This is a genomic window from Pseudodesulfovibrio piezophilus C1TLV30 (genome assembly GCF_000341895.1).
Lineage (GTDB): Bacteria > Desulfobacterota > Desulfovibrionia > Desulfovibrionales > Desulfovibrionaceae > Pseudodesulfovibrio > Pseudodesulfovibrio piezophilus.
In genome coordinates this window covers 2,012,987-2,243,672 of record NC_020409.1, presented here as the reverse complement: position 1 = coordinate 2,243,672, position 230,686 = coordinate 2,012,987, and the positions used below count along the sequence as shown (strand labels likewise).

189 protein-coding genes, 2 tRNA genes and 2 pseudogenes (1 of these 193 only partly in view) are annotated in these 230,686 nt (G+C 53.3%); 69 read left to right on the top strand and 124 right to left on the bottom strand.

The window, feature by feature from the left end:
- The 4 genes in view from BN4_RS10605 to BN4_RS10590 are tightly spaced (at most 3 nt apart) and all read right to left on the bottom strand, a layout consistent with a single transcriptional unit that may run on beyond the window.
- Nucleotides 1–472 carry the 5' portion of a DUF2220 family protein gene (locus tag BN4_RS10605; protein WP_015415387.1) on the bottom strand. The gene continues 668 nt to the left of window position 1, outside the view, so 472 of the gene's 1,140 nt are visible here — the first part of the coding sequence; the start codon lies at nt 470–472; its stop codon lies off the left edge, out of view.
- Entirely contained in the window at nt 469–5,538 is a 5,070-nt protein-coding gene (locus tag BN4_RS10600; RefSeq protein ID WP_015415386.1) for a coiled-coil domain-containing protein, read from the bottom strand. Before BN4_RS10600 ends, BN4_RS10605 begins: the two co-directional genes overlap by 4 nt.
- A gap of 1 nt (nt 5,539) precedes the next feature.
- Nucleotides 5,540–6,322: a hypothetical protein gene (locus tag BN4_RS10595; protein WP_015415385.1), complete on the bottom strand. Its 783-nt coding sequence runs from the start codon at nt 6,320–6,322 to the stop codon at nt 5,540–5,542.
- 3 nt (nt 6,323–6,325) lie between these two features.
- Nucleotides 6,326–7,669: a hypothetical protein gene (locus BN4_RS10590; RefSeq protein WP_157871560.1), complete on the bottom strand. Its 1,344-nt coding sequence runs from the start codon at nt 7,667–7,669 to the stop codon at nt 6,326–6,328.
- Between the two features lie 198 nt (nt 7,670–7,867).
- On the opposite strand from BN4_RS10590, the gene BN4_RS10585 reads away from it, so the two are divergent.
- Nucleotides 7,868–8,629 (top strand): WYL domain-containing protein, encoded by a 762-nt coding sequence (locus tag BN4_RS10585; RefSeq protein WP_231856530.1) that lies wholly within the window; start codon nt 7,868–7,870, stop codon nt 8,627–8,629.
- On the opposite strand, the gene BN4_RS17740 is transcribed toward BN4_RS10585, so the two are convergent.
- The 11 genes and pseudogenes from BN4_RS17740 to BN4_RS10545 all read right to left on the bottom strand — a co-directional run bounded on the left by BN4_RS17740 (nt 8,621) and on the right by BN4_RS10545 (nt 18,730).
- The gene (locus BN4_RS17740; protein ID WP_157871352.1) at nt 8,621–8,794 is read right to left on the bottom strand and encodes a DUF6471 domain-containing protein; all 174 of its coding nucleotides are present in this window, start codon (nt 8,792–8,794) and stop codon (nt 8,621–8,623) included. The genes BN4_RS10585 and BN4_RS17740 overlap by 9 nt on opposite strands.
- Nucleotides 8,795–9,102: 308 nt before the next feature.
- Complete coding sequence (locus tag BN4_RS10580; protein ID WP_015415382.1) at nt 9,103–9,312, bottom strand: KTSC domain-containing protein; 210 nt, start codon at nt 9,310–9,312, stop codon at nt 9,103–9,105.
- 12 nt (nt 9,313–9,324) lie between these two features.
- On the bottom strand, nt 9,325–11,196 hold the full coding sequence (locus tag BN4_RS10575; RefSeq protein WP_015415381.1) for an ATP-binding protein: 1,872 nt from the start codon (nt 11,194–11,196) through the stop codon (nt 9,325–9,327).
- The gene (locus BN4_RS10570; RefSeq protein ID WP_015415380.1) at nt 11,186–12,418 is read right to left on the bottom strand and encodes an SIR2 family protein; all 1,233 of its coding nucleotides are present in this window, start codon (nt 12,416–12,418) and stop codon (nt 11,186–11,188) included. The genes BN4_RS10575 and BN4_RS10570 overlap by 11 nt, the downstream gene beginning before the upstream one ends.
- 284 nt (nt 12,419–12,702) lie before the next feature.
- Nucleotides 12,703–13,527, bottom strand: a complete 825-nt coding sequence (locus BN4_RS17210; protein WP_157871350.1) for a hypothetical protein — start codon at nt 13,525–13,527, stop codon at nt 12,703–12,705.
- A gap of 98 nt (nt 13,528–13,625) precedes the next feature.
- Entirely contained in the window at nt 13,626–13,919 is a 294-nt protein-coding gene (locus BN4_RS17205; RefSeq protein WP_015415379.1) for a hypothetical protein, read from the bottom strand.
- A 213-nt stretch (nt 13,920–14,132) separates the two neighbouring features.
- Nucleotides 14,133–14,696, bottom strand: coding sequence for a hypothetical protein (locus BN4_RS18150; protein ID WP_041720302.1), 564 nt, complete (start codon nt 14,694–14,696; stop codon nt 14,133–14,135).
- 102 nt (nt 14,697–14,798) lie between these two features.
- Nucleotides 14,799–15,263, bottom strand: a pseudogene (locus BN4_RS18345) (TniQ family protein); the annotation flags it as partial.
- Entirely contained in the window at nt 15,221–16,126 is a 906-nt protein-coding gene (locus BN4_RS10555) for a TniB family NTP-binding protein (protein WP_041720301.1), read from the bottom strand. The pseudogene BN4_RS18345 and the gene BN4_RS10555, both read right to left, overlap by 43 nt.
- Nucleotides 16,126–18,045, bottom strand: coding sequence for a Mu transposase C-terminal domain-containing protein (locus tag BN4_RS10550; RefSeq protein ID WP_015415376.1), 1,920 nt, complete (start codon nt 18,043–18,045; stop codon nt 16,126–16,128). The genes BN4_RS10555 and BN4_RS10550 overlap by 1 nt, the downstream gene beginning before the upstream one ends.
- Nucleotides 18,038–18,730, bottom strand: a complete 693-nt coding sequence (locus BN4_RS10545; protein ID WP_041720299.1) for a heteromeric transposase endonuclease subunit TnsA — start codon at nt 18,728–18,730, stop codon at nt 18,038–18,040. The genes BN4_RS10550 and BN4_RS10545 overlap by 8 nt, the downstream gene beginning before the upstream one ends.
- Nucleotides 18,731–18,844: 114 nt before the next feature.
- On the opposite strand from BN4_RS10545, the pseudogene BN4_RS10540 reads away from it, so the two are divergent.
- The 4 genes and pseudogenes from BN4_RS10540 to BN4_RS10520 all read left to right on the top strand — a co-directional run.
- Nucleotides 18,845–19,519 (top strand): annotated as a pseudogene (locus BN4_RS10540) (ATP-binding protein); the annotation flags it as partial.
- Nucleotides 19,520–19,551: 32 nt separating this feature from the next.
- The gene (locus BN4_RS10535) at nt 19,552–20,328 is read left to right on the top strand and encodes a substrate-binding periplasmic protein (RefSeq protein WP_041720298.1); all 777 of its coding nucleotides are present in this window, start codon (nt 19,552–19,554) and stop codon (nt 20,326–20,328) included.
- A gap of 201 nt (nt 20,329–20,529) precedes the next feature.
- The gene (locus tag BN4_RS10525) at nt 20,530–21,162 is read left to right on the top strand and encodes a LysE family translocator (RefSeq protein WP_015415373.1); all 633 of its coding nucleotides are present in this window, start codon (nt 20,530–20,532) and stop codon (nt 21,160–21,162) included.
- A 658-nt stretch (nt 21,163–21,820) separates the two neighbouring features.
- Nucleotides 21,821–23,476: a PP2C family protein-serine/threonine phosphatase gene (locus BN4_RS10520; RefSeq protein ID WP_015415372.1), complete on the top strand. Its 1,656-nt coding sequence runs from the start codon at nt 21,821–21,823 to the stop codon at nt 23,474–23,476.
- A gap of 543 nt (nt 23,477–24,019) precedes the next feature.
- Here BN4_RS10520 and BN4_RS10515 read toward each other — a convergent pair.
- The 5 genes from BN4_RS10515 to BN4_RS10495 form a co-directional block, all read right to left on the bottom strand.
- Nucleotides 24,020–24,280, bottom strand: a complete 261-nt coding sequence (locus BN4_RS10515; RefSeq protein ID WP_015415371.1) for an RNA recognition motif domain-containing protein — start codon at nt 24,278–24,280, stop codon at nt 24,020–24,022.
- A 30-nt stretch (nt 24,281–24,310) separates the two neighbouring features.
- Nucleotides 24,311–24,386 (bottom strand) — tRNA-Met (locus BN4_RS10510).
- Between the two features lie 92 nt (nt 24,387–24,478).
- On the bottom strand, nt 24,479–25,687 hold the full coding sequence (locus BN4_RS10505) for a geranylgeranyl reductase family protein (RefSeq protein ID WP_015415369.1): 1,209 nt from the start codon (nt 25,685–25,687) through the stop codon (nt 24,479–24,481).
- Between the two features lie 154 nt (nt 25,688–25,841).
- Nucleotides 25,842–26,321 carry a hypothetical protein gene (locus tag BN4_RS10500; RefSeq protein ID WP_015415368.1) on the bottom strand — a complete coding sequence of 160 codons (480 nt, stop codon included), beginning with the start codon at nt 26,319–26,321 and terminating at the stop codon, nt 25,842–25,844.
- 76 nt (nt 26,322–26,397) lie between these two features.
- On the bottom strand, nt 26,398–28,050 hold the full coding sequence (locus BN4_RS10495) for an NAD+ synthase (RefSeq protein ID WP_041720956.1): 1,653 nt from the start codon (nt 28,048–28,050) through the stop codon (nt 26,398–26,400).
- Nucleotides 28,051–28,241: 191 nt separating this feature from the next.
- Here BN4_RS10495 and BN4_RS10490 point away from each other — a divergent pair, with 191 nt between their 5' ends.
- Nucleotides 28,242–30,044: a motility associated factor glycosyltransferase family protein gene (locus BN4_RS10490; RefSeq protein ID WP_015415366.1), complete on the top strand. Its 1,803-nt coding sequence runs from the start codon at nt 28,242–28,244 to the stop codon at nt 30,042–30,044.
- A gap of 61 nt (nt 30,045–30,105) precedes the next feature.
- Nucleotides 30,106–31,071: a glycosyltransferase gene (locus BN4_RS10485; protein ID WP_015415365.1), complete on the top strand. Its 966-nt coding sequence runs from the start codon at nt 30,106–30,108 to the stop codon at nt 31,069–31,071.
- A gap of 93 nt (nt 31,072–31,164) precedes the next feature.
- On the opposite strand, the gene BN4_RS10480 is transcribed toward BN4_RS10485, so the two are convergent.
- The 26 genes from BN4_RS10480 to BN4_RS10355 all read right to left on the bottom strand — a co-directional run bounded on the left by BN4_RS10480 (nt 31,165) and on the right by BN4_RS10355 (nt 59,171).
- Entirely contained in the window at nt 31,165–32,355 is a 1,191-nt protein-coding gene (locus tag BN4_RS10480; protein WP_015415364.1) for an acylneuraminate cytidylyltransferase family protein, read from the bottom strand.
- Nucleotides 32,352–33,476 carry a glycosyltransferase family 2 protein gene (locus tag BN4_RS10475; protein WP_015415363.1) on the bottom strand — a complete coding sequence of 375 codons (1,125 nt, stop codon included), beginning with the start codon at nt 33,474–33,476 and terminating at the stop codon, nt 32,352–32,354. Before BN4_RS10475 ends, BN4_RS10480 begins: the two co-directional genes overlap by 4 nt.
- Before the next feature lie 6 nt (nt 33,477–33,482).
- On the bottom strand, nt 33,483–34,421 hold the full coding sequence (locus BN4_RS10470; RefSeq protein WP_015415362.1) for a radical SAM protein: 939 nt from the start codon (nt 34,419–34,421) through the stop codon (nt 33,483–33,485).
- The gene (locus BN4_RS10465; protein WP_015415361.1) at nt 34,418–35,596 is read right to left on the bottom strand and encodes a radical SAM protein; all 1,179 of its coding nucleotides are present in this window, start codon (nt 35,594–35,596) and stop codon (nt 34,418–34,420) included. The genes BN4_RS10470 and BN4_RS10465 overlap by 4 nt, the downstream gene beginning before the upstream one ends.
- Nucleotides 35,597–35,603: 7 nt before the next feature.
- Entirely contained in the window at nt 35,604–36,773 is a 1,170-nt protein-coding gene (locus BN4_RS10460) for a class I SAM-dependent methyltransferase (protein WP_015415360.1), read from the bottom strand.
- 14 nt (nt 36,774–36,787) lie between these two features.
- Nucleotides 36,788–37,768 (bottom strand): GHMP family kinase ATP-binding protein, encoded by a 981-nt coding sequence (locus BN4_RS10455; protein WP_015415359.1) that lies wholly within the window; start codon nt 37,766–37,768, stop codon nt 36,788–36,790.
- Complete coding sequence (locus BN4_RS10450; protein WP_015415358.1) at nt 37,765–38,646, bottom strand: NAD-dependent epimerase/dehydratase family protein; 882 nt, start codon at nt 38,644–38,646, stop codon at nt 37,765–37,767. The genes BN4_RS10455 and BN4_RS10450 overlap by 4 nt, the downstream gene beginning before the upstream one ends.
- 2 nt (nt 38,647–38,648) lie before the next feature.
- Entirely contained in the window at nt 38,649–39,116 is a 468-nt protein-coding gene (locus BN4_RS10445; RefSeq protein WP_015415357.1) for a dTDP-4-dehydrorhamnose 3,5-epimerase family protein, read from the bottom strand.
- The gene (locus tag BN4_RS10440) at nt 39,109–40,377 is read right to left on the bottom strand and encodes a class I SAM-dependent methyltransferase (RefSeq protein WP_015415356.1); all 1,269 of its coding nucleotides are present in this window, start codon (nt 40,375–40,377) and stop codon (nt 39,109–39,111) included. The genes BN4_RS10445 and BN4_RS10440 overlap by 8 nt, the downstream gene beginning before the upstream one ends.
- A 4-nt stretch (nt 40,378–40,381) precedes the next feature.
- On the bottom strand, nt 40,382–41,440 hold the full coding sequence (locus BN4_RS10435) for an NAD-dependent epimerase/dehydratase family protein (protein ID WP_015415355.1): 1,059 nt from the start codon (nt 41,438–41,440) through the stop codon (nt 40,382–40,384).
- Entirely contained in the window at nt 41,437–42,693 is a 1,257-nt protein-coding gene (locus tag BN4_RS10430; protein ID WP_015415354.1) for an HAD-IIIA family hydrolase, read from the bottom strand. The genes BN4_RS10435 and BN4_RS10430 overlap by 4 nt, the downstream gene beginning before the upstream one ends.
- 560 nt (nt 42,694–43,253) lie before the next feature.
- Nucleotides 43,254–44,798, bottom strand: coding sequence for a B12-binding domain-containing radical SAM protein (locus tag BN4_RS10425; RefSeq protein ID WP_015415352.1), 1,545 nt, complete (start codon nt 44,796–44,798; stop codon nt 43,254–43,256).
- Between the two features lie 13 nt (nt 44,799–44,811).
- Nucleotides 44,812–45,495 carry a methyltransferase domain-containing protein gene (locus BN4_RS10420; RefSeq protein ID WP_015415351.1) on the bottom strand — a complete coding sequence of 228 codons (684 nt, stop codon included), beginning with the start codon at nt 45,493–45,495 and terminating at the stop codon, nt 44,812–44,814.
- A gap of 3 nt (nt 45,496–45,498) precedes the next feature.
- Nucleotides 45,499–46,911, bottom strand: coding sequence for a glycosyltransferase family 4 protein (locus tag BN4_RS10415; protein WP_015415350.1), 1,413 nt, complete (start codon nt 46,909–46,911; stop codon nt 45,499–45,501).
- 2 nt (nt 46,912–46,913) lie between these two features.
- Entirely contained in the window at nt 46,914–47,840 is a 927-nt protein-coding gene (locus tag BN4_RS10410) for a TylF/MycF/NovP-related O-methyltransferase (RefSeq protein ID WP_015415349.1), read from the bottom strand.
- Nucleotides 47,837–48,952: a glycosyltransferase family protein gene (locus BN4_RS10405; protein ID WP_015415348.1), complete on the bottom strand. Its 1,116-nt coding sequence runs from the start codon at nt 48,950–48,952 to the stop codon at nt 47,837–47,839. Before BN4_RS10405 ends, BN4_RS10410 begins: the two co-directional genes overlap by 4 nt.
- Entirely contained in the window at nt 48,949–50,100 is a 1,152-nt protein-coding gene (locus BN4_RS10400) for a CDP-glycerol glycerophosphotransferase family protein (RefSeq protein WP_157871348.1), read from the bottom strand. The genes BN4_RS10405 and BN4_RS10400 overlap by 4 nt, the downstream gene beginning before the upstream one ends.
- A gap of 50 nt (nt 50,101–50,150) precedes the next feature.
- Nucleotides 50,151–52,085: an asparagine synthase (glutamine-hydrolyzing) gene (asnB, locus tag BN4_RS10395; RefSeq protein ID WP_015415346.1), complete on the bottom strand. Its 1,935-nt coding sequence runs from the start codon at nt 52,083–52,085 to the stop codon at nt 50,151–50,153.
- A 9-nt stretch (nt 52,086–52,094) separates the two neighbouring features.
- Nucleotides 52,095–52,532: an adenylyltransferase/cytidyltransferase family protein gene (locus tag BN4_RS10390; protein ID WP_015415345.1), complete on the bottom strand. Its 438-nt coding sequence runs from the start codon at nt 52,530–52,532 to the stop codon at nt 52,095–52,097.
- Between the two features lie 40 nt (nt 52,533–52,572).
- Nucleotides 52,573–53,652 (bottom strand): radical SAM protein, encoded by a 1,080-nt coding sequence (locus tag BN4_RS10385; RefSeq protein WP_015415344.1) that lies wholly within the window; start codon nt 53,650–53,652, stop codon nt 52,573–52,575.
- A gap of 27 nt (nt 53,653–53,679) precedes the next feature.
- Nucleotides 53,680–54,414 (bottom strand): cephalosporin hydroxylase family protein, encoded by a 735-nt coding sequence (locus tag BN4_RS10380; RefSeq protein WP_015415343.1) that lies wholly within the window; start codon nt 54,412–54,414, stop codon nt 53,680–53,682.
- Nucleotides 54,411–55,301 (bottom strand): hypothetical protein, encoded by an 891-nt coding sequence (locus BN4_RS10375; RefSeq protein ID WP_015415342.1) that lies wholly within the window; start codon nt 55,299–55,301, stop codon nt 54,411–54,413. The genes BN4_RS10380 and BN4_RS10375 overlap by 4 nt, the downstream gene beginning before the upstream one ends.
- Before the next feature lies 1 nt (nt 55,302).
- Nucleotides 55,303–56,085 carry a class I SAM-dependent methyltransferase gene (locus BN4_RS10370; protein WP_157871346.1) on the bottom strand — a complete coding sequence of 261 codons (783 nt, stop codon included), beginning with the start codon at nt 56,083–56,085 and terminating at the stop codon, nt 55,303–55,305.
- Nucleotides 56,086–56,122: 37 nt separating this feature from the next.
- Nucleotides 56,123–57,370 carry a nucleotide sugar dehydrogenase gene (locus BN4_RS10365; protein ID WP_015415340.1) on the bottom strand — a complete coding sequence of 416 codons (1,248 nt, stop codon included), beginning with the start codon at nt 57,368–57,370 and terminating at the stop codon, nt 56,123–56,125.
- Nucleotides 57,360–58,193, bottom strand: coding sequence for a glycosyltransferase (locus BN4_RS10360; RefSeq protein WP_015415339.1), 834 nt, complete (start codon nt 58,191–58,193; stop codon nt 57,360–57,362). The genes BN4_RS10365 and BN4_RS10360 overlap by 11 nt, the downstream gene beginning before the upstream one ends.
- Before the next feature lie 3 nt (nt 58,194–58,196).
- The gene (locus BN4_RS10355) at nt 58,197–59,171 is read right to left on the bottom strand and encodes an NAD-dependent epimerase/dehydratase family protein (protein ID WP_015415338.1); all 975 of its coding nucleotides are present in this window, start codon (nt 59,169–59,171) and stop codon (nt 58,197–58,199) included.
- Nucleotides 59,172–59,732: 561 nt separating this feature from the next.
- Here BN4_RS10355 and BN4_RS10350 point away from each other — a divergent pair.
- The 3 genes from BN4_RS10350 to BN4_RS10340 all read left to right on the top strand — a co-directional run bounded on the left by BN4_RS10350 (nt 59,733) and on the right by BN4_RS10340 (nt 62,424).
- A complete protein-coding gene (locus BN4_RS10350) occupies nt 59,733–60,308 on the top strand; it encodes a D-sedoheptulose-7-phosphate isomerase (RefSeq protein WP_157871344.1) in 576 nt (191 codons plus the stop codon).
- 97 nt (nt 60,309–60,405) lie between these two features.
- On the top strand, nt 60,406–61,377 hold the full coding sequence (gene galE / locus BN4_RS10345) for a UDP-glucose 4-epimerase GalE (RefSeq protein ID WP_015415335.1): 972 nt from the start codon (nt 60,406–60,408) through the stop codon (nt 61,375–61,377).
- 9 nt (nt 61,378–61,386) lie between these two features.
- A complete protein-coding gene (locus tag BN4_RS10340; RefSeq protein WP_015415334.1) occupies nt 61,387–62,424 on the top strand; it encodes an elongator complex protein 3 in 1,038 nt (345 codons plus the stop codon).
- 290 nt (nt 62,425–62,714) lie between these two features.
- Here the strand turns inward: BN4_RS10340 and acs are convergent, their stop codons facing one another.
- Together acs and BN4_RS10330 are read right to left on the bottom strand one after the other, a co-directional pair.
- On the bottom strand, nt 62,715–64,631 hold the full coding sequence (acs, locus tag BN4_RS10335; RefSeq protein ID WP_041720294.1) for an acetate--CoA ligase: 1,917 nt from the start codon (nt 64,629–64,631) through the stop codon (nt 62,715–62,717).
- Nucleotides 64,632–64,809: 178 nt separating this feature from the next.
- Nucleotides 64,810–65,682 carry a LytR/AlgR family response regulator transcription factor gene (locus BN4_RS10330; protein ID WP_015415332.1) on the bottom strand — a complete coding sequence of 291 codons (873 nt, stop codon included), beginning with the start codon at nt 65,680–65,682 and terminating at the stop codon, nt 64,810–64,812.
- A 184-nt stretch (nt 65,683–65,866) separates the two neighbouring features.
- On the opposite strand from BN4_RS10330, the gene ftsE reads away from it, so the two are divergent.
- Nucleotides 65,867–66,655, top strand: coding sequence for a cell division ATP-binding protein FtsE (ftsE, locus tag BN4_RS10325; RefSeq protein WP_083863136.1), 789 nt, complete (start codon nt 65,867–65,869; stop codon nt 66,653–66,655).
- The gene (locus BN4_RS10320; protein WP_015415330.1) at nt 66,652–67,527 is read left to right on the top strand and encodes a cell division protein FtsX; all 876 of its coding nucleotides are present in this window, start codon (nt 66,652–66,654) and stop codon (nt 67,525–67,527) included. Before ftsE ends, BN4_RS10320 begins: the two co-directional genes overlap by 4 nt.
- A 17-nt stretch (nt 67,528–67,544) precedes the next feature.
- Here the strand turns inward: BN4_RS10320 and BN4_RS10315 are convergent, their stop codons facing one another.
- Nucleotides 67,545–67,793, bottom strand: a complete 249-nt coding sequence (locus tag BN4_RS10315) for a hypothetical protein (protein ID WP_157871342.1) — start codon at nt 67,791–67,793, stop codon at nt 67,545–67,547.
- A 162-nt stretch (nt 67,794–67,955) separates the two neighbouring features.
- Complete coding sequence (locus BN4_RS10310) at nt 67,956–69,449, bottom strand: GGDEF domain-containing protein (protein WP_015415329.1); 1,494 nt, start codon at nt 69,447–69,449, stop codon at nt 67,956–67,958.
- Between the two features lie 256 nt (nt 69,450–69,705).
- Between BN4_RS10310 and BN4_RS10305 the strand changes: the two genes are divergently transcribed.
- The 4 genes from BN4_RS10305 (at nt 69,706) to BN4_RS10290 (ending at nt 73,701) form a co-directional block, all read left to right on the top strand.
- On the top strand, nt 69,706–71,346 hold the full coding sequence (locus BN4_RS10305) for a glycosyltransferase family 4 protein (protein ID WP_015415328.1): 1,641 nt from the start codon (nt 69,706–69,708) through the stop codon (nt 71,344–71,346).
- Between the two features lie 26 nt (nt 71,347–71,372).
- The gene (locus tag BN4_RS10300; protein WP_015415327.1) at nt 71,373–71,807 is read left to right on the top strand and encodes a 4Fe-4S binding protein; all 435 of its coding nucleotides are present in this window, start codon (nt 71,373–71,375) and stop codon (nt 71,805–71,807) included.
- Nucleotides 71,800–73,554, top strand: coding sequence for an aldehyde ferredoxin oxidoreductase N-terminal domain-containing protein (locus BN4_RS10295; protein ID WP_015415326.1), 1,755 nt, complete (start codon nt 71,800–71,802; stop codon nt 73,552–73,554). The genes BN4_RS10300 and BN4_RS10295 overlap by 8 nt, the downstream gene beginning before the upstream one ends.
- 71 nt (nt 73,555–73,625) lie before the next feature.
- Nucleotides 73,626–73,701 (top strand) — tRNA-Phe (locus tag BN4_RS10290).
- 248 nt (nt 73,702–73,949) lie between these two features.
- Here BN4_RS10290 and BN4_RS10280 read toward each other — a convergent pair.
- The 6 genes from BN4_RS10280 to BN4_RS10260 form a co-directional block, all read right to left on the bottom strand.
- The gene (locus BN4_RS10280; RefSeq protein WP_015415324.1) at nt 73,950–75,227 is read right to left on the bottom strand and encodes a protein kinase domain-containing protein; all 1,278 of its coding nucleotides are present in this window, start codon (nt 75,225–75,227) and stop codon (nt 73,950–73,952) included.
- A 179-nt stretch (nt 75,228–75,406) separates the two neighbouring features.
- Nucleotides 75,407–75,703: a hypothetical protein gene (locus BN4_RS10275; protein ID WP_015415323.1), complete on the bottom strand. Its 297-nt coding sequence runs from the start codon at nt 75,701–75,703 to the stop codon at nt 75,407–75,409.
- A 9-nt stretch (nt 75,704–75,712) separates the two neighbouring features.
- Entirely contained in the window at nt 75,713–76,321 is a 609-nt protein-coding gene (locus BN4_RS10270) for a hypothetical protein (RefSeq protein WP_015415322.1), read from the bottom strand.
- Nucleotides 76,318–76,761 carry a universal stress protein gene (locus BN4_RS10265; RefSeq protein ID WP_015415321.1) on the bottom strand — a complete coding sequence of 148 codons (444 nt, stop codon included), beginning with the start codon at nt 76,759–76,761 and terminating at the stop codon, nt 76,318–76,320. The genes BN4_RS10270 and BN4_RS10265 overlap by 4 nt, the downstream gene beginning before the upstream one ends.
- 70 nt (nt 76,762–76,831) lie before the next feature.
- Nucleotides 76,832–76,999 carry a hypothetical protein gene (locus BN4_RS17930; protein WP_015415320.1) on the bottom strand — a complete coding sequence of 56 codons (168 nt, stop codon included), beginning with the start codon at nt 76,997–76,999 and terminating at the stop codon, nt 76,832–76,834.
- Nucleotides 77,000–77,035: 36 nt separating this feature from the next.
- Nucleotides 77,036–78,676 (bottom strand): YeiH family protein, encoded by a 1,641-nt coding sequence (locus BN4_RS10260; RefSeq protein WP_015415319.1) that lies wholly within the window; start codon nt 78,674–78,676, stop codon nt 77,036–77,038.
- Between the two features lie 291 nt (nt 78,677–78,967).
- Here BN4_RS10260 and BN4_RS10255 point away from each other — a divergent pair, with 291 nt between their 5' ends.
- From BN4_RS10255 to BN4_RS10235, 5 genes are all read left to right on the top strand, one after another.
- Nucleotides 78,968–81,394 carry a c-type heme family protein gene (locus BN4_RS10255; RefSeq protein WP_015415318.1) on the top strand — a complete coding sequence of 809 codons (2,427 nt, stop codon included), beginning with the start codon at nt 78,968–78,970 and terminating at the stop codon, nt 81,392–81,394.
- Nucleotides 81,394–82,788, top strand: a complete 1,395-nt coding sequence (locus BN4_RS10250) for a sigma-54-dependent transcriptional regulator (RefSeq protein ID WP_015415317.1) — start codon at nt 81,394–81,396, stop codon at nt 82,786–82,788. Before BN4_RS10255 ends, BN4_RS10250 begins: the two co-directional genes overlap by 1 nt.
- Nucleotides 82,789–82,953: 165 nt before the next feature.
- Nucleotides 82,954–83,352, top strand: a complete 399-nt coding sequence (locus BN4_RS10245; protein ID WP_041720289.1) for a cytochrome c3 family protein — start codon at nt 82,954–82,956, stop codon at nt 83,350–83,352.
- Between the two features lie 16 nt (nt 83,353–83,368).
- Nucleotides 83,369–84,334 (top strand): hydrogenase small subunit, encoded by a 966-nt coding sequence (locus BN4_RS10240; RefSeq protein WP_015415316.1) that lies wholly within the window; start codon nt 83,369–83,371, stop codon nt 84,332–84,334.
- A gap of 30 nt (nt 84,335–84,364) precedes the next feature.
- Entirely contained in the window at nt 84,365–86,029 is a 1,665-nt protein-coding gene (locus BN4_RS10235; RefSeq protein ID WP_015415315.1) for a nickel-dependent hydrogenase large subunit, read from the top strand.
- Between the two features lie 74 nt (nt 86,030–86,103).
- Here BN4_RS10235 and BN4_RS10230 read toward each other — a convergent pair whose 3' ends face one another.
- On the bottom strand, nt 86,104–86,538 hold the full coding sequence (locus BN4_RS10230; RefSeq protein WP_015415314.1) for a DsrE family protein: 435 nt from the start codon (nt 86,536–86,538) through the stop codon (nt 86,104–86,106).
- Between the two features lie 366 nt (nt 86,539–86,904).
- Between BN4_RS10230 and BN4_RS10225 the strand changes: the two genes are divergently transcribed.
- Nucleotides 86,905–89,055: a Tex family protein gene (locus tag BN4_RS10225; protein ID WP_015415313.1), complete on the top strand. Its 2,151-nt coding sequence runs from the start codon at nt 86,905–86,907 to the stop codon at nt 89,053–89,055.
- On the opposite strand, the gene BN4_RS10220 is transcribed toward BN4_RS10225, so the two are convergent.
- Nucleotides 89,052–89,489 carry an MOSC domain-containing protein gene (locus BN4_RS10220; RefSeq protein ID WP_015415312.1) on the bottom strand — a complete coding sequence of 146 codons (438 nt, stop codon included), beginning with the start codon at nt 89,487–89,489 and terminating at the stop codon, nt 89,052–89,054. The two genes, BN4_RS10225 and BN4_RS10220, sit on opposite strands and share 4 nt — an antisense overlap.
- Before the next feature lie 194 nt (nt 89,490–89,683).
- Between BN4_RS10220 and BN4_RS10215 the strand changes: the two genes are divergently transcribed.
- A complete protein-coding gene (locus tag BN4_RS10215; RefSeq protein WP_041720287.1) occupies nt 89,684–90,136 on the top strand; it encodes a hypothetical protein in 453 nt (150 codons plus the stop codon).
- A gap of 210 nt (nt 90,137–90,346) precedes the next feature.
- Here BN4_RS10215 and BN4_RS10210 read toward each other — a convergent pair whose 3' ends face one another.
- A complete protein-coding gene (locus tag BN4_RS10210) occupies nt 90,347–92,056 on the bottom strand; it encodes a Na+/H+ antiporter NhaC family protein (RefSeq protein WP_015415310.1) in 1,710 nt (569 codons plus the stop codon).
- A gap of 228 nt (nt 92,057–92,284) precedes the next feature.
- Nucleotides 92,285–93,166 (bottom strand): universal stress protein, encoded by an 882-nt coding sequence (locus BN4_RS10205; protein ID WP_015415309.1) that lies wholly within the window; start codon nt 93,164–93,166, stop codon nt 92,285–92,287.
- A 105-nt stretch (nt 93,167–93,271) separates the two neighbouring features.
- Here BN4_RS10205 and BN4_RS10200 point away from each other — a divergent pair, with 105 nt between their 5' ends.
- The 5 genes from BN4_RS10200 to BN4_RS10180 all read left to right on the top strand — a co-directional run bounded on the left by BN4_RS10200 (nt 93,272) and on the right by BN4_RS10180 (nt 99,502).
- Nucleotides 93,272–93,850, top strand: a complete 579-nt coding sequence (locus BN4_RS10200) for a DUF4390 domain-containing protein (RefSeq protein WP_015415308.1) — start codon at nt 93,272–93,274, stop codon at nt 93,848–93,850.
- 9 nt (nt 93,851–93,859) lie between these two features.
- Complete coding sequence (locus BN4_RS10195; protein ID WP_015415307.1) at nt 93,860–96,052, top strand: sensor histidine kinase; 2,193 nt, start codon at nt 93,860–93,862, stop codon at nt 96,050–96,052.
- A 189-nt stretch (nt 96,053–96,241) separates the two neighbouring features.
- A complete protein-coding gene (locus BN4_RS10190) occupies nt 96,242–97,144 on the top strand; it encodes a TIGR01777 family oxidoreductase (RefSeq protein ID WP_015415306.1) in 903 nt (300 codons plus the stop codon).
- A 78-nt stretch (nt 97,145–97,222) separates the two neighbouring features.
- Nucleotides 97,223–98,641 (top strand): sigma-54-dependent transcriptional regulator, encoded by a 1,419-nt coding sequence (locus tag BN4_RS10185; RefSeq protein WP_015415305.1) that lies wholly within the window; start codon nt 97,223–97,225, stop codon nt 98,639–98,641.
- Between the two features lie 144 nt (nt 98,642–98,785).
- Nucleotides 98,786–99,502: a class I SAM-dependent methyltransferase gene (locus tag BN4_RS10180; RefSeq protein ID WP_015415304.1), complete on the top strand. Its 717-nt coding sequence runs from the start codon at nt 98,786–98,788 to the stop codon at nt 99,500–99,502.
- Between the two features lie 192 nt (nt 99,503–99,694).
- Here BN4_RS10180 and BN4_RS10175 read toward each other — a convergent pair whose 3' ends face one another.
- The 3 genes from BN4_RS10175 to BN4_RS10165 form a co-directional block, all read right to left on the bottom strand.
- On the bottom strand, nt 99,695–100,882 hold the full coding sequence (locus BN4_RS10175; RefSeq protein ID WP_015415303.1) for a THUMP domain-containing class I SAM-dependent RNA methyltransferase: 1,188 nt from the start codon (nt 100,880–100,882) through the stop codon (nt 99,695–99,697).
- Between the two features lie 18 nt (nt 100,883–100,900).
- Nucleotides 100,901–102,181, bottom strand: coding sequence for a hypothetical protein (locus BN4_RS10170; protein WP_015415302.1), 1,281 nt, complete (start codon nt 102,179–102,181; stop codon nt 100,901–100,903).
- Between the two features lie 107 nt (nt 102,182–102,288).
- On the bottom strand, nt 102,289–103,725 hold the full coding sequence (locus tag BN4_RS10165) for a response regulator (RefSeq protein WP_015415301.1): 1,437 nt from the start codon (nt 103,723–103,725) through the stop codon (nt 102,289–102,291).
- A gap of 147 nt (nt 103,726–103,872) precedes the next feature.
- Here BN4_RS10165 and BN4_RS10160 point away from each other — a divergent pair, with 147 nt between their 5' ends.
- Nucleotides 103,873–106,707 carry a DEAD/DEAH box helicase gene (locus tag BN4_RS10160; RefSeq protein ID WP_173399611.1) on the top strand — a complete coding sequence of 945 codons (2,835 nt, stop codon included), beginning with the start codon at nt 103,873–103,875 and terminating at the stop codon, nt 106,705–106,707.
- Nucleotides 106,708–106,837: 130 nt separating this feature from the next.
- Here the strand turns inward: BN4_RS10160 and BN4_RS10155 are convergent, their stop codons facing one another.
- From BN4_RS10155 to BN4_RS10140, 4 genes are all read right to left on the bottom strand, one after another.
- Nucleotides 106,838–108,181: a glutamine synthetase family protein gene (locus BN4_RS10155; RefSeq protein ID WP_015415299.1), complete on the bottom strand. Its 1,344-nt coding sequence runs from the start codon at nt 108,179–108,181 to the stop codon at nt 106,838–106,840.
- 291 nt (nt 108,182–108,472) lie between these two features.
- Nucleotides 108,473–108,895 (bottom strand): universal stress protein, encoded by a 423-nt coding sequence (locus tag BN4_RS10150; RefSeq protein WP_015415298.1) that lies wholly within the window; start codon nt 108,893–108,895, stop codon nt 108,473–108,475.
- Nucleotides 108,892–109,509: a sugar transferase gene (locus tag BN4_RS10145; RefSeq protein WP_015415297.1), complete on the bottom strand. Its 618-nt coding sequence runs from the start codon at nt 109,507–109,509 to the stop codon at nt 108,892–108,894. The genes BN4_RS10150 and BN4_RS10145 overlap by 4 nt, the downstream gene beginning before the upstream one ends.
- A complete protein-coding gene (locus tag BN4_RS10140; protein WP_015415296.1) occupies nt 109,506–110,630 on the bottom strand; it encodes a glycosyltransferase family 4 protein in 1,125 nt (374 codons plus the stop codon). The genes BN4_RS10145 and BN4_RS10140 overlap by 4 nt, the downstream gene beginning before the upstream one ends.
- Nucleotides 110,631–110,801: 171 nt before the next feature.
- On the opposite strand from BN4_RS10140, the gene BN4_RS10135 reads away from it, so the two are divergent.
- On the top strand, nt 110,802–111,800 hold the full coding sequence (locus tag BN4_RS10135) for a DUF362 domain-containing protein (protein WP_231856529.1): 999 nt from the start codon (nt 110,802–110,804) through the stop codon (nt 111,798–111,800).
- 103 nt (nt 111,801–111,903) lie between these two features.
- Here BN4_RS10135 and BN4_RS10130 read toward each other — a convergent pair whose 3' ends face one another.
- The 10 genes from BN4_RS10130 to BN4_RS10085 all read right to left on the bottom strand — a co-directional run bounded on the left by BN4_RS10130 (nt 111,904) and on the right by BN4_RS10085 (nt 120,471).
- Nucleotides 111,904–114,315: a Lon protease family protein gene (locus BN4_RS10130; protein ID WP_015415294.1), complete on the bottom strand. Its 2,412-nt coding sequence runs from the start codon at nt 114,313–114,315 to the stop codon at nt 111,904–111,906.
- A gap of 129 nt (nt 114,316–114,444) precedes the next feature.
- Nucleotides 114,445–114,714 carry a flagellar biosynthesis protein FliQ gene (gene fliQ, locus BN4_RS10125; RefSeq protein ID WP_015415293.1) on the bottom strand — a complete coding sequence of 90 codons (270 nt, stop codon included), beginning with the start codon at nt 114,712–114,714 and terminating at the stop codon, nt 114,445–114,447.
- Between the two features lie 183 nt (nt 114,715–114,897).
- Nucleotides 114,898–115,668: a flagellar type III secretion system pore protein FliP gene (fliP, locus tag BN4_RS10120; RefSeq protein ID WP_015415292.1), complete on the bottom strand. Its 771-nt coding sequence runs from the start codon at nt 115,666–115,668 to the stop codon at nt 114,898–114,900.
- Complete coding sequence (fliO, locus tag BN4_RS10115; protein ID WP_015415291.1) at nt 115,665–116,072, bottom strand: flagellar biosynthetic protein FliO; 408 nt, start codon at nt 116,070–116,072, stop codon at nt 115,665–115,667. Before fliO ends, fliP begins: the two co-directional genes overlap by 4 nt.
- Nucleotides 116,065–116,619 carry a flagellar motor switch protein FliN gene (gene fliN, locus BN4_RS10110; RefSeq protein ID WP_015415290.1) on the bottom strand — a complete coding sequence of 185 codons (555 nt, stop codon included), beginning with the start codon at nt 116,617–116,619 and terminating at the stop codon, nt 116,065–116,067. The genes fliO and fliN overlap by 8 nt, the downstream gene beginning before the upstream one ends.
- Nucleotides 116,620–116,700: 81 nt before the next feature.
- Complete coding sequence (locus BN4_RS10105) at nt 116,701–117,204, bottom strand: flagellar basal body-associated FliL family protein (RefSeq protein WP_015415289.1); 504 nt, start codon at nt 117,202–117,204, stop codon at nt 116,701–116,703.
- Nucleotides 117,205–117,301: 97 nt separating this feature from the next.
- Nucleotides 117,302–118,024 carry an OmpA/MotB family protein gene (locus tag BN4_RS10100; RefSeq protein ID WP_015415288.1) on the bottom strand — a complete coding sequence of 241 codons (723 nt, stop codon included), beginning with the start codon at nt 118,022–118,024 and terminating at the stop codon, nt 117,302–117,304.
- A 2-nt stretch (nt 118,025–118,026) separates the two neighbouring features.
- The gene (locus BN4_RS10095) at nt 118,027–118,848 is read right to left on the bottom strand and encodes an OmpA/MotB family protein (RefSeq protein WP_015415287.1); all 822 of its coding nucleotides are present in this window, start codon (nt 118,846–118,848) and stop codon (nt 118,027–118,029) included.
- Nucleotides 118,849–118,879: 31 nt separating this feature from the next.
- Complete coding sequence (locus BN4_RS10090) at nt 118,880–119,641, bottom strand: motility protein A (RefSeq protein WP_015415286.1); 762 nt, start codon at nt 119,639–119,641, stop codon at nt 118,880–118,882.
- A 122-nt stretch (nt 119,642–119,763) separates the two neighbouring features.
- Nucleotides 119,764–120,471, bottom strand: coding sequence for a YggS family pyridoxal phosphate-dependent enzyme (locus BN4_RS10085; RefSeq protein ID WP_015415285.1), 708 nt, complete (start codon nt 120,469–120,471; stop codon nt 119,764–119,766).
- A gap of 345 nt (nt 120,472–120,816) precedes the next feature.
- On the opposite strand from BN4_RS10085, the gene BN4_RS10080 reads away from it, so the two are divergent.
- From BN4_RS10080 to topA, 3 genes are all read left to right on the top strand, one after another.
- On the top strand, nt 120,817–122,460 hold the full coding sequence (locus tag BN4_RS10080; protein WP_041720933.1) for a glycosyltransferase family 2 protein: 1,644 nt from the start codon (nt 120,817–120,819) through the stop codon (nt 122,458–122,460).
- A gap of 101 nt (nt 122,461–122,561) precedes the next feature.
- Nucleotides 122,562–124,181: a glycosyltransferase family 2 protein gene (locus BN4_RS10075; protein ID WP_015415283.1), complete on the top strand. Its 1,620-nt coding sequence runs from the start codon at nt 122,562–122,564 to the stop codon at nt 124,179–124,181.
- 231 nt (nt 124,182–124,412) lie between these two features.
- A complete protein-coding gene (gene topA / locus BN4_RS10070) occupies nt 124,413–126,830 on the top strand; it encodes a type I DNA topoisomerase (protein ID WP_015415282.1) in 2,418 nt (805 codons plus the stop codon).
- Between the two features lie 221 nt (nt 126,831–127,051).
- On the opposite strand, the gene BN4_RS10065 is transcribed toward topA, so the two are convergent.
- The 7 genes from BN4_RS10065 to BN4_RS10035 all read right to left on the bottom strand — a co-directional run bounded on the left by BN4_RS10065 (nt 127,052) and on the right by BN4_RS10035 (nt 139,471).
- The gene (locus BN4_RS10065) at nt 127,052–129,010 is read right to left on the bottom strand and encodes an OPT family oligopeptide transporter (RefSeq protein ID WP_041720286.1); all 1,959 of its coding nucleotides are present in this window, start codon (nt 129,008–129,010) and stop codon (nt 127,052–127,054) included.
- A gap of 149 nt (nt 129,011–129,159) precedes the next feature.
- Nucleotides 129,160–131,166, bottom strand: coding sequence for a DUF6785 family protein (locus BN4_RS10060; RefSeq protein ID WP_015415280.1), 2,007 nt, complete (start codon nt 131,164–131,166; stop codon nt 129,160–129,162).
- The gene (locus BN4_RS10055) at nt 131,163–136,139 is read right to left on the bottom strand and encodes an ABC transporter permease (RefSeq protein ID WP_015415279.1); all 4,977 of its coding nucleotides are present in this window, start codon (nt 136,137–136,139) and stop codon (nt 131,163–131,165) included. Before BN4_RS10055 ends, BN4_RS10060 begins: the two co-directional genes overlap by 4 nt.
- A 3-nt stretch (nt 136,140–136,142) precedes the next feature.
- On the bottom strand, nt 136,143–136,922 hold the full coding sequence (locus BN4_RS10050) for an ABC transporter ATP-binding protein (RefSeq protein WP_015415278.1): 780 nt from the start codon (nt 136,920–136,922) through the stop codon (nt 136,143–136,145).
- A gap of 9 nt (nt 136,923–136,931) precedes the next feature.
- Nucleotides 136,932–137,636 (bottom strand): ABC transporter permease, encoded by a 705-nt coding sequence (locus BN4_RS10045; protein WP_015415277.1) that lies wholly within the window; start codon nt 137,634–137,636, stop codon nt 136,932–136,934.
- 116 nt (nt 137,637–137,752) lie between these two features.
- On the bottom strand, nt 137,753–138,529 hold the full coding sequence (locus tag BN4_RS10040) for a polysaccharide deacetylase family protein (RefSeq protein ID WP_015415276.1): 777 nt from the start codon (nt 138,527–138,529) through the stop codon (nt 137,753–137,755).
- 48 nt (nt 138,530–138,577) lie between these two features.
- The gene (locus tag BN4_RS10035) at nt 138,578–139,471 is read right to left on the bottom strand and encodes a LysR family transcriptional regulator (protein WP_015415275.1); all 894 of its coding nucleotides are present in this window, start codon (nt 139,469–139,471) and stop codon (nt 138,578–138,580) included.
- Between the two features lie 112 nt (nt 139,472–139,583).
- Here BN4_RS10035 and BN4_RS10030 point away from each other — a divergent pair, with 112 nt between their 5' ends.
- Both BN4_RS10030 and dapF read left to right on the top strand, forming a co-directional pair.
- Nucleotides 139,584–140,846 (top strand): APC family permease, encoded by a 1,263-nt coding sequence (locus BN4_RS10030; protein WP_015415274.1) that lies wholly within the window; start codon nt 139,584–139,586, stop codon nt 140,844–140,846.
- 122 nt (nt 140,847–140,968) lie between these two features.
- Nucleotides 140,969–141,826, top strand: coding sequence for a diaminopimelate epimerase (gene dapF / locus BN4_RS10025; protein ID WP_015415273.1), 858 nt, complete (start codon nt 140,969–140,971; stop codon nt 141,824–141,826).
- A gap of 122 nt (nt 141,827–141,948) precedes the next feature.
- On the opposite strand, the gene BN4_RS17200 is transcribed toward dapF, so the two are convergent.
- The gene (locus BN4_RS17200) at nt 141,949–142,875 is read right to left on the bottom strand and encodes a hypothetical protein (RefSeq protein WP_157871341.1); all 927 of its coding nucleotides are present in this window, start codon (nt 142,873–142,875) and stop codon (nt 141,949–141,951) included.
- A gap of 151 nt (nt 142,876–143,026) precedes the next feature.
- Here BN4_RS17200 and BN4_RS10015 point away from each other — a divergent pair, with 151 nt between their 5' ends.
- Nucleotides 143,027–143,251: a hypothetical protein gene (locus tag BN4_RS10015; protein ID WP_041720283.1), complete on the top strand. Its 225-nt coding sequence runs from the start codon at nt 143,027–143,029 to the stop codon at nt 143,249–143,251.
- A gap of 152 nt (nt 143,252–143,403) precedes the next feature.
- Here the strand turns inward: BN4_RS10015 and BN4_RS10010 are convergent, their stop codons facing one another.
- From BN4_RS10010 to BN4_RS10000, 3 genes are all read right to left on the bottom strand, one after another.
- Nucleotides 143,404–143,601, bottom strand: a complete 198-nt coding sequence (locus tag BN4_RS10010) for a heavy-metal-associated domain-containing protein (protein ID WP_015415270.1) — start codon at nt 143,599–143,601, stop codon at nt 143,404–143,406.
- Between the two features lie 44 nt (nt 143,602–143,645).
- Complete coding sequence (locus BN4_RS10005; protein ID WP_015415269.1) at nt 143,646–146,126, bottom strand: heavy metal translocating P-type ATPase; 2,481 nt, start codon at nt 146,124–146,126, stop codon at nt 143,646–143,648.
- 254 nt (nt 146,127–146,380) lie between these two features.
- Entirely contained in the window at nt 146,381–146,794 is a 414-nt protein-coding gene (locus BN4_RS10000) for a hypothetical protein (protein ID WP_015415268.1), read from the bottom strand.
- On the opposite strand from BN4_RS10000, the gene BN4_RS09995 reads away from it, so the two are divergent.
- From BN4_RS09995 to BN4_RS09980, 4 genes are all read left to right on the top strand, one after another.
- Nucleotides 146,784–147,062 (top strand): hypothetical protein, encoded by a 279-nt coding sequence (locus BN4_RS09995; RefSeq protein ID WP_041720281.1) that lies wholly within the window; start codon nt 146,784–146,786, stop codon nt 147,060–147,062. The two genes, BN4_RS10000 and BN4_RS09995, sit on opposite strands and share 11 nt — an antisense overlap.
- 123 nt (nt 147,063–147,185) lie before the next feature.
- A complete protein-coding gene (locus BN4_RS09990; protein ID WP_015415267.1) occupies nt 147,186–148,031 on the top strand; it encodes a sulfide/dihydroorotate dehydrogenase-like FAD/NAD-binding protein in 846 nt (281 codons plus the stop codon).
- Nucleotides 148,024–149,442, top strand: a complete 1,419-nt coding sequence (gene gltA / locus BN4_RS09985) for an NADPH-dependent glutamate synthase (protein WP_015415266.1) — start codon at nt 148,024–148,026, stop codon at nt 149,440–149,442. Before BN4_RS09990 ends, gltA begins: the two co-directional genes overlap by 8 nt.
- Before the next feature lie 184 nt (nt 149,443–149,626).
- A complete protein-coding gene (locus BN4_RS09980) occupies nt 149,627–151,147 on the top strand; it encodes an Lcl C-terminal domain-containing protein (RefSeq protein WP_015415265.1) in 1,521 nt (506 codons plus the stop codon).
- 141 nt (nt 151,148–151,288) lie between these two features.
- On the opposite strand, the gene BN4_RS09975 is transcribed toward BN4_RS09980, so the two are convergent.
- The 10 genes from BN4_RS09975 to hisS form a co-directional block, all read right to left on the bottom strand.
- The gene (locus tag BN4_RS09975; protein WP_015415264.1) at nt 151,289–152,620 is read right to left on the bottom strand and encodes an HD domain-containing protein; all 1,332 of its coding nucleotides are present in this window, start codon (nt 152,618–152,620) and stop codon (nt 151,289–151,291) included.
- Between the two features lie 205 nt (nt 152,621–152,825).
- Nucleotides 152,826–154,109, bottom strand: coding sequence for a dihydroorotase (locus BN4_RS09970; RefSeq protein ID WP_015415263.1), 1,284 nt, complete (start codon nt 154,107–154,109; stop codon nt 152,826–152,828).
- A 276-nt stretch (nt 154,110–154,385) separates the two neighbouring features.
- Nucleotides 154,386–155,315, bottom strand: a complete 930-nt coding sequence (locus BN4_RS09960) for an aspartate carbamoyltransferase catalytic subunit (RefSeq protein WP_015415262.1) — start codon at nt 155,313–155,315, stop codon at nt 154,386–154,388.
- Nucleotides 155,316–155,336: 21 nt separating this feature from the next.
- Nucleotides 155,337–156,467: an amidohydrolase family protein gene (locus BN4_RS09955; protein WP_015415261.1), complete on the bottom strand. Its 1,131-nt coding sequence runs from the start codon at nt 156,465–156,467 to the stop codon at nt 155,337–155,339.
- Between the two features lie 257 nt (nt 156,468–156,724).
- A complete protein-coding gene (locus BN4_RS09950; RefSeq protein WP_015415260.1) occupies nt 156,725–157,561 on the bottom strand; it encodes a DUF116 domain-containing protein in 837 nt (278 codons plus the stop codon).
- Nucleotides 157,558–158,520 (bottom strand): glycosyltransferase family 9 protein, encoded by a 963-nt coding sequence (locus tag BN4_RS09945; protein ID WP_015415259.1) that lies wholly within the window; start codon nt 158,518–158,520, stop codon nt 157,558–157,560. Before BN4_RS09945 ends, BN4_RS09950 begins: the two co-directional genes overlap by 4 nt.
- Nucleotides 158,521–158,547: 27 nt before the next feature.
- Nucleotides 158,548–159,558: a methionyl-tRNA formyltransferase gene (gene fmt, locus BN4_RS09940; protein ID WP_015415258.1), complete on the bottom strand. Its 1,011-nt coding sequence runs from the start codon at nt 159,556–159,558 to the stop codon at nt 158,548–158,550.
- A 15-nt stretch (nt 159,559–159,573) separates the two neighbouring features.
- Complete coding sequence (def, locus tag BN4_RS09935) at nt 159,574–160,071, bottom strand: peptide deformylase (protein WP_015415257.1); 498 nt, start codon at nt 160,069–160,071, stop codon at nt 159,574–159,576.
- Nucleotides 160,072–160,440: 369 nt separating this feature from the next.
- Nucleotides 160,441–162,270, bottom strand: a complete 1,830-nt coding sequence (aspS, locus tag BN4_RS09930) for an aspartate--tRNA ligase (protein WP_015415256.1) — start codon at nt 162,268–162,270, stop codon at nt 160,441–160,443.
- A 197-nt stretch (nt 162,271–162,467) separates the two neighbouring features.
- Complete coding sequence (hisS, locus tag BN4_RS09925) at nt 162,468–163,709, bottom strand: histidine--tRNA ligase (protein ID WP_015415255.1); 1,242 nt, start codon at nt 163,707–163,709, stop codon at nt 162,468–162,470.
- Nucleotides 163,710–163,922: 213 nt separating this feature from the next.
- On the opposite strand from hisS, the gene BN4_RS09920 reads away from it, so the two are divergent.
- Together BN4_RS09920 and BN4_RS09915 are read left to right on the top strand one after the other, a co-directional pair.
- Nucleotides 163,923–165,818, top strand: coding sequence for a molybdopterin-dependent oxidoreductase (locus BN4_RS09920; RefSeq protein WP_015415254.1), 1,896 nt, complete (start codon nt 163,923–163,925; stop codon nt 165,816–165,818).
- A gap of 57 nt (nt 165,819–165,875) precedes the next feature.
- Nucleotides 165,876–166,106, top strand: coding sequence for a hypothetical protein (locus tag BN4_RS09915; protein WP_015415253.1), 231 nt, complete (start codon nt 165,876–165,878; stop codon nt 166,104–166,106).
- A 79-nt stretch (nt 166,107–166,185) separates the two neighbouring features.
- Here the strand turns inward: BN4_RS09915 and BN4_RS09910 are convergent, their stop codons facing one another.
- From BN4_RS09910 to BN4_RS09900, 3 genes are all read right to left on the bottom strand, one after another.
- A complete protein-coding gene (locus tag BN4_RS09910; protein ID WP_015415252.1) occupies nt 166,186–167,256 on the bottom strand; it encodes a M24 family metallopeptidase in 1,071 nt (356 codons plus the stop codon).
- 7 nt (nt 167,257–167,263) lie between these two features.
- Nucleotides 167,264–168,625, bottom strand: coding sequence for a protoporphyrinogen/coproporphyrinogen oxidase (locus BN4_RS09905; protein ID WP_015415251.1), 1,362 nt, complete (start codon nt 168,623–168,625; stop codon nt 167,264–167,266).
- Nucleotides 168,626–168,792: 167 nt separating this feature from the next.
- Nucleotides 168,793–170,394 carry a LysM peptidoglycan-binding domain-containing protein gene (locus BN4_RS09900; protein ID WP_015415250.1) on the bottom strand — a complete coding sequence of 534 codons (1,602 nt, stop codon included), beginning with the start codon at nt 170,392–170,394 and terminating at the stop codon, nt 168,793–168,795.
- A 208-nt stretch (nt 170,395–170,602) separates the two neighbouring features.
- Here BN4_RS09900 and BN4_RS09895 point away from each other — a divergent pair, with 208 nt between their 5' ends.
- Both BN4_RS09895 and selD read left to right on the top strand, forming a co-directional pair.
- Nucleotides 170,603–171,364 (top strand): TrmH family RNA methyltransferase, encoded by a 762-nt coding sequence (locus BN4_RS09895; protein ID WP_015415249.1) that lies wholly within the window; start codon nt 170,603–170,605, stop codon nt 171,362–171,364.
- Nucleotides 171,365–171,534: 170 nt separating this feature from the next.
- Nucleotides 171,535–172,584: a selenide, water dikinase SelD gene (gene selD / locus BN4_RS09890; protein ID WP_083863093.1), complete on the top strand. Its 1,050-nt coding sequence runs from the start codon at nt 171,535–171,537 to the stop codon at nt 172,582–172,584.
- 13 nt (nt 172,585–172,597) lie between these two features.
- Here selD and BN4_RS17195 read toward each other — a convergent pair whose 3' ends face one another.
- Nucleotides 172,598–176,074, bottom strand: coding sequence for a PAS domain S-box protein (locus BN4_RS17195; RefSeq protein ID WP_015415247.1), 3,477 nt, complete (start codon nt 176,072–176,074; stop codon nt 172,598–172,600).
- Between the two features lie 613 nt (nt 176,075–176,687).
- Between BN4_RS17195 and BN4_RS09875 the strand changes: the two genes are divergently transcribed.
- From BN4_RS09875 to BN4_RS09860, 3 genes are all read left to right on the top strand, one after another.
- Nucleotides 176,688–177,413, top strand: coding sequence for a FadR/GntR family transcriptional regulator (locus BN4_RS09875; protein ID WP_041720274.1), 726 nt, complete (start codon nt 176,688–176,690; stop codon nt 177,411–177,413).
- Nucleotides 177,410–178,609, top strand: coding sequence for an ornithine--oxo-acid transaminase (gene rocD / locus BN4_RS09870; protein ID WP_015415245.1), 1,200 nt, complete (start codon nt 177,410–177,412; stop codon nt 178,607–178,609). Before BN4_RS09875 ends, rocD begins: the two co-directional genes overlap by 4 nt.
- Before the next feature lie 278 nt (nt 178,610–178,887).
- A complete protein-coding gene (locus BN4_RS09860; protein WP_015415243.1) occupies nt 178,888–180,207 on the top strand; it encodes a cyclic 2,3-diphosphoglycerate synthase in 1,320 nt (439 codons plus the stop codon).
- Between the two features lies 1 nt (nt 180,208).
- On the opposite strand, the gene BN4_RS09855 is transcribed toward BN4_RS09860, so the two are convergent.
- The gene (locus tag BN4_RS09855) at nt 180,209–180,514 is read right to left on the bottom strand and encodes a hypothetical protein (protein WP_015415242.1); all 306 of its coding nucleotides are present in this window, start codon (nt 180,512–180,514) and stop codon (nt 180,209–180,211) included.
- A 243-nt stretch (nt 180,515–180,757) separates the two neighbouring features.
- On the opposite strand from BN4_RS09855, the gene BN4_RS09845 reads away from it, so the two are divergent.
- From BN4_RS09845 to BN4_RS09835, 3 genes are read left to right on the top strand one after another with little or no spacing between them, the layout of a single operon-like run.
- Complete coding sequence (locus BN4_RS09845) at nt 180,758–181,006, top strand: hypothetical protein (protein ID WP_015415241.1); 249 nt, start codon at nt 180,758–180,760, stop codon at nt 181,004–181,006.
- Nucleotides 181,003–181,503: an acyl-CoA thioesterase gene (locus BN4_RS09840; RefSeq protein ID WP_015415240.1), complete on the top strand. Its 501-nt coding sequence runs from the start codon at nt 181,003–181,005 to the stop codon at nt 181,501–181,503. Before BN4_RS09845 ends, BN4_RS09840 begins: the two co-directional genes overlap by 4 nt.
- A gap of 14 nt (nt 181,504–181,517) precedes the next feature.
- Nucleotides 181,518–182,114 (top strand): VOC family protein, encoded by a 597-nt coding sequence (locus BN4_RS09835; RefSeq protein WP_015415239.1) that lies wholly within the window; start codon nt 181,518–181,520, stop codon nt 182,112–182,114.
- Here the strand turns inward: BN4_RS09835 and BN4_RS09830 are convergent.
- Nucleotides 182,100–183,380 carry an HDOD domain-containing protein gene (locus BN4_RS09830; protein ID WP_015415238.1) on the bottom strand — a complete coding sequence of 427 codons (1,281 nt, stop codon included), beginning with the start codon at nt 183,378–183,380 and terminating at the stop codon, nt 182,100–182,102. The two genes, BN4_RS09835 and BN4_RS09830, sit on opposite strands and share 15 nt — an antisense overlap.
- Before the next feature lie 129 nt (nt 183,381–183,509).
- On the opposite strand from BN4_RS09830, the gene sfsA reads away from it, so the two are divergent.
- The gene (sfsA, locus tag BN4_RS09825; RefSeq protein ID WP_051053336.1) at nt 183,510–184,238 is read left to right on the top strand and encodes a DNA/RNA nuclease SfsA; all 729 of its coding nucleotides are present in this window, start codon (nt 183,510–183,512) and stop codon (nt 184,236–184,238) included.
- A complete protein-coding gene (locus BN4_RS09820) occupies nt 184,235–185,098 on the top strand; it encodes a DMT family transporter (RefSeq protein WP_015415236.1) in 864 nt (287 codons plus the stop codon). Before sfsA ends, BN4_RS09820 begins: the two co-directional genes overlap by 4 nt.
- A gap of 72 nt (nt 185,099–185,170) precedes the next feature.
- On the opposite strand, the gene BN4_RS09815 is transcribed toward BN4_RS09820, so the two are convergent.
- The 6 genes from BN4_RS09815 to dinB all read right to left on the bottom strand — a co-directional run bounded on the left by BN4_RS09815 (nt 185,171) and on the right by dinB (nt 191,017).
- Nucleotides 185,171–186,082 (bottom strand): DMT family transporter, encoded by a 912-nt coding sequence (locus BN4_RS09815; RefSeq protein WP_015415235.1) that lies wholly within the window; start codon nt 186,080–186,082, stop codon nt 185,171–185,173.
- Nucleotides 186,083–186,144: 62 nt separating this feature from the next.
- A complete protein-coding gene (locus BN4_RS09810) occupies nt 186,145–186,738 on the bottom strand; it encodes a WbuC family cupin fold metalloprotein (protein WP_015415234.1) in 594 nt (197 codons plus the stop codon).
- Between the two features lie 340 nt (nt 186,739–187,078).
- Nucleotides 187,079–187,759 carry a MotE family protein gene (locus tag BN4_RS09805; RefSeq protein ID WP_231856528.1) on the bottom strand — a complete coding sequence of 227 codons (681 nt, stop codon included), beginning with the start codon at nt 187,757–187,759 and terminating at the stop codon, nt 187,079–187,081.
- Nucleotides 187,719–188,159, bottom strand: coding sequence for a flagellar export protein FliJ (gene fliJ, locus BN4_RS09800; protein WP_015415232.1), 441 nt, complete (start codon nt 188,157–188,159; stop codon nt 187,719–187,721). The genes BN4_RS09805 and fliJ overlap by 41 nt, the downstream gene beginning before the upstream one ends.
- Nucleotides 188,160–188,426: 267 nt before the next feature.
- Complete coding sequence (locus tag BN4_RS09795; protein ID WP_015415231.1) at nt 188,427–189,707, bottom strand: hypothetical protein; 1,281 nt, start codon at nt 189,705–189,707, stop codon at nt 188,427–188,429.
- A gap of 134 nt (nt 189,708–189,841) precedes the next feature.
- Nucleotides 189,842–191,017 (bottom strand): DNA polymerase IV, encoded by a 1,176-nt coding sequence (gene dinB, locus BN4_RS09790; RefSeq protein WP_456107041.1) that lies wholly within the window; start codon nt 191,015–191,017, stop codon nt 189,842–189,844.
- 341 nt (nt 191,018–191,358) lie between these two features.
- Here dinB and BN4_RS09780 point away from each other — a divergent pair, with 341 nt between their 5' ends.
- The 10 genes from BN4_RS09780 to BN4_RS09735 all read left to right on the top strand — a co-directional run bounded on the left by BN4_RS09780 (nt 191,359) and on the right by BN4_RS09735 (nt 203,271).
- Entirely contained in the window at nt 191,359–192,570 is a 1,212-nt protein-coding gene (locus BN4_RS09780) for an ABC transporter substrate-binding protein (RefSeq protein ID WP_041720266.1), read from the top strand.
- Entirely contained in the window at nt 192,567–195,143 is a 2,577-nt protein-coding gene (locus tag BN4_RS09775) for an EAL domain-containing protein (RefSeq protein WP_015415228.1), read from the top strand. The genes BN4_RS09780 and BN4_RS09775 overlap by 4 nt, the downstream gene beginning before the upstream one ends.
- Nucleotides 195,144–195,180: 37 nt before the next feature.
- The gene (gene nhaA, locus BN4_RS09770) at nt 195,181–196,530 is read left to right on the top strand and encodes a Na+/H+ antiporter NhaA (protein ID WP_015415227.1); all 1,350 of its coding nucleotides are present in this window, start codon (nt 195,181–195,183) and stop codon (nt 196,528–196,530) included.
- A gap of 103 nt (nt 196,531–196,633) precedes the next feature.
- On the top strand, nt 196,634–197,374 hold the full coding sequence (locus BN4_RS09765; protein WP_015415226.1) for a hypothetical protein: 741 nt from the start codon (nt 196,634–196,636) through the stop codon (nt 197,372–197,374).
- A gap of 26 nt (nt 197,375–197,400) precedes the next feature.
- Nucleotides 197,401–198,804, top strand: coding sequence for a cobyrinate a,c-diamide synthase (locus tag BN4_RS09760; RefSeq protein ID WP_015415225.1), 1,404 nt, complete (start codon nt 197,401–197,403; stop codon nt 198,802–198,804).
- Entirely contained in the window at nt 198,774–200,102 is a 1,329-nt protein-coding gene (locus BN4_RS09755) for an MFS transporter (RefSeq protein WP_231856527.1), read from the top strand. Before BN4_RS09760 ends, BN4_RS09755 begins: the two co-directional genes overlap by 31 nt.
- A gap of 2 nt (nt 200,103–200,104) precedes the next feature.
- Nucleotides 200,105–200,662, top strand: a complete 558-nt coding sequence (gene amrA, locus BN4_RS09750) for an AmmeMemoRadiSam system protein A (RefSeq protein ID WP_015415223.1) — start codon at nt 200,105–200,107, stop codon at nt 200,660–200,662.
- Between the two features lie 219 nt (nt 200,663–200,881).
- Complete coding sequence (locus BN4_RS09745; RefSeq protein ID WP_015415222.1) at nt 200,882–201,574, top strand: flagellar brake domain-containing protein; 693 nt, start codon at nt 200,882–200,884, stop codon at nt 201,572–201,574.
- Between the two features lie 23 nt (nt 201,575–201,597).
- A complete protein-coding gene (locus tag BN4_RS09740) occupies nt 201,598–202,806 on the top strand; it encodes an HD-GYP domain-containing protein (RefSeq protein WP_015415221.1) in 1,209 nt (402 codons plus the stop codon).
- A gap of 6 nt (nt 202,807–202,812) precedes the next feature.
- Nucleotides 202,813–203,271 carry a hypothetical protein gene (locus BN4_RS09735; protein WP_015415220.1) on the top strand — a complete coding sequence of 153 codons (459 nt, stop codon included), beginning with the start codon at nt 202,813–202,815 and terminating at the stop codon, nt 203,269–203,271.
- Here BN4_RS09735 and BN4_RS17545 read toward each other — a convergent pair.
- The 4 genes from BN4_RS17545 to BN4_RS09715 form a co-directional block, all read right to left on the bottom strand.
- The gene (locus BN4_RS17545) at nt 203,268–203,546 is read right to left on the bottom strand and encodes a cysteine-rich small domain-containing protein (RefSeq protein ID WP_015415219.1); all 279 of its coding nucleotides are present in this window, start codon (nt 203,544–203,546) and stop codon (nt 203,268–203,270) included. The genes BN4_RS09735 and BN4_RS17545 overlap by 4 nt on opposite strands.
- Before the next feature lie 94 nt (nt 203,547–203,640).
- Entirely contained in the window at nt 203,641–203,958 is a 318-nt protein-coding gene (locus tag BN4_RS09725; RefSeq protein WP_015415218.1) for a DUF4389 domain-containing protein, read from the bottom strand.
- Between the two features lie 98 nt (nt 203,959–204,056).
- Entirely contained in the window at nt 204,057–205,958 is a 1,902-nt protein-coding gene (locus BN4_RS09720) for a FapA family protein (RefSeq protein ID WP_015415217.1), read from the bottom strand.
- Between the two features lie 159 nt (nt 205,959–206,117).
- Nucleotides 206,118–207,380, bottom strand: a complete 1,263-nt coding sequence (locus BN4_RS09715) for a BPL-N domain-containing protein (RefSeq protein ID WP_015415216.1) — start codon at nt 207,378–207,380, stop codon at nt 206,118–206,120.
- A 326-nt stretch (nt 207,381–207,706) separates the two neighbouring features.
- Between BN4_RS09715 and BN4_RS09710 the strand changes: the two genes are divergently transcribed.
- The 4 genes from BN4_RS09710 to purN all read left to right on the top strand — a co-directional run bounded on the left by BN4_RS09710 (nt 207,707) and on the right by purN (nt 214,421).
- A complete protein-coding gene (locus tag BN4_RS09710) occupies nt 207,707–210,373 on the top strand; it encodes a valine--tRNA ligase (RefSeq protein WP_015415215.1) in 2,667 nt (888 codons plus the stop codon).
- A gap of 454 nt (nt 210,374–210,827) precedes the next feature.
- Nucleotides 210,828–212,333, top strand: a complete 1,506-nt coding sequence (gene cobA / locus BN4_RS09705; RefSeq protein ID WP_015415214.1) for a uroporphyrinogen-III C-methyltransferase — start codon at nt 210,828–210,830, stop codon at nt 212,331–212,333.
- 83 nt (nt 212,334–212,416) lie between these two features.
- Nucleotides 212,417–213,457 carry a methyltransferase gene (locus BN4_RS09700; protein ID WP_051053251.1) on the top strand — a complete coding sequence of 347 codons (1,041 nt, stop codon included), beginning with the start codon at nt 212,417–212,419 and terminating at the stop codon, nt 213,455–213,457.
- A gap of 259 nt (nt 213,458–213,716) precedes the next feature.
- A complete protein-coding gene (purN, locus tag BN4_RS09695) occupies nt 213,717–214,421 on the top strand; it encodes a phosphoribosylglycinamide formyltransferase (protein ID WP_015415212.1) in 705 nt (234 codons plus the stop codon).
- Nucleotides 214,422–214,508: 87 nt separating this feature from the next.
- Here the strand turns inward: purN and BN4_RS09690 are convergent, their stop codons facing one another.
- Nucleotides 214,509–215,873, bottom strand: a complete 1,365-nt coding sequence (locus BN4_RS09690) for an MATE family efflux transporter (RefSeq protein ID WP_015415211.1) — start codon at nt 215,871–215,873, stop codon at nt 214,509–214,511.
- A 126-nt stretch (nt 215,874–215,999) separates the two neighbouring features.
- Between BN4_RS09690 and BN4_RS09685 the strand changes: the two genes are divergently transcribed.
- Nucleotides 216,000–216,848, top strand: coding sequence for a helix-turn-helix domain-containing protein (locus BN4_RS09685; RefSeq protein ID WP_015415210.1), 849 nt, complete (start codon nt 216,000–216,002; stop codon nt 216,846–216,848).
- 67 nt (nt 216,849–216,915) lie between these two features.
- A complete protein-coding gene (locus tag BN4_RS09680) occupies nt 216,916–217,863 on the top strand; it encodes a proline dehydrogenase family protein (RefSeq protein WP_015415209.1) in 948 nt (315 codons plus the stop codon).
- Nucleotides 217,864–217,946: 83 nt separating this feature from the next.
- On the opposite strand, the gene BN4_RS09675 is transcribed toward BN4_RS09680, so the two are convergent.
- Entirely contained in the window at nt 217,947–219,011 is a 1,065-nt protein-coding gene (locus BN4_RS09675) for a phosphotransacetylase family protein (RefSeq protein ID WP_015415208.1), read from the bottom strand.
- A gap of 199 nt (nt 219,012–219,210) precedes the next feature.
- Nucleotides 219,211–221,313, bottom strand: coding sequence for an acetate--CoA ligase family protein (locus BN4_RS09670; protein WP_015415207.1), 2,103 nt, complete (start codon nt 221,311–221,313; stop codon nt 219,211–219,213).
- Between the two features lie 17 nt (nt 221,314–221,330).
- On the opposite strand from BN4_RS09670, the gene rnc reads away from it, so the two are divergent.
- On the top strand, nt 221,331–222,032 hold the full coding sequence (rnc, locus tag BN4_RS09665; RefSeq protein WP_015415206.1) for a ribonuclease III: 702 nt from the start codon (nt 221,331–221,333) through the stop codon (nt 222,030–222,032).
- 128 nt (nt 222,033–222,160) lie between these two features.
- Here rnc and BN4_RS09660 read toward each other — a convergent pair whose 3' ends face one another.
- The 7 genes from BN4_RS09660 to BN4_RS09630 form a co-directional block, all read right to left on the bottom strand.
- The gene (locus BN4_RS09660; protein WP_015415205.1) at nt 222,161–223,087 is read right to left on the bottom strand and encodes a flagellin N-terminal helical domain-containing protein; all 927 of its coding nucleotides are present in this window, start codon (nt 223,085–223,087) and stop codon (nt 222,161–222,163) included.
- Nucleotides 223,088–223,744: 657 nt separating this feature from the next.
- Entirely contained in the window at nt 223,745–224,215 is a 471-nt protein-coding gene (locus tag BN4_RS09655; RefSeq protein WP_015415204.1) for a LysM peptidoglycan-binding domain-containing protein, read from the bottom strand.
- 52 nt (nt 224,216–224,267) lie between these two features.
- Nucleotides 224,268–225,041, bottom strand: coding sequence for a hypothetical protein (locus tag BN4_RS09650; protein ID WP_015415203.1), 774 nt, complete (start codon nt 225,039–225,041; stop codon nt 224,268–224,270).
- A 9-nt stretch (nt 225,042–225,050) separates the two neighbouring features.
- Complete coding sequence (locus tag BN4_RS09645; protein ID WP_015415202.1) at nt 225,051–226,487, bottom strand: ATP-binding protein; 1,437 nt, start codon at nt 226,485–226,487, stop codon at nt 225,051–225,053.
- A gap of 4 nt (nt 226,488–226,491) precedes the next feature.
- The gene (locus BN4_RS09640) at nt 226,492–227,832 is read right to left on the bottom strand and encodes a hypothetical protein (protein WP_015415201.1); all 1,341 of its coding nucleotides are present in this window, start codon (nt 227,830–227,832) and stop codon (nt 226,492–226,494) included.
- Between the two features lie 133 nt (nt 227,833–227,965).
- Nucleotides 227,966–229,291, bottom strand: a complete 1,326-nt coding sequence (gene radA / locus BN4_RS09635) for a DNA repair protein RadA (protein WP_015415200.1) — start codon at nt 229,289–229,291, stop codon at nt 227,966–227,968.
- A 16-nt stretch (nt 229,292–229,307) separates the two neighbouring features.
- Nucleotides 229,308–230,666 carry an aminotransferase-like domain-containing protein gene (locus tag BN4_RS09630; protein WP_015415199.1) on the bottom strand — a complete coding sequence of 453 codons (1,359 nt, stop codon included), beginning with the start codon at nt 230,664–230,666 and terminating at the stop codon, nt 229,308–229,310.
- Nucleotides 230,667–230,686: the final 20 nt, after the last annotated feature.

Sequence of the window (230,686 nt, the reverse complement as noted above, 5' to 3'; positions counted from 1 at the left end):
TTGAAGATCCACAAAGAAACCTGGCGCTGGCCTCAAACAATGGGCTTCCTTCTGGTATGTCATCCTGACCTTGAATCAACACTTCAATAGATCTGATAAGCTCGACCATAAAACCATCAGATGCCCCCTTCATTTTGCCAGCAACTCGCTTGTGTGAAAGAGCTTTTTTTGCTTTGGGTGCAAGGGATGATATTGATACAGCTTGCTGCCAGGAATGCACATGCGGCTCAACGGGGAGTGGCTTTAGGTTCAAAGACATTTGGCCAAGAGGCATGCAGTTCATTGAATCCCATTCAACAGCCTCAATTTCCTTCTTGTCGAGTAACGCTTGCATCCCGATTTTGATTGAGACGGTATCAAGACCAGTTGTCCGCATTATTCGGCTTTGGAGCTTGCCGGGATTGAGCTTGGCATTTTTGCCTGCCATCTTCCGAAGGGCTTCTCTTACTATGCTTTCCTTTTTTTGCGTCATCTTGCTTCCGCCTCAACTTCAACGTTATCATCAAACGTTAAGCCAGCTTGCTCGGACTCAAGCGGCACAACTGCAGAATGCCAGACCTCAACACCTGAGGTGTGATCTACTTCCTCTCCATCCTTGTCTATGTCCAAAACTCTCACCCATTTGGAAGAGGATTTATTGGGACGTTTGATGTCCCACTTACGGGCCTCATTATAGCACGGGAACACGTCATAATTATTCACATACCCTCGGTTGTGAATGAATCCGATGAGTTGGAATGAACCAAGACACGACTTTAAGGCACTAAGGCTTTCAGAAATAAGATCATCGTCTGAAAGATTTGAAAGCATGCCATCCAGGAGAATGAAGCTGTGCTCCGCCTGGCTCTTCCTCCTGACGCGGCCACGGGGGCGTTCTTTCAAACGATCGCGATAAATGGCGTACTCGGCCAACCTGACCACCATGAGCAACTGTAGGGCCGTCTTTTGCCCGTCGCTCAGCTTGTTGTCGTCATACAGGCGCTTATTGTGGCCAGCAATTTCAGGGTGCCTGAATTTGATTGAAACATTGATAAAGAAGCCCTTGAAAAGGGTATTACGAACATCGGCCATGAATTGGCTATTATACCCTTTCTCGGCTGTCCTTTTGGCATGCTTGGGAGTGATATTACCGCTTTCCAACTCTAGTTGGAGCTTCGCGTTTTGAAGCTCTACTCTGTCCCTGATTTCTTCCAAAATTGCCATGATGGCCTCATCCGAGGCGACATCAGCTTCCAGGAAGAAGGTCGCACCTTCTTTGTACTTGTTGCAAACACGTCTCAGAAGGCGGAAAGAGTCTTTGGCCTGGGCCGACATGTTTTTCATTCTGACAAGCAGATCTCTCCAAAGATCGTCAAAGATACCTTTCTGGACATCGTAGTGTTCATCCTTCTCTTCGATTTCCCTTCGTTTTTCCTGGATGATTTTGCCGATCATGCCCGGTTGGCTTTTGGCGCTCAACAGGTCATTGGCCATGCCGGTAAGGATTTTTTCTTTATTGTTCTCAACGAACCTATCGCACGCATCTCCAAATGCGTCTTTCTTCGTTATCATCTTATTTTTGGCAGTTTTCGCACGCTCAACTTTGCGTTCTGCTTTGAACGCTTCGAGCGTCGATGCGATTGCTCTTACAAATTCAACCAGGGATTCATAATGTTCTTCATCCACAGCCTTGAAAACACTATCGACGTGCTGCCTAACTGCTTCAATTTCTGGTGAATCTTCTTTCTTGTCCAACGTTTCAATTTCACCAAGCAGGGAAGCAAATGCTTTACGTTGCTTTTGAATTTTCAAGAGTTGGAGATCATACTCCAAAGACTTATTCTTCAACTCTGCATAGGACTTATTAATCACCTCAAGACGATCTTTGATGGATTTGATCTCATCTTCGATTCCAGCACGCTCTTCCTTTAGAGACTCCAAACGCACGAGGAGATCTTCATCTTCCCTTCTTTTGGGTACATACTTTTGAGCCTGATCGTACTCATACTTGAGCAGCAACATCCAATCCGCACGCTCTTCCTTTGTTTGATCACAGCGCTTGACCAGGTCGTCTTTATCATTTCCTTCGCCACAAGCGATGAACGCCGCCAAATCGTCAAAATTGAGCTTGTCCAATCGATTGGCGACGTTTTCTTCCCTTACCTTCAACTCTGCCACACTTTCGGATATCGCAATCAGGGCATCATTGCTCTCTTCGAGAGCTCCGCTATGAGAGTCGAGGACGTCTTTCGTGTTACGGACTCCCAGCTTTGCCTCTTCATAGATAGATTCACTAAAGCCCTTTGCACGGGCAAAGTTTGTTGCAAACGAACTCTCATTTCGAAATTCTTCTTTGAACTTAAAAAGGTTATCCTTTGCAGCATCCACCCGTCCCTGGATGAGCCTCGCTTCTTTATTTATGTCGGCCTCATAGTCAACCAAACGTCCCTCGAACTCTTTCACAGTGCTCTGCAGCTTCTGTGAAGCCGTGCCCATATCCTCATGCAGATTCCCTACTGCAGACTCTATGGCCAAGGAAGAAACTTCCTCGACATCGTGAACACATGAAGCCCGACCCATTTGCAGCTCCAGGAGCCCTGCAAAATCCTTTTCGAATGAGTTGAGCCTTTGGGGGGCTTCCCCCCAATCATCACAAGCATTATCAAATACTTTGGAGACATGGATAAGACGTCTGGCTTTACCGATAACTTCCGAGAAACGTTTTGAGGCTTTCGTCTCGGCATCACTCTCCACAGCGGTCTGTGCTCGAATCAGCGCTTTCGCCAAAGGCGAGGACGGACCAATCTTGAGAGCAAATTCATTTGCGACAGATACGGCTTTACCATATGTGACGATCTTCTTTTCAAGCCTAGCCTTTAATGCCTCACGTTCATCCTTGTTGAGGATGATACCCACCATTTTGCTCTTGTGAGCAAATATGGCATCGGAAAGATTTGAAAGCTCATTGCTTCTTAGGAGCTTTTGAAAACCCTCAAGGAGGAAGACAGGGATAGGATAGTTCTCCCTTTCGAATATATTCGCAATCGCTTGAGCCTCAACCTTGCTCTTAACAACCGGCGCAAAGAGCGTTGCAGAAAGCTGCTCAAGGGCTTCTTCTTTCTGCTCAGTTGAAAGAGTCGGTTCCGCCTCAATAACTTCGAACAGCATCTGAAATTCGGTTTCCTCCTGTACCATGGCCAAGGCTTCGGCCACAACACCGGACGGTGCGCCTTGTTTTGATTTAAGTATATGTAGTTGATCCTTAAACCCTTTGACACAGGCTTCTAAGTCCTCGATACGATTCTCAGTCTTAAGCTGCCATTTATTCAGAAGGTCAAGCTCGGCTTCTGGTGTAGTCTCCTCACCGTACTTAGCTCTGAAAGCCTCAACATCTTTAAGCGCACAAAGGACTTCCTGGAGCGCACTTTCGCTGGTGCAAAGCTCCCTCTGGATGATGTCAGACTGCTCAGTGCACTTTTTAATTAAAGTATAACCCAGGCCAAGGCGCTCTTTCATGTCTTCTTTGAGATACCCCTTATCTTTTTTTGCGTCAGCAAGGACCTTCTCAAGAATCAATTCCTGCTCATTCAATCGATCGCGTATAGTCTCATAGCTTAAGCCCTGAAACACCTCTTGAATACGATCCCAAGCTTCTTTTTGATTTGAGATAACCGAAAGCGCACTCGTAGCCCCATTATAGTCAACAGCTAATTCTGTGACCTTCGAGACGAGACATCCCTTTTCAAGCTCAAGATGTTCAAATGAGGCTTCGTACAAGGCCTTTATGGAGGAAATACGTTCCAGAGTTTCGTTGAGGCTGGTTTTGATCTGAAGAGGATCTGCGTTATTGCCGTATTTATCTCTAAACAACAGCAGGCTTTTTTCATTGTCGCTTATACCACCAATCATCTGATCCAAGCGGCTGACCTCACCATCTAGCTTTTCGAACTTCTTTTGGACGCATTCGCCTGTCCGTCCTGGATCATCGAGTTGGGCTGAATAGAACTCCTCACTCTCACGCATGGCTTCCCAGGCCGCACGAGGTTTGGCCATGCTATCTCGCATGTCCTTTATCGATTGGATATCCTTATTGATTTCTTCAAACTTGTCTTTTCGGGAGTCGAGGCGTGACTTTTCTGTGTTGCCCTGTTTTTCTATGATCGCCATGGATTTTCGATGAGGGCTTGTGTCCATTTTTTTACCAAAATGAGCAAAGGCCATGGTGATTATCTGTTTCAGTTCCTCGCGGCGGTGTAACTCGTTTTGAGGTTGCACCTTAAAAACACTAGCTGGAATCGTATCGATAAAATCCAAAGAGTTGGCCAAAGAGAGATATGAACCAGAAGAGGGGCCACCCTTTTTTGCGGGAGTTTCCTCGTTAATAATTTCAACAACTTGTAGCGACTTTGCATATTCAATTTCAGTGTCGGCAAGTAAGGCAGTAGTCCTGTCTTTTTTGATTTCTAACAACTCATCAATCCCTTGAGGGCGGAGGCATGGGCCTATGCCAGGCCGTATAGCCATATTCATCAACAGTGTTTCTGCGACTTCGTCAGAATGCCCAACCCACTTGGGAACGCCAGGGAGCTCTCGGTGGCTAACAACATCAAGAGCGGCACCAATCTCAGCGACTTTCCCCAGTTTTTTGTGGTAGCTCGCTTTGGATTCTGAATACTCATGCGCCTTCTGGCCAAGCCCCACGAGTCCAGTTTGAAGTTTTTTTAAATCATCAATCCGAGTTTTCGTTTCCCCAAGTTTAATCTTAGCTTGGATCAGCTTCTGAGAACCTTGAACGACTGTGTCCTCAAAGGACTCAACGACCTCTTCGCTGTCGGCATTTCCATCCTTCTTCTCAGAATGCAATCCATCCATAAGCTCCGGAACAATCTGGCTATAAAAAAATGCTTGATCATATCGTTCCACACCCTTTGCCTGAACATCAAACAAGCTTGTGGAATGATCACCAGCTCCTTGGCGCTGGAACTTTTCAAGCATGCGCAATTGGCGTGGACGAATATGGTGTGCGACCTCCTTTCTCCACGCGGCCTCGCTTACAGAATACGCCCCCTCATCGGCACTCTCGATCATCTTCTGTACATCTTCATCCGGCAGCAAGATGTGCCTTCCGTCAACGACATTGCCTAACGGCACATCCGCAATTGTACCTTTGTACTTATAGCGAATGACGTCTCCGGTCCCCTTGTGTCCGCAAATTCCGAAGACCCAGTGTTCGCCCTGAACGCCAACTTGATCCATTGGCAGTATGGCCTGCATGGGCTCTGGGTCGGCAAACGGACGCACAAACTCAATGCGAATATGGCTCATTGTGCTGTCAGGAGGAGACATCCGCTCTTTGGTGTGCAAAACGAAGTCATTTTTCCATCCCAGACAAGCAAGGATAGCTTTCGACAAGGTCGTTTTCCCGATGCCGTTTGTCCCTTTGAATATGGACGAATACCCTCGGAACATTATGACCGAATTTATATAAAACGGTGTCCATTCATCATTTTGATCGCCATTGAGATAGTTGGCAACTTGGGCCAGAAACATTAATGACATCTTAATTCTCCGGAGTGTTGTCCTGCTCTTCAAAAAGGATGGATTCGAGGTCAGATTCGGTTATCTCGTCCTTGGGAACAAGGTAGGCGATTTCACCATCGTAATGTTCATTGACTTCAGCGGCTCCGAGGAGAGTCTGGCTATACGCGTTGTCCTCTTTGCTGAAAGCGATGCAATTCGTTTCTTTGAGGAAATCGAGCAAGTTTGAAACACGCCGATATAGCTGAGTCTCGCTTTCGCTCGTTAGAATTGTCATGATTTCAGTTTTCTGAAAATTCTCTTTTGCAAGCTCGTTAAGCCACTCTTTGATAGCTTCAAAAAGCTGTTCTTTAGTGAAAATGGCATCCACATAGCGCGAGATCTCAGAAGGATGACGACCTATCAGTGTGTAGGTGTAGCTCAGGTAGTGCAAATATATGACGAGAGTCCAAATACAGGTCTCTTTCTTTGTCTCAGGACCAATTGAAAGCCTGGCACGCGCTTCGGCCTCAGAAATCCAAGGGGGCGGATCTCCAGCCAAGGGGTCACGAACAATTGTCCATATCTGCCCACCTTCAGGTATTCCTTTGAACTCATCCCAGCCAAAAACAATGAGCTTGAAGCCATTGAACGCAAAGTAATCCATGAGGAAGGCGCGTTCCTTGTCTGTAATCTGGCGGATCTCAATACTCAGTTCTTTTTCCCCATCCTTGAATCGCTCCCCTTTGGGAATTCTGGTCCTGATTTGACGATGGGTAAACAGCCATCCTGTAAAACGACTAAACAATTCAGCATCTTGAAACACAACTTACCTCTCAGGGGTATATTGAAGGATAAGGTCTTGAAAAATATGCATGTTCTTTTGAATCTTCATTGAGAGCTGCTTTGTACCAAGGGATACGTTGAAATAGCCCTTTGAAAAGCCCATGGTCTGGGCATCAAGAAATGCTCCTTGGAGAATACCCAGGTCACTTACTTTGTCAGAATCAAGTTCTCCTGTTTGAACCAAATCAAATAAGGAGAGCTTTCCTCCAGATGCCAGCTCAAGAAATCTGTCACCGTGCTTCTTTTGGAAAATATCGGCAATGGTAAGCACCTGCTCTGCTACGCCTACATCAAATGTGGCAACAATCCTTGGCTTGACCTTTTTGATCTCGATCGGCTTGATGGCGTCCACAATGGAAGCATGTTCGGTCGTGGGACGATGGAGAAAATTGATTGCAGAGACTGCGACATTTGCGTCTTTGTTCAGCACAAAGACATCTGCAGCAGCAAGGAAGTCTGGGATTGAAAGAGTTCTCTCACCATCTTGCTGGGCACGCACGAGGATATCGCCAAGATTTCGAGAGATAGTTTCGATTAGAGAGTTAATCGTGTGTAGGTTGTTTTTGATTGTCCATTCGATGCCTTCATCTTCCGGCCTCAACTCTATCCAGTCATCAATTAAATCTTGAGTCTCGGGGCTCTGCATATTGTCCAACCCCTTTGACACAGTCTTTTGGATATTACTTACTGTCTTTGCATAGAGGTGGTTGTCATTGTAAAGGGCCTCCTTGACGAGACTGGTAGAAGGCTTTTCAAGAATGGCCCTGACTTGTAAGCTTGCCGATTTGATACTCTGCTTCATGGCAATGCAGAACTTCTCGACTTCCCCGAAATTTCCACGCCCTATTGCCCTCACAATTCGCTCTGCATCCAAGTCAAGATAAATCCAGTCGTCAGCAGCTTCAGATAAAGCCAAAGCCATTCGGCCTTTGACTGAGAGTCGTATGCGCTTGCCTGCAGGGGCACGATCAATAAGAGCTGTATTTCTTATCATGACCCCGTCGCGAACAAAGAAAACTGGGTATGTTTCTGTCAGCTTGGCGATCACGTAATGAAAGTCATCCTCTGAAAATTCAGGAAAATCCTCCCTTAGATCTCTCACGACAACACTCAGAAGAGTATAGGTGCCGGGTGCTTCCTCCTCTGTCGCATCCAGGTACTCCAGGACAGCGGTTCCAGCGTCAAAGAACATTCCTGCAACAGGATTGTCAGTGGACTCCTTACGTCCTCCCTTAACGACTTGAGCTGCTAAGTTCTCTGGAGTTTTTGGAGTGTCGTACAGGTCGACAAGCCGCATGACTGCGACCATTACATCGTTCCAAGCCATCATTAACCCCTAAAACAAACTATGACTATGTTGACTTTTATTAAACACTGTGAGAATGTCTTCTTGTAGTTGATTTAATGAAACCGTTTGAATTTCTAACACACCACTTTTATGACAGTCAAGCATAGCAGTAAATATATGCGTCTTGCATTTTTTGAAGCAAGGCTTTTTTGGCTCGGAAGAGCCAGCAGAAAGGATATGGCCGATTATCTGGGTATCTCTCTAGAACGCGCTTCTGCAGCAATCAGAGAGTACGTCAAGCTTGCGCCTGACAACGCCCACTATGACCCGTCTGATAAAGTTTACAAACCTACTAAGAATTTCAAGCCGATGATCATCAATCCGACGCCGGATCAGGTGTTGGGACATCTTCTGCTTGAAGACGGATTTCTGTCTCCAATGCCTGAAATGATGCGGTTGCCTGTTCCCAAAAGGGCAATTCCGACAGACATCCTCAGAACATTGCTTTCAACCATGGCGGATGATCAGTCTATCGATATCCTGTATCGCTCCATGTCCAGCCCTGAGCCGACCTGGAGGCGTATAACGCCACATGCTTTTGGCCATGACGGGTTCCGTTGGCACGTTCGCGCATATTGTTCTCTGCGTGGAGAGTTCAGGGATTTCGTCCTTGGACGAATCGTAGAAACAGGTGATCGGGGTTACTCGAAGATCGAAGGTCAGACAGATGAGGAATGGGATGAAATTCTTTTTGTCCGGATAGGGTCTCATCCTGATTTGAATGAAAACCAGAGAACTGCCATCGAAATGGATTATGGAATGGAAGACGGAGAAACCGTCTTTGAGGTCCGAAGATCCATGCTCTTTTACGTATTAAAGCAGCTCGGCCTGCACCGGACTGAAGAAGAGCAGAAGAAGATGGAGATACCAGCCTATGAGCAACAGGTTGTGCTGCTCAATACGGGGCTGCTAAAGTTGATCAGGCCAGATCTAGTCTAGTCGAAGCTCTTTGATATCCAACGCACGGCAGCATTGTAGCACCCAAAAGAAGCTGAACGTGCCGCGATGAAGTTTGCCTTTGATGCCCTGGACAGTTTCTTCAACACCGATAACAGCGAGGCGAGAAACAAGTTCATCATAGATGACACCGCTTCTGGCCAGCATATGATAATTCGACGGGAATCGTCCTGTGACTTAAGAACTTTATTATTCAGCCACACTAGCCTGATCCGACACTCTCAATGAAGGAGGCTGGTCACAGTGATCTCAAACAGTTCAGCAAACAACCGCCTGAAAACAAAAGTTTTCATTCGTCACACATCGAACCTAAGCCATATGCATAACGTGCAGCATGGACTAAATTCCAATTAGTTACACATGGCAAAAAAGAAGAAGCGGACACATAACGGACACGAAAACCGTCCAGGCAGAATTCCCACTAGCAGCAATGAAGAGTGCAGTCCTCGACGCGCTTACACCCTTGAGTACCTATAAACGCCCTTAACATTGGCATTAAAGTATCTGCCAACTGAATCCGCATCACGTAATTCTTCAAAAACATGCTCAGGCACATCAAAATACTGGTATATAGAACCATTATTGAACTCTACCTGCATAGTGGAACTATCCTCATCGTACCCTACTGCCGCAAGATTTGAAGACTCTACATTTTCCATTTCCATGATGATCTCCTTCTATTTAACTTTGTCAATTCTTGGATTTTGGGCTCTCCAAGCTTCTACTAATTCGTCATAGCGAGGAGCAGCTTCCATTTTGATTCCCCAGCCACCTGGGTTTTGAGACTCCTCCATGGGGACCTCATCATAAACGACAGGATCTTGGCTATCTGGCCTTCGGTTTTTTGGGGGGGCTTCAATTGTTGTCCTCATAGGCAACTTAACAGCTTCACCCAGTATTATCGCTTCACCTGTTCTCAATATTGGCAGCATCCCTGTTAGCCCATCTAAATTATCTGATAGCGTAGAAGTGATGTGACTTCTATCAGAAGCATTTGATAGCCGGAGGGCAAAAAAAGTTCCGCACTGTGACAATATGGTTGAGTTAATTTCCGAAGGGCGTTGACTAACAATCATCGCTCCAATTCCATATTTTCGCCCTTCTTTCACAATACGCTGTACGACTTTTGAAGCCATTCCTTTTGAGTTGCCATTCAAATAAATGTGAGCTTCTTCCATCACGACTAATAGAGGCCGATGCCTTCCCCCCTGAGACAAGTCTCTAGCCCAGAATAAGGCTTCATATAGTAACCGGAGGAGTGCACCTATAGTTGTTTGCAAAATGTCGGCAGGCACACCAGACAGATCTAGAATAGTTACAGGTCTATCGCTGCCAATCCAATTCATCAAAAGAGTATCCAAATCTTGTACTACGTCACCTTCAGCATTGGGGGTCCAGTCGTCTGGCTTGAAGAGGAAGTTATATCGTGGGATTCTCAACTTGGTCCCAAGTAGCAAAAGCTGTTTCCCAATATTTAAATTACCAGGCAAATAATTAACTTTTACTTCACCTGCCCCAGTAGCAATATTTTTAAAGATTGGAGGAATCCCCTCGGAAGGATTCCCTTTCAATTCAACCCCATTTTCATCTGTTTCGTATGCTAATTTTTCTATCGGCTTACCATCGCCTTCTCGATAGTATGTTCCAAACTGCTCAACAAACAGTTCATACCATAAGTTGTGCAGACTAAACGGGACAGGCGAATCAACACTAAGAGTATCGGCAGACACTCCTTTTCGCGGATGCTTCGTTAAGGACTCAAGTTTATACTTATGGACGCGCTCCATAACGATATTCCGATCCTTTTCATTGTTAAACTCACCGAAACTGATCTCACACAATTCGTCAAAATTAAGTGCCCAAAATGGCACTTGAAGTTCATTCTCTTCCAACCTTGGAGATGTTTCTTTGTTGATTTTATAAATTTGAGCTTTATCCTGAAGCGCTTGGCCATATTCTCCGTGAAGATCTAACATTATTATCCTAGATGATGGATATTTCTCACGGTCAGACAAAGCATTAATAATACTTGCTACAGTCGTAGATTTTCCAGAGCCAGTTGTTCCGGTTACAGCAGAGTGCCTACTGATAAGTTTATTGACATCAATCAATGCTGGAATTGAGTCTGCATTTGAAATATGCCCCACTTTTACAAAATATGGCTTGTCTGGTTGCCCATATATATTTTGCAGTTCATTTTCTGAGACTAAATGGACCTCATCACCAATAGTCGGATACTGAGATAGACCTCGCTGAAAGACCCCATTCCTGGGTCCTTCACCTATAAGTTGAATCGTCATCCACCTATTTCCATGATTTTGAGATTCCAATTGATTCTCTGGGACCGCACTTGCTCCAACCTGACTGACGATTCCAAACAAATCGTTAAAACCTATAGGAATTCGAACAAAGCTGCCTACTTGACTAACCCGATACCCTTGTCCGTCAATGTACACAAACCCAGTCAACGACTCCTTTGACAAAGAGATGCTAACCGTTGTTCCATTCACATCCTGCACATCGCCAAGATAAGTTTCCTTATTTGACATTTTGGCCCCCCGCAGGAGTACCTATTATCCGCTGTAAGAAAGAAGTGAAGACCGCGAAATCCCCAAGTCTCACTTGATACTCTATCCCTTCATCAGTTGCACTTTCTTCGCGGTGAACAAACTCTAGGATTTCATCGTCCTCGTCGTCCTGACCTCGGATCCCACCCCAATCACCATAATTGGTTCCAATAATAGCTTTATCGAATGTCCAGATATTCAAATTGTGTTGGTTTTTTGCCAATCGATATGCCTCTGGATATCTTTCAACACTATCCCCGGCATCTGGTGAAGATTCCATCTCGTACCTGTCAAACATCAATCCAAGTACCATTGCTGTTGGATTTGCTTTTAATGCATTTATGATTGTGTCGTTCAAATGACCGTCATTAAAGGAATAGCCTGAAAGAACTAAGAATGAAGATTTCTTCCGTATAAACCTGTTCAATTGGTCTATCAGTGCCAAATATGGCATCTTGCGACTTTCCTCATATTTTAAATGAGATGGGTAGATCAAATGCGAAGCGTTTTCCTTGATTTCCGAAGATCGATATACTTTTTTCTGACCTTCAAACTCTTCCTGATACCAGTTAATTGAGCCGTGAATTTTCCAAAGTCTAGACCAATGGGTAGGAATCAAAGCGTCCTCAACAGCCCTAAGGTCGAAAAAGGACCGCCTTGCTCCGACAAAACCATCAAAGTACGGAATCTCCAACGCTTCTAAGGTCTGCTCCATCAACAGATCATAGTTTGTGGTAAACAACTCGACTGCGATCTTTCGGTCAATTGATCTTATCCACTTACAAAGGCGATGATATGAGGTCTCTTTTGTGGGTATATCCACGTTAAGTTTTTTAACAATTTCTGCACAAATATCCCGTTCCAAAGACAACAAATCACTTTCACTCAATCCGCGGACCTTACCGCCTTTAGAAACGAGCAGCAGACTTCGAACAAAGCTTAATATATCTTCAATATTATTTGTGTTTTTCTCTGCTTTTACTAACTCATTAGTAAGGACGATATATTTCTCATTCGCCTTCAATTGCTCATTAACAAATGCTGTTAGCCTTTCAACATCTGGTATTATCGGCCATTCATCAGCTGGCATTTCTACAGATAGGGGGCAGCCAGCAGAGATGAAAAAACCTATAGATTCATTGTCTTGTGCCAAAGATTGCCGTAAATATTTTAAATGCCTAATAGGATCATGAGAGTTATTCATCACTTGCTCCGATATTGTTAATGGCTTGATATCAGCCAAATAGAACTATGAACCAACTACTATCGTTTTCATCTTATTGATTTTTTTTAAAAGCTCAGATTTCGCTTAATAGCTTTAGCAAATGATTCGTTGGTATCAATAGATCACAACCCACTTCTCCAACACCACGATCGGTCGCAAGCGTATCAAAAACAATTCTAAGTTCAATACAATTTATCTGATAGAGGTTGGTCTAAAAAACTGGCCCTATTTCTTCGTGAGGATTAAGGTGGTTGGTGCTGTTTTCACAGTGAGGCAAAAAGCCTGTTGCGAATATCCTCAGGAAGCCAATAGTTATGTCCTTTGAACTGAAACGCCAATCCGCCAGACGGATCGGACTTCACAATGTGAAGGTGGGTTTGGCCAATGATGAGTGGTAAGTCGTGAAAATAGGCCAAAGCGACTCCAAGTAATCGCTTCTTGTACTTAAGGCTGTCGTTATGCTCTGCAAGTAATAGTATTAACTCTTCTTTGAGTCTTTTACGCCTTGCGATGGAGGCTCTTTTTGTCGGCGATGGGAGGCGGAGATTTTGTCCAAAGGCTTCGTTTAGGAAGCCGACAAACTTCGAAAGAGCGTTTCGTTGGCCCGGCACTCTATGCAAAAGAGAAAGTATGTCTGATTGATTCGGTATAATTCGATTGTGCCTATTCGCTTCAGACAAGAGTTGTTTCGCTGGTTGCAGTGCCAGTCGCACTGAGCGAAGGGAGATTGCCGATTGATTATAACTCTGATTTAGGATGTCGTGGTACTCGAGTAGAACCTTTTTCACTTTGCCTTCACTGAGTGAATCAAGGATGTTATGAATGAGTCGCTTTTCTGTTGCTTCAGCCTTCAACGAGAGGTCGATTTGAATCAAGTCGCTCTCCACCATCCACTTCATCGGTAATAGCTGTCGGCGAAGGTGAGATACATCATAAGCCGTAAGCAGTGACGAATACTCAGGTATTGATTGCCATCTTGATTCGATGTCTTTGAAGAATGGAAGGTAGCGGTGAATGGTCAAGCTTGCCTTTTTGTAGCCAGAATGGCCTCCAAGCCATTTCCCAAAAGTCTCGAAGTGTTCAGCCATTATTTGAGAGTTGAATGCCGCATAGTCCAGTTTTAAACGTTTATAGAGAGTTCCCAGCCAGTAACAGGGCTCACATTTGTCCTTTCTCCCTGCAGGCATTAGCTGCCCACATTTCGGGCAAGGAATCTTTCCGGTTTCGAGGCATGCTTTGCATAAAAAAACACCCAAAGGCGATTCGTAAAGACGCCGATGTCTTCTGCACGATCTGCAAGTGCCGCGGTCATGGTTTGAACATTGTGGGCATACCTGTTCAGTGATTCCAAGCCTAAAAGCCCGAGAGAGCCTCCTGGAGAGTTTGCCGCACCTCGGGCAGGCTCGTGGCTTGCGGAAGTACACAGAGCAGGCATTGCAGACCGGCCCATACCGAGTAACCTTTCCTGTTCTGTATTCATTTTTTCCACACCGTATACACGGCTTTGTGACTTCGCACTTGCGGCATATCGCGGAGGTGTCATCAAGAGGTAGCCGAGCGGATTCACCGCATTTAGGGCAAAGTCGCTTTACAAAGTAGCGTGCATAACATCTTGAGCAGTACCCTTCCCCTTTGTAGCGCCTCGTGAGGGTGTGGACAGATTTGCCACAGATGTCGCATCTAGAGGTGCCCTTCATCCCTTTTGCTCCTTAACTAAGCGCATGATGTGCTTCATTCGCTTTTCGACAAGGTGACGAGGGGTAGGCTTTGGAGGGTAAGATTTTATTGAGCGTTTCCGGTTGCGCAGTAGTGGGTTGTCCGGAAGCCTTTCAAAAATGGGATTGAGAATCCTGGGCAACGCAACACCTTTAGGACACAAGCTTTGTCTACTTGCTTTTGCTTTCAACATGGCTTCTTGAAAAAACTTGGGCCCCTTTTTCATCATGATAGCAACTCCTTTAAATAGCAGCTGTCGGTCATGGATACGCAGTGTCTCAATTCGATCCCTTGGAGGAGCGCAATTGTGGATATCAGTAAGGTTAAAAATGGTTGCCAGTTGTTTGTGGGCATTGGTGGCTGCAACCGTGAATCTTCTAGTCAGTAGTGAAAAGAAATAAGCTAGCTCAAACCATTCTGCTACGCTCAGAGCATGATTTCCAAAGAGGCCGCATCCATTTGTCACAACGCCGTCAGCTACAATTTGGAGGGCAAGGAGATTGGGGTGAGCATCATGGCTTTTCGCTTTTCTTAGATCCACTCCACACTTTGGACAGAGCGTAATTAATCTACTTTCTGCTTTTAGCTGGTGGGGCTGAATAGGGAGATGACACGCGGGACACCTGTCTAACAAGGAGTGTCCGTGTTTTGAGCAGACGGTGTGCCATCCAAACCTCCACTGGATACGGAAAAAGGGCTTATGGTCTTCTTTGAGGCATCGTGGACAGTATTGCTGCCCACTACGTCTACTGCTACCTCGTGCGCCAATGGCGAGAATCCATGGCCAGACAGAGTTGGGTGACAGAGGGGCGGTGATTGATGAAGCTACTGAGTGGAGGGTCGTGAGCTGTAATCTGGCTATTGGAATTCCAGAAAGACGAGACAATGGTGCGAGCCTTTCGAGCGGGGGCCCTCGATCAATGTCTGTTGTCCAGACACGCCATCTAGGCCAAATATCCCATGTCAGAGTCATGGGGTCACAGCCGTTAATAAGGGCGCTTCGTACTAGCCATGAAGAAAAGATTTCATCTGGCTGTATATCGGTCGAAGCCACCCATACGGGATTTACCCTGACAGCTCCCTTATGCCACGAGTAGGTCGTACCCATGTTTTGCCTTCAATAATTGGTTTATCAATTTGCTCTTTGCCGCTTTTGATAGCTTCAGTTGCGCATTCGACCAGAAGGCGGTGCAGGTTCCCTAAGTTCCCGCCAGAAATTGAGTGGAGGGACTGTGCGAGTTCAGGTGTGTGAAGGGTGGATGGTTTTTTCAATGGCAGTATTTTCTCAAAGTCAGTCAAAAGCGTCTGAAATTCTTTGTTTGTTTCCCATAGAGGGAGTGCCAACACGTCAAAACGACTGGCATGTTGTGGGTCTGTGTGAAGTACAGTAACAGCCTCTCGCGTCCCAACCCCCACAACAGGAATCGAAAGCTCGTTGCACAGGAGTTTAATTGCGTTCATAACCTCTCGTTGTTTGATAGGAGTGCCAGTGAGTAAGGAGTGAAATTCATCAATGATCAAAAGACTTACATGACATTCGCGGAACAAGTGGACGACCTGATAACGAAGCTTGGAGGCAGGGTCCGTTGGACGATACGGAGTGAAGAAGCGTTCAAGAATTGAAATGTAAAGGCTCTTCTCATCTGCGGTTGGTGGAGCTTCAGCAAGGATAATGGGTTTAACGGGATCATTGTCTTCGTTGACGTAGCCCTCCCCGCAGAGTTGTTTGAATCGTCTTACGATGGTTGTTTTTCCATTGTTCGGATCACCGACAAGAAGAAGATTGGGCATTCTTGGTCGTTTAGGCTTGTGTAAAAGGCCTTGCAGTGTATCGAGTACTTTTTGGGCTGCCCCATAACCAACCCATCGAGGTAGGTCCATGAATGCAATCCTCTCTTCAGCAGATAAGCCAAGAATGTGCCGAAAGTCTGGATGAATATGTTGTGTGTTTTGTTGAATGCTATTGGTCATCAGGCAATATCTCCAAACCCATCGATGTCGCCATCAACGAAGCTATTATTCGTTTTTGATTTGCTCGGCTTACTGGCCGTTTTTTTGAATGGCGTTGCAGGAGTAATCTTTTTTTCGTGTTCTTTTCGACGTTGGGCTTGACGGCGTGCTTTTTTGGTTTTTTCTTTCGAGACCTCAACCATTTCACGGAGTTCGTTAACCGCGTCTAGCAGGCGATGTTCGTTGACGCTCTTTTCTCCTTCAGCTTTGAGTTTTTTTTGAGCCTGTTGGTACTCGTAAAAACTCATTGGCGGTAGGGAAAGATTAGCAAAGGGGATTCTGAAGTATTGCTTAAGGTCTGGGTCATAGAACCAAACATTGCTGATATCTCTCGGATCACGACGGAAGACGAATTTACGTTTAGTCTTTTTCTTGGGGTCCTTGTAGTTAATCCAAGGTCTTAAGGATTCGGAATAATATTTCAACCCGTCAATAGTTACTCCAAAAGTCTGGATTGTCCTTTTGAAAGAGGGAAGAAAGTCAAGTTGGATAGAAAGCCTGTCCGACGGGCGAGGACGCATTCCTATTCCTGTCTCTTCAGCGTTCCCAAAGATTCCGATTTCCCATTTTCGACTAGGTGACATGCCGATGCCATTGTGCATTTTTTGATGATAATACTTACAGATGAGCACAACCAACCACTTTTCGAGTTCTGACTTGGTCATGGCGGCGTGCTTTTCGGAGTCGTATTCGGCCTTGTGGTGAACAGACGAAAAAGTGGTACCTGGGAGGCCGTGAACATGCTTCATGAAAGTGCCTAACAACCGCTCAATATGGGCACCATACCTGGGGACTTTAACTGGTCGGTAGTCGAGATTAATCGAGTGCATCGCACAAGACTTTTTGAAATTGTCCGATTTGAAATCAGGACCATTGTCAACGTGAATAGTACGGGGTTTGCCCCAGACGGGCCAATCAGCATCGACGCCGTGAAGTGTTAGCCACTCTTCTTTAGGGAGCATCGAGTGGGCAACGCACATGGCCACAGAGGTCCCTGAAGGACTATCAAGCGAAAGGTGATAGCCCGTTACCATTCGAGAATAGACATCAATTGCAAGGGTGAGCCACACACGGTCGATGGGTCTTCTAAATTCGTCATCGACAATGTTAAGATCCACTGGAGTGTGATCAATTTGAACGACAGCCAAAGGGTAGTCTGCGTGAGGGAAGGTGCCAGGAGTTGGAATAAATTTGTTTTTGGCTTTTTCTCTGTACCCACGTCCTCGTAATCGTTCTTTTTCTGTGATCTTTGAAATTCTTGAACGGATGGTGGATGCACTTGGAGCGTTTACTCCAACTTCTCGACATCGACGGCGGACTTCGACGACGGTTTCTTGTGCAGATGGCCTCTGAGGGGTCAGGTAAAAGTCTTTGATGGTCTGTTGGACTACTTCCTCTGCAGCAACAGAGATACGCCCATTACCCTCTTTCCAGCCGCGTCGCCTTGGGATTAAGGCTGAAATAACGCCAAAGCTTTGAAAAGCTCCCAGCCAACGATAAAGCGTCGACGGGTGAACTCCAATCTCTTTAGCTCGTTGAGTTACTCTTTTCCTTCCAGGAGAATCAAACTCAACGATGGGCTTAATTGCCTCGTATCGTTTTTCAGCGATCTTCCAGTCGTCAGATGTTATCTCGTCAATATCTTGGTCAACAGAAATTTGGGTTTCTTGGTCATCGAGAGCTCGCAATTCTCCTATTCGAAGAGGTACACTTCGTCCGCTGTGCACTTCAACGCCAATAACGGATCCAAAATCGAGTATTTCAGAGAGGCGGTATACCTGATCACCACAAGACACTAAGTTGCCAACTCTAAGATCAACCGGAGTTCGTTTAGGCTCGTAGGCTTTTTTCGTTTGGTACTCTGCAATATGTTTAGTCATGTGCGGGCACCCATAGTTCGGTTTGTTCGTTTAAAGGGAGAGACATGTCACAGTCCAGCTTGCGAGTTGCCAATAGGTGCCAAATGTGGCTGAGGCCTTCCGCTTTGTAATTACCCATAAAATGCCGTGCCAAAATGCGATTAACAGGAACGGCACCCTTTGCTTGGACGTTTTGTAAAACCCAGGCTGATTCTTCTGGCGAAAAATTCATCTGACCATAGCGCTCTAAGAAGCGGACATTCTGATAAACTTGGTCCCTAACCCGTGACTCATCGTGGATGTGAAAAATCCATCCTCTCTCTTTGGAGTATCGGTAGGCGGCCTTCCATTTGGTTAGCCATTTATGACGGTTTGTCCGCCAATGATTTTCTGGCTTTACCTCGATAAGTTGTGGACGAATGTGGTGTCCATAGTGTGAGTTGCCCATCCTGTAATAAACGAGGAAGTCTGGAGTGTAGATGTGTGTTTGGCCATTTCGGTCTGTAAAAGGAATTTCACATGGTTGAGGGATTACGTCGAGCACAGAAAGATTGAACTCAAGTCGAATAAGAAAGTCGCGTTCAAGCGAAGACTCAAACTGTACAGAAGACTCTCCTCTGAATACATACACGCCCGAAATACTTCTTCGAGTGGATTTAATCTTACGGACTTGGCGCGGTTGTTCGTCGCATTTATTATAAGTCACATCTAGCTCCGTCGTGCTTAATTGTAGATTTCTGTCGCATTTATTTCAAGAGATCTTTCCGTAAAGAGAGGTTTTCTAGGGGGTGTTGTCGCATCTATTGCAACATATTACAGGGGGCGATACCCTCAGCCAGGCGAGACATCGCTGGCTCATCGGGGAGTCTTATTTCTCGATGAAATGCCGGAGTTCAAGAAACAGGTTCTGGAAGTGCTTCGGCAGCCTTTGGAAGATGGTGAAGTTTCGATTTCTCGCTCACTGATTACCCTGAAATATCCTGCTGATGTGATGTTGGTGGCTGCCATGAATCCGTGTCCGTGCGGGTACCTGTCAGATGAAACTCATATCTGTACGTGTTCGCCGTTAGCCGTACAGCGCTATCGGAGCAGACTTTCCGGGCCGTTGCTCGACAGGATTGATTTGCATGTGGATGTTCCGGCTGTACCGTATGAGGAGCTCAAGAAGACCCGAAGTGATGTGGATTCGGCAACCATGCGCGCCCGTATTCTCGATGCCCGGGAAATGCAGTCGACCCGGTACGCAGACGAACGGATAACACTGAATGCCGAATTGACCGGATCTGCTCTGGAGAAACATTGCGTTTTGAAAGAGGAAGGGCATGATTTCCTGAAACAGGCCGTGGAAACCTTGGGACTTTCCGCTCGAGCCTATACTCGTGTCTTAAGGATCGCCCGGACTATCGCAGACCTTGAAAAGACAGCCTCTCTCTCTGTCGATCACCTGGCGGAGGCCATCAATTATCGAACCATGGATCGACAAGGGAATGTTTGATCTCCTGGCGTCAGGGGTGCTATAACAGAAATATGGTTTTTATAAGGTTCTATTTCTTTTTTGTTATCTCTGCTTTTGCACTCCTTTTTTCAACGGCCAGTGCCGGTGAAATCAGAGCAGTCATTTCCACCAGCCCGGCCTGGGAAAGCTTTACAAATCGGGATGGAACCGGATTGTATCATGAAATTCTGCGGGAAGTTTTCAACCTGTATGATGTCCCGGTACGCCATATTTATTCAAAGTCCATTCGTTCCATAGCACTGCTTGAATCCGGTCAGGCCGATGTGATGACCTGTTCCGGGACCGAAACACCGGCTTTGGTAACAGCCCGTTATCCTTTGTATCAGAGTATGTTTTACGTTTTTTTCAAGAAAAAACGAATCGGAACATGGCATGGTCTGGAGACCCTGTGGGGAAAGGAGATTTTGAGTCAGGCCACGTATTATACTGAAAAGGATTTTCCGGTCCCCGTGCGCATCAAGATGGTCATTGATGGGATTCAGGCTCTGGGTATGATTCTCATGGATCGTTCGGATTTCTATGTGGATGACATGATCCTGATCAAGCAGTCCATGGCCGGGACCATGATTCCGTTTGCCATGAATGACTATGCCATAGAACCGGCCGGGACTCGTTCCTATTATCCTTTGTTCAGCAATTCCGATCGAGGCAGAACCCTCTGTTCGATGTTTGAGGAGGGACTGCTGCGGCTTCACCGGACTGGGAAACTCAAACCGATCTTTGATCGGTGGTTTCGGGAATATCCCGACTATGATGGCTTGAGCGGCTCGGTTCACTCTGGGCATTGACGCCGTGTGGGGCTGGTATTCTGGACAATCCATGGTGGCGAGTGTATTTCATGGCACTGACGTGGCATTGCTCCGAGAGTTTTTCCCTTTGATGTCGGCATCTGGGAAGATGTGAGGAGCATTCCTTTCACAGCCACAGTCCGTTTTTGTTTTCCCAACCCCGACGTCTGCTGCATCGGGCCGACCGGAAAAGGATTCTTCATGTTTGGTATCCACGATCTTGCCTTGTTCATCATCTCCGGGCTGTTGCTCAATATCACGCCTGGGCAGGATGTCGCATATATTGTCAGTCGGAGTGCCGGCCATGGTTGGAAGATCGGGATTGTCGCTGCATTGGGTGTTGGCACCGGATGCTTTGTCCATGTCTTTTCTGCCGCCCTTGGTTTGTCCGCCATCCTGGCGACTTCGGCCACGGCATTCACTGTGGTCAAATTCATCGGGGCAGGCTATCTGGTCTGGGTTGGGCTTGCCATGTGGCGAAGAGCAGGCTCCGGGCAGCAAAAAATTTCTGTCAACTGTCGAGCTTCCTTGCGAAAAGTCTACACACAGGGATTCCTCACAAATGCCTTGAATCCCAAAGTCGCCCTCTTCTTTCTGGCCTTTCTTCCACAATTCGTCATGACGGAAGCTCCCTCGAAACCCCTGGCATTTCTCATACTGGGCATCCTGTTCACCTTCAATGCCGTCTTGATCAATCTCATATGGGCCTGGGTCGGCGCCCGTGCGGCGAGCTTCTTTCAAGGGGGTGGCAAATACGTTGGATGGATCAAACGTTCTGCCGGAACACTCTTCATCGCGCTCGGTGTTCGGCTGGCTTGTACCAAATCCGTCTGATTCATTCTTTCACGACACAATCCCGCTTTGTGCGAAGGCATATCGGACGAGCTTCCCACTCCCATTTTTCCTGATTGAAAGGGGAACTGGTTACGATCGCTCCTGCTGCCATTGGCAGAATCGAATCAGCATGAGAAAGCCCCGGTTTCGGGGCATGAAACCGGGGCTGACGGGGGTTTGGAGGTTTGAGGAGAGTGTGAGGGTTGTGATTCTTTCATCTATGCAGGTTTGCAGGAGTACCGCTTGGGGGAGAGACCTTTTCCTTGTTTTCTAAGGGATTGTATGGCCTTGGAGAGCTCTTTGCTTCGGCTCCGAGGACGTGTGCAATATCTCCTGGGCGTACAGGCTTACCTACTGCTTTCATGGCTGTGAAAACCAAGTTCTGCATTGGAAAATCCATAATATACTTTCTCTAATGCTATTAGTAATTATTAGTATTAATTTCTGTTTGTCAACCTCAAAAGAACCTTGCACTCGATAATCATGGGCTTTTCTGCTTGGTGTTCAAGCATGGTCCCTGCTGGCTATTCTTCCTCATCCTGGGTTATAGGCAGTGTATAGGAGTGTTCTCCGAGCTTGACCTTGGGCTGTTTGGACTTATGTAGCGGAATGCCCTCCTTTTGACACGTTTCCTTCACATTTCGGGAGCCAGGAAAACATGACCAGAGAGACTACCATGACGCAGGAAGATTTGTCCCTTGAGCTCTCCGAGCTGCGAGGTCGCCTTGCTCGAAGTGAAGCCGCATTGGCGGAACATATGCAAATGCGGGCCAGGGAGAGCGCCATCTGCATCGACGAGATCGAACAGCTCCGTCAGGCTCGGGAAACCATGGGACTGGCCAACCTGATAGTGGAAAAATCCCCGGCAGTATTATTTCGCCGTAATGCCGATGATGAAGCCGGGATCGTGTATGTCTCGGAAAATATCAGCCAGTGGGGATATGCCGCCTCGGATTTAATGGGTGGCATTGTCACCTTCAAGGATATGATTGTTGATGCTGACCAGGCCCGTATGCGGGACGAATTGCAGAAATATCGTGACCTCGATCTGGAAGAGTACACGCAGGAATATCGTATTCGAACGGCCGATGGGGAGGTGCGGTGGGTTTCGGATGAGACCTCGGTCATTCGGAATGAACAGGGGCGATTGCTCTATAATCAAGGTGTGCTCATCGACATAACCCGACGCAAGGAAGCAGAAGAAGCACTTTCATATAGTGAGTATAAATTTCGCCGTATCATCGAAGGTGCCGGAGAAGGCTACATGCTGCTTGATGAGGAACTGGTGATCAAGGAAGTCAATGACGCCTACTGCCGGATGCTTGGCCGTGAACGGGAAGAGCTGGTGGGCAGACGGCCGCACGATTACGCCACGCCGCAGTACAGGCTCTTTCTGGAACGCAACAGGGAACAGTTGCTCAAGCTTGAATACAGGCGTTTTGAGGGAAGCGTCTTTCATAAGGATGGTCATGCCATTCCCATATTGGTCAATGCCAATACGCTCCGTGACCAGCACGGCACTTTTCTGGGCAATGTCGCCTTTGTCGCTGATATTACGGAACAGAAAAAGGCCATAGAGTTGGCGGGGGAGGTGCAAAAAAGTCTACTGCCGGATTCTGCGCCGCATATTCCCGGACTCGATATTGCCGGTTCTTCCATTGCCAGTGAAATAGCGGGTGGAGATTATTTTGATTATCTGGAAGGGCTGGATCCGGAGCATCCGTCTCTTTCCGTGGCTGTGGGAGATATTTCCGGCCATGGTGTGGATGCGGCGCTGCTGATGACTTCGGCGCGGGGATTCCTGCGCATGCGGGCTTCACAGCCGGGGAGTCCTGCCCAGATCGTGACCGAAATGAATCGTCAACTTGCCTCGGATCTGGATGGTTCAGGTCGATTCATGACATTGTTCTATTTGAATCTGGACCCTGAAAAGCAATCAGCCCGCTGGGTCCGGGCCGGACATGACCCTGCCATGATTTATTGTCCGGTGCTTGATGTCTTTACCGAGCTTGGTGGTGAAGGAACCGGGCTGCCCCTGGGAGTCACCCGTGAATCGCACTATGATGAACAGGCCAATGAATTGCACCCCGGTCAGATCATCGCCATTGGCACAGATGGCATATGGGAAGCCAGAAATCGAAAAGGTGAGATGTTTGGCAAGGATCGATTCAAGAAAGTTGTGCGTGATCATGCCGGATATAGTGCTCAGGAAATTATGGACGCGGTGTTCAAGGCGGTCAGCGATTTTTCGGGTGGTACCAAGGCTGAAGACGATATCACGCTGGTCATTGTCAAATATGGATTTGACGATTAGATGCATCTGCCTTCTGCCAAGGAAACGTCTTTTTCGATCCGGGCAGAGGGTAAACTCCTGGAAATGAGCCTCAGTGTCCCACTTCTTTTCGCATGGCAAAGCCTGAACGCTCATCAGCGCGTTCGTTTCATGTGAAGAATTTTTCGCTCAGGAATCCGGTGTCTCAAAGATGGCAGGACGCAAATGCAATGACTCTGCTTTGAGCACAAAAATACATCCTGATCTGCGGGAAGCGATCACAAAGACTTTCTCTCTGCACATATCAGAAGAAAAGACGGCCTCTCCGCGCAGGGAAAAGTGCCCCCGAAGAGCCTGTTGTGAGACCTGACGGCAGGAAGATGAAAATCATTCATCCTTCAAGAAAATATCCCTTATACGATAACAGTGCCAAAATTCCTGGCACTCGGCCTTACAAGGAGCATTTCCGCTGCGCGCACAGGAAGACAGCATCAGACCAGACGAGGGTCGGGCTTTTCCCGGTTCCCAAGGGAGAACCTGCTTTGTGTGACCGTATCCGGGGATGCCGGAAACGGGCCGTGCGCTCTAATACCGAGGTCTTGGTGCGCGCGGTTTTGCTTCGTTGACCTTGAGTGTCCGTCCACCCATGTCGAATCCGTCAAGGGCTTCAATGGCTGAAAGGGCTTGTCTGTCATCCATCTCGACAAATCCGAAGCCACGAAAGCGTCCGGTTTCGCGGTCGTCAACGAGTTTGACGGAATTGACATCGCCATGAGCGGCGAACAGGTCACGGACATCGTCTTCTGAGGCACTAAAAGGAATGTTGCCAACGTAAATGCTCTTCATCTCAAAAAGGCTCCAACTCAAAAGGGATTCTGGTAGCGGGGAGAGGACTTGAACCTCTGGCCTTCGGGTTATGAGCCCGACGAGCTACCAACTGCTCCACCCCGCGCCGATACGCACCGTTACTCTCGACAGGCACACCGCATGTTGAAAGACGGATTACCGTCCGAATTACTTTATGCATAGTTTTTCGTCAACCCATTATCGAATAGACGAGGGGTACTTTTTTGAGGAAGGTGGCAGAGGGACGGAAGAAGGGGTGAGAAAGTCCCATTGTTTTTTGCGGAGCCAGGAATACGAGCGGATGCCGTGGACCATTTCAGCCAGCCGGGTCGAGGAAGAATTGACAAACAGGCTGAGTGAGGCAGTCCCGGTGCAGCGCATGGCAGTAAAGAGAAGCCAGCGCAGCTTGTCCGACGCCTTGAGTTCCGGGATGATCTGCCGATGCATTTTGCGCAGGTAAAGAGGGCCGGGATGTGCTTGCCTGGGCCATGCTTCAGCAATGGCCTCCCCGGCATAGAGACCGGAACACAAGGCAAAGAAGATTCCTTCACCCAGCAGGGGCTCCACGAATCCTCCGGCATCTCCTGCCAGGAGTGCGTTGCCGAAAACTGGGGTGTGCAGATAGTTTCCATAGGGGAGAGGGTGCCCATGAAGCGTTGGAATGGTATTTGATTTAATCTTGAGAAAATCTAGATATTCTTTAAATATTTGTAAAAATGACTCTTTTTTGTTCCTGAGCCCACACATCCCAACAATGACCCGATCCTGGTTGGGGAAAACCCATCCATATCCTGCATTGAGGAATCCGATATACAGTTCCGGGAAGGCCACTGTTCTGGGGAAGTCAGCGAGGTCCAGGGAAATTTCTATGGTCGGTGCCATGTGCCGCCGAAACCGTTTTCGGTCGTGATCGGGGAAGGCGGCACGAACCATCGAGTTTGCGCCGTCCGCACCAATGACAAAGTGTCCTTGCAGGACTGTTCCGCCCTCAAGGGTCACTGTCCCCTGTTCGGGGTCACACGACAAGACGCGAGCCTCCTCCCTGATTTCTGCCCCGGCTTTTTCTGTCAGCTTCAGCAGGTGGGCATCAAAGACTGTGCGGTCGGTGAAATGAAATGGGAATGGGCTTTTCCCTTCGGAGATGGTGTTCGAAAACGTTCGGATGGCATAGTGGTCAGAGACGAAATTAATGATCCCTTGCCTGGTCAGGGAGTCGATGGTTTCTCCATGAACCGCTTCCAACAATTTAATGGATTTCCAGGTCAGTAGGCCGCCGCAGAGTTTTTTTCGCGGGAATCTGGCCCGGTCGAGCATGAGCACACTGCGTCCGCTCCGGGCAAGGATTGTCCCTGCCGTTGCTCCGGACGGGCCGCACCCGCAAATGATGACATCAAATTGTTTTCCCATACAATCCCATTGGTTGGTCTATTCCTGTACACTGAGAAGCGCAGTATCCGCAAGGGGAACGCGCACAGGACTGGGAAAATGGAAAAATCAGATTTAAAAGATTAGTGAAATCAGGGAGCAGAGAGAGTCTGTCTCATGGAAAAGCTTCGGGTGATTACATGGTATTGACCAGAGAGTTGACTTTTTTCCCGTCCTTGATCAATTTTTTGTAAGCGCTGATATCCTTGTTGAATTTGGCGATGATATCCTGCACGAGGTGCTTGCGTGTGGTGCGCCGTACCGGAGTGGATATGCGCGCTCCGTCCTGCATGACCATGTGGATTTCAAATAGGATCTGGCTGGTGTCGGTAAGTTTTTTGTACCTGTCCTGAACCGAGCACTCTATATGGGTGGTGTCGATGATCCTGGTATGGCGCTTGATGAGGCGCAGAAGGGCATCCACCTCTTCTTCGGAGTAGTCTCTTCGGCCGAGGTCTCCGGTAAATGTCAGTTTTTTCGAAGCTGTTCGGCTGAAAACGGATTCGCCGCTGCGCATGATGTCGAGATTGAAGAACACCAGCATGACAGCAAGGGCAAATAGGATGAGAAGGATATTTCGTATTTTCTCGTTGTTCTTGTTTTTTCTTGCAGCCATGATGCCTCGTTGTTTCTATGGGGGCACCTTCGGGTGCGAATGAGCGCCTTGGTCGTATAGGAGCTGGTCTGCGTGATTACAATTCCCGGCGACATGCCAGCGGCATGCGCCAGCCCGTGCCGAAGGAGCGGGGAGTCAACTTGATACCTGGGGCTGCCTGACGCCGTTTGAACTCCGCGAACCGGACCAATCCCAGTATCTTGTCGACTACTTCCGGTGAAAATCCCGCGTCCACGATCGCATCTCGTGAACAGTGCTTTTCAATATGCAGGGCGAGGATAGCGTCGAGGACGTCATAGGGCGGCAGGGAGTCCTGGTCCATTTGGTCGGGGCGAAGCTCTGCGGAGGGCGGTTTGGTGATGATCGCCTCAGGGATGAAGGGGCCGATATGGTCGTTGTACCATCTCGCGAGGGCAAAGACTCCTGTTTTGTCCACATCCGATATGACCGCGAAACCGCCGGACATGTCGCCGTAGATGGTACAGTACCCCACGGCCAGCTCACTCTTGTTGCCCGTGGTCAGCAACAGTGCCCTGTATTTGTTGGACAGGGCCATGAGCAGATTGCCCCGGATGCGTGATTGGATATTCTCTTCCGTGGTATCCGGCCCGTACCCAGCGAATGGTTCGGCCAGGGTCTCGGTAAATCGCTCCATGATCGGCTCGATGGGCAGGGTCACTGTCTCCATGCCGAGATTTTTCGCCAGTTCCAGAGAATCGTCAATGCTGCCTCGACTGGAATAGGGGGATGGCATGAGGACGCAGGTAACATTCTCAGCGCCCAGCGCCTCGGCAGCGACCACAGCCGTGACAGCGGAATCAATGCCACCGGATAGGCCGACAACACTTTTGGAAAAACCGCTCTTGCGCACGTAGTCACGGGTCCCCATCACCAGAGAGTGCCATGTCTCGGATTCGCGGGAAAAATCATCGTCCGTGATTGTGTTGTCCGTGTCGTCTGTTTCCACAAGGAAAACCTGTTCTGCAAAGCCTGCTGCGCGGGCCATGAGCGAGCCATCCGGTCTGAACGCACAGGACCTGCCATCAAAGACGAGATCGTCATTGCCGCCGGTCTGATTGGCATAGATGACCTGTGTGGCGTACTTTCGGGCGACTGCGCCGAGCATTTTTTCGCGCAGGGCCTGCTTGCCGAGTGAAATGGGCGAAGCCGAAAGATTGATGATCATCTGCGGATTGTGTGTGGCCATGGCCTCCTGAGGGTCTCGCGCATAGGTTCGATTGTCCCAGAAGTCTTTATCGTTCCATGAATCCTCGCAGATCGTCACCCCAATGACCGTCCCGTTGAAGCGGATAATGTTCGCTTCGGAATCTCCCACCGGGGCCGGTTCGAAATAGCGGGCTTCGTCAAAGACATCGTAGGTGGGAAGCAAAGTCTTGCGAATGACCTTTTTGATGTTTCCGTCCCGGCACCACATGGCACAGTTGTAGACAGGCTTGCCCTGCCCCGACGTATTGCGTTCCACACACCCGAGCAGCAGCGGCATATCGGGCAGGTCGTGAGCCAGGGTCTCTGCGGCCTGACGCGTTTTGGCCACAAAACCGTCATAGAGAAGCAGGTCTCTCGGGGGATAGCCGGTCAGGGCCAGTTCGGATGTCACGCAAAGGTCCGCCCCCAGGTTTGCAGCCCGCTGGGCTGCTTCCAGGATGCGTGACGCATTGCCTTCTATATCCCCTACCACAGGATTGAGTTGCAGGATGGCGACTTTCATCTGGTTTTGATACGCCAAAGCAGGAAGACGGGCAACCGTAGAAGCTTGCTTTTCTTTGCAGAACCGACCACCCCCTTGACATGAAATGGTCAGGAGGTCATTTTCCGAGGGGTAGGAAACGGTCCTGTTCCCATATGTGAACATCCCATGAACGAGTGAAAGCTCCTATCGCATGATATGACAGGGTTTTAATGGAAAACAGTAAAATTGCGGCATTGGTGGAACTCGGTATTCTGTGCCGGGGTGAAGATGTCTCGACCCATGGTAACGGGGCGGCCGATCATGGTCCTCATGCCTTTTCCCGGCACAACCAGGTGTCGTTGTATGAGAATCCAAAATATCGATTTCCCTTTCAGAATCCCGAAAAACCGGCTTATCTGCATTTTGACGGGGAAATCACGGTCGGTGAAGCCCTAGACAAGACCCGGTTCACGGTTTTCCTGGGGAGTGCCGATTCCGAGGAGCTTGACCGCTGTCTGGACAAGCCCGACACCATCGTACTCGTCTTTGAACCCGATGACCGAGTGCTTGTGGAGTATCTCGACCGTGCCCAGCTTTCTCGTCTGAACAGAGGTGGAGTCTTCTTTTTCACCGGGGCACCGTATTCTTTTAATCCCGCTTTGCAGGAGATGCTGCCCAAGGAGCTTTTCGAGCAGGGAACGCCGGTCTTTTTTCAGACGGAGCGGATTCGTGAACTCTATGGGAAATGGGCCGCGAAGGTCATAGAGTATATAGAAATACTCCATTATAGGCACGTCATCTATCCGGTGGGGAGCCAGTTTTTTTTGCGCTCCATTCCTTTTCGTCCCATCAAGCGGGATTTGATGTTCGATCAGCAGTTACATGTGTATGAAAACCTCATCGCATACCAGACCTGCCAAGGTGTGATGCATCTGGAGAACGCACTCAAGGGATTTCCGGCCATTCTGGTGGCAGCCGGACCGGACCTGAACGAGAAACTGGAATATATCCGGGCGAATCGTAACCGCGCCGTGATCATTTGTGTGAATAACGCGGTCAAGCCCATGGTCGAGGCAAAGATCAAACCACACTTTGTCGTTATCAATGATGCGTCCACGGCATCGGGCGAGGTCTTCAAAAACATCCCCAGGATTCACGAGACGATCCTTGTCGGGCACCTTTTTTCCGATCTCGGCGGAGACCGCTTCCGTCAGAAGTACCTGTTTGGCGATTATTTACCTGTGCTATTTGGCGACAAGGGTGATCTGGAGTTGCATGGCTCGGTGATTTCCACGGCTTTTTCCCTGGCCTGTTTGCTTGGATGTGACAAATGCATTTTCGTGGGAGCCCAGCTCTCGTCTCCCAACCCATGGGGATTGGATTATGCGAAGGGGACCATGAATTTTCGCGATAACGGCTCTCTTTCCGGAGAGACCTCCCGATTCCCTCATCTCTATCCGGTCCATACGGAGCAGGGTGTCACCAGTTATACAACATTGAACTTTCGGGACGCCGCCCTTTGGCTGGCTGAAGTCATTCGTCTGTCAGGAATCGAGTGCATCAATACGTCGAAAAGCAGCATCCTGTATGGGCAGGGGATTCGCTACGAAAGTGAGCCGGAGTTGCCAGATGCCAGAGTCACGAGGGAAGTGGCTGACCTTTTTCGTACCGCTCCTCCCGAAGTACGACCCGACATGGTGCTTCCCTTCATCAATAATGAGAAGGTCAACTGGTCCACCGTCAGGAATCTGAGTGCCGGGGTTTTGCAGGAAGCGGATGAAGTGGTTCTGACCCGAGGTTTTGCTGCTTTGCTTGAGTTTGACAAGAATAATATTTCCTATCTCGTCGAACGCTACCAATCTTTTGACAACAGGTATTTTTACGGCAAGGTTTTTCTCGAAGACAATGTGGCTCGGGTCGAGGGCCTTCGGTATTATTTCGATCATGTCAGGCGGATGAGTGATGAATTTCTGATGTTGCTCACCAGGGCGGAGAAAGGGTGTCGGCGGCTGTCTCGCGGCGTCACTCCCTGAAGCCCGGCAGCAACAGTGTCCGGGCCGCTGGCCCGATCTTGAATAGACGTGGGGAAAACGAATGCGTGAACCAGTTGTTTCGGTCGTGACCACCTGCTTTCGGGGAATGCCCTATCTTAGGGAATGCATTGAAAGTGTGCAGGCGCAGGATTGGCCTCATGTGGAGCATATACTCCAGGATGCCGGGTCTGATGACGGCACTGGCGAATATCTTGCCTCCCTTAATCATGGGAATCTTTTCTGGCGCTCTGAGCCGGATAGTGGAGAATATGAGGGGTTGAACCGGGCTTTGCAGCGTGTGACCGGTGATATTCTCATAGTTTTGAACGGGGATGACGCCCTGCTGCCTCATGCCTGCTCGTGGGCGGTAAAACATTTTGCCGCGCACCCGGAAGCCGCTGTCATCTATGGTGACGAGCATATTGTCGATGGTGAGAGCCTCCATATCTCGGACTTCATCGCCCCTGACTACGATCTGGAACAATTGCTTTGTGTGGAAATCGTGCCGCCGGCTCAAGCTGCCTTTATCAGTTGCGAGAAATTTCGCGAGGTCGGTTTTCATGTGGACGAATCCATGACCGACTGCGGGGATTATGAGATGTGGGTTCGTCTGGCTTGTCGATTCCCCTTTGTCCACATACCGGAGTTCGTCACCATGTATCGTTGGCACGACAACAAAAGTCGTCGCCCGGACGAAGTTGTCAACCATGTGAGCGCCAAGCAATACGTCCTCGACCGGTTTTTTTCGGAAGCCGGTAATATGGCTCGTTACGGCCATCTCCATGACCGTGCCCTGGCAGGATTGATGCTCTGGGGATCAGAGAGCTGCTTCTGGATGGGAGCCCATGACGCGGCGCGGGAATATCTGGTACAGGCGTTGGCTCATGCACCCGAACCGCAGAAGTTCTACAAATATTTCATGAAAACAGTGGATGATCGACCCGATTTTATTCGGGTTCTTGCCGAATTCGGCTCACCGGATCTGCTTGCTGCGGCGCCCGAGGACTTTGCCCACGCACTTGGCTGAGCCTTGGGAGGGGCTTCCCTGAACAGCGAATTATGCCCCTGAAAGCAAATATCCTTTCGGGGGCATGTTTTTGTTGTCAAATCACAAAAAGAATCAGAGGTACTCGATGGGATCGAGATAGAAATCCTGCTTGGCAAGCTCCTCCTGCCAGATGACCCGGTCATTTGGCAGGACGTCATCACCATATTCGGAACCAAAGTAAAGTCCTTGGCTGTCATTGTGAAAACCGCCGTGAGGCCAGCCCATTTCGCGCTGTTCAGCGTGTGACCAGACCTTGTGATCCGCGTCTTTCCCCAGTTCAGGGACGCGCATGATCCGGTAATGCTGGTCATGCAGGAAATGCTTCGGGATGTATGCGGAATTGCCTGTCAGGTTGACCTTGTCGGACTGAAAGCAGGTGGCGGCCTCTCGATCCATGTAATACATGCGCACCGCATTGTTCATAATCGTGTAAAAGTTGAGAGGGGGCGTGGCGGTGCCCAGAATCAGAAGCGGCTTTTTGGTGTCGGCGAGCCGTTCCTGCCCCACGAAATGCATGAATTTTTCCGCATCAACTCCCTTCGGAGTCACGGTGACCCAGTCGCCGAACCGGGTGCTGACCGGTGCCCGAACCACCGGAGGTCTCCCCTCGGCGATCATCTGTGCTTTGGCAAAATCCTCAGGGGTGTCGATGTCAACGCTTTCAATATGGTCCACCTGCATGGTGTAGAGGCGTTCAGCCGCGCTGATGCCGTATTGCATCCATCTGTTATCATAGCAGTTCCGGTGTGAGAAGACATAGGTAGAGTTGGAGGAGGGGCAGAACATGGGGTGGAGCCGGAAGACCCGCTTGACGCCTGCTTCATGGGGGTAATAGTAATCCATTGAAGCATACTGACGGCTGCTTTTGGAGAGCACGCGCCAGGGATAGCGTGTCTGTATGGCGTAGGCAGCTTCTCTCAGTTGTTCCACTTTTCTGAATGGATAAGTCGGCATGAACAGGCCAAAGTATTCATAGTCGTTGCCTGAGAGGTAGTGCTCGATAACCCCGGAAAGAGGGGCATCGTCGTGTGCCAATGAATCGGGACGATCCAGAACCCGAACAGTGTCGCCCGGATAGTATTCGTTGACGACTCTGGCGACTTCGCCACTTTCGGTGGAGACTGTGATGGTGTCGAAGACAGCTGATTGGAGCAGAGTATCAATGGTCCAGCAGATCAGCGGACGGTCTCCCAGCATCTTGATATTCTTTTTCTTGATTCGTTTGGATCCGTTTCGGGCGGGGATCAGTGCTCCAATTTTCATTGTGCTTCTCCGTGAGGTGCTTTTCCTGCCGGGTCATACGGGGTGCGGCAGATATCGAGGATCGTCTGTAATTCGGATACTTCCTCGGATTTTTGAAAGCGTTTGAGTGCTGCTTGAGCACGCAAGTATCTACTTTTGAATATTATTTTTCTCTTAAGAGCATGCCGCCATTTTTCGAATTTGCGGGCAATGGTGCCTGGAAGGGCCGTGCCTTCGCCTTTTCCTTTGACCCTGATCAGCCGTGACAGATAGCGGGCGATGAATAACCGTTTGAATTCGGCATGGGCCGTTGCGTAGGGAATATTCTGAGCCTCGGCTATTTCCCGTGTGACATAGGGGACCAGTTTACTCATTTCCTCGGACCACCCCGGACGGGTCATCCAGTCGAGGATGCTCGGGTCCTTTTCATAGATGGCATGGGCTTCACTGCCGATGGCGTTGGTCTGTTTCAGTCCATAGAGATGCTTCCCATGGTGGGTTTTCCCTTGAGCCAGCAGGCCGAAATCATCGAACATCAGAGGAAGCCACGTTTCCCTGGCATTGATGTGCCGCAGGTAGCTGAACCGTTTGCGGGCCTGGGCCGTGCGTTGGACAGTTGTCAGGGCACAACAATATTTGTCACACTGCTGGGCCAAACGGGTATAGACGTTGTCAGCGTTTCTCGACGGTACATTGTAATGTTCCGAAAAATAGAATTCCATGTCGCCATAGGCATTCTGACCATTTTTTCCGGGAATGGTGAAATCAAGGATCTCCCCTCTCGCCGCCATGTAGTCAGGATTTTTTTCCAGAAATCGCAGGCTGCGCAGAATACCGGATGGCAGGAAAAAGTCATCATCAGCAACAATGAGCACATAGGGGGTTTCCACTTTATCCAGTGAAAGGGAGATACGCTCCATGAATCCGCCGTAATCATCCGGTGTCTCGTACTTCTGATGTTCCACATGCAGCCCTTGAAAATGTTCCGGGCAGGCGAAAAAATCCGAGTTCTGGGCGCCCTGGCTTCCATCGGCGACCAGGATTCTCCATGGAAACGAAAATGTTCTCGCCTGCTGAAACCATCGGCGCATGAAGTGAATTCGGTCGCGGATAGGGAGTATGAGTGTCAGTTGGTCATGCATGAGTGGTTATCCTTGTCGCTCCGCTTCACTATACAGCACGGTGCATTGGCCGCACATGGGGATCGTGCTCTTGACTCCGTTTACATGCATTTTTCTCAGGTGCTGCATCCTGGGCGAGTTGAAGACGGCAATGGGATCGGTTTCGGATACATTGCCTACTGCGATGTCTGCATTGAGGAAATCTTCACAACAGAGGGGCACCGTACCATCCGCCAGAATAATCATCTGGTTGAAGATGTGATGGCAGGGACTTTTTTCTATGGTTTCATCGCGTTGGGAGACTCCCAGAACGTTTTCTTTGGAGTCGACGGCCCCACCCCAGGTGTGGATGTTGTAACTCAGGAGCAGATCGTTCCGGTCCGCAGAGAGACGGGCATTCCAGTATTGCTCGAATGGTTGCCATTGATCCCGGTTGCACTCTTGGCGAATGAAACGAACAACAAAACGAGTCGGAAAATTCCCTTGATCGCGCATGGCGATGATTCGCTCGGCATTGGCGACGACACGTTCGAAGCAAACCCCTCGGCGGATACCTTCATGGGTTGGTGCATCAATACCGTCGATGCTGAATATGACTGTTTCTATGCCGGTGTCGAGCAGTTCCTTCGCCATGTGCTCAGTCAGCAGGTCCGCGTTGGTCGAGATGGCCATACCGGTGAAGCCCTGCTGCTTGGCATAGCGGATACGCGCCATGATATCCGGGTCGAGTAGTGGTTCGCCCAGGGCGAAGAGGTCCAGTTTCTGAATCTGGGTGCGATGGGGTTTGAGGGAGTCGATGATATGTCGAAACAGAGGTTCCTTCATCACTCCCTTTCGTCGCTTGCTGGGTTGGTCAATGATGCACATGGTGCAGTGCGCATTGCAGCCGAAGAGTGTCTCGATATTGACGTGACTTGGGATCAGGACCTCATCATTCCATTCTATTTTGGGGAGAGTGCCGTTCATTGTTGACCCGGGGATCGTTCCCGATCGGTTTGTATCGTTTTTTTCGGTTGTTCGATGGCGACCATGGTTTCATAGACCTGTCCGCCACGGTGGACGAGAATGGTACCGCTCTTTTCCAGTGTGTTCACAGCTTCATCCACCCGCCCGACGATGACCTCGCGGGAGTGGAAGGGCAGCCCCATGGTTTCGATGCGCGTATGTGGGAACCGTTCGTAGGCATGGACGGCTACTTCATCGAAAAAGCGGGCCGTGAAGGCCACGGTGGCCCGGTCTTCTTCTTCTGTTGAAGTCGGATAGCCGATGATCAGGTCCGTACGCAGGAAAATATCGGGACGGAGTTCCCGCAGACGCAGGAAGAAGTCTTCCAGTTCAAGGACGACGGGAGCGCGATTCATTATTTCAAGCAGACGCGGGCTGGTGGTCTGAATCAGTGTCTGGAAATCCTTGATCCGGTCATCGGTCAGCAGATCGAGAAGCGCTTCACTATAGAGGGCGACCCAGTCGGGGTTGATCTGGGCCAGATGCAGCTTGACCGGAAAATCAAGGATGGCGCGGAGAAGCTCCACGTAAGTCCCCTCGCCCGTATCCGTTCCCCATGATCCGGTGTCGTTTCCGGTCAGCACGATGGTGTGCGCGCCGTTTTTAACGAGCGTTTCACATTGATCAAGGAGAGTTTGCATGGGAACACTTTTCAAGGGGCCGATGCCGAGTTTGTGCGGGCAGTGGGGGCAATCCGAGGAACACCCAGTCTGTAGCAGGACAAACTGTTTGCCCGGATCGTATATGCGGTATTCTTCCTGAAGCCGGAACTCGGTGGATGGCGGAATCGCATCCAGTTCCACCACCGGGTTGGTAACGAAATCAGTCAGTCGTTTCCATTGCGGCGAAGCAATGACATGATCCACTCCCAGTGCCTTGGCCTGTTCCGGGGAAACCGTGGTCAGGCAGCCGAAGAGGACTGTTTCTCCGGCCCCTTCATTCACCACGCTCCTGGCGATGTTCAGTGCTTCTTCCTCCAGACTGTGGAAGGCTGCGCAACATCCGGCAATGGCGAGATCGGCATCGGCGGCGCTTCGAACAAGTTGCCAACCGTTGGCATCGTAATAGCTGGCCACTCGACTCAGGATCAGCTTGTAGGCGGTGCAGGTGTTGTCATCAATAAAGTATTTTTTCATCTGATCCTCAAGCTATGCAAGTCACATCCGTTTTGACACCCATGGCTTCAAGCATCCGTGATATCTCATCGGTATACACCGGGTTCATCACCACGACTCTACCCGGTTCAATGACCGAGGTCAGGACATCGGGCGGGCAGACTTCAAGTCCGGTGCCGGGCAGGAACAACCCCTGCTTCTTCCGGTCCACGTCAATGACCCTTTTGACTTGTCCCAGTGTGGAATCAGGCAGGGAGGCGGTCAAAAGCACCCCTTTGCCTGATGCGCCCCAGATTGAGACAGGGCCATGGGAAAATAATTCATGCAATAAACGTTCTTGTGCTGTGTCCATTGCGGAAAAAATCGTTTCTTCAGAAGGTGTAATTTGTCGTATTATGCTTGAATTGTTCCTTTTAAATATTGATATCAGATACTGTCCCCCATATCCTCGCTGAAAAGAATACTCGGAAAAACCAAGCTCGTTCATTAAATTGACGAGTGATTCGTGTCTGAAATAATTGCAGTGCTCATAGGTCAGGTCATAGGGGGCATGGTGGTCAAGAATCCATTGCAGGTCAGGGACTTCAATGGCGACCATGCTTGACTCCAGACTCGGTGCGGACAGCAGTTCCCGGAGGAAAAGCCCGGGAGTGGGGATGTGCTCCAGGACGTGACGCAGAACCAGGGCGTCGTATCGTTCCTCACGGCTCTCCGGTGCGAAGCATGTTCCATGCAGTTCCATGCCGTTCGGGCATGGAGGGTGTGTGGGCAGGGCTGGGTCGTAGCCGCAAACATCCATCCCCTTCTCATGCAGGTACCGTAGGAATTGGCCATCGCCACAGCCTATCTCCAGGACTCTGCCGGGGTGTCCGGCTTTTCGGGGCAGACTTGCCGCGATGAAATCCGCGGTTTCAGCCAGGTGAGCCTGATAGGCGGGGGAATCATTGCGACTGCTGTTGTAGTCTTTGTCATATCTGACGAGAGCGTCATCAAAATCGTGATTGAAGACAAAGCCGCAGCTTCGGCACAACGCCAGTGCAACACGCCCCAGAGGGGCGGCCAGTGCCTGTTCTCGTGTGGCATGGAGACGATTATTCAGCGCGGGAGTCCGTTCCCGGACCCAGAGGTCTCGGATAATATCGCTTCCGTGGCAACAGGGGCATCCCATATGGGTGGTATGGCATGTGGGCGTCGTCATACGTCGTCTCCGGGCTAGTCGCTCAGGTGGATGATCTTGCTGCCCTGCGGTTCGAAATTGAAGGGTGTTTCCTTGAGATGGGAGAGAGCCTGTCGCACGGATGCCTGTTTTTCCTCGTCGCAGTAGAAGAGCAGAAATCCGCCACCGCCAGCACCCAGAATCTTACCTCCGATGGCTCCGGCGTCCATGGCTCGTTGGTAATCCTCATCGATGGATGTGCATGAAATGGTGGAGGCCAGGTTGCGCTTGCACATCCAGCCCGCATGAAGAATCTCGCCGACCCGATCGAATTCATTGGCCACGAGGCTTTCCCGCATTACCCGCGCCAGTCCGACCATTTTGTCGAGAAAAGTCTTATTGTCCCTGATGTTCCCTTTTTGCTCAGCAAGTATGTCAGAGGAAATCCGTACCAATCCGGTGAAGAACATCATCAGCTTGCCTTGCAATGCGGCTTTGGTCTGTCTGGTAAAGATGACCGGGTCCACAAACACGCTTTCATCCTGATTGAATTGGATGGTGTTGATGCCGCCGTAGGCCGCGATATATTGATCCTGCTTGCCGATGGGGTGGCCAAGAATTTCGATTTCGATCTGGCATGCTTCACGGGCTAGTCGTTCGGCCGAGACATGCATGCCCTTGAAGGCGTAGAGCGCATTGAGCACCCCCACGGCCAGGCTGCTGGACGAGCCAAGTCCGATGCCTGCATTTCCGATGGGAATGTCACCCATGTAGACAACTTCCACACCATGGCTGATGCCGACAATCTTGAGCGCTTCGCGAATGATGTTGTGCTTCAGGTCGTCCACGCAATCCACTATTTCGGTGGTGGAGTAGCTGACCCGTATCTTGTCGTCGAACATTTTATTGACGGTGATGTATATATAGCGGTCGATGGCAGTGCTCAGGACGATGCCGGGAGTCTGTTGATAGTAGACCGAGAGGTCTGAGCCGCCGCCAGCAAAGCTGACCCGCATGGGGGTCCGTGAAATGATCATGACGTATGCCGCCTTTGTTTGACATAGTGGGCTATGCCGTTTTCCAGATTCAGCTCGGGATGCCAGCCCGTGGCCTCGCCGAGCCGGGTACAGTCTGCCCGGAAGGGATCGTGGTCGGTCTCGACAGGAATCGGATCATAGAGCGGAGCGGATATGCCGAGGGCTTTGCGTGCAGTCTCTGCCATACGCCACACTGCGGTGGCCTCGCCTGATCCGACGTTATATGCGCCGTTTGGCGGAGGCGTGTCCAGCACCATGGCAAAAGCGCGGGCGACATCCGAGACATGGATGAAATCCTGCATGGCCTGCGGCGATCGGATATCCGGTTGTTCCCCGCGTGACAGGGTATCAACCACATGGGGCAGAAGGGACCTGTGTCGTTGGCCTGGTCCGTAAACGAAAAAAAGGCGCAGCCAGTGAAATCGACTGTCCGACGCGGTGGCGAGTCCGTTCCCCATGAAAAACGCGGCATTCTTGGCCGCCTGAAACGGTGCGTCATGGGCCAGGGGAGCGTCCTCCGCTGTTTTCCCGGTCGGGGCGGCGTATTCCCAACAACTGCCGGAACTCACTATATGGTCGACCTCTGCCCGGTTGGCGGCCTCGAACAGTCGCAGGGAAGCATCGAGATTTCGACGGGACATGGCATAGGAATAATCGGGCAATCCTTCCCATGCCAGATGAACCAGGGCATCGGGACGGCTGGATTCCATGAGCCGTGTGACAGCTTCCCCGGAGTTCAGGTCCGCTCGTATCATGGGACTGGCGGCAGTGCCCACGGTGTGCCGGAAAACACCGATGACCTCATGCCCGTGCCCGAGAAGCAGGGGGATGAGGTGGCTCCCTATGAATCCGGTTGCTCCGGTCACCAGAATCCGCATGGTTAAAAGTCCTTTCGTGCCCAATCATATGGAATTTCACCCGAATGGGGATCAATCCTGCGATATTTGAGAGAGGGGTCGTGGGCATGGGATGCCACGTTGCACATCAGTGACCATGGCTTGGCCATGCCCTTGGAGCCATTGGCGATGCCGGGCGGCACGTGAACCATGCAGTAGTTGTCGTCGCCAAAATATATCTCCTGCAATGCCCCTTTGGTCGGGGATTCCTTGCGCAGGTCATAGAGCACCAGTTTGATCATGCCGGTCAGACAGATGTAGTTCAGCTCCAATGTTTCATGGGCGTGCCAGCCGTTGACGACCCCGGCGTACAACCGTTTGAAGTAGACTTCTCCCATGTGGCTCAGGGCATTGTCGTCACGCACGCCGTGCATGATGGTGCCTCGCTCGTCCGGAATGCGGCGCAGGGGGCGGATGATCACGCCATCGATGGCGCAGGTCTGGTCAGTCACGGCACACCTCGTCTGCTGTGGTCATGGTGGGGGGAAAAGGCAGGGGCGCCAGTATCTTTCCCGTAAATCCGTATGTGTCTCGCAGGATTCCCGCGATCTCTTCCAGAAAGTTCCAGGCCAGTATGACCACGGTATCAGGTATGGATTCCATGGCCGTGTCCGGGGCAACGATGGGGATGCGATTCCCGGCGGTCAACAAACCGTGCTTCAAGGGGCTTTGGTCGGCTATGACCGGGAGCATGTCCGGGCCGATGCCGCAAAAGTTGAGTAGGGTGGAGCTGCGAGCCGAAGCACCGTATCCGATGAGGACATGACCTCTGTCCAGCGCATCATGGATCATGTCCACGAGGTGGTCCCGGTGGTCGATGGCTGTGGCGGCAAACTGGTTCCAGCTCGTCAATTCATTGGTGGCGCAGTCTGCTTCGGCTTTGGCAAAGGCGTCGAGCTGATGCGAGCGAGGGCGTTTTTCAAGGGAGGCGTAGACCACGATGGACCCGCCGCTGATGGGGCTGCTTTCGAGATCAAAGGCGAACATACCGTGTCGGGCCAGGAGGGCTTCGAAGCTTTTTAGTGTGAAATAACACAAGTGTTCGTGATAAATGGAGTCGTAGTGTAGGTTTTCCAGGATTTCTTTTGCGTAGTGCACCTCCGCCGCCAGGATTCCGCCGCCCTCCAGACAGACCCGCAGGCCTTCGGCAAAGTCGTGCAGATTCGCCACATGGGGAATGACGTTGCGGGCAAAGACGATGTCCGGGTGGCCGTGTTCGGTCACGACCTCGCGGGCCACGGTCTCGCCGAAGAAATCGCACCGGGTGGGAATACCCTGTTCATTGGCGGCCTTGACAATATTGTTGGCCGGATCAATGCCGAGAACCCTGCTTCCCGCTTCTTGAAAAGGTCTGAGAAAGGTGCCGTCATTGCTGGCCACTTCCACAATGAAACTGCCCTTTGGAGCCAGAGGCGTTTCGGTGCGATGGATTCGTTCAAAAGCACGGTCTCGAAAAAGCCGTGCATAGCTCTGGGCTGTGGCCGATGTCCCGGTTACCCAGACATACTGGGAGAAAAGCTCCTCGGGATCAGCGGTGTGATTCAGTTGGACCAGGCCGCATTCAGGGCAGAATGACAGGGAGAGTGGGTATCGGGCGTCCGGTTCAGCAGTGCCCGGAGAGACCAATCCGTTGGCCAAGGGCAGGTCTCCGAGGTCGAAAAACGGGGTGATATCCGAACACTCACATCCACGGCAGTGGGTAATGGCATCCACAGGGTTACTCCTTCCAGCGCAGGTTGCTGTCCAATTGGCCTTGTGAAATAAGATTTTTCAGACGCATCAGGCGAATGCATTTTTCGCCGCGAAAATCCTCTTCGGTCAGGGAGACACGCTTGAATAGTTCGACGAGTTCCTGCCCTCCCCGGTCCAGCCCCCATTCGGGCATGAAGTGTCCCTTGAGTTCGGTCAGAATGCGATTGAACCCCACTCGATAGGTGCGAGAATCGACATGTTCTCCCGTGAAGACGAGGTCACTGCCCGGCACGGCCCGTTGAGCGGCTTCGGCCAGATCGCGCACGGTGAAGTTACCGTTTTCGATGCCCACGTTGAAAGCGCGTCCTGCCACTGTTTCACGCGGGGCAGTCAGACCGGAAATAAAGGCCGAACAAACGTCGCGGATGTGGATGACCGGTCGCCATGGGGTGCCGTCGCTCATGATTTCCACCCGGTTGGTGGTGTGCGCGCAGGCCACGAGGTTGTTGAAAACGATATCGCACCGCAGTCTGGGGCTGGCTCCGAAGACCGTGGAGGGGCGAAAAAAAGTCGTCAGGAACCGGTCATCCACCATATCGCGCAGTTCGCATTCGGCGCGCCATTTGGTCTTGGCATATGCGGTTACCGGATTTTTTTCGGAGTCGTCTTCGTCCAATTCCACACTGGTGTCGGAAACACCGTACATGCTCTGGGATGACGCATAGACGAATCGACTGGCTCCGGCTGTGCGGGCGCAGTCGGCCACGCGCATGGTCGCGGTGTAGTTGATTGCTTCGGTGATAGATGGATCGAATTCGCCCAGCGGATCGTTGGAGAGAGACGCGAGGTGGATCACGGCGTCCACGCCCTCGAAATCGGCAGGTTCCACATCTCGCACATCCTTGCGCACCTGTTTGTCGACCCCGGAGGCGAAAGGATAAAGTTGGCAGGTTTCATCGTAGAATTCGGTATCGAGTCCGTGGACGGTATAGCCCAGGTCGGACAGGATCGGGGTCAGTACCGTGCCGATGTAGCCGAGGTTGCCGGTGACAAGAACGGTCTTGATGTCATTGGTGGTGGTCATCGTTTCTCATGTGGGTTGCGGTTGCTTTCCAGAAGGTGGCGAGCCACCTCGATCAGAGGTATATCGTCCGTGACTAGGATGGAAGGGCATCCGGCTCGGAGCCCGGCTTCCATATCCCTTTCGTCGTCGCCGATGAACACGGCTTTTTGCAAATTCAGGTCAAATTCCCGTTGGGCGGTGAAAAGCATACCCGGCGCGGGCTTACGACAGGAACATCCCTCATCCCATCCGTGGGGGCAGTAATAGATGGCGTCGATGTTTGCCCCGATGTCGCGCAGGTCTGCCAGCATGGTGGCATGGACCCGTTCCAAATCGTCTTCGGTCATGACACCTCGGGCGATTCCGGCCTGGTTGGTAATCAGAAAGATCAGGTACCCGGCATCGGTGAACAGTTTGACGGCCTCACGTGAGCCGGGAATCCACTGGAACTGCTCCGGTGTGGTCACATAGCAGGCGCGAGGTTGTTTGACGTTGAGCACTCCGTCCCTATCCAGAATGATGGCGCGGGGGTGTGCGAAAAAGCGTTCCGTCTGCGGCAGGCGCTCATGGCTGCCGATACTGTAGTACCGATGGCCGGTCAGAAACCCTCCCAACCTGCGTTCTTCGATTAATGCGGGATAGGCGCAGGCCTCGAAATTGACATTCTCTTCAGGCAGGGCATCCACGACATTTCTGGCGACGATGGCGTAGCCTATGTCCACGCCTTCGAGATCCTCTGCCTGCCGGGTCTTGTCGTATGTTTCGACCATGTGATCTGCATCGAGCCGAAGATTGTCCTTCGTGTAGCCGTCGTCATTGGCATAGACCGTGATCTGGCAGCGTGTGTTGCTCTGCTTGTACTGGTGCCACATGGCGCTCACGTCCACGGGGAGAAAATTGTCGCAGTACATGAGCAGGAAATGGTCATCAAGCATGGGGCGGGCAAGCTTGAGGCGCCGGCCGGTGTCATTGTTCACATCCGAGATCGAATAGGTCACCTCCAGTCCGAATCGACTGCCGTCGCCCACGTGGTCCATGATGATGTCTGGAAGATACCCGAGCAGCAGAAGGACGCGGGAAATCCCTTGGTCCCTGACCTGTTCCAAGAGCCGGTCAAGAAAAGGTCGGCCACACACGGGAATCATTGGCTTGGGGTTGTTCTCGGTAAACGGACGCAAACGGGTACCAAGTCCCCCGGCAAGAATGACCGCTTGGGACAATTCATGGCCTGTGTTGTCGCCTGGCTGATATCGAGTAGTGTATCTTATTGTCATCTTTTACAATAAATCATTTGGTCTTAAAATGTTCCGGGGTGAAGCTCAAGAGCTTGGCACAGGTGTGATTTGGTGCAAATTATAGGCCATCCTGCGCTCCTTGTTGTACTTCGTTGTGGTGAATCACGATATATCACTTATTTACTACTTGAACAATTTTAAAAAAAGAACATATCGAGTCCTGGCTTGGAAATCCAATGAGAACGGGTTGAATCTCTTTTTTTCAACAAGGAAGCTTCTGAGAAAAAAAGGACAAACCATTTACTTGTTGATTAATCGGTATGTCTGTCCAATGACTTTAGAGCACGGAGAATCTTCTGTCCGTCCATAAAGGTTCTCCGTGAGATTGTGGCGTTGGAAAGGGACTTTTCTTTCACATGGAGCCGTACGTGCACGGACAGGAACCTCGGGTGTGCAGCGCGTTTGCCCTGGTCTCGTGGCTTTTGGGACGATGAAATATGCCCTCGCCCGATTGGTTGCTGGCCTGATACTCATTGTGGCAGAAGCAGGCTTGTGATGTTCTGCCGTGGTTCTGTGTTTACTCTTGAACTCTCTTGAATCTATATGGTCTCAAAACGAGAGATGCCACGTAGGGATAATTGCAATTTCCCCAGTGTTCGTTGTGCCAGGTCATAGGTGTTGCTGTACCAGGATGGGGGTGTTTCTGGGTGGTCGCTGAACAGGCGTCGGCGCAGCTTCATATCCAGCCCGCCCAGTCTGCGTATGGAATTTTCGACCATGGCTGTCATGGCTCCTGAGGAATTGGTTCGGGCTTCCCTGTATCCTGTGTCAAATTGTCGTTTTAGATCCAGGAGCTCTTCATCACTCATGTCTGACAGGTTGACCGAGATATCCACAAAGGAATTGAAGCGGTCGAACAGGTCCTGCTGGTCCTTTATCAGTCCTTTTTCCAGTGCATAGTCACAGAGCCCCGAGCCAGGGAAAGGCGTGGCAATCGTCGAGGAGAGTTGAATATGTTTGTGCAGTTTGCACAGGTCCTGCATCAGGGCTATGGAAGCGTCTCCATCCTCGCGGGTTTCTGAAATCTGGCCGAACATGAAATTGCCTGAAGCGAAAATGCCGTTTTCCGCCAACCGTCGGACTCCATCCCTGATCTGATCCACGGTGATGCGTTTGTCCATGATGTCGAGGATTCGTTGACTGCCGGATTCGATGCCGAGAGCCATGATGCGCAATCCGGTCCGTTTCATTTCTCTCAGCAGGTGATCGTCTATTTTGCTGAGAACATCGAAGCGGCAGGTGATGCGGTAATCAACCTTGCGGTCCAGGCCGCTGACCAATTCCACGAGCTTTTCGGCCCGCTTCGGCGTGGCCAGCACCAGATCATCGCTGAACATGAGCATATTGCCGTCAAACCGCTTCAACCATTCTTGTGCTTCCTGCATCATGTCTTCGATACGGCGGTATCGGATACGGCTGTGATGGTAGCAGAAATTGCATCGGAAAGGACATCCCCGCCCTCCGTGGATGGAGATGACCCGATCGTCGTATCGCCACTGCGGTTGCGGGTTATTGACGAAAACCTTACCGACCTGGAGCCATTGTTCTTCCGGGAAAAGTTCAAAGGGAATCTCGGGCAGTTCGGTCAGATCCTTGATGTATTCCCCCGGACCCGTATTGATGAAATTCAGCTCATTTCTGACAACCATACCGCTGACTGAGGCCGGGTCTTTGCCATCGCGCAGGGCGCGGGCCAGATTGGTCATGGTCAGTTCTCCCTCACCGATGACACCCATGTCCGCTCCGGTTATCTGGAGTGCGAATTCCGGGGTGGGCGAGACCATCTGCCCACCTATGACGATGGGGAAATCTCGTCCGCCCGTGTCCATCAATTCTATGAGCCGTTTGATAGGCAAGAGTTCGGGATAGAGATTGCCAAGGCCGACCATGAGTGGTTTTCGCGCTAGTATCTCCTTGACGAATTTCGGAAAATCCGCCTGCAATCCAGGGCGGAAAAGCACTTCCACGACAAATCCCGCTTCCTTGAGCGCTCCTGCAAGGTACGCATAGGAAAACGGAAAGGTATATGACAGCTCATGGCTGATGAGCAGGACCGGGCCGTTCTTGTGTGTCGTGGAATGCATCGGCTTCCTTGGGTTAGGGGTGTGTGAGCAGAATCATGGAATCGCGTTCCAGGAGGCCCATATCCGGTTTTTTCACGGTCCACCCGGCCTCTTCGGCCAGACGGGTCATGGTTGACCGGGAATTCCTCGGCCACCAGATTTCATCATCTTCCATATCGCGAAAAACAGCCGGTATGTGGCGGGATTGCGGCCAGCCCAGTGCATCGAGCTTTTCCCAGTCCGCATATTGATGGACGGCTGTCGCACCGGAAGCGGCTCTGGCAAAGGAGGCTTTGAGTACCTGGGCTATCAGGTCCGTATTACAATGGCACAGGACACCGAATGACCAGATGAAATCGAACATGCCGTTCTCAAACTCCCGCAGAGAGTTGTCTGTGACCTGTGTGCAGATGAGTCTGCCGTTGTACTCTTCGGGTTTGAGCCATGGAGTGACATCTTGAAAATCGGCAGTGTGGAGCGTGCCTTTGGGAAGATGTGTCAGCAGGGCACGGGACCAGGAACCGCCACCGGGACCGATCTCCAGAACAGTGGAATCCTCGCGCATATGTGGCAGAACCGCCTTGGTAAAGACTGTTCTGTAGCAGCCGCCGATGCGGGATTCTTCGGTGGCCCGGACTTTTCCGGGAGTTTCAGCCAGGACATCACCGGAGTCGTATCCGTAGTCGAATTCCTGTTTGAGCCAGTCTATGGTGGGCATTCTTCATAACTCCTTCGTGTGCGTTGCGTCTGTTGTCCGCCTGATGCGGCGGGAGAGGCGGGGGGTGTTTAGTCCCTTCTGTTCCGCCTTGCAAAATGCTTCATGCGCCCTGTCCGGTGCGCTCTTCTCCTGAACCAGCCCGGACCAGTATGCGAGCCAGGGGTCTTCCCGCCACGCGCTGGCCCAGTGCAGGATGCCGCCGGACCATCGTGACGCCATGAGCGGACTGGCATTGGCAATGGCGGTATCCGCTTGCTCCATGTCGCCGGGAGTCAATCCCGCGCTGATACGGAAAATCGTATCATTTTCTCCGAGGGAGTCCATGAATCGCTCAAATCCCGTTGCCGGATCGATTCCGTTTCCGAGGCCGCTCCGGCTCTGTTTCGGCCGGGCCATCAATGATTGGCAGACTCTCTCCATGTTTTTGAATGTATTTTCCGCCCCAAATTCAGTCTGTGCCTTGCGTCGGGCATTGGTTCCCAATCGGAGGCGTTCGGCCGGGTCGTCATGGAGTTGTTCCAGGGCCAGAGCATAGTCTGCCTCATTCTCCACGACCAGCCCGTTGATCCCATGATCCACCAGCAGACGGACGCCGCCATGAGGGAAGACTACGGGAGGAACACCGCAATACATGGCTTCCTGCAAATTTAGTTCGGCTGCGGCATAGGTATCGTGACACAGGGGGTAGCCGTAGACATCAAGGCTGGCAAAAACATCGGCCACGGAATCCACAAACCCCCGAATCTCGAAAGCCTCCGGGCATGCTGTCTCCGCCGCCTGCGCTCGGAGTTGCTCCAGTTCCCCGTCGCCGCAAACGATGAACCGGGCATCTTCAAGGCGGGCCTTGCTGCTCATGGATATATAGTTCGGATGCATCTTGTGGCTGGCGGCTGTTCCAACGTAGCCGACAGTGAACCCCGAATGCGGTTGTGGTTGTACGGCCTTGAGAGGATCGAATTCGGCTCCGGCCAGCACCATGTGCAGGTCGGTGCCGCTCCAGGTGTCCTGCATGGCTTCCAGGGTCACCGGGCTGCAGCCGATTGCGATATCAGGGAGGGCAAGCAATGATCTGGTAACGACCTGGGGCGCACTGGTCCCGCCGACGTGAATCCAGAGAGCGAGTCGTATGGGGGGCAGGGGCGCACGGAGGAATGTGTCCATCTCCGGACTGTTCCACCAGTGGACGAGGACGATATCGAATGCGTCTGCAAGCGTGGCAAAGTGGCTTGGAGAGGTGACATCGTGGACCGGAACGCCGAGTGCCCGCGCTGTTTCGGCATGGGCGGGGTCGGACGGCACCAGCGAGGCAATGGCATGGCGCTGACCAGCTTCCACGGCACGTCGGGCCAGGCCAAGCATGGCTGTTGCGGCTCCGCCTCGGGAATACCCGCGTATGACATGCAGAATATCGGGCACGGTTACTCCTTGCGCAGCCAGACACCGCCGCCTCCCTTGATGGGACGCAGTTCCGGGGTCTGTCTGCTGATGGCGAAAAATTCATCGACGGCTTTGGTACAGCCGTCCCAGTATCCATAATCGTCGAGGATCACAGCCCCGCCTGTGCCCACGGTGTCAAAACAGGTCATGAGGATATACCGCATGGATTCATACCAATCGGCGTCACCGTGCAGCAAAGCCAGCGTTGTCATGTCTTGTTTGACCAAAGGCAGCGTCTCCTGAAAGAGACCTTCATTGATTCTGACCATATCCAACACACCAAGATGATTGCAGATGGTGCGCAGGGATTCGGTGGGAGCGGCGCAGGTTCCCGCTCCCCAGCCCGTGGCGTCGGCGGGGGTCCCGGTGTGTAGACAATCGAGAGAGCATGGATCGGGCATCCCCGAGAATGTGTCAAAGGCGTGAACCGTTCGCGGGCGGCTGGAGTGGTTTCTGATCACGGCGGCGAGCATGGCTGTGGAGCCTCCGCCCGCCACGCCGAATTCGGCAAAGTCACCGGGAATATCATGCGCACATACCTCTTTTGCCCGGAGGTAGAGATTGTAGAGTCGATTGACCGGGAGCATGGTATACGGGCGAATTTTGGCCAGAAGAGGCTCGAATTCCGAGTCTTCGTGGGTAATCTCTCGGCTCATGTCTCCGGGGAGGTTCTTCAATGCCTCGCAGGCCACGGCATTGTCAGGGAAAAACCGCAGCTCTTCCAGCAGAGATTCATGGGCCTGGGCATATTCTCCCATGGCCAGGAAACAATCTGCGCGGAGCACATCCAGCCCCTGGCGCGGTTCCCGCAATCTTTTGGCTTCGATCAGTTCGTCAAGGGCGGTCCGGGGATGCCCGTCGCGGAGAAGGGTGCGGGCCTTGTCTATATGGTCATCAAGATGGCTCATGTGCGGTCCCTCATGGTGAGTCGTTTCTCAACCATCCCTGCCAACTGCGCGGCGCGGTCGGCATAGGTGTGGTCGGTGATGGTCCTTTGATGCCCATTGTGCGCCAGTTCCTGCCGCCCGGCAGTGTCCGAAAGGAGTCCGTGCAGAGCATTGACACATGAGTGGACGGAATCATAGGTGGCGATTTCCCTGCCGGGAATGAAGAAGTCGTCGATATTCGGAGCGTGGTGGGTGAGCAAGCATGCTTCCATCCCGGTGGCTTCGTACTGGCGCATGTTGTTGGCATATCCCTCGGCCCATGGCGCATGGGCGTTCAGGACAATCTTGGCTCGCTTGAGTGTGGCAAACATATCCAGACCCCAGAGAGGTTCTTTGAGCCGTTCGCGAATGGGCGAATCCGGGGCCAATCCATCCCTGTCGGTATACCCGATGCATTCAAAGCTGACATCCGATCCCAGTCCCTGGATAACCTGCTCCAGAAAAAGGGTGCGCGGCATGTGTTGTTCGCAGAAGCCACCGATGAAAACAACGTCATGGTCACGGTCCATCCGGGGCAGTCTTTCTTCGATGCGGGGGTCGAATCCCAGCGGGAGCAGATCGGCCTTCAGGCCCATGGATCGAAATCGTTCCACATAGTTGGGGAGAGAGGAGAGCATGAGGTCAAATGGGTGCAGCGATCTGTCTTCACGCAAAGGATAGGCGCATTGTCCGATGTAAAGACGGGTCAGAGACTTGAGTTGCTCCATGATCTCGGGCGGGAAGTCATAGACCGGAATTTGAAACAGGGCATCAGGGTGTACAGCTTCGATCTGCCGAAGCATCACTTCCATGAGCCATGCGGTGGTATCCTGTCGTGTGGAAAATCTTTCGACCAGGTCTGGTGCGTATTCCCGGCACCACGTCAATTGAAGAATTTCATTGTTCCAGATGATATCAGTGGCTTCATGCCCTTGTGCGCGCAGCCCGTGGCTGTAGAAATCCGCTGTACCGAAGGAGGCGACATGGATCGTTTCGAGTTGCTCTGCATAAGGCATGTCCCGCAAGTCGGGATTGGCTCGGTAAAGAGACTCGATGAAGGGGATGTAATTGAATGTCAGTATGACGAATGTCATGATTGTTCCTTGCTTTTGCTTTCCATGGTCAGGAGATACTGCATGGCTTCATTGACAACGCGGGAACACCTGTTGTTGTCTCCGTGGTGATTGAAACGGCGACAGACGCGCTGTCGTGACTCGCTGAATTCGTCCGCGCCATTGAGTATCTGGTCGAGATGTCTGAGTGTCTCCGGCCAGTCGTGAGCCTGGGGACCGGGGGTAATCTCGTTGTAGTCGAACCTGAATTTCCGTGTAGACTCCATCTCCTTGATATCAAAAGGCGTGAAAATCACCGGGCGGTCAAGGAGTAGGAAATCGAAATAGATGGATGAAAAATCCGTTATCAGGACATCCGTGGATCGCATGAAGTCGAAGACGTCCGCCAACGGGTCGTCATGGGCTGCCAGATGCATGAAGGAGCTGTTTTCGAAGTGTTCTGCCGATGCCGCGTCCGCAAAAGGTTGCAGGGGGTGGAGCTTGAGAACGAACAGGGCATTGTGCTTTTCCATAAGGGCTTCCATGGCATGGAAATCAAAGCCATAGGGACCGAAGAGTCCATATTCGACGACAGGTTTTCCTTTGCCGTCCCATTGCGGTGGTCTGCGATGTGTGGGCACGTAGAGGACCAGTTTATCAAATCCGTATCGTTGCTTGAGATGTTTGACTGCCGGGGCGATGTCCGTTCGGGCAAGGCTGTCAGCCCGAGGGTAGCCCGTGAGTCGAAAATCAAAGACCTTCGGGTCACCAAGGTGTTGCTTTGTCAGGAATTCTTCGGAAGCAAGGGTCACGAAAGCGTATTCTTCCCCAAGATATTTGAGGTCGTTCTCCATCATGGGGGTGCCGTGCCAGAGTTGGACCACGGGGCATCCATAGAGCAGAAACCAGTTCACATCCCGATATGAGACGTTCACAAACGATATGCCCGCCATGAACTGCGCCGTGTAGCCGCCGATGCTGTGGGACATGCGCGCATCCAGTCCTTGTGCCCGCAGGTGGTGCCGTATGGCCGGGTCGCGCGTCAGCCAGACCGCGTGGATATCTGGCCTATGCCGATTGACATATTCGAAAAGGTGCTTCGAGTTTTCGTCATAGCGGAATCTTTCCCTCGCGCCGAAGACCCACAGCTTCTGAGAGCGAGTGTGGCTCAGGCAGATTCTTTTCAGCAATCTGAACCAGTATATTCTGGTCCATTTTATGAGGAAGTGGACAAGAGGCATTACAGGACCGGCCTTGTGAAACAGGTGGAGAGAAATACTTCGAGATTCAGGAGCATCCAGACTTTTAGGGCATCCTTGTGGGGAGTCCGAGGACCGAGGTTGGCGACGAGTTTCTTCATGTTTTTCATCTCATAGAGACCTCGCTGTCGTGCTTCTTGCGAGAGCAGGATTTCTGAAGCCTTGTCTTTGAGGTCGCCTCCGGCCCATTGATCAAGCGGGACCGGGAATCCCTGCTTTTTTCGATACAGAATGTCATGGGGAAGAAGTTTCGATGCCGATTTTTTCAGGATGTACTTGGGTATATCGAGGTGTTCGGAGATATCATCGGCTGCCAGCAGTTTCCCGGCCTGCTCTGCCTCGGGAGATTTCCAGCGTAACTTGTGGTGCGAAGGCACGCTGAAGGCGAATTCCACCAACCGATGGTCCAGGAAGGGAACACGGGCTTCAACCGAAGTCGCCATGGTGGAGGAATCCACGCGGCGCAACAGCCCCTCAAGGTGTATTTTGGTGAAGGCATAAGCGATGTTGTTGGCGTAGTCGTCCCCGGCTGTCCGAAAGAGACGGGAAAAGGTCTTTCGGTGCATGACCTCAGCGGATCGGACCACATCCTTATCGAGCAGGCGCTGTTGTTCGCACAAGGGAACATAGCGGTATTTGGCAAGAAAATGGTCGAGCTTGGACGGGAATATCGCCTGGCCGTAGGCGGCGGTCAGTGCGGCAGTGAGTTGGCTGGCTTCCTGCGGTGGATATTCGCCGTTCTCCAGAGCGACCATCCGTTGGTAGTCGAAAGCCGAGCGGAAAATCCGGCCGTATCCCCAGAAGAGTTCATCCGCGCCTTCCCCGGAAAGCACAACGGTGATGTGGCGTTTGAGCTCTGCGGACATCCTGTTCAACGGGATTTCGTTGGGCACGGAAAGGGGTGCGTCCTTGAGTCGGATCAGTCTTTCCATGTCTTCCATGTAGGCAGTGCTTCCCAGAAGTATTTCGTGGTGCGTCGTCCCGGCCTGTTCCGCAACCATGCGGGCATAGGGAAATTCGTTGTACCCGTCTTCGGTAAATCCGATGGTGAAAGTGGAGACGGGATCAGAGGACAGTCCGGCCATGATCGTGGCGATGGCGCTGGAATCGACTCCCCCGGAAAGATATGCGCCCACGGGCACGTCCGAGATCATTCGATAGCGTATGGAAGAGGTCAGCAGTTCACGAAGTCTGTCCGCATAAAAGGCCTCTCCCTTGTCATCACGCTGTTCTTCGATGCATTGTGCGCAATCCCACCACTGGATTGTGTGGAGTCTTTCCTTGTCAAAGGTCAGGATGTGGCCGGGACGCAGGGAATGGATACCCTGATAAAAGGTGTCCTGTTCTAGGGGTTGGCGAAAGGAAAGGTACGAGGCCGCAGCCCGTTCATTGAATGCGGGCATGCCATCCAGCATGGCAAGGATGGATTTGATTTCCGAGGCAAAATAGAGCGTCTCTCCATGGCGCGAATAATAGAGTGGTTTGATGCCCAGCCTGTCTCGAGCCAGGACGACTTTTCCCGAAGCGGTATCGAGTACGGCAAAGGCGAACATGCCCTGCATCATCTCCAGACAATCCGTTCCCCATTCTTCATAGGCGTGCAGCAGAACCTCGGTATCACTTTCGCGGCAGAAGCGGTGGCCCAGCCCGTGCAGTCGCGATCGGATTTCCTTGAAATTGTATATCTCGCCATTGAAAACGAGGCAGAACCGCCCGTCTTCGGTACACATAGGCTGTGCGGAACGGTCATTTAGGTCAATGATGGAAAGCCGTCTGTGCCCGAGGGCGTGGCGAGGGCCCCAATGCACGCCGGAACCATCTGGCCCCCTGTGCCTTTGCAGGTTCAGGGCGCGGCGAAACCGTTCGCGATCAATTGAGAGAGCCTGGCTGGCTACTATGCCGAGAAATCCGCACATGAAGCAGGCCTAGAGCGTGTTGTCGCGCAGTTTGAGCAGCACTTCATTGATCAGGGTGGAGGAAGTCGTTTTGGTATAGGGCAGATAGACGATCTTCACGCCTTTTTGCTTGAACTCCGTTTCGTATCCTTCCCATTTTTCTGTTGCGTGCCAATCATCGCCCACGAACATGATGTCGAATTTAAGTTTGTCCCAGGCTTTCATTTTATCCATATCTTCCTGTGGGACAACTGTGTCCACGTAGTCGATGCTATGCACTATTTCCATGCGTTCGTGAAATGGGATCACCGCTCGTTTGTTTTTGTAAGCGACCAATTCATCGGTGGTCACGCCGACGATGAGCCGGTCGCACAGGGCCTTGGCCTTGCGCAGCAGGTTCAGGTGCCCGACATGAAACAGATCGAAAACTCCGGTGGTATATCCGATGATGATGTCTTTTTCGTTCATGTGAAATGCTCCTGATTACGGGTGATCGGTTCCGGAAACCCTAAACCCTGTCAACCGGATTGACGCCGCAACAGCGGGTGCAGGCCGGAAAACAGAAATCACTTTCGGTGAGTTGACGGCGGAAATCATTGGCCTTGTGGCCATGGAAAATAGCAGCCAGGGGTTGAGTCGAGGCATTCCCCAGCTGATAGCCGTTGAAACATCTGATGTGGAAAAAACATTCGCCGGCCGTGTTGACGGCCATGGCGACGAACGGGGTCAGGCAGGTATGCCATGACTCGTGTTTGTCTCCATTTTCGGTGTAGTAGGAACGGAGTTCATCGGCCGAGGTAAAGGGGGGCTTGAAGCCTATGCTGTCTATGTTTCTGGGTTTCCAGTCTCGCAGCTCGGAGAGTTGGCGGGCGAGGTCGTCGAAATCAATGGCGTCAAAATCGAGCACATCCCCCTCGGTGGACGCGGATTGCTCGATTTTCGGATAACAGGCGTTATGCCGGGCCTGCATCGGACCGGAGACATAGTCGAGACCCTGCACCTTGAACATGTCAATACGGACGCCGAGGTCATCGAGAATGGATGCCAACTCGGTCAGGGTTGGGGCGGTGCGGTTGAAAATGGTCGTGTTGATGACGAGTTCCACATCCGGTCGCAGGGCGCGAATCGCCTGAAGTCCCTTGAGCGCGGCACGAAAAAATCCCGGACCTCTGATGGCGTCATGGACGGCTTCGGGGCCATCCAATGAGATCTGGATGTTGTCGATGTACGGGGCTATCTCCGCAGCCCGTTTTTCCAGTAACAGTCCGTTGGTTGTCAGAAAGACCGCGTGTCCCCGCTCTTTTGCCGCCCGGAGCATCTCCGGCAGGTGCGGGGTCAGGAGCGGTTCTGTCATCACGAAATAGACGTTGCACCGGGGAGTGCGCTCTGTCACCAGGGGATCATCAAGGAGCTTTTCCAGCAGGGCAAGGCTCATGTATCTGGGTGCACCAACAAGCGGTCGGGCAATGCCTATATCCGACTCCCGGCCCACATCACACATGAGACAATGGGCGTTGCATATGGCATTGGCATAGATGATCAGATGCGTCAGCTCTGTCTGGGGGGCACTGGTTTGAGTGGGTGTCACGGGTGTCTCTCCTCGGCTTGGTGCCGGTTAATCCTTCAGGCAGCGCAGATAACCGTGCGGGGCCATGGATATGATCAGCTTGGCTTCCATTTCCCGGTCGACTTCGAACCGGCCATTTTCCTTGAGAAACTGTTTGACGGCGGTCATGGGGTTGTCTCCTTTGCCCCATGGTCGGTCATTGACCAGCGCGTCGGGAAGATTTTCAACAATGGTGTCGAAGACCACAAGGTAATCGTCCTTATGTGTCAGCGGTGAATAGAGGCGGAGTTCCTGGAGGACATGGTCATGGGTGTGATTGGAATCCAGAATGACCAGCACCCGCTTGTCCTTGGCCATGGCCGTCACCTGATTGACCACGGAAAGATCCGTGGAGCTTCCCTCGATCAGCGTGATATGCTCGTACATAGGGTGCTCTTCCAGGGCGAGCCTGTTATGCGGGCGGATATCGATATCGATGCCCACCACATGCCCTTTCCCCATCAGGCGGCACATGGAGGCGTAAAAAACACTGGACCCGCCGTGGGCCACGCCGGTCTCGACGATCAGGTCCGGCTGCATGCGGAAGATGATTTCCTGCATGGCAAGAATGTCTTCGGCATGTTGAATGATCGGGCGGCCCATCCAGTCGAAATTGAACGTATACTTATGGGGAATGGAGCGTTCCACAAAATCCTGGCCGGTCTTGCGCAGGAGAGCATCCTGTTCAAGGGAAGCGAGGCTGTTTTTTCTGTCATCGTAAAAGGCTTTCAAAGAATCACTCACGGTATCTCCTCGTGTTGCCTGGTGTTTTCAATGCATTCTTCGGGGTTCTGATATTCACGGGTGGGCAGACCTTTGGTGCGGGCGTATTCGGCGGCTCCCTCGAAGACTTGGAGGGTGGAATCCGCTCGGATTGCCTGTGGGAGATCCAGTGTCGCCTGAGCGTATATGCCGCAGTTGAATGCCCATTTGGCGTATTTGTCTGCCGAGGCTCCCGGTTTGAGCGGATGACTGAAGTCGTGCTCGATATGAAGCATGTGAAAGGTTTGGGGAGGAATGAGGATTCGTCTCCAGCCAGCGGCCCCGGCCCGGACAACGAGCCAGGAATCCATGGATCCGGCCGTGAGCAGGAAAGGTGGAAAGGGAATGAATGCTTGCCGTGCTTCTTCGGTATGCATGGCAAAGAGGTCAAGCGCGGTCCATTCTTCAGGGACAGCCTCCGCCAGGGCTGTTTCGAATTGGTCCGGCGTGTCGAGCAATCCCGTATACTCCCAGTTGTGCCGGGGCATGCTGTACAAGGAGGCCGGTTCGGCGTGGTGGGCCAACCAGTTCAGGATACCGGGTTGTAGGATGATATCGCCGTTAATGTAGATGAAGAGATCGGTGTCGCAGTCGGTGAGACAGGCTTCGAATAGAGCCTTGAAACTGCGCTGTGGACCGGTGAAAAGATAGTGGTGGACCCATGGCGTGATCACGGTCCCATATCCATGTCTTTCGGCATGGTCGAGGGTGGCGGTCTCGTCATCCCAGCAGGCGAATTTGACTTTGAGACCATCAAGCCCCTGCCATGCGAGCGCGTTGAGAACAGTCTGGTTTCGTTCCAGCCATTCTCCTGCAAAGGGCCGGAATCCCACATATACGGTGATGCTCTTTCCTCTGGAGCGGGTCATATCAATTTTTCTCCGGTTTGCGGGCGTGGATGCCCATGAACCAGCCGATGTTTTCTGGTCCCATGAGCAGGGACATGGGTTTGGTCAAAGGGGTCCGTCTATCGTAGCAGGTGAGATATTTGGTGATGCTCTCAAGGGTGGTGCCACGGCTTTCGAACATGGCACGGGCTTCGGCCTCGGTGTATGCCTTGGACCCTTTGCTTTCCATGTGATGATCCATGACCCAGTTGAGGGATTTCCACGGTTTGCCCTTGAGTGCCGCCATTTTCCACCAGCGGTACAGGGCCACTGGAGAATGGCGATTGTAAATCATGACTTTGATTTCCCCACCGGGGCGGACAGTGCGGATCAATTCCGAAAGGGCCGCACCCGTATCCGGGGTGTGATGAATGACACCCCAGGAGTAGACGAGATCAAAGGTCCCGTCATCAAAGGGAAGATGTTCGCAGTCGGCCACGCCGAGCGACGCGGCCTTCAGCCCGTAGGCATCAAGACGGGTGGTGGTGTGTGCAATCGCAGCCGGGGTCAGATCGACGCCATGCGCTTCGGCACCGCATCGCACCCATTGCAGAAAGTCGGTTCCGGCTCCGACTCCCACTTCGAGCACTTTTTTCCCGCGATAACGGGAAAATTGAGCAAAGGCATGCAACTCGGGTTCGTTGCAGTATTTGTAGTGCTCTATTTCCTCGAAGTATTCCCGCGAAAGCGGATCACTGGTCGCATGGGTCGAGCAGCAGACGGTCTCATTCCAATATTCGTATACCTGCCGCTTCTCGGCGGTCATGGGCATGTCCTTGCAGTCCGAGCGCATAACTGTGCCTCTATTCCCAGAAGTTGAGGACTATCCCGTCCTCGGCCAGGAGGGAGTGCCAGCCGGTTTCCATGAACTCGGGCCATGGCGTCAGAATTGCGGCAACGTGGGCTTCGCGGACGCATTCTTCAAGGGAATCAACGCGTTTCCACGGTCCAGTCTCATTGGCCAGGGGGTCGTGGACCACCAATTCCAGGTCTGGATATTTGCGGGCCAACCTTCGGGCTATCTCCACCGCCTGCGATTCCTCGGTCAGATAGGTGAACGGCTTGTACGCCTGCCCGAGGAGGGCGATCCGATTGCCGTGTTTTGCCGCCGCACTGGCGAGAGCGCGGCAAATACGTTCGGGCTGGGCCTTGTTGATATCCACCACGGCTTGTTGCAAGCCTGTGTCTCCTTCGACACTTCCGACAAAATTGATAAAGGCTTCATTGTCACGAGGAAAGCATGGGCCGCCAAAACCAAGACCGGGTTTGATGTATTTGGCCCCAATTCTGGTGTCGTTTCCAAGTATTTCCGTTATGGCTGATGCGTCGGCTCCGGGGGTTTGCTCGCAGATGGCGGCGAGGTTATTGGCGAAGCTGATCTTCATGGTGCAATAGCAATTGATGGAAAGTTTGGCGATTTCCGCATTGAGGACCGAGGTCCGGGCTATGTGCGGGCCGTTATCACAGGTGGCGCGGTAGATGGTTTCCAGCTCCGCTCCGGTCCGATCGTCGGACTGGCCTATGAGGACCACGTCGGGATTGATAAAATTGCGGATAACCGAGCCGATGGCGATGAATTCCGGGTTGTAGGCATAGCCGATGTCAGTGCCGACCCGTTTACCCGTGGCTTCTTCAAGCAGGGGGATGAGTTTCTGATCGCCGGATCCGGGCATGACTGTGGAGACCACATCCACCAGATACCACTCTTCTCGTGCTGCAAGGGCCGGTCCCATGCTCTTGATGACCCGTGACAGATATTTGTTGCTGAAGGCTCCCCCGGCCTGGGAAGGAGTCGGGACAATGATAAAGCAGACATCGGAATTTTCAACGGCTTCGGTTATGCTCGTGGTAAAGTGGAGCTTTCCGTTGACCTCGGTCAGCAGTTCAGCCAGACCGTCTTCGAAGAAAGTGATGTGCCCCATGTTTAAATGGTCCACATGGTCGCATGAGACATCCATGCCGATGACGTCGTATCCGGCGCGGGCAAAGCAGGCTGCCGTGCATAATCCCAATTTGCCCAACCCTATGACGGCCAGTCGTTTAGCGCTCATCCTCTGCCTCCGTCCGCGAAAGATGGTTTCTCGCCCGTTGTGCGCACTCTTTGCTCTCCCTCAGGAGGTTCTCATAGCCGTTGTCCCGCCAGTTGGCAGTTTCACCTTCACCGCTTTTTTCATGAATACGCGTGCAGTAGAGCACCTTGGGTACCCGTTTGAATAGTGCCCCTGCTTCGGCCAGGCGAAGCATGAAGTCATAGTCATTGGCATTTCTGAAATCCGTGGAATAAAAGCCGAGCCGGTCATGCCATTCCCGACGGTACAGGCGGCAGACTCCGAGGTGAAACCACTGGGCAAAACATGCAGCGAAATCATAATCAGGTTTTTCAAGGTGGTGCAGAATGTGTCCCTGGTCGTTGACCACGAACATGTCCGCATAGGCCACATCCACCCCGGTCTCCAGTGCAGGGACCAATTCGGATAAGGCGTTGGGCAAGAGGTAGTCATCGCCCACCAGATACATGCAGTACGTCCCTGTGGCCTTCTGGAATCCTTCGTTATAGGCTGCGGTGCCACCGATATTTTCGGTGCTGTCCAGAACGGTTATGGACCGATTTTGTGGGTACGCGATTTTGGGTAGCCGTACCACGGTGCCATCCTCGGCCATATGACTGACAGGGTCCACATGTTCGGTTTTCACTGTGTTCAGATAATCCCGAATGATATCGCTGGTCCCGTCCGTGGATCCGAAGTTCGAGATGATGATCTCGATTTCCGGGTAGTCCTGGAACATCACGCTGTCGAGGGCCTGGCGCAAATAGTGCCCCTGGTTGTAAGTGGGCACTATCACGCTGACGAGGGGGGCTTTCCCTCCATTCATTGGCTATGCTCCGGTTCCGTTTTTTTCCACCTGTTCCAGAATCCAACTGTAGGTCTTTTCCAGCCCGTCACGCAGGGGGCGGGAGGGCCTCCAGCCGATCTTCTGTTCAATGAGGGTGTTTTCCGAATTGCGTCCGCGAACGCCAAGGGGACCGTCTATATGTTTGATGGTCAATTTCTTGCCCGCGATATCCATGGCCATTTCAGCCAGTTGATTGATGGTGACCATTTCATCGGAGCCTATGTTGACCGGCTCGCAGTGATCCGAGGCCATGAGGCGAAGCATGCCGTCTATGCATTCCTGTACATGCAGGAAGGAGCGGGTCTGTTCGCCATCGCCCCATATTTCAATCTCACCGCCATCAGGCGTCTCGGCCACCTTGCGGCAGATGGCTGCCGGGGATTTCTCCCGACCACCGGTCCAGGCTCCTTCTTCCCCAAAAATATTGTGAAAACGTGCGATGCGGACGGAGAGCCCCTTGTTGCGCATGAATGACATGTACATCCGTTCGCTGAAAAGCTTTTCCCAGCCATATTCGCTATCGGGATCGGCTGGATAGGCCGTATCTTCGCGGCAGTCCGGTGCATCCGGCTTAAGCTGGTTGCGCAGGGGATAGATGCAGGCCGAAGAGGAATAGAAAATTTTGCCGCACTGCGCCTTGGCCGCTGCATAGGCCATATTCAGATTGACCATGGCAGAATTGTGCATGATGTCGGCATCATTATCACCGACAAAGACGTACCCCGCCCCGCCCATATCTGCGGCCAGTTGGTAGACTTCGTCGAATTGACGATCCATTAACTGCTCGCAGACCACGGGGTCCCGCAGGTCTCCGATCACAAAATCATCTGCCTTGGTCTCGCAGAATTCGTGCTCCACGATATCCACCCCGCGAACCCAGAATCCATTCTCTTTCAATCGACCTATCAGGTGGTTGCCGATAAAGCCGCCAGCCCCGCATACCAATGCACTTTTCATTGTAAGACTCCAGTTTGATATGATTTTAGCGATTGCCGCGTTTATTCAGTGAGTTATGCATCGAGTCGGAAAATGTGAACATGAAGACATTCATTTGCAATCATCATGCCGCTCTCCGAGGGGTGCTCAGATCACTGGAAAGCCCTTGTGATAGAGCGATTTGCCTGTTTTTACGCATTGGTGAGACTACGTATTGCGTCAATAAACTGTCAACAGTATTCTTGGCACTTTTGGTATTGCAAACGGGCAAACCATTCACTTAGTGTTTAATCGGTCGAAGCGAGTGGAACTTTAGCTCTGCCATGAAAGAAGCATACTTTGCCTTTGGCAGTGCCGGGAAAGTTGTGCCGACAGCCGTGCACTAGGGGGGCTTTGTCGGAACTGGTCTGTATGACTTGAATGTTTGCCCACATATGTGGAAGACTCTGCGTGGAAGAACGGCTATTCAATTGGGCATGTCCTGCCTTGGAGCATTTTGTGCATGCGAGGCTGCACCGGACTGGCCGGAATGCACGGGCTGCGAGCGCGGCGGAAAATGAAGCCTATGGAGGGTTCTTGAAAATGAATTGGGCAAAAACCGTGGAATGCCTGAGTGAATGCCTTGCCGGACTCCAGATATTTGATGACACCGGACAGCTGGTGGATGTTGAAATCGGCTTCGGAAGATTATGCAGAATCTCCTCGGTCCTCAAGGAACGAGGCGGCACCATTTTCCTGGTCGGCAATGGTGCGAGTGCGTCCATGGCCAGCCATGTGGCTGCCGATCTGGCAAAAAACGCTCATATCAGAACCGAAGTTTTTTCTGATCTCGCCTTGATAACAGCCGTGGCCAACGATATCAGCTATGATGAGGTCTTCGCGGAACCCCTCAGACGGCGTATGCAGCCCGGTGACATGCTGGTCTGCATTTCCAGTTCCGGCAATTCACCCAATGTGCTTAATGCTGCTGCGGAAGCCCGTGTTTTGGGCGGGGATGTGATCACTTTGTCAGCCATGGATACGGGGAATAAGCTCCGTAGCTCCGGGGGACTCAATTTTTATATTCCCGGTGACACGTATGGTCTGGCCGAGTCTGCCCACGCAGCCGTGCTGCATCACTGGATAGACACGATGGTTGAAGGATGTGCCTCTTCGTAGGGAAGAGAATCGTTCAGAGACGGGTGGCGGGGACTGCCTACCGGAAGGGGCGAACAGGTTCCCTTTTATGCAATGCGATCTTTTCACAGGACAAATCATGACACAGAACATCCTTGTTACCGGCGGTGCCGGATTTATCGGGAGCCATACATGCAAGGCGCTGGCCGCACGAGGCTATACTCCCATTGCTTTGGACAATCTTTCCAATGGTCATGAATGGGCCGTCAAATGGGGACCGTTGATCAAGGGGGATATCAGTGATCGCGCTCTGCTTGACAGGATCTTCAAGGAATACAATCCTGCCGGGGTCATTCATTTTGCCGCGTTCATCGAAGTCGGCATCTCGGTCAGGAATCCCGGAAGTTTTTACCGGAATAATACGTGTGGTACACTAACCGTGCTTGAAGCCATGCGCGATCATGGTTGTGAACGGTTTGTTTTTTCCTCCACCGCTGCCGTTTACGGCATGCCTCATGAGATACCACTGACCGAGACCCACCCACAGTGGCCCATCAATCCGTATGGCTGGTCAAAATTCATGGTGGAGCGGATGCTTGAAGATTTTTCCTCTGCCCATGGATTGCGTTTTTGCGCCTTGCGCTATTTCAATGCTGCCGGGGCTGACCCGGAATGTGAAATAGGTGAAGCGCATGATCCTGAATCCCATCTCATCCCGCTGGTGCTTCGTGCAGCACGTCACCCGGAAAAACCTATCACTGTTTTCGGCACGGACTATGACACGCCGGATGGGACCTGCATCCGAGATTATATTCATGTCAACGATTTGGCCGACGCGCATATCCGCGCCCTCGATTATCTGGCCGGGAACGATTCGGTCGCCATCAATCTCGGCACCGGTACCGGGAATTCAGTGCAGGAAATCATTGAGGCCGCGCGCGAAGTTACGGGTGCAGCCATTGAGCCGAATCTTGGTATCCGTCGTGCCGGGGATCCACCCCGTCTGGTGGCTGATCGTGCATTGGCTCGGGAAAAATTGGGTTGGGAACCGCATTATACCGGCATCATTGAAACCATCCGCCATGCCTGGCAGTGGATGAACCGGGCTTAGTCGACGGTCATGCAGCACAAAATCCTGTTCTCCCACCCTGAGCCTGAGCCTATTCCAGGGGCCATCTGGCCGGTTTTCCTTCCTTTTGCCGGTTGTCCATATCGGTGCGTCTATTGTGCCCAGGATAAACAGACAGGCAAGGCCGAGGCTGAGTTGGCTGGTGCTCTTCATTCCTTGAAGCAGGATCTCGAAGAAGCCTTGAGTGAAGGAAGAGGGCCGTATGAACTTGCGTTTTATGGGGGTACTTTTACTGCGATGCCAGCCCCCTGGCCCGAAGCATTCCTTGCTGTTGCCGAGCATTATCGGAACCGTGGGCTGATCTCCCATGTTCGTTGCTCCACACGGCCGGATTGTGTGGATGAAGACTCTTTGGCCCAATTGCGTACTCAGGGGCTGGACATGGTGGAGTTGGGCATCCAGTCCTTTGACGACGCAGTTCTTGCCCAGTCCGGGCGTGGGTATAGTGGTGACAGGGCCATGCAGGCGTGTTCACAGGTCCGTAGCGCGGGGTTGCGCCTCGGTATTCAACTCCTGCCTGGGCTGCCTGGAGATCGTCCCGGTGTTTTTCTGCATGACGCACAGGTCTCGGCATCGCTGAAGCCGGATGTGGCTCGTGTCTACCCCTGCCTCGTCATTCGGGATACTCCCCTGGCGACCCTTTGGGAACACGGCGAATTCCACCCATGGCACCTGGAGAGGGCAAAAGAGGAATTGGCCGCTGCCTTGCTTCTTTTTTGGGAAAAAGGGGTTCGGGTCATTCGCCTCGGCCTGCCGCCGGAAGGGAGCCTCGCCGAGCATATCCTCGCTGGGCCATGGCATCCGGCCCTCGGGCAGTCGGCGCGTGGTCGTGCTCTCTATGAGCTTATCCGAATCCAAATAAACGAACTTGGCTCTCATTCATCCCTTTGTCTTGACGTTCCCCGACGGTATCAAGGGGAGTTGATGGGCCACGCCAATGAGCTTGCTTCCCGATACATTGATCTTGGGCTTTCCAAGAAAAATATTCGATACGCAACGATCCGCGACTTTTGCCTCTCCCCTTCCTGAGTTTGATGTTTTCGAAAATCAGAAGCTCCCGGCAAGGGATAAAAAGTGTTGTTTGTACATACAAATAGAAGGGAAGACGTGAGGGCAGTGGTGCAGGGTTTTGTGGGCAAAGAGGGGGGGCGAGAGAATTTGAATGGAAGAGACTTACCCGAAAGGGCCGCAGGATGAGTTGGTTGTTGGGAATAGCTCAACCTGCTTGGATGCCGGGGTAAAATTTTTGATTCGGTCGCCTTGGGTGAGTTTATTTCTTTTGCTCATCAGTCAGGTATTCCTGGTGCTTTGCGGATCTTTTAATCCGTGGCCAAGCCTGTCAGGTCTCCCGAGTCCAGACCGAGTTCCTCGGCTTTGAGCACGCGTCGCATGATCTTGCCTGAACGGGTTTTGGGGAGAGATTCCCGGAATTCGATGGATTTGATGACTGCCACAGGACCAAGCTCGTTCCAGAGCGTCTTCTTGAGGTCTTTTATGAGATCGTCGTCGGGGGTGATACCATGGTTGAGAAGGATGAAAGCTTTGGCGGACTCTCCCTTGATACGGTCGGGTATGCCGATCACCGCACATTCGCAGACGGCGTGGTGGGTTCCGAATGCCGCTTCAAGTTCTGCGGAGCCGATACGGTGTCCGGCGATGTTGATGACGTCATCTGCACGGCCCTGAATCCAGATATATCCATCCTCGTCCTTTCGGGCGACGTCGCCAGCGTAGTAGACGCCGGGAATCTGTTGCCAGTATTGTTTATACTGGTCATCATCGTTCCACAGACCTGTCATCATGGCGGGCCAGGGTTGGGAGATGACGAGCAGGCCTCCCTTGCCGGGCGGGACAGGGGTGCCGTTTCTGTCCACCACATCGGCAACGATTCCGGGCAGCGGTTTGGTCACTGATCCGGGTTTGAGCAGGGAGATGGGCATGGGGGAAATCATGAACATACCGGTTTCGGTCTGCCACCATGTATCGAGCACGGGGCATTCCGAGCGGCCGATATTTCTGTAGAGCCAGGTCCACGCTTCCGGGGAAATGGGTTCGCCGACGGAGCCGAGCAGGCGCAGACTGGAGAGATCGTGGGTCTTGGGGTACTGGGCACCGAAGCGCATGAGCATGCGGATCATGGTCGGTGCGGTATAAAAAATGGTTACGCCGTATTTTGCCACAATAGCCCAAAGCCGGTCGGCTTGGGGGTAGTTGGGGTGCCCTTCGTACATGACTGAAGTGGTCCCGGCCATGAGCGGACCGTAGACTCCGGCAGAGTGTCCGGTGACCCAGCCGGGATCAGCGGTGCACCAGAAGATGTCGGTGGGTTTGATGTCGAAAACCGTGGTCAGGGTCCGGTGGACACCGACCATGTAGCCCGCGTGAGAGTGTATGACCCCTTTGGGTTTTCCTGTGGTGCCGGAGGTATAGAGCAGGAAAAGAGGGTCGTCCGCATCCATTACTTCAGTCGGAGCTTCGTTGCTTTCCTGGCGGATGAGTTCATCATAATAAAAGTCTCGTCCGTCGATCATGTCCAGTGCGATGTTGCAGCGCCGGACAACAACCATGGATTCCACACAGTCGGTACAGGCTCCGACCAGTGCTTGATCCGCTGTTTCCTTGAGACTGGAGATCTGGCCGTTTCGGTAAAATCCATCCGCTGTTATCAGAAGCTTAGCCTGTGCGTCGTTTATTCGTTGGCGCAGTGCCTTGGCTGAAAATCCGGCAAAGACCACGGAGTGTATTGCACCTATCTTTGCGGCAGCCAGCATGGCTATGACGGTTTCAGGGAGGGGTGACATGTAGATAACCACCCGATCACCTTTGCGAATACCAAGGGATCGCAGGGCGTTGGCAAAGCGATTCACTTCCCGGTAGAGTTCAAAATAGGTATATTTGCGGGTATCGCCCGGTTCGCCTTCCCATATAAGGGCGAGTTTGTTCTTGTTGGCCGTCTCTATGTGTCGGTCCAGGGCATTGTAGACGATATTGCAGCGCGCTCCCACGAACCATTTGTAAAAGGGGGCGTCCTTGTCATCAAGCACCTGGTCCCATTTCTTGAACCAATCCAGTTCATCGGCCGCTTCCTCCCAATAGCCGAGCGGGTCCATGCGAGCGGATGTCCTGGCGGCTTCCAGCTCTTGCGGATTGACGTTGGCCTCGATAACCAACTGCGGGAGCGGGCGGAAAACCCTCTCCTCCTGTAGCAAGTTGTCAAGCGCTCCTGATTGATCCATTCTTTCCTCCTCGCCGTCGCAGGCTCCCGTCATTCTTGGGCCTGATCCGGTGGCCGTCTGGGTGATCCAGTCGTCGGCGGTCTGCATTGCACATGCGGTCCAGCGAGTCTTTTCTTAACAGGTTTATGCCGCAATACCCGCCATATTCGGTCAGCGGTTATCGTGGCAGGGTAAACGGCTACAAGCCGATGATCTTTTTCAATTCAGCGATCCTGCGTCGACTGATCGGCAGCTCGATACGTGTCCGGCCCGCAGTGCGCAACATGAAGTTCGAGCCGGGCATACTGGCGATTTCTGTGACCATGTCCAAATTGACAAGGTACTTGCGATGGACGCGAAAAAAACGGTGTGGTCCCAGTCTGTCTTCCAGATTCTTCAGTCTGTGGGACGAGAGAAATTTCTGATTGGCGGTATGGACATAGGAATAATCCTCGAATGCTTCCACGAAGATGATCTGGTCGTAGGGGATGAGGATGGTGCGTCCATCTTGAGTCACAGCCAGTTTGTCTATTTCGGGCCTGCGCCTGGCTGTCTGGTCCCAGGCTGTCTTGAGGGCCGCCAGAAAGGAATCCTGCTCTTCTTCCGGCAGGGGCAGTTTGACAGTCAGCGCATCTTCCCCCTGATCTATCGGTACAGCCTCAGATTGGTAGCTGGCAGGGACGGGCACTTCCCGGAATCGCTGTTTGAAGTGCTGAAGGCGGTCCACCGTGCGGGCCATACGGCCCGGTGCGGGTGGCCAGAGCAGGTAATCGGTCGCACCCAGTTCAAATGCGGCATAGGCCTTGGTTTCCGAGTCGGAAATAAAAATCAGCGCGGGTTTGTGTTTTCGGCCAGCGAGCATCTGCGCCATCTCAATGCCGGAAATATCACCCGGTAACCGGGTGCCCACGAAAAAAACGCCATAAGGAATCGCTTCCAGCAGTTCCAAAGCCTCGAAAGCTGTGATGGCCTCACCGAGCACCTGGAGGAACGGGACGTCTTCCAGCGCGTCACGCAGGGCGGTACGGACCTCGGAGTCCGGGTGGATGAGCAACGTCTTCAGCTTGGGCATGGTCTATGGTGCCTGGAGTTTTACCGACGGGAAAAACCTCGATTCTTGATCATTTCGTACCGTCATTTTCAGTGTGGCGCAAGGCTTGGTTGTTGATCGGTCGATCAGTTTTTCCTGGTTCGAGTTGGTGCGGCAAAGGCACCCCCTGTACAAAAAAGGCGAGGCCGGGTACACCGTTGTCATGATGGTAAAAGTTGATCGTCTGTCCCACAACTTTGGCGCATACTGGGCTCTCAAGGATATCTCCTTTACTTTGGGCAAAGGTGAGTTCCTGTTTTTGACAGGACATTCCGGCGCGGGCAAAACAACTTTGCTGCGCCTTCTTTACGGTGCCCTGCCTGTTTCTCGCGGCCGGGCCACGGTTGCCGGAGTCCATCTCAATAATATCAAAAAGCGGCATGTCCCGCTCCTGCGACGCAAGGTCGGCGTTGTCTTTCAGGATTTCAAGATCCTTCCCAGGAAAACCGTGTTCGACAATGTGGCCATGGCCCTTGAGGTTCGCGGCATGGCACGGACGCACCTTGAGCGACGGGTCCGGGCGATTATCCGGGCCATGGGGCTTGAGACGAAAAGCTACTCCATTTGCGAGCGGCTTTCCGGTGGGGAGCAGCAGCGTGTGGCCATTGCCCGGTCCATGGTCGCCAATCCGGAACTGATTCTTGCAGATGAACCGACCGGGAATCTCGATTTTGATCTGACCATGCATCTGATGGAAATTTTCAAGCAGTTCCATACCTACGGAACATCGGTCATCATGGCGACCCACAGCCGTGAAGTTCTTGAATGTGTTCCCGAAGCACGAATCCTTCATCTCGAAGACGGGCGTATCGTTTCCGGGTGCAATGCCGACGGCACGGTGTTCGGCCAAAGCCCGACGGATGAGGATTGTCCTGACGACATGGGCGATGATCTGCTGAGTGAAACCTCCCTCGGCCCGGCTGATTATGACGAGGACGACGAGGAGACACTGTGATAGGCCAATTTGTTCGACTCACCGGCCGTGGTCTCGCGGATTTCGCCCTGCATCCGGTTGCTCAATTACTGACCCTCGTGGCCGTGGGCATGGTTACCTTGTTGACGGGCCTGATTCTTTTGGGGCTGCACAATGTGAATCTGGAATTATTGAAATCCCGCGGTCAGGCAGAGTTTCAGATGTATTGGAAAATGGGCTTGAGCGCTGAAGAGGTTCACACGGATTGGGAGACTCTCCGGGCCATGGATCATCTGGATTCCTTCACGACATATACACCGGAAAGCGCTTTGACCGAACTGACCTCAACCTTGGGGGAAACCGGTGATTTCGCCTGGCTGGCCAAAGAAAACCCGCTCCCCTATTCCGGGCTTGCCTCGTTCAAGGTGCCGCCCGATGCCCAGGCAGACGGGTGGGCTTCAGCGTTGCTGACAAGAATCAAGGGGCTTCCCGGTGTGGAAAAGGTCAACTACACGCCGTTTCAGGCAGACCTTGCGCAGGGGTGGATGACCCTTGCCGGGGCAATTATATGGCCTATTCTGGGATTTCTTGCCTTGATTGTTTCCCTTGTTGTGCACAATACAATCAAGCTTTCGCTCATGACTCGTATGGATGAGGTAGAGATCCTTTCCCTTGTCGGAGCGCGGCCCGGCTATATCCGATGGCCGCTTCTTACCGGCGGATTCATTCAGGGAGTACTTGGCTCTGGACTGGGACTTGGTTTGTTGGCCCTTGTTCATTCCTTGACTGCCGATGCCCTTAACTATCCGCCTTTTTTTATAGAGATCGCATTTTTGCCGTTCGATCAGCTCGTCATGCTTGGCGGGGCCGTGACCTTTGTCGCCATGGCCAGTAGTTGGGTTGCGGTGAAATAGGCACAGGGGGGAGTCTGTTAAACAATGAGAAAGCAGACCCTGTTTTCAGGCAAGACGTTTTTCATAACTGTTGATGAATGAAAGAAATTCCCAGGAAACAATGGTTTCCTGGGAATTTCTTTGGAAAATATTTTTTCATGGTATCTCTCCTTTTCGCCAAAGGTGAGAATAGGATTCTCACGGCTAGAGCCCTTGAGATACCGGAGACGAAATTGCCTGACAATCACATTGCAAGCGGTTTTCTTTTTTGTTTTCTTAACATCCATGAAAACTGTCCTGGTTTTCATGGGAGTCTCCCTTTTTAGTGTCTGGTCAAAGTATCGGATACTTTGACCACCAGCGTCGTCTGTCATGGCTACAGAACAGGTGACGCCTCGATCGATCCCATATCAGGATGGCTTTGCCTCCCGGCCTCGCTTCCCATTGGCTTACTGGGCTGAGATCTGGTCCACTTTCGGTTTGGAGATGACCACGGTGTTACGCCCGTTGTGCTTGGCTTCGTATAAAGCCTTGTCAGCTTTTATGAGCAGGTCGTCATCTTTGGTCAATGCTCCGGCTTCCACCGAAGCAACTCCGATAGAGGCTGTCACGGCAAAGTCATGCCCGTCAAAATGGAATTCGCAGGACTGGATGGCTTCGCGAACCCGTTCAGCCAAGGCCCAGGCGTCCCTTTCCGTGGTGTGCGGCAGCAGGACTACGAACTCTTCTCCGCCATAGCGGGCTGCGAGATCAGTGCCGCGAAATGTTTCAGTGAGAATCTCGCCGACCTTGCACAGGACCATGTCTCCGGCCTTGTGCCCATAGGTGTCATTGACCTGCTTGAAATGGTCGAGATCGACCATGAGCAGCGAAAGATCATGATTGTAACGGCGGCGACGCTTGATTTCGTATATGAGGCGTTCGTCGAATGTGTGTCGGTTGTAGATGCGGGTGAGTCCATCCCGGTCGGCGCGGAGCTTGACTTCCTTGAACATGAGCGCATTCCGCAAGGCGAGGCCGAGATGGTTGACGGCTGAACGAAAGGTTTCCACCTGGTCCTTGCCGAGGTGATAATCCGGTTCGCACAGCAGAGCGAGACACCCGAAAGTATCCTGCCCGGCGGTCAGGGGCAGGGTGACAAGACGACCGCTTTTGGGTGTCAGGGTATATTCCTGCCTTCGAGCCGGGTCGGTGTGGACGACTTGGAATCCATTGACCGGGCCACTTCCCATGTCAGCGGCAGAAGCCATGATATGCTCGACCCACATGCTTTCCACCTCGGGAGGCATGGTGCCGTTGAGAAATATTTCCACATCCGTGACCTCGGAATCAAGCTGATGCGTCCAGAATCCGGCGTGCAGCTGCTTGACCGGCAGGACCAGGCTCAGGGTTTCCTTGGCATTCAAGAGAATGGTCGTGGCATCCAGACTTTCGGTCGCCGAGGCCAGAATCTTGTTGAGAAACATCAGCTGATCGGTCTTTCGGGCGAGCAATTCCCTTTCAAGGAGAATTTCCTCGGTCATACGGTAGATGTCCGAGTACATCGAGGTCACTTCCTTGGCACGAAACACGGCGTCCTGCACCTTGGGCCGGGTCAGCGGGGTGCGGACAACTGTCAGAAATCCTTCTGCAAGCACAGTATCCATCTCCAGGGGGGTGTCGTTAATATCTTGAATGAGTATACGCTGGGTGGAATCCTGGCTGCGGTATTCTTCGCGGCGGAATTCCGGCATTTCAGCCCAGACAGACCATGGAATCCAGGCTGCCGAGGGTTTCTCATTCTGATTGAGTTCCTTGGTCCAGGGAAACGCTCCGGCAGGGTAGTTGCGAATGTAGAATCCGGGACCAACGCCCATCTCGACCTGCTTTTTGAGCTGTTCGCTCAATCCCAGGCCCCACATGAGTTCAGGGCGTTTTCCCCGCTTGATCATTTTCTTCTGCATATTTCCTGCTCCTTGAAGAGTCAAAATGCTGACGCATAACCCGCCTGCATCGGGAGAACAGCAAGATAAGGGCCAAGACTCCTCTGGTGAGATAAAATAATGGGGGATTCGTGAGAGTGGGAAATCAGGGACCTTGTTTTATTGAGTATTTGTACAAGAGATTTTTTCATGCGGGAAATTGAGCCGGGAAATATCTGCCCATTGCCTAATGCCAAATTCATTGACAAATGGGGCAATACGGTTTTGAGCTAGACTCATGTCACACTCAAAACGCATTTGGGGGACTCTCGATCCCTTCTTCGAACCTGGGCCTGTACTGGGGCGCAAGGTGGCCAACGTCAAATTCCTCGGCGCGTTGCTCAAGCTCGACCTGTTTGATGAGTACCATTTTTTCCTGGCCGACAGGAGGCAGGGCAATGCCCTTCGGGAGCATCTGCAAAAGGTGGTGCCCGAGTTGCTTGAAGATGGCCGGATTGCTCTTTTTGACCGACGCGAATTGCCGGGCTGCATCGCCCGGACCCCTTATCATTGCTTTCATCTTTCGGATTGCATCACCAGTCAACCCCACATGGCGCGAATGCGGAATAAGTACAGTCGTGCCTTTTTCCCGGTGACAGGGACGATTCACTCCCTGAGTTATGCGGATTTCGGCGGTGCGTTCCTGCGGCATCTCTGGCCGGGCAATACGGCTCGGGACGCTATTGTCTGCTCCTCCCGGCCCGGTCAGGTTGCGGTCGAGAATTTTTTTGAATGGTTACGGGAGTCCTATTCCCTGGATGTGTCCCATTTTCCCGCTCCGGGTCTGGCGCATATTCCTCTGGGGGTGGAGAGTGATGTCTTGACGCCCGGAGAGCCGTCGAAAGAGCACGCGGAAGACGGCGGGACGATTCGTCTTCTGGTGTTTGGCCGGATATCGCATCACTCCAAGATGGACCTTCTTCCTCTGGTGCGCGCCCTGCACCGTCTCTTTGCCAATGGGCTTGACCCGGCTTCCGTGGAATTAGTGCTGGCGGGCTGGGCTGCGGATGAAGATGATTTTATCCCCACCCTCAAAGACTATGTGGCAAATGCGGGAGTGTGTATGTCACTTCGGCTTCGTCCCACAGAGGCCGAGAAGGTCGAACTGTTTCGCAGTGCGGATATTTTTGTTTCCGTGGCCGATAATCCGCAGGAGACTTTCGGCATCACTCTGGTGGAAGCCGGGGCATTCGGTTTGCCCGTGGTTGCCTCGGATTATGATGGCTACCGTGATATCATCATTGATGGGGAAACCGGTCTCCTGGTGGAAACCATCGGGCCGGATGCCACACCGGATGTGGATGTGCTTGCACCTGTGACCTTTGACAACCAGTATCATCTGCTATTGGCCCAGCGTACTGTGGTCGAAATCCCGGCACTGGCGCATGCCCTCAGGATGCTCATCGAATCCGCGAGTCTGCGCCGGAGCATGGGGGACGCCGCCCGTCAGCGAATAGAGAAGCATTTTTCCTGGCCGGTTGTGGTGCGGCAGTATGCTGCCTTGTGGGAAGAACTGTGGAAAAGGCCGGTGGAAGAAGAGCCGTTTCGCGATATTCCTCATCCCCAGGCTCTCCCCTACGGACGGATTTTCGGGCATTATACCAGCCGTTCCCTTTCCCCGGACATGGTGGTGCGGGCGGGCCGGACGGGAGAAGCGTTTTACCGGGGCAAGGATTTTCCCACCCTGTATTCGGGGATGTCCATGATCATCGATCCCGAATTGACTAAAAAACTGGTTTTTCTTGCCCGTAAACCCGTTGACACTGGCTCATTGATACGCAAATTTATGGAAGTGGAACCAACTCTTGATAAAAATTCCGCACACTATCATGTGCTCTGGTCTCTCAAACATGACATATTGGAAAGAGACCGGGACTAATATAACCCCATACTGCCGGAGGCGACATGAAAGCTCTCAGGGCGGCACGAATGGAACGCTGCATAGGCTGCCATTCCTGCTCATTGGCCTGTTCGAGACAGGTTCATAAATTCCTCTCCTGGAACAAGGCGGGCATCCGCATATCATCGGCAGGCGGCCTGTCCACCGGATTTGAGGCTCGACTCTGCCTGGCCTGTGACCCTGCCCCCTGTGCCAAGGCGTGCCCCACAGGCGCGTTGAGTCAGCGCAGGGACGGCGGAGTGCTGCAAAAAAAGAAGCTCTGTATCCGATGTGGCGAGTGTGCCAAGGCGTGCCCCGTGGACGCCATCTTCCTCGATCATGAGGTCAACCCCTATGTCTGCATCCATTGTGGCCGTTGTGTGGAATTCTGTCCGCACGATTGCCTGGTCATGGTTGATCTGCCCGATAAAAGCGGTGGAAAGGGAGATTCGGATGATTAGAGACACTTTCCGCATCATGATGGTCAACCTGACAACAGGCAAAACAAACATCATTGAACGTCCGGGCCGTGGCGAATACCTCGGCGGCACCGGTCTCGCGGCACGCTTGTTCGAGGAGTTCGGTTCCATTGATGAGAATTGGGACCACCCGTCGCAGCCGGTGATTTTCACCATCGGGCCGCTGACAGGGTATTATCCACTCATGAGCAAGACCTGCTGTGCGTTCCGTTCACCCTACCATAATGAATATACCGAGAGTTACGCTGGCGGGAAATCCGCCCTGTCCCTTCGGTTTGCCGATCTGGACGCTCTGGTGGTGGTCGGCAAGGCCAAACGACTGACGGCCCTGTGCGTCGGCTCTCGTCGGGTGGAGACTCGTGACGTGGAGTATATGCGCGGTTTTGATGCCCTGCACACCGGGCGAGTCCTGCGAAAGATATTCCCCGGCTCGGGGCGTCGTTCGATCATGCGTATCGGCCCGGCCGGTGAGAATCTGTCGGCCTATGCCTGTATCAATGTCGATACCTTTCGCCATTTTGGGCGGATGGGGGGCGGAACCGCCATGGGAGTCAAGAATCTCAAGGCGATCTGCGTCCTGGGGGACCGGGGATTCGCTCTGCCGGAAAACAAGGACTATCCCAAGCTCTACAAACATATTTTCCAGCAGCTGACCACGACGGAAATGATGGCCAAATATCACGGCTTGGGTACAGCGGTGAACATCAATCCTCTCAATGGACTGAAGAGCCTGCCATGGAAGAATCTGCAACAGACGAGCAGTCCAGATGCCGAGAAGATTTCCGGTGAGCGTTTTGCCGATGACACGCTCCTGCGCAATGCGGCCTGTGCCGGATGCCCTGTGGGGTGTATCCATGTCGGCTTTGTGCGCGAGCAGTTTCAGGCGAATAACCAGTATCTCTATCGTCAGGTGGGATATGATTATGAGCCTATATTTTCCTGCGGCGGTATGCTGGAAGTGACGGATGCCCCTCAGGTGCTTCGCATTCTCGATGTTATTGAAAAAGAAGGGCTGGATAACATGTCTTCGGGCGTGGCTCTTGCCTGGGCCACGGAAGCGCTGGAGAAGGGCGTGATCAGCGAGGAAGAAACGCTGGTGAAGCTGGCCTGGGGAGATGTGGATGCCTACATGCAGGCCGTGGAATATATCAGCCGTCCGCCCAATGATTTCTATAAGCTCCTGTCTCAGGGAACACTCAAATGTGCACACCATTATGGCGGTGAGGATTTTGCCTGTGTCCTTGGTCAGGAAATGGCAGGATACGCCACGGGCGAGGTCTTTTTCGTGTCCGAAGCTCTTGGCTTCCGTCATGCGCATCTGGATGCCGGAGGGTATTCCTATGACCAGAAACACGAAGATAAAGACGTCACCAAGGCTCTCGACTTCCTTGTCAATGATGCCCGTGATCGTATTGTGCTCAATTGTATGGTCGGGTGTCTCTTTTCTCGCGGCGTCTACAATGATGCCCTGCTTGCCGAGGCCATGGATGCGGTGGGATATGGAAGCTTGAATGGCGATATGGCCGAGATCGGCGATCGGGTTCAACGGCTTCGGTGGCGACTACGCCTTGCCATGGGGTACAATCCGGCTGGGGTCAAGATTCCCAAACGGTACAAGGAAGTGACCACCTGGAAAGGGCCGATAGACGAAAACTATCTGGAAGCGCTCCGCATCGGATATGCCCATCGGATCATGGAAATGGGTGCTCCGATGGAAGAGAAATCATAAAAAAACAAAGAGAATGTAAAAAAGGACTTGCCAAGCTTCTCTGGTTTAGCTAAATACACCTCCTCACCGGCGCTCAGGTAGCTCAGTCGGTAGAGCAGGGGACTGAAAATCCCCGTGTCGGCAGTTCAATTCTGTCCCTGAGCACCATTGAAGATCAGGCCCTTACGTCAATATGACGCAAGGGCTTTTTCTTTTTGGGGCTGTTTCTTGTCTCTACATATCCGTCCCACTTTTCTAATAGACGCCATCATGCTGTTTGAGCGTGCAAGAGAACGTTTCCTGTCCCTGTCTCAACGGGTGTTCAGAGTGATAAATTCTGCCATTTTTTATTTTGTGTTGACTGAAAATAAATTGAGAGCACAGGGCATTGTGAGGGAGCGTCGGATGGAAGGACGTTAGGTGATGAACTCCATGGGGATGTTTTCAGATGCCAGCCTCCTGTGAAATGCGTTCCAGATGTTCCCTTCGCCCTTGAGGGGTTTGGTGAGATGGATTTGATCGGGCTTGTAGAGGCGGATCAGATCAAGGGCTGCCTGTTCGGGAACGACATTTTCAAAGATCCTGAGGCTCCAGGGGATGCTGGCTGTGCGGCAGCGCATGAGGCCTTGGGCCAGTTTTCTGAACAGGGAGCCTTTGAAGCGTTCGTGGTGGCCGCTGGGAAGGCTGTTGGGTATCAGGCCGACAAAGAGAAAAATGGCTGGAGTCCGGTTTGCCAGAGCCAGACAGGAATCGAAAAGGGGAACAGCGTGGTCGTCGTCCTTGACAAAGGCCATGATCTTCTGCCGTTCGGCTGCTGATGAGGGCAGGGGGGATGAAGGAATGGCATTGGCCGGGGGGCTGGAGGTGCCTGTCACGCGAGTGAGTATGGACTGTGCTTCCTGTATGGTGGGTCTGGCAGCGGGGAGAGAGGAGAGGCAAGCGGTCGTCAGATTTAGTATCTCCGGCGGCAGGCCGGTGATTCTGGGGAAGGAATCAGGAGAAAAGAAGGCCGGAAAGACTGGGCGTATTGTTCGCTTGAGGATATTGAAGGGCGGGCGGTTCGTGAGCATCAGCCGGAGAGTCGCTCCAAAGGAATAGATGTCTTCTTCCCTGCCATTATCCGCACCTTGAAGAGCTTGTGGAGAGGCATATCCGGGGTCGTGAACAGGGATGGGAGAATCGCCCCACAAGTCATCCCAGCCGTCTCGACAAGCGTGACCGAAATCGGCAAGGAAGACATCATTGTCACCCACCAGTATTGATGATGGCGTTATTCCCCTGTGGGCAATGCCTGATGCATGAAGCGTCGAGATTCTCCCGGCCAGCACACTCGCTGTCCTGATTCGAGTTTCCATTGACGGCTGCGAAACCTGCAACCAGCTCAGGAGGGGAATCCCTTCGGGGAGCGGTGAGATGAGGCCTCCGCGCCACTCCTCGGCAGGCCATGTGTAACCGGGGGTTTGCGGTATATCGATAAATCGGGTCTCGTTTTGCCAGCGCAGAAAGGCATTGGTGTTGAGGCTATAGAACTGCTTGAGCAGAAAAGGTCTGGAGCGTCTTCGCCCGAGATAGTGCAGAGCGTCGCGGCTCTGGTCCAACTGTCCGGCTATGCGGATGTCATGGACGGCATCCCCGGCCTTGAGCGGCGTGGGCAGGCTTGCACGAAGGGCGATGTTTTCCAATGCGCTCCACATGGTGTTCTCCAAGAGAATCGGAGCGTTATTCCATTCAAGGTTGGGCGAGGCTCCGGAACATGGTTCTGACAGAACTGGGACCATACAGCAACTCGACCGGAGTGCCAACCTCAAGGTGTTTTGGTGGGGAAGAAAACGCGATCTCCCGGAACTCGGGGGCTGTGAGTTCCGGGAGAGAGTCAGAATCCGGGTTGGCTTTGGACGTCGGGTTCCCGGTATTCGCCCCGGTCGTGACGCTTGCAGGTTGCATACACGATCGACATGATGGTGGTAAGGAGGAGTGATGACCATATGACGGGCGAAGACCAGTCTATATCCAGCCACCAGTCGCCGGACGCATCGTCAATGACGCTCAGAAAAACACCAGGCCAGTCATTCATAAGGCCCAGGTACTGATAAAGAAAGAGCGGACATGCAGTGAGATACAAGAGCGCGCCGAAGCTGACAAAAAAGTGGCGAAACATGTTTTTGAGCATGGGATTCTCCTAGGTTCCGTAGTAGAACCAGCCCACGCCCAGAATGACGGTGAGCAGGCATTCGAGCACGGTCAACTTGAACATGAAGCCGCTGATCCTGCGCTGGGTCGGGTTCATGGTCAGCATGACTTTGTCCATGAAGAAGCGCCAGAATCGGTGCTTGATGGAATTGGATTCGTGCAGACGGTAATATTCACGCAGACTGGGCAGCCAATATTGCATGGTGCGAGCCGCGTCTTCCGCAGTCAAGGGCGATCCTTCAGGTGTGTCCGTGTGAAATGACAGGGCAGTGTCGGTTCCGTTTCCACAGGCCCGGGCAGAGAGAGTCAGGCCGACTTCCGGGAATTCGGCCCTGAATATCCCTGCTTCAAGGGAAAGCGTGGGAGCGGTATGGAACTCGGTTTCCACCAGCACGTCTTCAACAGGAAAACCGATGGCCGAATCTTTTTCAATATGCCAATGCGGATTAAGGCGCATCAGGGTCTTGCCGGTGAGTTTTTCCCAGAAGGAAGTATTCCAGGGAAGACTGGTTTCCATCCATATATCCTGTCTGGGCAGTTCCTCGGCCGAGGTCTGGACGCGGTCCCGGCGATCAATAGTCTCAGTTGCTGATGTCATGGTGCCACCACCAGTGGGCAGGGCATCTGCGGATGCAGACGCTTGTTTTCGAAACGGTCTCTGAATCCCGGAGCCTGAACTTTTTGCCAGGCTCCCATTATCGCCACGTCCGCGTTGACCTTGGCAGCGGCTTCGGCCAGGACGTCTTCAAGTTTTCCTCCCTTGCTGAGGAAATCGATCTCCACACCGGCGAAGTCGTCTTTCAATCGAGTCCAGACTGCGTTGATTTCCTTGGCGATTTCTCCGGCGACATATGACCCGAAGGTATTTCGTGTGGCCGAGGTGTTCAGCCAGTCATCGCAGGTCATGTCGCCCCATGCCTCATTGATGATGGAGAGTACCGTGACTCGTGCGCCGTAGAGACCGGCCCATGCCTTGGTTAGTTGTTCGGCTTTACGTGCGCCGGGTGTGCCATGGGTGGCGAGGAGGATATGCTTCATTGCAACAGCTCGTATTCGTTCTGCCGCAAGGGGATATTTCCCCTTGCGGCAGAGGCGTTTATTCTCTTGGTTAGGCCATCCACTTGGTGAACAGGAGGACCAGGAAGGTGACCACCAGGACAAAGCCCAGGGCGGTCAGGTCTTCATTTTTTTCAGAGGCGAAGACGGACAGGGCGCGTTCTTCGTTCTGTTCCTGATCTTTTTCATTCAGTTCGCATTTGACTTCTGGTTGATCCATTTTTTTCTCCTTGTGAGTAGAGGACAGTGTCCCTGATTAGCGAAGGACGACGTCCTTGACGAAGTACATGACCACGATGAAGGACAGGGACGCTTTGGCAACACCGGAGATACCACCCATGATCAGCGGCCAGCCGCCAGCCTGGGCAATGGATTTGCGGGTGATCTGCATACCCAGACCGATGAGACCGTACGCGAAGAACCAGATCATGGCGTCGGTCAGGGCGACGACGGTCTTGGATTTCTTGTGGACCTGCTTCACGGCGTGGGAGAGAGCTGTGGAAACGTCCTTGGGCACAACCAGTTCGCCTCCCTTGGCGCGGGCAATGATTGATTCCAGACCGGACAGCCTCTGGCGCGCTGTGGCGTCGAACTTGGCCTTGTCTTCGCGGTCCTCAAAGTCTCCTGCCAGCTGATGCTGCATGATCAGGTTATCAAGTGCGGCTTGTTCTTCCGGATGCAGACCGGCAATACCTGCTGTTGCAGCAGCCTTGACAGTCGTCAACTCCTCGGGGGTGATTTCCGTACGTTGGTTGTAGCTGAAGTCGAGGTACTTGCCCTTGTAGTGATCGGCGGGTGAGAACAGACCAAATGAAGAGAGCAGGAAAAGCAGCAGGAAACCGAGAATGAAGATCGGGAATTTATCGATAACGATTTCCTTGAAGGATATCTTCTGTCCCGAGCTTTTGCCATACCACGTTGCCAGCACCAGGACGATGACGGGGAGGAACAGGACACGGGTGATATTGAAGATTTCACCGACTTTAAGCGTCTTGATGTCCACGGCATTGAAGGCGAGGCAGGCGGCGGCGACCTGAGCAGAGTTCAAAATGCCGGTACCGGCCCATGCGCCGAACTGAGTGGCATTCATGCCAGCCAGCTTGCCTATGGTCGGGAAGGCGAACATGCACAGAATACCGAAGCCGAGGATGGTGCCGATGGTGTAGGCCATTTCAGAGCATTTTGCCTTGACCACAGGCGCACAGGCAACGGTGGCGGAGACGCCGCAGACACCCATACCCGCAGACAGGACACCGGTCATGGACTTGGGTTGCTTGAAAAGCTTGCCCAGGAACAGTACGAAGAAGACCGTGCCGAGTACAAAGAAGCCGATGAGCCAGACTGAGACCATGCCGAGTTTGGCCAGTTCAGCGAAAGAGTACCGTGCTCCCAGCAGGATAACGCCCATCTTCAGGACAAAACGGGCAGTCTTGACACCTGCGGCGGCAAATGCCGGGATCCCCCAACTGTTGGTGATGATGATGCCGACGATGATGCCGAGCACAACGTAGTTCAGGTTCATGACCTTGTAGATCGAGAAACCGAACATCGGGACCATGGATTGGCTCATCATCTTGACCATAGGCTCCGCAAACCAGCGGATGCTCATGGCCAATGCCAGGACGAACAGGACGCCGGGGATGGTCTCCAGCACAAATGTGTCAAGATTCGTCATGGGTTTTCCCATGCGTGTCTGGCGCATGAGTGCGGTGATGACACCGATGCCGCCGCCGATGAAACTGAGAGTTTCCATCAGCTCCATTGCCTTGTGGACCTTAAAGGTGGTCAAAAGACCGGTGAGCACTCCGGATGCAACGAGAGCGCCGTAGACCAACAGAATTCCACTGATGATCCAGACTGGGGTGTTGTCGGGACGTCCGACACTAACTTGAGCCATACCAAACCTCTCCTTTGGGTTGTTATTACGGTGGAGTCGGTCCCTCTAAGGCAAAGGGTGTGCCAAAAGTGACTAAAATGTTATCTACTTGAAATAAAAGGACTTACTGTGGATGGACAAAACAGAAGTTGCTAACTCGACTTAGCAGTCAGCAACCCGCAGTTTGCGCTTTTCGTGTGTGATGTCATCTGTTTGGTAAAATGGAATAAAGTGAGGTATGGTCGGTTTCTGCGTCGGTCGGCGGCGTCCAGGTATATTTTCATGACAGGGGCACCATGCCCGGAGTGACACATGAGTGTTTTCGGACCGAAGAATCTTCAGGCCAAATTCCTTATGGGATTGGGAGCGATAGTTCTGTTGCTTGGTGTCTTTTTTGCGTCGAGCCTGTATTTTCATCTCAGTTCCCTGCTGGATTCACAGGTGAGGGACAAGGCGGACCTGGTTTTCAGTCAGGTCACGAGTGTGCAGAGCTACGTGCGGGAAATCCTCAGACCCAAGATGTACAGCACGCTGCCGGAGGGAGAGTTTGTCATTGAGGCCATGTCCTCTTCCTATATTTCACGGGCAATCATGGATCGGCTCAATGTGGCTCATTCGGAATACTATTATCGGCGGGTTGCCGATAATGCCAGGAATCCTCTGTTTGAGACCAATACGAATGAGCGGGAACTTCTGGAGTATTTCAAGAGCCACCCCGGAGAAGCCTTCTGGGAAGGGAATCGTGAAGTGGAGGGGCGGGATTATTTTGTCAAGGCGCGCCCTGTGGTTTTTGGCGCATCCTGTCTGAGCTGTCACGGCGTCCCTGAGGATGCTCCGCCTGTCCTCCTGGAGCGGTATGGCACCGAGCGGGGGTTTGGTCATACTCTGGGTGAGGTGGCAGGTCTGGTGGTTGTCGGCGTGCCGCTGGAAGGAGCGTTAAGTAAGATACGCGAAGCCACGGCCGGATATGCTCTCCTCTATGGCGGTGGCATGGTTCTTTTTTATGCTCTGGTCCAGATGTTTTTCAATCGGGTGGTCATGAGCAAACTTCGTCGGGTTACGGATCGGTTTCGAATACTCTTTCAGGAAGAGGCGGAATTGGGGCTTATCGAAAAGCTGGAACAGGGGGACGAAATCGAGGAAGTGGTGCAGGGACTTGAGGAATTGGGAGACCATATTCATGGAATGCACTATCAACTGAGGCAGCATTCGGAAAATTTGGAACAGATGGTCGAGGTCCGAACCGGGGAATTGAAATTCGAGGCCGAGGAACGCCGGGCAGATGTCGGCCTGTTTGTTCAGCTGCTGGACGGATTGAACAAGAGCAATTCCCGACGCCAGATGTGGGAGTATTCTTTGCCTCTCGTGGTCAAGCGTTTTCGGGCACGCGAGGCAGGTTTTATTTGTATGCTCGCCTCGCAGACATATTATACATGGCCGGAGGGAACGGCTAAACCGGATCTGCCTACCGGTTGGAAGGAGATCTTGACCGAGGTCAAACCGTACTATCAACCCGGCAGGGCCTATATTCCCGTTGCGGCGTCAGATTGTTCATCCGAAGGTATCCTCTGTCTGAAGTGGGATGAAGGTGCCCGGATTACGGAGCAGGATCGTAATGTCCTGCGCGCCTTGGGCCAACAACTGGGTATTGCCATGGAAAACCTGGCCGCCTTGCACAACCTGGTTCGGCAAAAGGACATGCTTCAGGTCATTGTCGAAGGTATCAGTGATCCCCTGCTGCTCATGGATGGCGCATGCAGTGTGGTTCTGGCCAACGAGGCCGCCCGTGCCCTGTCAGGTTCCTTCGGCGGCAGGCTGGACGATGTCTCCTGTTCTGCCCTGTTCGAAAATGGTGGTGTCTTCGGACATTGTCCGCTTCATACGGCCTTGGAATTGGGCGAAACACTTTCCCGCGAAGTGAAAGTCGAGGATGGCAGGGCTTTTTCCGTAAACGTTTTCCCGGTTGCCGAGGGAACTGCTGAGGAGGGGCGCGGCGTGGTCTATGTCCGTGATGTCACGCAGGAAAAGCAGATGCTCGCTTCCATGCAGCAGAGTGAAAAGTTGGCAACGGTTGGACAGTTGGCAGCAGGCTTGGCCCATGAAATCAACAATCCATTGGGGGTCATCAAGTGCTATGCTGAATTGATCAAGGATGGAGAGTCAAGCGAGACGCTGTCCAGTGATGTTGATGTGATCATCAAGCATGCGACCCAGGCTGAAAACGTCTTGCAGGATCTTTTGAACTTTGCCCGACCCAAACAAAACCTTCCGGGGAGAGTGGATATGGGGAGAGTCATCGAGAATGCGGTCAATATCTTCCGTGTCCAGGCTGAAAAAAAGGGGGTTTCCGTACATCGATCCATGGTTGAAGGAATCCCGTCCATCGCAGTCAATGAACAGTCCGTGGAGCAGATTTTGGCAAACCTTCTCAAAAATAGTCTTGATGCCGTGGAGTCGGACACCGGGCGTATTGATGTCTCGGCAGACTATGATTCATCGGCAGATATAATTATCCTCAGTGTGTCGGACAACGGTCCGGGCATTCGGGAAGCGGATCAGGGCAAGGTGTTCGACCCATTTTTTTCCACCAAGGAAGTGGGCAAGGGAACCGGCCTCGGATTGGCTGTCGTCTATGGACTAGCCCATGAATTGGGAGGAACCATTGAGGTGAAGAATCTCAGTGGCGCGGTCTTCACACTTCGCCTTCCGGTCAACCGTTCGGACAAAGGGAGCATGTGATGACACAGAAAGTAGGAATCCTGCTCGTTGATGACGAAGTCGATTTTGCCGTTGGATTGGCGCGTTTATTGAGCCGTCGTTTTCCTGATGAACGAATCAAGGCCGTCTCTTCCGCTGCTGAAGCTCTGTCTCTTTTACAGTCTGATTCTTTCGGGCTGATGCTGTCGGACCTGAATATGCCAGGCATGGATGGAGTGGAATTATTGCGGCGGGCCAAGGCTATGCAGCCCGAGCTAGGCGTGATCATGCTTACGGCTTACGGGACAGTCAAAACCGCAGTGGATGCGCTCAAGGTCGGCGCGTATGATTTCCTGACAAAACCCGTTGCCCCGGAGAACTTGTTCCTCACGGTGGAACGGGGGCTTGAGCGCGCTCGTCTACTGGGTGAAAACTCGCGTTTGCAGGACTTGCTGGAAAGGCAGTGCGGTTCCAATGAATTGGTGGGAGACAGTCTTCCTCTGCGCCGCTTGAAGGATGGAGTCCAGGCCGTGGCCGGGTCCGATTATACGGTCCTGATCAGGGGCGAATCCGGTACGGGCAAGGAGTTGGTCGCCCAGACGATTCATCAACTGAGCGGGAGGAGAAACAGCCCCTTGCTCACTGTCAATTGTCCCGCTATCCCGGACCAGTTGCTGGAAAGCGAATTGTTCGGGCATGTAAAAGGGGCATTTACCGGCGCGGACCGCGACCGCAAGGGGATTTTTGTTTCTGCTGATGGCGGGACGTTGTTGTTGGACGAAATAGGGGATATTTCTCCGGGGATCCAGACCAAGTTGCTCCGCGCGCTCCAGGAGGGTGAAATCCGGCCCGTGGGGTCCAGCCGGACCATTCCCGTAGATGTCCGTATCCTCGCTTCCACCAACCAGCCTCTGGAGGATAAGATCAAGGACGGCTCTTTCCGGGAAGACCTATACTATCGTCTCAATGTATTGAACATCAATGTCCCGGCCCTACGAGAGCGGTGCGATGACATTGTCATCCTTGCCCGTCATTTTTTAACTCTTTCCTGTGAAGAGATGAAGGTCAAACCCAAAAGCATGACCCCGGAGGCCGTGGCATATTTGACGACAAAAAGCTGGCCGGGCAATGTTCGGGAGCTCCAGAATTTTGTACGGCGTCTTGCCGTGTTCTCCTCCGGTGAATTGCTTGATCTGCCCCACTTGCGTCTGGTGGAAGGGCTGGATGGAAACCATTGTAACACTGCTTCGGGCCTGGCTCCATATAAGGATGCCAAAGAGAAAGTGGTCGATAATTTCACTCGAACCTATGTCGAGGAATTGCTCACCCAATCCGGGGGAAATGTCTCGGCAGCGGCCCGGCACAGCGGTTTGTCCAGAGTGGCTTTGCAGAAGATTCTCAAGCGGTTGAATATCGAGGCCGGAGCTTTTAAGTAGCATGGTCTGGAGACGGACCTCTCTTTTCCGGATTTTCCGTTTTGTGATGGCGGTTGCTTTGACCTTCTCATCATATCCGACCGGATCGGAAATAATAATATCTCCCGGATATCAGGAGCGTATCCTACGCTATGATGTGGTTTCAACTTATGAAATGGAGGAGACATGTTCCGCAAGGTTCTGCTTTTCACCACGGCGGCAGTGACTGCCGTCATCGTCACCGTGGCGTCGGCCTATACAGTGCCGGATACTGTGGTTCTGAAACGACCGGATGATAACAAACCCCTGGCCGCCTGGATTACCAAAGTCAAATTCCCGCATGGTTTTCATGCCATCAGGGTTCCCTGTCAGAAATGTCACCACAAGGAGAGCGACAAAACTCTGGGAGAATTTGTGCCGTGCAGACAATGTCATAGCTCTGATGACCCCGATGACCAGACAGGATTTTACCGGGCCTGGCATTCCGATGGACCGCCAAGTTGTCTGGGGTGTCATACCCTGATGCGGTCTCAGGGTGGCAAGAATCCGGTGGGCTGTACTTCTGCCTGCCACAAGCCAAGCTAGCCGAAAGGAGGCTCGCATGCCAAGTGCGAACAAATTCGACTCTTTGAAAATGATGGCTGGTGACAAGAAGCCGAGCCGTCGTGAATTCATGAAATTCTGTGGTGTCATGGCCACTTTTCTCGGTATGGGACCGGCCTTTGTGCCACAGATAGCTCACGCCCTGACTACCAAGAAGCGTCCTTCGGTGGTCTACCTGCACTGTGCCGAATGTACCGGATGCACCGAAGGACTGCTCCGGGCATATGAACCGTATTTTGATGAAATCATCATGAGTACCATTTCGCTGGATTATTGCGAAACGGTTATGGCTGCGGCAGGGACGGCCGCGCATCATGCTCTGGAAAAGGCACTCGACAACCCGGAAGGGTTTATCTGCGTCATCGAGGGTGGTATTCCCACCCGGCATGGTGGCGAATACGGCAAAGTCGGTGGGGAAACCATGTTTCAGCTTTGCGCCCGAGTAGCGTCCAAGGCTCAGGCCACCATCGCCATGGGGTCGTGCGCCTGTTTCGGCGGTGTGCAGTCGGCCAAGCCGAATCCTTCGGGAGCCAAGGGGGTCAACGACGCCCTGAAAGCCGTGGGAGTTGAGGCCATCAACATAGCGGGCTGCCCGCCCAATCCCATGAATTTCGTGGGAACCGTGGTCCACCTGCTGACCAAGGGCATGCCCAAGCTCGACACCTGGAATCGCCCGAAAATATTCTTCGGTGACACAGTTCATGCACATTGCCCCCGTCAGGAGCATTTCAACAAGGGTGAGTTCGCCATGAGTTTCGACAGCCCCGAGGCCAAGAAAGGGTGGTGCTTGTACCAATTGGGCTGCAAAGGGCCGTATACTTATAATAATTGCCCCACGGCACTGTTCAATCAGGTCAACTGGCCCGTACAGGCCGGTGCCCCCTGTATCGGATGCAGCGAACCCAACTTCTGGGACGACTATTCGCCCTTCTTCTCACCTATTCTGGACGGTCCCAAAAGCTAACCCGCGCTGTCCGAAAGGAGGAAATTCCATATGAGTCAGACCACAGCAACCAGCACCCGAAAACGGCTGATCGTTGATCCGGTGACGCGGATCGAAGGTCACCTCAAAATCGAGGTGGAGCTTGATAACGACCATGTCAAGAATGCCTGGGTCAGCACCCAGCTTTTTCGCGGCATTGAAACCATCCTCAAAGGCAGACCTCCCGAGGATGCTCCGCTGTTCACCCAGCGGACCTGCGGGGTGTGTACCAATACTCATGCCCTGACGAGTATTCGCGCCATTGAGGATGCCCTGGATCTCACAGTGCCTCCTCTGGCGCAATTGATGCGTCACTTGATCCTTTCCGCTCTCATTGTTCATGATCATCTTGTTCACTACTACCACCTGCACGGGCTGGACTGGATTGACATGGCTGCCGCAACCAAAGCCGACCCGGCCAAGGCGGGCAGACTGGTGGGGCAGACCAGCAAACGTGGCGATAACCCGGCCGAGCTCTATATCATGCAGAAGAGGTTGAAGGATTTCGTGGCTTCCGGCCAACTTGGCTTTCTGGAAAATGCGTATTTCCTTGGCGGTAACACGGCATACCGTTTTACGCCCGAAGAAAATCTGATCATGACGTATCATTATTTTGAGGGCTTGCGTGTACAGCTCAAGCTGGCTCGGGCCATGGCTTTGTTTGCAGGAAAGAATCCCCATGCGCAGTCCATGGTGGTGGGTGGCATGTCATGCTACGATTCACTCAGGCCGGAAGTCATCGGGCATTTTCGCGAAATATGGGAAGAGGTTCTGGAATTCGCCGAGAATGCCATGATGCCGGATATCCTGCTCATGACCCAGCGGTATCCCGAAGCTCTCGGATATGGGAAAACGTCCAATTTCATGGCGTTCAGTGATTTCCATGATCCGTCATCAGGGCAGGACCCCTATTTCAAATCCGGGGTTCTCTGGGGCAATGATCTGGGAAAACATGACAAGATGGATATCAATAATATCGCGGAACATGTCTCCCGAAGTTGGTACAAGGGGGATGAGGCGCTCAAGCCCTATGACGGCAAGACCGAACCGAATTACACAAGCTATGAGGACAAGGAAAAGTATTCGTGGTCCAAGGCTCCAAGATACAAGACAGAACCTATGGAGACAGGCCCCCTGGCTCGCCGCGCCCTTGCCTATGCCAAGGGCGAAAAAGAAACGAAAACCATGCTCGATGATTTCTTTTCCGCTGCCAACATGAAGCCGGATCAGCTCTTTTCCACCATGGGACGGACCATCAGTCGAGTGGTGGAAACCACCATGCTTACCCGACGCATGAAAGGGTGGATTGATGAAACTGAAGAGCGAATCAAATCCGGCGATGATTCGATTTACAAGAAATACACGATGCCGGATACGGCCAGAGGCGTCGGATTGTGTTGCGTGACTCGCGGTGCCCTTTCACACTGGATCAGTATCAAGGACAGCAAGATCGAAAATATCCAGCTCGTAGTGCCATCTACCTGGAATCTCGGCCCCCGTTGTGCCGAGGGCAAACTCAGCCCGGCAGAGCAGTCTCTCATTGGCTGTCCCTGTCCTGACCCGGATCGGCCGGTGGAAATCCTCCGTACCATCCACTCATTTGACCCCTGTATCGCCTGCTCGGTCCATCTTGTTGATAACCGGGATGGTTCCAGCAGAAAGTTCAAGGTTCTCTAAGGCACGACATCTCTCAAAGGAAAAGTCGGACAAGCTTTCTGCTTGCCCGACTTTTTTTTATGGAAAAGAGACGGTTAGTAATTCAGAACCAGTGTGTCAGGCTGCGTCACGGCTGTCATGCCGCCGCCTTTTTGTGCTACAACGCCTTGCATGAGGTCTGCGTTCTCCATGCCACCCACATTTTTCATGCACATGGGGCAGGCCAGGACCGAGCCTCCGTCTTTCATAAAGGATTCCAGCATGGCTCTGATGCTCTTGCCATTGGGATATAGAGGGGATGGCATTTCCTTATTGACGAGATTGACTCCGTACACATTGAAAAAGATGGTGGCATCCAACCCCTTGTTAATCATCGCCGCATGGGTAAACTCAATGGCCATCGCCGCTCTGTTAACGTCGTCGGTTGCGACCATTGTCACGATGTGTTTGGGTGTCCCGGCCAATGCTGCCGAGCACAGCAGGCAAAAGGAAACAAGGGCAAGAATGAGAGTGAAACGAAAGGATTTCATGGGTATTCCTCTGTTGGTCAAAAGTTTGAATAATCGCTGAACACATCCCGTTGAACACACTGTTGCAAAGGATTTTTATGAGTTTAGGACAATCGTACACCGTTGGTTGATTTTCGGGTATTAGAAAACTGTCACACCTGTATTGCTGCCTGGTGCCGAATCTGCCGGGCAGGAGGCATAAAACTTTGACAGCGAGAAAACAGCCAAAACAATTCACTTTACCAGAGAGTTTGGCGTGAGCCATATCGGGGATATTCTTCGTGATCAAAGGCACTATCTCTTCCTTGCCGGCAACGTGCACTCTTTTCTTGACCTTCTTCCTGATTCAAGGTCCAACAGGGGCACACTTTAACCCAGTATGAATATATGAATGACAAATATATCGGCATTATAGGGAAGGAACTTTCTCTCAAGAACCATCATGTCGCAGCAGTTGTTACGCTCCTGGACGAAGGGGGGACCGTGCCCTTCATCGCGCGGTATCGTAAAGAGGCGACCGGAACCATGGATGAAGTGGCTGTGGCCGCAGTTCGTGATCGCTTGGAGAGCCTGCTCGAGCTGGATAAACGGCGTGAGGCCATTCTTTCCTCTCTGGGCGAGCGTGATTTGCTGACCCCGGAACTCAAACAGGCGGTGGAGCAGGCCCGGGACAAGGCGCAGTTGGAAGACATCTATCTCCCTCACCGGCCGAAGCGAAGGACTCGTGGGGCCATGGCCAGGGAACGCGGTCTCGAACCGCTCGCCCTTCTGCTCCTTGCCCAGAAAGGGAGCGATCCTCATCATGAAGCAACTCGATTTATCAGTGATGACAAGGACAATCCGGAGCGGAGTGTCCCGGACACGGATGCGGCGCTGGCTGGTGCGCGAGATATTATCGCTGAAAATATCAGTGAGAATTCCAAGGCTCGGCAGGCCATGCGAGCACTTTTTGTCAAACGAGGCCGTTTTGTCTCGCGTGTTGCCAAGGGTAAGGAAGAGGCCGGGGCCACTTATCGGGACTGGTTCGAATGGGATGAACCTCTGGCTCGGATTCCGGGACATCGTGCGCTGGCGATGTTTCGGGGCGAAAATGAGAAATTTTTGAAGCTCTCTCTTCGTCCTCCCGAAGAGGAGGCAACTGGTTTGCTGCGAAATTCCGTTGTCCGGGGCATCGGTGCGGACGCACGGCTGGTCGCTGAAGCCATGGATGATTGCTACAAACGGCTCCTTGGGCCTTCACTGGAGAATGAAGTGCGGGCCGAGGTCAAGAGACGGGCGGATGAAGAGGCCATCAGTGTTTTCGCGTCCAACCTGCGGGAGTTATTGCTGGCTGCTCCTCTTGGACAGAAGCGGGTATTGGCGCTGGACCCCGGCTTCAGGACCGGTGCGAAACTCACCGTCCTTGATGCTCAGGGAGCACTCAAGGAGTACACGACCATATTTCCGGTGGGATCGAAGAAACAGCAGGAGGATGCCGCTGCGACGCTTCGCACGCTCTGTGGCCGTTATACCATTGAGGCCATAGCCATAGGCAACGGTACAGCGGGGCGGGAAACCGAGGCCTTTGTCCGTACCCTTGATCTCTCTATTCCAGCAGTACTGGTCAATGAGTCCGGGGCATCAATTTATTCTGCATCGGAGGTGGCTCGCCGGGAGTTTCCTGATTTGGACCTGACCGTGAGAGGCTCTGCCTCCATCGGCCGTAGACTCATGGACCCATTGGCCGAGTTGGTCAAAATTGACCCCAAGTCCATCGGGGTGGGCCAATATCAGCATGATGTCGATCAGGGTGCTCTCAAGAAGCGGCTTGATCAGGTCGTGGAGAGTTGTGTCAACTCGGTGGGCGTTGATCTGAACACGGCGAGTGCGGAACTCCTGGCTCATGTCTCTGGTTTGGGCCCGGTTCTGGCAGGCAATATTGTCGCCCATCGAGACGAGCATGGCCCTTTTACTTCGCGGAAAGCGTTGCTCAAAGTCAAACGGCTCGGTCCCAAGGCCTTTGAGCAGGCAGCGGGTTTTTTACGTGTGCATGGCAAGGAACCTCTGGATGCCAGTGCCGTCCACCCGGAGCGGTATGCCCTGGTCAAGAATATGGCCAGGGATGCCGGGTGTTCTGTCAGGGAACTGATGGACGAACCGGAGGCCCGTACCCGAATCAGCATGGATTCTTACGTTTCCGAAGAAGTAGGGCTCCCTACATTGCGTGATATCATGGCAGAGCTTTCCAGGCCGGGGCGGGACCCGCGCGCCGAATTTTCCGCTTTTTCCTTTACCGAGGGAATCAACGATATCGCTGACCTGCATGAAGGCATGAGGCTGCCCGGCATTGTGACCAATGTGACCAAGTTCGGTGCATTCGTGGACGTCGGTGTCCACCGGGACGGGCTGGTTCATATCAGTCAGCTTGCGGATCGGTTCGTACGTGATCCTTCGGAAGTGGTCGCTCCGGGACGTGAAGTTGTCGTGACGGTCATCGGCCTGGACCAGAAAAGGGGTCGGATCAATCTGAGTATGAAATCAGGGCTGAACGGAGACTAACGGAAAAGGCCGAGGACTTCGATGCCATCACCTTTTCTGACACAGCCGCTCTGGAGAACCCTGCCGAAGATGCCTTCCTTGGGCATGATGCAGGAGCCGACTTCCCGGCGGATGGCGCAGCCGTTGTGGCAGGTCTTGCCTATCTGTGTGATCTCTATGAGTGCGTCTCCCACAGCGACACGCATGCCTGGCGTCAACCGGGAGGCGATGATGCCGGTGGTGGTGATGTTTTCGGCAAAGTCACCGGCCTTAAGGCTTGCCAGTGCTTTTTTCATATCTTCGATACATTCGAGAGCCAAGAGGCTGACTTGACGTTCACTTCCGCCGTGGGCGTCATTCTCCACGCCGAAATCCTCCCGGAGCCATATTTCGCTGACTTCGTGTTTTTTCTCGCCTTTGCGGTCGCTGATATTCACTGCTTGGACAGTTCCCATATATTTACCTCCACACTCCATATCGGGTGCTCTGTTTTTTAAATTCCGACTAAACTAGTATGGTTTATTCGTCCAGCATTATTCGTGCTCATAGCAAATATATTTTCCTCTGCCGCCACTTGCGAAATGGTCCGGGCTGGGCTACGGTTTCGCCTTGTCTGGTTCAAAACTGTTGCATGGGATCCCAACTCTATATGATAATTCGATTTTTTCTTGCCACTCTGTTTGTTCTACTGGCCTCAATCCCGGTCAATGCCGGTGATACCGACTATCTTGCCCTGCTGGCTGAAGATTCCGAGATCAAGGCTATCGCGGAAGTCGTCAGTATCAAGGTCGTGAGCAATAATTCCGATGGCACCTTCAAACAGGTGACCTTCAAGAAACTGTACGGCGTGACGCCTTTCATCCCGCAGGAATTCGTGGGCGGCTGCAAGACCATGGAAGCTCGCTGGCAGAGGCGGTTGCCGGATACCGTGTATTTCAATCCTCGCCGAGGTCAGAAAGTGTACGTGACGGTGACGACCAATGAAGGGGCCATCACCAGCTATACGCTCCTGACCCGGCAGCTTGAGGCCGCGCTCAAACAGAATCCTCGGAGCGTTGCCTACAGCAAGGGCCGGGCGAACGTTCTCCCTCAGGATCAATAAGAGTGTAGGGGGGGCGCTTCCCTGCGCCTTTTCCCCTCCGTGGTGTTTCATGACCATGATGCGTGACACTTTGTCATGGCGCACGATGCTTATGTAAATATGGGCCGAAACGATTTTCGAGACTTGGAAGAGGGCGGTTGAGAGAGAAAAGAAAAGGCCGGTTCAGCAGATGCTGAACCGGCCTTTTTTCAGGTCCTGAGTGCGTCCGGATTATGCTTCGACGGGCTTGCCGACGAAGCGGACGATAAGCGCGGTGATCAGAAGTCCCACTGGCAGTGTGATGAGAACTGGCATGCCAAGTCCTGCGGGAATGTATCCTGCGAAGATGGCGATAAAAGCCACGGTCACGGCGTAGACGAGCTGTGTCTTGACGTGATCGATATGATCGCAGGCCGCTCCCATGGAAGAGAGGATCGTGGTGTCGGAGATAGGTGAGCAGTGGTCACCGAAGATCGCTCCGGTGAGGACTGCCCCGACATTGAGAATGACGAAGTTCGGGTCCGGATTCAGTGCAAAGGAAAGAGGGATGGCAAGGGGCATCAGGATGCCCATGGTGCCGTAGGACGTTCCGGTTGCGAAGGATATTATGGAACCGAGGATGAAGATTATCGAAGGGAGCAGGAAAGGCGGCAGTGTCTCCGAAAGAATGGAAACGAGATACGTGGCAGTGCCCAGCTCCTTGATGACACCGGACAGTGACCATGCCAGGAGCAGGATCACAGCAGTGATATTCATGGATTTGACGCCGGTGACCCAAGTCTCGATGGCTTCCTTGATGGGCATGACCCGTTTGATAACGGCCATGAAGATGGCAACGAGACTGGCGATAAGCGCAGCCTGGAAAAGGACCACGGAAGCATCGGATGCTCCGAAGCAGGTGCGCATGGAGGTGAAGCTGGTCGGGGAAGCATCAATGGCGGCAATGAGAGCCGGGTCTTCAAGGGCGTGGTAGCCATTGAAGTAAAAACCGAGAAAAGCGGCAACGATGAGTGTGCCGATGGGCAGAATGGCGCTCCAGACAGAAGGGACGACATGGGATGCGGGAGTGAGGCTGGCCGATTCTTCGGCAGCCATCGGAGTGGCGGTATCTGCCAGTACCTTGCCTTCCTTGCGGGCGCGGACTTCGGCGGTATGCATGGGGCCGAAATCACGCATGAACCAGATGCAGAAGAGGATGAACATCAGGATGTAGATGTTGTAGAACCGAAATGGGATGGTCTCGACGAAAACACCATAGGCATTGGCCTGCACTCCGATCATCTGGTATCCGTCACGGATGAGTCCGACTTCATAGGCGACCCAGGTGGAGATCAGGGCAATGCCCGCAATCGGTGCGGCTGTGGCATCGATGATGAAAGCAAGTTTTTCCCGCGAAACTTTCATGGTATCGGTCACAGGACGCATGATCGGGCCAACGGTGAGGGAGTTGGCATAGTCATCGAAAAAGATAAAAAGTCCCATGATCCAGGTGGCGAGCTGTGAACTGCGGGGTGTTTTTGCCCACTTGGCCAGTGACTCGGCAATGGCTTGCGCGCCGCCCATTTTCGAAACCAGGGCGATGAGTCCGCCGATGGCGAGAACTTGAAGGACGATGCCCGCATTCCATGTGTCTGCAAGAGAGAACAGAATTTCGGTGGAGAGACGCATGAACCCGTCCAGCACGGCGGAGTATATGTCCCACCCACGCAGATCAAGCATGAAACAGCCTGAGAAGACGCCCAGAAAAAGGGAGAGTACGACATTTTTGCTGATGAAAGCGAGAAGAATGGCGACCAGGGGCGGTATCAGTGTCAGCATTCCGAAGGCTTGCGCATTGGCGGCTCCCTTGGCCGAATCCGCCGCCAGGGCCGGGGCTGCCGACATGGCCATGAGGGTCATGATGATCAGACTGGTTACAGTGATAATGGGACACTTTTTCATGAAAAATCCTTGTGGAAGTCGCGGTTAAACAGAAAAACATTCGCCAGAGTACAAAATTGTATGACAAAATTGTGTGCAGCGGCGGGCACAGGAATAGTCCATATGTGCAGTCTTGTCGAGCCGAGGGGAAATGCGTGGAGTTCAAAGCAAAAGAAAAGGCTTGTACCTGAAGGACAAGCCGATTTCAGTCGGGCCGATCCGGGGGGATGGGCCGGGGGAGAACGAGGGTTATTTACTAACCCAGAGGGCGGTGTGTTCAAGCTGTCGCATCAGGTTGACTGTCACTGAACTGGGAAAAATTCCCTGCACGGAAGATTGGGCATGAGCGCCGTGCTTGCCAACACCGACAGCCGTATGATGTCCTTCCTTGACTTCTTTGGTGATTGCCTTGACCACATTTCGGGCGGTGACCATTTTGAGTTCTATACGATCTTCGGCAATGCCGTGTTCATCGAGAATGGCCAGTCCTTCATCAAAAATACGGGCACTGCGGGCGGATTCAAACCCTTGCTGGGCAACATGAAACAGGGTGAGAGTATGTTCCTCTTCGGCCAGCATATGGGCGGCATGATCGACCATGCGTAGAGAGGCCTTGGACCCGTCCATGGCCAATAAGACATCCTGGAGTGGCGTGTCAGGCGGCCGTTTGCAGATCCAGATGGGGAAGTCTATGTCGCTCCAGAGCATCTTGTGGCACACCGAGTTCGTGAAGAGATCTTCGAACCAGGAAAAGCCTTTGCGTCCCAGGAGCAGAGCATCATACATTCCCTTGTGCGCTTCGTCGATGAGTTCGCGTACAGTGCCTTTTTGGGAGTGGACGACTTTGGTTCTGACGTTTTCACCCGAGCATCCCGCGACATCCTGAATCCATTGTTTGGCATCAGTAAGAGCTTTTTCTCCTTTGTGTTTTGAATGTTTGACAAATTCATCAAAGCCGGACCCACGAGGCACAATTTTGCTTTCGTCCACTTCCCAGCTGGGTTTGAGTGGCGTGACATAGAAGAGAGTCAACTTGAGATCGCAGAATGCCGTAAATGTTTTCTTGAGAAAGCGAAGGTTGTAGGACGCGGCGCGATCATCCCCAATGGCGAGCAACAGTTCTTTTTCCATGAAAGACTCCTTATTGTTGATGACAATACGCGAAAAAACATGAAGATGACAAGACCGTGTGTGTACTTGTTCTTTGCGGGGGGGGCTGATACATCATGAGAGCATATGGAACATACTGATTTCAAATGGCCTTGGGTCCGGTGCGCATTGCTCCTCGGGCTGGCCTTCATCCTCTTCCCGGCTTCGGGTCAGGCCCAGACCCTGAGCCTGATGGCACCGACCATTGCCAATGATAACGGGGTTCTGACCGCGAACTTTGGCGTGACGGTCGTGGAAAAGCCCATTCTCAAGGGAGAGTTGGAGGATGGGGCAGACCTGGAACTCAAATGCGTCGTGAAGCTGTTTGAAGTCCACGACTACTGGCTCGATTCCACGGTTTCCTCGGCGGAGTTCAGAAGCACGCTCAGCTTTGATCGGCTGAACAAGGAGTATGTGATGACCTTGCCGGGTCGGTCACTGCCCCTGCGGGACAAGAATATCGAAGAACTGCTCCGCAAAGGATGGAGTTCCATCAAAACCGACCTCGGGCCATGGAGTGTCTTACAGAAAGGTGAACGGTACAGCCTGCGACTGATTACCACCATGAACGAAAAGGACGCGCCGGAAGGACTGTCCCGATTCATTTATTTTTGGTCATGGGATGCCGGAGTGGATAACACCTTTCACCTCAATTTCACTTTTTAGGGTATTTTCATGACCCCTGATCCCATTCGCATTTCTTCCAGTTCCCATAGGGAGAAACGTCGGCGCAAGTGGGAATATATCCTCGCGCTGGTCTTTCTTGTTATCCTGCTCAGTCTGACCTGGGCCGAACTCAAATATCTGAGCGGTGATTATTATCTCATTCTCAACCTGCTCATTCTCAATGTTGTCCTGCTGCTGGCCATGCTTTTTTATGTGGCGCGCAATGCGGTCCGGCTCATGTTGGAACGCCGTCGGCGGGTACTTGGCTCCAAGCTCAGAACACGGCTGGTCCTTGCTTTTATATCTCTGTCGCTTATCCCCACGGCTCTCATCTATCTGGTTTCGGTCAAGTTCGTTCAGACCTCGGTGGACTATTGGTTCAAGGGACAGGTCGAAGAATCCATGGAGCAGGCCCTGGAACTGGGGCGTGCTTTTTACGGTTCGGCACAGGATAGGCTCGAGCGTCGTGGATCAAACATGATCGGTGAGATCGTCCAGTCCAAGTTTGCCTGGGGTGGCAAGGGCATGGATAATTATCTCAAGAAGAAATTCAGCGAATATGATCTGAGTCTGGTCGGTGTCATCACTCCTGAAGGGAATGAACAGAATACCCACGCCACGCAACAGTGGGAGCAAGCCTGGCCGGAAATCAAGGAAAAGATAGATTGGCAGTCTCTCAAGACTGATCCCCGTTCCTGGACTACCATCATTCCCAAGCCGGGGAGTGACCTCGTACTCGGTGTCTCACCCGTTGATGAAGGGAGAACCGGGTATCTCGTCATTGGTGAAACCGTAGGTGAGGGGTTGCTTCATCGGCTTGACCAGATCGTGCGCGGCCTTGATGAGTATAAAAAACTCAAGGACCGGAAGTACCCGTGGAAGATGAACCTGTACCTGACGCTCGGGATCATGGCCATGCTCATCATTCTCGGGGCAATCTGGTTCGGCTTTCGGCTGGCCAAGGAGTTGTCCGCTCCGGTCCAGGCGCTCGCCATGGGAACAGAACGAATCGGGCGGGGTGATCTTTCCGTGCGTCTGGAGGATAGGTCTGATGATGAACTCGGTTTTTTGGTCCAGTCCTTCAACCGTATGGCCGAGGATTTGGAACAAAGCCAGGAATCCGTTCAGCAGGCCAATGAACGGCTTGCGCAGCAGAATCAGGAGTTGGAGCGGCGCGGTCGTTATATTGAAGCGGTGCTGAACAATATCACATCCGGCGTGATCTCCATGGATGCCGAAGGTCGCATCGGAACGGTGAATACCGCAGCCGAAGATATCCTTGGTGTGCCGGGGGTGCTGCTTATCGGCAAGAAGCCATCCGACCTGCTTTCCGGAGAGTTTGCCGACATGATGAGCCAGGCGTTGACCCAGGTTTCGGCGAATCCGGGAGCCTTGTGGCAGCGGCAACTCGATCTGCCTGTTCGTGACCGGGCTATCAAGGTCTTGATCAATGTGGTCTCGCTCCAGATCGTGGGTGGACGTGAGGCCGGACATGTGGCTGTTTTCGAGGATATTACCGAGCTGGAAAAGATCCAGCGTCTTGCGGCCTGGCGTGAAGTTGCCCGTCGTATCGCCCATGAGATCAAAAACCCGCTCACGCCTATCAAACTTTCGGCCCAGCGTCTCCAACGCAAGTACGGGGATGGAATAGGTGAAGCGGTTTTCGATGATTGCACAGGACTTATTGTCAAGCAGGTGGAGCGGTTGCAGAATATGGTCACCGAGTTCTCGGCCTATGCCAAGTTGCCGGAGGTGCAGCCCCGGCCTGACCAGATCGGCCCCATACTGACAGAGGTCACCGGCATGTTTGAAAATACCCATCGAGAGATCGGGTGGGATCTGGAATTCCTGACACCGATCGAAAAATTCCCCTTTGATCGGGAAGCGATTCGAAAAGTGCTCATCAACCTGCTGACCAATGCGGCTGAAGCACTCAAGGATGTCTATGACGCTCAGGTCATGATCACTGCCTTTCATGATCGTGCTGCCGGGTTGGTTTCCATAACCGTGGCAGATAATGGCTCCGGGTTGCCCAAGGATTCCTCACGCCTCTTCGAACCGTATTATACGGAGAAAAAAGGTGGAACAGGTCTTGGCCTGACTATTGTTCGCTCCATTATTTCCGACCACCGTGGACAGGTGCGTGCCAAGCCGAACTCGCCTCATGGAACGGTCTTCATGATTGAATTGCCGGATTCCTGATCGCAGGGGTGGTCCATTTCTCTTTTCACTGCTGCTTCCTTGTGTCTTTTCCCTGATGCAGAGAAGCGTGTTCCTCCATTGTGACGTCTTTGAGAGAAGTGTCGATTGCATTCACTGCCTGCTGGTATAAGCCTTTGTGTCGTGGTATGCTGGCCTCTATGAAAACTGTTTGATTTGAGGGGGCAGCATATGCGGGCAATAGTCGCCGGAGGAACCGGCTTCATCGGGCGGGCACTCATAGATGAATTGCGGGATAACGAGTGGGAAATAGTGGTCCTGTCTCGGACTCCCGGCAAGGTGGCGGAGGTGTTCGGGGCCGGTGTCATCGGTATGCGATGGGACAACAGGGACTGGCCGGATATCCTTGACAAGGATACCGTGATCGTCAATCTGGCCGGGGAAAGTATCGCGGGTGGCCGCTGGACCGAAGCCAGAAAGAAGCGGATTTTGGAGAGTCGTGTACACGCCGGGCAACGGATAGTGGAGGCTGTCAGACTTGCCGACTCGCTGCCGGGTGCTCTGATTCAAGCATCGGCTGTGGGATATTACGGAATACGGGAAAGCTCGACAGTGGATGAACGAAATGGTCCCGGCGAGGGATTTCTGGCTGAAGTCGCTCGGCAATGGGAACAGTCCACCGCTGTTCTGGAAGAGATGGGGGTGCGTCGGGCCGTGATTCGAACGGGTGTGGTCCTTGGAGACGGGGGTGCCCTCAAACAGATGCTACCCGCATTCAAATTGTTCATGGGCGGTCCTCCCGGCTCAGGTTTGCAAGGGGTTTCGTGGATCCACATGGCGGATGAAGTTGGTGCCATTCGTTTTCTGATGGAGAATGGAGAAACGAGCGGCATATTTAATCTGACGGCTCCCAATCCAGTGCAGTTCAGGAAATTCGCTCGACTTCTTGGCGAGACGCTGGGGCGCCCTTATTCTCTCAATGCTCCGGCTTTCGCCCTTCGGTTCTTGTTCGGTGAAATGGCCGACGAGGTCTTGCTTTCCGGGCAGCTTGCGTTGCCTTCACGGTTGCAGGAAGCGGGGTATGCCTTCCGCTTTCCGGAGCTGGAAGCTGCCCTGGCGGATCTGCTTGTGTAAGCATCTGCTTGAATCGTTCGCCACACTCCTTTAGAAGAGTCCGAGAACGTCACATCCATCACTGCACGCGGAGAGACAATGAGCGGACAAATCCTGATTATAGATGACGAAGAAGGCATTCGGTTTTCCCTGCGGGGTATTCTTGAAGATGAAGGGCATGAAGTCGTGGAGGCCGAGTCCGGCGAAGAAGGACTGGAGCTTCTGGGGACAGATATCCCGGATATGGTTTTTCTTGATATCTGGTTGCCCGGTATGGACGGGTTGGAAGTTCTCGGGACTATATCGGAACAGTACAAGGGGCTTCCGGTAATCATGATCTCCGGTCATGGGACCATTGAAACAGCGGTCAAGGCACTCAAGAAGGGAGCCTTTGATTTTATCGAAAAACCGCTCTCTTTAGAGAAAGTGGTCGTGACAAGTCGAAATGCCCTGGAATTTTCACGGCTACGTCAGGAAAATCTTGCACTTAAAACGCGGATTGATTCCGAGCAGCCTGTTAGTCTGACAGGGCGGTCCCGCGCTATTGTCGATCTCAATAACGTGATTTCCCGAGTGGCCCCCACTGATTCCTGGGTGCTCATCACCGGGGAGAATGGAACGGGAAAGGAAATCGTGGCGCGTTCCATTCACAATCTGTCCGGGCGGAGTGAGAAGCCGCTGGTCGCGGTCAATTGTGCGGCTATCCCTGAAGAATTGATTGAAAGTGAATTGTTCGGCCATGAAAAAGGAGCGTTTACCGGCGCGGAAAAGGCACAGGCAGGTAAATTCGAATTGGCTGACGGCGGTATTCTCTTTCTCGATGAAATTGGTGACATGAGTCTGAAAACACAAGCAAAGATCTTGCGGATTCTTCAGGAGCAGAGTTTCGAACATGTTGGCGGGAGGAAAACTATCAAGGTTGATGTCCGGGTCATCGCAGCGACCAACAAGAATCTTTTGAACGAGATAGAGGCGGGTAACTTTCGTGAAGATCTTTATTACCGGCTCAAGGTCTTTCCCCTTGAATTGCCACCTCTTCGAGAGCGTAACGAGGATGTTCCACTCCTGATTAAGGATTTCATGGAATCGCTCATGCGGCAGCATGGGTTCAAGCCCATAGCCTTTGATGACGCAGCCACCGAGATTCTCAGAAATTATCCGTGGCCAGGCAATGTTCGCGAGCTCAAGAACTTTGTCGAACGCATGTTTATCATGTACGCTGGAGAGACGGTTTCGCCGGATCGTCTGCCACCGGAATTTCAGGGTGCTGCACCGACAGCTTCCAGAGATAGGGAGGTGTCGGAGAGCAGGGAGACGGTGGTGGAAATGGACTTTGAAGCGCTTATTGCCGAAGGACCAAATGACTTGAAGAAGGCTCGTGCTGATTTTGAGGCACGGTTTCTGGAAGCGAAATTGCGGGATTGCGATGGGAATATTTCACAACTCGCCAAGGCTGTGGGGTTGGAGCGCAGTTCCTTGTACCGTAAACTCAAGGCGTACAAAATCCAGATAGACTAGCAGCCGCTCTCGCAGTGAGTGTGTTTATATGACACGTGTGTCTGTCGTTGATTTGCCCTGCGCTATTTACAGTACACACCAAGATGGTAATACTTCTCTGACAAGGAGGCTGCGCTGTTGGCCATATCCGTGTAGTGAGATCGTATGGAATGGAACCCGGAAAAATATGAGCAGTGGTTTGACACGCCGCAGGGCCAGTTTGCCCTCGAAAGAGAGGTACAACTGTTGCAATCTGTCGTGGCGGGGTGGCCGCGGCGTGGGCGAAAACTTCTCGAAATCGGATGTGGAACCGGTCTTTTTCTGGAGATGCTCTATCAGATGGGGTTTGATGTCAGTGGTCTTGATGCTAGTCAGGATATGGTCGCGGCAGCCCGTCAACGGTTTCGGAATCGGGCGGAGTTGTACCATGGCAATGGCGAATTGCTCCCCTTTGCAGAAAACGAGTTTGATTATGCCTTTCTCTGGTCTGTGCTCGAATTTACCGCTGACCCTGCCGCCATGCTCCAGGAAGCTGCCCGCGTGGCTGAAAAAGGGATTCTCATAGGCTTCCTCAACAAAAATTCGCTTTATTATGCCATGAATGTGCGTGGCTCCAAGAGTACCTTGGACCGGGGATCATGGCATACGTGGTGCGAAATGCAGGATTTGATCAAGGAATCCACCGGGTTTCGACCCACTCTGGCACGCTCTGTCTTACCCGGTCCTCTTACGACATGGAAACAGACTGGCTTGGGGAAACGCCTGAATTGTTGCCTCTGCCCTCCGTTTGTGGGGGCGTTTTGTGCGGTTCGGGTGGATTTTGTGAACATGAAACCCCTCAATCCCCTTTTTGCCTGGAAGCAAGCGCCGGAAATGGGGTAGTCGATTACTTTTCTTTTACCTGACTTTCTCATTTCGGAAAGAAGCTTCTCGGAATGAGGCGGTTGGTAAAGAGCTTTCTCTTAAAGAAAACGAAGCATTCAACTCAACAGGAAGCGTGTTCAGTTGACTAGGGAACTGGCAAGGGCGCTGCTTTCCTGTCAGGGAACGGCTGCTTCTGTCCTGTCTTCGGTCTCATGATTCCGTATGCTTTTGTTTGCGTGTGCCTGCATAAAGCTCGTATTCAAGCAGGCGGCATTCGATTTTCGCATTGAAAAAGATACGTCGGCTTTTGGTCCTGAGACCGACTCGTTTGGCAAGGGTGGAATTGCCGGTAAAGATATATCCGGTTTTGCCGCCGCATTCCTGCTTGAAAAAGTCTCCTATGCGAGCATAAACAGCTTCCAATGCCTTCTCCTCGCCGAGTCGTTCGCCATATTCCGGGTTGAGCATAACGATACCCGGTCCCTCGGGGACATCTGTTTCGGCACAGTCGCATGTCCCAAATTCGATGAAATCACCCACTCCTGCGATACGAGCGTTGTCCCTGGCGGCTTCCACGGCTTCTGGATCGTGGTCGGTGGCGATGATGCGTCCCTTGATCTCAGGGTTTTCAGCATCTTCAGCTGCATTGATGAGGGCTTCCCATGCCTGTTCATCATACCCGTTGATCTGCATGAAGGCGAAGGACTCGCGGAGTAAGCCGGGTGCGCCGTTCATGGCCATGAGGGCGGCCTCAATGGCCAGGGTTCCGGCTCCGCACATGGGGGCGATGAAATGCTCTCCCTCGGCGGCTCTGGCAGGCCAATCCGAAGCAAGAATACAGGCTGCGGCCAATGTTTCCTGCATGGGAGCGGTATGGGGACGTTTTCGGTATCCACGGCGGGGCAGGGGATCACCGGTGGTATCGAGATACAGCGTTGCCTGGCGTCCTCGCCAGTGCAGGAAGAGGCAGACCCCTTTTGTTTCCGGACCGGAGTCCGGGCGGGAATTGAACAGTTTCATGAATCGATCCGCAATGGCATCCTTGACGCGCAGGCCCGCAAAACGGGAGTCGTTGACCTCGGTATCACGGATGGAGGCATCAACCCTGAAATAGCCGTCTTTGGGAATATAGTCTTCCCATGGCATCGCAGCGACCTGCTGGTAAAGCTCATCAGGTCCGGCAGCCGTACAGTATTTCAGCTCGAAGAGAACGCGGTGGCCTGTACGAACCCAGAGGTTGAGCCGCATGCAGTCCATCAGGGTCCCCTGGACCATGACTCCGGCATCCAAAAGGTGCGTTTCCTTGAAACCGAGGGTTTTGAGTTCGGCTTCGAGGTATTCGGGTATCCCTTTGGGGCAGGTGATGAGAATGGATGACTTGGTGTTGAATATGGACATGATTTCTCGTTTTTATCGTTAAAGGGGACGTACATCCCATTCCGTGGCGGAATCAGTATCAGCAGCGGTCGGGATTGTTGTGCCGTCCTGTGTCTCGGTCAATGTGCCGGGAAGGGATGGCCCTGTCTGTGCCAGGATCAGGCCGAGACCGATGCTGATGCCCATGGCCGGATCATACAGCAGAGGAGTCGTCATGCCCTGAGCAAACAGGGCGGCGGTCAGTCCTGCTCCCATGCGGTTGAGTCGGCGCAGGAGACCGAAAAATATACACGCAAGCAAGGCCAGCGGGGGGAATATTCCCCATGCCGTGGTGATCCGTAGCCAGAATGACGGTATCTGATGCAGGAAGATCCCTGCGCTGGCAGAGTGCCCTGTGGCGGCTTCCCATATGGAATCCATGCTCATGGGAACCTGGACGGGGAGGGCCGATGGAATGGCGAATCCGGTGAGCAACAGGCTCGGGTCGATACTCAGCATGCGCAAGGCTTCCATCCAGAGCCAGTAATCGGCATAGCGGATAGCATCCGATGCTGTTGTGGGAAAAAGAAACGTAGCACAAATGAGAAAGAGGCAGAGGATCGTGAACAGGATGCGGAACAGGAGACGGCCACGTCCGAAACAAAGAATGACCCATCCGGCTGCAAATAATCCGGTTCGCGAGAAGCAGCTCAGGAGCCCGAGCATGACGATGACACGCCACCAGTGGCGTCCCTGGTCCGGCTCCACGAATCCCCCCTCGTTCTGGCCGGGTTTGAGGCCCGCGCACAGGGAGACCAATAGAAGCCCTGCCAGTATGTCGGCATTCCCTATCCAGCGCACTGTGGGAATAGCTCCATACAGGATCAACTCCATGACACAATCCATCAGACACAGCATGCCGAGAATTGCCCCGAATCGCTGGAAGTCGGCCCGATCAGGAAGGCCGCAGGTTTTTGCCCAGAGCAGACTGAAAAGGAGAAAGACAAGTGGAGTCAGCTCCATGATATAGGGGATGAACAGGGCAAATCGCATGGGAACTCTCGGCGCATAGCTGAAGAGAGCCAGGACAAACAGTGAAATTGCGAGGCCCTTTGCCGGTGCTTTTTCCCACCATAAAGCATCTGGTTTCGGTTGAAAGACCGCACAAAGGAGTCCGAGAAAGGCAAGTATCATCCATGGCATGATCACCGAAAAGGCGACTCTGGATTCCTCGGTCAGATTTATCCAGAGGAGTACCAATGGAACGGCGACGTAGGCCACGGCAAGAGGAACTGTTGTCAGTTTGCCGTGTGTGGGAAAAGATGTTGTGAAACGAGCCATACAGGTCGTGAGATACCTCTTTGTCGCACGGACGTAAAGGAAGCGTTCCCTTCAACTTCCTGATTCTTGATGCTTTGAGGCGGTCTCTGCCAGGGCTGGGAGTCCTGTTAGCTTTGCGTGGAGTCGCTTTCGGAGGTCTCGTGCGTCTTGAGTATGCCTCCAGTCTTCTCATACCAGCGAAGAAAAGCATCTACACACGTCGGGCAGAGTTGCTTACCGCGTTCTTCGAGGATAATGTCATACGCGACACGGCTGGGCATGGAATCGCGGTATGGACGTTCCGAGGTCACGGCCTCAAAGACATCGGCAACTGCTATGATTCGGGCCTTAAGCGGTATCTCTTCACCTTTCAGTCCTTCGGGATAGCCGTTGCCGTCCCATCGCTCATGGTGGGACTGTGTGACTTCCAGAATGTCGTGCAGACTCTTGATGGGGCGAAGAATGTTGGTCACAACGCTGGAATGACCCTTGATATGCTCGAATTCTCCGTCGTCAAGGCTGTCTTTTTTGAGAAGGACATTGTCGCGCACACCGATTTTCCCGAGATCGTGGAGTTGCCCTGTCAGCTTCAGTCGTTCGACCTGGCTCGACGAGAACCCCATTTCCTTGCCCAGCTCCATGGCGATACATGCGACTCTTTCGGAGTGACCGCGAGTCAGACTGTCGCGGGCTTCAAGTGCCTGGACCAGGCTGGCAATGGCCGCCAGGGTCAATTGATGTTCCATCCGCAGACGTTCTTTTTCTTCCAGGAGAAGGCGGAAATTGGAGGAGAATATTTCTTCGATGACAATGGAGAGTTGAGCAACGGAGAATGGTTTGATCAGAAACGTAGCCGCCCCTTCGCGCATAAGGCGTCGCATGAGGGGCTTGTCACTCAGGGAGGACATGATCACCACCGGGACCGAATTGTGGACCTCGGATTGTTTGATCGCCCGGCAAAGCTCTGCGCCGTCCATTTCAGGCATCATCAGATCAGTAATCACCAGATTCGGGTCAAAGTCGGGGAGTCGTTCAAGCGCTTCCCGGCCGTTGGTGGCTGTTTCCACAATGAAGCCCTCTTCCTTGAGACCGGACTCCAGGAAAAGGCGCACACTGGCAGAATCGTCAACCACGAGAATCCGACTGCCGGTCAGAAAGCTTTTGGCGTTGAGGATATCCTTGATGCGGACGATGTTGTCTTCAATATTGCCGCCCTTGGCGAGATAGGCATCTGCACCGACCCGAAATCCCTCTTCAACGTGGTCGTCACTGTCCCGCGACGACAGGACAATAATCGGAATATGGGAGGTCTTGAATTCGTTCTTAAGCCTTTTGCACAGCTCATATCCATCCATTTTTGGCATGTCGATGTCGGTGATGACGAGGTCAAAGCTTCCATCGACCGCCTTGCTCAAGGCGTCTTCGCCATTCACCGCCAGAGTGACGGAGAATCCTGCTTCCATCAGGTGTTTTTCCAAGGCATAGCGAACGGAGTGGGAGTCATCGACAACGAGAATATGAGGGGGTGAAGCACCTTCCGGTGCATTCGTGGTGTGGGTAGTCATGATCTGAAGCTCTCTCCTGGGAAGCACCATGGGGTAAAACCATGCGTGAGACAATTATATTGATTCACCGAGGCCACCGTACTACCATCCGTCGCTGTGGACAATCCCGTTAATCACTATGTCACCGCTTTGCTCGACAGTGAGCGTATGGCGCATCAAGTGGCACATCATCGCCTTATCAAGGGAACTGATTCCCGCTACGCCGAGCCTCGCCGTCCGTGGTCCGGCGCGATGCGGGGGGCACTTTCCCTGCTCGGTATCGAGACGTTGTATTCCCATCAGGCAGAGGCTGCCGACTCTGTTCGGGCCGGACGTCACGTGGTTGTGGCGACGCCCACGGCGAGTGGCAAGACCCTGACCTATAATCTGCCGGTCATGGAACACTGCATGGCCGACCCCGAAGTCAAGGCGCTCTATTTATTTCCCCTCAAGGCGTTGGCTCAGGATCAACTCAAGGGATTCAATGAACTGGCGGCCCTGCTGCCCGAAGACCGTCGGCCGAATGCAGCTATCTATGACGGTGATACCACACCGCATTTTCGTAAGAAAATCCGAAACTCGCCACCCAATGTGATTCTTTCCAACCCGGAGATGGTGCATCTCTCCATGTTACCCCATCACGCAGCGTGGGCGGAATTTCTGGCCGGGCTGAGTTATATCGTCGTGGATGAGGTTCATACGTATCGAGGTGTCATGGGGTCGCACATGGCCATGGTTTTCCGGCGGTTGCTCCGGCTGTGCGAATATTACGGAGCGCGTCCGACATTTATTTTCTGTTCGGCCACCATCGGCAATCCGGTGGAGTTATGCCATATGCTGACAGGTCTTGATGTCCATCCCATTCTCGAATCCGGGGCTGCCCGTGGTGGGCGGCACATGGTTTTCCTGAATCCGGATGGGTCTCCTGCCCAAGTGGCTATTCAGCTTCTTCAGGCGGCGCTGGCCCGTGATCTGCGAACCATTGTCTATTGCCAGTCGCGCAAGCTGACCGAGCTTATCGCCATGTGGGCCACGGAACGTAGCGGGCGATTTAAGAGCCGGATATCCGCGTATCGGGCCGGATTTCTTCCTGAAGAACGGCGCGAGATCGAGACGCGCATGGCTGACGGCGATCTGTTGGCGGTCATCTCCACATCGGCTCTGGAATTGGGGATCGATATCGGTGGGCTGGATGTCTGCATCATGGTCGGCTATCCGGGATCGGTCATGGCGACACAGCAACGGGGCGGGCGAGTTGGTCGGAGTCAGCAGGAATCCGTGGTCGCACTCGTGGCTCAAGAAGATGCTCTGGACCAATATTTCATGCGCAACCCCGAGGACTTTTTTGCTCGTCCTCCTGAATCGGCCATGCTCAATCCATACAATCCGGTGGTCATGGATCGGCATCTCATCTGCGCCGCTGTGGAACTGACCATGCGGCGCGGTGAAACCTTCCTCCGGGAAGACGCCGTGGCGCAAAGGGTGGAAGAGTTGGTAGCTCACGGGCATCTTTATGAAGTGGTCGATGACCAGCCGGGGCACCCTGCGGAGATCGTTTCTCATCGCAAGCGGCCTCATCGGGATGTGGACCTGCGCGGAGCTGGTCAATCTCTGCACATCGAGGACAATACCGGCGGTGCCGGGGGCAAGGCTCCGGTCATTGGGACCATCGATGAACATCGAGCTTTCCGGGAGGCGCATCCCGGTGCGGTCTATCTGCATCGAGGTGCCACGTATGTGGTGGATGATCTCGACCTCGGAGCTAAGGCGGTACGCACTCATCGGCAACGCGTGGGGTATTATACGAAACCGCGTGGCAACAAGAATACTGAAATTCTCGAAGTACTCGGACAGAAGGCATGTTTCGGCACCCGAGTCTATTTTGGCAGGGTCAAGGTGACCGATCAGATCACCGGATATGAAAAACGGTCGGTGCGTGGTGGGAAGTTGTTGGGAATTACTCCTCTGGACCTGCCTCCTCTGGTGTTCGAAACCGAGTCCATCTGGTTTGAGATAGGGCACGATGTTCGCCGTCGTTGTGAAGAGGAATTCATGCATTTCATGGGTGGGATTCATGCTTTTGAACATGCGGCCATCGGCATGCTTCCCCTGATGGTCATGACTGATCGCAATGATCTCGGTGGTATTTCCACCCCCATGCATCCGCAGGTGGAAGGTCCGGCGGTTTTCATTTATGATGGGATGCCAGGCGGGGCGGGCTTGTCCCGACAGGCCTATGACAAGGCTGACGAATTGATACAGACGACCCTGCGAACCATCGAGGACTGTTCATGCGAGCTGGGTTGCCCGTCCTGTGTCCACTCGCCAAAGTGTGGTTCCGGTAACCGGCCCATCGATAAACGCGCCGCTCAATTCGTTTTGGAAGCGATCCTGTCCGGTGACCCAAAAACGATAGAACCCAAGGAGATTGACGTGAATCTTCCCGGTATTGACCTCAAGAAGCCTGCCCCGGCCCGCTACGGTGTCCTTGATATTGAAACCCGCTACTCGGCCGAAGATGTAGGGGGATGGAACCGGGCTGATCGCATGGGGGTCTCCGTTGCCTGTCTGTATGACTCCGATGGGGAAACCATGCATGATTATGAACAGGACAGGATGGATGATCTTGTTGACCATCTCAAGCAGTTTGACCTTGTCATCGGGTTCAATCATGTCAAATTCGACTATGCCGTGCTTGGCGGTCTGCATCCGTTCAATTTTCGCGGGCTGCCCAATCTCGACCTGTTGGTAGAGGTCCATAATCGCTTGGGCTATCGGCTCAAGTTGGACAATATAGCCCAAGCCACTCTTGATGTGGGGAAATCCGCCGACGGGTTGATGGCTTTGGCCTGGTGGAAGGAAGGACGACTGGATTTGATCACTGAGTACTGCCGCCAGGATGTGGCAGTGACGCGGGATGTTTACCTCTACGGCCGTGAGCATGGCCATATCTTTTTCACGAACAAGGCCGGTCAAAAAGTGAAACTTCCCATTGACTGGTAACCAGGGTTTTCTTTGCAGAATGTTCGTCTGGCCTGTGGCCTTGATTGCGCTTGTTTTTGATTCTTCAGACATGGAAATACCCCCGAGAATTGATGTTCTCGAGGGTCTTTCCAATTATTGATTCGGCTGGTTAGAGAATAGGCAGATACTTGTCCAGTTCATACTCCGTGACCTGTGTGCGGTATTCATCCCACTCGGCAATCTTGTTTTCCACCAGAGCCGTATGCAGGTGCTCTCCGAGAACTTCCTTCATGAAGTCGGATTTTTTCAGGTTCATGGCCGCTTCATGCAGAGATCCCGGCAAAGCCTTAATCCTGTTTCGTTTGAGCTGGCGATCATTCATGGCGAAGATGTCGTCTTCAACCGGGTCTGCCAGCTTGTAGTTTTCTTCCATTCCCCTGAGACCGGCTGCAAGCTGGACTGCGAAGCAGAGATAGGGGTTGGCAGCCGGGTCCGGGCAACGCAATTCCATGCGAGTGGCTGCTTCCTTGCCTGGTTTGTACATGGGGACGCGGACCAGGGCAGAGCGGTTGCGTCTGGCCCAGGCAATATACACAGGGGCTTCATAACCGGGGACGAGGCGTTTGTAGGAATTGACCCACTGGTTGGTCACGGCCACGAACTCGGGGGCGTGTTTCAGTATTCCCGCTATGTAGGATTTGCCTTCGGCAGAGAGGTGGTACTCGTCAGAAGCGTCATAAAAGACGTTTTTGCCGTTCTTGAACAGGGATTGATGCACATGCATGCCGGACCCGTTTTCACCGAAAATGGGCTTGGGCATGAAGGTCGCATAACAGCCGTGTTTCCGAGCAGTCTCCTTGACCACGACACGGTATGTCATGGCTGTGTCGGCCATTTTCATGCCTTCCTGATAGCGCAGGTCGATTTCGTGTTGAGACGGCGCAACTTCGTGGTGGGAGTATTCCACCTGAATGCCCATGGCATCCAGGGCGAAGATAATGTCGCGTCGGATATTGTTGCCCAAATCAAGAGGTGGTGCGTCGAAGTAACCGCCTGCGTCGAGAATTTCGGTGTCCTGATCATCGGCAAACAGGAAAAATTCAAGCTCGGGGCCGACATAGAAAGTATAGCCTTTTTCGGCAGCCTGTCCCATGACCTTTTTCAGGACGAAACGGGAATCGGCCTCGAACGGCGAACCGTCGGGGTTGACGACATCGCAGAACATGCGTGCCACTGGTTTTTCGCTGGGTCGCCAGGAACATATCTGAAATGTGGTCGGGTCGGGCATGGCAACCATATCGGATTCATCGATTCGGCAGAAGCCGAGAATGGAAGACCCATCAAATCCCATGCCTTCCTCGAAGGATGCCTCAAGTTCGTTCGGGGTAATCTGGAAGCTTTTCAGGGTCCCGAGGATATCCAGGAACCAGTACTGGATGAAGCTGACATCGTAGTCTTTGACGGCTTTCATCACATCATCGGCGTTCTTGCAGTTGAATACCGGAATGCTCATATCTTTCCTCCAAATAAAATTAGGGGTTTTCGGCAAGAGAAGTCACGCGGTCGGTCGTGACACCGTTCTTTCATAAATGGAAACAGAAAGAATGTACACGTATTGACATGAAGCTCACAAGAGAAACGACCCGAAAGATATGAAAGTGGTGGTGTGTCATCCTCGAGAGCCTGTCACGAAAACAATGTCCCCTGGCTTTCACAGTAGGGAAAAGCCTTGGAGGGTAGTCTGGAGGTGCCGGACGGACCTGGCAGAAAAGCGGGGAATCATGCGTGAAACCCCGCCGGTGAGCTACTTGACGACCAGAACAGGGAGAGGAGTAGTGTGGAGCACCTTGTGGGTCGTTGAGCCGACAATCAGACCTTCAAGGTCGGACTTGCCCTTGGACCCCATGACAATGAGGTCGCATTTTTCAACTTTGGCTACATTGTCAACGACTTCCGCAACTTCTCCGCCGATGATCAGGTCCACGAAGTCGATGCCGTCGGCATCAAGTTGGGTACGGTATTGTTCCATGAGGGTCTCTGCCCCCTGGGTCAGGTAGTCAAGCAGGTCATCCGCATTGGGTTTTCCAAGTCCCACGGGGACCGGCCTTCGGATATGCAGCAGAACGATGGAGGCATTCTTGTCCTTGGCCAGACTGATGGCCATGGTCACGGCCGAGTCAGAGTGCTTGGAACCGTCAACGGGAACAAGGATTCTGGAGATGTTCATGAGCTTTCCTCCTTTTTTCCCGGAGCATCGGTGCCCATGAATTCTTCCATGGTGGCGTGTCCGGGCTGGCAGACGTCCTCTCTTTTGAAAACAGAGCCGATGGTCAACCAAATGATCTTGATATCCAGTGTAACTGATTGGTGGTCTATGTACCAGACATCATATTCAAATTTTTGTTCCCATGAGAGGGCATTGCGTCCGTTGATCTGTGCCCACCCGGTAATGCCCGGGCGAACTTCGTGCCGACGGGCCTGGAACGGGGTGTACCGGTCCAGGTAATGCATGAGCAGGGGGCGTGGTCCGACAAGGGACATCTCCCCCCTGAGCACATTGAGAAGCTCCGGTAATTCATCAAGCGATGTAGAGCGCAGGAATCGCCCGAAGGGGGTTAACCTGTCACAATCAGGCAACGGAACACCGTCCGGACCGGAAAGATCGCGCATGGTGCGAAACTTGATGATTTCGAAAGGCTTGCCGTGGCGTCCCGGACGTATCTGACGAAAGAACACCGGACTGCCGAGCCGGATGCGGACCAGCAGCGCAACCAATACCATGAACGGCCAGAATATGATCAGGGCGAGGAGGGTGATTCCGAGATCAAGGCATCGTTTCATAGCAGGCCCATGAAGGATAATATGGAGTCGTTGACCAGATTCACGTCGTATTTTTTTTCGGCCAAGGCACGGCTCGCCGCCCCCATGGGACCGCACAGCGCGGGGTCTGTTATGAAACGTTCCATGGCCTGACCCAATGCTTCATCATCTTTTGGCGGCACCAGAAATCCGTTTTTCCCTTCAAGAACGGTTTCGCGACAGCCCGGAGTCTTGGTGGTGATGATCGGGCGGCCCATACTCATGGCTTCCAGTATCGAGCGGGGGGTTCCTTCCCGGTAATAGCTGGCGAGCACATATGTTGAGGCGTTGGCTATTTCCGGCCGGACGTCTTCCACCCCCGGACAGATTTCCATGCCCTGCTGACGCCATGTTTCGATTTCGGCTGGCGGAATGGTATCCGCTCCTTCTTCCTGAGGCCCGACCAAACGGAATGTGGCCTCCGGGTGACGTGTTTTCAGGCGTATGGCGGCGCGAGCATATTCTCGAATCCCTTTTGTCCCGAGGAGTCGGGAGAGGCAGAGGAAGTGTGGGGTTTCAGGGAGAGGAGCTGGTGCATATTCCTCAAGGTCCACCCCGGATCCGCCCACGACTGTGGTGGCGGCATGGCTCGGCAGGACTTTGAGCTTGTGGAAAAAGGTTTCATCATCAGGGTTTTGAAAGATGACTCCATCGCATGAGCGCAAACCGGAGCGATACATCCCCTTGGCTATGTTGAACAGCACACGCCGTTTCAGACCACTGTCCTCGGTGAAGGCGTAACCCAGTCCCGTGACCATGGCGAAGACCTTTTTGGGGTGTCCGACCCAGGCCATGCGAGCTGCGAGGGAGCCGTAGACAATGGGCTTGAAAGTATACGAGAGAACCATGTCCGGCTTGATGCGGTAGAGGACCTGCTTGAGATGGAGCAGGGAGCCAAGGTCAGAGAATGGGTTGAACCCGCGACGGTCAAGGGGGATCATGGAGTACTCCACTCCCATGGCATCGAGCTGTGGAGTGACATCGGGCATGTGAAAAGGGGCCAGAGCGTGGACCGTATGCCCCAATGAGACAAGCCGTTTCAGCAGTGGACCTCGGAAATTTATGAGCGACGGAGCATATCCGCCGATGACGACTATTTTCATGTTCAACCGTGGGTTATGATGTTTATCGCCCTTTCCTAACAAAAAGAGAGGCGGTTTGGGAACAGGGAAGCCATTTATAACCTGGTGCGTCTTTACAGGAAGTCGGGGGGACCGTTAATAAGGGGATGTGGAGGTGGAATTATGACATCTCGGGAGTTCTTATATGGGATCATGGGAAGACGACGGTGTTTGCGGATTCTTTGTATACTTGGCAGCGGTCTGCTTTCCGGTGTCGGATTTCCCGTGCAAAGCGAGGCAAAGGTGAAGAAATCTCGCGTTGTTCTCATCAAGACGGAAAACCGCAGGCAGGGGATAGAACAGGCCATGGCCGAGTTCGACCTCTCCTCCTACGCAGGGAAAAAAATCGCTCTCAAGGCGAACTATAACAGCAGTGACCCGTTTCCAGCCTCAACCCATCCCGAGGCATTGCAGACGGTGCTGGAAGTATTGGGAAATGCCAGTTGCGGTCCCATTGTGTTGGCAGAGCGGAGCGGCATGGGGACGACTCGGGCCGTTTTGGAAGACCTCGGTGTTTTCAGGATATGCGAGGAACACGGTGTTGAAGTCGTGGTCATGGAGACGTTGAAAGAAGCTGACTATATTCAGTTTCAACCGGAGGCCAGTCATTGGCGGCGGGGCTTTTTGCTTGCCCTTCCTTTTTCCTGGGCGGACAAGGTCGTCCAGATATGTTGCCTGAAGACCCATCAGTTCGGTGGTGATTTTACCATGTCGCTCAAAAACGGTGTGGGGGCCATTGCCAAATATGATCCGGCGGATGGTTACAACTATATGCAGGAATTGCACGGGTCTCCGAAGCAGCGAACTCTTGTTGCCGAGATCAGTCAGGCTTTTCACAGTGATATTATCATTATGGATGGTACAAAGGCATTTGTCACCGGGGGACCGCATACTGGGCGTGAAGTTGCTCCCGGCGTCATTGTGGCAGGGACAGACCCGGTGGCCGTGGATGCGGTAGGTGTGGCAATCCTGCGGCTGTATGGAACGACCCCGGCGGTTTCTCGCGGGAAAATTTTTGAGCAGGAGCAGATTCGGCGAGCTGCGGAGTTGGGGATCGGCATTGCAAGCGCCGCACAGATTGAGCTTGTTCCCAAAGGGGCAGGAAGTCAGGATTTTGCGGATAAAATCAGGAAAATCATGATGGAAGGGTAGGGTTTTGGGATTCCTTGGACAGCGTGATAGAACGGTTTATCAAGACAATACGGCCTCACATCCAGGATGCGAGGCCGTATTGTCTTGGACGGGAAAGGACGGTTTATGCTTCTTTGCCTGGTGCTGCAAGCGTACCCAGTTCGGCGAGCCTGCGGTTGACTCTATGATAGAGAGAGTTTGTAGGATATTTTCCGTGTCTATTTGGTTTTCCGCATCGCATGCCTGTGAGGATAAGCATTGCTTCCTCAATGGTCTTGACCGGGAATATGGTGAATTTCCCTTCGGCAACAGCCTGGACCACCTCATCCTTGAGCATTAGATTGACCACGTTGTCGGCAGGGAGAATCACTCCCTGATTTCCTGTGAGTTTCCTGCGACGGCAGACTTCGAAAAACCCTTCGATTTTACGGTTGACACCGCCGACGGCCATGACTGCACCGGATTGGGAAACTGCTCCGGTAAAGGCATAGGAAAGGTTGATCGGCACACCTGACAACGCCGAGAGGAGGGATGCCAACTCCGCTCCTGATGCGGAGTCTCCGTCAATGCCGCCGTAGGATTGTTCGAAGCAGAGTGAGCCGGTGAGGACGATGGGTTTGTCTTGGGCGAACAGACGTACCAGATAGGATTTGATGATCATCATGCCTTTGGTATGGATCGGGCCACCCATCTGCGCTTCGCGTTCCAAATCAAGAATGCCGCCGTGTCCGACACCCACTGTGCAGGAAATCTGATGTGGCAAACCGAATTCATAGTCGCCGAATTGAGTGACGGACAGACCGTTTGCGCGTCCCACAGCTTCGCCCGAGGTTTCCACCTTGATGACCTGCCGGTCATAGTCGGTCATGAACTCTTCTTCGTAGAGATTGACACGATAGTCCTTGGCATAAACGGCATCGGCCAATTCAGGCAGGCCGACAGTGTTTTTGCCAGCCATACGGGCCATGGCAGACGCTTCGATCATACGTTCGCGAATCAGGGGGACATAGAGTGAAATCCGCTTCTGGTCTTCAACCAGGCGGGAAGCGAAATCCACCAGACCGGCCAAGGCTTCACGGGTAAATGGCAGGGTTTTGGCTTCGCGAGCCGTTTGCCCTATGACGTATAGGTAGCTCTTGATATTGGCAGCCGTGCGTGGTGCGGCGTGCTGAAGGTGCGCCTTAAGTTTGAAATATTTGTCGAAACGATCATCGTTGTAGAGAAGCATCTCATAGTGTTCGTCTGTGCCGATGAGGATGATCTTGATATCCAGATTGACGGGCGCGGGCTGAAGAGTCCGGGCACGTACCTGGTCCGGGTCCACCGGGTCCTCAATACGAGATTGTCCTGAACGCAGGGCGCGGAGAAGGCCTTCCCATGAGTTGGGATTGGAGAGCAGGTCTTCAATGTTGAGAATGAGAAAACCACCATTGGCCTTGTGCAGGGAGCCAGCTTTGATCAAGGAAAAGTCCGTGTACAAAGCACCCATTTCAGCTTCGCGTTCAATGGAGCCGAGCAGGTTGAAAGCCGTGGGGTGATCCTCCACGACCACCGGCGCGCCCTTTGTTTTGCCGTTGTCTACGAAGAGATTGATCTCAAAGCGGTTGAAAAAATCTTCTCCCCCCTGCATTCCCTCGGGAAGCAACCCTGCAAGGGATGAATCCTTTGGCATGAATTGGTCGACATTCTCCACAACCTCTTCCACAAGAGCCTCGAAATAATCGGTCAACCCTTCAATGGTCTTGAATTTCTGGCTTACTGATGAAAAGCATTCTTCCATGACCATTTTGGCCGTTTCCCGATGGAGATCGGTTTCGGAGTCGCGCATTTCCACTTCATTTTGATTGACCTGGCGCAGGATGGAACTGACTCGTGCCAGCAGGTCTTCGCCTTTGGCCTTCAATTCTTTTCGCTGAGCCGGTTTGAACTTGTCGAAATCCTTGTCCGAAACAACTTCACCGTCCACGATGGGGGAAAGCGTCAAGACACCGTCGTCATCCAGGCTCAGACTGAAGTTCTCTTTTTCAGCCGTGGCATCCATGCGGCTAAAAAGTTCTTCACGTCTGGTATTGAATTTCTTGACCATGCTTTCGTGTTTTTTCTGGAAGGCATCTTTTTCAAAGCGTGCGGGAATTTCCTGACGAATCAAGGTCATGGCCTTGTGTTGGGCCTGTTTGAGTTTGCGTCCCTGTCCAGCGGGGACGGCGAGGCAGGTTGGACGATCGTTGTCTTCAAAATTATGCAGAAAAATCCAGTCACATGGAGCCGGACGTTTGGCAGCTGCGGGTTTTAGGAAGGATTTGACGAAATAGGTCCGTCCCATGTTCGGTTCACCTGAGACATAGACATTATGCTCATTCCCCGGAATCTCCAGGGCCAGGGAAAGTGCCTGGATCGCCCGAGGTTGAAAGCTGGGGTAAGCATTGCGGGCAGGGATTTTCGAGCTGTCCGCAAAGGGAACGCGTTCCGGGGACAGGGATGCGCGCAGCTTGGCTGGGGAAAGTCCTTGGGCCGGCAAAGGGGTCATTTTCTTCATCAGGTACTCGTGAACGTTGTTATGGGGTCAATTCGCCGCAGAGAAGAAGGTACGTGTTTTCCTCATGCTTGTCAGCATCTTGAAAAAGGGGAAAAAACGTCGAGAAGGGGAGAAGCGACAAGGATTTTTTTATCGTATATAATTGGGAAGATTGAGGAAAAGATTAGTTGTATACGTCATCATTTTATCCATTATCCATGGGAATGCAATGAGCAGGGCCACAAAGATCGCCACGATTTTGGGAACCATGGTCAGGGTCATCTCCTGAATCTGCGTGGCAGCCTGAAGGATCGAAATGAAGATTCCCACCACCATGCCGATGCCGAGCATGGGCAAAGAGATGATCAGTGTCATCTCAATGGCCTGTCTGGCAAAACCGACAACAAATTCTGGCGTCATGGGAGATTCTCCATAAAAAGACTCTTCAACGAATACGTTACGAAAATTAAAGTCCTGTCCTGAACACATGCCTGTCGGGTGAGGCTTTTTGCTTGTCTGTCAAGGGTCTGCCTGAAGGACGTCTGCTCCGAGTACCGTAGTGTATCATGGCGCACCACTCCCTGGGAAGGCCGTTTCGTGTGACTACTGAAACGTATTGACCAGCGATCCGATGAGTAGATTCCAGCCGTCGATCAGAATAAAAAGTAGAATCTTGAACGGCAGGGATATCATGACCGGCGGCAACATCATCATACCCATGGCAAGCAGGATGGAGGCCACGACCATATCCAGGATAAGGAATGGAATATAAATAAGAAAACCGATGGTAAAACCTGTCTTCAGCTCGGAAATGGCAAAGGCAGCCACCAGCATCAGGGTGTTGACCTCCTCCTTGTTTTTCGGGCGGTCTTCCTTGGTGATGGAATAGAAGATGGACAGGTCCTTTTCTCGGGTGTGCTTAAACATGAATTCCCGGATGGGAACCTGCGCCCGGTCCAGGGCTTCCTGGAATTGGATTTCCTCATTGAGATAGGGTTGCAGGGCCGTGTTATTGATGGCCGTGCCCACGGGGGCCATGATGACGACGGTCATGAAGATGGCCAGTCCCGCCAGAATCTGGTTGGGAGGCATCTGCTGGGTTCCCATGGCTTGGCGCAGAAAATGGAAGACAATGATGATGCGGGTGAATGAGGTCATGGTCAGCATGATGGCCGGGGCCATGCTGAGCACGGTAAGAGCAAAGAGGATTTCGAGCAGAGTCGAGATGTCGCCCGGCTCGGCTTGCCCGGCAGCCAGTTCCATGGTCAGCTTGGGGATGCTCGGAGTCTGTGCCTGGGCCAGCAGAGGGAGCAACAGTGTTGCGCCGAGGGCGAGCAGGAAAATCGTCAGGCGTTTTCCAGTGACCCTCATCATCCTTGCTCCTCATTCCTTTTGGTTCGTTTCAGTATCGCGGCAAATGTTTTCGGGGCGGGCCGAGGGTCTTCCTCGTTTGTGCTTTGGTCTGCATCAAATTCCTTGAGCAGTGATATACGCTCTTCGGTAACGCCTATGACCAAATCCGTTTCCCTGTAGCGAATGACGGCCACACTTTGTCGATTACCCAGCATCAGGCGGGAGACGAGTCGGGGAGCCGCCTTGCCACCCTGGGTGCTCATTCCGTGAAACCCCAGTTTTCTGAGGAGCCAGTATGCCAGAAAAATGACCCCGAGAAGCAGACAGAGATATCCCAACGTGACCAGAATGGTCTGTCCGGTATCAGCGACCGGGAGATTCATGGGACTTACTGCCGAGGCATTGGTGCCAAGGAGGTTATCCAAGTTGCTTCACCCGTTCGATGGGGCTGATGATATCCGTCAGCCTGATACCGAATTTTTCGTTGATGACAACGGCTTCGCCGCGCGCAACGAGCTTGCCGTTGACATATATTTCCATTGGTTCGCCAGCCAGTTTGTTCAACTCGACAACCGATCCCTGCCCCAACTGGAGCAGTTCGTTGATAAGTAGCTTTGTCCGGCCCAACTCGGCAGAGACTTCAAGCGGAATATCGAGAATGAAGTCGAGATCACGCTTGCCGCTTGAACTTCCGGCCTTGGCGTCCGGTCCCATATCCGGCAGGTCGTACTCGTGTGTCTGGGTGGAGAGAAAAGCCTGTTCCTTTTCGTGCTTCACCTCATCCTGCTCGGAATCAGCCAGGGCGGCTGCCCATTCGTCGGCAAGAGATTCTTCCTCGTTGCCCACGTCTGCACTTCCGGCATCAGCCGGGTCAGTCACGTTATCCAGCCCTGCCAATGGGTCATCTGAATCACCCCCGTCCAGCAGTGCGTCCGCCCATTCCTGTGCCAATTTATCTTGATCGTCGGCCATGTCGCTTACCTCATGAAAACTTTGTTCCTGTCACCGCCGTCAAAAGCAGGACGGCCCGCATTAACTTATGCAAAAGGCGTGCTACTGGATAACCATCTCGGTGATATACACGCGAAGAACACTGCCTTTGCCAAGTATCTGGTTGAGTCGATCAGCCACTTCCTGCTTGAGTTCCACCTTGGATTCTATGCTGGAGAGCGATTCATAAGTTTTGCTGGACAGGAGGAGCAGCAGCGTATCCTTGATCTTGGCCTCATACTTGGTCAACGCCGCCTGTGCCTCAGGGTCGCGAACTTCGACCTCCATGCCAAGCTTGAGATACCTGCGCCCCAAGGGGTCAGCCAGGTTGACGAGGAACACGGGCAGTGGGGTCAGGGTTCCTTCCAGTGATTCCAGAGGAGCCTGCTCATCCCCTTTGTCGGCAGCCTGTTGTTCACTGGCTGCTTCTTCCTCCGGGGCGGCAAGAAACATGGTATATCCGAAATAGCCGCCGACACCGAGGGCGATGAGCAGAACGGCAATAATGATCCACTTGAGCATTCCGCCCTTTTTCTTTTCTTCCTGTGGCAATTCTTCTTTAGCCATGCTGGCCACCTTTATTTTCCGTTTGACTTGTCAGTTCATAGCCCGATTTCCTCGGGTTTTCCAGACAAAGTTTAGACAGTCCCTTTGGGGGAGGTCATCAATAGCCGCCGATGGGTCGGGCTGTTTTCAAAAGTATTTCGACCCGCCGATTCATGTCCGACGCGGCCGGTCTGCCCAGATCATCCCTCACCGGGGCACTGTCTCCATAGGCAGACAGGGAGAATCGATTGTTTTCCACTCCGGAGGATACCAGATATGTCAGGACTGACAAAGCCCGATCGCCTGAGAGTTCCAGCGGCGTTTGTGATGCCTCCGTGGCGTCCGTATATCCTGCGATGTTGATCGGTGCTCGGGTCTGGGTCATCATTGGTATCAGTCTGTTAATGACGAATTGTCCTCGGGAGGAGAGTTCGCTGGAACCGGGGGCAAATAATAATTTGTCCGTGAAGACCAAGGCAACGCCGTCAGGTTTCGCCAGGACTTCAAGATTGTCATTGAGGTCTGATTTCTCGATTTCTTCGGGAAGCTCATCATCCGGAAAGAGCAGATCCTTGAGGCGTTGTTTCTTGTCGAGAACTTCCCATGGCCGTTCCATAAGATCGATTATGAGCCGTTCCTTGGCATTGACTCGGCCTGAACCGCGTTTGTCCAGCAGGCCGAGATCGGCCGTGTGCAAGGTGACACGAGTCAGGACGGAATTGTCCATGGAGGACATTGTCAGCAACAGAACGAAAAATGTCAGCAGCAGTGTGACCAGGTCGGAAAAAGTGACCAGCCAAAGCGCGAGAGGCGGACAATTTTCTTTCTTTTTTCTGGCCATGGCTACTCCAGTCCTGCCGGTGGCCTGAGATCAAATTCAAAGCCGTCGATATCCAATGTGTCCGGCGTGTTCCGGGGTTGGGGGGCAATTTGGCGGACGCGTTCGCCCGCATCCAGACTGCGTTTGTCGAGCACAATATCCACGCGCCGGTTTTTCGCTCGGTTTTCAGAGGTATTGCGCGGGTAATAGGGAGCATACTTCCCGAAGGCTTCAACCTTGAGCATCTCCGGGCGCATCCCCTGTTCCAGAAGGTAACTGTAGACAGCCAGGGTTCTGTCCAGGGAAATTTTCCATGACAGGTCCGGGGTTTGGGTGTCATCGCCCGGTTCATAATTATTGCCCAATTCATCACGAAGCTCTGTTGTGTGCCCGGCCAGAAGCAGGGGGAATTGGACCTGGGCAAAGACAGGCATGAAGTCCTTGAGCAGAGCCTGCCCCGCGTCGGATAACTGTATCCCCCCAGGGGGGAAAAGGAGACTGGAATTGATGGAAAGAATCTGAACGAATCGATTGGATCGGAAATTGATATCCTTGTCCACATTTTCCCATTTGAGTTCCTTGAGCGGTTCGAGGTCTCCGCTGTCGATTGGCCCCGGTTCAACCGTGCGCCGAGTGTCTGTCTTGGAAAAAACCTCATAGCTGGCGTCCTGCCAACCGAAAGTTCCGATGATGGAACCGAGGGCAACGAGCTTTCTCCGCGAGTCGATCTGCGACATGGAAACCAGGAGCACAAAAAAGGTCAGCATCAGCGTCATGACGTCTGAGAACGTGATCATCCAGGGAGGCATCTCCTCACAGATCAGTTTTTGTTCTTTTTTTGCCATGCCATTCTCACAGGTACGGGTGAGGGACTTGTTAGTCCGAGGAAACTCTGTCTTTGGGCGGAAGGAAGCTGTTGAGCTTTTCTTCTATGATACGGGGATTTTCACCTTTGGAGATGGACAGAATCCCCTCCATGATCATTTCCCGCAGGAGCGTTTCTTCTTTGCTGCGCGCCTTGAGTTTGCCTGCCATGGGATTGAAGACGAGGTTGGACAGGATCGCTCCATACAGGGTGGTGAGCAAGGCCACAGCCATTGCCGGGCCGATGGAAGACGGGTCCGACATGGTTTGAAGCATCTGTACCAGCCCGACAACCGTGCCGATCATGCCCATGGCCGGGGCCAGCGTACCAAGGACAGCCACGACGTCCGCCCCGGTCGCGTGGCGTTCGCTGAGGTAAGAGACCTCGGTTTCAAGGATTTCCTGAATGGTCTGCGGTTCCAGACCATCCACTGTCAGTTGCAAGCCTTTGCGCATGTATTCATCGTCTATTTCCTTGATCAGTGGCTCCAGGGACAGGATGCCTTCGCGACGGGCGCGGTTGGCGTAGTCCTTGAACTGTTCAATGATATTCACGGGTGATTCAAGATTTGAAAAGAAGGTGTTCTTGATAACGCCGATGACACCGATGACATAGCCCATGGGATAGTTGACCATGGCCGCGCCAAGTGTCCCGCCAATGACGATGAGAAAGGAGGGGACGGAAATGAAGATGATCAGACTGGAGCCGGATAAAATAGCCGAAACAACCAGACCGAACGAAAGTACAATGCCGATTACAGTTGCGAGATCCATACGGTTTCCTCAGACTGGTCGGGCAATTTCGTCCGAGTCTCGTCCGTTGAGACGAAACCCGAAGCCATGTGCTTCGGACGCGGCGATCACCGATCAGCCCCGGACGTTTTCCAACCCAGTTGTTATACCTTGGGGGGTCTCACCCCGAAAATACGCGTGCCTATCCTGACCAGAGTTGCTCCCTCTTCCACGGCCGGGATGAAATCTCCTGTCATCCCCATGGAGAGGTGTGGCAACCTTGCACCAACCTGACTTTCCACCATGTCCTTCAACTCGCGAAGTCGGGAAAAAACGGGTCGTGCGCGTTCCGGTTCATCAAAAAAAGGTGGCAACGTCATCAACCCAACGAGGCGGATGCCTTCCATTTCCATGACAGCCTCTGCCAAAGAGGGCAGTTCTTCAACCACAATCCCGGATTTCTGGACTTCTCCGGCGATATTCACCTGAATGAGAATATCCTGAACCGTCTCCTGCCCCAACGCTTTCCGGGAAAGGGCCTGGGCCAGCTTCAGCGAGTCAACACTGTGAACAAGCCCGAATTTTCCGGCCACAAACTTTGCCTTGTTGGACTGCAGGCCGCCGATGAAGTGCCAATTGACCTTCAGGTCAGCCAGGGTTTTCTGCTTGTCCACGGCCTCCTGCACATAGTTCTCGCCGAAGTCAACGTGTCCGGTTTCGGCGAGCGCCCTGATGTCACTTGCCGGGTGGAGTTTCGAGACCGCCACCAGAGTGATGTCATCGGGAGTACGTCCCGCTTTTTTTGCCGCCTCAGCCAACTCTTCCCTGACCAGAGTGGTCCGCTCAGCCAGTTCATTTTTTCTGTCGATCATAATATTCAACAAGTCCGGGCAGTAAGCTCTTCCATCTTATCGGCCCGTTTTGCATTTAGTTTAATGAATTAATGAAGAAAACGCACATTCCTTGCGCTGTATAAACATATATCACGACTCTATTCAATGTAACTACCCGATTTTTTGCAAAAAGCACATGATAGAAAAAAGGTGCAATTTTTTCAGATCATTAACTCTAGAAATAATCTATAGCCGCTGTAAAGGAACAAAAGAAGAGGCATCCTCAAGCCCCTGGTGCCCTTGTCATGATGTCCGACTGCGTGGCATAGGGAGAGACAATCACCCTTGATGACATCACCCGGAGCGAGCAAAGGCGGTCCCTGCATGAACGAACAGTATTTTCAGATTTACCAATACGGCATGGCAGCGCAACTCAAGGAATTGACCCTTGATGAGATGGTCGAGTATGTGTTGAATCATCTCCATAATTTCCTGTTGGATGAGTCGGTCAGCTTCTGCTTCATCGAACGGTTCGCCAATGATCCCGAGACCGGAAAACATACCCAGGCCACCCGTGCACTGCTCTATCTGCTCGACAAAGCCCTTCAGCTTCGTCCTTTCAGGCCGGGCTTACTGGGTGCGGTCGTGAAATTGACGGGCAATACCGCTGCGCAACAACGAATGGACCTCATCGCCGAACGAAATCTCGACAAAGAGATATACGACCAGATTTCAGGATTGGACATCAAAAAGGATGCGGAAGATGTCGCCACCTTCATCGCCCAACTGATCAAGGCGCACCCGGATCATATCGCGGCCGCCCAGTTCGCACTGACTGTCGATCGTCACCTCGGCATCCCCTACGGTCACTGGCGCGATGATTTTGTCTGCCCCCAGGCCATTCGGCGCGATTGGGATATTGCTCTTTTCAACCACCATGCGTCCTTGTGTGATTATGACAGCGCGAGGAAAATCTGGGATTCCCTGCATATGGATATGGTGCGGGAGACTTCTCTCAACATGGCCGCAGAGATGTTCATCGCGTCCGGCGATAGAGCCAAAGGGATCGCGCTTTACAAAGCGTCACTCGAACAGGACCCACGCCAGACCCCGGTGCGGTTGCGGGTGCGTGAATTGGAGCACCCCTTTCAGCCGGATGCCTCCCTCACGGATTCCAGTTCGGTCTCCATATGTCTCTATTCCTGGAACAAGGGGGAAATCCTCGGGCAGACCTTGCAGAGTCTGAGCCGGTCCAATATCGGTTCAGCCACGCTTCATATCCTGCTCAACGGGTGTACGGATGACAGCCGCGCCATTGTGGATGCGGCGTGTCCCCTTTTCCCGAACAACAAAGTGGTTATTCACGACTTGCATGTGAATATTGGCGCACCGGCTGCGCGGAACTGGCTGATGCGGTTGCCGGAGGTGCAGGAGTCCCAGTATATTGCTTTTCTTGATGACGATGTGACCGTGCCGGAAAACTGGTTGGCCTCCTTCCTGACTGTTGCCGAACAGGATGACTCCATCGGCGTGGTCGGGTGCAAGATTGTCCATCCAGGCATGCCTTCACTCATCCAGTATCTTTTCCGTTATGTGGCCATTGCGGATCACGGCTTGTTAAAGATGTCCATTCATTCCCCACTGGGTTCCTATGATACGCACTCCTATGATTACATTCGGGAAACTCGCAATGTCATGGGATGCCTGCATCTGCTGCGGACCAGTGCCGTGAAGAATATCAAGGCCGGGTTTGATATCCGGTTCTCTCCATCCCAGGTGGATGACATCGATCATGACATTGCCGTCTGTCTCGAAGGGCATAAGGTGATGTATTGTGGTTTGGTGACTTGTGTTCATCATCAATCAAGCGGTGTCAATTTCAAACGAATCAATGACAATATCGCGGCAACCGGGAGCACAATGGGGAATGATATCAAGTTTTACTTCAAGCACCTGGAACACATGCACGCTGTCAAGGCTCTTGATAATCTGTCCCTTGACCTGGGGGTACGATTGCCGGAATTCTAGGGAGCAGCATGCCCGAGGAAGGGCGTTTGCCTCCTTTGAAACATTTATTTTCTAAAGCTCTCCTGAAATGTGCCGAAAACACTTCATGAGAGGTACGAACAATGAATGAGAATTATTTGAGGCTGTTTCAATTGGGTTTACCGGCACAAATACGGGAGATTCCCCTTGATGAGTTGCTTCGGTATATCCACAACCATCTCAATTCATTCCTGATTGATACATCAGGGGGAGCCTGTCTCATCGACAGGCTTTCTGCTGATCCTGCCATCAACCACTCACCGGAAGCCCAGAAGATGCTTTTGTATCTCATGGATAAAATACTTCAACTCTGCCCACTCAAACCGGGCTTCCTTGAGTCCACTTTCCAGCTCACGGGAAATCCGATGATTGAAAATCGGCTCAAGTTGGTCCAGTCTACCAATGAGTCCGCCGAAACCTACACATTGATAGAAAATCTCAAACAGGATGAGTCCGAAGAAGTACTCGGGTATCTTTCGCAACTGCTGAGCGCCCATCCAAACCATGTCCCGGCTGCGCAGCATGCTCTGTACATAGGCCAGTTACTGGGCAGGGAACCGGGAGAGTGGATTCATCAGTTCAAACCTCCCCTGCCTCTCAAACAGGAATGGGACATCCTGCTTTTCAACCATTATGCATTCCTCGGAAGCATGGATAAGGCATGGTCATTGTGGCACAAGCTCAGACCGGCTCAGCTCAGAGAAAGCTCGCTCAACATGGCTGCGGAGATGTTTGTTTTCAAAGGAGAAATTGATCAGGCCGTGGCTTTGTATGAACAGTCGTTGGCTATGGATCCGTTACAGGGACCGCTTCAATCCCGCGTGCGGGAACTTCGGTCGCCATTTCAGCCGGATCATTCCTTACTTGCCAGTTGCCGGGTCAATATCTGCCTCTATTCCTGGAACAAGGCGTCCCTGCTTCGTCAGACATTGGAAAGCCTGAGTCAGTCCGATATCGGTCCGGCTCGCATTGATATCCTGCTCAACGGGTGCACGGATTACAGCAGGGATGTGGTGGAAGAGGCTCGGGCATGGTTTCCTGAGAATGAGATTATTCTCCATGACCTGCATGTCAACATCGGCGCTCCCGCCGCTCGGAACTGGTTGCTGGGGTTACCTGAAATTCGGCAATCGGAATATGTGGCATTTCTTGACGATGACGTGACTGTGCAAAAAGACTGGCTGTCCCAGTTTCTGACTGTGGCAGAAAGAGATGCGTCCATTGCTGTGGTGGGCTGCAAGATTGTTCATCCCGGAACACCGGCCATGCTTCAGTATCTTTACAGGCATGTTGCCGTGGCAGACCACGGTCTGTTGCTCATGAGCAACGACACGCCCTTCAAGCATTATGACATCGGCACCTATGCCTTCATTCGGGAAACTCGTAATGTCATGGGCTGCCAACACCTGCTCAGAACCAAGGCTCTCAGGGACGCGCCGCATGGTTTTGATATCCGTTTCTCTCCGTCGCAGATAGACGATATCGATCACGATCTTGCCATGTGCCTTGCTGGTCATAAAGTCATGTATTGTGGCACCGTGACCTGTGTTCACCATCAAAGTAGCGGAACCAACGTCATAAGTCGTCCTACTGATAACAGGGCGTTTTCCAATGCCCTTGGTAATGATATCAAATTTTTTTTCAAGCACTCGGAGCATCTGGATGCACTCAGGCAATTGGATTGTCTGAGTCTTGAATTGTAATAGAGTACTTGTATCATTGCTTATTAGGTGCAGATGTGCTTCTTTTCGGATGGATACGAGAAGAAGCACTTTTTTATCGATGGATTGAGTGGACAATCATATTTCGCCCATTATCTATATAAGAAGGGTTGACGTGCCGCTGAATAAATGTGCATAGCACCCCCCTCGAAACAAACTAAAAAAGCCGTCCGGCTTGCCATGGGCACGGTAAAGCGGCTATGAGTTCCGACTATGTCAAAAGATTTAATCATCGTTGAGTCCCCCGCCAAAGTGAAGACCATCAGTAAGTTCCTGGGTAAGGACTATATGGTCGACGCCTCTGTCGGACATGTCCGCGACCTGCCAACCCGCGACCTCGGTGTGGATGAAGAAAATGACTTCGCCCCGCAATATGAGGTCATCAAGGGCAAGGAGGAGGTCGTCAAACGCCTGAAAGCCGCCGCCAAAAAAGCGGATACCGTCTATCTCGCACCTGACCCCGACCGCGAGGGAGAGGCTATTGCGTGGCATGTTGCCGAGCTTATCAAGCCAGTCAACAAGAAAATCCGACGTATTCAGTTCAACGAAATTACTGCTCGAGCAGTCAAGGGAGCTCTTGAGGACGCACAGGAACTCAATGAGAACCTGTTTGACTCCCAGCAGGCGCGTCGAATTCTTGATCGCCTGGTTGGTTACAAGATTTCTCCGATTCTCTGGAAGAATGTCAAACGCGGAATTTCCGCAGGGCGGGTTCAGTCCGTTGCCCTCAAGATTCTGGTGGAGCGGGAGAAGGAGCGCCGCGCTTTTCGGGCCGATGAATACTGGCCGTTCAAGGTGTTGCTGGAAGGTTCCACTCCGCCACCGTTCTGGCTCGATCTTCACAAGCTGGAAGAGAAGGCCGTCAAACCGGGCGTCAATCACATCGGTACCCAGACCGAGGCCGAATCTCTTCAGGATGCTTTGGAGAATGGAGAATTCGTGGTGGATTCCGTGCAGGAGAAGCAGCGCAAACGTTCGCCTCTGCCGCCATATATTACCTCGACCCTGCAACAGGACGCCAACAGGCGTATGGGCTATTCTGCCAAGCGGACCATGTCCATTGCCCAGCGTCTCTATGAAGGTGTGGAGCTTGGCAAGCGTGGAACCACGGCTCTCATCACCTACATGCGTACCGATTCGGTGCGCATTGCCAAGGACGCGCAGGATGCGGCCAGGGAATTGATTCTCGACAAGTTCGGTGACGATTATTATCCGCCCAAAACACGGCACTTCAAGACCAAGGGGAGCGCCCAGGACGCGCATGAAGCGATCCGTCCCGTTGATGTCTCCATCACGCCTGATGACGTCAAATCCTATCTTCCGTCCGAACAGCACAAGCTTTACCGATTGGTCTGGCAGCGCTTTGTAGCTTCACAGATGGCTGTTGCCACGTTCTGGGATACCACCGTTCTGGTCAAGGCTCCGCGCACCCAGTGGCGGGCCAAGGGAGAACGTCTGCTCTTTCCCGGTTTCCTGGCTGCCATGGACAAGGGAAGCAGTGATGGTGATACCGAACTACCCAAGCTGGCTGAAGGCGATATCCTCGCCCTCAATGAGTTGAAAAAGGAACAAAAGTTCACTCAGCCGCCGCCACGGTATTCGGAAGCATCGCTCGTCAAGACGCTGGAGGAACTCGGTATCGGCCGTCCTTCGACGTATGCCGCAATTATTTCCACACTGCTCGACCGGGAATATGCCCGTCAGGAAGAAAAGCGTTTTGTTCCTACCGAACTGGGTTTTACCGTCTCCAACCAGCTTTCCGAGCATTTCAAGGCTCTTATGGATGTCGGGTTCACCGCACAGATGGAAAATCTGCTTGATGATGTGGCCGCAGGCAAGCAGGACTGGGTTAAATTGCTCAATGACTTTGGGGGAGATTTCTATCCGACCCTCGACAAGGCCCGGACGGAAATGGCCCGTTCTCAGCAGGAAACCGAAATTGTCTGTGAGAATTGTGGAAAACCCATGGCCATCAAGTTTGGGAAAACTGGGGAATTCCTGGGGTGTACAGGCTTTCCATCCTGTCGGACAATCAAGAATTTCACCCGTGACGAGCAGGGGGCTATCCAGATAGTGGAGCGTGAGAAGCCGGAAGAAACCGGCGTTAAATGCGACAAATGCGGACGTCCCATGGCCATCAAGCAGTCCAGGCGGGGTGAATTCCTCGGCTGCACGGGCTACCCGGATTGCAAGAATATCGTCAATTTTGAGCGGGATGAAAACGGCAAAATCAAGGTCATTGAGAGCGAAAAACCCAAGGTTGTCGGCACCTGTCCGGAATGCGGGGGGGAATTGCTTCTCAAGAAGGCCCGGACAGGCTCCCGTTTTATCGCCTGTTCCAACTATCCTGACTGCACCTATGCCGCGCCTTTTTCGACAGGGGTTCCCTGCCCCAATGAGGGGTGTGAAGGGGAGTTGGTTGAAAAGTCATCGCGCCGGGGCAAGCTCTTTTATTCCTGCTCCACCTATCCCAAGTGCGATTATGCCGTCTGGAATTGGCCTGTCAATGAGCCATGTCCCAAGTGCCAGCATCCTATTCTGACCCGAAAGACCACCAAGGACAAAGGGGAACATATCGCATGCCCCCAAAAAGGGTGCGGATATACAAGGGAAATGGACGCAGAGAAATAAGCACGCCTCTGACGGGTTCTTGCTTCGTTCAAAAGGGCGAGTGGGTACCCACCGTTACGAATGGAAATAAAAGACCTGATGCTTCGAGTATGAAGCATCAGGTCTTTTGTCTGGCGCTGAGGTCCGGTGAGGCGGAGCGCTGATGACGGATGGTTTCATGCAATGTGCCGCCGTTGCCCTTGAAGCAAAACACCAGCATCGTGCAGGTGAACACGAGGGGGCTAATAGGCAAGGCGGCCCAGTGACTTGAGAATCAGGGTGCAGCCCATGGCGAACATGCCGGTCAAGCCCATGCCGCAGGAGAATCCGGCCAGCAGAACCGGGGCGTAGTGCCGCCACTGGGTCCCATATTTTTTCAGAAAATACAGACGCCCAAGCATAGCCCCGATGACTTCCAATATCATACCATGGGGGGTGGATTGGCCCAAACCTCGGACCACCCCGTAGATCAGCAGGACCGGAAGTCCCAGAATATTGAGCACCGCATACATACCAAGGCCAAGCCCCAGTCCGGACAGGACAATGGGACCGGAAAGCGCTTCGAAGAACAGGGAATTGCCTTCCAGTGTCGAAGTCTGCATGAGCAAGGTATTCAATGCCTGTAAATGCCATAATTCCTGCGCGAAAGGGTATTCCGGTGAGGGGATCGGTGCGAGTTGCCATAAGAATTGCGAGAAGAGAAGCGAGGTGATCATCACGATGGGGAAAACGATGATCTCGGCCTTGATGATGCCGCGCAGGCTTGTTCCGGTCAGTTCAATTTGCCGGAACTGGACGGTTGCTTCGCCATAGTTATGGATGGGAATTGGAGCATACCAGATCTCCAACCCCTGGTAGCCAAAGAACTTGGCTCCGGCAATGAAGGAAAATTCACGCACCATGGGCAGGGCTATGAACTGCCCGGCCACACCCTCCATCCGTGCTGTAATGTACGATATGACAGGTGTGTAGATGAAGCCGTAGATAACGAAGAATATCCATGGGAATGACGGTACCAGCCAGACGCAAAAAGCGATGTAGCAGAGCGTCGAGAAGACATAGATGCCGATGGAAACCCAGAAATTGATGTCGCCACGTCCTTTGGGCGGATTGAACAGGGCCGAGAAGTCCAATCCGTTTCCTCTTGAATCCTTGAATGATCGCAGGACGTGGTAAATGCCGACGGCCCCGATTGCCAGCCCCAGTCCAATGCCGAAACTCATGTAGAAATCAAAATTATTGGCGAAAACGGTTTCAACCGTGGCCATGCCTGGATGCCAGCGATGCAGGATGCCATGGGTGTACAGGATGGGGTTGGCGATGATGGTGATAACCAGTCCCAGCAAGCCGCCGATCACAGCCCAGAATGGCAGGACCATCCCCACGAAGACCAGTCCCAGATCGAACTGGATACCAGTTGCCACTGCCGGGAGCATGGCTTCCGTGTACTGGGTGAGTTCGATCCATGGGATGGGAATCAGCCGTATTGGTTCTGTGAACAGCAGGCCGGAGAGCGCGGGAAGGAGAACATAGAAAAAGCCGAAGAGCAGACCGATTACGCCGCCGATGGAAAAGATTCGCCATTTCCACCCTGTCTTGCGATCCTCGGTGGACTCAGCCAGGGCCATAGTACCCAATGCTCCCACCGGAGCCATGGGAAACGGGAGCTTTTCCACATCCGAAGTGATACGGTACAGGGAATATCCTAATCCGAAATGGTCAATGCGCTGGACGAGTTGCGCACCCACCAACAGCATGATCGGCACCAGCCAATCGCGGTGCATGAAGGTCCGCTCCAGGTAGGAGCCGGATCCTAGTGCCGGGGCGACCCAGTGCGGGATGAACTCCGTCAATCCGAGCATCCGGGCTGCATCGGACTGGATAAGGTATTGATTCCAGAGCAACCCTTGGAATGGAGACGCCAGCGCAGCCCCAGCCATATAGTAAAGAAGGAAAATTTCCTGTTGTTTCAGATGGGTATATGAGCGTTTTGCGATCTCGGCAAAAAGGATGATCGTCACCCACCGCGCTGCCGGGCCGATGCCTTGTCCGATGACCAATTGCAGGTACATGGAGCCGGGCATCATCAGAAAACCGATGAACACCGCACCGACAATGGTTTTCCAGTCAAAGCCCTCCTCGAAATGCTCGGGGGGCTTCATTAAATTTCGGTATTCCTGGAGTTCTTTGTCGTCGTACATAGGGGTCCATGTTCCCGGCCTCCAGACCATCTTTTCTTCTGGAGATCACTCTGTCTCGCAGGGAAAGAGGAGGGCGGCTTTGTTTTTTATTGTGTCAGTGCGTCAGGGGAGAAGTTTTTCATATCAACAGAGTTTTTCCATTTGTCAGGTTAAAGAGGGAAAACAGAGTAGCTTTGGTTGTTGAACAAGCCGACTATAGTAAAAACACCTCCCATCAGAAAGTCGCCGAGGATCAGGCCGACAAAAAGAAAACGGACACGATTGAACAAGGCCGTGCCACCATAATGGAGAACGAGGTGGTTGCATAACCAGCCAAGAAAGAACGGGAACCAGAGAATCTTCATTCCCCCGGAATAGGCGACGAGATAGCCGAGAGGATGCAGGGGCCACCAGGGAATCTTATAGTAGCAGAAAATGAGTAATCCCATGACAACGGCTCCTGCCCCGGCATAGGTGAGAGTCCATCCATTGGGTCCCACGGGCTGGTCCACAAGCCGCTGGGCGTTTTGGTAGTTGGCGAGAACGGTCTGAGTTGCCCAATCCAGGCCAAGTTCCCGGAGACCGTATTTGTAGCCGAGAAACAACATGGTCACAAAGGCTGTAGTCAGGGCAAGGACCAATGCTATGCCGATGGCTATAAGCACGAGATGACGCTGTCGGGCTTCCTGCCTGATCTTTGAACCATGAAAAAGAGTGGGGGCGAGAGCCTCACGCATGTCGAGGAAGAGGACCTTTTGCATAACTGCGGTGGCGGCGATTCCGACAGTCCCGAAAAAGCCTGTGCCGAAGAACCCCATCAAAGCGTCGGATGGGGCTGCTGTGAGCGTGAAATAGGGAAGTCCTCCCTGACAGACGATGCGACTGGTCACCAGAGTGAAGATGAGAAACATTAGTGGCAGGAAGAGCGCGGCCAGGAGAGGCAGGCCGAAGAACCAGCACCAGGCGGAGAGACCGACCAGTCCGCCAATGAGTCCCCATAGCGGCCAGATGGGCGGTCCCCATTCCTTGGGGATGGTGTCGAATTTCCCTTTCCCTTCCAGTTCGGAACTGTGGCAGACCGGTCGCAGGAAGCAGATAACGGTTTCTTTCAGGTGATGGCGGGCCAGCCAGAGCAGAAAAATAAAGAAGATAATGTAGGCTCCGATGGTCTGCGCGCCTTCGGGCCGGGCAAGGTCAGGTCCAAGGGTCGTGCCGAGTGCGGCTTCCGGGAGTTGCCAGCCAAAGATATAGAGCACCCCGAAGAGGAGGCCGCCGAGGATGTAAAAGACCCACATGGAAAAGGATATTTGTCGTGTTGTCAGGAAGGCGAAGCCGATGAAAGCGGGAACAAAAAACATTTTGAGCTTGTGGAAGCCGGAAAAGAGGCCGAACTTCGGGAAGTAGGTGCCGGCCAGCACCAGTGTGGGCATCTGGGGAATTGAGGGAAAATAGAAATGCAGTCCGTTGAGCAGGTGCAGTGCTCCGGCAAAGGTCAATCCGATGAGCAGATATCGGTTGGACCACCAGTCCAGGAATTGTCTTTGGTCCAGGGCTTCGCCCATGAGCATGGGAACACGGACGAGGGGGAACAGGACGCGCTCGTTGACCACCCATTGACGGCCGAAGAGGACCATCAGGCAGATCATGACAAAAAAAGCTCCCAGAATGAACAAGGCCCAGACAGCCAGCACGGGAAGCCAGACATGCCAGGGTATGGACGACAGGACTTCGAGGACGCCCATGGTACGGCCATTTCTGATACCTTCATAAAAAACATGCACAGCCTGAGTGGAGTCCGGAAACCATGATTTTGGCAGCAGGGGAGTCAGGACTTCCGTCCAGCGATAGGCATCTTGCGCAAAGTGTTCTGGTGCGGTGATGTTGATGAAGAAACACTCGCTGAGCCCGGCATAGCCGATGGATGTGAACAATACGGTCATCAGCCAGATCACGAGCAATTCCACGCCGGAATAAAAGGGGCGTCGGCGGCTGAGTCGGGCAGCAAGGGCGTCGAGTACGAACAACCATGCGATGATAAAGAAGGGAGCCAGGGGAAAATGGCCGCCGCCCAGCGGAGTATTATGAAGAACGGTGTTGTTGTAGGGTGTGAAGATACAGAGGAAAAGGCCGAGCAAAAGCCCGGTCACAAGCGCCCGTATCCTGATTCGTCCGTTCATATTGAGCCTTCGTCGTTTTCGTTCATGGCGTCCGGAGTCATTCCATCCATGACTCGTTTCATGTGGGAGTTCAGGGTCACAGCATAGTGTTCCACAGCTTCTTCGTCCAGAGATCGCCAGGCCAAGAGCTGTTTTCTCAGGTCATTGAGGAAATTTCTGTTCAACCCTTCCCACGCCTTGTGTTCCCCTGCTTCACGCAGGATGACCACGCGGACCTGACGGAATCCTTGGTAGAGATCGGATGGGCAGAAGACAAGTTTGACCTTTTGGCGCACACCGAAATCAAAGGGAGCCAGCCAGACTCGCAGGTCTAGGGAAAAGCAGAGATCATCGGGCATGGGGTGGCCGTCCGGCAAGCCCATGAGCAGTCCGGTTTTCAGTTCCTGTTGCTCCAGGTCCAGAAAGTTGCATCGCATGTCGTCTGTGCAGAAAGCTCCGTGGGAAACATCATGGTGTGCCATGTAGTATTGTTGCAGAAATCCTCCGGCCGAAGCCATTTCGTCAACTTTGATCAGAAATGGCAGGATCACGATCAGTTCATCTCCGTGTGCCTTGGGCATGGTCCAGGATTTGTTGACGTCGGGGATGGCAATTCGTGCGGCAACCCTGGCCGGATAAATGGCCGACACCAGTACCACGCCGAGAACCAGAAGCATGGCGGCCACGCCTGCGGTGGAAGAGTAGTTGGCAGTCATGCCTGCCCAGAGGGGCGTTCCTGCCAGAAACGCTGAAGAGCCTTGTGCCAGCAGGTAGCCGACAACCACGGAGATAACGCCGAATGCCAGGGCTTCGGCAATGAACAGAAAGGCTACATGGGGGGGAGCCAGTCCCACTGAAGTGTAGACCGCAATTTCCGATTTGCGCTCATAAACCGAACCGACCATGGTGTTCAGGACAATCAGGATGGAAATGGCAAGGGGGATCAGGATATTGGCCATACCTGAATAGTTGACGGCATCGGTGGCAAAATAGAGGGAAGTCCCGGAGTCACTGCCTCGAAAGAGCAACATGCCGAAACGGTCACCCAGATCCCCGGAAACTTCGGTTACGCCTTCATTGGGCTTGACGGCAATACCCTTGAGTTTGCCATTGCCGATGGCGAGCATGTTTTCGGCCGGGATAATGACGGTTTCATAGCCTGGAATATGTTGATAGCGGGACTCGGTGGAAACGACATCATCGCCGTCTTCGATAGCTTCGGCTTCGACTTCGGAAAGCTGGGTGGCGGCCTGGTTCGGAAACACTATGGGCGTCATGGGTTCGCCGTCAAGATCTGGATTGTCTCGCAGTCCGTCATCCCGAAAAATACCGACCAGCTTGATTTCGAGTCCCCATATGGTCAACGTATTACGTTGCGGGTCGTTGGGATCGGCATTGAGCTGTGCTGCCATGCGTTCGGGGAGCATGGCAACGAAGCGTTCCCCTTTTTCGAACCAACGTCCTTTGACCAGGATACGATCCAGTCCGCTGACCTGTGGCTCAAGGAAGGACAATCCGATCATGCCTCGGGCAGGGGTCTCCACCCCATTCATGGTGACAGGGATGAGCGGAGCACGGGATTTATCGGAGGTCAGGCCCGTGTCATACCATGCCCTGGGCACGACGATGCCTTTGTTCTGATAGGCATTTTCGAGCACGGAGAGAGCTTCGACCGGAACGTTTTGCCAGTTGAAGTATTTGAGGAGTCGTCCGTTGTACGTCGCGATGTCGCTGAAGGTGGCCCAGCCTTTCTGCCGCACGGATTTAACCGTGGTGAAATTCATGATGGTAAAAGTGAGGATGACAAGGGTGGCAAAGGTCAGGAATGTGCGAATGGGCCTTCGTTTGAGATTGCCGACCCCGAGCACGAAGGCCGCACCAAAGGCCGCTGCCGGACTGATTCCGGTCAGCTTGATATGGGCGGATCGTTTTTGCAACTCGACCATTTCTCGTTCAAAGCGGGAAAAGATGATCAGGGAAACCAGCAGTGACAAAGCGAGAATGAAAAAGGCGAGGATCACCACCAGGGGAGAATAGGTGAGCTGAAATGCAGGGTGGACCATGTAGATGACGCCGATGATAGCGATCAGGAAGCCGAGAAATGCGCTGATGCGTTTCCTGATGTCAGCGAATGAGAAAAAGAGCCGCTCCATGCAGTAGGCAAAGGGAACGAACAGCGCGACATAGAACAGGACTCCAACCAGCACGTCTTTCTGGGTCTTGTCCACATCGTTGTAGACCCGGCTTGCCTTGGCCAGGGAGGATCGTGCCGCTTCTACGAACTTATCCCACTGTTTCTCTGTCTTGTACTGCCCGGCCCGGTTCAGGTCGTTGATGCCGAGATGCCGCAGGGTACGGATGCGTTCATTGACGATGCCTTTTGATTCCAGTGTCTCAATACGCGGAGCCAGGAGCGACCACATATCGCGGGCGGCCCGATATTCAGTCATGGGAATGACCGGCCATTGTCTGGCGATATACCCCAGTCCTTGAGGGTGTTTTTCATCGGCATTGAGGAGCAGGACTTTTTTATCGAGTACTGTGTCTGACAGGGTCAGTTTGAGGGGGGTGTCTGGTTCCAGAAAGAGTGTGCCGAGGGTGGATCGGCGCGTGTCGAGTCGGCTGTACCAATAGCTGACCGGCGGTGCTTCGGTTCGGCCGTCAATGAGCGTGGGGCGGTAAAGGTATTTGAATGTCCTCGGATCAAAGAGATCGAACAGTGTTGTCTGGGTGCAGGCGAAGAGGATCAGGTCCGTGGATTGGACCGCACGGTTAAGCTTGATGCGGTAGGCATCTCTTCCTGTTTTGGGCTTGTCGATGGCCCAATCGGCCAGGCCTGTCTTTTCATTGAATTTGAATGCCTCGATCACGGCCTTGTGATAACTGACCTTTTTGCTGGCCAAGCCCGGAATCCGGAATGTCCCCGCCGTATCAACCATGGCGTAGTTGCGGGTTTGCCATTGGAAGGCGAGCACGACCATGCCGGTTCCGGGGCGATCCGGGAAGATCTCTCCTTTTCTCAGAAGATTGGCACGGCCTTCTATGGTGACAAAGTTGTTCCTGCCACGTTCTCCGGCATTTTCAATGGGCTGGGATGCCAGAGCGTTTAGTAAGTGTTTGACTAATTCACTCTGTTTTCTCATGGAGGTGAAATTGACTCGCTCCGGCTGATCATAGGGTGTGCCCCATGTTGGGCGAACATCGTGGACAGTCGCCAGAGTCAGCCCGGCAAATCCGGCCAGGGCCATGGGTTCGCCTCCCAGCTCCGGCTGATCGGGAAGGTAACTCTGCCAGGCGCGTTTTCCCGGCCGCAGGGTATCGTGAAAGAGGGCTGCAATGTCCGGGCGTTCTTCAGCGAACGTTTTCATGCTGTTTTTGAGGACAGTATCAATGGGGCGGAAAAAGGCGGTCCGGTTGATGGTCGGCTTCAGATTATTGAGCCACCCCTTGTCGAATGCGCCGACACCGTTGCCATGGCTGGAGAGGTGTAGGGAAACGTGGGCTGCGATACTTCGGTCCCCGATGGCGTCGCGCATGGCGCGGGCCGAGGTTATCTCCTTGAGTTGCCCCGTGGCATCGTCGAGAATCGCTGCCTGGAGGGTTATGGCTGCGGGAATGAAGTCGAGCAGCACGGTGTGTTCCTCTCGGGCCAGAGGGAAATCGTCCGTGGTGGAATTGACCCAGTTCAAGCGTTTGAGTCGAATCCTGCGGTCTGCCAGTTCCTTGATACGCTTTTGCCGTGCCGGGTTCCTTTTTTCCTGTGCTCCTTCTGCATTGAGCAGGCGCAGGCGCATCAATTCATTGGTCAGAGTGTCCTCTGCGTTGCGAACCACGGCCTTGAAAGCCTTCTTGAGCAGGACGATCTGTTCTGTTGACAGTGCTGCTTGTTCGAGAGGCTTGATGGGACGCAGTATCTCAAGAACACGTCCGGCGTTGATGACCTGTTGTTCAAGTCTGTTTTTGCGCTCCTTGAGTTCCTTTCCCTTCGTGACCAGAGCGTAGGTGAATTCACGCATCCCTGCCTGGGCCTGCCCTGTTCCGGCCGTCGCCAGGAGGAAGAGTGATCTTTGGGGAGGGTTTTCTGCAAATTCGGCAGCCGTGTCCAGGAGGGTGGCCATGGAAACGGCTTCTTCGGCTCCGGGGGCGTCGCCAGCCACAAGTGCGCTGTCGTCATAAGGGGCCTGAATGATGAGTGTCTGGTGCGAAAGTTCAGGGTCACTGCCAGGGATCATGCAATAGATATTTTCGGCGGAACTCTTGTGCCATGCCGATGCCGAGGTCAGGCGGATACGAGTCAGGACAGCCGTGCCCTGGCTGGGGAAATTGGTGCCGAACAGGGACTCGGCTCGTTCGCGTGCGACCCAGAAAAGCGGGAAATCCACCGGGGTCTGTTCGAATTTGTCCTTGAAAAGTGCTCGTGGAGCAGGACCGCCATTGCCGCCGCGCCCCAGAAAGATGAGTGCCCGAGCACCGAGCATGGCTGCATTGTTCCAGTTCTTCGCCGAATCCATATCCATGAGAACAACAGCACCCTGGACATCGTGACCATTGAAATCGGTGAGGGCTCCCTGCCCGACATAGAGTAAGGGGGCTTCGATGCCGGGAGGCGCGATGGCTCCCGGCGAGAGTGCATTGACCCGCAGCTGACTCAGTTGTATCGAACGCGTCTGATCCGAAATCGTCAACGTCACATTTGTTTGCTTGATAGTTGGGATGTGGAAGGTTTGCCTGCCGATGATGGCGTTCGGGAAAAGACGTTGGAATTCGTTTTCCACCATATCGGCGGCAGCAACAGCGCCGGGAGAGCCTGCGGATCGGTCGCCGAGGTCTGACAGCCTGCGGATCAGCGAGGTCTCATCTGCCATGGCAGTGGAGGCCCAGGCCAGTGCTAAAAAGATGATGAGGGTGTACAGTTGCCAGTTTCGCAAGGAACGGTGTGGTCCTTCCGATCTCCATGGCGTCCGGTTTATGCTGCCGCGCTGCCTGCTGGACATGGGTTAGGAGTGCCCTCCGGTCTGGGATTCCTTTTTCTGTCCAGTGAGTTTTTCTCCTATGCCTCCAATGGAGATATCGAGTTCTTCCCTTTTCTCCACTCTGTCCACCATGCCATCCCGCACCCAGACCACGCGATCGGAAACGTTGAGCATTTTGTAATCGTGGGTTGCGGAAATGACGGTCACGCCTCGCTCGCTGGAGAGCATCTGGAGCAGTTCGATGATTTCTTCGCCTGTAGTCAGATCGAGATTTCCCGTGGGTTCGTCTGCCAGGATGATGGCCGGGTCATTGGCTAGGGAACGGGCTACGGCTACGCGTTGCTGCTGACCGCCGGACAGTTCCAGCGGCTTGTGCTGGAAACGCTCCCCCAGTCCGACCAATTTGAGCAGTTCGATGCCTTTTTCCTGGGCATCGTCATTATTCATCCCGGCAAAGGTCATGGGGAGAGTCACGTTCTCAAGGGCGGTCATGACCGGAATCAGATTGAATGTCTGGAAAATATATCCGATTTTGCGATTGCGGAGCCATGCCAGCTCATAGGCATCAAGTTGCGAGATATCGACTTCATCGATGAACACCTTGCCGTCAGTGGGTTTGTCCAGCCCGCCGATCATATTGAAAAGAGTTGATTTCCCTGACCCCGATGGTCCCATGATGGAAATGTATTCACCGGAGAATATTTCAAGATCGACTCCCTTGAGAGCCTGGAGTTTCTGCTTGCCAATGGTGAAAGTCTTCCTCACGCCAATGACTCGGACGATTGTTTTCTTTTGTTCAGACATGTAAAATCCTCAGTGCTCGGCGCGGATGGCGTTGATTGGTTCCATGCGTGCTGCGAGAAGTGCGGGATAGAGAACGCCGATAAGACTCAGGCTGCAGCCGCCGAGGGTCGCCAATCCCACGGAGCCGAGGGCGTCCGTCAGGGACAACCCGGAAAGGGCCATGGGGCCGAATCGGAAAAACCCGGTGACCAGGGAGAAAACAAAGCCTGTCACTGCTCCGATGGCCGCGCCGAATATTCCCTGCATGGCGGCTTCGAGCAGAAAAAGCTTGAGAATCATGGAGTCCAGAGCACCCAGGCATTTCATGACTCCGATTTCTGAGAACCGTTCGGTGACCGACATCAATTGGGCATTGATGATGCCAACGGTACAGACGAGCAGGGAAAGGATGATGATCCACCGTTCCTTCGCCGACATGGCAACCAGCCCCTGGGCAAGGTTGACGTCATACCCGGCCAGAGCCAGTGACCGGGCAGCATCGGTGCCACCTTCCCGAAGCAGGCCGGAGGCGATATCGAGATTGACCAGAACAAATGACAGAAAGGAGACAGCCAGAACCAGGCTGGATACGGTGATCATGGAGCGAAAAAAACGCACCTTGAGACTCTTGAAGCTGATCTCCACCGATTTGGCAAAGGGCAGGGTAATGAGCCTTTTTATGCGGTCTTCCTGATTTTCTGTGAGTCCTTTTTGCTCTCGGCTATGCCATCCCATCATGCCCCCATGATTAACCGGTTGAATTTCCACGTTCTCCATATACTAAGCGAGGGGGCCAGCCATGACAAGGGAATCGCGTGAGGAATCTGCGAATATTTCCTACATGTAAGAGCTTATAGAGTTGTCAATTTGAATCGTTTTATTTTTTTTGCGAGCGACAAGAGACTGTCCAGAAAGGAAAAAGAGGCGTCGTTCATGCGTTGGTGGTGCAGCATGATTCCTATTCGACCGGAATCCATTGCCAGACGAAATTCATCGAGCAGGGTCTGGAGTCCATTTTGGGGGAGGGCTTCCGAGCGCGTATGCAGGTCCACGTTGATGGCATAATCAGGCAGGCAGGCAGGCAAGGGGACTTTTTTCATTTCGCCGACTGATCGGGAAACCGCACGATAGCCCGCTTCAGCGAGAATGCCTCCGGTCACCGTGTCGAATCGATTCCACGGCGGGGTAAAGACTGGCGCGAAGTCGGTCCCCATCAGTCCAATCAGTTTTTCGCGACCTTTGATGATGTCGGCCTGCTTTGCTTCGCTGGAGCGGTCCTGGCCGAATTCTCCTTTTTTCCCACTCTTCTGATGGTTCTGGTGTCGCCAGCCGTGTTGGTGCCAAATCCAGAGAGAGTCCTCTTTCCCGGCCCATTCCCTGAGGATCTGCCATCGCGTTTCAGAAAGCCAGGCCGGGGTCACGGCCAGGTGTAGCGGGATGTGATGCCGGGCAAAGAGTGCCAACATGTGGCGGCAGTTCTTGCTTGGCACACCGATATCATCGGCGCGGAAGAAAAGCTCTGTTTCGTCCGGAGCATGTTGGAGCAGGTTCTCCAGATGGCTTACGCTCGAGGCAAGAGCGGAGGGGGACGCCTGCCAGCAGGGGGATATGATTGTTTGAACGATCATGACGCAAGTACGGGTAGCATGGGTGGGCAGTGCTCCGCCACCCCCAACCTAGGCACTGAGCAAGATTGGCTCCTGCCAGACGGTTCGGACGACATCGCGAAATTCCCGCAGCGGAGAGTCATAGCCCTTGCCTGCCGGGTACGAGAGGCAGAGCGGCACTTGAAGCCGTTCGGGCCAGAGCACGGCGAGCGAATGCTTTTCCAGCCGCTTGGCATCGTTTTCCCGGAGAATGGCCACGCCGACTCCCTCGGCCACGAGTTCACGCATGATTCCTTCATCTACGGTCTGCTCGACCGGGTTCGGCTCCACACCAAAGGCGGACATGCGTTCACGAAGGGCCACGTGAAAGGGACAGCCGCGAAAGGTATATATCCATGGCAGGGCAGCAAGGCCGCGCCAATCGCCGGGTTCGAGGCTCTCTGCCATGGTTGTGGGGATGGCAATGGCAAGGGAAACCGGAGCGATATACTCGTCGTGAATACCTTCTTCTCCCCACTGGCCGAAGCGAAAGCCGATATCCATATCGCCTGAACGCAGAGATTCCGCAGTATGGCGGCTTTGGGACACAATAAAGGAGAGCTGCATTTCCGGGACAGACACCCGCATATTGCGGGCCAATGCTCCCATTCGCAGAAAAGCGGGATCGGTATTCAGCCCCACGGTGAGATTGCTGGCTGCCCTTTTATGCAGGGACTCGGCTCTGACCTTGAAATCTTCCATGGCCTGGATAGCGCTGCGTGCATAAGGAAGCAGGGATTCACCCTCGGCAGTCAGGGCCATGCCCCGTGCCTGTCGAATAAACAGGGGATATGCAAGCTCTTCCTCGAATTGCTTGATCTGTCCGCTCAGGGCTGACTGACTCAGAAAGAGTGATTCGGCAGCTCGCGTCAGGTTCCCTTCAAAAGCCACGGCCAAAAAACATCGCAAGCTTCGTATATCCATGGTTGACTCCGTCGAGCGTTCTGTTTTTCCGAACGCATCTTCAAAATATATGAATTTGATTTTTCCACCATATTCCACGAAGGTCGTAAAAAATCAACCAAAGAGATCAGGAATGAATCAACGGAAAATTGGAACACTTTCTTTGTGCTGCATGATGATAGGCTCTATCCTTGGAGCGGGGATCATTGTGCTTCCTCCCATGGCGATTGCTGTTGCCGGAGATTGGGCCTTGGTTGGTTGGGCACTTATCAGTCTTTTCGGGATTGCACTGGCATATGTTTTTGCCAGGATCGGTATTTTGCTACCAGGAGAAGGTGGTGCCGCCAATGCTGTCGAGTATGCCTTTGGTCCTGCGGCTAAACAGTTCTCGGCATATGCGTTGATCTGTGCGTTGTTCTTCGGTCCTGCTGCGGTCGTCCTGACCATTGTTACGTATCTGCCGCCGGAGATCGCTCCACAGACAGAACTGGGCCAGGCTGTGGCGGGAGGGATTATTCAGGTCGTGTGCGCCGGGCTGATCCTGAGTGGTCTGCGGAACATGAGCCGGATCACTTTGGTTCTGGCTTCATCGGCGACCGGTTTACTCTTGACCGGAGCTGGACTGGTTCTTGTTTTTCACAGTCAGGCTCCCACTGCATTGCCGGAATTTGATTCCGGCACCATGGGGTATACGATGCTACTGCTTTTTTGGGCCGTGGTCGGTTGGGAAGTTGTCGGTAATTATGGGGATGAAGTTGTTGATCCGCGCCGAACAGTGCCTCGTGCCGCCATTCTGGCAGCCTGTATCATCGGGCTGGTCTTCATGGCTGTAGCGGCAGGGTTGCAATACGGCCAATTCCCGGTGGAGGCCGGGCATGGCGTTGCTGCGCTCCTGTATCCGCTTTTCGGGGTATATGCGCCGTGGGTCAATGCCGCCATGACTGCCGGATTATGCATGACCACTTATCTTGTCGTTGTCGGGGCAGTCTCCAGACTCGTTGCCCACCTCTCTCAGGAAACCGGCCTGCCGGATGTGCTGAATCGGCGTAATTGTTTCGGGATTCCCTGGGTTGTCATTACGGGATATACCTGTATCCATCTTTTTCTTTTTTGTATGGTCGGGGCAGGTTTTTTCGATTTGGCAATGCTTGTTGCCGTGGCAGATGGCTTTTTCCTGACCAACGCCCTTCTCTGTACCGTGGCCGCCGTCAGGATTTTTTCCTCCCCTTTGCCCAAGGGAATAGCTGGAATCCTCAGCCTCGGCATTCTGGCTGTTCTCCTTCAGTCTCATTGGCAGGTGATTGTGGTCATCGGTTTTCTCGCTTTTTGGGTTATGACCAAGGCGCGGCGAAGCACGTTTCTCGCTCGGTTTCAGACTTCCAGAGATTCTCGTTGACGTCGCAACTCCCTTGACCTTTTTCGGTCTGGACAGCACACTTTCTTCGTCATCCATATCCAAAAGGAATTGGACGATATCTTAGAAGTCAGACTAAACAGAAAGAAATCCCGGAGAAAATAATGAATATTTTTGGTACATCCATTCCTTTTTACAAGATGCAGGGCTGCGGCAATGATTTTGTTGTCATCGATAATCGTGAAGCCAAAGTCGGACAGGAAGTCATGGACATGTGGGCCCAAAAACTCTGTGCCCGTGCATTTGGTATCTCGGCGGATGGGGTGTTCTTTTTGGAGGAATCAGATGATCCTTCCCTCGATTACCGTTGGCATTTCTACAATTCTGATGGTTCACGGGCAGAAATGTGCGGCAATGCATCGCGCTGCGCGGGCAAGCTTGCCCATGCCATCGGGCTGGCCCCGGCTGAGCATGTCTTCGGGACCGACGCCGGTCCTATCAAGGCCCAGGTTCTGGTTCATGGGCCGGATGCCGGACGTGTCAAGGTGCAGTTGACGCCACCCAAGGGATTGAAGACAAATATCAAGCTTGAGGTCGACGGAGAACCACTGACAGTGCATTTCGCGGATTCCGGCGTGCCTCATTGTGTTGTTTTTGTTGATGATGTCGAGAGTCTCGATATCATGAATCTTGGTCCGAAGCTTCGCTACCACGAGTCTTTTGCTCCGGCAGGGACCAATGTCAATTTCGCTCAGGTCAAGGATGAGAATACCCTGCTTTTGCGGACCTATGAACGGGGTGTTGAGGCTGAAACCTATGCTTGCGGTACTGGTGCCGCTGCCACGCAACTTGTAGCCAACAGTCTCGGTCTGACTGAGAGTCGGGCTGATTTGACGACCACAGGTGGTGAAGTGCTGACCGTTTTTCTGGAGGACGGCAATGTTTTTTTGCAGGGTGCGGCCGAACTGACTTTCAAAGGGGAAGTCTACCTTGGGCCTCTCGGATTGATTGAAGCTCTTTGAGAGAGAGTTTTTTAGGCCGTCCTTGTGGGCGGCCTTTTTTTCACAAACACTGTGCGCTCCAGACAAAGGCAAGGCCGGTTCTTATAGAACCGGCCTTGCCTTTGTCTGCGGACGGAGCCTGGCTAGACCGCGAGGTTCGTAAACTGAGGCTCGGCCGGGACGGACGGCTGGGTATATGCGGAAATGGCGTTCTGCGTGGCGCTTTGTGTCACGAATTCAGCCGGGTTGAACTGGTCTTCGAGTTGTGATGTCAGGTTTTGAAGAGCCGCGACATCATCCAATTCGTTCTGGAGGTCTTCGAGGAGCTGTTCGGAGACGCTGAGAGTTTCATCGGTGTCCGAAGAAGATTCGAGTGTACGAGCCAGGGATCGGGAGCTGAAACTCTGAGTGGTGCTGCTCCCGGCGGTTTCGGCCGAAGTCTCGGAGGCATAGAAGACCTCAGCCTTGCCGTTGTCGAAATAGTCATTGATTTCGCTGTTGATCCCCTGATTGAAATTGGCGATGGCCGTATCGCCTGCGGCAATCCCGAAATTGCGGTCAATGAGCTTGAGGCTGTTGAGGAGTCCCTCTCCGAGAGTTTCTTCGTTGACGCCGGAAGAAGTGGATTGAAGAATCATGCCGGACGCAGCGGCAGCGGTTTCATCCCCGTAGCGCTCACGTATCCAGTCCATGGTTTGGGCAAGGGAATCTCGAAGATCGCCTGAATCCTTGGGCTGTCCGTCGCTCTCATTGGTCGCGCCGTTTTCTTCCAGACGGCGGATGACCTCATCAGCAAAAACCGTCCCCAAAGTGATGGGCTGGCTCTGAGATGCCGAGGCGGTATCCTGCTGGATCGTGGTTCCGGCCTTGGTCTCGGTGGCAGTCTTCATGCCGAGTTGGGCGGGATCGAGACCGATGGCTTGGGCTATCTGGGCCGAGGCACTTGCCTTGGTGTTGCCCGTGGTGTTGAGCACAAAAGCGGAGCCGGTCCCGGAGTCATCGCTCTGGGCCTTGTTGACTGTCATCTCCTGCATGAAGCCGAGATTCATATGGCTGCCTTGTATTCTCATGCTTTTCTTATCGTCCGTCAGGGGAAAATCTTTATGGTCTGAATGTAAAAAAACATATCAAAGGGTTTTGAGGAGAGAGCAGGGCATGCATTTTGTAATGTCTTCAGGTGTCAGGCTTATTCTGTCACTGCTTACCTGGAGGAAATATTCTATGAAAAAGCATGTTTGTGATCAGTGTCTTCGTGTTATCGACAACACGGATTTTTTCATGGAGACCGAAGGCGGCAAAATGTGCAGTGACTGTCTGATCGAGAATGGTCCTATTCAGGCTGACTGCCTGCATTTGTTCAAGCCGTTTCGTTCCATGAGCGATGCCGAGATGCCTGGAGAGAGGCATGGTAGCCTTGGGCCATTGCCCATGAAGGATGCCTCGTGATGGGGACGAAAGCTCTCGTCCGTCTTGTTCCCCTGAGTTGTGCTGAAAAAGAAAGGGTGGCATGGACCTGATGCAAAAAGATCACAAACCTCGTTCATTGCGAAACGTGGTTTGTGATCTTTTTGCGTCAGGCTGTATTGGCCTGAGAAGGACTAGGCTTCGACTTCGAAACCGATCTTGGTGATTGCTTCCTTGACCGCGTCAGGCGTGATGGGAGTTTCTTCGGCGTATGTGACATCGCCGGAGAGCAGGTCAACGGAGATATCCTTGGCTTTCAGTGCCTTCAGAGCTTCGGTGACGGACTTGACGCAGTGCTGGCAGCTCATGCCTTTGACTTTGACTACGGGCATACTTTTCTCCTGTTTCTGTGTCGGATGACGTTGTTGATGAGCCATTATCCCTTGAAAAATCGAAGGCGCAGGGCGTTGCTGACCACAGTAACCGAACTCATGGCCATGGCGGTCCCGGCGATCATCGGATTGAGTGTCGGGCCTCCGAATATGTGCAGGACTCCTGCCGCCACTGGAATACCTATGGTGTTGAAGGCAAACGCCCAGAAAAGATTCTGTTTGATATTGCTCATGGTGGCCCGAGACAGGTTGAGAGCGGTGAGCAGGGAGCGCAGGTCGGATTTCATGAGAACCACGTCGCCGGATTCCACGGCAACGTCAATACCGGACCCCATGGCAATACCTATATCCGCCTTGGCCAGAGCCGGGGCATCGTTAATACCGTCACCGATCATGGCCACTTTTCTGCCTTGTTTTTGCAAGCGGTCAACCTCTTCGGCCTTGCGGTCGGGCAGGACGCCTGCCACCACAGTTTCGATACCCGCCTTGTCTGCCACGACCTGAGCGGTTTTCGCATTGTCGCCAGTCAGCATGATCGGGGTCAGTCCGGCTTTTTTGAGGGTGGCGATGACCTCCGGGGTCTCGTCGCGTATCTCGTCGGCAATGGCGAAAAGCGCATTGAGTCGATTTTCACTGGCAAAGTAGATGACCGTGGCTCCCTGGCTTTCGTAATGAGGCACGGCTGCTTCGGCAAAGGTATCTTCATCAAAGCCGAAGCCGTGTTCCTGCATGAAATCCCAGTTGCCGATGAGCACCTCCCGGTAGCCGATGGTCGCCTTGATTCCCTTGCCCGGAATGGCTTCGAATGCATCGGGTTGAGGGATATCCAGCTCCAGAGATTTGGCGTGTCGGACAAATGCCTGGGCAAGGGGATGTTCAGACTGGCTTTCGGCTGCTGCGGCCAGATAGACCGCCTCAGTCTGGGCCATGGTGCCGCGGACCATGGTGATGTCCGCGACTTCAGGGCGTCCATGGGTCAGGGTGCCGGTTTTGTCGAATATGACGGTATCGAGGGAGCCTGCTTCCTGGAGGGCGCGACCGGATTTGATCAGGACACCGAGTTGAGCACCTCGACCTGTGCCGACCATGATCGAGACCGGTGTTGCCAGTCCCATGGCACAGGGGCAGGCAATAACCATCACAGCCACGAAAATACGCAGGGAGAAGGGGAATCCCGCACCGCTGAGATACCATGCGGCCCCGGCAATGAGTGCAAGGGTCATGACAGTGGGCACGAAATAGAAACTGATGGTGTCGGCCATATTGGCAATGGGTGCCTTGGACCCCTGTGCTTCCTGGACCAGGCGAATGATACGGGCCAGCATGGTGTCCTGCCCTACTCGTTCGGTAGTAATTGTCAGTGCGCCATGGGTGTTGAGCGTACCTCCGGCAACGGAATCCCCGATATCCTTGCCCACAGGCATGGGTTCTCCGGTCAGCATGGATTCATCCACGCTGGACCGGCCGTCCGCGACAGTCCCGTCCACAGGGATGCGTTCTCCGGGCTTGATAAGCAGAGTATCACCCGGTTCCACTTCATCAACGGATATGGTCACCTGTTCGCCGTCTCGAAGCAGAGTTGCCGTGTCCGGGGTCAGTTGCATGAGGGAGCGGATGGCATCGGATGTTTTGATCTTGGAGCGGGCTTCAAAGTACTTGCCAAGGGAAATCATGGCAATAAGCACGGCAGCTGATTCGAAATAGAGGTCCATGGCATGCGCCACGGGATCACCGAGGCCTGTGGCAATGGCAATGGTGTTCCAAAGGGAATAGACAAATGCGGCCCCTGTTCCCATGGCGACAAGAGAATCCATGTTTGGCCCGCCACGAAGGAGTGCCGGGATACCTTGAAGATAAAAATTCCTGCCCGACCAGACGACCGGGAGGGTGAGCAACAGTTGCACTCCCGCAAAAGTCTGCGGCGCATGTATGGGATCAAGCCAGAGTGGCAGGGGCATACCCCACATATGACCCATGGAGAGGATGAGGAGGGGAAGGGCGAAGAGAAAGGCGGGGATCATCTCGCGTTTTTGTGCAGCCAGCTTTTCCTCGGCCTCACGGCGGCGAGTCTCAAAAAGGTTGGAGCCTCCAGACTGAACCTCGGATGTAAATCCGGCACCACTGATAGCCTGCCGAATGTCCCGGCGCGAAACCAGTGCCGGGTCGAAAATAAAGGAACCTGTGTTGGCGGCCAGGTTGACGCTGGCCTCATTGACGCCGTCCAGGTTACCGGTCACTCGTTCTATCCGGGATGAACAGGCCGCGCAATGCATGCCGCCGAGTTCCAGATGCAGGGATTCCAGGCCGGAATCCTGGGGGAAAAGGGCTTCGAAACCAAGCCCCTTGATGCGCTCGGCCACATCCTCAGTGCTGAGTTTGTCCGGGTCATATGTCAGGGAAAGGGTTTCGGCCGCGAGGTTGACCGGAGCCTCTTCCACGCCTTCCATGCCGCCGACCACTCGTTCGATACGGCCTGAGCAGGCTGCGCAGTGCATGCCTTTTATCTGTGCTTGAATCGTTTTCATTGAAAATCCTTCTCAAGAGGTGCTGGCCCCATAATGCGCACTCGAAGAGGGTTTGGCAAGGGGGGTGAAGCCTTCAATGAGTCTTCTTTATCATTATGATATCCACGGAATCTGGAAGGAAGATATTTTCAGGAGATTCAGAGGGAGTGAGCCTTTTCCGAGGCTCTCTTCTTTCGATGCGAAAGAGAGAAGAAAAGACGTGGGGGGGGCAATCAAGTTGCGAGCATTTGGTGCGGTGATGAGGGAAAGGATGTTCAGACCACGGCGGCCAACATATTGCCGGGAGGTGGCAATATGTCTTCAGTGGACTTGGCATAGGCGGTCATGGCGTTTTTGACCTGGTATTGAGATGGCCTGGAAGTGGTTTCCGATGGGGGGGAAAGATCACGATAATCCGCGCCTTCAGTGCCGATCTGGGCACGCAGGGTTTCCACCTCACGCGCTGCATCAAATGACTTCTCCGTCTGTTCCCGGTCGCTGACATCGCGTGACAGGGAGGGATCAAGCACCGTGCTGCTCGATTCGAAATCCAGCCCGAACTTGCCCAGCCGAAATCCGAACGAGGTTGTCTTCACACTGGCCTGAGGCTCTGTGCGTTTTGTCTCGACGGGCTTTTCAGCGGCAATGTTCTTGCTGTATTGCTCAGAGGCGTGTGAATTGATTCTCACGCTTCTCCCTGTGGCTATGGAAGAGGCGACAAGAGAAGAAACGGCGGTCTCTCGCGTCGTTGTTGACGGAACCGAAGTGCTCCCTGTCCTCTTCGCGGTGTCAGCACCAGCCCTTTTCCTTGCACAAAAAAGGGCCGTGGCGCAGTCCATCGCAGCCCGGCCATCCCTGCGGCATTTGCCGCGCTCATTCCTGAGGGATCCGTGGTTTTCCGCTTCCCGTCCGTGGGAATTGGCAAATCGTCATATGATCAGCTCCATTATACTATAGGCGCTCGTGCCGGTTTTGACAACCCCACAACGAAAGGCTAGTAGCTTTGGTTTTGCCGTCGAACACCGTACGCGTTCCAGGCATGTCACCACAGAGTGAGAGTTTCAACTTCGGAAGGTTTCCATGGGCTACAAGATTTTGCGGAAAGAAGAGCTGATTCCGGGGCAAACGACCATGCTGGTCATTGATGCGCCCCAGATCGCAGCCAAGGCCAAGCCTGGCAATTTCGTCATGATGCGCACCAGCAGCAATGGTGAACGGGTTCCCTTGACCATTGCGGATTGCGACAAGGAAAACGGGACGATCACCATTGTTTATCTCGTTGTCGGCAAGAGCACGGCAGAGATGAATACCCTTAGTGAAGGTGATGAATTCATGGATGTCTGTGGTCCTTTGGGCAAGGCCACCCACATCAAGCAGTCCGGGACCGTGGTCTGTGTGGGCGGCGGAACAGGCATCGCGGCCATGCACCATATTGCCAAGGGACATGTGGAAGCCGGAAACCGTGTCATCGCCATTGTCGGGGCACGGAGTAAGGACTTGCTCCTTTTCTGTTCCGAGCTGTCTTCATTCTGTCCCGAGCTGCGTATCGCCACGGATGATGGGAGTGAAGGGCACAAGGGGTTTGTGACGGAAATCCTTCAGGACATCCTGGAGACCGAAGATGACGTGGCCGAGGTCGTTGCCATCGGCCCGGTCCCCATGATGGAAGCCGTTTGTCGCGTGACAGAACCTTTTGGCACCAAAACCACGGTTTCCCTCAACTCCATCATGGTGGACGGCATCGGTATGTGTGGTGCTTGCCGCTGTACTGTGGGTGGCAAGACGCTTTTTGCCTGTGTGGACGGCCCTGAGTTTGATGGACACAAGGTGGATTTTGGCGAATTGAAAGCCCGTCTGTGGCAGTTCAAGCAGCAGGAAGGGGAATCCATGGAACGCTTCAGCAAGGAGTGTCAGTGCAATGGCTGATGTGAAAAGGAAAAAAATGGTTCAGCCACGCGTGGGGATGCCCCATCAGGATGCTGTGGAGCGTGGCTCGAATTTCCATGAGGTGGCCCTGGGCTACTCGCGGGAACAGGCATTGCTTGAAGCTGGCCGGTGTCTGCAATGCAAGAAACCCCTGTGCCAGGAGGGGTGTCCGGTCAATATCGACATTAAGGGGTTCATTGCCGCCCTATGTGATGACGATCTGCATCAGGCGTATGATATCATTCGCAGGACCAATTCCCTGCCAGCGGTCTGTGGCCGTGTCTGCCCGCAGGAATCCCAGTGCGAGGGCAAGTGTATCTTGGGCAAGAAGCATGAGCCTGTGGCTATTGGCCGACTGGAGCGATATGTGGCCGATACCTTTGCTGCGCAATCCGCTTGTGAGGCTGTGACCGACCTTTCTACCTGTGCCCTTGAGCGTGACGACCTGAAAGTCGCCTGTATCGGCGCGGGACCGTCATCCCTGACCGTGGCCGGGTATCTGGCCGGGCGTGGTATGAAGGTGGATGTCTTTGAAGCTCTGCACGAGCCGGGGGGAGTGCTTATTTATGGCATCCCCGAATTCCGTCTGCCCAAGGACGTGGTCGCCCGCGAATTGGAGGGGCTCAAGGAACTGGGTGTGACTTTTCGGACTAACTGGGTGGGCGGTCAGACTGTCACCATTCAGGATTTGTTCGACGACGGATACAATGCCGTTTTCATCGGGGTGGGAGCAGGCCTGCCCCGATTCCTGAATGTCGAGGGTGAGAATCTTGTGGGCGTGTTCTCGGCCAATGAATATCTGACCCGAGTCAATCTGGGGCGGGCCTATGATTTTCCCAATTACGACACTCCCGCCTATCGAGCCAGGCGCGTTGTTGTCCTGGGCGCAGGTAATGTGGCCATGGATGCAGCTCGCACCGCCCTGCGAATGGGAGCGGAAGAAGTCTCCATTGTCTATCGCCGCAGTGAGGATGAAATGCCCGCCCGTCGTGAAGAGATCGATCATGCCGTGGAAGAAGGGATCAAGATTCGGTGTTTGTGTGGTCCTCTTTCCTTTCATGGAGATGAGAAGGGCTGCCTGACCAGCATGACGGTCCAGAAAATGGCTTTGGGTGAGCCGGATGAGTCAGGTCGTTGCTCTCCGGTCTGCCTGGAAGGGGAAACCGAGGAGGTCGCCTGTGATATGGCGATTATCGCTGTCGGCACCCGGCCCAACCCGATTTTACTGGAAGCGACGCCGGATCTGACTCTGAACAAGTGGGGCTACATCAAGGCTGATTCCGAGACCGGTGAGACGAGCATCCCCAATGTCTTTGCCGGGGGAGATATCGTTACGGGCGCTGCCACGGTCATTTCGGCCATGGGCGCTGGTCGCAAGGCTGCCAGTGAGATAGCCAAACGACTTCTGTAGTCGAAGAGAAAAAGCATCAAGCAACGCCGGAACAGAACCCTGTTCCGGCGTTTTTCTTTGTGAGGCAGATGCATCTGCTTTGCAGGATTCAAAAGTTGATTTTCTGAATGCCACTGAAGAAAAGATGAGGGAATCGTGTAACGCATGGACACGCCATTCCGATTACTCAGGAATAGGAGACCTCATGATTCGAACCACGTTGTATACCATACTCATCAGTTTATTCGTTGTGACAGGGCAGGCAAAGGGGGAGTCGTACCCTATCGTCGACACCGGGCAAAACGCCTGCTTCAACAATTCCGGTCAGATCGATTGCCCGGCTCCAGAGGAAATATTTGACGGTCAGGATGCTCAATACAAAGGGCACGCAGCCCGGTATCAGGATAATGGAGACGGGACGGTCAGCGACCTTGTCACCGGATTGATGTGGGTCAAAGAGCGGGGGTACAAGATCTCATGGAGTCTGGCGATGAGCGAAGCCGCCACGTGCCGGGTCGGAGGCTATTCGGATTGGCGTGCTCCTACCATCAAGGAGTTGTATTCGCTCATTGATTTCAACGGATGGGTGCAGGGGAACGAACATGATTCCATTCCTTTCATCAATACCCGGTATTTTGATTTCAAGTATGGCGATCCTCGAATCGGGGAGCGTCTTATCGACAGCCAGGACTGGTCGTCCACCAAGTATATGGGAACAGTCATGGGTGGGGAAGAAGCCGCATTTGGTGTCAATTTTGCCGATGGCCGTATCAAGGCGTATCCGATCAATGGTCGAGGGCAATGGCATAACAAGTATATTCGGTATGTTCGCGGCACCTCGAAGTACGGCAAGAATTCTTTTGTGGACAAGGGAGACGGCACTGTCGAAGACAAGGCCACCGGATTGATCTGGCAACAGAAGGATAGCCGTGATCCTCTGGATTGGGAGTACGCCCTGAATTATTGTTCCGACCTCGACCTGGCTGGGCGCACTGATTGGCGTCTCCCCAGTGCCAAAGAACTCCAGTCGATCGTTGATTACTCCCGCAGCCCGGAATCGACGGACTCCGCAGCGATTGATCCGATTTTTTCCGTGACCGACAAGAATGCTTATTTTTGGACATCAACGACGCATCTCGATGGTCCAAAGCCGAGTCGGGCCGTTTATATCGCCTTTGGCCGAGCCATGGGATATTTTGCGCCGCCCCGGAGTCAGGCTGCCAAGCGGTTTCTTGATGTTCATGGAGCGGGCGCACAACGCAGTGATCCCAAGGCGGGCAATGCGGCCAAGTATTCTCAGGGTCAGGGACCGCAAGGGGATGATATCCGCATTCTCAATGCCATTCGATGCGTGGCCGGGGGGGGCGTGGAATATTATGAGCCAATATCCACTCCCATCCCGGACTGGACCGGGGTGGAGCACCCAGGCGAAGAAGTGGCCCCACTTCCCGAACATAAATCGGGATATGGTCCTCCTCCGGGAGAGCCTCATCACCGGGGTGGACACGGCCCCATGGACACGCACCGCATGCACGGGCAGGAGCCCATGCTGCATCACTCCCCGCCACCTGAAGCCATAGAAGCGTGTCGAAACCTTGTTGAGAACAAGGCCTGCACCGTGGATGGTCCCCGTGGAGCGCTTTCCGGTCTCTGTCGTGACACTGGGGAACTCCTGGTGTGCGTCCCTGTCCACGGAAGGCCCGGCGTGCCACCGCATCGTCAGTAAAAATAGCACGTTCCCGAAAAAACGCCGTGTTTCAAAAGAAGCACGGTGTATATCCGTCTCGGGAGTTGTTGTCCCAAAACAGAAGTCCGCTCTGTCTTTGTAGACAGAGCGGACTATCAGTCGTTGGAAGTACTTTTCGGATCAGATTTTGTTTTTACTCACGTAGTCGTAAACAAATTGTTCCGCTTCGTCGTCGGTATTGACGTTTCCGGCGATCTGGGCTTTCAGCAGGTCCTCGCGAATCTTGCCGATGATTGGGCCGGGATTGAGCTGTGTCATCTCCATGATTCGGTTGCCGTCAAGCATGGGTTCGATTTCGTTATCTGGAATATCCGCGCGTTCAGCCATCTTGAGGTTGTGGTTGAATTCGCGCCAGGAGCCATCGCGCGACTTGATGTCGGCTTTGACCATCTCCATGATGCGTGGGTATTCATCCAGAGACCGCAGGCGCCGGATTCCCTTGTCTGTCAGCATGAAATGCGGGCGCATATGGTTTTGCACCAGATCGCATATCAGATCGATATCCTGCTCTTCGAAGCGCAATCTTTTCAGAATGCGGCGGACAACTTTGGCTCCGACTCTGTGGTGCTGAAGAAAATTCCATTTATCCTCATAAAACTCGGCCGTATAGAGTTTTCCGACATCATGGAAGAGACAGGCGACAGTCCCTTTCCAGTCGTAGGGTAACTCTTCCGGATAGGTCTGCATGACATTGAAGGTGTGCTCCAGAACGGTTTCCTCAGTTCCTTCTTCCGAGTTCCTGATCTGTTTGACTCTGGAAAGGGCTGCGACCTCGGGAATCAGGCCGTGCAAGAGCATGGAGTCAAAGAGCAGGTGGAAGAAACGATGCATGGATTCCGCTTCAACCTTGTGCCATTCGTCCAGGAAATCGGCCATGGGCACGAATTCCAGGATATGCCGTGAGTTGCGCACGATGGCAACCCATGAGTTGGCTTCGATTTCCTTGTCGAAATTGGCGGCAAAACGCATGGCGCGGTATGCCAGGGAATAATCTTTTTTCAAGGCTTGGTCGGAATCTCCCTTGAAACGAATCTTGCCTTCGGCAAAATCCGCAAAGTCGGCGTAGGTATCCTTTGCCTTGGGAATAAATGGACAGACCGAGGAAAGGGGAATATCGCCTCGCTTCTCAAGTCGTTTGAGCAGTCGGGGGGTCATGGAAGCCACGGCCTCGCCCACATAGGAGGCATCATCCACGTCGGCGGCATAGAAGTAGAACATGACATCACCCTCTTTCAGGGTGCCTATGATGCCTTTGTCCTTGGACTCTTCCATGGTGGGAAAATATTTTTGCAGCTCTGCCAGACTGGCATCGGTGCAGATATCGAGTTCTTTTTCCTCGCCCGATTCGTCGAGGGTCAATGCCTGAAGACGGATATTGACAACATATGCGTCATACCCGTTGCGCATGATGGTTTTACAGAAGCCGACTGCATCTTTGAAAGGTTGACTCATATTCCTTCCTCCAGGCCAAGTGGAAACATCTTCAATGTGAAGCGGGGGAAAAGTCATTCCGGGACGTTTGTTCTGCGTTCCGAACTCGACTTGCAAACGGCTTCACTCTCCGTGTTTCATGATCGGCCTGTATTTTTTATAGTATAAGGACCTGGATATTCTGACTGACATCTTCACGGCAGTGCCGTGAATACCACTGCCCGGTCTATACAATCTTTTTGCCCTGAATGAAATGGGTTTTTACCCGCCCTTTCAGGGTTTCGCCAAGTAGAGGCGTGTTTTTGCCCTTGGAATGCAGCGTCTCTGCCGTGACGGTCCATTCCTCTGCTTCATCGAACAGGAAGAAGTCGGCAGGATCGCCTGGAGTGAACGTATTGACAGGCAGATTGAAAATGGAGCAGGGAGCAGTTGTCCAGCCTCGGAGAAAAGCCGCTTTGTCAAGCGCTCCATCGCGGACCAACTGCCATGTGACAGACAGCGCTGTATCCAAGCCGCTGATGCCGCATGGCGCAACATCAAACTCGGTCTCTTTTTCATATCCTGCATGGGGAGCATGGTCAGTAGCCAGGCAATCCACGGTCCCGTCATTAAGGGCGTCGAGCATTGCCTGTCGATCATCCTCTGTCCGCAGGGGCGGGTTGACCTTGGCATTGGTGTCGTATTCCGATGCGTCCTGTTCCAGATATTCCTCGGTAAGCAGCAGGTAATGGGGAGCAGTCTCGGCTGTGACCTTGACGCCCCGTGCCTTGGCAAATCGAATCAGGTCCACTGATTTTCTGCATGAAATATGGGCCAGATGAATCGGCAGATTCAGATATTCAGCCATGAGGATGTCCCGCGCAACCTGCAAGGCTTCGGCGACATCCGGTTGAGCGGGTAATCCCAGTCGGCTTGAAACCGCTCCCTCGTTTACGCCCGCTGCCACCCCCAGATACGGGTCTTCGCAATGGTCGATGACCACACGGTCCCAATCTGATGCGTACTCCATGGCCCTTCGAAAGAGTTCTGTGGATTTAACCGGCACTCCATCGTTGGAAAAAGCGGCACATCCAGCCTTGGCCAGTTCGGCCATTGGTGCCAGTTCTTCGCCTTTCAGTTTTTTTGTCAGAGCGCCGATCGGGAATAACCTTGGGCCATTGGGCCAGTATTCACGCGATTTATCCAGCATCAGCGCCGTGACCGAGTCGTCATCATTGATCGGTTTCGTGTTCGCCATGCACATGATATTGCCGAAACCACCCCAGGCTGCGGTGCGCAACCCCGATTCAATGTCTTCCTTGTACTCGAATCCGGGTTCGCGCAAGTGGACATGGACATCCGTCAACGACGGCAGCACTGTCAGCCCGTATGCTTCCTCAATCTGCGCATCTTCTGAATCAAGGTGTTTGACAGAGTCCTTGACTTCGACAATCGTGCCCTTGGAGACAAAAATATCCACGTCCCTCTCATCTAGTTTTGCCCTGTGTACGATCAAGTCGATTTTTGCCATGATAAGTATCCTCCTGGTTGCCATCGGCGACCTTGCCGTGGGCCTCTGCGAATCCTAAGCTCCTCTTGAAGAAGGTTCTTAGGATTCTCCCAAAAAATTAGATGTTCAAGGCCAACATGTTCGACGACCTTTTCCTCTGTCTTTCCGCCCGTTCCGGGTATCATGTATTCCACTGGGGCACGCAAGAGGCTTGATTTCTTGCCCTCCCCGGTGGCAAAATGACCGGTCTCTCGCCATCCAAAGCGGTCTTGCCTCGTGGCTCTTCCTGGCCTCTTGTTACTCATCGCCTTTGCGGGTCATGTACAGAAAGAGCAAGGCCATTCTGACAACAACGCCGCTGGAGACCTGATCGAGGATAAGTGAATCCGTGCAGTCTGCAAGGGCGGAACTGATTTCGATCCCTCGATTGATGGGACCGGGATGCAGGATCTTGACTTCGGGGTTGGCGACATCAATGTGCCGAGGTCCGAGTCCGTACGTTCGTGCGTATTCGCGGAGGTCAGGGAGCAGACCGTCGTGCTGGCGTTCCAGTTGGAGCCGGAGACACATGACGGCGTCCACTCCTTTGCATGCTTCAGTGAGGTCGGAATACACCTCTGCCTGCCAGTGTTTGACGGCTGGGGGCAGCAGGGTTCGGGGGCCACAGAGTCGAACTTTTGCACCGAGTTTATTGAGCAGGATGACATTTGACCGGGCGACCCGGCTGTGGGCGATGTCTCCGAGAATGAGAATGGTCTTGCCTGCCATGTCGCCCCATTCCTGATGCAGAGTGAGGCTATCGAGCAATGCCTGGGTGGGATGCGCATGGCGGCCATCTCCGGCATTGATGATGGAACAATCCAGTCGATCCGCCAGAAAACGGGCCGCTCCGCTGCACCAGTGCCGGATGACGATGGCATCCGGTGCCATGGCTTGAAGCGTCAGAGCTGTGTCCTTGAGGGTTTCCCCTTTTTGCAGGCTGGACGAACTCTTGGCCAGAGAAAAGGTGTCGGCGGAGAGCCTCTTGCCTGCGACGTCGAAGCTGGTCTTGGTGCGTGTACTCGGTTCGGCAAAGAAGAGGACGACACTCCGCCCTTTCAGTGTCGGTACCTTCTTGACCGGCCGTTCCTGAAGTTCCTGAAAGCGACCTGCTGTTTCGAAAATCGCCATGACTTCAGCGTGGGAAAGCTGGGAGACGTCCAGTAAATCCTTGTGTAGCCATTTCATACCTATGCTGCCTCCAACATGCTAGAAAAGCTCATGTATCTTATTGGGAACAGTCGAGAAAACAGCGCGTTTCCCCGGTTCCAGAGTCCCGAGTTCGTGATCTGCACCCAATATCTTTGCAGGGGTGCGGGTCAGCATGGCAAGCAGGGTCTCATAGGAAAGCTCGCCATTGAAGTTGTGTTTGAGATAGACTGCCTCATTCCATAAATCGAGATCGTGATTCGATGCCAGTGAATCCGTGCCGAGGCACAGAGGAGTTCCTGACGCATGCCATTTTTCCCAGGGGGCTTGTCCTACGCCGATGAATTCATTTGAGCGTGGGCAGAGGCAGACCGTGGCACCGGACTGCCGGATTGTTTCGATATCCTCATCCGTAACCTTCACGCAGTGGACTGCCAAGGTGGACGCATCCAGTATCCCCAGTGCAGCAGCTTGCTGAACTGGACGTTTCTTAGGCGGGATGAAATCGAGCAGTCGACCACGGGCATTGAGCAGGTCGAGAAATTCACTGGGTTCACCTGCCATGATCGCGACTTCATCATCATGCTCGGCCAGGTGAAGCGAGAAGGGGAGATTCTTATGGCGGGCCTCGTTCTTTGCCGCCTTCAAGACGTCAACATGGGTGGTGTAGAGGGCATGCCCGGCCACGGACATGACCCCGTTGTGAAATTCGCCTGCCGGTATGAAGGTCTTCCTGGGGATGGTTTCACCAATGGCTTCCACAAATACGGCAAAAAAAAGACCGGAAGTTTCAAAGACTCCGGCCATGTGTTTTGCAAAACGAGTGGCGATATCCCCGACCATGACGGTCCCGGTTCGTTTGAATTCTTCGGTGGCTCGTTTGAGCGCCTGATCGTCCAGTTCGAAAATGGGTTGACCGAGCAGGTTTTCCACCCATGCGACAAATCCCGCGCCGGACGGGCATTTGCCACGCAGGTGAGCCAATTCGAGGTGAGAGTGGGCGTTGATGAGTCCCGGTGCGAGAGTCACATCGCCTAGGTCTGTGACTGTTCCGGTAAATGAGGATTTGAGGTGGTTGAATACACCGACCTCCTTGATAATTCCCGCTTCGGTTATAATGGCGGCATCGTCAATGACAGGTGCACCGGGAATCATGGTCGCGGCTTTGGCCGCACGAAATAATTCAAGCATTCGCTGGTACTTACTTTCCCTTTTGGGGGCATATGGTTCGGTGACGTGTCCGCGGACGGACTGAAAGTAGTTGGTACTGTTTTTTGTCTTCGGGGTAAAGTAAAAATGCCCGAACCTTTCACAGTGGGAGCAATGAGGTGTTTCCGAATCTCGTGAAATATCGGTTTTGCCGCTCTCTTTCGGGCCTGTGTTTTCGATGAATCGGCATGGTGAGGAACAGGACCGTATACGGCAAGAAGGTGTTTGCAGCAGGAGGCTTAAAGCCGCGTCCCCTGTGCCGTGGAAATGGTTTTTCCCAGACCCGATGTCATACCTTTGAGGTATTTCGGCTGAAGAAAACGGTGCAGGGCTTCTTCGAGGAGCGGGTGCGCCACTGTGGTGTCAAGACAGGGACCATGCGGCCGTTCATTGAGAACACCGAAGACGGGCAAGGGAAAGGTGTCCTGTATACCGCTGGCGAGGTCTCGATAGCAGGCCACGGCAATGATCATCCGGGGGCGCATCTGTACCACTATCCGCCGGGCGATGGTGCCGCCAGTCGCCACCGCCAGATTCACGCCGTACTTGTCGTGCAGGTCCAGGAGCCCGGCAATGGGACACTTACCGCACCGATTGCAGTTGTTGATGTCATACGTCAGCCTGCGGTCGCATTTCGAGTTTTGTAGGCAATGGGGCATGAGGAGAAGGATATCTTCGGGCTTGTACCGGCCTGCCTCAGCCTGCACCAATTCATTATTGACACTGACGAAGGAGAGCATGATGTTTTCTTTTTCAATCTTCAAAGCTCTGCCCAGAAGGACCATGACGGGCAGGAACAGTTTGATTGTCAGGCCGCGGAATCGACGAGAACCGGGGACCGGTTTGTGGGTGATGATGTTCAGAAACAAGCCCCAGTAGGCAACGCAGACCAGTGAAAGCAGCGCGAGGACCAGTCCGCCAAGAATCCAGGACGCGGCTGGATGAATATTTTCCAGCCCTATGAACGGAACGATCCAGAGTGAGGCAAGAAAGAGGCAAAAGACAAAACAGGTTCCACTGATGAGTCCGATAAAGAGCCTTTTTCTGGCTCGCCGTATGGAAGTCGTCTGTTTCATGCTTGGGTGTTCTTCAGGCCCATGACAGCCTGGAAGACGGTTTCAGGGTTGAAATCTTGTGCAAACAGGATAGTGCACCCTGTTTTATGAATCGGTTTCCACTTTGTGTAATTGGCCTCGTCATCCTTGTATACCACCAGGCGGGGAACTTCCCAAGCGCAGGCCAGGTGGGCTGGCCCAGAATCGTTTCCGAGGAAAACCGAAGCATTGCGGATAAGCTCGCTGGTGTTGGCGATGCTGCCTGTATAATAATGGATATGGGAACCGGATGGGATGGCCTTGTTCACGGCCTCTTCTTCACACGGCATACAGATGATGAAGACCGGCGCGTCCTCGGCGAGGCGTTGGGCAGCCTGAGCATAGACCGGGAGGCTCCAGTCCTTGCCATTCTGTGAATTTCCTGTGGGGTGGAGGACGAAATAGTTTCCCGGTACAGCACCCGCCTGCTCGATGAACCGGGTCATGGCTGCATTGGCCTCTGTACAGATGTTCAGCCTGGGCCGGTCGAGTTTCACGGGACGTCCGAGCATTGCTTCCATAAGCAGGGCACGGCTTTCAAGACGGTGGACAGAAGTGTCTTCCTCCAGCTTCAAAGTCAGGTGCTGGGGTGACCCTTTCAGCCGAAACCCGGCTCGATCCGGGATTCCCGCAAGCCGGGCCAGCAGTTCGTTGCGGACTCCTTTGCGCAGGTGGAAGGAAACATTGTATCGGGTTTTTCTCAATTCGAGCAACAAGGATAGCTGCTGGCGAAGAGAGTCTTTTTTCTTGTTAAAAACATGAATGGTGTCCACGTTGGGGTCATGGAGAATCAGCGTTTTGCCCACGCTATCAACCACCATGCCGACGTGACATCCCGGATAATTCTGCTTGAGCCATGCGGCTGCCGGCATGTTGAATAGTGTATTGCCGAGCATGCCGTTGTTGAAGATCAGGAATCGTGAAGGCCTGGATGCGTTCATGGTATACCCTGAGTGTTGCAGATGGGACTATTTGCAGGCCTTTATATAGCCGCACGAAAAAGCTGTGGCGTCCATAGCTTTCTTTCCCTGAGGTTTGACTTCGGGTGTCAGGTAGAGTTTGTCCTGTGTCGTGATGGCGAGTTTGCCGTTCATTTCACCGAGGACGGTGCCGGGATCGATACCGGGGGTTGTTTTCTCGCCGATCTCACCGGGAGAAACGTGGAGTCTGATGGTTTTCCCTTCGGAGTTGGTCCAGTCGAAGAAAGCTCCGGGCCAGGGGTACATGGCGCGAATCTGGTTATGAATCGACTGCGCCGGGCGGTTCCAGTCTATTTGGCCTTCTTTTTTCTCCAGTTTTCGCGCATAGGTCGCGATGGAGTCATCCTGCGGAGCAAGAGTGTATGCTCCGGTTTGCAGACGGGCCAAGGCCTCACAGAGGCAGATTCCACCGAGTTTTGCCAGTTCATCATGGATGGTTCCGGCATGATCATTATGTCCGATACGCAGAGCGCGTTGGACCATGACCGGACCGGTATCCAATCCGGCTTCCATCTTCATGATCGAGATACCGGTGACCACATCTCCATTTTCGATGGCACGCTGGATGGGTGCGGCACCGCGCCATTGGGGCAGCAGGGAGGCATGAACATTGAGCGGATGAATGGTCGGGATATCAAGGACTGCCTGGGGCAGGATCAAGCCATACGCGGCGACGACCAGGACATCGGGTTCAAGGGATGCCAGGGTATCAATGTCGGCCTGTTCCTTGAAATTCACGGGCTGGTAGACCGGGATGGAGTTTTCAAGGGCGACTTTCTTGACTGCTGAGGGAACGCATTGGCGGCTGCGCCCGCACGGGCGATCCGGTTGGGTATACGCCCCAATGACATCCGCCCCATCAAATTGCAGCAGGATACTCAGGATTTCAGCGGCAATGTCGGGAGTTCCCATGAAAACTATTTTCAGAGCCTTCAAGGGGATTGTTTCCTTGGGGATCGGCTCACCGTCTCGCAACTGGCTCACATCAAATTCTTCCATTCTACTTGTCCCGTGTTATCGCTTCCACTTGAGAGCTTTCTTTCTGTAAATGGTCTGCTTCAGCCGACCAGTCCTGTCTGCGAGAGTCACGCCGTCCAGATGGTCGATTTCATGTTGCAGAATGATAGCCAGAAAACCGTCCGTCTCCAAGCATATTTCATTGCCCTCTCTGTCCAGAGCATTGACCTTGACACGTTCTTTACGCTTCACTGTGACATTGAGTTCCGGGCAACTCAGGCAGCCTTCCTCGCTATCGACCTGACCATCGCATTCGACGATTTCCGGGTTGATAAGCACCCGCAGGTCTCCTCGAAGCTTGGGACCGCTCTGGTCCACACATATCAGGCGAATGGATTCACCCACCTGAGGCGCGGCCAGTCCGACGCCATCGGATTCGTACATTGTCTCTATCATGTTCTCAATGAGTTCCTGCAACTCCGGTGTCACTTCGGTGACTGGTTTTGCCTTGGCGGATAAAACCTCATCAGGCCATGTACATATTTCCAATTTCATATTTTTTGCCTCCGGTGGTCGGGGAAGGGAAGAGGAAAACAGGGGTTTTCCTCTTCCCTTCCCCTCCACCATTTCATCTCCGGTATCCTTGTCCTCGTGTGCGGAAAAGGGAGGAGACAGGTCATTTCAATCATGTCTGCGACGTTGTCGGTCTCTTCTATATTAATAACTACGGAATTTCAAAAGGCGAGTTCAAGACATGAGGATAGGGACGCTTCAATTCAGAAGAGTCTGTAATTTTTTGATAAATACAATACTCCTGTGTGGGAATCAATGCGCCGCCCGGAAAACGCCAGAGGTGACGATTTCGCCGGGCGGCGAGGATGTCCTTGATGGAGGGACCATTTTCGGGTCTCTTCCCAGAATTTATTAAGCGTCTTCTTTTTTCTTTTCGCGCAGTTTGACTCCGAGTTCCCTGAGCTGTTTGCTGGGAACGCTGGAGGGGGCTTCAGTCATCAGGCAGGTAGCCCTTTGCGTCTTGGGGAAGGCTATGACATCGCGAATGGACCGGGAGCCGGTCAGGATCATGATCAGGCGATCCAGGCCAAAAGCGATTCCTCCGTGGGGCGGTGCGCCGAACTTGAGGGCATCCATGAGAAATCCGAATTTCTCGCGGGCCTCCTCCTCATTAATTCCAAGGGCTGCGAACATCGCTTCCTGCTGCGCCGGGGTGTGGATACGGATGGAGCCGCCGCCGATTTCATGGCCGTTCATGACCAGGTCATAGGCGCGGGCAATGGCTTTACCGGGATCGCTGGTCAGAATTTCCATCTGGTCGGGCAGGGCCGACGTGAAGGGATGGTGACGGGCGACATAGCGTTTTTCATCGGCATCGTATTCAAGAAGCGGGAAATCAGTGATCCAGACCGGGGTGTACTCGTCATCCTTGATCAGGCCAAAGCGTTCGCCCAGTTCACAGCGCAGGTTGCCGAGCGCGGCATTGGCGATGTCGGCGGCACCGGCCTGGAAGAAAAGGATATCCCCGGGCTGGGCGTTGGTCCGTTCACGCAGGGTGGCGACTTCTTCTTCGGAGAAAAATTTGACGATGGGGGATTGCCATTCGCCGTCTTCCTTGACCTTGATCCAGGCAAGTCCCTTGGAGCCATATATCTCGACATATTTGGTGTATTCGTCGATTTCCTTGCGGGATAATTCGGCACCACCGGGAACTACCATGACCTTGACCAGTTCAGAGGAAGCAAAGACCTTGAAGCCGGACCCTTTGAAGACATCGGTAATGTCGATGTGTTTGAGGCCGAAGCGAAGGTCGGGTTTGTCCACGCCGTAATCACGCATGGCATCGGCAAAGGTCATGCGCGGGAACTCTGCGGGCAGGTCCACGCCGATGGTCTCTCTGAACAAGGTCTTGATCATTGTCTCGGCCATGTCCTGTACAGCCGCTTCGTCAACAAAACTCATTTCGATATCGATCTGAGTGAATTCGGGCTGGCGATCGGCGCGCAGGTCTTCATCGCGGAAGCACTTGACGATCTGGAAATAGCGATCCATACCGGAGACCATCAGCATCTGTTTGAAAAGCTGGGGAGACTGCGGCAGTGCGAAGAATTCACCCTGGTTGACGCGGCTGGGGACCAAAAAGTCACGCGCTCCTTCAGGGGTGGACTTGGTCAGTACCGGGGTCTCGACTTCGAGGAAACCGAGGCTGTCCAAATAGCGGCGCACGGACTGGGCGGCCTTGTTGCGGATAATGAAATTGCGGGCCAGTGACGGGCGGCGCAGGTCGAGGAAGCGATACTTCAATCGCAGATTCTCTCCGACCTCAACACGGTCCTCAATGGGGAACGGCGGGGTGTCCGAGGTGTTGAGCAACTTGTAGTCGGAGACTTCGATTTCAACTTCGCCGGTGACCATGCTTGAATTGGCCATGCCTTCAGGACGGGGGCGGACCTTGCCCTTGATGGCGATAACGTATTCAGGGCGGATGGCGTGAGCGCGCTCATGCACTTCGGCATTGTCTTCTGGATTGAAGACGACCTGGGTCAGGCCTTCACGGTCGCGCAGATCGATAAAGATCAGGCCGCCATGGTCACGGCGAAACTGGACCCAGCCCATGAGGCAGACCTCTTCATCCATATTGGCGGCGGTCAGTTCATTGTTATGGTGGCTTCGCCGCCAGCCTGCGAGGTCCTCGATGACGCGAAATTCGTTGTAGTCTCTTTCTTCCTGTTGCTCAGACATGACTTCTCCAGTCTCTCTCGTATTTTAAATAGCGCTTCGGCCAAACCCCGGTGGGGCGGCCCATGATTCCTGTTCAGTTTCAAACCATTCGGAGTGAAGGTTTTCCTGGCCTGTCTTCAGGGTAAATCTCTGAAAAACGACAGGTCCATCCTCTGCGACATCGAACCATTGCCCATGCCCTTCACTCCTGCGAAAAATTACAGACTGGCCAGATAGAGTGCGCGATCCAGCGTTTCCTGTTCCCGTTCATCATCCATGTACTTGACGGTGACGGTCTTGTTGGCCCTTTCATCCCCGCCCATGATCAGACATGTTTTTGCGCCGGATTTGTTGGCCGCGCGCATGCGGGATTTCATGGAACCGCCAGAATAGCTGGCATCCCCTTTCAGCCCCTTGTCGCGTAACTGCTGGGCAAAGAGCATGGCATCATTGGCCGCGTCCTGGTCCACGACAGCCAGGTAGAAATCCGGGCGTTCGGCGTCCATCTGGTCAAGCAGCAGGGCGAGACGTTCCATGCCGCAGGCAAAACCAGTGGCAGAACAATCCGGGCCGCCGAGATTCCTGATCAGACCGTCATAGCGTCCGCCACCGGCAACCGCCGTCTGGGAGCCGATGTCGTAGGAAGCGACTTCAAAGCAGGTGCGGACATAATAGTCCAGCCCGCGCACCAGTCGGGGATTGAGTTCATAGTCGACACCTGCGCCGTCGAGGATGGTCTTGACGTCCGTGAAGTGGGTTTCACATTCCTCGCACAGGTGATCGGTGATGATCGGTGCATCCTTGACGAGCTCCTTGCAAGTGGGAACCTTGCAGTCAAGCACGCGCAGGGGGTTGGTCTCCATGCGGCGTTGACAGTCCTCGCAGAAATTGTCCTTGTCCTTGGACTTGTAGAAGTCGATCAATGCCTGCTTGTAGGTCGGGCGGCAGTCAGGGCAGCCAAGGGAATTCAGCTCGATGACCAGTTTGGTCAGTCCCAGTGAGTTGAGAAAGGTGCGCAGCATCAGGATCAACTCGGCATCGGCCTGGGCCTCGGGGGCACCAAATATCTCCGCGTTGAGCTGATGGAATTGCCGCTGACGACCTTTTTGGGGTCGTTCATAGCGGAACATGGGACCGAAGGTGAAAAATTTCGAAATCTTTCCAGGCTGATGCGTCTTGGATTCGATAAAGGCACGCACAACCCCGGCTGTGGCTTCGGGGCGCATGGTCAGCGAGCGGTCCTTGCGGTCCGGGAAGGTAAACATTTCCTTGCCGACAACATCGGTGTCTTCCCCGATGGATTTCTGGAAAAGTTCGGTCTTTTCAAGGATCGGTGTCCGCAGTTCTCCAAAGCCGTAGCGGGTGAAAACCTCGCGTGCGGCCTTTTCCATTGCGGTGAATTTGGCTGCCTCTTCAGGAAAGAGGTCCACGAATCCCTTGATTTTTTGTATCTTCGACATGTCTGGTCCATATCCTTCAGTGTCTATCAGGTAGCTGGAACCGAATCTGGTTAGACTATTCAGTCAATGTTGTCAAAATTTACCGCTTCCCCTTGGTGGGTGGCAAGGGTTTATGGCATCATTCTCGGGAGTGAGGCAGGGAATGTCGTTATTTCGAAATTTGAATTTGACCTGGGGGGGAAACTTCTCCACTCTCCTCCCTGGAGGAAAGTCATGACCAAGATTACCGCGTGTACTGTGGACTGCGGCGACGCATGTTCACTGCTTGTCGATGTGGAAAAACAATCCGTCCGGGGTAACCCGAGGCATCCGTTTACCAAGGGATTCTGTTGCAGGAAAGGGGCACGCTATTTCGAGCGGCTCAATTCTGATGAACGCATCGTGACACCTTTGATTCGTGACGGCGAGTCCTTTCGCACGGCTTCATGGGATGAAGCCATGGCTTTGGTGGCGGAGAAGCTCAATGCCGCACGCGCCGTGCCGGAATCGATCCTTCATATTCATGGGCATGGCTACAGGGGCGTTCTCAGTAAAGCCAGTTCCATATTTTTCGGCAGAATGGGCGCGTCGACCATTCATGGGGCATTATGCGAAAATACCGGGGTGACAGCGTGCCTCAAGGATTTCGGAGCATTGAACCACAATGATCCTGAGGATATCCTGAACGCGAGCCGTATTGTCAATTGGGGTCGTGACATGACCAGGTGTTCGGTGCATCAATTGGCTCTGATCCACAAGGCGCGCAAGCGTGGGGTCGAGGTGTTGACCATTTCTCCCGGAGGTGACGATACCCCGGAATTCTCAGATGTGAACATTGTCATCCGTCCGGGGACTGACCGCTTTCTGGCAGCGGCCGTGCTCAAGCTTTATCTTGAAGCGGGTGATCTCAACCCGTGGGTGCTGACCCGAACTGCCAACTGGCCAGCCTTGCGCGGCCTGATCGACGGTTGTTCTCTGGCCGAACTGACTTCTGCCTGTGAGGTTCCCACTGCGGATGTGGAGATGCTGTACGATTGGTATGCGGATACCGGTAACGTCGCCTCAATCCTGGGATGGGGGTTGCAACGTCATTCCTATGGTGGGGAGAATGTCCGCTTCATCAATGCCCTGGCCATGATTTCAGGTCATATCGGTATCAGCGGAGGCGGAGCATATTTCAACATCTCGTCTGGGCGTAATCTCGGGTCATGGGATCACCTTGTGGCAGGGGAAACCCCTCCCCGTAGGGAATTTCTGGTTCAGAACCTTGGTGAGGAGATGCGCCGGGCCGATCCTCCTGTGGAGTTCATCTGGGTGGATGGTCATAATGTCGTCAATCAGGCTCCGGACAGTCTTTCCACTGCCGATGCTTTTCGGAAGCCGTTTGTGGTGTGCGTCGATGGGTTCATGCATGATACGGCACTGACTGCGGATGTGATCCTGCCACCTGCCCTTCTTTTCGAACGGGAGGATGTCCTTGGTTCTTTTGTCCACAATTATATCAACTATTGTGGTAAGGCCGTGGAACCGCGTGGCGAGAGTCGGAACGATTTCGAGATTCTCAACGATCTTGACTCCAGACTGGTCGCTCCCATCGGTTTGCCTGACCAGGAGGCATGTATTCGGGAAAGTCTCAAGCAGGAGGATTTTTCGCTGGAAGAGCTGCGAGAGAATGGTTTTGTCAAGGCTCACCACCCGTATATCGCTTTCGAGAATATGGAATTTGGCCATATGGACGGGCTGTATCGTTTCCCTGAGAGCCTTACTCCCGAACCGGAGCGTGACCCGGCCTACCCTCTCCAACTTTTGACTGTGCTTCGCGGAAAGTCACTTCATTCCCAGATGTCTGAGGCAGACCAGCGTGGTGTGCCGATCGTTTGGGTTTCCAGACAGAACCCGGCCTGGGCTGCGCTCAATCCTGCGCAGGATGCTTATCTTGTCACCCCGCAGGGCGCCATGCAGGTCCAGGTGGAGACTCTCAAGGATCTCCACCCCCGTGCCGTGATCATGCGTCGTGGCGGTTGGATGAAATATGGACATAACGCCAACGTCCTCATCAAGCCCGAAATGACCGATATGGGGAACGGAACCGCCTATTACAGCCAGACATGTAGATTGGAAAATCGCTGACCGGGATGGTTATAAATCGAAAAGTGTGTCATAGTGAACTAAACACAAAGGAGATTTATGAAAATCTGGAACAAAATTGCTCTGACTGGTTGTCTGCTCGCCATGATGCTTCCCGCATTTGGTTGCAGCGAAGAAGGCCCGGCCGAAAAGGCTGGCAAGAAGGTTGACCATGCCGTCGAAGAAGCCAAGGATGCCATGGATACGGAAGGTCCGGCTGAAGAGGCCGGGAAAAAGGTTGACCAAATCGTTGAAGATGCCAAGGAACAGATGAAAAAAGTCGGCGAGTAACGATCCCGGCACCGTCCAACGAAAAAGGGCCGCTCCATATGGGGCGGTCCTTTCTTGTTTCGGATGCGATGGGATGGGGTCACATGACCCGGCAGCCATCTTCGGTGACGAGTACCTGGTATTCCCAACGGATACCACCCCATTGCGGGTCGTATAGGCCTGGTTCGACAGTCACGACCATGCCTGGTTTGAGAATGCCTTTGGCCGCTTTGCTCAAGCTTGGTGGCTCATGGGTTTCCAGCCCTATGCCGTGTCCGAGGCCATGGGTGAACATTCGTGCCACTCCTGCGTTTTCGAAGACCGCGTAAGCGGCTTCATATGCGCTCAGGAATGTCAGGCCGGGTTTGATGATGTCGATGGCTGCCTGCTGCGCTGCACGAACCAGGTCCATGGTTTCCTTGAACCGGTCGGAAGGCGTGTCGCCAACCCAGAAAGTCCGGGTCTGATCGGAATTGTATTCTGCCAATCGGCAGCCCGTATCGATCAGCACGAGGTCATTGTCGCGGACCATGGTCCTGCCGGGTATGGCATGGGGTAAAGCCGCGTTGGGGCCGACTCCGACAATGGTGGAGAAGGCCAATTCCTCGGCTCCGTGTTCACGGAAGTATTTTTCCACTTCCCAGGCAATCTGTTCTTCGGTCTGTCCCGGTTCGAGGAAATTACCGATATGGTCGAACAACTCGTGGTTAAGGGCAATGGAAGCATCCATACGCCGAATTTCATCGGCGTCCTTGATAACACGCAGTTCCTCAACCACATTGTCTGTGGACAGGAGGGAAAACTGGGAGTTCAGTTTATCGTAATCAAAGAGGTGGAGAGCCTTTGGCTCGATGCCGAGGGTTGAAATCCCTTTGCTGCGAAGGGTCTCTGCCACCAGTTGGAATTTGTTGGCCGAATAGATGAAGAGGTCTTTTTCATTCCAGACCTGCTTGGCTGCATCTTCATAGCGGGAATCGGTGAAGAGGGAGTCTCCGCCATCGGCGGTGACTACCAGCCAGCCGCTGGATTCGTTGCATTGGGCGTCGTGCAGCTCGAAGCCGCTCAGATAGTATCGGTTGGCCGCGTGCGAGATGAGAAGCGCGGGGATCTCCTTTTCGGTCAACAGACGTTTGAGATTCTCCCGGCGCTGCTCGTAAACAGAGGTACTCATAGGTTTTCTATTCCCAGCTGTAGGTTGATTCGGGAGTCCCCTTCACCATGCGCTCGGCCCATTCCACACCCTGCATGACAGAGTGATCCATGTTGGAGACTTCATATTTCCAGCCTCCGAACCGGCCGCGTGAATATATATCCTTTGCTTCCAGTCTGGGTTGAATGGCGCGCAGGGCATTATCTCGCCCAAGGGTCGGGACAGGGTAGCCGTAATCCACGGCCAGCTCCCATTTGGTGCAGATGTCGTCCACTCTGGATGCATCCAGCATGGTGGTGTTTACCAGACCCGCTATGGTCCGGTCCATGAGTTCGTCCACCTTTTCCGGCTTGTGGTCGGAAAAGGATGATTCACACATGAATGCGAGCTGTTCACCTGGGCGTGCAACATTATTCGGGGAATAGTTGTGGAAATTGGTCACTCGGTAGAAGGGGGAATCTGCTTCCGGGTAGTACATCCAGCACCGTGAATTACGGTCGGACTCGTCCTTGATATCCAGGCCCACTCCGGCCACAAGGACTGAGTTGTGGACCAGATCTTTAGCGGCATCCCCCATGGCGGTATCCCGATCCGTGAGCCATTGGCTGGCCAAGGTGTCGAGAGGCCCGGTGTTGAGAAGCGTTTCATATTCTATTTTGGTGCCCTTGTCTGTTGTCACGACCTTGGCATCGGGATCGATGGAGACAACGGACTGTCCGAATTCGATCCGGTCCTTCAGCCTGTCGCCCAGTCGGTGAAAAATTTCCCCGGTTCCACCTTTGAGTGGAAATTTGAAAGTGTTGTTTGGTCCCCATGCTATATCGTCCCGTTCCATGATGATGTTCTTGAGCACCATCTTGAGGTCCACCACGCTGACCCGTTCCCCTATCCAGTTGAACTGCATCAGTTCCGGTGGGGTGGCCCAGACCTTGAAATTGTAGGGATTCATGAAATGTCTGGCGATACCTTCCCCGAAGATATGAGTGATCCATTCGCCGAAATTGGTGGGGGGCTGTTCCGGCCTGTTGCCGGGGAGCAGTCCCTGGACGCAGTCCCAACGGGCTTCGGGGGGAAGATAACGGATATTGTTCTGAAAAGGGTAGGGAACCCAGGTGCCTGAGGTGCGGACCCATGACTCGCGCTCGTGCTCCAACCGTTCGTCACCCAGCAGGGAATTCATCAGGTCGTCAAAATACTCATAGTGTGAAAAGACGACATGACCGCCGATGTCCCAGGTGAAGCCATTGTCATCCTTGAAACTGGTGGCCAGTCCGCCTGCGTAGTCATTGCGTTCCAGGATGAGATAATCGTCCATGCCGAGTTCTTTGAAACGGTTGGCTGCGCCCAGGCCCGTAGGCCCTGCGCCGATGATCAGATACTGTGTCTTCACGGGTGCATCCTTATGTTTGTCTTCCGGGGGGAATATATTGCCATGGTCTCTCAATAAATCAAATTTGATGCCAAGGCGAATATTTCCTTGCCCGGCCTTTCGTAGATCATGAAAAAAGTCCCGTCTGCCGGAGCAAACGGGACTCAAAGAGCAATTTTGATGCGTTGTTATCGGACGTAGACCTTCAGCCGTTGCCCGGCATAAATGGTGCCTTTGGCGCTGAGGGTATTCCACTTGCGCAGGTCCGAGACACTGACGCCGAACCGGCGGGCTATGGACCAGAGGTTGTCACCACGGCGGACTTTGTAGCGGACGAGTTGTGTCTTGACTTTCCCTGCATCCTTGGCGGCCTGCTTGGTCGCGACATTGGAGTTGTTGGGAATGTAGAGTTTTTGTCCGATTTTCAGACGGCTGCTGCGTAGGCCGTTCGAGCGTTTGATGGTGTTGACCGTGGTGCCGAATTTTTTGGAAATGGACCAGAGGGTGTCACCATTGCGAACGACGTAATTGCCACGTTGGGCTGCGATGGCACGGGTTTTGGACCCTGAAGCCGGTCTGGACTTGGCTACTGCCCGGCTGGAGCCACTTCCCGGCACCATGACGAACTGGCCGGGATGAAGGGTATTGGACCGGGTGTTGTTGACTTTTTTCAGGACAGAGATGGGGACGCCGTATCGACGGGAAATGATCCACCATGATTCACCGGAACGGACGCGGTGTCGATTATACCCGGCATAGGGTCTGGAGCCGGGATCTGCCAGATAGGCAATCATTTTGTCCGCTTTGGTCACCGGCAGGTACGCGGTCGCATCCATGTACGGCGGACTGACCTGACGGCGGAAGGACGGGTTGTAGTTGTGGAATTCACTCCATGTCATGCCACCGGCTCTGGCGAGTGCCAGCAGATCGGTTCCGCCGGGAACCTTGATCGTGGCGACCTCTTCTTCCAATTCCCATGAGACCGGTTTGAAACCGAGGGTGTCCAGGTTTTGGAAAATCTTTGATATGGCGATGAATTTCGGGACGTAATGGCGGGTTTCGGTCTTGAGGCGGACCCTTCGGGAAAGTTTTCTGTTGCGTTGGGTCAGTTCAAAGAAATCATTGCAATTGGCCTGTTTCAATGCGCGGGAAATCTTGCCCTCGCCTGCGTTGTAAGCGGCCAGCGCGAGATACCAGTCTCCGAAGCGGTCATAGAGATCGCGGAGGTGGCGGGCAGCCGCGTCTGTTGATTTGTAAGGGTCGCGTCGCTCATCAATCCACCAGTCGGATTTGAGATCATAGAGACGTCCGGTGCCGCGCATGAATTGCCACATGCCACCGGCCCCGGCCCATGAATACGCCCGGACATTGTAGCCGGATTCCACGAAGGGAAGCAGGACGAGATCCTGAGGCAGGCCGTATTTGGTAAAGACGCGGCGGACATACGGCAGATACGGCTGGGAACGTTCCAGCCAGCGAGCCATGGTCTTGCGCGCTTTATGCGTGAAGTAATTGAAGTACTGTTCGACTTCCTTGGTCTGATGTTGCTCAAGGTCGAAGAGCAGACCGAAGCGGGCATTCAGAACAGCTTGCTCCGTTTCAGTCAGGGAGCCTTCCACATCAGGTGTGGCTTCGACTTCCGGGTCAAGTGGCTCAGCATCAACCGGCACTTCCAGGGCTTCGACTTCAGCGACCGTGGCATCTTCCGGGTTTCTTGGGGCACAGCCTGCCACAACCACACCAATCAGTATGGAGAGAAAGAGCAGGCGTATCGATTTGAATATTTCCAAATTTTCCTCCGGCTTCTGGTGAGTCGTTATCAGATAAAAACGCACGTGGGAAGTCTAGAAAAAGTCTTAATTGTCCGAATGTCAGGTGTCACACTGCTATCCCACCTTGCGCGGGATTGCAATAGCGGGTTAAACCCCCTACATAGTCGCCGAGCGGAGCGCAAGTATGTGCAATCTCTTTCCGCGCGTCCTGACATGGAGAAAATAAATGCAAAATAGCGGCCCCGATAAAAAAAATACAAAAATTTACGTAGTTGGAAACAAGCCTGTCGTAGAATTGCTTAGGGATGATCCTGCTCGAGTCGATTTTGTGGCGTTCCGAAAAGGGCGCCATGACAAGCAGCTCGATGAGGTTTTCGAACTGTGCCGGGCGCACAATGTGCCATTCAAATCCGTTTCTGCCAAGGATTTGGATTTTATGTACAGGGGCAACCATCAGGGGATTGCGGCTCGGTGCGCGGCATTGTCCTACACTCCTCTTGATGAACTGCTTGAAACCGCTTCCGAGGCTCCTCTTCCTCTTATCGTCATTCTCGATCAGGTGCAGGACACCGGCAATGTGGGAGTTCTGGCCCGGACACTTTATGCCCTCGGAGGGGCTGGACTTGTTGTCTGCCAGCATCATGGCGCGTATCTTGGCTCCGGTGCAGTTCGATCCAGCGCAGGGGCGCTCAACAAGCTCCCGGTGGCCAAGGTCGGCAATCTCGCCAATGCCATGAAAGATTGCGTCAACTACGACTTTACCGTCTATGGTGCTCGCATGGGTGGGGATTCTATGGATATTTATACGGCAGAATTGGAGACTCCGGCCGTCTTGGTTCTCGGTAATGAAGAAAAAGGCATACGTCCCGGCGTGGCAAAATATTGTCACCATAATCTTCATGTGCCTTTTCTGCGTGATTTCGACTCGCTGAATGTGGCGCAGGCCGGGGCCATACTTGTTTCTGAATTCGCCAAACGATTGGCATAAATGCCTCTGATGTGCAGATGAGGCAGGGACGGGCTGTTGGTGGAAGTGGGAGAGCTCTGGCAATCTGAATTGTTGTCAGGAGTTTTTCGAGCTGTGGGACGGTGGTGCCCCGGTTGTCCTTTGCTTTCATTCTGCACTTTGGTAGGACGAATCAAATTCAAGGAGGTTGTATGACGAAGCTGAAGCTCGTGAGCACAGTCAAAGCGGCTGGTTGAGCCGCCAAGATTGCTCCGGGGGACCTGGAGAAGGCACTGTCGGGCGTTCATGTCCGAAAAGACAACCGCGTATTGGCCGGGGGACCGGGCGATAACGAGGACGCTGTGGTTTTGTCTTTTCCCGCTGGCAAGGCATTGGTCCAGACTGTTGATTTCTTTACGCCTATCGTCAATGATCCCTATCGGTTCGGCAGAATCGCCGCTGCCAACTCCCTCTCCGATGTCTACGCCATGGGCGGCACGCCGTGGTCGACCATGAATATTGTCTGTTTCCCGATCAAGACGATGTCCGGCCAGGTCCTGACCGACATCCTGCGTGGTGGCAAGGATGCCGTGGAAGAGGCTGGAGCCGTCCCTTCAGGGGGGCACAGTGTCGAGGACGAGGAGCTTAAATACGGATTATCAGTCACCGGGTTGGTCGAGCCTGATGGGTTTGCCTCTAACCGCGGAGTGCGGCCTGGTGATGCACTGCTTCTGACAAAACCCATCGGTACGGGGGTGCTGGCAACAGCGGTCAAGGGCGAGATGCCCGGCGCGGATGCCATGGAAGAAATACTTTTTCGTGTGTGCGGTCGGCTCAACAGGGCCGGAGGTGACGTGATTCGTGAATTGGGTCTGCTGGGAGCCACGGATATCACCGGCTTCGGCTTGGGTGGGCATCTCATCGAACTGGCAGAGGCCAGCGGGGTCTCCATCGAGCTTGAGATGAATGCCGTGCCGCTTATCGAGCACGCGCTTGAGCTGGCGGGTATGGGAATGCTGCCTGCCGGGTCAATCTGCAACCGGGACTACTACAAACCCAAGACGACGCTCACTCATGGGCTTGATCCCATTCATTTCGATTTGATGTTCGATGCGCAAACTTCGGGTGGGTTGATTCTTTCCGTTCCTCCTGAGAAGCTGGCTGATGCCCGGTCCATGCTGCTTGAAGCGGGAGACTTGGCGGCGCATATCGGGACTGCCCGCGCCTGTGGTGACGGGGATACGCCCCTTTTCATTTCCTAGCATTCCTTTCGAGTCAGTGTTTCTCAGTGTGTCTGAGGTTCATGACGCGAACCAATTCTTCTTTTAATTCAGTCAGCTCAAATGGCTTGGCAATGTATCCATCCATGCCTGCTTTGATAAACCGGCCTCGGTCTCCCTTCATGGCGTGGGCGGTCAGGGCGATGACCGGGATGTCGAGTTTGAGTTTGTTGCGAATGATACGGGTTGTTTCCATGCCATCCATCCCCGGCATTTGAATATCGGACAGGAGCAGGTCAAAGGAACGCTCGCCCAGCAGGGCTATGGCATCCTCACCATTTTCGACAGTGGTCACGGTGTGCCCCAGTTTGCTCAGCAGGCGTTTGGCGACGAGGCGGTTGACGTGTTCGTCCTCGGCCAGAAGAATGGACAGAGGTCGGCTTTCGATTTCGGTAAGAGGAGGTTGGGAGTGGTGCGGGAGCTGCTGGCTGCCGACCATAATGGTAAAGATGATAGTTGTGCCTTTGCCCAGTTGGCTGCTGACGGCGATGCTGCCGCCCATCAGTGTCACCAGGCGATGCACGATGCCGAGACCGAGGCCTGTTCCCTGATATTTCCGTGAAAAAGATCCGTCCACTTGAGTAAAAGGGTCGAAAATCTGGTCTATTTTGTCGTCCGGGATGCCTATGCCGGTGTCGGCAACAGAGAAATAGAGTTGTGTTCTGCCGTCATCAAAGACTGTGGACAGAGGGTAGGCCTTGACCGTGACCGAGCCGGATTCCGTGAACTTGACGGCATTCCCCACCAGATTGAAAAGAATCTGGCGTAGTCGTCCTTTGTCGGCAGAAAAATGTCGTTGTAGTGTCTCGTCGATTTCCCAGGTCATGCTCACGCCGCGTTGTTCTGCCATGTGGCGAAAAACCTGAACAACGGAATTCAAGACTTCACCGAGTTCCATGTCGTATTCTTCGAAGTCGAGTTTGCCTGATTCGATTTTTGTGAGATCGAGGATATCGTTGAGGACCTGAAGCAGATTGCGTCCCGAGTCAAGGGCCGTGTTCAGATAATCTTGTTGTTCTCCTTTTAACTTGGTGAGTTGAAGGATTTGGAGCATACCGAGTAAACCGTTGAGCGGTGTCCTTATTTCGTGGCTCATGTTTGCAAGGAACTCGTTTTTGGCATTGCTGGCTTCTTTTGTTTCAGCCATGGCGAGTTTCAGTTCGCGTTCCATGTTTTTGAGTTCTGTGATGTCTGCCGCCATATGCATGTGGACCATTCTGCCTTCAAGCCATTCAATGGCACGGTCATGATTGAGATACCATCGATCCTTGAAGGCGCTGTAACGTTCTGTGACCTGTGTCTTCATGGGGTTGCCATGGCTGTCGAGCAAATCCCCCTTGGGGCAGAATCTGCAATGATCTTTCTCATCACGGAACATGTCGTGGCAGCGGGTCTTTTCACCTGGATCGCCGAAATTATTACGCATATGTGCATTGAGAAACAAAATTTCATCGCTGTTAATGTCCGACACATAGATGTCCGCTTCAATGCCATCAAGGATCGTCAGCAGACGTTGGTGGGATTCCTCCAGTTCTCTGGCCGCCAGCCGTTCATTGGTGACATCCCGGCTGGAGCCATATATTCGCTCCAACTCACCCTTTTCATTAACTACCGGGACACCGACACTGACCATGGTTGCTTCCGTACCGTCGGTACGGATGATCCTGCACTCCATTTCGGCCGGAATGCGGTTTTTTATGATCGAGCGCCACACAGCCCTCGCAGCTGCCTTGTCCTCTGGATGAATAAACTCATCAAGGTATTTCATCATGGAGTCTGGCGGTTCGCCGGTCTGAATACCGTGGAGGTGGAGCTGGCCTTCAGTCCAGAAGATCTTCCCGGTCTTCAGGTTCACATCCCAACCGCCGGTACGGCTGATACGTTGCACCTCGTTGAGCAGATTCCGGGAGCGCCGAAGTTCCTTTTCGCCTTTGTGCCTTTCCGACAGATCATCAGCATAGGAAAAGAGGAATTCTTCACTCCCATAGGTCAATGAGTATGTCGTCAGGCCGACGGGAAAGGTGCTTCCGTCCTTGCGTTCATGGACGGATTCGAATCGATTGATCTTCTGGCTTCCACGGGTTTTCCATCGTTCGGACCAATCTTCGGGATGCATGGTCGGGTTGATGTCGGCAACCGTCATGGTAGAGAGTTCTTCTCGCGTGTATCCCAGGGCCTGGCACCCCATATTATTGATATACACGAATTGTCCCTGTTCATTGACCCAATAGATGCTGATGGGAGCGTGATCCACAGAAAACTGGGTCAATTTCAGAGCTTCTTCGGTCATCTTTCGTTCGGTGATGTCGATCATGCTGCCTTCGTACATGACCGGTGTGCCGTCCGATCCGTACACAGTGCGGGCCGTGACCGAAACCCATATGAACCGTCCATCCTTGCGGCGAATCTGTATTTCGAAATCAGTGATTCCACCATCGTTATTCAGCGTTTCGACCAAGAGCACACGTTCCTTGCTGTTCACATAAAGGTCTTCCGCGATATTTTTGACCATATTCATGAGCTGATCGGGAGATTTGTAGCCCATGATCTTTGCCAGTGCAGGGTTGACGTCTATGAATTTTCCCCGTGGAGTCGATTGGTAAAGGCCTTCCAGTGAACGTTCGAATATATCTCGGTATTTTCGTTCGCTGTCTTTGAGTATCTGTTCGGTGCGGATCTGTTCCGTGATGTCCCGGACCAACACCCAGTTGCCGATGTTGTTGCCGAACTCATCCCGACGAATCCATAGTCGGATGGAGACAGGGACATTGTGTCCATCGGCGTGGATCAGTTCTTTGCGGAATTCTTCGCAAAACCCAATCATGCAGACCTGTCGGCGCAGCAGATCCTTTTCCGGGGCCATCCATTCTTCCGGGGTGATATCCCAGACGCTTTTTCCTACCAGGTCATGCCCATTGCGTCCGAGCATGCCGCAAATCGCCGGATTGACATTGATGATGGCACCGTTTTCGTCACTACAGATGATGCCGTCTATACTGGATTCGAAGAGGCTGCGGAACTGGTGTTCACTGGCCGCAAGCTCTTCTTCGGCCCGTCGCTTGTCTGAAATGTCGTGGAGAATACAGTGGGTCTGCTTGAAGCTTCCGTCAGCGTGGGTGCTGACCCGTCCTATGACCTGAACCTGCCGTGTGATTCCGTCACTTCTGACCATGGAATATTCGACACTGTGCGCTTCTCCCCGCTGGAGAAAGGCACAAAACCGTTCCTTGAAAAGCGGGATGGATACAGGGGAGAGATAGTCCTCGAAGTTGGTGCCAATAACATCGTCATACTCATATCCGAGCAGGTTCATCCAGGCTCGGTTGATATGGATGATGTTCCCTTTTTCATCCAGGGATTGGTACGGCAAAGGGGCAACGTCGAACAGCTTGAGCGCTTGTTCATCCTGGGCGGTTTCCCGGAGATACTCCAGTTCCAGTGAAGTGCTTTTGCCCTTGCTTTCTTCTTTCATGGTGCCCCGTCTGTTCTCTTTCAAATCATGTAGTGTTTTCTCAATACGTCATTTGAACATCGTAAACACTTATAAATAAGGAGTGTCCTTCTATTCTGACTGGTATGGTCTTACAGATGTCCGACCCTTCCTTTTTCTCGTGTGATCTACTGCGTCACTTTTTCTGATCCAGTGCGTATCGAAAAATGCTTCCGTTCTTTTTGGGAGAAGCTTGAATGCATACGGTGGTGCCAGTATGCTTTTCGAGTCCGAGGACTCTCTGTTGAGCCTGTAGCACATAAGGGAAAAATGAATAGCCCGTTAGAATTCTTCCTCCGTAGGAAAGATGGGACAGGCCCATGGCACTCCGTGCAGTTCTTTTTCGAGACTCTTTTCCTTTTGCAGCGGGAAATATCTGACTTGTGCATGTGGAGGATTTGCTCGCTGTTCTTTGGGCAAAGTGATTGTACGGATCTCCCTTATGAAAGAGAATTCCGGATCTTCCTGCCTGGCACCTCGCAAGGCTCCCCCTGTGAATCCTCCCTGGGTGCCTTTGCTTGACTTTTTGTCGGTGGCAGCGCATAGCCTTAAAGGTAGGACAATTAGACTTTTAATCACAAAAAAAGATGGTTCTATGGGGTTTAAGCCAAAAAAAATACAACAAAACAGGCGTTTTCAGCGAGTTGTGGGAGATATTGAAACCGCGATTTTCAAGGGGGAGTTGCAACCGGGGGATCAATTGCCGCCTGAATTGGAACTTAAGGAAATGTTCGGAACAGGACGGGGAACCGTACGGGAAGCTCTCCGCGTCCTGGAGCAGAAAGGGTTGATTGAGACTCGGGCTGGAGCCTCGGGAGGCGCGTTCGTGACGCTGGCCGATACGGGCAAACTGACTGAGCAATTGCAATTGCTTGTCCAGGCTCAGGCCATAGCTCCTGAGCACATCAGGGAATTTCGCGAGGCAGTGGAGCCTATGGCCGCTTCTCTCGCCGCAGCCAGGATCACCCCCGGAGGGGCCGAACGGCTCCGCGACGTATTTTTTCAGGCCCGCATCGCTTTGGAGGAAAAGGATTCGGCGGCTTTCCTTCGGGGGGATATCGAAGTGCATGTGCTTATCGCCGAATTAACGGGAAATCCTTTACTCGTCGCTGTTCTCAGAATGGTGCATGAGCAGGTGTTGGGTTCATCGGATGAGTATGATCTGGAAGGCGACAAGACGTTGGCCGACAATCTTGAGGACCTGCATGGGCTTGTTCATGCCGTGGCCGAGGGGCGTGCCCAGGAAGCCGGGCGGCGCGCCATGCAGCATGTTCGTCAATTTCACTGCCGCATGAGGGCGGCTCAAGGAGCAACAGCATGAAATCTCAGGAATATGTTTTGCTTGAGGATGAGTATGGAGCGCACAATTACAAGCCGTTGGACGTTGTTATTGAACGCGGTGAGGGCATCTGGGTCTGGGATGTGGAAGGCAGAAAATACATGGATTGCCTTTCAGCATATTCGGCTGTCAATCAGGGGCATTGCAATCGGCGGATCATGGATGCCATGTGCGAGCAGGCCAAAAAACTGACCCTCACCTCACGTGCTTTTCGTAATGATCAATTGGGACCGTTTTACAAGGAATTATGCGAGTTGACGAATTCCCACAGGGTTCTCCCCATGAATTCCGGAGCCGAGGCCGTGGAGACTGCAATCAAGGCTGTTCGCAAATGGGGTGTCATGGTCAAGGGAGTTCCTGAAAACGAGGCCGAAATCATTGTCTGCCGCAATAATTTTCATGGCAGGACCATTACGATCATCTCCTTTTCTACCGATCCCGTCTCAACCACGGGGTTCGGCCCATTCACTCCGGGGTTCAAAGTGATAGAGTTCGGTGATGCCCAAGCTCTGGAAGCTGCCATTTCCGAGAAAACGGTAGCCTTCCTGGTGGAACCGATTCAGGGGGAAGCCGGGGTCATCATTCCCCCTGATGGGTATCTGCGTGATATTCGAAGAATCTGTGACGAAAAGGGCGTGGTCCTTGTTTTTGATGAGATCCAGACAGGACTGGGCCGGACAGGAGCCATGCTCGCTGAAGAGCATGAAGGGGTGGAAGCAGACCTCACACTGATCGGCAAAGCCTTGTCCGGCGGATTTTACCCCATATCGGCCGTTCTCTCCAATTCCGAAGTGCTTGGGGTGCTCAAACCGGGCGAACATGGGTCCACTTTCGGAGGGAATCCCCTTGCGTGTGCCGTTGCCAGGACCGCGCTCAAGGTTTTGGTGGAGGATAATCTCATCGGCAATGCCGCCACACAGGGGGCGTATTTCATGCAGGGACTGCGCGCCATCAACAATCCGAAGATCAAGGAAGTTCGAGGGCGCGGCCTGCTTCTCGGAGTTGAATTTCACCCTGAAGCCGGAGGCGCTCGCCAGTATTGCGAAAAACTCAAGGAAGCAGGTTTGCTGTGCAAGGAAACGCATGAAACGATAATCCGTTTCGCTCCTCCGTTGGTCATCACGCGCGAAGAAGTCGACTGGGCGCTGGAGCGCATCGCGCCGATCCTGTCACAGTAGCGTCCCTACAGCGGCCGGTCTCATGAAGTGGAAGTGTCCGTTTCGAGAGCCTTTGATCGGGAAAGGGGAGCGTCGTGTTTTTCGGTCATTTGTTGGCGGGTGTCACGAAATCGTCATTGTGGGGTTTTGTCGTCGTGATAGCGTCGGTGGACAAGGTCTTCAGGTCTCCGGGCTTGGACAACGGGCGGTACACACAAATCTCACCCTGAATTTTCCGAAATGGTTATTGGAACATATGAAAGGATTGGAAGAGGTGAGAGGGGATAGAGGTATTTCTCATGCTTGAAAAAGTTCTTATCATGGGCGCGGCCGGTCGCGATTTCCATAATTTCAATGTCTACTTTCGAGAGAATGAACGCTATGAAGTCGTGTGTTTCACGGCCACCCAGATTCCGAATATCGATGGGCGAAAATATCCGTCGGAGTTGTGTGGCTCCAGGTATCCTCAGGGAATACCAATTTATTCCGACGAGAATCTGGAAGATCTTATCCGTGAGAACGGCGTTGATCTGGTTGTTTTTTCCTATTCTGACATCCGGCATGAAGAAGTGATGCACAAGGCTTCGATTGTCACTGCTTCCGGAGCTGATTTCATGATCGCGGGAGCTTCATACACCATGCTTGAAGCAAACAAGCCAGTGGTTTCGGTCTGCGCGGTTCGAACCGGGTGTGGCAAATCCCAGACAAGCCGTGAGGTCGTGCGGGTTTTGCAGTCCATGGGGAAACGGGTGGTTACCATCCGGCACCCCATGCCCTATGGTGACTTGACGAAACAGGTGGTGCAGCGATTTTCCCGCTATGAAGATCTGGAAAAACATCAATGCACTATTGAGGAGAGGGAGGAATACGAACCTGTCATTGATATGGGGGCGGTCATTTACGCGGGGGTCGATTATGGCAGGATTCTGGAAGAGGCGGAAAAGGAAGCCGATATCATCGTCTGGGACGGGGGCAATAATGATACGCCATTTTATCGACCGGATTTGAATATTGTGGTTTTCGATCCCCATCGGGCCGGGCATGAACTGGGCTACCATCCGGGTGAAACGAACATGCGCATGTGTGATGTCGCGATTATCAACAAGATGGATAGTGCTTCGTCATCTCAGGTCGATGAGGTGAGGATCAATATACGAAACAGCAATGCCGGAGCCTTGATCATCGAAGCCGATTCACTTGTTTCCGCTGATCAGGGTGCGTTGATCGAAGGGAAACGGGTTCTGGTTATAGAAGATGGTCCGACGTTGACCCATGGTGAAATGGCCTATGGGGCGGGCGTTGTCGCGGCACAGAAATATGGGGCTGCCGAGTTGATTGATCCGCGTCCTTCTCTGGTGGGGAGTTTACGGGAAACTTTTGAAAAATACCCGGATATCGGGACAGTGCTCCCGGCCATGGGGTATGGGAAACAGCAGGTTCGAGACCTTGAAGCCACAGCTAACGCGGTTGATTGCGACGTCATTATTTCTGCCACGCCCATTGACGTGACCCGGTTGATCAATGTGAACAAACCGCTGGTGCGCGTTCGGTATGAATACAGGGATCGCACAGCGCCAACCCTTGAGAGTGTGGTGCGCGAGCAGTTCGCAGAGGGATGAATCAGGTAACTATCTTGATGATCAGGGCCGCACCGAGCCAGAGGCCGGATGTGATGATTCCGACCAGGGCGAATCGGGCCATGGTCGGGGACAGCCAGCGTTTTTGCACGATCAGTCCTATGAATATGATATGAAGTGGCACGGGAAGCGCGAGCAGGAGGCCATAAAGGTGATGCTCGCGTGCGTGAGTGGCCTCGGGGAAAAATTTTTCCGCGAGAAGGCCTGTTTGCCAGTCGGTAAGAGCAAGTACCAGCAGGCAGATACCTATGAGGGTGACAGCAGAGGCCAAAAGACGAAACGGGTGCATATCAAACCTCGAAATATGTGATGAAAGCCTCAGTTTTTCCGACTCGGGATTTCCTGTGTCTCATTGCTGTGTTCATTTTTTTCGTACATATTTTTCAAGTCAGGAGCGGAATATGGTCCAGCCTGACCGTCAGTTTTGAAGAGTGCCGCAAATACAGCATAAAGGCAACGGCTTACCTTGACCCTCAAGGCACACTCTGTCATCAATTTGGTATGACATCTTGAAAACCGCGGGAGGATTGATATGAGCAGAAAGGTACGCTCCGTCAGGGTTCCAAAGGAATTGGAAACAATGGATCTGTCCGGATTGATGCGTGAATGTGAAAAACATCTGCGAGATCTGGAGTCCGCGACTCTGCTCAAGCAGCAGGGAAATCAGGATGCTGCCGAGGCGCTCATGCGTGCGCGGCAGGCTGATCTGGGCAAGAAAGTCGGCAAGCTCGTGTGGGAAGCGCGAGTGGAATTTGGAAAACACAAGGGCGAACGAATATGAAAGCGAAATCAGCAAAGGAATCCGAAGTTATCATGACGCATCTGGTGTTGCCGCAGGATACCAATCCAGCGGGGAATCTTCACGGTGGCGTGATTCTCAAACACGTTGACATAACGGGCGGTGTCGTTGCCAAACGGCATACCCGGACAAATGTTGTTACGGTTTCCATTGATCGTATGGCCTTCAAACTTCCTGCCTATATAGGCGAGTTGTTGGTCTTCAAGGCCAGTCTGAACCATGTCGGACGGTCCAGCATGGAAGTGGGGATTCGTGTGGAGGCAGAGGATCTGCGTACCGGTGAGGTTCGTCACACCAATTCTGCATATCTGACGTATGTGGCTCTGGATGAGAAAGGCAGACCCACCGAGGTTCCGTCGCTCATTCTAGAATCCGATACTGCCAAGAGACGATATAAGGAAGCCGAGCTGCGTCGGGAAGTCCGGCAGCGCGAACGGGCCATAGAGGAAGGACGGACTCTCTGTCAGGAAAACGAATAATTCAGGGGAACACTGTGGTACGATATACCGGTATCAATCATTTGGCCATGGTCACGGGCGATATGGATTCCACCATCCGTTTCTGGCGTGATCTGCTGGGCATGCGATTGGTCACAGGGCTGGGGCATCCGGGATATCGTCATTATTTCTTTGAGATATCCGAGCATGACATGATCGCTTTTTTCGAATGGCCCGAAGCAGAGGCCGTGCCGGAAAAAGACCACGGAGTGCCGGTCAAAGGACCGGTGGCTTTTGACCATATCTCTTTTGGTGTGGAAGATGAGGATGCTTTGTGGGAACTCAAGGATACGCTGGAAGCCGCCGGATTCTGGTGTTCAGAGGTGGTCGACCATGGGTTCATTCATTCAGTCTACGCCTTTGATCCGAACAATATTCCCATTGAATTCAGTGCGCCGGTTGCGGATGTCGATATTCGGAAGACTCCGGTGATGACGGATAGTGCTCCCTGCACGGAAGCCCTGAAAGGCGTGGAAGCGCAACCCGGTGTCTGGCCTGCGGTCGATCGTCCCACGCCGGAGAGCGAAAAGGACGTCTACGAAGGTGAAGGTGATATCATTCGCCGTGCGGTGGAGAAATTACACTCGTCCTGATTCTGTTTTATCCGGGAAGAATGCAGCCAGGACATCATTTGCCTGTCGTTCCGCCTGGCGAGCGATCAGGGACAATTCCGCCACGGAGATATCAAGCAGTTTCCACGCGCTGGCATTGATCTCGGGAACAAGGGATGCTCCGCTGGCTCCGATTCCCAGACCGTGGGTAATGAAGTCTGCCAGGTGAATAATCGCGGTTTCTTTGGGCATGGATGCTTCCATGGGGTCATGATGGTGGTGGATCAGCACTTCAAGGAATGCGGGCAGACGCCACGCCTTGAGAATACGTCCTCCGATTTCTGCGTGGGTGCATCCCCAGATGGAGCGCTCGACATCGACCAGTGCCCGGCGGCCGACTTTGGCCGGACGAAGGACATTCGTGGAAGCCTTGGGGTGGTTCTTGAGCATCACCAGCCGTCCTACATCATGTAGCAATCCGGCGACGAAGAATTTTTCGTCTCCTTCCACTCCTGCTTTGCCTGCCAGGAGGCGGGCTACAATACCGCAGGTGATGGAGTGCATCCAGAATTCCTTGAGCGTGAAAAATTCCTCGGGAATGTCATCGAATGCCGAAATGACGGAAACACCCAGGGCGAGGTTGGTCAATTGGTTGGTCCCCACGATGGTCACGGCGCGGGAGAGAGTGTCTACCTTGCTGGGAAATCCGTAGAAAGGCGTGTTGACCATCTTGAGCAGACGAGCTGAAAGCGCCACATCCTTGCTGATGATCTCGGCGACATACGCGGCAGAACTCATCGGGTTTTTGAGGCTTTCCGATATCTGGAAAAAAATATTGGGCAGGGATGCGAGGTCGAGCTCTTCCTGAACAACGGTGTTCAAGTTGATCTTGTGGTCTTCCTCCACTTCTTCCGAAAAAAAATCCACCGTGTCGTCATGAGGGGTGGCGGCCAGCATCCACTGTGCTCGTTCCACATTGAGATCACGGGCCTGACGGAGAACATAGAGTTTTGCCATTTCCTTGACAGCGGGGTGTGTGGTCGGATTCAGCACAAAGCGTTGGGCAGCCATGATTTTGCAGGCATCGAGAACTTCAGGGTCCAACTCTTCAAGGCGTGTTGGTACGACGTTGTTTTCTTCGTCATCGCCTTGTATGGCTATTTCCACCACGCCCCAAACCCGGCAGGTGCGAATATGCGCTTCCGTGATGATTGCACCGCGTGGCAACAACATACGGCCTTCAGCCGTTGTCAGGTCTTCGGCCAGCACCATTCCGGGTTCTATTGTCTCTATATTCATTTTGGGCATAGTCTTTTTCTCTCCGTATATCCAGCTTGCTCCGGTTTAGTCTATTATTCCTTGAGCGGCAACCGCAATAAGCCTTGCCTTCGTGGCGGAATAGTGAGAAATCGACTCTTTGAAGATATCGGAGAAATTGTGCCTGATTCCATATGTATTCTTCCTTTTGCCGCTGCCTGTCGTCGTGCGTCGTTTGTCGGCCGTTACAAACGGTTTACCGTCGAGGCAATGGCTCTTGACGGCCCGGATGCGGGGCAGTCGCTTCTTGCTCATACCAATAATACCGGGTCCATGCTCGGCCTGCTCAGGCCAGGGTCCACAGCTTTGCTTTCACCTGCTCTCAATCCTAAAAGAAAGTTGCAATACACTCTGGAAGCCCTTGAGCTCCAGGGGGGTGTTGTCGGTGTGAACACCCTGACGCCGAACCGGATGCTCTTTCGGGCATGGGAAGTCGGTGCCATGCCCGAACTGAAAGGGTATGACTCTTTCAAGAAAGAGGCTTCAGTGGGGAAGAGTCGGCTTGATGCCTATCTTTCGGGGCCACAGGGCGAGCTTTGGGTCGAGTGTAAAAATGTGACGATGGTTGAGGATGATGTGGCCTGTTTTCCCGATGCCGTGACAGAACGAGGACAGAAGCACCTGCGTGAACTCATGGCCTTGGCACGCGAGGGAGTTCGGGTGGCGCTCTTTTTTCTGATCCAGCGACCGGACGGACGGTGTTTTGGCCCGGCGGACATGGTTGATCCGGTGTACGCGGAACTCTTCTATGAAGCTCTGGAGTGCGGCGTGGAAGCGTGGCCTTACGTCGCACATGTGGATGATTGTGGAATCACGCTTGGAGAGAAACTCAAGGTGGTGGTGCCATGACCGGATTCTTTTTCGGAGCCGTGCTGATCAGTTTTTCTTCGGTCATGGTCAAGCTGGCAAATGTGCCGCCGGATGTCGCCGGGTTCTATCGGCTTTTCTTCGGTGGTCTCGGCATGCTCGCTATTTTGTGGCGCATGGGCAAATTCAAGAGGCTCACTGCGCATGTCTGGCGCTGGTCGTTTCTCTCGGCTCTCTTCTTTGCCTGTGATTTCTTTTTTTGGCATCGGTCCATCGGTCTTGTCGGGCCCGGATTGTCGACCATGTTGGCCAATTTTCAGGTCATCGCCCTGGCCCTGGTTTCCATCCTGTTCCTGAGAGAAAGGGTCTCATGGGCATTTCTGGTAGCTATTCCCACTGCTCTTCTCGGCCTGTATCTCATGGTCGGTGTTTCCTGGACTTCGTTTACCCCGGATTTCAAGCTCGGAGTTGTCTACGGGTTGCTCACGGCACTGGCATATGCCCTCTATCTTCTCAGTCTGAAGTATTCACTGACCAAGGCAGAAGCTGATCCTCTTGCCATGGCTTCGGCCGTGGCGTTGATGACCGGAGGGCTGCTGGCCGGATTATCCCTTGGCCAGGGGGAATCCTTTACCATCCCGGACATCCGCTCTCTGGTGGCTCTTGCCACACTCGCACTCATCTGCCATGCCGTTGGATGGTATTTGATTACTCGTGGTATTCAACGGCTCAAGACCAGCCTTGTCGGGTTGTTTCTGCTTCTGCAACCGACGCTATCCTATGTCTGGGACATCGTATTTTTCAACAAACCGACGACGCCGGTCGAGTTGGCTGGTGTCGGCCTGGCTCTTGTTGGCATTTATCTGGGATCCATCAGGCCAAAGGCAAAGGAGTCCCATTAGCGAAAGCCATGAAGTGTGCAGGGCGTTGTTCCTGACATGTTGATAATGACACACAGGTTCTGGCGAAGCCGTTTATGGCTTGAGTTGGCTGAGCACCATTCCGGTCAGCATCAGCCCGCACCCGATCATGGCGCGAACCGTCATCATTTCATTGAGGAACATCCATCCGCCAATGGCGGCAAAGACCGCCTCAAGGCTGAGGATAATTGCGGCGTGGGCTGGCTGGGCATCGCGCTGGGCCACGACCTGCAAAGTATAGGCGACTCCGACGGACATGAGGCCCCCATAGGCAATGGGCATGGCTGCTCCCTGCAATCCGCCCAGTGTTATTTCCTCGGTGAGAGCGGCGACCACTAGGCTGAAAGCGGCGCAGACCGCGAATTGAACTGTGGAAAGTTTGATGGCATCCACCGCATCCATTCCGGGCGAGAGTTTGCCGATCAGGAGCACATGGCCTGCCCAGAAGAGCGCTCCTACAAGGATCAACACATCACCAAATGAAACAGAGAGATCTGTCGTGACCGAAAGCAAAAACATGCCGGTCACAGCCAATGCTGCGCCAATCCATGTCCCCAATCCTGCTTTCTGTGCCAGTAACAGGCCGAAAATGGGAACAAAAACCACATACAGACCAGTGATAAAGCCTGCTTTGCCTGCCGTGGAAGCCTGGAAACCATACTCAGCCAGTTGCGGACCGGCCAGTCCTACCTGCTGGAGAGTCGCCCCGAAGAACAGGGCAAGACCAAGTGTGCCGCCACCCAGAAGAAGCTGTTTTTTCCCCACCCCGGTGAACCCCGGAGTGCGTCTTTTTCTCATATGCAGGATCAGAGGAATCAGTGCAATGGCACCGAGAGTAAATCGGACACCATTGAAGGTCAGTGGCCCGACATGTTCCATACCCACTCGCTGGGCCACAAAAGCAAGCCCCCAAATGGCGGCGGTGATGAAAAGTAAAATATCGGCACGAAGAGCGCGGCTGTTCACAGTGTGGTCTCCTTGTCAAAGATCACACCGTGTACTGTATTCAGCGAAGCTCGGCAAGAAGTCTACTCCTGCGTTTGGCTCTTTGCTTCCGTTTTCTCAACCTCTGCGGCGGCTTCGGCAGCAGCCGTCGCCCGTTCTGCCAATTCTTTGAGCAGGTCTAGCAGGTATGGCTCCGCTTCGGCCGAGCCTTCTCGCGGTGCCCAATCCGGGATATCCTTGTCCGAATCCGCGACAAACGGGCCGTCCTTGACCTCGAAGACCAACGTATCCGGTTTCAGGGCCACGAACGTGTGATACACTTCCGGAGCCACATCCACGCCGAAAATCTCTGTTCCCGGTTGGAGCAGAAGGTGGCTCTCCAGTTCTCCTGTGTCCGAGAACTGTACGAAGAGCATGGCCCCTGACATCACCAGGAGTGTTTCGGTTTTGGCTGGATGCATATGCCGATGGGGGGTGATGTAGGTGCCTGGTTGCATCGCGTTGAACATCTTGTGGACAGCGGCTCCGTCGCTCTTGTGCACTGCCTGGATCAAACGCTTGCGTGGGCTTTCACGGGATTGGTTGAGCACTCCACTCACCATGGTCAGGGTCAGGGGAGTTACTGTGCTTTTCGGCGCGGCCAATGCGGTGGGAAAATCGTTTTTTTGATCAGTCATGCTTTTTCATTTACATAACCCATGGCTTTTCAGCAAGGCGGCCTCGTTGTCAGGTGCGATCTGAAGATGTTTTGCAGTAGCGAGGTTCTGAATTCGACCTGTGGAAGGAAGGGTGGGGCAATTTGCTGCGGTGGTCAACAGAACGGTTCCCCGTTGGAAGACTTGTCGAGCTTGTGGCGCGAATACAGGAGATGGGGGAAAAGAAAGAGGCAAGTCGCTTCTCATGTGAGCGTGTCTGCATTCCCCTTTCAGGTCCAGATATCTTGCAGGTGAGAATTGGTGAACCCCCAAGCCCTTTCAATGGGGCCTGGGGAGCGCGTTTCGAACAGAGGAGCGAAGATTATTGCCCTGCGTCGAATGGAATCTGAAGCTGTGTCAATTTTTCAGAGAGTTCCGCGGCTTTTTTGGCTTCGACAAAGGAAAGAATCTCACCAGCCTGTCTGCCTCGCATGCCGGAGAGCACTTTCACGGCCAGATCTGTTTCCATGGTTTGGAGAATCTCGGCGGCTTTTTTCGCTTTGGTATTGGAGATCATATCCACCAATTGCTTGACTCGTTTATCTTTGATGCCTTTTGCTTCTTCGAGCATGTTGCGCATGTCAGCGTGTAATTTTTCGACACGTTGTGCCTCAGCTTTGATGGAAGCTTCCATTTCCCGCAGAGTGCGTTCCTTGATGGCGAGTTCTTCTTCTTTGCGCTTGAGAGCTTTCCATTCCGCAGGCATGTCCTGTTCGGTGCGGACTTTTTCAGCGGCAGCATCGGCCTGGGCTTCTTGCGCGGCAGCACGATTGGCGGCAGAGTCCGCCTTGTCCGCCACAGGGGTGGGGGCGTTGGCGGCATCACCCTCTGCTGCGACGGCCAGGGAAGGGAGCGCTTCAGGAATGACCGTCTGCATGACTTTGAGTGTCAGGGAATCGACACTCAACATGCCGAATACGGCGATCTTCATCAGGGCCAGGAAAACAAGACTGATGAGTATTTTAGAAATCTTGAGATTTGTACCGAATCGTTGCCATCTCATCGTTTTCCTTCTCCTCGCGGGCTCTTTCTTCATCATGGTATTTTTTTGCTTGGGTCTCTTTGAGTTTCTCCAGCAGCTTCCTGTCCTTGGATTTGTCCACTGCTTCCTTGCGCCGTTGATGCAAGTTGAGTTCCAGTTTGCTCAGCATGAGACGTTCTCGGGACAAATCCTGTTCCAGGGCGTCCTTATATTGTCTCCAGAGCCACATGTCGTTGGCCGTTTTTTGTGATTCATGTTCTTTGGCCAAGTGTGTTGCCATGCTCTGCGTCAGATTTTCGACTTTTTCCTTCTGAGTATCATGATCAGTCTGGGCCTTGGCAAGTGCGGCCTTGGCTTGTTCTTCGAGTTGCCCCCTGTAATCGAGGACCTTTTCGAGTTTGAAGGAAAATGGTCTTGGCATGGTGTGTTTGTGCCATGATCGGGAAGGACGGGCAAGGGGCTTTGCGTGTCACCGGAGAGAAGAGTCGTGAAATTCGTTGTTCCTGATTTTCTTCTTATGAGAGACTTGAATATCTTACTTTTCACGGTCAGGGGAAATATCGTGAAAGGTGAATGGTGAAAGAAAACGTGGATTGGGTGCTTGGGCGGGATGCTGATATTGAAAAAAAATAACGGCACATCGGTGTAGACGATGTGCCGTTAGAAGATGATATCGGGATTTCGGGGGTTAGCTCTCCGGCTGGTTTTCGGTCTCAATGCTGGTGGAGGCTGTGGAAGTTGTCTTGGGCTGGTTCGCTGGTTCCAGATCTATGAGAGTCTCCATGCCGAGCATGGACTTGAGCTTTTGCAGCGCCAGAATGGATCGGCGGGCATCCTTGTCCAGGACTTTTGCGTAGCCACCATTCTCGATGACTTCGGAATATTCTTTTTTCTGGAGCTTGGGATCGTCCTTGTAGCGGCGCTCAAAGTTCTTGGCATACTGTGTGATCAAGGTATTCACCTCAGCCTGGGAGAGACTGGCTACTGACCGCATGCCTGCGCTCAATTCTGTCGGTGTCAGGGTCGGGCTTTCCAGGACTTTGACAAGACTGCGGGCATAACGGAGCGTTCCTTCATAAATATGATTGCGCTTCACCACATTCATTCCGGCCCATCCGGCCTTGAGCCATTTGAAAAGAAAGACGGTGGATTGTTTGGCTGCCTTGTCCTGCTCCACGAAAACGAGCACGGAAGCTGATTTGTACATGAAGGTGTCCATCCAGCCGATCATGCCGCGATTCAACCCTTCTATGCCTGAGTAGAAATAGTCCCACTCCTTGTCGTCCAAGATGGCTCCCTTGCGGCCGACGTCGGATTTGTCTTCCTGGAGAGAAACGGAAACAAGCACGTTTTTTCCCTGGTATTTCATCAGGATGATCAATCTTCCCAGGTCGTATTTGAAGTAGGCCTCTCCAAAAGAATCCGGCGTGCAGGATTCAAATTCACGGCCCCGGCTGATGACTGGTTGGTCAAGAGTCGGTAATTCTTCCCAGAGAGGGCGTGTGCGTTTCAGGAACTGACTGCCTTTGTGCCAGCCTGAGAGCCGAAGTACGGCAGGACAGAGCAGGAAGTTCGGGATATCCGGGTTGTAGAAATAGCGGAGGATTGTTTCAAGATCCGCATTCACGTTCTGGCGCAGACAGATCGCGTTGCCGCCATAGCGTTTTGCAGGTTTGGTATCTTTCGGGTCATCCTGTCCGTTGACGACGAAATCGAGCATGGCGTTGATGCGAGCCGGGTCAAAGTGCCCCTTGGGATTATCCAGGGTCTCAAAGAGGTGGTCTAGACCGGACTCGATTTCCGTATCAAGTGGAGCAGGGTCTTTGGACAAATTGACGTCAATAATGCCTTCACTCTCTTCTTCAGCCATGGCCGGAGACGGGAGTGCGCAAACGATACAGAACAGGGCAGCCAGTGCTAATAGTAAGGGCTTGGCGCGTAACGCGTCGGATATATTAATTAATCTCATTGTGTTCTTTTTGGGGATATGCTCGTACGTGACGAGTCGGTTACAGTCTTTACTTGTTTCTATGTAATAATCTTCCCTCTCTTTTGCAAGAAAGATCGATCATTCTTGGCAGGAGCTTTTATCTTCCTTGTTTTTCAAGATTTATTTTTGAATTGAATGAGGTCTCCCCGCGTTACGGCGGCAGAGCCGAACTTCTCACGTACGGCGTCCACTGCGCGGTCGAGTTCACTGGTTTCCTCTTTGAGCTTGGGTGAATCTTCAAAGAGAGTGATCTGACGGGAGCGGGCCTCGAAGTTGGAGACACCCACGCCGATCAGCCGAACGGCACGGCGTAGATCGAGTTGGCGAAGCAGGGTGCAAGCGGTCTCGAAGATGACTGAGGTTGTATCGGTTCGGGTGTCGAGAGAAAGGCTCCGGGTGACCTGTTTGAAGTCCGTATACTTGATTTTCAGTGTGATGGTCCGCCCTTTGTAGCCATGACGTCGCAAGTCGGCCCCCACCCGCTCGGCTTGTTCGAGCAGCCAGGTGGTGAGAGTTTCTCTGTCAGTCGTATCCTCGTGAAAGGTGTTTTCGGCGCTACAGCTTTTGGCCCCGGATGAGACGATAACTCCATTGGGGTCGATGCCACGGGCGCGATCATGCAATGCTCCACCGTATTTGCCTAACCGTTCTACCCAGAAATCACGCTCCTTGTGCAGGATGTCCCCACAGGTCTGCACTCGAAGACGAGCAAGGGTCTCGACCAGTTTTTTGCCTACGCCCGGTATTTTTCGGACAGGCAGGTCTCGGAGAAAAGTCTCCACCTGATGCGGGTGGATGATGAACATACCGTCAGGTTTGTCCATGTCAGAGGCTATCTTCGCGAGGAATCGCACCGGGGCGGCCCCGACGGAACAGGTTAGCCCCGTGACCTGGCGCATACGCTTCTTAATCTCGCTGCCGACAGTTTCAATGGGACCGAAGAGCCGTTCCAGTCCCGTGCCGTCCAGATACGCCTCATCCACACTTGCCTGCTCCACCGTGGGGGAGAATTCCTTGAGCACCCCCATGACCATATGTGAGATCTCTTTATAGCGCTTCATACGCACCGGGACCATGACGATCTGTGGGCAGAGTTGGCGCGCCTTGACCACGCTCATTGCCGACCGTACCCCGAATGTACGTACTTCATAACTGGCTGCCGACACCACGCTGCGGTCGGAGGTTCCGCCCACGGCAACGGGCAGGCCTCGCAGTTCCGGGTTATCAAGCTGCTCCACGGAGGCATAGAAGGCATCCATGTCTATATGAAGTATCCAGGTTTGCATCATGTTCAGTCGTGTTGGTTTCCCCGGCAGACGTCGGCGAATTGCAGAGGTGATTCGGAAGATTCTTTCCCCTCTGTCCGGAGGAGGCTCAGCGGAGGAGGCGCAGGCTCAGGAACCGGGAGTCCATGGTGTTTCTTCCGACGAGCATACCATTTTTCATTGGCTTCGGTCCAGCCCTGTGCTGTGCATATTCCTTTCTCTATTGATGACATTTCTTGTTATTCTGAATGGTTCCATATTCGCAATTTGGTAAAAAAATGGCTAAGACTATTGCACTTTTATTCCATGAGTGGCATTGGATTTCTGTGTCAAAATATTGTGAAGGTACCATTTGGGCGACGGTGATGTTCTTGGTCGCATTGGTGACACTCCCTGTTCGAACAGCCTGTGCCGAGCAGCCGAAGGAGCTTGTCTTCGGCATGTCTGCGCCTTTTACCGGAACTAATGGGGAGATGGGCGTCGAGTTTTATCGTGGTATCATGGCTTACCTTGATCATCTCAATGCCACTGGTGGCGCAGGGGGATGGACTCTCCGTGTCCTGCCATGCAATGACGGATATAACCCCGGTCCCTGTTTCGAAAATACATCTGATTTTATCCGTTCCAAAGATGTCTTTGCTCTGTTCTCCTACCTGGGAACCCCGACCACGACCCATATTCTGCCTCTTTTGCAAAAATTTGACGAGCACCAGACATACATGCTCTTCCCGCTGACCGGGGCGCAGCCCATGCGCACTGAACCCTTTCGCAAATATGTTTACAATCTCAGAGCATCCTATTTTGAGGAGACTGCGGGTTTGGTCAAAAACCTGACCGAGATCGGCCGGGACCGCATTGCCGTCTTCTACCAGAGTGATGCGTATGGGCGTACCGGTTGGGACGGTGTGCGCCGAGCCTTGCTTTTGCAAGGGTTGCATATCGTCTCCGAGGCCGCATATCAACGAGGTGCAAATTTTGACAGTGACTTCGTGCGGGAATCCCGGTTGCTCTTGGCTGGGACTCCTGATGCCGTGATCTGTATTGGTACATATGGGGCGCAAGCCGCATTGATCCGGGACCTGCGTGATATGGGGAGTGATATCCCCGTGGCGGGAGTCTCTTTTGCCGAAAGTGGCAAGATGCTGGAGTTATTGACCAAGGCTGGAATGGAGCACGGCAAGGATTACACGCGCAACCTGATCAACACGCAAGTGGTGCCGAGCTATGAAGCCGTGGAATTGCCTGGAGTCCGGCTCTACCGTACGCTGATGGATGCCTATAAGGGAGCAGCTTCGGTGTCTGGCAGCACGTACACGCCACGTCGGTTCAGCTATGTCAGTTTCGAAGGGTTCCTCAATGGAGTTTTGCTTGGAGAGATGGTTTCCCGCATGGCGGATGCGCCAAGCCGGGAGCGAATTCCCGACGTCATGAACTCGATACATGATTTTGATATGGGGATCGGTGTTCCGGTCGATTTCAGCGATGGAAAGCACCAGGGATTGCACGCGGTCTATTACACGACTGTCGTCAATGATCGTTTCCTGCCTATTGACGACTGGCAGAGGTGGCGAAAATGAGAGCTCCCAAACTCTTCTTCAAACCGCTGCTGTTCATGGTCTTCATCTTCGGGATCATCGCGGTGGTCAGTTCCTTCACTTTCGGTATGCGCCTGAAGCGGGAAATGACCAGGGAGTATGAATCCAAGGCATTGGCTCTGGCTCAGAGTGTGGCCAAGTCGGATATCGTGACCATTCTCAGGCAGGATGCAGGCAGTGTGCAGGAGCGGATCGGTGAGTATCAAAATATTGCCGGTGTTTCCTATGTGTTGGTCACGGATGAGAAAGGCCAGATCCTGGCCCATACTTTTGTTCCCGCTGTTCCGGAAGTGATTCGGAAACTGGCGCTGGAAACCGCACGGAATCTCCCTGGTGACGAATACATGCTACGGGATGTGGATTTTGACGGACTACCTCATCTGCACGCGGCTCGTCCGATCCTGTCCGGTCTGGCCGGGTTCGTGCATATAGGCATGGATTCGCAGATTATCGAAACTCATATCAAGGAAGCCGTGATGGAGCAGCAGGTGGTGACACTGTTCCTGCTTGGGACCAGCCTCCTGCTTGGATTTTTCTTTTTCCACAATCTCTCCAAGCCGTTGACCATGCTGACGGATTACGCCGGACGCGTGGGACAAAAGGACTTTGACAGTGTTCCCCAGATAGATTCCAGAGACGAAGTCGGGCAATTGGCCCGTGCCATGCAATCGATGGCTCGGCATATCGCCGAACTGGTGGGGAACCTGGAAGAGCGGGTCCGAAAAAAAACAAGTGAGTTGGAAGAAGCGCGAGATGCTCTCAAAGATAAAGTCGAAGAAAGAACCAGCGAATTGATGCGGGCCAATACGCAACTCAAGATTGAAATAGCCGAGCGCAAGGTCATCGGTGAAGCGCTCCGCAAGACCGAACGCAAATATCGTACGATTTTCGAGAATGCCACTGAAGGGATTTATCAGACCTCCCCCAGTGGTCGCTTTCTGAGTGCCAATCCTTCTCTGGCTCGTATCCTCGGTTTCAAATCACCAGAAGAATTGATGAGCGCGGTGTATGATATCGGGACCCAAATGTACATGGAACCTGCCCGTCGCAAGGAATTTCTCCGTCGCGTCGACGAACGGGGTGGGGTCAAGGATTTCGTTTCCAAAATTCGCCGTCGTGACGGCCGTATCATCTGGGTTTCCGAAAATGCTCGCGCCATCAAGGACAAGGACGGGAGCGTGGTCTGCTACGAAGGATCAGTGGAGGACATCACTCTACGCAAGAAAGCCGAGGATCAACTTCGGCGGCAGGCGTTCCATGATCCGCTGACAGGACTGCCCAACCGCGCCCTGTTTCTGGACCATCTGCGTATGGCTATGGAACGGAGTCTTCGCAGGAAACACCTTTTCGCAGTTATCTACATGGATCTTGATCGTTTCAAGGTAGTCAATGACTCTCTTGGGCATGAAACCGGCGATGAGTTGCTTCGCGAGGTTGCCCGCGTCGTTAAATCCTGTGGTCGCGCCGTGGATACGGTGGCCCGTTTTGGTGGGGATGAATTTGCAATTCTGCTTGAGGAAATAACCGCTCCCAGGGATGCCATCAATATTGCACGGCGTATCCTTGACGGTGTTCGGGAGCCGATTCGTATCGGCGGGCACGAGGTCTTTTCTTCAGCGTCTCTGGGGATAGTGCTCAAGACCGAAGGGTATGACAGACCCGAATCCCTGTTGCGGGATGCGGATACGGCCATGTATCGGGCAAAGGAACTCGGTAAATCCCGGTTCAAGGTCTTCAACAAGAAGATGCATGACCAGGCTCTCAAGCTGATGGCTTTGGAGACTGATTTGCGCCGTGCTGTGGATTTGCATGAATTTCAGGTGGCATACCAGCCTATCGTCTGTCTTGATGATAGGCAGATCAGTGGCTTTGAAGCTCTGGTCAGGTGGCACCATCCCGAACATGGGGTCATCAGTCCGGACAATTTCATTCCACTGGCCGAGGATACCGGCCTGATCTACGCCATTGACAATCTGGTTCTGACTGATGCCTGCGCACAGGTTCGTAAATGGCAGCTTCGTTATGGTGAGACGATGAAGAACGGACTGACCCTCAATGTCAATGTCTCGGGCAAGCATTTTGGTCAGGCCATGCTGGCCGGACAGATATCCCGTGCCCTTGAACAATCAGGATTGCCTGCGGAGTCCCTCAATATTGAAATTACCGAAAGCGCACTTATGGATGATCCGTCCATGGCCGAGGATATCCTCAAGCAACTCAAGAACCTGGGGGCCAATGTCTGTATCGATGACTTTGGAACCGGGTACTCTTCTCTCTCCTATCTGCAACGGTTTCCCATCGATGTGGTCAAAGTGGATCGGTCATTCATTAATGATGTGGATGATGACCCGGATAGCCAGGCCATCGTGCGTACGGTTTTTTCCCTGGGTGAGTCCTTGGGGCTGAAAATCGTGGCCGAAGGGATAGAAACTCCGGCACAACTCGCCTTTTTGGAAAGTGAGGGTTGCCGTTATGTCCAAGGTTTCCTATTCTATAAGCCTCTCACTGCTGACGAAATAGAGGCTCTCTTCTCCCGGGATTCTGCCGGGAACTGAAAAAACCTTGGCATTACGCCTAGCTAGCGGAGATTCTATGTCCATTAAAAGTGTGATGACGTGTGGGCTTGAGCCGATCGAACAGGTTCTTATGCCGTTTCAGGAATTCTTCCAGTCCAAATCCACTGGTGGCATTATTCTCATTATCAGCGCAATGATCGCGCTCATATGGGCAAATTCGCCCTGGGCGGCATCCTATGTCGCCCTGTGGGAAACCAAATTTACCGTGGGATATGGGCAGTTCCTGCTGTCAAAGCCATTGCTGCTTTGGGTCAATGATGGCCTTATGGCTGTTTTCTTTTTTGTCGTGGGGCTGGAAATCAAGCGGGAATTCATGGTCGGTGAGTTGTCCTCGCGCAGTCAGGCCGTTCTGCCCATCGTGGCGGCTTTCGGCGGCATGGTTATCCCGGCCGTTATCTACAGTGTCATCAATATCGGGCACGAATCCATTCATGGCTGGGGTGTCCCCATGGCCACGGATATCGCTTTTGCCTTGGGTATTCTCGCACTGCTCGGGGACAGGGTCCCTTATCAACTCAAGATATTTCTGACCGCCGTCGCCATTGTCGATGACATCGGGGCTGTCTTGGTTATCGCCCTGTTCTATACGTCGCACATTTCCGCCTGGATGCTTGCGGCTGCGGCCGTGTTGCTCGCTGTGGCCTATGTGGGCAACCGGATGGGAATCAGGGCACCGGGATTCTATGCGGCGCTCGGCTGTCTGGTCTGGCTGGCGGTGCTCAAGTCCGGTGTGCATTCGACTGTGGCCGGTGTGTTGATGGCCTTTGTCATTCCGGCCAGGACACGGTGTGACTCCGAAGGATTTCTCTTCAATGCAAATCGTATTCTCGATCAGTATAAGTCGTCGGTACGGCCCGGAACCTCTGTCCTGACCAACTCGACCATGCACTCGGCACTGCTTTCCATGCAGTATATGACCGTGCGCGCACAGACGCCGCTTCAGCGTTTGGAGCACGCTCTGCATCCCATGGTTGATTATTTCATCATGCCGGTTTTTGCCCTGGCCAATGCGGGTGTCATCCTGGGGGGCGATTTCGGGCAGTTGATGACCAGCCCGGTCACTGTGGGGACAGCTTTAGGACTGGTCTTGGGCAAGCCTCTTGGCATTGTCCTGTCAGCCTGGGGGATCGTCAAGCTTTCCGGTGGCTGGCCCGGCGGTATGAGTGTCAGGCATTTTATCGGTGCAGGGTTGCTTGGAGGAATTGGTTTTACCATGTCCCTTTTCATCGCGGCTCTGGCATTCGAAGGCAATCCGGCTTTGCTCAATTCCGCCAAGACCGCCATTCTCGGTGCATCGACTTTGGCGGGGGTTATGGGATATCTGGTCCTTCGTTCCCTGCCGGTCCCGGCCGGGATGAGCAAGTGAGCACAACCATGATTGGATGCTTCTCAACAAGGGGAAAGCGGTGTAGTCTTGGCCTGGATGTTTCAAGGAACTCGAGGTTTTAACCGGTAGACTATGTGAAATTATGAATACAATAAATTCGGAAGGGCTGATCGAAGGAGTCTTTTCCATCGAACGTATGGCCAAGATCGGGACAGGGACGACAGCCCGGCGTGTCAAACAGACCGCCACATATTATGCGTTACAGGTGGACCCGACTGTCGTGGAGTTGCAGGGGTTAAACAATAAAAATGTTCCTTTTGGCCCCAAGACGCAGATTTCCAAGGAAGAACTGCTCGCAGATTATCTACCTTTGCCTCAGATGTACAAAGAGGTCATGGGAAACCTGCGCAAGGTGCAGAAATCCGTGGCCCGTGGTGACAAGTTTCGTAAACGGGGCGAGAGCTTCACTGCCGAATACGAGTATGCGAATGCCCTCAATCTCGATGAGCAAAACGTTCGAGCCAATTTTGGTATTGGCCTGTGCCTGCTGGAGCGGGATGAAGAAGAGAAAGCCAAGAAGGTTTTCGATCGGATTATCAAGCTTGAAACCGCTTTTGAGGACGAACACAAACATCTCTTCAATGAATACGGGATAGCCCTGCGAAAAAAGAAACTCACAGGACAGGCTGTCGACTACTACAAGCGTGCGCTGGAGTTGTCGGATGACGATGAGAATCTTTGGTACAATATGGCGCGGGTGCAGTTCGATCGGGAAGATTGGGGCAAATGTGGTCAGGCCGTGGCCCGTTGTCTCAAATTGGCCCCGGAGCATGAGGAAGGCAGGAAAATGCTCAACTACCTGACGAAAAAAGGGCTTGTCTAAGCTCCCCTGGCACAAAGGAAGAATCTATGAGCGCCATCAAGGGGTTCGTTGTCGCAGGAACGCATAGCGGCTGCGGCAAGACATCTGTGTCTCTTGGTTTGATGGGATCGTTGTCTCGTCGAGGACTGGCGGTGCAGCCTTTCAAATGCGGACCGGATTTCATTGATCCGGGGCATCATGCCTTGGCGTGTGCCCGCGAGAAAAAACCGATTCCAAGCCACAATCTTGACGGCTGGATGCTCGACGAATCCACGAATCTTGATATTTTCAATCGTCATGCCGCCTTGAGCGATGTCGCTGTGGTGGAAGGGGTCATGGGACTCTTTGATGGTATCTCCGGCACCGGAGATCAGGGATCGACCGGGCAAATGGCCAAGATACTTGGCTTGCCGGTCATACTGGTGGTTGATGCCCGTTCCATGGCGCGATCTGCGGCTGCGCTGGTTTCAGGGTATGCCAACTTTGACGAGGATGTGGACCTGGCCGGGGTCATTTTCAACCGGGTGGGGAGTGCCAATCACGCCGAATTGCTCCGCGAAGCCATGACGCTGCTGCCGGATATCCCTGTTTTGGGCTGTCTGGATCGGAATGAAGATATTGCGACGCCGTCCCGGCACCTCGGGTTGATTATGCCTGAAGAGTCCGGCCCGGATATGGGGCGGTACCAACGGTTGGCTGATTGGGTAGAGAGTGGTGTCGATATCGACCGACTTCTTGAGGTGTTGCCAGACAGAGAAGCCGTGGCCCCTTTCGAGCTTGTCCCGCAGATGGGAACTGTGACCATCGGTGTGGCACGCGATGCTGCCTTCTGTTTTTACTATGAAGAGAACCTCAGATTATTGCGTGAAGCCGGGGCGCGGCTGGTGGAATTTTCGCCTATTCATGATCATCGTCTGCCGGATAAACTCGATGGGTTGTTTTTGGGAGGTGGTTATCCGGAACTGTATGCTTTCGAATTGGGACAGAATACCCGGTTGCGTCGCGAGATAAAGGATTTTTGTGACTCGGGCCGTCCTGTCTATGCCGAGTGTGGCGGCTTCATGTACCTCATGAATGATATTGTCACCGGGCGGGGACGGTACGCCATGTCCGGGGTTTTCCCGTTCCGGGCTGAAATGGGAGAACGGTTCCGGGCGCTCGGATACAGGGAAGTTTCCACAGGTACAAAGACACTTCTAGGCCCTGCCGGGGCCACCGTACGAGGGCACGAATTTCATTATTCATCCATTCAGGAAGACGAAGCCGTGCCGCTTTCGAGCCTGCCCACCGCCTATGCGATGTCGGGCAGGAAAGGGATGATTCATACCCCGGAAGGATTCCTGCAAGGCAACACGCTCGGCTCGTATATTCACCTGCACTTTGCCAGTTACCCTGAAGCAGCCAAGGCGTTTGTGGAGGCGTGCAGAGACGCTTCCGTGGATATGGACTGATCGCCATGCCCCCTGTCATGACTCCTCGGACCGATCGATGTGCACTCTGGTCCTGGGCGTTTTATGACTGGGCCAACTCCAGCTTTGCCGCTCTGGTTCAGACCTTTGTTTTTGCTGCTTATTTTGCTCGTGCAGTTGCAGAGAACGAGACCGTGGGGACGGCACAGTGGGGCTCCATGATGGGGATCACTGGAGTGTGTATCGCCTTGGGCGGCCCTCTTCTGGGTGCCGTGGCAGACAGGAGTGGCAGGAGGAAGCCTTGGCTCGGGCTGTTCACGGGAATGTGTATTCTGGCTACAGCAGCACTGTGGAGTATTGAGCCGTCTCCGGAATTTGTCTGGCCCGCGCTTGTGCTGGCCGGTGTGGGAACGCTCGGTTCTGAATATGCCATGATTTTTTATAACGCCATGTTGCCCGATTTGGCTGAACCAAAGGCCATCGGACGCTGGTCCGGCTGGGGGTGGGGGCTTGGCTACGCGGGCGGTTTGGTCCTGCTTCTCATCGCCTTGTATGGATTTGTGGAAGTTGGGGCGTGGTTTGCCGTCTCGCGAGAAAAAGCCATGCATGTCCGTGCCGTGATGCCTCTCACTGCCTGTTGGTATCTGATCTTTTGTCTTCCTTTGTTCTTGTGGACTCCTGATGCACCTCCTTCCTCGGCCGGATCAGCTCTCCCGCTCGGGCAGTCGGTGAAACAGGGCATCGCCCAAGTCAGGCTCTCTTTGAAAGAGGTCAGGAAATACCGTGATATCGGAATCTTTCTGCTTGCCCGTCTGTTTTACAATGACGGGCTGACCACCATGTTCGCTTTTGGTGGCATTTATGCCGCCGGGACATTCGGCATGACGCCAAGCCAGATTATCCTGTTCGGAGTCGGTCTCAATGTCACGGCCGGACTTGGCGCTGCGGGGTTCGCCTGGATGGACGACCGTCTCGGTCCCCGGCGGACCATCCAGATATCCCTGCTGTGCCTGACGGGGTGTGCAGCTGTCATACTTAGTGTGCGAAGTGTTTCCCTGTTCTGGGGCTTCGGGCTGGTCATGGGTTTTTTTGTCGGACCGGTACAGGCGTCGAGCCGATCCTACCTGGCGCATGTGGCCCCAGCGGAAATTCGGGGGGAAATGTTTGGTCTGTTCGCTTTATCCGGCAAGGTGACATCATTTCTCGGCCCGCTTTTGGTCGGCTGGCTGACAGTGGCATCCGGGAGCCAGCGAGGTGGGATGAGCGCTATCCTCGTGCTGTTGGGAGTGGGGTTGGTTGGTATGTTTCTTGTTCCCCCTGTTCGTGAAAACAAGGAGTAATCATGTCTGATTTTCAGTTCGGGTTAACAGAAGAAGAGAAAAACTATCTCAGGGGACTTGTTGGTCAATCCATCACCTCCCGTCTGGATGCTTCCAAAGGACCATCGGCTCCGCCGGAGCCTCCCACTGAAAAAATGAAAGAGCATCTCGGCGCGTTTGTCACACTCAAGATCGGGCGAAATCTTCGTGGATGTATCGGGAATGTCCGGGGGAGCGGAGAGCTTTTTCGCACTGTCTGGAACATGGCTCGGAGCGCGGCCTTTGAGGACCCACGCTTCCCGCCATTGAGCGAAAAGGAATTTGAGACCGTTGCGTATGAGGTGTCCATTCTCAGCCCGCTTGATATCTGCCCTGACCCGGAATTGGTGGAAGTGGGGCGGCATGGTCTGATCATGTCTCGCGGAGGACGGTCCGGTCTATTGCTGCCGCAGGTCCCGGTGGAATGGAACTGGAGCCGGGAGACTTTCCTTGCTCAGACCTGTGTCAAGGCTGGCTTGGAGCGGAGTGCATGGAAAGACCCGGAAACAACGATCCTGTGGTTTCAGGCGGTCGTTTTTTGAATCGATTCTTATAGCGGGACTCTGATGTCCATAGCGTCTTTTTTCAGGGGCAGACAGAACAGTGATTCGACAGAGGGGGGATTTTTTGTATAGAGTGAAAGTGGAAAGGCTGGGAAAGCAGAGGAACAGAGCATTGTTTTTCTGTGCCCTAACCCGTTGCAATCTTTTCAAAGCCCTGTGCCTGAAAATACAATCGATGAATAACGTTTTGGTATCACTATGCAATCAGAACAGCCTCCGCCGACTCCTTCCGTTCCCGAAGATGCCAAGGTAACTCGGATACCCGGTGTTCAGCTTGATGTGAAAGTCGGCAAGGAAGTCATCATACGTATCCCTGGCATTGAGCAGAGTTATCGTGGGAAAATCGTCGGTCTTGATCCATATGACTTTATCATTGCCAAGGTGCGGCTCCCATCGAACGTACGCCAGGATATTAGTTTCGGCGGAGAGATTGTGGTCAAATTTGTTCACCATGGGACTATCTACGGGTTTAAAGCCGTGGTGATCAATACCATTACCTCACCGACTCCCCTGGTCTTTTTCGAATATCCTGAAATTATCGAAAAGCTCCCCCTGCGCAGGACCTCGAGAGAAAATTGCGCAATTGATGGTGTTTTGCACACCACTGAGAGTGAAGTCGAATGTATGGTGATCAACGTCTCTGAAACCGGGTGTCGAATCTCGGCCAGGGCAGCGACTCGCGATCGACTCTCGCAGACTCAGGTTGACGACGCGCTCATCGTGGCCATGGACCTCGGCAAGTTCGGGGAACTTAAGGTGGCCGTGGGGGTGAAGAATCTTTCTCATGAAAAGGGAATCCTGACATTGGGGTGCATGTTCCTTGATATCACCAAGGCCGAAATGGAAATGGTCAGGGGATATCTTGAAAAGAGGGCACGGCTCACCGGCTGACCTGAGGAATTGAAAGACACACCATGATCAAGAAGCTCCCTATCGAGGCCCTCAGGCCAGGCATGTCTATCGTCAAGCTCTCCAGTGATGTGTGGGAGCACATGCCGAACCTCTACACTCAGCCGGGAATCATTCGCTCTGGTGATGAGGTTCGACAGATCAAGGAAAGGGGTTTTGAGCACGCTTTTGTCGAGGTCGAAGTCCCTGGAGAACTTTCTTTGGAAAAGGGACTGGATGCCATTCTGGCTCAGTGTGACCACGCTGGTCCGGCCAAATTTCGGGTTCCGTTTGAGCAGGAAATAGAGGCGGCGTTCATGGCGTATGAAAATGCCATGCTGCACGTTCGTCGTATCGTCAGCGATGTCAAGCTCGGGCGCGCTGTGGATTATGATGCCTCCATGGCCACCATTGATTCCATCGTTGAAACTGCTGTCCGTAATCCCAACACGCTCGTCTGTCTTTCCAAACTGTCGCGGTATGATGACTATACCTATACCCATTGTATCAATGTTGCTGCCATTTCCGTGGTTTTTGGCGAATTTCTCGGTCTGGGGAAAAAACAGCTTCAGCTCCTTGGGGTGGCCGGGATGATGCACGACCTCGGGAAAATAGCGGTCCCCGAGAATATTATTAACAAACGGGCGAGACTGAATGAGGCCGAGTTTGACCAGATCAGACACCATCCCCAATACGGATGTGATATTCTTGGCAAGCAGCTCTCCATTCCCGGTGAAATAATAGACGCCGTGCGGGACCATCATGAGAAATATAACGGGTCCGGCTATCCCAATGGGCTGAAGAGCAATGAGACCTCCCCTATGGGACGCATCATCAGTCTGGCCGATGTGTATGATGCCCTGACAAGTGATCGGGCCTACAAGGATGCCATCCTGCCCAACCGGGCCTTGGCGCTCATGTATGGTATGCGGGAGCAGGATTTTGATCCCCTGGAGGTCCAGATCTTTATCAAGAGTCTTGGGATTTTCCCCGCAGGCAGTCTGGTTCGGCTCAATACCGGATTCCATGCCCTTGTGTATGAGTCCAATCCGATGCACCCGCTGCTTCCCAAGGTTAAAATCATCCTGGATAAGGATTTGCGGCCTATCCAGTCGGAAACCGTGGATTTGGCAACGCAATGGCATGCGGGGAAAGATGGATTGGAAATAGTGGAGTGTGTCGACCCCGGAGCTTACAGACTCAACCTGAAACCATTCCTGCGCAAGCGAAGATAGAAACTCATGCTGGATATGCTGGACTCGGAAATCTGGATAGGACTGGCCTTGCTCACTGCTGGCCTCTACTGCGTCAAATACATGCAATCCCGTGGGAGCAACACGGTGTATCGTATTAGCTCGGAGTCTCTGGAGCGATCCAAACAGGTCATGCTCAAGGTGTTGCCGCTCATTGAAAATGACGATGAAAACGAACACTCTCTTCTTGATGAGCGACGTCTTCCATATACCAAGGATGACATCAAGAGTGCGGCAAAGATTCTAGCCTATTTCTATTGGAAGAAAAATCAGGGTAATGAGCTGTCGCGCGTCAAGAACGCCTATATTTCACTGGCTCGTTTTCAGAGCAAGGATTTGGAACTGGAGATACAGGCCCACAAGCTGGCAAAGGAGAAAAAAAGTCTGACCCGTGAATTCGAATATTATATAGCCCGTACCCGGTTCAACAGGGACAAGGCGGCTTAAAGCATTTCCTCGTCAGTCTTCTGCTTGCGAAGACCGTCGATCCTGCCCCGTATCTTTTTTAGGATATAGTCATATCCTTTGGGCATGTGCGGGATCAGGCAGGGGGTGCAGTCTTTCACCCCGGATTCCAGCAGGCGAAACCGACCTCCACAGTCTTCGAGAAAATAGAGCGGGCAAAAGCAGAACAGGCAGTTGAATTCATTTGGCTTTTCCGTTGTATGGCATGGGAAATATTGACATTCCCGGTTGTTGAAGAACCTGTGGCTGTTTTCCATGGTATCCTGATGGGCTTGATCGCAGCATGAATCGGACAAAAAGCTCCCTTGGAGCGTGATCTCGGGGGGTGTTTCCTGTCAATTCAGCGGTGTTCTATTTGAATTGGACTTGCTTGACCGGAGGTTCGCACTCTGAATCGCCGGGGAACTGGTTGAAAGGGAATGGCCGGAGATTTTCATTGAGGGTTGCGTACCGCATGATTCTATAGCCATATTGGGAGAGGTTGTTTGTGAAATTTCGAAGTGGCTCACTCCGTTTCTTGGCGATGAGCAAATACCCATACTGAAACAGTACTGAAAGTTGAATCATGAAAGAAGTCACTTCAAAAAAAATCAGGCAGACCAAGGTCACGAGGAATCGCTTCAGGATTTCTGTGCGGTCCACGGTGGTGATTCTGTCTGTGTTGGGCATGTCGGTTTCTCCTTATCGTTTTTTCGGGTGACCTTCCACCGAGCCTAACCTGAAAGGTGGAGACGGAGCAACCCGAACTGCTTGAACACCTCTCAAGCTTACTCGAAGACTATCTCGCGGAGGCGGTCGCTCCAGTAAATGACAGAGGCGGGTGTATAGTGATCGATCTTGAAAACGCGTCTGCCGAACTTGATGGTAACACCGGGATAGAGTGCCTTTTTGACCTTGATTTTGATACCCGCGAGTTCCTCCTGACGTTGCAGAGCAAGTTGATTGATCTGTTCACTGATGGCCTTGCGACGTTTGACCAGTGTGATTCTGTGTTTGAGGACTTCGGCCACTGCCGGGCGGTTTTCCGGTGCGGTCCGTTGCAGGATGAATTCGGGCGGGTCAGTGCCGAGGGATTCATCAATGCGTTGGATCGCCTGCTTGACCTTGCTGCGTTGCGCTCGCAGTTCCGTGTCTTCTTCGTGTTCAATATTGACAGTCACAGTGGTGAGGACGCCGAGTTCCGAGCCTATCTCATTGGCAGCGATGCCTTTGGCGGAAATGATTTCACCACCCAGAATATGCCCCTTGCCACTGATGGCAATCAGGTAGCCCTTGGTTCTGATATTCGAGTTGGTCACGTCATTGGCAATATGGATATTGCCTCCTGCGCTTATCTTGGCGTTGGTGGCGTAGTTGGCGATGATATCACCGCCAGCCGTGATCTGTCCTCCGTCGGGCATGAGAATACCACCCATGACCTCCACGTTTCCTCCGGCTGTGACAGTGGCACTCTCCACTGAACCGACGACAACGACATGCTTGGGTGCCGAGACCTCGAATCCTGCCTGGACCGAACCGAGTACTCTGACCGAACCGTGCTCGACCTTGAGGTTCCCTGTATTGAGGTCCACATTCCCCGGCACTATCAGGCAGTCTGTCACTGAAAGGACATTCCGTTCCATGACCATGATGCCTTTGGCTTTGGATTCAAAAGTCTTCTTGTCATCATGGACCAGGACGTTTTCACCTAGGTGAACACGGAGGTGATTGCCTCCGCTGGCCGGGATGGTTTTGCCGTAAATATCTATGCCACCCTCTCCGGCGGTCGGTTCGTGAAGCCTTCCGATGATCTGACCGGGTTCTACCATGGGGTAGGCTCCCCGCTCCCGAAAATTGAGCCTGCCCGACGCATCCTCTATTCCGGTCTCTTCGCGGGAGGAAACAAGGTATTCAAACCAGCCGTCCTGGCCTGGAATAGGGTGTTCCCCTTGGACAAAAATCTGGTCATAGAGCGTGAGTTCTGTCTTTTTGGCTTCTTCCAGCCGTGCCCTCAAGCTTTCCAGGTCAAGATCGATGACCACGCCGAGATCGCGCATTTCTTTTTCAATTCTGGCAGGTGTTATCTCAAGGCCACGAAAGTCCTTGTAGTGGAGCGGTCCTTTCACCACGATGGAATCTTCCGAAATAGAAGGGATCGGATCCACGGAAAGAGTGCCTTCCCGGAATCTGGCCAGTCCCCACACCTGGGAGACGTAACATTCTGTCAGTGGGTCGAGTTCGATGTTTTCGCCCATGGAGACTTCGATGTCATTGGGTTCGAAATCCTCTTTGGGCTTGAGGATTCGACCATCGATAGTTTCACCGTCACGGGCTGGGAGAGGCTCATGTTTGCGGGCGAACCGATCGCCGGGGAAAACGGGGAATTCGAGATTGCCCAAGGCCACGAGAGAGGCGTGTCTGGGCTCTTGAACCGGGATGCCGTGGACCAGGACGATACGGCGGACTTCACCATCTCGTTGTATGGCCGCTATCACCTGATTTGCCGCGTTTTCGTCCACGGGAAGGCGAACTCCGGCTTCTGCCACCTGTCGGCAGAGCAGTTTTACCGAAGGCCCTTCACCTCCGTTGGGAGGGAAATACCGACTCACACCCAGTTTCATGCCGTCTTCCGACATGGCAAAACGGAACTGCGCGTCAGGACTCTCTTTCAGGGCCTTTTCATTCGCCATACATGACACCGGAGCATTGACTCCCGAAATAGTGGGCAGTCATTTATGCTTCTAATTTTACTGAAAATATATACCAACCGAGTTGCCCTCGGCTACACCGCCAAGAACAAATTATAGCACACCCCCTTCTTCCATGGCAAATGGGAGAGTCTGGTGCAATTATAAGTGCCCGCTGGTACGCATGAGTGACAGTCGCCAGTAGAGCTCCTCAAGGAGAGTCACGAGGTCGGCGTAAATGCCGCCTGGTTCAGGGGGAATGCCGAACAGGGCACGCCGCTGTTCTTTCAGTCCTTCCTTGGAGACAGCGTCCGGATCAGAGTGGAAAACGGTCATGGCAAGTCGTTCGGCGAGCAGGTAGCCTGTGAGGCCCGTTGTCAGAAGTTGCATCAAGGTGCGGAAGGTCTCGCTATGGCTGGCCCAGAACGCGAGGGTTTCATCGTCAGGTCGGGAAGCCATGGCTTCGCAGATGAGCGAATATAACGAATTGATGCCTGCGCCCGGAATGCCTCGTCGCCACCCCAGCAGCCATGGGTTGCGCCAGAAGAGCAAAAAGTGGTTGGTGCCGGTAAGGATAATGCTCTCCATGGCCTCTCGCGCTTCCATCAACAGAGGGTCATCCCAGACTATTGGGCGTCCGGCGACATCCCAGGCCGGGACGGCCGCTCCACCGACAGGTTCTTCCAGAATTTGGCTGAGGATATGCGCCAGCCAGCGATTTGCCGGAGGGGAGGCCGGAGTTTCGAGGTGGGCATAGCTCAATATGACACGGCCTTTGCCGAAGTCATTGGTGGTTACGACAGGAAGTCCCTCGAGAAAATTCGGGCTGAGGTGGATACCGTACAGGTTTTCCCAGTCAGCCATGGTCCCTTTGGGCAGAGTCGCCAGATTCAGGTCCGCGACCCAAAAGTCAGGGGCAGGAGTCCCATATCGGGCCAGAACTGTGACGCTTTCATCCACGGGATCAAATCGGCCGGGCCACCAGACCGGGAGCATGGCTGAGCCGTCAAGGTCTTTCGGGACCAGCGGGTGGTCGTTTTTGAGGACGGAATCCACGTGACCTGAAAGGAAATGGTGCAGACGATTCCGGTATCCTTTGCGAACCCACGGCGAGAGCCCCAGGCTGTAGTTACCGGTCAGAGCCAGTCCTGTACCGCCACAAAATCCGAGATAGTTGCCGCCGGAATGCACGTATTCGCAAATGGCGTCCATGCCGCTGACGCCGAGTCTGTCCGCCTTGCCCTTAGCCCGCCCACCGGGAACTATAAGCAGTTTCGGCTTGCTGTCGGATGCGCCGGAGAGCGCTCCCTCGGCAATTTCATGGCCACGTACCAGTCGGTGCGGAATTCCCCAAGCGGAAAGAGCCCGCGTCAGGAGCAGACCCCAGAAGTGGGACTCGTCCCAATATATATGTATGCTTGACATGATCGGCTCTCTCGACAAAGGTAGGCCGACGCTAACAAGGGGACCGTGCAACTGCAAGAAGTATGAGCCATATCCGGGGAATACTCTTGGCAAAGTTGTTTTTCCGACCGTTCATGCGGTCCCGATCACAAACGCAGAAAACGGGTCGGAATGATTGAAACGAGAATGCACAGGGATATGCGTACGGGGTGACGCTTCCCGATAATTCCGGAACAGAGTCATCGGGCGAGACCCTCAGCAGCTTTTCAACTCTGTTCCATACCAATGAATTCATGATATTTCCGGGTCCAGTATGGTGGTCCCGGACTGCCGGAGGCACAAGACATATGGCTCGCAAAGAACTCGCCAAGGCATACGAACCTTGGGATGTTGAGGAAAAGTGGGAAAACCACTGGGAAGAGAACAAGACTTTCACGCCTGATCCTGATGGGCCGGGGGAAGCCTACTCCATTGTTATTCCGCCTCCCAACGTCACAGGTGTTCTGCACATGGGACATGCGCTGAACCTGACGCTTCAGGATATCCTGTGTCGGTTCAATCGCCAGCAGGGCAAGAACGTTCTGTGGGTTCCCGGCACCGATCATGCGGGCATCGCCACGCAGAATGTTGTGGAACGTCAGCTCAAGGAAGAGGGGCTTACCCGCGACGATCTCGGCCGCGACAAGTTCATTGAGCGCGTCTGGGAATGGAAAAAGGAAAAGGGCGACCATATTCTCAGCCAGGTTCGACGCATGGGCGCGTCCGTTGACTGGACTCGTGAGTGCTTCACCTTTGACGAACAGCGTGCCAAGGCCGTGCGTGAAGTTTTCGTCAAGCTCTTTGAAGAGGGCTTGATCTACAAAGGCGACTACATCATCAACTGGTGCAACCGCTGTCATACCGCGCTGGCAGACGATGAAGTCGAGCATGAAGCCAAGCCCGGCCATCTGCATCATGTCCGTTACCCTCTCGGAGATGGTTCCGGGCATCTTATAGTCGCCACCACGCGCCCTGAAACCATGCTGGCTGACTCGGCCATAGCCGTGAACCCGGAAGATGAACGTTTCAACCACCTGATCGGCAAAACCGCCATTCTGCCGCTTGTCGGCAAGGAACTCCCCATCATCGGGGATGCCTACGTTGATATCGAATTCGGAACAGGATGCCTCAAGGTCACCCCTGCTCATGATATGAACGACTGGGAGCTGGGGCGTAAACACGATCTGGAGGTCATTTCCATTCTGGATGAATCCGGCGTGATCAATGAGAATGCCCCGGAAAAATATCGCGGCATGGATGTGAAGACCGCTCGCAAGGCCGTGCTGGCCGATCTCGAGGCAGAGGGGCTGCTGGAAGAAATAGTGGAACATGATCACTCTGTGGGCGTTTGCTACCGGTGTAAATCGGTCATTGAGCCGCATGTCTCCACCCAGTGGTTTGTTTCCATGAAACCGCTGGCCGAGAAAGCGCGTGCTGCTGTTCCGACCCAAACCCAGATTTTCCCGGAGCATTGGACCAAGACGTATTATAATTGGCTGGATGAAATTCGTGACTGGTGCATTTCCCGTCAGATATGGTGGGGGCACCGCATCCCGGCCTGGACTTGCGAGGATTGTGGCGAACTGATTGTGCCCATGGATGACCCGACTTCCTGTACCAAGTGTGGTTCCTCCAATCTGGTGCAGGATGAAGATGTTCTCGATACATGGTTCTCATCGGCTTTGTGGCCGTTTTCCACCCTTGGCTGGCCCGATGATACCAAAGAACTTGCCAAGTACTATCCGACCTCGTGTCTGGTCACCGGATTCGATATCCTTTTCTTCTGGGTCGCCCGTATGATGATGATGGGGCTTCAGTTCCAGGAACAGGTGCCGTTTCACCATGTGTACATCCATGCTCTGGTTCGCGACGAGAAGGGTAAGAAAATGTCCAAGTCCACGGGCAATGTCATTGACCCGCTGGATATGATCAGCAAATACGGAGCCGATGCCCTTCGCTTTACCCTGACTAGCTTTGCGGCCATGGGCCGTGACATCAAGCTCTCGGAACAGCGCATTGAAGGCTACAAGCATTTCATGAACAAGATCTGGAATGCCACTCGGTTCGCCATGATGAATTTGCCGGAGGAAATTCCGGCTGTTCCGCTTTCCGAAGCGGATGGGCTGGCAAACAAGTGGATTCTGCATCGTCTTGAAGAGGTCAAGCAGAGTATTGCTGACGCGACCCGTGAGTACAAATTCAACGAAATAGCCCAGATTCTCTACAAGTTTATCTGGTCGGAATTCTGTGACTGGTATCTCGAGATGATCAAGCCCGCGCTCTATGGCGAGGATGAAGCAGTCAAGGCCGGGACGCAGAAGGTCCTGTGGACAGTGCTGTCCGAGATCATGGTCCTGTTGCACCCGGTCACTCCGTTCATCACCCAGGAAATATGGTCCTCCCTGCCGCGCCCGGCAGGAGACGAGCGTTCCGAGGATCTCGCCACCCTGCCGTTCCCGGATATGCGCGCCGAGTGCCTCGATCCCGAAGCTGTGAAGGAAATGGAACTCTTCATGGGAGTGGTGTCCGGGACTCGGAATATCCGTACTGAACTGCTTATCGAACCGGCCAAGAAGCTCGACCTGCTTATTCGTACCGTCAATGACGAAGACAAGAGAGTGCTGGAAGCTAACACACTGCTGATTCAGTCTCTGGCACGGATCGAGACCATTACGCTCGGCCCTGATGTGACCGCGCCCAAGGCGTCCGGTGCTGCCGTGGTACAGGGAAATGAGCTTTCGGTCCCGCTGGAAGGTGTGGTCGATTTCGAGTCCGAACTTGCCCGACTTGACAAAAATCTGGCCAAGCTCGAGAAAACCATGGGTGGAGTGTCCAAAAAACTTGGCAATCCCGGTTTCGTCAATAATGCCCCGGCTGAGGTTGTCGAAAAGGAAAAAGGGAAGCTCGTCGAGATGGAAGAAGAGAAAAATAAACTGTCACAACTCAAGGCCCGCCTTGAAAGTGTGATGGGATAGTTTTTTCCAGGGAGAATCTTTCAAGTGAGGTTCTCCCTTGGCTCCCCTTCCTCATGCCAGGCCGGAGCATGGTCAAGATGGGGAAGCGTGCCATGGCATGATTTGGTGAGGGAGTCTGTGTCTCGGACAAACGATGCCGTGACAGAAGAGTGAAGCGAGTTTCGGGAATCCTTTTTTTGCAGAGGGATTCTGGGCTGTCAGAGGTCAGGCGGGTCCTTTTTCTTGAAAAGGGAAAAACCGAGATTGATGGTGACAGACGATGGAGTCCGAACGTGCGAAGCCAGGGCCTTGGCCACTGTTTGCCTCTTCGGATACCATGACAAGCAGGGGAATCTTTTCACACCGTTCTTTCAAGGGTGTTCGTCATTCTGATGTGCGGTGTGGCGACAGAAAATTAGGGTGAATCTCAACAGGCTTTTTACATGGGCTTTTGAGCCGCCGGAGGCAATACACAATGGCAAATGTTTTTCTCGTCGGAGCTGGACCGGGTGATCCGGGTATGGTGACTCTTCGTGCCAAGGAGATCATTGAGACCTGCGATATCATGATCTACGATTATCTGGCCAATGTCGATTTTCTGAAGTGGTGCAAGGCAGAGTGCGAAATCCTGTACGTGGGCAAAAAGGGGGGAGACCACACCCTGCCCCAGGAAAAGATCAACGAACTGATCATAGAGAAAGCCCGTAGCGGCAAGATCATCTGTCGTTTGAAAGGTGGCGATCCGTACGTGTTCGGTCGTGGCGGCGAAGAGGGTGAGGAGTTGGTGGAGGCCGGTATCGATTTCGAGGTTGTGCCGGGCATCACTGCCGGAGTTGCTGCACCAGCCTATGCCGGTATTCCAGTGACACACCGCGATCACACGACTTCAGTCTGTTTCATCACCGGCCACGAAGACCCGACCAAAAGCGAGTCCGGGAATAATTGGGCCGTGTACGGACAATCCAATTCCACACTGGTTTTTTACATGGGTGTGGGCAATCTGCCCATGATTGCCAAAAATCTGATGGAGAATGGGCGGGATGCCGAAACTCCGGTGGCATTGGTCCGATGGGGAACCCGGTGCAACCAGACTTCCTTTGTCTCTACGTTGGAAAATGTGGCGGAAGAGGCGGAGAAGCGGCAGTGGAAAGCACCGTCCATCATTATCGTGGGCGGAGTCTGCTCCCTGCATGACAAACTGGCATGGTTCGAAAAAAAAGCATTGCTGGGCAAGGGAGTCATTGTGACCCGTGCACGGGAACAGGCCAGCGGATTGGTGAATATCCTGCAGGGACATGGTGCATGTGTCCATGAGTTCCCGACCATTTCGGTGGAGCATCTCGATGATTACAACGAGGTCGAGACCGCAATTTTACAGTTGGCCCGGTATCAGTGGGTGGTGTTTACTTCGGTTAATGGGGTCAAGTTCTTCTGGGAACAGTTGGCCGCTATCGGACTGGATTCCCGAATCTTCGGTGGCATGCAGATTGCGGCTATTGGCCCAGCTACAGCTGAAGAGTTGAAGGCTCGCGGTATCATTCCGGACTTTGTCCCCGAGAAATATGTGGCTGAGCATGTCGTGGAAGGCCTGCTTGAGCGCGGTATCCAGGGACAGGATGTCCTGATCCCGAGAGCCAGGGTCGCTCGGGAAGTACTGCCTGAAGAATTGAAGAAGGTCGGGTGCAACGTGACTGTCCTGCCCGTCTACGAGACCAAATTGGTTCAGGCCAGCAGCAAGGAGATTGAGGACGCCATGGACAAGGGCGCGATCAATTATGTAACCTTCACGTCGTCATCGACAGTAGAGAACTTCTTCGAGTTGGTGAATCCGGACGTTTTCCGGCAATACCCGGAGATCAAAATCGCTTCCATCGGTCCTGTTACGACGAAGACCCTGGAGCGGTTCGGTTTTACTCCGAGCATTGAGCCTGAAGATTATACTATACCCGGATTAGTGGATGCATTGCTGATGGATGCATGATCTTTCCTCTAACTACGGATGAATGAAGGCTTCGACCATTTGGTTGGAGCCTTTTTTATTGAATAAACAGTACAAGATTGTACATGAAAACGTTTGGCAATGATGGTATGGCATGGGAAAACAGACTCAAGGAGTATCCGAACATGCTGACAACTCAGAAAGAAGTACTTGATATCGCTTTAGCGTGGCAGGGAAGCCGAGCGCTTTTGGCCGCTGTGGAGCTGAATTTATTCTCGACTGTGGGGGAAGGCTCGACAGCGGCTGAGATTGCCGAGCGGGTCGGAACCGATACCCGATGCACGGAAAGGCTGCTCAATGTCATGGTGACGCTGGATCTGATGAGCAAACAGGGCGAAGTCTTCATCAATGGTCCGGCTGCCAGTCAATATCTGGTGCCTGATGGTAATGACTATCTTTCCATGCTGCACCACACGGCTTTTACTTACCGCAATTGGGGCGCTCTGGACCAGGCTGTCCGAGCGGGGACTTCAACCATCAGCACTGCCTGGGATTCGGATGAACATCGGGATGCGTTCATCGAGGCCATGCATCGGCGGTCCAGAGGAGATGCGGAAAATCTTGTCAATTCGCTTGACCTTTCCGGTGTCGATCACCTTCTGGATGTGGGCGGTGGGTCCGGGGCGTATTCGATCGCCTTGTGTCAGGCCAACAAAGGGATAAAATCAACTGTACTGGATTTGCCGGGAGTGACGCAGTTGACCAGAAAATATGTGGCGGAAGCGGGATTGTCGGAAAGAATCGGGACGCGGGAAGGCAGTTATCTTGAGACCGAATTCGGGGCAGGATATGACCTTGTTCTCTTTTCAGCCATTGTTCATATCAATTCGGAGCAGGAGAACCAGTTTCTCATGCACAAGGCGTTTGAAGCGGTGAACCCCGGCGGGGTGATCGCTGTTCATGACTTCATCATGAGTGAAGATCGTCTGACTCCCGCCAAGGGAGCGATGTTTGCCCTGAACATGATCGTCAATACACGAGGCGGGGATACCTACACCAAGGGAGAAATCTCCGGCTGGCTTATGGACGCCGGATGCGAGACGCTCCACAGCACTCGAACCGGGGAGATGACTTCCATGCTGACGGCCCGTAAACCCTTGGCATGAAGGAGTGTCTGTTGGCTGTGGCGGCAACGCCGTTCAGCTCCTGAAAAGGCTGGATATGAAAGGCGCGGGATGGCTCCGCGATACTCACTTCCAGTCGTGGATATGTCTCCAATCCGGATCGAACTTGTGGGTATCGGTGTGCCTCTTTCAGGCAAAGAGGAGGCACAGTGAAAATCAGGGCTTGATTAACATCCCGGATTGAGCCAAGAAGTCGCTTGAAACGCATGCGCCGAGCGCGAATTTTTTTTAAGGAGTTCCAATGTCCCTGCCCATAGCCGTACTCGTCTCAGGAAGCGGGTCCAACCTGCAATCCATCATAGATCGTATTGAAGAGGGTGTTCTGGATGCCGAAATCAAGCTGATCGTCTCGAATAAAGCCAGGGCATATGGCATTGAGCGGGCCAAGAAACATGGCATCCCATACAAGGTCTTGCTGCATACGGATTTTCGAAGCCGTGAAGATTTTGATAGTGCTCTGGTCGAATGCATCACTGACGCAGGAGTGGGCGAAGATGGACTCGTCGTCATGGCCGGATTCATGCGTATCGTGACATCCGTTTTCCTGGGCGCGTTTGAAAACCGGGTCATCAATATCCACCCGGCCTTGTTACCAAGCTTTCCCGGAGTGCATGGTCAGGCTGACGCGGCAGACTACGGGGTCAAGATTTCAGGATGCACAGTCCATTTTGTGGATGAGCAGATGGATCATGGCCCGGTTATCGTGCAGGGTGCTGTTCCCTGTCAGGCTGGCGAGGATGGTGACGTCCTTGGCCCGCGCATCCTCAAGTTGGAGCATCGGGTCCTGCCTCAGGCCATCCAATGGTTCGGCGAAGGACGCTTGAAGATAGAGGGACGTCATGTGGAATTGCGTGTTGCCGGTCGGCCCTATGCCAGCCAGCCCAAGGCGGATATCGACCCGCCTACGCATGCGTTGGTTTGGCCTCCCCTGGAAAAGGGATTCTAAAGTCGCAGAGGGAAGCTCTGATTTCACATGTCACAAGCCCCCGGCCCTCTCTTGGTCCGGGGGCTTGTGACGTGGATGAGGAAATGTTTACGGTGCGGTGGCAGTCCTCTCTTCAGCTCTGCCAAGCACTCGGTGCGCATACCAGAAGGAAATGCCCGCAGCGAGCCAGACGATGACTGCAATGGAGAGCCATAGGGACTGGGTTCCGTACCCCATGATATGGATGAAGAGGCTGAAGAGGGCCCACGGGGCGATCACCTGCCGGGCCAATCCCATCCATATGGCGAATATCGGTCGTTTCATACCCTGGAGAACCGACGTAGAGATGAAGATGATGACATAGCCGTAAAGGGTGAAGGCATCGATACGCAGGTATTCGGCTCCGATATTGATGACGGCGGGGTCACTGGTAAAAAGAGAGACAAGGGGCTTGGCAAACACGAGAATCGGCACTGAAAGAGGGAGCAGAAGCATTGCGCCGTATTTCAGATTTGCTCGGTAGGTGGCCCGGATGCGATCAAGGTGCCCGGCCCCGTAATTTTGCGCGGTAATGGTCAGGGACGCTATATTCAGTCCGATTGTCGGTAACAGGACTATCTGGTCAATGCGGGTGGCAATACCATAGGCTGCAGTCGCTTCCGGGCCGAATCTGGAGACAAACCGAAAGATGATGAAAAATCCGAGGGCAATCGTCATGTTATTGAGCGCCGCAGGAAATCCCTGGCTGGCAATTTCGGCATAGAGGGTCAGGCGCGGTCGAAGATTCCGCCCCCTGTCAGTATGGAGCAGGCCGGTTGCTCGGGCTTTGTACAACAGATAGAGCGCGCCCAGTCCATGAATGATGATTGTGGCCCAGGCGACTCCGGCTGTTCCCATCGGGGGGAGGCCAAATCCGCCGAAGATAAACCAGGGGTCAAGGATAACGTTTAAACAGGCTCCGAGAATGAGGACATTGCGGAATTGTTTCGTATCTCCTTGCGCCTGAAGAATACCATTGAACAGGAAAAGTGAGATGGTCACGATATTGAAAGCGAACATGGGATTCATGTAACTCAGGCATATTTCGAGATAGGAGCCTTCAGCCCCCAGCCAGCCGAAGATAGCGGGAGAAAAGGTCAGCCCGAACCAGGCGAGAAAGAGTGAAACGATGAGACCGAAGCCAAGCATCTGCACGGCGACCAATGACGCCTGTTTGCGATTCCCTGCGCCCAGTGCGGCACCAATGAGTGCTGTGGAGCCGGTGGCAATGCCGTTGCCCAGGGATGAGATGATGAAGTAGACGGGCAGGGAGAGGGAAAGGGCGGCCACGGCTTCGGTGCTGATGCTGGCTGTCCACAGCGTATCAACTACGTTGAACATGGTATTGAAAAAAAATCCCACGGAAGCGGGGACTGCGACCTGTCGGATAACTTCCGGCACAGGGCGTTTCGTGAGGTCTGTATTATCGTTCATGTCCGTACCTTAGCAGAAAAGAAAGAGAACTCCGAGATACTTTTCCCCTCAGGAAGTTGTGGAGATGGCGAACCATGGCTGACGCGACTGTTGACGGCAATGGACCGTGGCTTGTAGGTTACTGTGATGGGAAAGCGATCAATCAATGCTGATATATGTTTCTGGCGTGACCCGGACCTGCCCGGTGTGGAGGCGCGATTTTCCAGTTACAATGAGGAAGCGTTTCGCAAACATGTCCATGCCGCGTATTCAGTGGGGTTGGTCAAGACCGGGCGTACGTCCTTTTTTCTGGATGGAGAGATGCACGACGCCGAGGCTGGGCAGGTTGTCCTGATCGAGCCGAATGTGGTCCATGCCTGCAACCCGGAGCGGGATTCCTGCATGACGTATCGCATGTTTTATGTGGATGAAACATGGTTCAGGTCGGTAGGACAGGAGGTTTTTGGCTCTGGTGCGGCATCTCCTCGGTTGCCTCGTCCGGTGGTGGATGACTCCGAGTTGTATGCCCATTGGCGGGAACTTCATGAGGCAATCAGGGGAAATCGGCATCGACTGGAGAAGGAGTCCCTGCTGGTTCAGGGGATTGCCGACATTCTGGTCCGGTATGGTGAGCTTTCAGGCCGAGAGCAAGATTCTCCTGGAGGAGAAGGCGCGGTTGAGGCGATCAAACAGTATTTGACCTCCCATCTAGAGAGTAAGGTCAATCTGGATACGCTTTCTGATATTGCCCACGTGAGCAGGTATCATCTGCTTCGTCTCTTTCATGCCAAGGTCGGCCTGCCGCCTCACACGTATCAGAACCAACTCCGGGTGGACTTGGGCAAACGTCTTCTGGCAACCGGAACTTCCATCAGCCAGGTTGCACAGGAAGCCGGCTTTGTGGATCAGAGTCATTTTTCTCGTGTTTTTCGTCAATTCACCGGAGCGACTCCCCGTCAATATCAGCGCGGAGCTTCTCCTTCCACTGTCAAATAAGAGCAATTTCATACCATACAGGGCAGTCTGGCAGCGTTATCTCTTCCTCTTAACCAAAGGAGGATTCATGCTGCTCTGGCAGAAGATGATGATACTGTTGGCTCGGAGTGAACGGATTACCGGACTAGTGCAAAGCTCTCGGCTCATGGCTCGATTTGCCGGTCAGTTCGTGGGTGGAGGGAATGTCCCTGAAGCTCTCGCTTGTGCCACAGATTTACATGGTTGGGATGCTGCTGCATCATTGTTTTATCTTGGTGAGTACGTTGATGATCCGGTGGAGATCGGGCTGACCATGGATCAGTTGCAGGCCTGCCTCGCCGGATTGGGCAATGCCGGGCTGGACGTCCATGTATCCGTGGACCCCACGCAGGTTGGTTCCATGATTTCCTGGGATGTCTGTCGTGACAATGTGATTGTTCTGGCCCGTCATGTCGCAGAGCAGGCCGGGACAGGGAGGAATGTGCTCATGCTCGATATGGAGGATTCATCGGTGACCGGGCAGACCCTGGCTCTTTATGACCATTTGCGTGAGGCTCGCCTCCCTGTCGGCATAACAGTACAGGCTTACCTGCATCGGACGCAGAACGATCTGACCGGACTGGTGGCGAACGGGGCCATGGTTCGCCTGGTCAAGGGGGCGTTTGCCGAACGGGCCTCAGTGGCCGTGACCGGTCGTGTGGATCGGGATACCGCATATCGCAAGGCTATGGTCACTCTTTTCAGTCCGGAGGCTTTGGCCCGTGGAGTCTATCCTGTTCTGGGAACGCACGATCATCGCATGATCGATTTTGCGTCCCACCTTGCTCAGGAGAATGGCTGGAGTCCTGATCAATGGGAAGTGGAAATGCTTCTGGGAGTGCGCCCTGATTTCCAGCGATGCCTGGTTGAAAGAGAAATCAGCCTTCGTCTTTATCTCCCTTTCGGGCGGGACTGGTTTCCCTATTCCATTCGTCGCGTGGGGGAGAATCCGAAGAATCTCGCTTTTGTCCTGCGCTCCATGATGGGGAGAGGCTGACAAGTCGGTCCCTATACATTACGCAAAAAAAGGGGAGCCTCCGAGACACGGCGCTCCCCTTTTCTTTGCGTATATGGTGAGACTTATTTCAGGCCCAATTCCTTTTTGAGGTACTGGAAATCAATATTGTCCGAGACCAGTTCCGCTCCCTGCTTGATCTTGATGGCATCGCGCAGCTTGTGTCGGGAGAGGATGTCATCCATCTTCTTGGCTACGGTGAAGGTGTCCTCCCGGACCATGATTATCGGAGTCTCCAGAACTTCGGAGCGGGTCAGGATGATATCGTTGGGATACAGATTGCCGGTGAGAACCAGACAGGGGCAGTCGCCTTCCAATGCCACGAGTTGAACATCGGACCGGTCGCCGCCGACAATGATTGCTGAATTCTTCTTTTTACGAAAGTGGGTCATAAAATTTTCCACCTGCATGGTGCCGATGAGAAAGGTTTCGACCACGCGCTCACTCTTGTTGTGGGCGGAAATAATCTTGCCTCCGAGCCGGTCGGCCAGGTCTGCCACTTTGATGGCACCCATGAGTGGGTCACGAGGGATGACGCCGAGAATTTTGACACCTTTGCTCTCCAGCGCCGGGCCGAGCAATTGTTTGATCTCATCCATGAAATGGGGGGGCACGTCATTGAGTATGACCCCGGCCAGTTGGTCGCCGAGGTGCTCTTTCATCATCATGAGGTAGTCATATTTCAGTTCTTTCTGGAAGCGGTCGATGATGATTGCCTTGATGCCCAGCTTCTTGATGACAGAGACCGCATCGGTATCACAGTATTTACCGGAGTACATGGAACCGGAGCCTGCGACCAGCGTGATGTCCTTGGATTCCGAGATGCCCTTGTAGCCTTCCACGATCTTGTCGAGAAGTCCTTCCATCTTGCCGGTAAATGCCTTGATCTTGAAATCCTGGGTAACGACAACGGGGGAGACCAATTCGGGGTCCTGTTCGATGCCGAGGACATCCTGTACAAAAGCGGCATCCTCATCGCCGAGTTTACCGTCGATCTCCATGGGCATGGCTCCGACCGGTTTCATATAGCCGACGTTGTACCCTTCCTTTTGAAGGCGAAGGCCAAGACCCATGACTATCATGTTTTTGCCTGAGTATCCGGTTGTCGAGCCAATGTAGAGTCCAGCCATGCCTTGTTCCTCCTGCGGCTGCCTTGCGGGGTTCGAGCGAGTCGTTTATGACGGTGTGTTCATCGGCCCAATGCTGCGGCGGCCCGATGGTTCCCTGGTCCGTCATGTCTCACTTGAACTCGTCGGGCAGTCTCCCTGCGTTGCATTTCATTGTACGAGCTGGAAAAATCCGGCTCATCCTCGTCACTCTGCGAAAAAATCAGCCGATGGTCAAGCGAAGGTCAGTGACCAGCGCGCCTTCGGCATCCACCAGGATGGGGTTGAGTTCCGCTTCCTGGATTTCGGGAAAGTCCGTCGCCATCTGCGACATGGACAGCAAAATATCTTCAATGGCCGTCAGGCTGACCGGCTCTGCGCCGCGAGCGCCCCTGAGCAGTGGAATAGATTGAATTTCCCTGACGATTTCCTGGGCATCCTGAAGGGTGAGAGGTGCCAGTCGATAGCTGATGTCACCAAGCATTTCTGCCGCTGGTCCGGCAAGAGAGAAGGAAATAAGAGGGCCGAATTGCGGGTCCTGGGTAAATCTGACCACGACTTCGCGAGCCTTGGTCGGTCCCATGGTCTGGACAAGACAGCCTGTCAGATAAGCGTCCGGGCGTTTGCGCTGAGCGCGGGTCGTGATGCTGAACCACGCCTGCCGCAGTTCATGGGGGGCATGAATATCCAAGGCCACACCACCGACATCGCCACGGTTGGCAATATGCGGAGAGACGATCTTGAGAGCCACCGGATAGCCGAGCTTCTTGGCTGCGCGAACTGCCTGATCGCTGGTGCGAACGAATCTGTTTTCCGGCACGGGAAGTTCATAGGCCATGGCCATTTCCATGGCATCATGAAAAGGAAGCTCTTTGAGGCCGACTGCACGCGCTTTGGTGATGATCCGCTCGGCCTTGCCCTTATCGCGGCGAAAGCACACTTCCACGGGATAAGGGCGATTTTGCCAGCGATAGTGGGCATGCATGGCTTCAATGGCCCGGACAGCGGGTTCAGGATAGTTATAGCATGGAATCCCGGCGGCAAGCAGCATGTCGCGTCCCGTTCCGATCCGTTGCTCACCCATGAAGCAGGCAAATATGGGTTTGGCACATTTCTTTGCCATATCAATGAGAGCTTGGGCTGTTTCTTCGATCTCAGCTGAAGCCGTGGGTGTCAGCAGGACCAGGATGGCATCGGTATATTCATCGTCGGCAACGGCGTTTAACGTCGTACGGTAGCGTTCTGCACTGGCATCACCGATAATATCAATAGGATTGTAGATGGATGCGAATGGCGGAAGCGCTTCGGTCAGAATATCAAGAGTCTTTTGTGCTGGTCGGGCAAGGTGGAGGCCAACGGATTCACAGGCATCGGCCGCCAGGATACCGGGGCCGCCGGAATTGGTGACTACCGTGAGATTCGGTCCCTGCGGGAGTGGCTGCTCGGAAAAAGCGCGGGCCAGATCAAAAAGGGATTCAAGGTCATTGACCTGGATAATACCGGCCTGCTGGAAAGCGGCGGTAGACGCTTCTACTGCTCCGGCCATGGAACCGGTATGGCTGGATGTGGCCCTGGCACCGGCCTGGGTCGTTCCGGCCTTGATCATGATGACCGGTTTCTTTTCGGTCACCATTCGTGCCTTGCGCAGAAATTTTTCTCCGTCATCAACGCTTTCCAAATAGCCGATGATGACCTTGGTGTTCGTGTCGTCTCCAAGGGCTTCGAGCACATCGGCTTCAGACAATCCTGCCTTGTTACCGAGGCTCAGGAATTTGGAAAATCCGAAGCTTTCGCCATCCGCCCAGTCGAGAATGGCAGAGCAGAGCGCTCCGGATTGAGAAAAAAAGGCAATGGACCCTTTGGCCGGTGATGCTTGGGCGATGGTGGCATCCAGGCCGCAGTCGGTATTAATAAGCCCGAGAGAATTGGGACCAAGGAGAAGGATGTTTTTCCTGCGGGCGAGTTCGGCCATGGCCATTTCCAGCTCAAATCCATCTCGTCCGGTCTCGCGGAATCCGGCGGAAATAATGCTGATGGCCCGTACCCGTGCGGCGGCCAACTGATGCATGGTCCCGAGAACCTGTTCGCGCGGCAGTGCGATGATGGCCAAGTCCGGTTCGCTCGGCAACTGCTCTATGGAGGAAATGACAGGGAGTCCGAGTATTTCACCCCCGGCGGGATTGACGGGGTAGAGTTTCCCCTTGTACCCTGCGCGGATCAGATTGGCCACGAGAACGTGTCCAAGTTTTCCCGGATTCCTTGATGCGCCGATGATGGCGATGGAGTCGGGAGAGAGTAGAGGCTGAAGTTTCGCGTTTGATTGCATAGAGTACAGGAGGTTGAATGGATACGGGTAACCTTCAAGAGTGTATCCACCATAGGTTTGAGCAAGTCAAGCTTCTCACCACAGCATTGACGCACAGTTCTTACGCCAACGAACAGGAGGGCTATGCCGACAATGAACGGCTGGAGTTCCTGGGCGATGCCGTACTGGAGCTGTGTATTTCCGAAGAGGGCTTCAAACGGTATCCGTGCGCACCGGAAGGGCAGTTGACACGGATTCGCTCACAGCTGGTCAAGGAAAAGAGTCTGGCATCGCTGGCCAGAGAGTTGCAATTGCATCAATATGTCCGTCTTGGCAAGGGGGAAGAAATTCAGGGAGGGCGTGATCGGGATGCTCTGCTGGCCGATACCTTCGAAGCTCTTTTAGGCGCGGTCTTTCTGGACGGCGGATTTGATGCGGCAAAAAAAACCATTCTTCTCATCTTCGAAAATGAATGGCCGGAACGGGCTATGCTCCCCGAAACCAAGGATTACAAGAGCCGGTTGCAGGAAGTGTCGCAGGAACGATTCAAGGATCGCCCTGTCTATGTTCTGGCCGGGACCAGTGGGCCGGAGCATGAGAAACTCTTTGACGTGGACGCGACTCTGCCTACCGGGGAAGTCTTCCGCGGACAGGGAACCAGCGTCAAGCGTGCTGAGCAGTATGCGGCTGCCAAGGCTCTTGCGTCTCTTTCCGATTCCGACGATATCTTCTCCGACTGATTTCCATTCTGGAAAAGAGCGTGGACCGGAATGTGACGGGAAACGATCGGACCCTGACCCGGCAGCATCGGCTGCCGGGTTGGATTCCGATCGTCTTCAGTCATGCGCCGTGAGAGCGGTGACTAAGTCTAGCCGCCGATCAGCTGCATGGCCATTCTCGGCAGAGAGTTGGCCTGTGCGAGCATGGCAACAGCGGACTGGGTGAGAATCTGGTTGCGGACGAATTCCGTCATTTCCTGCGCCACATCGACGTCTGAGATACGGGATTCAGCAGCTTGCATGTTCTCGGCCTGGATTTCCAGGTTGGTAATGGTGTTTTCCAGTCGGTTCTGCATGGAACCGAGATTGGCGCGGATCTTGTCCTTGGAAATGATCGCGGCATTGATCGCGGCCATGGCAGACTGGGCCAGCGCCTGAGTGGAAATGGCCTTGCCTGCGTTTTGTTCCTCGGCCGTGAGGCCGAACTTGCTTCCGGCGTCGTGCCCAAGTCCAAAGGCGGACGAGGTCGAGCCTTGAATGGCGACATAGTAATAATCCTCAGCGGAATCGTTTCCGGTTCCGAAGTGGATCTTCAGCGGGCCTGTGGAAGTGATGCCGGCACCATTATGGTCGGTAGCGGGTTCACCGGACAGGTTGCCGTTGAGCAGATAAATTCCGTTGAAGTCCGTGGCGTTGGCTATTCGGTTGATTTCCGAAGACATTGCCTGGTACTCTGAGTCGATGATCAGTCGCTGGTCCGAGTTGTAGGTACCGGTGGAGGCCTGCATCGCAAGTTCCTTCATGCGAATGAGCTTTTCATCGATGACCTGCAACGCGCCGTCAGCGGTCTGAATCAGTGAGATTGCGTCTGATGCATTTCGGATACCCTGGTGCAGGGAGCTGATTTCCGAGCGCATAAGTTCGCGAATCGCCAGCCCGGCGGCGTCATCAGCAGCCGTGCCAACGCGCAAACCGGATGACAAACGCCGTGTGGAAACTCCGAGTCGACCAAAGTGGTCACTCAGGTTTCGAGATGCGTTCATCGCCATGAGGTTGTGGTTAATAACTAAAGACATCGGAACCCTCCTTGTTCGATCTTCAAATCCATTTGCGACGTCTTCAGCAGTATATGTGCCAACTTAAGTTTATATAGAAATATTAAGAAGATAACCTTTTAGTAAATGTCTAGAGTGGTTGATTTTACCCGCTTATTCAGTGGGCAGAAGCTGCCGTGCGTCAACGGTTCGTCAGTATTGGCGTGCAAAAAATGCCCGATTTTCGGGATGTTCTGCGATTGTGAGTGGAGTCTTTGGGCAGCAAAGGGGTGAAATATGCCGGGTCTGTCGTGTTTCATATGCTCGCGGAATGAGCCTTTCAACACAGGGACATCTTTATATAATGAAGAGAGTCGGTGGTTCGTCGTGCGAGAGCAAGATGAGCATTAATGCCCTGAATGAAGATGACATCCTTCAGGGCGCGAAGCGTCATGGAGACTTTTTCTCGGCAAGGCTTGCGTTATGAGGGCTCTTGTATGGAGTCTTGTGGTACACGATGGCTTTCCTCAAGTGCCCTGCGGCAGTGAAAATGAAAAGGCTGTTGCCTCCTGACTTGAGGCCGTCTCATGCCAGCTGGCTTTGAAGTGCGCAATAACGGGCGAGAATCCTGCCACAAGAACGCAAAAAGCCGTCCACCCGAGGGGGTGGACGGCTGATATCTCAAAAGAGAGGTGTGCCTTAGAAGCTGTAGCCGAGGGCCGCGCGCATTTCTGCGGGGATCATGGCATCCTGACCAGGCTCCAGAGCCATCCAGGGAGCGCCTGCATCCTTGCGGGCAGCTTTGACTTCTTCGAGGTCGAAGCCGTAACGGGGCACGTCGAACTGCTGGCCGGGGTAAATACGGTCAGGGTTTTTGATCTTGTCACGGTTGGCCTTGTAGATGAGCGGCCACATGAAAGGATCGTTATACACATGTTTGTATTCGGCGATCCACCACAGGCATTCGCCCTTTGTGACGGTATGAGTGACAGGCAGGGCATCGTATTCAGCTTTGTAGACCTGCATGGGGTCAACCACGACAGGCTCTTTCTCGACGATGACTTCCTTCTCTTCAACAACAACAACTTCCGGTTCGGTCTTGACCTTTTTGGAGCAACCCCATGCGAACACAAGGCACATGGCAATTGCGAGTAAAATCAGCTTCTTCATTAACAGCCTCCTCGAATGGTTCTACAGTCTCAATTAACCCGTCGCAGCCAGGTCAACTTTGTATTCTATTCGCCCAATTATCAATTATTTTCTTTTCTTGCAACACCATTTTGCTTGTTGGATTCTGTTCGAACGCCCGATGAACGGCTTCCGTGGCTTCATCCATCCATCCTCCCATGCGAAGAGATTGGCTTGCAAGGATAAACATCCGTTCGGGTTCGGTCCGGTAAATGGCGGAGATCAACCCACCGTATTCTTCCGTGAAAACCGATCGGACGAGGGTGTTCTCTGAGAAAATGTATCGTGCAAGCAGGACGTTATCGCTGTATCTGTTCAGATAGGACGGCAAGAGTTGGCGGCATTTTGCCATGATGAAGCGAATACGATCTATCTCGCGGCGCATGGATTCTTCGGTCTGATTCAGGATCAGGAAAAGCTGATCGGTGACATCTTTTTCGCTGTCCTGCAGGTCATCTCCCTCGTAGAGCCGATGGAACCATGGCGCATAGTTTTGTTTTTGGTAGGCATCTTCCTTGAGTTTGATGGTCTCATGAAAAATATAGCCGATGGCCCAGTCCAGAAATTTGCCGCCCAGTTGAGAGTGCGGGTCGTTACGAAAGACGTGATGGGCTGTATCCTTCATGCGCCACAGCAGTCCCTTGTCCATTTCGGACCCCATGATGTCGTGGAGAATTTCGAAAGAGACTGTGCCATCGTCATCAAAGGAAGCGAATTGTGCTTCCAGTATTTTGCAGCTCTGGCAGAAGAACTTGAACAGATCTCGAATGAATTCCGGGTGTTTGGCTTGTATCCATGCTTTTGACATAGGCTCCCCCTACCGTTCCGGGAATATGATGTCCACCCTTGCACCACCGTCTTCGGCATTGGAGAGGAACATCTCCACGCCGTGGGATTCGAGGATGGTGGAGACCAGGGCCAGCCCGAGGCCGGTGCCGGAATCCTTGGTGGTAAAAAACGGGTCACGAACCTTTTCAATGTGTTCCGGGGTAAAACCGGGACCAGTGTCCTGAATGGTTAGGTGCGTGCTGTTGCCTTCTCTGGCCGCGTTAATGAAGATGTGCCCATCCGTGGTGCCGTGGTTTTCCATGGCCTGGAGGGCATTGGCGACTAGATTGTAGAATGCCCGGTAGAGTAAGTCCTTGTCACCCTGGACAGTCAGGTCCCCGGAATATTCACGGTCGATAGTCACGCCGAGTTTTTCGCATTCCTGCTCCATAAAAATGGTGACCTGATCGAGCAGTCTGTCTATCTGAACATCCGACATGGTCGGTTTTTTCGGGCGGGCATAGTCCAGGAATTCGGCCACGGTTCGGCTCAGACGTTTGGCTTCCTCATGCAGAGCCTGGAGGATGCGCGTGTAGGCGCTCCCCTCCTTCTGCGCTTTTTTCAGGACCAGTTCCGAACTGGAGCAGATGATGCCCAAGGGGTTGCGGATTTCGTGTGCCACCCCTGCAACCATGCGTCCCATGCCTGCCAGTTTTTCCTGCTGTTGCAATTCGAAAAGGAGCAGTTCCTTTTCCTTGATCTGGCGGTTGCTCAATCGTTCGACACGGCGCAGGATCGCGACAACCAAAAAGAACAGAACCAGCGAAGTAATGAGAGAAAAGGAAATGATCAATCGCTCGAAATTAAGCATGGCCATGAAGTCTGATGTGATATCCTGCTGAAATTCCAGGATGCCCATGATCGGATTTTCATCGATATTCGTCAGACTTCTTTCCGCCCTCAAGGGGTAATAGGCCCGAAGGATCAAGCTGCCCGGTTTGAGGCTGGCTCGGAACAGGGAAACAAATTTGGAGACCTTGGACAGGATCTCCGAAGAAAAATCTTCATTTTTCCATGTACGGGTCACCATATAGAGAGCCGTTCCCGGGGTTCCGACCTCGTCCTTGTTCAGGGAGTATGTGATGAGTCCGTTAGAGTCGTATATCCGCAGGGATGTGACATGAAAGCTATGGATGGTGGAACGTACAACCTCATCAAGCGCTTTGGCCTGTTGTGGTTTGCGCAGACTGATGCCGCCGTACTGCATGACAGCGGGCATGACAAAACGGGTGAAGACCTGATGGCTGACATTCTCGGCGAGTAACAGGCCGAACTCCTTCTGTTTTTCGAGAAGGGTTTGCTCTGCGTACTTGGAGATGAAAACCGACAGCAGCAAGCTGAAGCCGAGGATGATGGCAAACAGGCTCCAGGAAATAACCTTGACGAATTGGAGTGGCCTGCCGCTGTCGTTATTCTGTTGTACCAATGAGTTAGAACTCCCGTGTATCCCTGTCAGCCGAGAGGAAAGCGTCCATGTCCGCTTTTTCCTCTTCCAATCCGTCCGCGTTCATGCGGGCCTTGGCAAGCCGTTTGCCAAGTTCGACGGCGGGTTGATCCAGAGGGTTGATTCCCATGAGCCAGCCAGTCAGGATGGTGGCCGCGCCAAGGAGCGCGATCAGTTTCCCGGCTTGTTTCGGCCCGTCATCACCCATGCTCAATTCGACCAGAGGCACGCCGTTTTGGGAGAGTGCCATGCGGTTGCCGAGACCTTCCGCCTGGATCAGTTCACCAAAGTTCTTGCCGCGAACATAGTCAAACTGATCGGGCAGGTCGTTTGGAAATCTGGGACCTGCGGGCAAGGTCGGGCAGGTCAGGAACAGGCACGCCTTGTTGCGGATGCCGTCCATGAACATCTGGTTGACGGAATGTTGATCCGTGACGCCGATGGCCGGAACCGGCTGGCTGCCTTTGCCTTCCTTGCCCAAAGACTCGGCCCAGAGCTGGGCGAACCAGTCTCCGAAACTGGCCCACAAGGGGATATAGGCGAAAAAGATCATCTCATCAAATCCCTTGTCCAGCAGGGAGGCGGCCCAGGTCGCGAGTTGGAAAGAGGGATGTCGGGACAATGTCTGCCCTGTGAGGGTCGGGTCAATGAGCGGGGCGACGACATCGCGCGCGCCGTCGATGAGTGAATCGATATCAATACCGAGAAAAAGTGCCGGGATGAGGCCCACCGCTGAAAGAACGGAATAACGTCCGCCGAGGTTGTCTGGCACAGGCAGAGTCTTGATGGTGTTTCGGTCTGCTTCGGTTCGCAGAAATCCTTCTTCTTCATCAGTGATCAGGAGCATATGACGGTTCCACTCGTCACCCAGCTTCTTCTGTGCCCATTCCTTGAAGATGAAGTACTGTCCAACTGTCTCGATGGTTCCGCCCGATTTGGAAATAGTGACGATGACTGTTTTCTCGGCAGGCAGGGTCGCAAGGTAGGATTCCAGGGCATAGGCATCCACATTGTCGGCAATCCACAGGCTTGGTCCGTTGTGCCCCGGTTGGTCTTGCTGGGGAAAAAAAGCCTTTTGCAGAGCTCGGGCACCAAGAGCCGACCCTCCGATGCCGAGCAGGAGCATATGGTCAAAGCCCTTGAGGTAATCCTTGAGGTTGCTCAATTGCTGTTTCAATCCAGCCATGTAAGACATGGTCAGGAAGGGAAGTTCTCCCGATCCGGTCTGCTCAACCAGGCGGGCTGCCATTTCTCCAGCCCTGGCTTCGTGGGTCGCTCCGTCAAGTGTGTCCAGATTTGCGCTTGTCCAATCAAGTATGTCCGCCATGATGACCTCCATTCGGTGCTGTCTCATTTGGGGTGATTCCATGCCCTGTTTCGGTTCCTGATTCAGGCATGGCGATGGCAACAATATCATTTTTTGTAGAAAATGAAAGTGCAGTCCCCACAGTTCCGGGAAACTAGTTCCGCTTGCCGAACAGGAATCGTTGCAGATCTGCCAGAGTGGGGCAGGTGCCGGAGTGACAGGCCGGGTCATGTCCCAGGCGTTTTGACTGTTTCAAACGGATATCATGGGCGGCAACGGGCCGAATCTGTCCATTGAGGTCTATCTCACCCCAGTAGACCGAGGATTCCGGTAAAGGCTGGTCGTAAAAGGATGACAGAACGGCCGAGATAACGGCCAGGTCCAATCCTGGGTCACGAGTGGCCAAGCCTCCTGTGATCTTTGCGTAGATGTCATGACCACTCAGATTCAGGCGCAGTCGTTTTTCCAATACGGCCAACAGCAGATTGAGGCGGTTGGTGTCAAAACCGAGTGCGGTGCGGCGCGGGATGGAGAGAAATGATTTGCTGACCAGGGCCTGCACTTCCACGGCAAAGGGGCGCTGTCCATCCACGGCCATGGCCATGGCCGTCCCCGATAGGCTGGGGTCGCGGGTGCCGAGAAAAAAGGTCGCCGGGTCTTCCACCACTTCCAGCCCTTTTTCTTTCATGGTGAAAACCACGAGTTCGTCACTGGGGCCAAATCGGTTTTTGAGGACTCGCAGGATGCGGGAAAAATGTTTTCTGTCTCCCTCGATGTACAGTACGGTGTCCACCATGTGTTCCAGCAGTTTGGGGCCGGCGATCTGGCCGTCCTTGGTCACATGGCCCACCAGGATCAATGTGGTGCCGGTCTTTTTTGTCTTTTCAACCAGTTCGGCCGAGACAGCTCTGACCTGGCTGACTGAGCCGGGGATGCCTTCGGCCATGGGCGATACCAGGGTTTGGACCGAGTCCACTATGAGTAACTCAGGCGGCTCCGGTTCGCTGAGTATGGCCAATGCATCTTCGACCTTGTTCGTTGACAAGGCCATGAGTCCCGGCCCGAGAAGGTCCAGGCGCTCGGCGCGAGCCTTGAGTTGGGGGAGAGATTCCTCGCCCGAGAGATACACGGCCGTGTGCCCCAGTCGGGCCTGGCTTCCCGCCAATTGCAGAAGCAGAGTGGATTTTCCTATTCCGGGTTCTCCGCCGAGCAGAATGGCAGCACCAGGGACCAATCCGGTGCCAAGCAGGTCGTCCAGGGACGGCATCCCCGATGTCCGGGAATTAAGATTCTCGGTCGTCAGATCTTCTAAGGGACGTGGTCTATCCTGCGAAGCTGCGGCTCCCACTGGTGTGGAGGTTCTTTTGGAGACCGTGACCGGTTCCAGGGTGTTCCATTCTTTGCAAGAGGAACATTGTCCTTTCCAGCGAGGCGATTGCGCTCCACAGGCAGAACAGCGGAAAGCTTCTTTGGTTTTCATGGTCCAGTCCGATGTGTTATTTTGATTGGAGTATGGTGCGGATTGTTTCAAGACCGCGTTTCAGGTCGTCCAGAGTGGGGGCTCCGCTCAGGCCCAGCCGAACGGCATGGGGCAAAGGGCGGCGTCCTACAACAAAAATATCGTCAGGTGAGACCATGACGTCGTTTTCTTCCGCGACGCGGGCAAAGTCTCCGGCAGTCCACGGCTCCGGCAGCTTGAGCCACCCGTAGAATCCGTTTTGCTGTATGGCTATATCCTGTTCGGGGAGCATCGTTGCCGTCAGGATTGTACGGCGGGCAGCTTCGTTTCTTTTGGCCTCAAGGGTCCGGTCGGCAGTTCCGTCCTCTATCCAGCGACGGGCTATGGCGGCCATAAGCGGAGGGGTCATCCAGAGCATATCGGAAATGGCGCGTTTGACCGCACACACATGCTGCGACGGAGACACAAGGTACGCCACCCTGAGCCCCCCGGCAACAGGTTTGGACAGGGATGCCACAAAAAAGGTGCGTTCCGGGGCGCGAGAGGCAAAGGGCACACCGAAATCTCCGGCGACCAGTCCATAGGCATCGTCTTCCATGATGAACAAGTCGTGTCGGCGAGTGAGGGCGGCAATCTCCTGGCGGCGGAAATCCGGCATGCGTACTGTGGTCGGATTTTGGCAGGAAGGCATGACGTACACTCCACGCACACCGTATGTTCGACAGACCTCCTCCAGGGAATCAGGTATCATGCCGGAGCTGTCCTGCTCAACCGGAACCAGCTTGAGATGGAACCGTCGGGCCAGGGTCTTGAGGAGCGGATAGGTGATGGATTCCACGGCAATGGCATCGCCGGGCCTGAAAAGAGCACTTAGGATGACGGCCAGGGCGTTTTGCCCGCCCGCGGTCAGGGTGATGGTTTCGGTGTCAGCCTTGAGATTATATCTCGTCAGCCAATGTGCTCCGGCGGCCCTGTCCGCCTGTCGTCCGGCCGACGGACTGTATTCGAGCAGATGGTGTGCGTCCGGGGAAAGGGCCATCTCGCGGAGGACACTGCCGATGTCCGGATTGAGTGCTTCGAAAGGGAGGGTCAGTTTCATGTCCACCACTTCAGGGCGGTGATGTTCCTTGTGGCAGACGAATTGGTGATGGGGTTCGCCACCGACATAAGTGCCACGTCCAGTCTCTCCACGCAGGAGTCCCCGGCGGGCCGCTTCAGCGTATCCTCGCGTCACGGTCCCTACGGTCACGCCGAGCGTGTCCGCCAGTTCCCTGTGGGTGGGGAGCTTGGTGCCGGGATTCAGTCGGCCGTGTTTCACATCGTCTTCAAGGGCATTTGCGATGGCGAGATAACGCGGCCCGGAAGTGCTTTGGATATTCGGTTGCCAAATTGTCATGGTGACAATTAATACATTGA

Excerpts from the sequence above, each read along its gene's own strand:
- BN4_RS10600 (WP_015415386.1), bottom strand. The coding sequence starts at position 5,538 with ATGTCATTAATGTTTCTGGCCCAAGTTGCCAACTATCTCAATGGCGAT.
- BN4_RS10590 (WP_157871560.1), bottom strand. The coding sequence starts at position 7,669 with ATGGCTTGGAACGATGTAATGGTCGCAGTCATGCGGCTTGTCGACCTG.
- BN4_RS10585 (WP_231856530.1), top strand. The coding sequence starts at position 7,868 with ATGGCCGATTATCTGGGTATCTCTCTAGAACGCGCTTCTGCAGCAATC.
- BN4_RS17740 (WP_157871352.1), bottom strand. The coding sequence starts at position 8,794 with ATGCTGGCCAGAAGCGGTGTCATCTATGATGAACTTGTTTCTCGCCTC.
- BN4_RS10580 (WP_015415382.1), bottom strand. The coding sequence starts at position 9,312 with ATGGAAATGGAAAATGTAGAGTCTTCAAATCTTGCGGCAGTAGGGTAC.
- BN4_RS10575 (WP_015415381.1), bottom strand. The coding sequence starts at position 11,196 with ATGTCAAATAAGGAAACTTATCTTGGCGATGTGCAGGATGTGAATGGA.
- BN4_RS10570 (WP_015415380.1), bottom strand. The coding sequence starts at position 12,418 with ATGAATAACTCTCATGATCCTATTAGGCATTTAAAATATTTACGGCAA.
- BN4_RS17210 (WP_157871350.1), bottom strand. The coding sequence starts at position 13,527 with ATGGCTGAACACTTCGAGACTTTTGGGAAATGGCTTGGAGGCCATTCT.
- BN4_RS17205 (WP_015415379.1), bottom strand. The coding sequence starts at position 13,919 with ATGAATACAGAACAGGAAAGGTTACTCGGTATGGGCCGGTCTGCAATG.
- BN4_RS10555 (WP_041720301.1), bottom strand. The coding sequence starts at position 16,126 with ATGACCAATAGCATTCAACAAAACACACAACATATTCATCCAGACTTT.
- BN4_RS10550 (WP_015415376.1), bottom strand. The coding sequence starts at position 18,045 with ATGACTAAACATATTGCAGAGTACCAAACGAAAAAAGCCTACGAGCCT.
- BN4_RS10535 (WP_041720298.1), top strand. The coding sequence starts at position 19,552 with ATGGTTTTTATAAGGTTCTATTTCTTTTTTGTTATCTCTGCTTTTGCA.
- BN4_RS10525 (WP_015415373.1), top strand. The coding sequence starts at position 20,530 with ATGTTTGGTATCCACGATCTTGCCTTGTTCATCATCTCCGGGCTGTTG.
- BN4_RS10520 (WP_015415372.1), top strand. The coding sequence starts at position 21,821 with ATGACCAGAGAGACTACCATGACGCAGGAAGATTTGTCCCTTGAGCTC.
- BN4_RS10515 (WP_015415371.1), bottom strand. The coding sequence starts at position 24,280 with ATGAAGAGCATTTACGTTGGCAACATTCCTTTTAGTGCCTCAGAAGAC.
- BN4_RS10505 (WP_015415369.1), bottom strand. The coding sequence starts at position 25,687 with ATGGGAAAACAATTTGATGTCATCATTTGCGGGTGCGGCCCGTCCGGA.
- BN4_RS10500 (WP_015415368.1), bottom strand. The coding sequence starts at position 26,321 with ATGGCTGCAAGAAAAAACAAGAACAACGAGAAAATACGAAATATCCTT.
- BN4_RS10495 (WP_041720956.1), bottom strand. The coding sequence starts at position 28,050 with ATGAAAGTCGCCATCCTGCAACTCAATCCTGTGGTAGGGGATATAGAA.
- BN4_RS10490 (WP_015415366.1), top strand. The coding sequence starts at position 28,242 with ATGGAAAACAGTAAAATTGCGGCATTGGTGGAACTCGGTATTCTGTGC.
- BN4_RS10485 (WP_015415365.1), top strand. The coding sequence starts at position 30,106 with ATGCGTGAACCAGTTGTTTCGGTCGTGACCACCTGCTTTCGGGGAATG.
- BN4_RS10480 (WP_015415364.1), bottom strand. The coding sequence starts at position 32,355 with ATGAAAATTGGAGCACTGATCCCCGCCCGAAACGGATCCAAACGAATC.
- BN4_RS10475 (WP_015415363.1), bottom strand. The coding sequence starts at position 33,476 with ATGCATGACCAACTGACACTCATACTCCCTATCCGCGACCGAATTCAC.
- BN4_RS10470 (WP_015415362.1), bottom strand. The coding sequence starts at position 34,421 with ATGAACGGCACTCTCCCCAAAATAGAATGGAATGATGAGGTCCTGATC.
- BN4_RS10465 (WP_015415361.1), bottom strand. The coding sequence starts at position 35,596 with ATGAAAAAATACTTTATTGATGACAACACCTGCACCGCCTACAAGCTG.
- BN4_RS10460 (WP_015415360.1), bottom strand. The coding sequence starts at position 36,773 with ATGACGACGCCCACATGCCATACCACCCATATGGGATGCCCCTGTTGC.
- BN4_RS10455 (WP_015415359.1), bottom strand. The coding sequence starts at position 37,768 with ATGATCATTTCACGGACCCCCATGCGGGTCAGCTTTGCTGGCGGCGGC.
- BN4_RS10450 (WP_015415358.1), bottom strand. The coding sequence starts at position 38,646 with ATGCGGATTCTGGTGACCGGAGCAACCGGATTCATAGGGAGCCACCTC.
- BN4_RS10435 (WP_015415355.1), bottom strand. The coding sequence starts at position 41,440 with ATGACCACCACCAATGACATCAAGACCGTTCTTGTCACCGGCAACCTC.
- BN4_RS10430 (WP_015415354.1), bottom strand. The coding sequence starts at position 42,693 with ATGACAATAAGATACACTACTCGATATCAGCCAGGCGACAACACAGGC.
- BN4_RS10425 (WP_015415352.1), bottom strand. The coding sequence starts at position 44,798 with ATGCATTCCACGACACACAAGAACGGCCCGGTCCTGCTCATCAGCCAT.
- BN4_RS10420 (WP_015415351.1), bottom strand. The coding sequence starts at position 45,495 with ATGCCCACCATAGACTGGCTCAAACAGGAATTCGACTACGGATACGAC.
- BN4_RS10410 (WP_015415349.1), bottom strand. The coding sequence starts at position 47,840 with ATGAGCCATCTTGATGACCATATAGACAAGGCCCGCACCCTTCTCCGC.
- BN4_RS10405 (WP_015415348.1), bottom strand. The coding sequence starts at position 48,952 with ATGACATTCGTCATACTGACATTCAATTACATCCCCTTCATCGAGTCT.
- asnB (WP_015415346.1), bottom strand. The coding sequence starts at position 52,085 with ATGTGCGGATTTCTCGGCATAGTAGCCAGCCAGGCTCTCTCAATTGAT.
- BN4_RS10390 (WP_015415345.1), bottom strand. The coding sequence starts at position 52,532 with ATGAACGAAAAAGACATCATCATCGGATATACCACCGGAGTTTTCGAT.
- BN4_RS10375 (WP_015415342.1), bottom strand. The coding sequence starts at position 55,301 with ATGACCCGCTCCAGAGGAAAGAGCATCACCGTATATGTGGGATTCCGG.
- BN4_RS10370 (WP_157871346.1), bottom strand. The coding sequence starts at position 56,085 with ATGACCGCCGAGAAGCGGCAGGTATACGAATATTGGAATGAGACCGTC.
- BN4_RS10365 (WP_015415340.1), bottom strand. The coding sequence starts at position 57,370 with ATGAGCGCTAAACGACTGGCCGTCATAGGGTTGGGCAAATTGGGATTA.
- BN4_RS10360 (WP_015415339.1), bottom strand. The coding sequence starts at position 58,193 with ATGAATGGAGGGAAAGCCCCCCTCGTCAGCGTGATAGTGCCCACTTAC.
- BN4_RS10355 (WP_015415338.1), bottom strand. The coding sequence starts at position 59,171 with ATGAAAAGTGCATTGGTATGCGGGGCTGGCGGCTTTATCGGCAACCAC.
- BN4_RS10350 (WP_157871344.1), top strand. The coding sequence starts at position 59,733 with ATGAATTGGGCAAAAACCGTGGAATGCCTGAGTGAATGCCTTGCCGGA.
- galE (WP_015415335.1), top strand. The coding sequence starts at position 60,406 with ATGACACAGAACATCCTTGTTACCGGCGGTGCCGGATTTATCGGGAGC.
- BN4_RS10340 (WP_015415334.1), top strand. The coding sequence starts at position 61,387 with ATGCAGCACAAAATCCTGTTCTCCCACCCTGAGCCTGAGCCTATTCCA.
- acs (WP_041720294.1), bottom strand. The coding sequence starts at position 64,631 with ATGGATCAATCAGGAGCGCTTGACAACTTGCTACAGGAGGAGAGGGTT.
- BN4_RS10330 (WP_015415332.1), bottom strand. The coding sequence starts at position 65,682 with ATGCCCAAGCTGAAGACGTTGCTCATCCACCCGGACTCCGAGGTCCGT.
- ftsE (WP_083863136.1), top strand. The coding sequence starts at position 65,867 with ATGGTAAAAGTTGATCGTCTGTCCCACAACTTTGGCGCATACTGGGCT.
- BN4_RS10315 (WP_157871342.1), bottom strand. The coding sequence starts at position 67,793 with ATGGATGTTAAGAAAACAAAAAAGAAAACCGCTTGCAATGTGATTGTC.
- BN4_RS10310 (WP_015415329.1), bottom strand. The coding sequence starts at position 69,449 with ATGCAGAAGAAAATGATCAAGCGGGGAAAACGCCCTGAACTCATGTGG.
- BN4_RS10305 (WP_015415328.1), top strand. The coding sequence starts at position 69,706 with ATGTCACACTCAAAACGCATTTGGGGGACTCTCGATCCCTTCTTCGAA.
- BN4_RS10300 (WP_015415327.1), top strand. The coding sequence starts at position 71,373 with ATGAAAGCTCTCAGGGCGGCACGAATGGAACGCTGCATAGGCTGCCAT.
- BN4_RS10295 (WP_015415326.1), top strand. The coding sequence starts at position 71,800 with ATGATTAGAGACACTTTCCGCATCATGATGGTCAACCTGACAACAGGC.
- BN4_RS10280 (WP_015415324.1), bottom strand. The coding sequence starts at position 75,227 with ATGTGGAGCGCATTGGAAAACATCGCCCTTCGTGCAAGCCTGCCCACG.
- BN4_RS10275 (WP_015415323.1), bottom strand. The coding sequence starts at position 75,703 with ATGCTCAAAAACATGTTTCGCCACTTTTTTGTCAGCTTCGGCGCGCTC.
- BN4_RS10270 (WP_015415322.1), bottom strand. The coding sequence starts at position 76,321 with ATGACATCAGCAACTGAGACTATTGATCGCCGGGACCGCGTCCAGACC.
- BN4_RS10265 (WP_015415321.1), bottom strand. The coding sequence starts at position 76,761 with ATGAAGCATATCCTCCTCGCCACCCATGGCACACCCGGCGCACGTAAA.
- BN4_RS17930 (WP_015415320.1), bottom strand. The coding sequence starts at position 76,999 with ATGGATCAACCAGAAGTCAAATGCGAACTGAATGAAAAAGATCAGGAA.
- BN4_RS10260 (WP_015415319.1), bottom strand. The coding sequence starts at position 78,676 with ATGGCTCAAGTTAGTGTCGGACGTCCCGACAACACCCCAGTCTGGATC.
- BN4_RS10255 (WP_015415318.1), top strand. The coding sequence starts at position 78,968 with ATGAGTGTTTTCGGACCGAAGAATCTTCAGGCCAAATTCCTTATGGGA.
- BN4_RS10250 (WP_015415317.1), top strand. The coding sequence starts at position 81,394 with ATGACACAGAAAGTAGGAATCCTGCTCGTTGATGACGAAGTCGATTTT.
- BN4_RS10245 (WP_041720289.1), top strand. The coding sequence starts at position 82,954 with ATGTTCCGCAAGGTTCTGCTTTTCACCACGGCGGCAGTGACTGCCGTC.
- BN4_RS10240 (WP_015415316.1), top strand. The coding sequence starts at position 83,369 with ATGCCAAGTGCGAACAAATTCGACTCTTTGAAAATGATGGCTGGTGAC.
- BN4_RS10235 (WP_015415315.1), top strand. The coding sequence starts at position 84,365 with ATGAGTCAGACCACAGCAACCAGCACCCGAAAACGGCTGATCGTTGAT.
- BN4_RS10230 (WP_015415314.1), bottom strand. The coding sequence starts at position 86,538 with ATGAAATCCTTTCGTTTCACTCTCATTCTTGCCCTTGTTTCCTTTTGC.
- BN4_RS10225 (WP_015415313.1), top strand. The coding sequence starts at position 86,905 with ATGAATGACAAATATATCGGCATTATAGGGAAGGAACTTTCTCTCAAG.
- BN4_RS10220 (WP_015415312.1), bottom strand. The coding sequence starts at position 89,489 with ATGGGAACTGTCCAAGCAGTGAATATCAGCGACCGCAAAGGCGAGAAA.
- BN4_RS10215 (WP_041720287.1), top strand. The coding sequence starts at position 89,684 with ATGATAATTCGATTTTTTCTTGCCACTCTGTTTGTTCTACTGGCCTCA.
- BN4_RS10210 (WP_015415310.1), bottom strand. The coding sequence starts at position 92,056 with ATGAAAAAGTGTCCCATTATCACTGTAACCAGTCTGATCATCATGACC.
- BN4_RS10205 (WP_015415309.1), bottom strand. The coding sequence starts at position 93,166 with ATGGAAAAAGAACTGTTGCTCGCCATTGGGGATGATCGCGCCGCGTCC.
- BN4_RS10200 (WP_015415308.1), top strand. The coding sequence starts at position 93,272 with ATGGAACATACTGATTTCAAATGGCCTTGGGTCCGGTGCGCATTGCTC.
- BN4_RS10195 (WP_015415307.1), top strand. The coding sequence starts at position 93,860 with ATGACCCCTGATCCCATTCGCATTTCTTCCAGTTCCCATAGGGAGAAA.
- BN4_RS10190 (WP_015415306.1), top strand. The coding sequence starts at position 96,242 with ATGCGGGCAATAGTCGCCGGAGGAACCGGCTTCATCGGGCGGGCACTC.
- BN4_RS10185 (WP_015415305.1), top strand. The coding sequence starts at position 97,223 with ATGAGCGGACAAATCCTGATTATAGATGACGAAGAAGGCATTCGGTTT.
- BN4_RS10180 (WP_015415304.1), top strand. The coding sequence starts at position 98,786 with ATGGAATGGAACCCGGAAAAATATGAGCAGTGGTTTGACACGCCGCAG.
- BN4_RS10175 (WP_015415303.1), bottom strand. The coding sequence starts at position 100,882 with ATGTCCATATTCAACACCAAGTCATCCATTCTCATCACCTGCCCCAAA.
- BN4_RS10170 (WP_015415302.1), bottom strand. The coding sequence starts at position 102,181 with ATGGCTCGTTTCACAACATCTTTTCCCACACACGGCAAACTGACAACA.
- BN4_RS10165 (WP_015415301.1), bottom strand. The coding sequence starts at position 103,725 with ATGACTACCCACACCACGAATGCACCGGAAGGTGCTTCACCCCCTCAT.
- BN4_RS10160 (WP_173399611.1), top strand. The coding sequence starts at position 103,873 with ATGGCGCATCAAGTGGCACATCATCGCCTTATCAAGGGAACTGATTCC.
- BN4_RS10155 (WP_015415299.1), bottom strand. The coding sequence starts at position 108,181 with ATGAGCATTCCGGTATTCAACTGCAAGAACGCCGATGATGTGATGAAA.
- BN4_RS10150 (WP_015415298.1), bottom strand. The coding sequence starts at position 108,895 with ATGAACATCTCCAGAATCCTTGTTCCCGTTGACGGTTCCAAGCACTCT.
- BN4_RS10145 (WP_015415297.1), bottom strand. The coding sequence starts at position 109,509 with ATGAAACGATGCCTTGATCTCGGAATCACCCTCCTCGCCCTGATCATA.
- BN4_RS10140 (WP_015415296.1), bottom strand. The coding sequence starts at position 110,630 with ATGAAAATAGTCGTCATCGGCGGATATGCTCCGTCGCTCATAAATTTC.
- BN4_RS10135 (WP_231856529.1), top strand. The coding sequence starts at position 110,802 with ATGGGAAGACGACGGTGTTTGCGGATTCTTTGTATACTTGGCAGCGGT.
- BN4_RS10130 (WP_015415294.1), bottom strand. The coding sequence starts at position 114,315 with ATGAAGAAAATGACCCCTTTGCCGGCCCAAGGACTTTCCCCAGCCAAG.
- fliQ (WP_015415293.1), bottom strand. The coding sequence starts at position 114,714 with ATGACGCCAGAATTTGTTGTCGGTTTTGCCAGACAGGCCATTGAGATG.
- fliP (WP_015415292.1), bottom strand. The coding sequence starts at position 115,668 with ATGATGAGGGTCACTGGAAAACGCCTGACGATTTTCCTGCTCGCCCTC.
- fliN (WP_015415290.1), bottom strand. The coding sequence starts at position 116,619 with ATGGCCGACGATCAAGATAAATTGGCACAGGAATGGGCGGACGCACTG.
- BN4_RS10105 (WP_015415289.1), bottom strand. The coding sequence starts at position 117,204 with ATGGCTAAAGAAGAATTGCCACAGGAAGAAAAGAAAAAGGGCGGAATG.
- BN4_RS10100 (WP_015415288.1), bottom strand. The coding sequence starts at position 118,024 with ATGGCCAGAAAAAAGAAAGAAAATTGTCCGCCTCTCGCGCTTTGGCTG.
- BN4_RS10095 (WP_015415287.1), bottom strand. The coding sequence starts at position 118,848 with ATGGCAAAAAAAGAACAAAAACTGATCTGTGAGGAGATGCCTCCCTGG.
- BN4_RS10090 (WP_015415286.1), bottom strand. The coding sequence starts at position 119,641 with ATGGATCTCGCAACTGTAATCGGCATTGTACTTTCGTTCGGTCTGGTT.
- BN4_RS10085 (WP_015415285.1), bottom strand. The coding sequence starts at position 120,471 with ATGATCGACAGAAAAAATGAACTGGCTGAGCGGACCACTCTGGTCAGG.
- BN4_RS10080 (WP_041720933.1), top strand. The coding sequence starts at position 120,817 with ATGAACGAACAGTATTTTCAGATTTACCAATACGGCATGGCAGCGCAA.
- BN4_RS10075 (WP_015415283.1), top strand. The coding sequence starts at position 122,562 with ATGAATGAGAATTATTTGAGGCTGTTTCAATTGGGTTTACCGGCACAA.
- topA (WP_015415282.1), top strand. The coding sequence starts at position 124,413 with ATGTCAAAAGATTTAATCATCGTTGAGTCCCCCGCCAAAGTGAAGACC.
- BN4_RS10065 (WP_041720286.1), bottom strand. The coding sequence starts at position 129,010 with ATGTACGACGACAAAGAACTCCAGGAATACCGAAATTTAATGAAGCCC.
- BN4_RS10060 (WP_015415280.1), bottom strand. The coding sequence starts at position 131,166 with ATGAACGGACGAATCAGGATACGGGCGCTTGTGACCGGGCTTTTGCTC.
- BN4_RS10055 (WP_015415279.1), bottom strand. The coding sequence starts at position 136,139 with ATGTCCAGCAGGCAGCGCGGCAGCATAAACCGGACGCCATGGAGATCG.
- BN4_RS10050 (WP_015415278.1), bottom strand. The coding sequence starts at position 136,922 with ATGTCTGAACAAAAGAAAACAATCGTCCGAGTCATTGGCGTGAGGAAG.
- BN4_RS10045 (WP_015415277.1), bottom strand. The coding sequence starts at position 137,636 with ATGGGATGGCATAGCCGAGAGCAAAAAGGACTCACAGAAAATCAGGAA.
- BN4_RS10040 (WP_015415276.1), bottom strand. The coding sequence starts at position 138,529 with ATGATCGTTCAAACAATCATATCCCCCTGCTGGCAGGCGTCCCCCTCC.
- BN4_RS10035 (WP_015415275.1), bottom strand. The coding sequence starts at position 139,471 with ATGGATATACGAAGCTTGCGATGTTTTTTGGCCGTGGCTTTTGAAGGG.
- BN4_RS10030 (WP_015415274.1), top strand. The coding sequence starts at position 139,584 with ATGAATCAACGGAAAATTGGAACACTTTCTTTGTGCTGCATGATGATA.
- dapF (WP_015415273.1), top strand. The coding sequence starts at position 140,969 with ATGAATATTTTTGGTACATCCATTCCTTTTTACAAGATGCAGGGCTGC.
- BN4_RS17200 (WP_157871341.1), bottom strand. The coding sequence starts at position 142,875 with ATGAGAATACAAGGCAGCCATATGAATCTCGGCTTCATGCAGGAGATG.
- BN4_RS10015 (WP_041720283.1), top strand. The coding sequence starts at position 143,027 with ATGAAAAAGCATGTTTGTGATCAGTGTCTTCGTGTTATCGACAACACG.
- BN4_RS10010 (WP_015415270.1), bottom strand. The coding sequence starts at position 143,601 with ATGCCCGTAGTCAAAGTCAAAGGCATGAGCTGCCAGCACTGCGTCAAG.
- BN4_RS10005 (WP_015415269.1), bottom strand. The coding sequence starts at position 146,126 with ATGAAAACGATTCAAGCACAGATAAAAGGCATGCACTGCGCAGCCTGC.
- BN4_RS09990 (WP_015415267.1), top strand. The coding sequence starts at position 147,186 with ATGGGCTACAAGATTTTGCGGAAAGAAGAGCTGATTCCGGGGCAAACG.
- gltA (WP_015415266.1), top strand. The coding sequence starts at position 148,024 with ATGGCTGATGTGAAAAGGAAAAAAATGGTTCAGCCACGCGTGGGGATG.
- BN4_RS09980 (WP_015415265.1), top strand. The coding sequence starts at position 149,627 with ATGATTCGAACCACGTTGTATACCATACTCATCAGTTTATTCGTTGTG.
- BN4_RS09975 (WP_015415264.1), bottom strand. The coding sequence starts at position 152,620 with ATGAGTCAACCTTTCAAAGATGCAGTCGGCTTCTGTAAAACCATCATG.
- BN4_RS09970 (WP_015415263.1), bottom strand. The coding sequence starts at position 154,109 with ATGGCAAAAATCGACTTGATCGTACACAGGGCAAAACTAGATGAGAGG.
- BN4_RS09960 (WP_015415262.1), bottom strand. The coding sequence starts at position 155,315 with ATGAAATGGCTACACAAGGATTTACTGGACGTCTCCCAGCTTTCCCAC.
- BN4_RS09955 (WP_015415261.1), bottom strand. The coding sequence starts at position 156,467 with ATGCTTGAATTATTTCGTGCGGCCAAAGCCGCGACCATGATTCCCGGT.
- BN4_RS09950 (WP_015415260.1), bottom strand. The coding sequence starts at position 157,561 with ATGAAACAGACGACTTCCATACGGCGAGCCAGAAAAAGGCTCTTTATC.
- BN4_RS09945 (WP_015415259.1), bottom strand. The coding sequence starts at position 158,520 with ATGAACGCATCCAGGCCTTCACGATTCCTGATCTTCAACAACGGCATG.
- fmt (WP_015415258.1), bottom strand. The coding sequence starts at position 159,558 with ATGGAAGAATTTGATGTGAGCCAGTTGCGAGACGGTGAGCCGATCCCC.
- def (WP_015415257.1), bottom strand. The coding sequence starts at position 160,071 with ATGAAATTGGAAATATGTACATGGCCTGATGAGGTTTTATCCGCCAAG.
- aspS (WP_015415256.1), bottom strand. The coding sequence starts at position 162,270 with ATGTCTGAGCAACAGGAAGAAAGAGACTACAACGAATTTCGCGTCATC.
- hisS (WP_015415255.1), bottom strand. The coding sequence starts at position 163,709 with ATGTCGAAGATACAAAAAATCAAGGGATTCGTGGACCTCTTTCCTGAA.
- BN4_RS09920 (WP_015415254.1), top strand. The coding sequence starts at position 163,923 with ATGACCAAGATTACCGCGTGTACTGTGGACTGCGGCGACGCATGTTCA.
- BN4_RS09915 (WP_015415253.1), top strand. The coding sequence starts at position 165,876 with ATGAAAATCTGGAACAAAATTGCTCTGACTGGTTGTCTGCTCGCCATG.
- BN4_RS09910 (WP_015415252.1), bottom strand. The coding sequence starts at position 167,256 with ATGAGTACCTCTGTTTACGAGCAGCGCCGGGAGAATCTCAAACGTCTG.
- BN4_RS09895 (WP_015415249.1), top strand. The coding sequence starts at position 170,603 with ATGCAAAATAGCGGCCCCGATAAAAAAAATACAAAAATTTACGTAGTT.
- BN4_RS17195 (WP_015415247.1), bottom strand. The coding sequence starts at position 176,074 with ATGAAAGAAGAAAGCAAGGGCAAAAGCACTTCACTGGAACTGGAGTAT.
- BN4_RS09875 (WP_041720274.1), top strand. The coding sequence starts at position 176,688 with ATGGGGTTTAAGCCAAAAAAAATACAACAAAACAGGCGTTTTCAGCGA.
- rocD (WP_015415245.1), top strand. The coding sequence starts at position 177,410 with ATGAAATCTCAGGAATATGTTTTGCTTGAGGATGAGTATGGAGCGCAC.
- BN4_RS09860 (WP_015415243.1), top strand. The coding sequence starts at position 178,888 with ATGCTTGAAAAAGTTCTTATCATGGGCGCGGCCGGTCGCGATTTCCAT.
- BN4_RS09855 (WP_015415242.1), bottom strand. The coding sequence starts at position 180,514 with ATGCACCCGTTTCGTCTTTTGGCCTCTGCTGTCACCCTCATAGGTATC.
- BN4_RS09845 (WP_015415241.1), top strand. The coding sequence starts at position 180,758 with ATGAGCAGAAAGGTACGCTCCGTCAGGGTTCCAAAGGAATTGGAAACA.
- BN4_RS09840 (WP_015415240.1), top strand. The coding sequence starts at position 181,003 with ATGAAAGCGAAATCAGCAAAGGAATCCGAAGTTATCATGACGCATCTG.
- BN4_RS09830 (WP_015415238.1), bottom strand. The coding sequence starts at position 183,380 with ATGCCCAAAATGAATATAGAGACAATAGAACCCGGAATGGTGCTGGCC.
- BN4_RS09820 (WP_015415236.1), top strand. The coding sequence starts at position 184,235 with ATGACCGGATTCTTTTTCGGAGCCGTGCTGATCAGTTTTTCTTCGGTC.
- BN4_RS09810 (WP_015415234.1), bottom strand. The coding sequence starts at position 186,738 with ATGACTGATCAAAAAAACGATTTTCCCACCGCATTGGCCGCGCCGAAA.
- BN4_RS09805 (WP_231856528.1), bottom strand. The coding sequence starts at position 187,759 with ATGAGATGGCAACGATTCGGTACAAATCTCAAGATTTCTAAAATACTC.
- fliJ (WP_015415232.1), bottom strand. The coding sequence starts at position 188,159 with ATGCCAAGACCATTTTCCTTCAAACTCGAAAAGGTCCTCGATTACAGG.
- BN4_RS09795 (WP_015415231.1), bottom strand. The coding sequence starts at position 189,707 with ATGAGATTAATTAATATATCCGACGCGTTACGCGCCAAGCCCTTACTA.
- dinB (WP_456107041.1), bottom strand. The coding sequence starts at position 191,017 with ATGATGCAAACCTGGATACTTCATATAGACATGGATGCCTTCTATGCC.
- BN4_RS09780 (WP_041720266.1), top strand. The coding sequence starts at position 191,359 with ATGTTCTTGGTCGCATTGGTGACACTCCCTGTTCGAACAGCCTGTGCC.
- BN4_RS09775 (WP_015415228.1), top strand. The coding sequence starts at position 192,567 with ATGAGAGCTCCCAAACTCTTCTTCAAACCGCTGCTGTTCATGGTCTTC.
- nhaA (WP_015415227.1), top strand. The coding sequence starts at position 195,181 with ATGTCCATTAAAAGTGTGATGACGTGTGGGCTTGAGCCGATCGAACAG.
- BN4_RS09765 (WP_015415226.1), top strand. The coding sequence starts at position 196,634 with ATGAATACAATAAATTCGGAAGGGCTGATCGAAGGAGTCTTTTCCATC.
- BN4_RS09760 (WP_015415225.1), top strand. The coding sequence starts at position 197,401 with ATGAGCGCCATCAAGGGGTTCGTTGTCGCAGGAACGCATAGCGGCTGC.
- amrA (WP_015415223.1), top strand. The coding sequence starts at position 200,105 with ATGTCTGATTTTCAGTTCGGGTTAACAGAAGAAGAGAAAAACTATCTC.
- BN4_RS09745 (WP_015415222.1), top strand. The coding sequence starts at position 200,882 with ATGCAATCAGAACAGCCTCCGCCGACTCCTTCCGTTCCCGAAGATGCC.
- BN4_RS09740 (WP_015415221.1), top strand. The coding sequence starts at position 201,598 with ATGATCAAGAAGCTCCCTATCGAGGCCCTCAGGCCAGGCATGTCTATC.
- BN4_RS09735 (WP_015415220.1), top strand. The coding sequence starts at position 202,813 with ATGCTGGATATGCTGGACTCGGAAATCTGGATAGGACTGGCCTTGCTC.
- BN4_RS17545 (WP_015415219.1), bottom strand. The coding sequence starts at position 203,546 with ATGGAAAACAGCCACAGGTTCTTCAACAACCGGGAATGTCAATATTTC.
- BN4_RS09725 (WP_015415218.1), bottom strand. The coding sequence starts at position 203,958 with ATGCCCAACACAGACAGAATCACCACCGTGGACCGCACAGAAATCCTG.
- BN4_RS09720 (WP_015415217.1), bottom strand. The coding sequence starts at position 205,958 with ATGGCGAATGAAAAGGCCCTGAAAGAGAGTCCTGACGCGCAGTTCCGT.
- BN4_RS09715 (WP_015415216.1), bottom strand. The coding sequence starts at position 207,380 with ATGTCAAGCATACATATATATTGGGACGAGTCCCACTTCTGGGGTCTG.
- BN4_RS09710 (WP_015415215.1), top strand. The coding sequence starts at position 207,707 with ATGGCTCGCAAAGAACTCGCCAAGGCATACGAACCTTGGGATGTTGAG.
- cobA (WP_015415214.1), top strand. The coding sequence starts at position 210,828 with ATGGCAAATGTTTTTCTCGTCGGAGCTGGACCGGGTGATCCGGGTATG.
- BN4_RS09700 (WP_051053251.1), top strand. The coding sequence starts at position 212,417 with ATGAAAACGTTTGGCAATGATGGTATGGCATGGGAAAACAGACTCAAG.
- purN (WP_015415212.1), top strand. The coding sequence starts at position 213,717 with ATGTCCCTGCCCATAGCCGTACTCGTCTCAGGAAGCGGGTCCAACCTG.
- BN4_RS09690 (WP_015415211.1), bottom strand. The coding sequence starts at position 215,873 with ATGAACGATAATACAGACCTCACGAAACGCCCTGTGCCGGAAGTTATC.
- BN4_RS09685 (WP_015415210.1), top strand. The coding sequence starts at position 216,000 with ATGGGAAAGCGATCAATCAATGCTGATATATGTTTCTGGCGTGACCCG.
- BN4_RS09680 (WP_015415209.1), top strand. The coding sequence starts at position 216,916 with ATGCTGCTCTGGCAGAAGATGATGATACTGTTGGCTCGGAGTGAACGG.
- BN4_RS09675 (WP_015415208.1), bottom strand. The coding sequence starts at position 219,011 with ATGGCTGGACTCTACATTGGCTCGACAACCGGATACTCAGGCAAAAAC.
- BN4_RS09670 (WP_015415207.1), bottom strand. The coding sequence starts at position 221,313 with ATGCAATCAAACGCGAAACTTCAGCCTCTACTCTCTCCCGACTCCATC.
- rnc (WP_015415206.1), top strand. The coding sequence starts at position 221,331 with ATGGATACGGGTAACCTTCAAGAGTGTATCCACCATAGGTTTGAGCAA.
- BN4_RS09660 (WP_015415205.1), bottom strand. The coding sequence starts at position 223,087 with ATGTCTTTAGTTATTAACCACAACCTCATGGCGATGAACGCATCTCGA.
- BN4_RS09655 (WP_015415204.1), bottom strand. The coding sequence starts at position 224,215 with ATGAAGAAGCTGATTTTACTCGCAATTGCCATGTGCCTTGTGTTCGCA.
- BN4_RS09650 (WP_015415203.1), bottom strand. The coding sequence starts at position 225,041 with ATGTCAAAAGCATGGATACAAGCCAAACACCCGGAATTCATTCGAGAT.
- BN4_RS09640 (WP_015415201.1), bottom strand. The coding sequence starts at position 227,832 with ATGGCGGACATACTTGATTGGACAAGCGCAAATCTGGACACACTTGAC.
- radA (WP_015415200.1), bottom strand. The coding sequence starts at position 229,291 with ATGAAAACCAAAGAAGCTTTCCGCTGTTCTGCCTGTGGAGCGCAATCG.
- BN4_RS09630 (WP_015415199.1), bottom strand. The coding sequence starts at position 230,666 with ATGACAATTTGGCAACCGAATATCCAAAGCACTTCCGGGCCGCGTTAT.